Genomic DNA, 198,123 nt, shown 5'->3' on the forward strand with positions numbered 1-198,123 from the left:
GATCCGCAGCCCGAAAGACGGCGAGCGGTATTTTGCCCTGCTCAAGGTCAATACGATCAATTTCGAAGATCCGGACAAAACCCGTCACAAGGTCCATTTCGACAATCTGACGCCGCTTTATCCCGATGAGCGGCTGGAAATGGAAATCCAGGATCCGACCCGGAAAGACTTCTCGGCCCGCGTCATCGACATCGTGGCGCCGATCGGCAAGGGCCAGCGCGGTCTGATCGTCGCGCCGCCGCGCACCGGTAAAACGGTGCTTTTGCAGAATATCGCCCAGTCGATCACCTCCAATCATCCGGAATGCTATCTGATCGTTCTCTTGATCGATGAGCGGCCGGAAGAAGTCACCGACATGCAGCGTTCGGTGAAGGGCGAAGTGATTTCCTCGACCTTCGACGAGCCGGCGTCGCGTCACGTGCAGGTTGCCGAGATGGTGATCGAAAAGGCCAAGCGCCTGGTCGAACATGGCCGTGACGTGGTCATTCTGCTCGATTCGATCACCCGCCTAGGCCGCGCCTACAACACTGTTGTGCCTTCATCGGGCAAAGTGCTGACCGGCGGTGTCGACGCCAATGCGCTGCAGCGGCCGAAGCGTTTCTTCGGTGCGGCACGCAATATCGAGGAAGGCGGATCGCTGACCATCATCGCAACCGCGCTGATCGATACCGGCAGCCGCATGGACGAAGTCATCTTCGAAGAGTTCAAGGGCACCGGCAACTCGGAAATCATCCTCGACCGCAAGGTTGCGGATAAGCGCGTCTTCCCGTCGATCGACATTCTGCGGTCGGGCACGCGTAAGGAAGAGCTGCTGGTCAAGGGCGATCTTCTCAAGAAGACCTACGTCCTGCGCCGCATCCTCAACCCGATGGGTACCGTCGACGCGATCGAGTTCCTGCTCGACAAATTGCGCCAGACCAAGACCAATGGCGACTTTTTCGACTCAATGAACGCCTAGGAGCGCCAAAGCCTCTTCGACCTGCTCGACTGTTTCTGCCGGGGCGGCACAGACCTGTCCCCGGCAGAGATAGGCCCGTGTTTCCGATCCCGATGATTTATGCCGGGCCGGATGTGTGGCCGGCAAAGTTTCGGGGTCATCAACCCACTGTATGATGGCGTTGGTGCCGGCCGCCGAAACAAGACGGCGGAAGCGCGGATCGGCGAAAGGATCGCCGGCCTTGCCGCTCATGACGATCTGCACCGGATCGGCGAGGACCGTGAAGGCCTCGATGAGGCTTGCATAACCAAAGGGATTGCTGATCGCCTCGGCCGCGAAAGCGCGGTGGATGGCTTGCGCCTTGTCGAGATAATCAGGATTGCCGGTGAGATGGTGCAGGCCTGTGAGATTGCGGAGCATGACACCATTGGCATTGGGCGTCGCATCGTCGTGGCCTTGAATGCCGCGATGAATGAGGCCGGCTTCGTTGGAAGCGAAAGCGAAGGCGCCGCGTTTGGCATCCCAATGATGAGCAATCATGGCGGCACAGAATTTCTCAGCCGTAGCGAGATGATCGCCGCCGGGGGTTATGGCGCCGAGCGCGAGTGCCGCGGTGATCAGATGCGCATAACCCTCGGCGGTTGCATCGTAGCGCAAACGGCCATCGCGCCACGAATGATGAAGCCGGCCGTCGCGCCAGTGATGGGCAATGATGGCGGCGAAGGCGGCGCGCGCGGTTTGCGCCCAGTCGGGCCGCGCGAGGAGAAGAGCCGCGTCAGCCAAAGCGGAGATCATGAGCCCGTTCCAGTCGGCCAGAACCTTGTCGTCATAGCCGGGCGGAATGCGGTTCTTACGCTGAGCGAAGAGGAGATCGCGTGAGGCAGCGAGCTTGTTCTCGTTGTCCGGATCGAGGAGCGCGAGGCTGCTCAGGCGGTTGAGAATGATATGGCCTTCCCAGTTGCCGGACGATGTGACGTCATAGGTCCTGGCGAAGAGGGTGTAATCTTTCTCGGGGAGAAGGCGGGCAATTTCGTCGGCGGACCAGACATAGAATTTGCCCTCCTCGCCCTCCGAATCGGCGTCGTAGCTGGCGGCGAAAGCGCCGATGGGCGTCGTCATTTCGCGCAGGACGAAGCCGATGGTCTCCTCGATTCGGACACGGAACAGAGGATTGCCGGTGCGGCTGGCCACCCGCGCCATGAGCGAGACGAGTTGGGCGTTGTCATAGAGCATCTTCTCGAAATGCGGGACGAGCCAGAGCGGGTCGACCGAATAACGGGCGAAGCCGCCGCCCAGATGATCATAGATGCCGCCCTGGCAAATATGAGTGAGGGTCGTCGTGACCGCGTCGGCGAGACGAGGGTCGCGGCTGTGCTCGGCCATGGTCCAGAGGAAGGAGAAAAGCGAGGCTTGCGGAAATTTGGGGGCGCCCTTGAGACCGCCATGCTCGAAATCTATAGCGCGCAAAAAGACCTGAGCGGCGTCCTGAGCGAGCTCGAGCGAGAGATGGGCCTCGTCGGTGGGCCGCGCCGGCTCGCGGTTGAGGGCCGAGAGAATGGCGGTGGCGTTGGTCTCGACCTTGTCGCGCTCATCGCGCCAGATGCGGGTGAGCTCCTTCAGCACATAACGGAAGCTCGGCCGGCCATAGAGGGATTCCTTCGGGAAGTAGGTTCCGCCCCAGAAGGGATGCCCGTCGGGGGTGAGGAACATGGTGAGCGGCCAGCCGCCCTGCTCGCCCAGAGAATGCAGCGCTTGCATATAGAGGCGGTCGACATCCGGCCGCTCCTCGCGATCGACCTTGATCGCGACGAAATGGGCGTTCATGAGTTGGGCGGTCTCGTCGTCCTCGAAGCTCTCATGCGCCATGACATGGCACCAGTGGCAGGCGGCGTAGCCGATCGAGAGGATGACCGGCTTGTCTTCGGCCTTGGCCCTGGCGAAGGCGGCATCGCCCCAGGCCATCCAATGGACGGGGTTGTCCTTGTGCTGGAGCAGGTAGGGGCTGGTTTCGTCTTTAAGGAGATTGGCGGATAATGGGGTCATAACCCTATGCTACCCTTTTGAGGCAGCAAGGAAAACCAGCCGGAAGGCAATAGTGTCGATTCGAATCCGAAATGAGTGAAAGTAGTACCATATTCGCACTTTCTTCCGGCAGCGGAATGGCCGGTATCGCGGTCATCCGGCTGAGCGGCAAAGCTGCTTTTGCAACCGTTACGAGTCTGACTGGAGTCCTACCCGCGCCGCGCAAGGCGGTGCGGCGGACCTTCCGTCATCCCGACACCCGGGAAGCCCTGGATGACGGGCTGCTGGTTACCTTCCCCGGCCCCCATAGCTTCACTGGGGAGGATGTCGCTGAATTCCATCTGCATGGCAGCCTGGCGGTGGTCCGGGCGATGCTCGATGTGCTGAGTGGTATGGCCGGACTCCGGCTGGCGGAACCGGGTGAGTTCACCAAGCGGGCCTTCCGCAATGACCGGATGGATCTGGTGGCGGCGGAAGGCGTCGGGGATTTGATTCGGGCCCGAACCGAAAGACAGCGCAAGCAGGCGCTCCATCATGCGTTGGGTGGCGCCTCACAAGTGATCGAGGGCTGGCGCCGCGACCTCATCGCCACACTGGGCCGGGTCGAGGCGGCGGTGGATTTCGCCGATGAGGCCGATGTCGCCCAAGCGACGGTCGAGGATGTCCGGCGGCGCCTTGATGATCTCATTTCCCGGATGCGGACAGCCCTGGCCGAGGCTGACCGGGCAGCCTCCCTGCGGGATGGGCTCAAGGTCGTCCTGGCGGGATCCCCCAATGTCGGCAAGTCCAGCCTGCTCAACCGGCTGGCCCAGCGCGAGGCCGCCATCGTGTCGGCCATACCGGGAACCACCCGTGACGTGATCGAAGTGACGATGGAGTTCTCAGGCGTGCCGGTCATCCTGACCGATACGGCGGGTTTGCGGCCGGAGACCGAGGACGAAATCGAGCGGATCGGCATGGACCGGACCAGCCGGGAACTCGCCAGTGCCGATATCGTGGTCTGGATAAGTGCTCCGGAGGACCGGTCCGGTCCGCCTGCGGAGCTCGATTCGGAGACGTTATGGATCGAGAACAAGAGCGATCTGGCCGGGAACTCACCCGAGGGGACAGGCGCGCAATACCGGATTTCGGCCAAAACCGGCGAAGGTATGGCCGGGTTCTTCGCCGCCTTGGAAGAGCGCGTCTTGCGGATGGCGGCCCACGCCGAGTCGGCGGTGTTGATTCGGAGCCGTCATAAGCAGATCAGCAGCTCGTGCGTGGAAAATCTTCTGCGCGCATCTGCTCAGTCGGCGGATCATCTCGAGTTGATGGCCGAATCCTTACGTGCGGCGGCTTACGACATGGGCAGATTGACGGGACGTATCGATGTCGAGGACATTCTCGACTCGATTTTCCGCGACTTCTGCATCGGTAAATGAATCGTTAATTCGATTCGCCCTCTAAGCTACGGATGAGTCACGCGAAGTTTCGCTTAACCTTGTTTCACGTGAAACCGGTGGATGAGTTTTGACCTTTAGCACGGGATTAAGTATTGAGCGGCGCATGAGCACGCATTTCGATGTCATCATTGTCGGCGGCGGACATGCCGGCTGCGAAGCCGCGGCGGCGGCCGCGCGCCTTGGCGCCAAGACCGCGCTGGTGACTCATCGCTTCGCCACGATCGGCGAAATGTCATGCAATCCGGCGATCGGTGGCCTCGGCAAAGGCCATCTGGTGCGCGAGATCGATGCGCTCGATGGCGTGATGGGACGCGTCGCCGATCAGGCCGGCATCCAGTTCCGTCTCCTCAATCGCTCGAAAGGTCCCGCCGTACGGGGACCGCGCGCACAAGCCGACCGCAAGCTCTATCGCCTGGCGATGCAGGCGGCGATCCGCGCACAGACGAATCTGTCCGTCATCGAAGCCGGCGTCTCTGCCCTCATTCTCGAAGACGGCCGCGTCTGCGGCATTGTGAGCGAAGACGGCCGCCGCTTCACCGCCGGTGCCGTGGTGCTGACCACCGGCACCTTCCTCAATGGCCTTATTCACCTCGGTCCGAAGAAAATCCCCGCCGGCCGCGTCGGCGAGCCGCCGGCGCTCGGCCTGTCGCAGCAGATGCGCGACGCCGGATTGAAGCTCGGCCGGCTCAAGACCGGCACACCGGCGCGGCTCGACGGACGCAGCATCGACTGGGCCAGACTCGAGGAGCAGAAGGGTGACGACGATCCGGCCGCCTTTTCGATCCTCACCACCCAGATCACCACGCCGCAGGTCTCCTGCCACATCACCGAGACGAATGAGGCGACGCACCGCATCATCGCCGACAATCTGCATCTGAGCCCGATGTATTCGGGCCAGATCGAAAGCGTCGGCCCGCGCTACTGCCCGTCGATCGAGGATAAGATCAACCGTTTCCGTGATCGTTCGGCGCATCAGATCTTCCTCGAGCCGGAAGGCCTCGATGACGACACCGTCTACCCGAACGGCGTCTCGACCTCGCTGCCGGAAGACGTGCAGCACGTTTTCCTGAAGACCATACCGGGCCTCGAGCAGGTGCGGGTCATCCGCCCCGGCTATGCCATCGAATATGACCATGTCGATCCGCGCGAGCTCACCCCGGCGCTCGAAACCAAAGCCCTGCCCGGCCTGTTCCTCGCCGGCCAGATCAACGGTACCACCGGCTATGAGGAAGCCGCCGCGCAAGGCCTCGTCGCCGGCCTCAATGCGGCCCGCCAGGTCGCGGGGCTGGAGCCCGTCATCTTCGACCGGGCCCAGGCCTATCTGGGCGTGATGATCGACGATCTCGTCACCAAGGGCGTCACCGAGCCCTACCGCATGTTCACCTCGCGCGCCGAGTACCGCCTGAGCCTCAGGGCCGACAATGCCGATGAGCGCCTGACACCGCGTGGCCTGGAACTCGGGCTTGTCGGGCCGGAACGAGCCGGGATCTTCGGTGATCGCCTGGACGTGCTCGCCAAAGCGCGGGACATGGCAGGAAACCTCTCAATGACCTCAGCCGAGGCCGCCAAAGCCGGGCTCAAGGTCAATCAGGACGGCAAGCGGCGCACCGCGCTCGATCTCATCGCGGCGCCTGGTGTCGGATATGACCGGGTCGCGGCCCTGTGGCCGGATTTCGTGAGCCTGCCCCGCTATGCCCGCGAAGCTCTGGAAGCCGATGCGCTCTATTCGGGTTACCTGGCGCGCCAGGAGGCCGATATCGTGGCGCTGCGCCGGGACGAGAGTCTGACTTTGCCGGCCACGCTCGACTACGCGGCCATCCCGTCGCTGTCGGCGGAACTCCGCCAGAAGCTCAACCGGGTACGGCCACAGTCGCTCGGTCAGGCCCAGCGCATTGACGGCATGACCCCGGCAGCGCTCACCGCCATACTCGGTCATGTCCGCCGTTACACGCTCAAGGAAAGCGCGTGAGCGCGCCCGGCCGGGAAGCCGTCCTCGACCGGTTCGGTGTTTCACGTGAATCAGCTGCGAAACTCGACCTTTATGTGAGCCTTCTGCTCACCTGGCAGGCGCGGATCAACCTCATCGGTCCCTCGACCCAGGAAGACGTCTGGAGCCGGCACGTCGCCGACGCGCTGCAGCTCTTGCCCTATCTGCCGGAAGGCCTCAGCCGGATCGCCGATCTCGGTAGCGGGGCGGGCATACCGGGGCTCGTCCTCGCCCTCGCCCGGCCGCTGGAAGCCCATCTCTTCGAAAGCAACCAGAAAAAGGGGGCCTTTCTGCGCGAAGCCGCCCGCCAGACCGGCGCCCAGGCTCATATTCACAGCGCCCGGATCGAAGCGGCGGCGGAAGGGGAGGCGGCCAGGCTGAAGGTCGGGGCGGTGACCGCGCGGGCCTTGGCGCCGTTGCCGAAACTTCTCGATTATGCCCACCCTTTCCTGGAAAATGGCGCTATAGGTTATTTTCACAAGGGACAAGATGTGGATGCGGAATTGACCGACGCCACCAAATCTTGGAAAATGCAAGTTGAAAAACATCCGAGCCTCACCGATTCCCGCGGTGTGATTCTCGTGGTGAAGGAGGCCCACCGTGTCCGTCGCTGAAAAGCTGCTGCCGCAGACATCCACCCCACGCATCCTGGCGCTCGCCAACCAAAAGGGCGGCGTGGGCAAAACGACGACGGCCATCAATCTCGGCACGGCGCTCGCCGCCGTCGGCGAGAGCGTGCTGATCGTCGATCTCGACCCGCAAGGCAACGCCTCGACCGGCCTCGGCGTGATGCGCCGGCCGCAACAACGCTCGACCTATCACGTGCTGATGGGCGAGGCGGAGCTCACCGACGTCATCGTCAGCTCGGGCATACCGAGGCTCGATTGCGCGCCCTCGACCATGGATTTGCTCGGCGCCGAGCTCGAACTTTCTGAAATCAGCCGCAAGACCTACCGGCTGGCCGACGCCATCCAGCGGCTGGAGGCAAATCCCATCGCCCGGCGCTACAGCTATATTCTGGCCGACTGCCCGCCCTCGCTCAATCTCCTCACCATCAACGCGCTGTCGGCCGCCGATGCCATCCTGGTGCCGCTGCAATGCGAGTTCTTCGCGCTGGAAGGCTTGAGCCAGCTGCTCAAGACGGTCGACCGGGTGAAGGGCAGCCTCAATCCGAAGCTGTCGGTCCAGGGCGTGGTGCTCACCATGTTCGACCGGCGCAATTCATTGTCGGAGCAGGTGGCGCAGGATGTGCGCAGCGTGCTCGGCGATAAGGTCTACCAGACGGTCATACCGCGCAATGTCCGCGTCTCGGAAGCGCCCTCGCATGGCAAGCCGGTGCTGCTCTACGACCATGAATGCGCCGGTTCCCAGGCCTATATCAGGCTCGCCTCGGAAGTCATCCGCCGCGAGCGGGACCTGCGCGCCGCGTGAACCGATTCGTTACCGCAACAAACTCTGTTAAGGTCTTGTTAACCTTGTGATTCGCGCGATTAGGGGCGCCAAAAGATGATGATGACACAACCTCAGAAACGCCGGCTCGGCCGCGGCCTCGCCGCCCTCATCGGCGATGACACAACAGAAGAAGCGGTGATGGAGGATGCGCGCAGCTTCCGCCATGTGCCGATCGAATTCCTGCATGCCAACCCCAATAACCCGCGCAAGCATTTCGCCGATGCCGATCTCGAGGACTTGACGCGCTCCATTCGCGACAAGGGCCTTCTGCAGCCTCTGGTCGTGCGCCAGCGCGACAATGGCGAATATGAGATCGTCGCCGGCGAGCGGCGCTGGCGGGCGGCGCAACGCGCCGGCATCCACGAAGTGCCGGTGCTGATCCGCAGCCTCACCGATGGCGAGGCGCTGGAGATCGCGCTCATCGAAAATATCCAGCGCGCCGATCTCAACGCGCTCGAGGAAGCCCGTGCCTATCAGCAGCTGATGGATCAGTTCAGCTACACCCAGCAGCAGCTTGCCGATTCGGTCGGCAAGAGCCGCAGCCATGTCGCCAACACGATCCGCCTGTTGACGCTGCCCGAAAGTGTCCGCCGCCATATCGAGGACGGCGCGCTCACCGCCGGCCATGCGCGCGCCCTCGTCGCCACCGATTCACCGCAGGCGCTGGCCGAGAAGATCATCGAGCTCGGCATGACGGTGCGCGAGGCGGAAGGCCTGTCGCGCAGCGAAGCGGAAGCCAAGGGCAAGCCCCCCAGCACCGCCAAGGCGCAGAAGGACACCGATACGCTGGCGCTCGAAAAGCAGCTCGGCGAGCTGCTCGGCCTCAAGGTCGAAATCGTCAACAAGGGCCGCGCCGGCGGCACGCTGACGGTACGCTACAAGACGCTCGAGCAGCTCGACGATGTCTGCAACCGCTTGGTCAGGGCGCCATAATCATCCGTATACGGACTGCCGTCGTTTTAACCAGTAAAATAGCGGCTAATCCCGAGCATTGTGGCGCTGCTGCAACGCCAGTCGCGCCAATGACAAGAAGGCGCGGTGGGTGATCTGATCGTTGAGCGCCGACAAGGTCGTGGTGCGGGTATCGCGTGTCGCCCGGCCGATCATGTCGGACGCGGCGAGCAGCGACTCGCCATCCCAGAGCGACACCTGGCGCTGCAGCACCGGCTGCTGCTTGAAGAAAACCGGCGGGCGCGCCTGGCGCACCGCCATTTCGGGCGACTTGCCGCGCTCGACGTCGACACGCAGCCGGGTGAGGCGCGCGGCATGACTGGCCGCCATGATGAGCAGCCCGGCGCCGCTCTGGCCTGAATCGCGCAAGCGCATGAAAGCCTCATCGGCCGCGGCGAGCTGGCCGTCGAACACGGCGTTCATGAGATCGTCCGCCGACAGCTCCGCCACATCGCCGCACACCGCCTCGACATCGGCGAGCGTCACCTGCGTCTTGCCATGGCAATAAAGCGCCAGCTTGGCGAGCTCCTGGCGCGACATGCGGCGATCGGCGCCGAGCAGATCAATCAGCGCCTGGCGGACCTCCATGTCGGTCGAGAGGCCCTTGGCGTCGAGCTCCTCGGCGATGAGGCGCTCGAGATCGATGGCCGAATCCTCATAACAGGGCACCGCCCACAGATGCGCCGCCGGCTCGAACATGGCGCGCAACCCCGCCGATTTGGCGAGCGCGCCGGCTTCGGCGACGATGAGATTGCCGGGCTTGTCCGGACTCAGCAGCGGCACCGCCTTGAGGAAGCCGCTGCCGGCATTCTCCACCCAGACGACGCGGCGGCCGCCGCCGAAGGAGAGAGCCTGCGTCTCATCGACGAGCCGGGCCGGATCGCCGGCGAGATCGGCATCATCGAGCCGGACCACCGCAAAGGGATCATCGATGCTGCCGGCGATGGATATCACGAGCTGGCGGGCGCGCTCCCGCACCGTGCCGCCATCCGGGCCATAGATCAAGACCGCGGATGCTTTCTCGGCATCGCGGCGCAGAAACCCGTCAAGGCCGGCCCATTTCAGAAGTGCCATGACTTCACCATCAATACCCTCATGCTGAGGTGGCCACGAAGCGGCCCTCGAAGCATGATCCAGGAACAAAGGTCGTGCCGCTTGCCACCCTTCGAGGCTCGCTTCGCTCGCACCTCAGGGTGAGGGTTTTTGCCCGATCACCCATGCAAATCTCAAAGCTAACGCGCGAAATGCGCGGCGACCCGGGTGCGGATGTCGAGGGCGATTTCCTTGGCGCCGCGCTCGATCGCATTGGTGCGCGCCTGCATATTGGAGAAGGACTGGCCGACATCGTCATAAGAGACGTTGGAGAAGGTCTTGCCCTTATAGACGACCGTGCCGCCATTCATGTCCTTGAGCTGGAAGCTCGCCGTCACCCTCACCGTCGAACGCCGGGCGGAACGGGAATCCGAAGAATCCTCGATCGAGCGGTCTTCGCTGGCCTTGGTCACGATCTCAAGCGAATAGCGGTCGGGTTCGGCGGTGCCGGCCGGGCGCATGGTCGAGAGCAGCTCGTTGCGGACGATCTGGTCGAGGCGCGTCTTGGGCTCGGGGATGGCCACCGAAGCGAGCTGGCCGGCGACGCCCGAGGATACGCCGTCGGTGCCGTAAAGCGGCCGCATACCGCAGGCGCCGAGCAGCACCAGCAACGGGACAATGGCCAGGATCCGCCAGGATTTCATGGGATTCAACCGCTCACCACATTGGCAATACGATCCGGCACGACGACGACCTTTCTGACCGGCTTACCGTCGAGCGCCCGCTTGACATTGTCGAGCGCCAGGACCGCCTGCTCCACTTTCGCTTGCGGCAGGCCTTTCGGCAAGCGAATTTCATCCCGCCTTTTCCCGTTGACCTGGACGGCAATGGTTACCTCATCGGACGTGGTCAAGGCCGGGTCGGCCTTGGGCCAGGGACGGTCGACCATCAAGGTTTCGTGCCCCAGCACCCGCCAGCATTCCTCGGCCAGATGCGGCATCATCGGCGCCAGCAAGGTGACGAAGGCCTCGCCCGCCTCGCGCAGCGCGAACCGCATGCCGTCGGACGGGTCGTTCTTCTGCAACGCCGATGTCAGGGCATTGGCGAGCTCGTAGACGCGCGCGATGCCGCGGTTGAACCGCAGGCCATAGAGATCCTCGGTGACCGCCTGGATCGCCAGATGCGCGGCGCGGCGCAGCTCGAGCGCCTCACCCGCGACCGCATTGGGAACGACGGTGCCCTTGACGGCGCCCTTCTGTTGGACATCCGCCACAATGCGCCAGACGCGCTGGGTGAAACGCCAGGCGCCCTCGACGCCGGTCTCCGTCCATTCGATGTCGCGCTCGGGCGGCGTATCGGACAGCACGAACCAGCGCGCCGTGTCGGCGCCGTAACGGTCGATGATGGCTTCCGGATCGACCACGTTCTTCTTCGATTTCGACATCTTCTCGATGCCACCGGTCAGGATCTTCTCACCGGTCTTGGCGTGGACGAACGCATCACCCTCGCGCACGACGTCGGCCGGCAACACCCAGTCGCCGGCTTCGGTCTTGTAGGTCTCGTGCACCACCATGCCTTGCGTGAACAGGCTGGCGAAGGGCTCCTTCAGGTCGAGATGGCCGGTCAGCGTCATGGCGCGCGCATAGAAGCGCGAATAGAGCAGATGCAGGATCGCATGCTCGACGCCGCCGATATACTGATCGACCGCCATCCAGTATTTCGCTTCCTCGCGATCGACCGGCACCGCGGCCTTGGGCGAGCAGAAGCGTGCGAAATACCAGGAGGAGTCGATGAAGGTGTCGAAAGTGTCGGTCTCGCGCTTGGCCTTCCCGCCGCAGGTCGGACAGGTCGTGTCCTTCCAGCTCGGGTGATGCATCAAGGGATTGCCCGGTCTGTCGAAGGTGACATCCTCGGGCAGCGTCACCGGCAGATCCTGCTTGCGGACCGGCACGACACCGCAAGTGATGCAATGGATGACCGGGATCGGACAGCCCCAGTAGCGCTGGCGTGACACGCCCCAGTCGCGCAGGCGGTAATTCACCTTGCGCTCGCCGATGCCCAACGCTTCCATGCGCTTGGCGATCGTCTGCTTGGCTTCGGGCACGCCCATGCCATCGAGGAAATCAGAGTTGATCAGGACGGTCTGATCGCCTTCCTTCTCCAGGAACGCCTCGTTACCGACGGTGAATTGCGCCGGGTCGGTTCCCTTCGGCGCCACCACCGGAATGACCGGCAGCTGGTATTTGCGGGCGAAGTCGAGGTCGCGCTGGTCATGCGCCGGGCAGCCGAAAATGGCGCCCTCGCCATATCCCATCAGCACGAAATTGGCGGCATAAACGGGGAGCTTCACATCGGGGCGGAACGGATGGCGGGCATAGAGCTTGAGCGGGAAGCCCTTCTTCTCGGCGCGCTCGATCGATTCCTCGCTGGTGCCCAAGGCCGCCACTTCGCGGCGGAACTCGGCCAGGCCGACAATTGAGCCTTCCAGCTCGCGCACCAAAGGATGATCGGCCGAGAGCGCGCAGAAGCTCGCGCCGAAGATGGTGTCATGGCGGGTGGTGTAGACGGTGAGCTTTTCGTCGCGCACCTTGCCGGTCTCGTCCTCGAGCACGAAGGAGAACCGCATGCCCTCCGAGCGGCCGATCCAGTTGGCCTGCATCAGGCGCACCTTCTCCGGCCAGTTGGTGAGGCCGTCCAGGGCTTTCAGCAGCTCTTCCGAATAATCCGAGATCTTCAGGAACCACTGGGCGAGCTCGCGCTTCTCGACGAGGGCGCCGGAACGCCAGCCGCGTCCGTCGATGACCTGCTCATTGGCGAGCACGGTCTGGTCGACCGGATCCCAGTTGACCATGGAGACCTTGCGCTCGACGAGCCCGGCCTTCATGAAATCGATGAACATCTCCTGCTCGTGGCGGTAGTAGGAGGGATCGCAAGTGGCGATCTCGCGGCTCCAGTCCAGCGCCAGGCCCAGCGATTTGAGCTGGTCGCGCATGGCGGCGATATTGTCGTAGGTCCAGGACTTCGGATGCACGCCGCGCTCGATGGCGGCGTTCTCGGCCGGCATGCCGAAGGCGTCCCAGCCCATCGGATGCAGCACATTGTAGCCCACGGCGCGCCGGAACCGCGCGAGCACATCGCCCATCGTGTAGTTGCGCACATGGCCCATATGGATGCGGCCGGAGGGATAGGGAAACATTTCGAGCACGTAATATTTCGGCCGCGCCGGGTCGTGGCGCGCCTCGAAAGCTCGGGCGTCGGTCCAGGCCTGCTGCCAGCGCGGTTCGGTGTCGCGCGGATTATAACGTTCGGTGCTCAAAATCGGGTCCACTTAGCGGTTAAACGCGTTGGAAGTACCAGCACTTGCAAAGCCCCGCAAGCCGCGTATATCGCCACGCCATGAGCCGTCATCCCGCCCATCTCGACGTCCTTCCTCCCCATCCCGGCCTCACCGATGTGCGCCAGCGCATCGCCGCCGCCGCAGCGGAAGCCGGCCGCCCGCTAGCCGACATCACCCTGGTCGCGGTCAGCAAGACCTTCGAGCCCGCGGCAATCGAGCCCGTCATCGAGGCCGGCCAGCGCGTCTTCGGCGAAAACCGGGTCCAGGAAAGCAAGGCCAAATGGCCGGAGCTCAAATCCCGCTTCGCCGGCATCACGCTGCATCTGATCGGCCCGCTCCAGTCCAACAAGGCGGCCGAGGCGGTGGCGCTGTTCGACTGCATCCAGACCCTCGACCGCGAAAAGCTCGCCCGCGTCCTGGCCGACGAGATCCAGCGCCAGGGCCGGCAGCCCGACCTCTTCGTGGAGATCAACACCGGCGAGGAAGAGCAGAAAGCCGGAATCCGGCCCAGGGAGGCCGACCGCTTCATCGCCGCATGCCGCGACACCTATGGGCTCAAGATCGCGGGCCTCATGTGCATCCCGCCCGCCGATGAGGAGCCGGCGCTCCATTTCGCGCTGCTTGAGACGATCGCCAAGCGCAACGGCCTGAAGCAGCTCAGCATGGGCATGAGCGCCGATTTCGAAACGGCCATCCGCTTCGGCGCCACCCATGTGCGCGTCGGCTCGGCCATTTTCGGCGAGCGCTTCAAGAAGCTCGCGTGATCAGATCTCGCGGTGTGACGGCGGCATAGGCGGCGGTAGGGCCGCCATCGGGGTCGGACAGATGGAAAACACCGGCACTACCAAGGCCTGTAACGCGTGGCATCTGGTCTATGCGCCACAGCTCCTCGTGGTTGGCTCCGTAGGGTAATTTGACGATCGTCGGCCGCGTCACACCAGCCGTCATCGGGCGCCATGAAACGCAATGGCGGGGCGGCGCGTAATTCTTGTGATGCCGTGGGAGGAGGCGGTTCACCACAGGACGCGGGGCTTTTCAACAGGGGATCAGCCCCTTAAAACACCAAAGGGAGCAAATCCCGTCAAAGTTGAAGACTTTGGCGATGAGGATCTGCCCCCATATTGAGCTGGCGCGAATCTCTTTCACCGCAATGCGCGCCAGGACTGGAGCACTATAGAGGCATGGCAGGTACGAGCATGGTCATACGCATTCTCATCATCGACGACGATGATGTCTTGCGCGACACGCTGAAGGAGCAATTCGCTCTGCAGGAGGAATTCGTGGTGAGCGATGCGCCCACCGCAACGGCCGGCCTCAAGCAACTCAAGGCCGAACCCGCCGATGTCGTGCTCCTCGACGTCAATTTGCCCGATATGGACGGGCGCGAGGCCTGCAAGGCAATGCGGCGCAACGGCCATAAGGGCCCGGTCATCATGCTGACCGCCCAGACCTCCGATTCCGATACGATCCTCGGCCTCGATGCCGGCGCCAACGATTATGTCACCAAGCCGTTCCGCTTCGGCGTGCTGCTCGCCCGCATCAGGGCGCATCTGCGCCAGCACGAGCAGAGCGAGGATGCGGTGTTCCGGGTCGGGCCCTATACGTTCAAGCCCTCGGCCAAGCTGCTGGTGCGCGACGACGCCAAGAAGATCCGGCTCACCGAAAAGGAAACCGCGATCATCAAGTTCCTCTACCGGGCCGGCGAGCAGGTCATCGGGCGCGACACGCTGCTCCATGATGTGTGGGGCTACAATGCCGGGGTCACCACTCATACGCTCGAGACCCATATCTACCGCTTGCGCCAGAAGATCGAACGCGACCCCTCGCATGCCGAGATCCTGGTGACCGAAGCCGGCGGCTATAAGCTGGTTCCCTAGACCGCTTACGGTTCCTGTTTCCACAGGGACTTTTCCCTTGATTCGGCCAACGTGGTAGTGAGGGAACGGGGACGATTCGCGCATAGGGGAAGCGCGCCGGTCATGAGCGTCAGGTCAAATGCCGAAAGCTTGAGGCACATTCCACTCTTCGCGGAGTGTGATCCGGCGCATCTGCAGGTCATGGCCTTCGCCAGCGAACGGGCCCAATTCGCCGCGGGCGAGGATGTTTTCCAGGTCGGCGGCAAGGGCGCCACGGCGTTTCTGATTCTCAGCGGCGAAGCGGAGGTCTGGGCCGGCCAGGGCGAGCAGCGCATACCGGTGGCGATGGCCGGGCCCGGCGCCTTTCTGGGCGAGCTCGCGATGATCGCCGGCCTGCCCTATTCGCTGAATGTGACGGCCAAGACCGATGTCGCCGCCACCCGTATCAGCCGCGACATGTTCATGCGCGTGGTCGGCGAGTTTCCCGATTTCGGCAGCCATGTCATGTCGGCTTTGTCGCGCAAGCTCGCCGGCTCGGTCAGCGAGTTCGATCGGGTCCGCCATCTCTTCGAAAGCGCCGGCTCGTTCCCGCGCGGGTGACTTTCAGGCGGCCTTCCTGGCGCGCAGCTTTGCACGCTTCGCGGCCTTTGGTTTCGGCCGTAGTTCAACACCCACAGCGCTCATGACCTTGAGCATCGTGTCAAAGCTCGGATTGCCCTTGCCGGACAACGCTTGGTAGAGCCCCTCACGGCTGAGGCCAGTCGCCTTGGCCACATTGGGCATGCCCTGAGCCTTGGCAACGGTGCCGAGCGCCTTGACGATAACACGGGTATCGCCGTCATAGTCCTCGAAGACGGCCTCCAGGAACGTCGCAATCTCCTCCGGGGTACGGAGATACTTGGCGGCGTCAAAGGGAGAAAGAGCGGCGCCGGCCGGCATTTCGGTGTTTGCCTTGCTCATTCCAGTCGGTCCTTCCAATAGATGGCAAACTTCTTCGCCTTCGCAATATCAGCGGTCTGGGTCGACTTATCGCCGCCCAAGAGAATAACGGTATCCTTCAGGACGATGTAGTAGACCCGATAGCCGGGGCCGAGATCGAAGCGCATCTCCATGACGCCATTGCCGACCGGCTTGGTGTCGCCAGCGTGGCCTGTCGACTCGAACTTGATCAGGCGGGCGACGATCCGCGCCGAAGCTTTGCGATCCTTCAGGTTGCTCAACCAGTTGTCGAAAGCTTCGGTGTTGACGTGCCGAGCCATATTGGTCGTTGTAGGTTAAATATTACTATGTGTCAACTAAATATTACAGTTGGCAGCGAATTGCGCGGCCCTCCCAGCGTTTCGACGGCGCGCGAGATCTCGCCCTAAAACTTCAGCGTCGCCATCACCGGAACGTGGTCGGAAGGCTGCGTCCAGCCCCGCGCCTCGCGCAGGATCTCGATGCCGTTGCTGCGGCGGGCGAGATCGGGGGTCGCCCAGATGTGGTCCAGGCGGCGGCCGCGGTTCGACAATTCCCAGTCATGGGCGCGGTAGCTCCACCAGGTATAGACCTTCTCCTCCGGCGGGATGTGCTGGCGGATCAGATCGACCCAGTTGCCGGCCTTCTGCGCGGCGGTGAGGCCGGTCGTCTCGACCGGCGTGTGGCTGACGATCTTGAGCAGCTGCTTATGCGACCAGACGTCGTTTTCGAGCGGCGCGATATTGAGGTCGCCGACGACGATGCCGTGATGTTTCTCGGGCACCGAGCCATTGCCGAACCAGTGCTCGAGTTCGGCGACGAAGTCGAGCTTGTGGCCGAATTTCTCGTTGATGGTGCGGTCGGGCTCGTCGCCGCCGGCCGGCACATAGAGATTGTGGATGATGATCGGCTCGCGCTCGCCGATGACGGCGGCGATGTGCCGGCAGTCCTGCTTCTTGCAGAAGGAGCGCACGGCGATCTGGTTGAGCGGCAGGCGTGAGACGATGGCCACCCCGTGATAGCCGGCCTGGCCGGATTCGGCGATGTGCGTGTAGCCCAGCTCCTTCAGGGGCGAGGAGGGAAACTGGCCTTGCGGGCACTTGGTTTCCTGCAGGCACAGGACGTCGGGATTATGTTCCTTGAGCAGCCGGCAGACGAGACCGATGCGCAGGCGCACGGAATTGATGTTCCAGGTGGCGATCTTCAGCTTTTTCATGGGGGCCCTCATGCCCGCCGGGCCGGCGTCAGGCAAGAGGGCAAAAAAATTGGGCGCCCGGTTCGGGGTCCGGGCGCCCGGCGCCTCGTGCGCAATTGCGCCGGGAGGGGAAAACCGGCGCGTACAGCAGATCCGTCATTTACAAGCGGGGGGGCGTAAATGAGGATGTTGCCCGCTGCACAGCCTCTAATTAGATAGTCCGTGCCCGGATTTCAATGCTCCGCCCAATCACAAACATGGGATCAGATATGTATATTTTCGGGGGCGAAACGCCGGAAAACCGGTCACAAAAACTGCACATTTCGCCTAAGGACTTGAATCGGCGCGGAATCCACGCCGCCTCTGGTTTGCGTTGCACAACTTCAGTTGCGCTTATCCTTCAGGCGACGGACCTGGATTGAAAATAATTTAGGATCGGCCTTGCCGCCGGCAACGATATTTTCGAGGGAAACGGTGGTCCGCCGGCCCTGCCCGTCGACCACCACCCATTGCTGGAGCTCCTTGCGGCCGTCGTCATAGACCAGGATCAGATGGCCCGGCACGGTCTTCTTGCGATCCTGCAAGGTGATGGTGGTGAGCCCGTCCTTGCTTTCGACGCCCAGGATGTTGGCTTCCTTGAGCAGATTGATGTCGTCGTCGAGCACCAGGCGGAGCGGGGTCTGCGACAAAGGATATTCCTCGAACTTCTCCTTGTCGCGGTTCTTGATCGTCACCCAGGTGCCGTCGGACACGATGATGAAGGGATTGGGCGCGGCATATTCAAAGCGCATCTTGCCGGGCTTGGCCAGGATGAAGACGCCCTTTGAAACATTGCCTTTCGAGCTCACCTGCGTGAACTCGCCCTTAAGGGTGCGGAAATCCTGGATATAAGCGGCGACTTCCTTGACCTTCGCCGACTGGTCGGCGGTGAGGTCATCGGATCGCGCCGCACCGGCGGGACCCGCCACGGCGATCATGGCGCCGAGGGTGGCCGCGGCCGCGAGGCCGATGAAATTCCTGCTGAAGAGCTTCTTCACGATGGGTTCCCTTCGTCTTTCTTGCCCCGCTCATCCCCCAACAAGGGGGCGCTTTTGCGGCGCTATTCTCGCTACGTCGGCTTACGCGGGGCCTGCCGGCGCTTGCAATTTCTCAATCCCGCGCGCTATCCCCCGGCACCAGGATTTCGCGCTTGCCGGTGGCGTTGGCCGACGAGATCAGGCCTTCCTTCTCCATCCGCTCGATGAGGCTCGCGGCCTTGTTGTAGCCGATCTGCAGGCGGCGTTGGATATAGCTGGTGGACACCTTCTTGTCGCGCAAGACCACCGCGACCGCCTGGTCGTAAAGATCGTCGCCCGAACCGCCGCCCTCGCCCGCAGCACCGCCCGAGCCCGGCTCGCCATAGGCCTCGTCCGGCTCCTCGGTGATCGCCTCGATATATTCGGGGGCGCCCTGCTTCTTGAGTGAGCGCACGATCTTCTCGACCTCGTCGTCGGAAACGAAAGGACCATGGAGACGCGAGATGCGACCGCCGCCCGCCATGTAGAGCATGTCGCCTTGGCCTAAGAGCTGCTCGGCGCCCTGCTCGCCCAGGATGGTGCGGCTGTCGATCTTGGACGTCACCTGGAAGGAGATGCGGGTCGGGAAGTTCGCCTTGATGGTGCCGGTGATGACGTCGACGGACGGACGCTGGGTGGCCATCACGACATGGATGCCGGCGGCGCGCGCCATCTGCGCCAGGCGCTGCACCGCGCCTTCGATGTCCTTGCCCGCCACCATCATGAGGTCGGCCATCTCGTCGATGATCACGACGATGTAGGGCATCGGCGACATGTCCATCTCTTCGCGCTCGAAGATCGGCTCGCCGGTCTCGGGATCGAAGCCGGTCTGCACGGTGCGCGACATCGCCTCGCCCTTCTCGCGCGCCTGCTCGAGCCTGGCGTTGAAGCCGTCGATATTGCGCACGCCGACCTTCGACATCTTGCGATAGCGGTCTTCCATCTCGCGCACCGCCCATTTGAGCGCCACCACCGCCTTGCGCGGATCGGTGACGACGGGGGCGAGCAGATGCGGGATGCCTTCATAGACCGAAAGCTCGAGCATCTTGGGATCGATCATGATCAGCTTGCAGCGCTCCGGCGTATGCCGATAGAGCAGCGACAGGATCATGGTGTTGATGCCGACCGATTTGCCGGAGCCGGTGGTGCCGGCGATGAGCAGATGCGGCATGCGGGCAAGATCGGCGAAGACCGGCTCGCCGCCGATATTCTTGCCGAGCGCCATAGCGAGGTTCTGATTGGTCTTCTCGAAGGCCTCGGAGCCCAGAAGCTCGCGCAGATACACCGTTTCGCGCTTGGGGTTGGGCAATTCGATGCCGATGGCGTTGCGACCCGACACCACCGCGACGCGGGCCGAGATGGCGCTCATCGAACGCGCAATGTCGTCGGCAAGGCTGATGACGCGCGACGACTTGATGCCGGGCGCCGGCTCGAGCTCATAGAGCGTCACGACGGGGCCGGGCTTCACATTGACGATCTGGCCGCGGACGCCGAAATCCTCGAGCACGCCTTCAAGGGCGCGGGCATTCTGCTCCAGCGTTTCCGGCGACAGGTCGATGGCGCGGCCGACCTTCTTGGGCTCGGCGAGCAGCGTCAGCGGCGGCAGCTCATATTCGCTGGCGGCGCGCTGCTTCTTGCCGGGCTTCGCCTGCTTGATGACCGGATCGTTGCGCGGGCTCACGCGGCGCGACGCGGCGGCGGCCGGCGTCTCGTCGGCTTCGTCGTCGGCCTCCTCTTCCTCGATCTCTTCGCCGGCTTCCTCTTCCAGCTCGATATCGACGTCGTCTTCCGCTTCGGCGGAAGGAAGCTTCAGCCAGGGCGGGTTATCCTGTTTGTCCTGCGCCGCGGCCCTGCCCTTCTTCGCGGCCTTGCCGTCGAGACGCGGCTCGACGCGCGCCCCTGACTTGCGGGCCGGCGCCGTGGCCGCTACCTGGCGCGCCTGGAAGGCCTTGTCCTGCGCCTTCAGATCGCGATGCATGCGCCAGCGCTGATAGAGAGTGTGCAGCAGATTCCACAGGCTCGTCGCAGCCCAGCGGATGTAATAGCCGAGTGCCGCCGAGAACGCGCCGTCGGAGCGGCTGAGGCCCGCCGCATTGGCGCCGGTGAGGACGGCGCCGAAGCCGAACAGAGCCGCGGCGACGAGCGAGGCGAAGAAACCCTTGAAGCCGAGATTGAGCAGCGTGAGCAGCGCCGATTTCAACACCTCGCCGGTCTGGCCGCCGAAGCCCGCTTCGAGCGCGAAGCTTTCAGGCGCCGGCATCATGGCGAGGAAGGCGGAGAAGGTGATGACGAACAGGATCCAGGCGAAGAACGAACGGATCGGGCGGATGACCGGCCGATGCGTCATCAGCCGCATGCTCCACAAAAGCGGCAAAGCGATCACCGCGATGACGCCAAGGCCGAACATCTGCATCAGCTGGTCGGAGATGACGGCGCCCGGATAGCCGAGAAGATTGCTCGGATCGCCGTCGACGGCGCGGCTCAAGGACGGATCGGTCGGCGACCAGGTGGCGAGCGCCACGCCGATGCCGGCACACAGCGCGAAGCACAGAAAACCGATGAACTCCATCAGGCGGTTGCGCAGGAAGCGGCGTATGGCCGCCGGTACGGCGCCGTCGTCCGTGTCGATTGGATGCTCGATAGCCATGCGCCGGCCCGCCATGGGGAACCCCGTCTTGCGTGATAAGAATAGTTAACGCGGAGTCTGGCGGGACGTGGTTAAAGTGGGGTTAAGTCTTATGAATTTGCGCGGGATTGGCGCGAAAAACCGGCATCCACTTTTTCGCATCCCGCGCATGAAAAAAGCGGGGCTTTTTCGGCCCCGCTCCACGCTTTTCTGCTGGCCCTACCAGGTCAGTTATAGGCGCGCTCGCCATGCGACGCGATGTCGAGGCCCTCGCGCTCCTCGGCTTCCGAGACCCTGAGGCCGGTGACCGCCTTGCAGATCAGCAGCGCCAGATAACTCACCACGCCCGACACCACGACGGCGGTCAGCACGGCGACGATCTGCGCCGTCATCTGGGTGCCGAAGGCGTAGTCGAGGAGTTTGGTGGAGGTGTCGGGGGCGAGGTAATCGGTGACACCCGAGCCGCCCAGCGCCGGATTGACGAAGATGCCGGTGAGGAGCGCGCCGATAATGCCGCCGACGCCGTGGACGCCGAAGACATCGAGCGAATCATCATAGCCGAACCTCGCCTTCATCCAGACGACGGCCCACAGGCACACGAGACCGGCGATGAGGCCGATGAGGATGGCCGCCGCCGGCCCTACCCAGCCGCAGGCCGGCGTGATGGCGACGAGACCCGCCACCGCGCCCGATGCGGCGCCGAGCAAGCTCGGATGGCCGCGCGTCACCCATTCACCGAAGGTCCAGGCCAGCGCCGCGGCGCCGGTGGCGATGGTCGTGTTGAGGACGACCAGCGCGGTCAGGCCGTTGGCTTCGAGATTGGAGCCGGCGTTGAAGCCATACCAGCCGACCCAGAGCAGCGAAGCGCCGATCAAGGTCAAGGTGAGGCTGTGCGGCGCCATGGCGTCCTTGCCGTAACCGACGCGCTTGCCGAGCACGAGGGCGCAGACGAGACCGGCGACGCCGGCATTGATGTGGACGACGGTGCCGCCGGCGAAATCGAGCGCGCCCCAGTTGAAGAGCCAGCCATTGGAGGCGTTGACCGCATTGCCGTAGTCGGCGAGGACCGTGGCCTTGGCCGCATCATCCGCGGCGGCGGCCAGCTTGGCGAGGAAATCGGTCGCCGCCTGCTCACCGACCGCGGCTTTCACCGCATCGAGATTGTCGGCGGACAGCGTGTAGGCATCGGGGCCGGCCCAGAACCACACCATATGCGCCATCGGCAGATAGGCGAAGGTGAACCACAGGACGAGGAACAAGAGCACCGCCTTGAACTTCATGCGCTCGGCGAAGGCGCCGACGATGAGGGCAGGGGTGATCGCCGCGAAAGTGAGCTGGAACATCACATAGGTGAGCTCCGGCACATAGACTTCCTTGGAGAAGGTCGCGGCGAGCGTCGAGACGTCGACGCCGGCGAGAAAGAATTTCGACAAGCCGCCGAAGAAGGCGGTGCCGCCGGTGAAGGCGATCGAATAGCCGTAGAGCACCCAGAGAATGCCGATGAGCGAGAAGCAGATGAAGACCTGGGTCAACACCGACAGCACGTTCTTGGCGCGCACCAGGCCGCCATAGAAGAGGGCGAGGCCCGGTATGGTCATCAGGATCACCAGGATGGTGGCGATCAGCATCCAGGTCGTGTCGCCCTTGTTGACGGTCGCGGCGGCAAACGCCGAGCCGGCGGGCAGGAGGCCGGCCAAGGCCAGACCCAAAGCGCCGGGCAAAAGCCGGCGCCGTGTGAACGCACGAAATGTCATTGCAGTATCCTTCATTTGAAAATCCTCCCCTTGAGCCTCACAGCGCATCGGTGCCGACCTCGCCGGTCCGGATGCGCACCGCTTCCTCGAGCGGGAGCACGAAGATCTTGCCGTCGCCGATCTGGCCGGTTTCACCGGCCTTGCGGATGGTCTCGACGACGCGGGCGCTGAGCGCCGTATCGACGGCGATCTCGATCTTCACCTTGGGAACGAAGGTCACGGCATATTCGGCGCCGCGATAGAACTCGGTATGGCCGCCCTGGCGGCCATGGCCTTTGACTTCGGTGACGGTAATCCCCTGTATGCCGATCGAGGCCAAGGCCTCACGGACCTCGTCGAGCTTATGTGGTTTGACGACGGCAATTATGTACTTCATGCGCCCATCTCCCTGATGTTGCGGCGCAGCAGACAAAACAAGTTCCGTGCCAGATTCTGGAAATCATCTATCTATTTGATAGAACTGCATATTTTTTGAGATGACCAGGAGTCAGTCAACAGGCGATGATGAATAATCGTGCAGAGTCTGTCGAAAGATCAAAAATTATGCAGAGACCGATGACTTGACGATCCGGCCCCACAGTGGCTTCTGGTCGGCATGGACAAAGCGGATATCCTCATCGCCGGCGCCGCCCTCAATGGGCTGGCGGCCGCCGTGGCTCTGGCGGGGCCCAAAGCGCGCACGCCGCTCGACATTCTGATCCTCGATCAGGCTGATCCGACCAAATTCTCGCGCGACACGTTCGATGGCCGCGCCTCGGCCATCACCGCCTCGTCGCGGCGCATGCTCGAGGCGCTGGGAGTATGGGAGGCGATCGCACTCCATGCCGAGCCGATGCGCGACATCATCGTCACCGACGCCAAGCTCGGCGCCGAGACCCGTCCGGCGCTGCTGCATTTCGGCGAAGAGGATCATGGCGGGGCCGCTTCCGCCTTCATGGTCGAGAACCGCCATCTCTATGGCGCGCTGCTCGACGCGGCGCTCGCATCGCCCCATGTGCGGCTCAAGACCGGCACGCGCATCGCATCCTACACATTCGGACCAGGTCTTGCCCGTGTCACGACGGAGACGGGCGAAGACGCCAAGGCGTCGCTGCTCGTCGCCGCCGATGGTCGCGCGTCGCCGGCCCGCAAGGCGGCGGGGATCGCGACCTATGGCTGGGCTTACGACCAGACCGGCATCGTCACCACCGTCGCCCATGAGCGGCCGCATCACGGCCGCGCCGAGGAACATTTCCTGCCTTCCGGCCCCTTCGCCATCCTGCCTTTGCCGCAGAATCGCAGCTCGCTGGTCTGGACCGAGCGCAGCGGCGAGGCGCAGCGCATCATGGCGCTCGACGATGCCGGCTTCCTTGCCGAATTGTCGCGCCGCTTCGGCGGTCATCTCGGCGAGATCAGCATCGCCGGCCCCCGCCATGCCTATCCGCTGTCGATGCAGATCGCCCAGTCCTTTACGGCTGAAAGGCTGGCGCTCATCGGCGATGCGGCGCATGTCATCCATCCGATCGCGGGCCTCGGATTCAATCTGGGCCTGCGCGATGTGGCGGCACTCGCCGAAAGCGTCGCCGAAGCGGTGAAGCTCGGGCTCGATCCGGGCTCGGACGCGGTGCTCGAAACCTATGCGCGCTGGCGCCGCTTCGACACGGCGATGACCGCGGTGGCGACCGACGGGCTGACGCGGCTGTTCTCCAACGACAACACCGCGCTCCGGGCCATTCGCGGCATGGGCCTGCGCGCCGCCGGCAGCCTCGGCGCGCTCAAAGGTTTCTTCATGCGCGAAGCGGCGGGCGAGACGGGACGTCTGCCCAAGCTGTTGCAGGGCGAGGCGGTCTGACTTTAAGAGGACGTGTCTTTCCCTCGTCCCGCTTCAGCGGGGAGAGGGAGGGGCCCAACGCGCCAGCGTTGGGAAGGTGAGGGGCATCCCTGTTACCCTTCTTTCTAATCACTGCAGCCTTCTCGATAGATCCGGTGGTCATTTTTGCACCAAGAGATCGGGCGCCCCTCACCCTCCCATTGCTTCGCAATGGGCCCCTCCCTCTCCCCGCTACGCGGGGCGAGGTAACTCCGAGCCGCCTCGCAAGATGTGTGAATCTGATAGCGGTGAAAGCCGGATGCATTGTAAAAATGCAACATCTTGGCGCTTTTCGTGCGAAAGGAGCCCCTTAGGTCTTGACCTCGGCATCGCCGCTGTGGGAATCGTCGACGATATTGAGCAACGTTTCGACGACAGGGGATGCCATGAGGTTTTGCCTACGACTCACGCCATTGGTTGTGGTCGCCATCCTTGCAACCGCTTCGCTTTCTCCGGCATCGGCAGCCAGCCAATGCACCGCCGCCCAGTGGCGCCAATTCAGCTCGCTGATGAATCAGCTCAACACCAACCTCTATCGTTTTGAGAACGCCAGGGTCAAAGAGATTTGCCGTGCCGGCCGGCCTCTGGTCGCTACACTTCGCAAGGCCAGTTCATGGATTCAGCGAAATCCCCAATGCACAATGGCAACGGCGCGCGATCGCAGGCAGGCACGCAAAATGATCTCCGTAGTTTCGCGTGCAACAGCCGACTTTCGGCGCGCCTGCGGCCGCTGAAATCTGGCCTCGAGGCTGATCGATTCGATCGACAGCCATCGGCGCGTCAGAATCCTTCGATGACGACCTTGCCTTTGGCCGCGCCGGTTTCGACGAGACGGTGCGCTTCGCGCATATTCGACGCATTGATCGGCGCAAGCACATGCGCGAGCGTGCTGCGCAGGCGCCCGGCATCGATCTCATCGGCTACCAAGGAAAGCAGCCTGTGCTGCTCGATCATGTCCGGCGTCTTGAACATGGCGCGCGTGAACATGAGTTCCCAATGCAGGCTCGCCGCCTTGGTCTTCATCTTGTCCATCGGCATCGGGTGATGGGTGTCGTCGATCGTCACGATGGCACCTTGCGGACGGATCAGCTCCACGGCGTCCGGCCAATGCCGCATGTCGTTGAAGATGGCGACATAGTCGACCTGCTGGTGGCCGAGCGCCTTCACTTGCTGGGCCAGCGGCTCGCGGTGATTCACGACATGATCGGCGCCGAGCTCCTTGACCCAGGCAATCGTTTCCGGCCGTGACGCTGTAGTGATCACCAGGAGACCGGCACGTTTGGCGAGCTGTATGCCGATCGAACCCACGCCGCCGGCGCCGCCGATGATCAGGATCGACTTGCCGGCGTCGGCGCCGTTGCGATCGATGCGCAAGCGGTCGAAGAACGATTCGTAAGCGGTGATGGTGGTGAGCGGCAGGGCTGCTGCTTCGGCGAAGGACAGTGACTTGGGCTTGCGTCCGACGATGCGCTCGTCGACGAGATGGAATTCCTGGTTGGTGCCGGGCCGGGTAATATCGCCGGCGTAGTAGACTTCGTCGCCGACCTTGAACAGCGTGACATCCGCACCGACCGCGGCGACGATGCCGGCGGCGTCATAACCGATCACGCGCGGGCTCGCCTCCACCTTGTCCTTGGGCGCGCGCACTTTGGTGTCGACCGGATTGACCGCCACGGCCTTCACCGCGACCAGAATATCATGGCCCGTCGCCTCCGGCCTCGGTAGCTCGATGTCGAGCAGGGAGGCGGGATCGGTGATCGGCAGGTAACGGGTGAAACCCACGGCTTTCATGTGACTCTCCTGATGCGGCGACTAGAGCGCTTCCGGCCAAAGTTGCTCGACTTTGGCGACAAGGAAGCGCTCCAGGTTATATGACTGGTGTATAGATATTGCGATCCGGCTGTAAAATTCGCTAAATTCCGAAATCATAATTCGGAAAATACGAAGAATGCTTCTCGATAATCTCGCGCTTTTCCTGCGCATTGTCGAAAAAGGCGGGCTCGCCGCCGCCGGGCGGGAAATCGGGCTGTCGCCGGCCACCGTCTCGGAACGCCTGGCGGCACTGGAGCGCCGCTATGGAGCGACGCTTCTGAAGCGAACCACACGCGCGATCAGTCTCACGGATGAAGGGCGGCTCCTGGTGGAGGGCGCGCGCCGGCTGCTGGCCGAGGCGGAGGATCTGGACAGCCTGGTCAAGCACGGCGCCGAACGGATATCCGGCCCGATCCGCCTCAGCGCACCCGAAGATCTCGGCCGCCGCCGCATCGTGCCGGTCATCGACGCCTTCCTCGCCGAGCACCCCGCCGTGACGGTCGATCTCAACCTGACGGATGGCTATGTCGATCTCGTCGGCCAGGGCCTGGATTTCGCAATCAGGCATGGCGTGCTCGCCGACAGCAGCCTGCGCTCGATACCACTCGGCGAAAACCGGCGCATCGTATGCGCGGCGCCCGGCTATCTGGTCAGGCATGGTGCGCCGCGCCATCCCCGCGACCTCGCGCAGCATGACTGCATCCTCATGCGCTTCGGCCAGAATATCGACCGCCGCTGGCCTTTCCTCATCGCTGGTCGCCTGGAGCGGGTCTCGGTCCAAGGCCGGCGCATCGCCAATGATGGCGGGCTCGTTCGGCAATGGTGCAAGCAAGGCCACGGCATCGCGCTGAAGTCGATCCGCGACATCGACGAGGATCTTGCAACGGGCGCGCTGGTCGAGCTGCTCCAGGAATACGCCGCCGGCAGCACCGCCCTGCAGATCGTCTTCCCGCCCAGCCGCGTGCAGCCGCGCCGCGTGCGCATGCTCATCGAATGCATAGACACGGCGTTGGCTGACCGTCTGCCCCTCGACGGGCACAGCGTCATGCCATAGCATCCGGCCGGGCATGCGAAGGGCTGAAGCGTAGATGAGTGAAGTCGTCGTCCGGTTGGGACACCACACGGTTGCAATAGAGCTGCCCGAACATCTGCTCAGCGATGGCATCCTCGCAAGCTTGAAGAGCGATGTCCCGCAGGCCGGCGTCGATGAGCGGATCATCGTCAGCATGGCGAGCGATCGCAGCTACGCGTTGCAAGGCGGTCACGGACCGGAAGAAGAAGACGGCTTGAAGCGCGGCGCCTTGCTCGAGCGCCTGCTGGCCCGCCTTGCCGGGACGTTTGCCCGCAAGGCCCAGGTGCCGGTGCTGCGCGCCGCGGCGGTCGGCTGGGCCGATGGCGCGGTGCTCATTGCCGGTCCTGAGGCGTCGGGAAAATCATCGCTGGCCGCCTGGTTCATCGAGACGGGCTTTGCGCTCATCGGTGACGACCAGGTCGCCATCACCGACGCTCTGGGAACAGTTTCGGGCTACCCGGCACCGCTCGCTTTCGCCGCCGGTGATGCAGATCATCTCATCGCGCTCACCGATTTCGCCTCAGCACCCATGGCGCGCACCGCCGAGCGTATTCATGTCGGCGTCAGGGAAGCCTGGCGTGCCGACGGGGATGCGCTTGCCTGCCGGATGATGATATTTCCCCATTTCGCGCGCGACGCGCAGCCGCGTCTCGAAAAGCTCGAAACCGTCGCCGCGGCGCGGCTCCTCAAGGCACAGCTGACCTCGCCGGCCGGCGGTGAAGCCGACTACTGGACCATCCAGATGGCGCGCAGCATTCCCGCCATCGCGCTCACCTACTCGCATTACGACCAGATCAACGGCCTGCTCGACCGGCTCGTCAAGCTCGTCATCGACGAGAGGCTGTCGCCTGTCGATTTCGACCGCTTCGTTTCAGGTATCGGGCGTCCGGCCTCGACGGCGGCGCGCAAATACCCCGTTCCGGAACGCAGCACGCGACGGTTCTCGCCCTTTCTCACCATCGGAATGGCGACCTATGACGATTATGACGGCGTCTATTTCAGTCTCCAGGCGATCCGCCTCTATCATCCCGAGATCGTCGATGAGGTCGAGTTTCTGATCATCGACAATCATCCGGATGGTCCCTGTGCGGCGGCGCTCAAGGATCTCGAGAAGCATATCCCGAATCTGCGCTACATTCCGGCCGCCGATGTCACCGGAACCGCGGTGCGCGACCGCGTCTTCAGCGAGGCGGGGGGCGAATTCGTCCTGTGCATGGATTGCCATGTCCTGTTCGCGCCGGCGAGCCTCAGGAAGCTCATCGATTATTTCCGCAGCGTGCCGGAGAGCGGCGACCTGATCCAGGGGCCGTTGATCTACGATGATCTCGCGACGATCAGCACGCACTGGCTGGAAGGCTGGCGGGAGGGGATGTTCGGCTACTGGTACAAGAATCCCGCCGGTGCGGAGTCCGATGGTCAGCCCTTCGAGATCACGTTCCAGGGCCTCGGCATCTTCGCGTGCCGGCGCGCGGCCTGGCCGGGTTTCAATCCGGCCTTCCGCGGCTTCGGTGGCGAGGAAGGTTATATCCAGGAGAGATTCCGCCGGGCCGGTCACCGCGTGCTGTGCCTGCCGGCGCTGCGCTGGGTGCACCGTTTCGGACGGCCGATGGGACAGACCTATCCCAACCGATGGGAAGACCGTATCCGCAACTATCTCATCGGCTTCGGCGAGATCGGCTGGGACACGACGGAGATGCAGCAGCATTTCCGCGAACGCCTGGGGCAGCAAACGGCCGATCGCATCTTTGCCGCCATCCGCAAAGAGCTCGCCGCGGGAGGAGAGGGGCAGGAGCTCGATCCGGTTCGTCTGGACGACTTCCGGGATGACGAGCCTTATGATCTCGGCGAAGCGCGCTTACGTTTCGTCGCCGAAACAGCGGTGCCGGTGCTGCTCGGGAAATTTGCCTTCGACACGGTGACCTGCCTGGGGCGTGGGGCGGATATCTGGCTGCGCGAATTCGCGCGGCACGGCATCGTATCGCCACCCGAGATGCCGGATCCGTCGCGTTCTCTCGTCTGTTGCTTCGAGCCGGGCGATATTTCAACGGTCGTGGCAGCCGAGCACTGTGTGGGGCGTCTCACCGCCATGGCCCCGGTTGTCGTGTTCACCTTCGCACGCCCGCCGGGTGACGATGCGATCGACTACAATCGGATCAGAGCGTCATGGACGGCGTTGTTTGCGCGGCGCGGATACAAGCCCATCGATTGCCTGCGCCCGGCGCTGGCGCATGACCCGCGCGCCGACAGCCACTATCAGCAGAATCTCATCGTTTTCAGCCGAAGCGGGGTGGCGGCTGGCGCGCAGCGTGCGCCGGCTATCTTGTCCAGGACGGCAGGGACGAATGTCTCCGTCATCATTCCGGTCTATAATGGCGCGGCGTTTCTGGGCCAGGCGATCGAAAGCATTCTCCTGCAGACGCACAGCCAGTTCGAGCTGATCGTGGTGAATGACGGCTCGACCGACACGACCGGTGCCATCGCCGACAGCTACGCCACGGCCGACAAGCGCATTCGCGTCATCCACCAGCGCAATGGTGGCGAAGCGGCCGCCTTCAATGCCGGGGCCGCGGCGGCGCGTTTTGCGCTGTTGGCCCGGGTCGATCATGATGACGTGGCATTGCCCGAGCGGCTGGCGCTGCAGGTCGCCTTCCTGGAAAAGCACGAAGACGTCGCCGCGGTCGGCGGCACCATGCGGTGTATTGACCGACAAGGAAAGCTCACGGGCACCAGAGCAACCTATCCGCTCACCCCGGAAGCCTGCCATGCGGCGCTGGTGAACGCGACCGCCGGCCCGATCGGCAATCCGGCCGCGATGATCAGAAAGGCCGCCTTCGAGCGCTGTGGCGGACTCAGGGTGCAGTTCAGGACTTCCAGCGATTTCGACCTGTGGTTGCGTCTGGATGAGCAGTTCAAGCTGGCAAATCTTCCCGATGTCCTGGTCGATTACCGCATGCACGGGGCCAATCTGACGGCCAAAGGAAGATTCGCCCAGGCATTGAATGCCCATATCGCCAAGCAGGCGGCCCTTCTGCGGCGGCGCGGCGAGGCCGACCCCGTCAACAATTGGACCAAGCTCGGGCTGGAAACCCTGGCCGTATTTCCCATGCTGGAGGAGGATAAAGCCCGGGCCTATTCCGAGCTTTTCGAGGCGGCTCTGACAAATTTCACCACGACCAGTGACACGGTCTTTCTGGCTCTGGCGGACAAATGCCTTTCATTGATCCCGGATGGATATGATCTAACCTAGGGTTAAGGTACCTAAGTGTGATCAAAATGCAACGCGGGGCAATTTTTTCACCGGGGCAATGAACTCTGCGTAAATGTGGCTAGGAATGAAACCCATCTTCCGATAGCCTTATCAGCTGCAGAAAACTGCCTGTCGGGGAACGTTATGTCACTCAAGACGTCATTGATGAGCGCCAGCTCGGGGCTGGCTATTGCTTTAATGAGCCAGATACCTGGGGCGCAGGCCGCTGATGTGGTGAATGAGCCACTTTGTGCCGTGTCCGGCATCAACGGAAAAGTCGAAGCCATCGGCGGGTATTCCGAGAACAACGACTCCAAGGGCGACGCCCTGGTCAGCGGCCTCGGTTCGCTCAGTATCCCGCTCGGCTGCGATTTCGGCTTCCAGGCCGATATCGGCATCATCGACGAGCTCGATCATACGACGTATGGCGGCGCCGGCCATTTGTTCGCCCGCGACCCCGACTCCTATCTCATCGGCCTGACCGGCGGCTATTTCGACGCCGGTGACACGAATCTCTGGGCCATCGGTCCTGAGGCCGAACTCTATCTGGGCCAGGTCACCCTTAAAGGTTGGGGCGGCTATCTCGATGTGGATGCCGACGGCGATTCAGGCGGCGGCGACGGCTTTGCCATCGTCGATGCGGCCTTCTATCCGACCGACGACCTCGAATTGTCGATTGGCGCCAGCATCATCGGCGATCAGGAATTCGCGCGCGCCGGCCTCGAATATCAGTTCGCCGACTCGATGACCGTCTCCTTCGGCGGAAAGATCGGCGAAGACGACTACTTCAATGTCACCGGTGGTCTCAGCTTCTACTTCGGTGGCGGCGAGAAGAGCCTGATCCGGCGTCATCGCGAGGACGATCCGGACAACCGTATCCTGGACTTCGTCGGCTTCAAGGAAGCCAAGAACAAATCGAAGGCCAACAATACCGGCACGGGAACCAATACGCAGCCCCCGCCGACGACCAGCCCGCCGTTCACCGGCACTTTCCCTGGCTGATCGCGCGACAGCCGTTCCGATAAAAGTATGGCCGCCCTCTGGGCGGCCATTTCGTTTTAGGTGATGTTGATCAGCGGCTTCCCGCCATGGCGCTCAAAGCGTGATGGCTCAAGAAGGAGTCGCCGTCACGCTTTGTATATTTGTTCGCGCAAGCTTTTTCCGGACAAGCGCTTCGCATTTTTCCGGATCAAGCTCTAGAACAGCCCGGCGATCTGGCCCTTGGCGTCGAGGCCGATCGTTTCGGCCGACGGCACCTTGGGCAGGCCCGGCATGGTCATGATGTCACCGCAGATGACGACGATGAACTCGGCGCCCGCCGACAGCCGCACCTCGCGGATCGGCACGACGTGGTTGGTCGGCGCGCCCTTGAGATTCGGATCGGTCGAGAAGGAATATTGCGTCTTGGCCATGCAGATCGGGAATTTGCCGTAGCCCTGCGCCTCATAGGCCTTGAACTGGTCGCGCACCGATTTGTCGGCGACGATGTCGTCGGCGCGATAGATTTCGCGCGCGATCGTCTTGACCTTGTCCCACAAGGGCATCGCATCGTCATAGATCGGATGGAACTGGCTCGAACCCTTGTCGGCGAGCGCCGCCACATGCTTGGCCAGTGCCTCGGTGCCCTTGCCGCCGTCCGCCCAATGCGTGCATTTGAAGCCTTCGACGCCATGCTCGTGGCAGAAATCGGTGATCGCTTTCACTTCCGCATCGGTGTCGGTGACGAAGTGATTGACCGCCACCGCGATGGGCACGCCGAACTTCTTCACATTCTCGATATGACGGCCGAGATTGGCGAGGCCCTTCTTCACCGCCTCGACATTCTCTTTCTTGAGATCGTCCTTGCCGACGCCGCCATGCATCTTGAGCGCGCGCACCGTGGCGACGATCACCGTCACATCCGGATGCAGGCCGGCCTTGCGGCATTTGATGTCGAAGAATTTCTCGGCACCGAGATCGGCGCCGAAGCCCGCTTCGGTGACGACATAATCGGCGAGCTTGAGCCCCGCCTTGGTCGCCATCGCCGAGTTGCAGCCATGCGCGATATTGGCGAAGGGGCCGCCATGCACGAAAGCCGGGTTGTTCTCGAGCGTCTGCACCAGATTGGGCAGCAGCGCGTCCTTCAGCAGCACGGTCATGGCGCCGGCCGCTTTGATGTCCTTGGCGAGCACCTGACCCTTGTCGCGCTTATGGCCGATGACGATCTGGCCGATGCGGCGCTCGAGATCCTCGATCGAGGTCGCGAGACAGAGGATCGCCATGATCTCGGACGCGACGGTGATGTCGAAGCCCGCTTCACGCGGGAAGCCGTTGGCGACACCGCCCAGCGAGCAGACGATATCGCGCAGCGCACGGTCGTTCATGTCCATCACGCGGCGCCAGGAAATGCGGCGGGTGTCGAGGCCGAGCTCGTTGCCCCAATAGATGTGGTTGTCGATCATCGCCGAGAGCAGGTTATGCGCCGACGTGATGGCGTGGAAGTCGCCGGTGAAATGGAGATTGATGTCTTCCATCGGCACGATCTGGGCATAACCGCCGCCGGCCGCACCACCCTTCATGCCGAAGCAGGGGCCGAGCGAAGGCTCGCGCAGGCAGATCATCGTTTTCTTGCCGATGCGGTTGAGGCCGTCGCCCAGGCCGACCGTCGTCGTCGTCTTGCCTTCGCCGGCGGGCGTCGGGTTAATGGCGGTGACGAGGATGAGCTTGCCGTCTTTCTTCTTGGAAAGGCCGGAGATGAAGTCGAGGGACAGCTTGGCCTTGGTGTGGCCGTAGGGGATCAGATCTTCGGTGGGAATGCCGAGCTTCTTGCCGATCTCGAGGATCGGCTTCATTTTCGCTTCCCGGGCGATCTCGATGTCGCTCTTGACGGTGGCCATGACGGTGACTTCCTCCCACTCTGCAATATGCGAAAGAGGAGCGAACAATAGCCACGCCATTTTGGCAAGGCGAGCGCGAAACGGCATCCTTAAGCGGATTGCGACACTCTGGCCGCCTGCTACCGTGGGGGAGTAGATCAGGGCGCGGTCCCACGCTAAACGGAAACCATGCGCAACTTTCAAATCCCCGGCCGCTCCGTCGCTTATGGCACGCAAGGCATGGCCGCAACATCATCACCCCTTGCGACGCTTTTCGCCTTGGAAATATTGAGAAATGGCGGCAATGCGGCCGATGCCGCGATCGCCGCATCGGCGGTACTTTGCATCACCGAACCGCACATGACCGGCATCGGCGGCGACTGCTTCGCGCTGATCGGAAAGCGTGATGGCACGATAGAGGGCATCAATGGTTCGGGCCGCGCCGGCCGTCGCGCCGATGCGGACTGGCTCAAATCGGCGCGACTCACGAGCATCGAGCCCAGAAGCGTGCATGCGGTGACGGTGCCGGGCGCCATCGATGCGTGGGCGGCACTTCTCGCGCGGCACGGCACGATGGATCTGCAGGAGGCGCTGAAGCCGGCGATCAAGCTCGCCGAGGAGGGCGTGCCGACCACACCGCGCGTCGCCTCTGACTGGGCGCAGGAGGTGGCCGACCTCGCGGCAGATGAAGGCGCGCGCCTTCATTATCTCGTCGACGGACGGGCGCCGCGCCAAGGCGAAGTGATGCGTTATCCGGCTCTGGCGCGCACGCTCAAGCTCATCGCCGCGAAAGGCCGCGATGGCTTCTATGCCGGCGAGGTCGGGGAGGAAATCGTCGCGACCCTCAAAGCGCGGGGCGGCCTTCTGACGCTTGATGATCTCGCTGAGACCAAAGCGAGCTGGGTCGAGCCGATCTCGACCAGCTTCGCCGGTGTCGAGCTTCTGGAGATTCCACCCAACGGATCGGGCCTTACCGCGCTCATCGCCCTCAACATCCTCAAGCAGTTCGATATGGCGAAGTATGGCGTGAGCAGCATCGAGCGCTACCATCTGCAGATCGAGGCGATGAAGCTCGCCTGGGTCCTGCGCAACCGTCATATCGCCGAGCGCGCCGCCATGACGGTAACGCCCGAGGAGCTCTTGAGCGACAAGACCGCGACGGATCTCGCGGCGCTGATCGACATGAAGCGCGCGGTCGTCAATCCGGAGAACAAGATCCCGATGCCGGGCTCCGATACGGTCTATCTCACCGTCGTAGACCGTGACGGTATGGCCGTCTCCTTCATCAATTCGATCTACTGGGCTTTCGGCTCCGGCATCGTGACGCCCAAGAGCGGTATCGCGCTGCAAAATCGCGGCGCCAATTTCGTCACCGAGATCGGCCACCCCAATTGCATCGGGCCCGGCAAAAGGCCGCTGCACACGATCATACCGGCGATGGTGCGCGCCCAGGGGCAAGTCGATATGTCCTTCGGCGTCATGGGCGGCGCGTTCCAGCCGATGGGCCATGTCGGCGTCATGCTCAACCGCTATGTCTATGGTCTCGATGTCCAGGAAGCGCTCGATTTCGCGCGGGCTTTCCCCGAAGAAGGCCGCGTCGAGGTCGAAGCCGGCGTGGACGAGGCCGTGCATAAAGGACTTGCGGCGCTGGGCCACGATGTCGTGGCGGCAGCGGACCCGTTCGGCGGCGGGCAGGCCATACTTTTCGATCGCGCGCAAGGCGTGCTCGCCGGCGGGTCGGACTTCCGCAAGGATGGCCTGGCGCTAGGGCTTTAGCGCGATCAGGAAAAGTGGAGCGTTTCGATCTTGACGCAACCATCATATTTTTCAGTTGTTTACCAATTGGCCGTTAGTTTGGCAGGGTAAGGATGGCTGGCATTTTGCCGGCCTCAGAGTATGTTTGGGTCTCACCCGGAGGCTGCTTGAGCGAATCATCACCCAGACCGTCCGCTGCAGAACCGCACAGACAAGCGGATGAGCGCAGCTTCGCCGAGCGCAGCCAGGGCCCGGTCGAATCGCTCGCCCGCGTCATCAGCGCCGAAGAGCTGGAGCGGGTGCGCAAGGCGGTGCTGGCGGTCGGCGAGGCCGCCTATCACTGGGTCATCGAATCGGACGAGATCTTCTGGAGCGCCAATGCGCCGGAGATCCTGCATTGCCCGGCGCCCCGGCTCACCACCGGGCGATCCTTCGCGGCGCTGCTCGACGTCGACAATTTCACCACCCGTTATGACGCGGTGATGCGCACCGTCTACAAGGACGAAGGCGAGGGCATCCCCTATCAGATCGAATATCTGTTCCGGCCCGATGGCAAGAACGGCAAGACATCGTATTGGCTCGAAGACACCGGGCGCTGGTATGCGGGCGCCGACGGGCGGCCGGCGGAAGCCTTCGGCATCGTCCGGCGCATCGACGACCGTCATTCGCGCGACCAGCATCTGAATTTCCTCGGCAATTGCGACCCGCTCACCGGCATGATGAATCGCGGCCGCATGGCGGAAGCGCTGGAGGAGGGGATCATCGCGGCGGATCGCGAAGGTGTTTCCCGTGCCTTCGTCATCGCCGGCATCAACAATCTCGCCGTTGTGAACGACGCCTATGGCTTCGAGGTGGCGGACGAAGTCATCATCGCGGTGGGGCGCCGGCTCAAGAACGTGGTGCGCGCCGGCGATCCGATCGCACGTTATTCGGGCAGCAAGTTCGCCATCATCCTCAATAATTGCGATGAGCGCGAGCTCGGGCATGCGGCCGAGCGTTTCCTGCAGGTGGCGCGCGACAGCGTCATCGAGACCGAGCACGGCCCGGTCTGGGCCATGCTGTCGATCGGCGCCATCATCCTGCCCGGTCATGCCGCCGACGCCAATACCGCGATGGCGCGCGCCGAGGAGGCGCTGACCGAAGCCAAGCGCATGCCCTCCGACGGTTTCGTCGTCTACAAGCCGTCGCAGAAGCTCATTTCAGAGCGCAGCATCAATGCGCGTGCCGCCCATGAGATCGTCGCCTGCCTCAAGGAAGACCGCTTCAAGCTCGCCTTCCAGCCGATCGTCGAGGCCGCCAGCACGAATGTGGTGATGCATGAGGCGCTGCTGCGCATGGCCGATGCGCGCGGCGACATGATCGCGGCGGCGCATCTGATCCCGATCGCCGAGAAGCTCGGCCTCGTTCGCCTCATCGACCGCACGGTGGCGCAGCTCACCGTCTCGACGCTGCTCACCTATCCGAGCGCCAATCTCACCTTCAACGTTTCCGGCATCACCGCCACTGACCCGCGCTGGTTCAGCCAGTTGACCGAGATCCTCAAAGCCCATCGCGAGGTGACGCCGAGGCTCACCGTCGAGATCACCGAAACGGTGGCGCTCGGCGATCTCGACGAGACGGTGCGCTTCACCCGCACCTTGCGCGATCTCGGCTGCCGCGTCGCCATCGACGATTTCGGCGCCGGTTACACCTCGTTCCGCAATCTCAAGGCGCTCAATGTCGACATCCTGAAGCTCGACGGATCATTCTGCGCCAATCTGACCGAAAATCCGGACAACCAGTATTTCGTCCGTTCCTTGATCGACATGGCGAAGCAGTTCGAGATCAAGACGGTCGCCGAATGGGTCGAGACGCCGGAAGACGCCGAATTCCTGCGCCAATGGGGCGCCGATTATCTGCAGGGCAATCTGTTCGGCAGGGCCTCGCTCGACATTCCCTGGTCGGCCGAGGACGGAACGGTGGCGGAAGCGCCGGCCGTCGATAGCCCGCCTGCGCCCGCCGCCGAGGCGGAGAAGATCGAAACCAAGGACGCCGAGCCAGACGAAGCCCGCGAGGTTCCGTCGCCGGCGCCACGTGAGGCGCCCAAAGCCCGGACATCCGAGCCGCCGCCTTATATCGAGAATGATGACGAGCCCGACATGTCGCGCCTGCGCCTGGCGATCGACGCGCTCAACGCGCAGTTCCGGCAAGGACGGAACTAAGCTCATCCGTTCCCGCATTTCCTCCTTCCCCGCGCAGGGCGCGGGGAAGGAGAAGGATGTGTGAATCTCATTGCATCCTGCGGACGGGAGAGGGGGAAAGTAGGAGAGACATCGTCTCTTCCATAGTCCTGTCTACTTCTTCGCGATCTTCGTCACCGTGATGCGGCCGTTCACGCGGTCCGCTTCGAACGTCACCTTGTCGCCGACCTTGACGGATTTCAGCATGGCAGGATCGGCGACGGCGAAGACCATGGTCATCGCGTCCATGTCCAGATTCTTGATGGCGCCGTGCTTCAGCGTGATTTTCTGCTGAGCCTCGTTGATTTTTGTCACCTGTCCCTCGACCGGCGCCGGCTCCGCCAAAGCGGACAGCGACATCGAGAGAAATGCGGCGGCAGTGATGATCATTCTACGCATGGATATTCCTTTCACAGTTTAGCGGACAACAATTTTGCCGAACATGCCGGCCTCGCGGTGACCTGGGAGCAAGCATGAAAAGTCGAACTCGCCGGCCTTGGTGAACTTCCAGACGATCTCACCGGACTTCTTGGGTTCGAGACGCCTGGCGTTCGGATCGTCGTGCTCCATATCTGGATTTTTCGCCATCTCCTCGGCATGTTTGAGGTTTTCCTCGAGTGTCGCGATGACGATCTCGTGGTCGAGCAATCCGTTGTTGCGGATGACAAACTTGATCTGCTCGCCTTTGCGGATCTTCACCTCGCTCGGAAGGAACTGCATCTTCTGCTCGCCTTCCTTCATGGTGATGAGGACAGTCCGGGCGGGCTTCTTGGGGTCGCCCGGCTCGCCATAGGCGCGGTCCTCATCATGGCCGGCATCGGCAAACGCCGCGACCGGCATGGTCAACGGCAAGAGCAGGGCAAGAATAAATCTCGTCTTCACGGCACATTCCCTTGTCTAGTGATTCTTGTGTTGCGATCCGGGCCCAGGCTTCTTCACCTGGAGCTCCACCGTCGTGGCTTTGTCGATCACGGGCGGCTGGGCCCGCTCGACATTCTTGGACTCGCCTTTCCATTCATAGGCGACCGTCCCCTCCGGGTGATTGAACCAGCCCGGATCCTTGTAGTCGTTGGCGGCCAGACCCTGTCTGACCTTGACGACCGAGAACATTCCCCCCATCTCGACCGGTCCGAACTGGCCGAAGCCGGTCATCATCGGCAGCGTATTGTCGGGAAGGGGCATTTCCATTTCGCCCATATCGGCCATGCCGGCGGAGCCCATCGGCATGTAGTCGGGCGCCAGCCGCTTCATCTTCTTGGCGAACGCCTTCTTGTCGACGCCGATGAATGTCCTGATGTCATGACCCATGGCGTTCATCGTGTGGTGCGACTTGTGGCAGTGGATGGCCCAGTCGCCTTCCTTGTCTGCCAGGAAATCGAAGGCGCGCATCTGGCCGACGGCGCAGTCGATCGTGACCTCCGGCCATGCCGCGTTTTCGGGAACCCAACCACCATCGGTGCAGGACACCTTGAAGTCATAACCATGCATGTGAATGGGGTGGTTGGTCATGGTGAGGTTGCCGAACCGGACCCGCACCTTGTCGTTCTTCGCGCAGATGAGCGGCTCGATGCCGGGGAATACCCGGCTGTTCCAGGTCCACAGATTGAAGTCGGTCATTTCGGCGACCTTGGGCACATAGGCGCCAGGCTCGATATCGTAGGCCGACATCAGGAATACGAAGTCGCGATCGACACGGCGGAAGGCCGGGTCCTTGGGATGCACGACGAAGAAGCCCATCATGCCCATGGCCATCTGAACCATCTCGTCGGCATGCGGGTGATACATTAAGGTCCCGCTCTTCTGCAGCTGATACTCATAGACAAAGGTCTGGCCCGTTTTGATATGCGGCTGGGTCAGCCCGCCGACGCCGTCCATGCCGTTGGGAAGCAGCTGACCATGCCAATGGATCGACGTGTGCTCGGGCAGCTTGTTGGTCACGAAAATGCGGACCTTGTCGCCTTCGACCGCCTCGATCGTCGGGCCGGGCGACTGGCCGTTATAGCCCCAGAGATTGGCGACCATGCCGGGTGCGAGCTCGCGCGTCACCGGCTCGGCGACGAGATGGAATTCCTTCCAGTCGCCATTCATCCGCCAGGGCAAGGTCCACCCGTTCAGCGTGACGACCGGCTGGTAGTCCGGCCCGCTCGTCGGCACCAGCGGCGGTTGCGTCGCTGGCGTGTCTGTCGTCGGCGCTTCGGGGATTGCGGCCGCCTGCGCGCGGCCGGAGACCGCGCCGGCACTGATCAGCGCCGCGGCGCCGGATGTGCCGAGGAATGTCCGTCGGGAGAAAGTCATGAGATCACCTTTCCTTGATCAATGTTCACCGCCGCCGGCGGCGGCAGCCAGGGAGGGACCTTGGCCGGCCTCTCCGGATGATGCGCCGCCACCGACAATCGCGGTCTGGAAGTCGACGGACGCTATGAAGAAATCACGCTGCGCGGAGATCGCCTGGATGTTGCTGTCGATGCTTTCACGCAAGGTGGTCAGCAGCTCGAACTCGTCGATGAGCATGCCGTTGTAACGTAGCAGCGCTTCCTCATTCACCGTTTTGCGCAGCGGCAGTATCTTGTTCTGATACTGGCGCGCGATGTCGTAGCTCGCGCGGTAGGTGAGATAGGCCGAACGCGCCTCGGAGCGGACATTCACGGCCTTCTCGAGCAGGCGGTTGACGGCCTGCATGTAGGTCTCCTTGGCGCGCCTGACCTTGACCTCGCCGAAATCGAAGATCGGGATCTGGATCTCGAGCTCGAAGCCTTTCGGATAGGATTTGTCCGTTATGCCGTCTTCCCGGGAACGTTCGTAATTGCTGCGCAGGCCGCCATCGAGCATCGAGACGAAGCGTGTCGACTGGGTCAGCCCGTAGGACTTCGCCAGAGCGTCGAGCTCGAGCCGGGCGGCGATGAGATCGACCCGCTTGCGAACGGCATCCACTTCTACCTGCTGCACTGACTTGATGCCCTTCACGGGCGCCAGCGCGCGCGGCAGCTTGTAGTCGATGTCGTCGCCCCACAGGCCGAGCAAACGCGTGAGCGCCTCGCGCTCGGTTCCGGCCTGCAGCCGGGCACGCGCCAGCTCATTGGAGATTTCGGCGTAGAAGGCGCTCGCGCGCGCCTGCTCCAGCCTGTTGGCGGCGCCGGTCTCGCCGAGCTTACGGGTGAGATCCGCCGCGGCATCGGCCGACAGCCGGGCCTGCTCGAGGAGAGCGACGGTCTGCTGCGCGGCGACGGCGCGATAGAAGGCCCGCCGGGTTTCAGCCGCGACCCGGAACGTGGCTTCGATGGCCCGTTCTTTCGCCGCCTCGAACTGGGTCCGGGCGATCTCCTTGCGTTTTGGCAATGTGGCGAGCGCCAGAAGATCGGCGACGATCCGCCGCTCGACTTCGAGCTCGCCATTGGTGACGAGCCGTTCCAGCCCGATGATCGGATTGGGCGGGAGGCTCGCCTCGACAAAGGCTGTTTCCGAAAGCCCCAGCTCGTTGTAGTCGGCCTGAAGACCGCGGTTGTTGAGCAAAGCGACCTGCACCACGCTGTCGGCGGTGAGCTTGCCGGCAAGTATGCGGCCCACTTTTGCCTTGGCGGCCGCCGCGTCCTCGACGGATGCAATCTTGACGGCATCCTGGCCAAGCTCGCTTGCGACGCGTTCGGATACCGGCAGCATCCCGGCATCGGGGCTGAACTTTGCGCAGCCGGCGAGCACGATGGGAAGAGCGCCGGCGATGAGCACACGTTTGAAGAATGCAAATGACGGGTTCATTGCTGCTGCTCCTTCTTGGGCGCGACTTTTTCGTTGCGCTCTTTCCAGGGCAGCGGGTCGACCGGCCGGTAGTCGATCGTACCGGCGGTAACCGGCACATAACGTTGCGCCGGCACGCGCGATCCGGGGTCGGCCGGACCTCCGGACGGCGTGAAAACATCAGAGGGGCTGGAACATCCAGCCAATAGAGCAGCAGCAGCAATCATCGGAATCGATTTCATTCGACGGTCCTCGGTCGACCAAAGTGGCGAACAGCTTTGATAGGGAGAAGAAAGGCTCAGCCTGCGCCGCAGGAGCCCGCCGAAGCGGCGGGTCCTGAACAACCTAAGCGAAAGGTCGGGCTAAGGCCGAGAGCTAGCCGAGGAGGCTTCTGGGGGGACGTTCGAGACGCGCCGGGGCGGCTTCCGTGATATCGTCTTCAGGCGATATGCGTTCCACGGCCCGGGCAATCGGAACGAGGATCTGCCCGCATGCGCCGGCTTGGGTGACGACATGGCATGTCGAGCCGCAGCACGAATCCGCCATGTCCGCATGACCGGTCTTGTCGCCGCACTCATCGGACTCGGAACACTGAGGAGCGTGCTGCGCGGCAGGATCGGCGTGATGATCACCCGTTGCAGCGGCCGCGGAGGCGATCGCGCTTTCATGGCTGAGCGCGAGACCCGGTAGCGCCCCAGCCACACCCCAGCCGGCGCTCGTCACAATGAATGCGAGCGCGGTGAAGAGAATCATTATGCGGCGAAGCGCGGGAGCCATCGGCGCATTAACATGAGGAAGCCACATACTGGCAAGATCAAAAATTCCGGCGCTTAAGAGCCGCGGGGCTACTTGCCGCCGGCGATGGCGTCGATCTTGCGCTGCATGGCGGTGAGCTGATCCTTCAGCGCCTGCAGGTCGTCCTTGCCGCCCTGCGCCTGCTGCTCACGCGATTTTGACGGCTCGGCCGGTTTCGGCTGGCCCTGCTGGCCGGCCATGGCGGCGGTGAAGGGATTGAACATGCGCATGGCGTCGTGGAACATCACCATGTTGCGCTCGGTCTGCTCCTGCATCGCCTTGAACGGATCGGCGCCCCAGATCTCGGCCATCTGGCTGCGTAATTTGTCCTGTTCCTTGGTGAGCGATTCCAGCGACATTTCCAGATAGCCCGGCACGAAGGCCTGCATGCTGTCGCCATAGAAATGGATAAGCTGGCGGAGAAACTTGATGGGCAGCAGGTTCTGGCCCTTGCTCTCTTCCTCGAAGATTATCTGGGTCAGGACCGAGCGGGTGATGTCCTCGCCGGATTTCGCGTCATAGACGACGAAATCGGTGCCCTTCTTGACCATGTCGGAAAGGTCGTCGAGGGTCACATAAGTGCTGGTGGCGGTGTTGTAGAGACGCCGGTTCGCGTATTTCTTGATGACGACCGCATTCGCGGTGGCTGACTGTTCGCCGCTCAAACTCCGTCTCCCTTACAAACTCTGTGCTGCCTGCCGGCAATCTCGTGGAGATTCTGCTGCTCGCTCCCAATCGGGCGGCGTCCGCCCGGGCAGGAAGCAACCTGCGAAGGGTGCGCCGTGCGGTGCACAATTGCAAGCGCAAAAAGAATATCCATGTTAGCCGAAAGCGCGCATTGCAACGCCCGCGAGAGTCGGGCTTAATGTTCCCGATCCCAGCATTGGAGACCCTTTTTCATGGCTAATTCTGAGAATTCCGTCGTCATCGTCTCGGCCGCGCGGACCCCTGTCGGGTCGTTCAACGGCGCCCTGTCGAGCCTTTCCGCCCATGCGCTGGGCGCCGTCGCGCTCAAGGCCGCCATGGCGCGCGCCAAGGTCGAGGCGAAGGAAGTCGATGAGATCATACTGGGTCAGATCCTGACCGCCGGCCAGGGCCAGAACCCGGCCCGCCAGGCCTCGATCGGCGCCGGAATTCCGGTCGAAAGCCCGGCCTGGGGCATCAACCAGCTGTGCGGCTCGGGGCTCCGGGCGGTCGCTCTGGGCCTTCAGCAGATCGCCAATGGCGATGCGAAGATCATCGCCGCGGGCGGCCAGGAATCGATGTCGATGGCGCCGCACTGCCAGCATTTACGCAATGGCGTGAAGATGGGCGACTTCCAGATGATCGACACGATGATCAAGGACGGCCTGTGGGACGCCTTCAATGGCTATCACATGGGCAACACGGCCGAGAATGTCGCGCGCCAGTGGCAGATCACCCGCGACACCCAGGATAATTTCGCGGTCGCCTCGCAGAACAAGGCGGAAGCGGCCCAGAAGGCCGGCAAGTTCAAGGACGAGATCGTCCCCGTCACCATCGCCTCACGCAAGGGCGACATCGTCGTCGACCAGGACGAATATATCCGTCATGGCGCGACGCTCGACCAGCTCGCCAAGCTCCGGGCGGTGTTCCAGAAGGACGGCACCGTCACCGCCGGCAATGCCTCGGGCATCAATGACGGCGCCGCGGCGGTCATCCTGATGAGCGCCAAGGACGCCGAGAAGCGCGGCCTCGAGCCGCTCGCCCGCATCGTCTCCTGGGCCAATGCCGGCGTCGATCCCGCCATCATGGGATCGGGCCCGATCCCGGCGTCGCGCGCGGCGCTGAAGAAAGCCGGCTGGAAGGTCGAGGATCTCGATCTCATCGAGGCCAATGAAGCCTTCGCGGCGCAGGCCTGCGCCGTCAACAAGGATATGGGCTGGAACAGCGATATCGTGAATGTGAATGGCGGCGCCATCGCCATCGGCCATCCGGTCGGCGCCTCGGGTGCCCGCGTTCTGGTCACGCTGCTGCATGAAATGGGCAAGCGCAAGTCGAAGAAGGGCCTCGCCACGTTGTGCATCGGCGGCGGCATGGGCATCGCGATGTGTGTCGAGCGGGCGTAAGACCCGAGGGCATACGAGGTTTCTTACAGAAGGGGTGAGGAAATATGGGACGAGTTGCTGTCGTAACCGGCGGAACCCGCGGTATCGGTGCGGCCATCGCCAAGGCGCTCAAGCAAGAGGGCTATCAGGTGGTGGCCAGCTATGCCGGCAATGACGAAGCGGCCAATAAATTCAAGGCCGAGACCGGCATCGCGGTCAGGAAATGGGATGTCGGCAATTACGACGCCTGCGCCAGCAATCTCAAGGCGATCGAAGCCGAGCTCGGGCCGGTCGACGTCCTGGTCAACAATGCCGGCATCACCAAGGACGGCATGTTCCACAAGATGACGTCCGATCAGTGGTATCAGGTGATCAACACCAATCTCAACTCGCTGTTCAACATGTGCCGGCCGTTGATCGAAGGCATGCGCGAGCGGGGCTTCGGCCGTATCATCAACATCTCCTCGATCAACGGGCAGAAGGGCCAGATGGGGCAGGTGAATTATTCCGCCTCCAAGGCCGGCGATATCGGCTTCACCAAGGCGCTGGCGCAGGAGAATGCCAAGAAAGGCATCACCGTCAACGCCATCTGCCCCGGCTATATCGCCACCGAGATGGTGATGGCTGTCCCTAAAGACGTGCTCGAAAAGTCGGTCATCCCGCATATCCCGGTCGGCCGGCTCGGCCAGCCGGAGGAAGTGGCGCGCTGCGTCGTGTTCCTGGCGTCGGATCACTCCGGCTTCATCACCGGCTCGGTGCTCACCGCCAATGGCGGGCAGTATATGGTGTGATGCAAATTTACCCTCCCCCTTGCGGGGAGGGTCGGCCTGTAGGGCCGGGTGGGGGTCGCTCATCTCCATCAGTATACAGATCAACTTGTCGGCGGTACCGTCAGACCCCCACCCCTGACCCCTCCCCACAAGGGGGAGGGGAAATCGAGGCCTCATTGTCGCGCAGCACCGCCACGCTCATCGGCTTCACCGCCGTCCTCATGTGGGCGGTGCTGGCGTTCCTCACGGCGGCGAGCGGCCAGGTGCCGCCGTTCCAGCTCGCCGCGATGACTTTCCTGATCGGCGGTTTGCTCGGCGTCGCCACCTGGCCGTTCCGCAAGGGTGTCGTTGCGTCCATGCCGCGCAGCTGGCGGGTCTGGCTGCTCGGCATCGCCGGCCTGTTCGGCTATCACTTCGTCTATTTCACCGCCATCCGCTCCGCCCCGCCGGTCGAGGTGAGCCTGCTGGCCTATCTCTGGCCGCTTTTTCTCGTCGCCTTTTCGGCGCTGCTGCCGGGCGAGAAGCTCAAGGTTCATCACATTCTGGGCGTCATCATCGGCCTTCTGGGCGCGGCGCTGGTCATCACCCGCGGCCAGGGTTTCACGCTTGCGCAAGGCTTCGGCCTCGGCCACGCGCTCGGTTTTTCCTGCGCCATCATCTGGGCCGCCTATTCGGTCCTGTCGCGGCGCTTCGGCAATGTATCGACCGATGTGGTGGCGGGCTTCTGCCTGATCACCTCGGCGCTGGCGTTTCTCTGCCATCTTCTGTTCGAGGCGACGGTGTGGCCCGAAGGCCAAAGCCAGTGGCTGGCGATACTGGGGCTCGGCCTGTTTCCGGTGGGGGCGGCTTTCTACAGCTGGGACCTCGGGGTCAAGCGCGGCGACATCATGGCGCTGGGCGCCTCGTCCTATGCGTCGCCGCTGCTGTCGACCTTGGTCCTGATGCTGGCGGGCTTCGCGCCCTATCACTGGTCGATATTCGTCGCCTGCCTGCTCATCACCGCGGGCGCCGTCATCGCTGCGAAGGACATGATCTTCAGACGACGCTGATGCGTCAGTGCGGCGCCCAGTCCTTCGGCGCCAGCTCGAAGCCGTCGAAGGCGAAGGCCGGTGACACGGTGCAGCTCGACAGCGTCCAGGCGCCTTGCGAGCGCGCCGTCTGCCAGCAGAAGCGCGGCACGATCACTTGCGGGCGCTGGCCCTGCGCCAGATCGCTGCCCAGCTGATGCAGATCGACATGGCGGCCGTCATGCGAGAGTCCCAGCTCCAAGGGCGCGCCCGCATGCCAGTGCCAGATCTCGTCGGCATCAATCCGGTGCCAGTGGCTGATCTCGCCTTCGCACAGGAGGTAATAGATCGCGGTCCCCTCGGAGCGCTCGCCCAGCGCGGCATCGGCACGCCAAGTCTCGCGATAATGGCCGCCCTCCGGATGCGGTTTCAGATCCAGAAGGCGGATGATATCGCCAGGGGTCAGCGTCATCTGAAAGCGTCTTTGCGTTTCCGGACCTCGGCGAAGACATCGGCGTTGCTCGCCATCGACATGGCCAGCACCGAGCGGATCTCCTTGCTTTCGGGCCTGAGGAAGACATTGGTGTCGAGCTCCTCGCCGATCGTGCCGGGCAAGGTCATCTCCTTCTTGGCGCGCTGCGCCTTGATCTTGTCGGCGCGCTTCACGAGCTTGTCATTGCCGGGCTCGATGGTGAGCGCGAAGCGGGCGTTGGATTCGGTATATTCATGGCCGCAATGGAAGAGTGTGTCGCGCGGCAGCTTGCGCAGTTTGTCGAGCGAGGTCCACATCTCGGCAAGCGTGCCTTCGATCACCCGGCCGCAGCCGAGCGCGAACAAGGTGTCGCCGGCGAAGAGCAGCTTCTCCTCGGGGAGATGCAGCACGATATGACCCAGCGTGTGGCCGGGCGTCGCGATGACCTTAACCTCGCGTCCGGCGAAATCGTAGGATTCGCCGCCCGCCACCTGTTTGTCGATGCCGGGGATCTGCGGGGCTTCCGCCTTGGGGCCGATGATCGTCACCCCCCATTTCTTCTTGAGGGCGAGATTGCCTTCGACATGGTCGATATGGTGGTGGGTGGTCAGGATATGGGTGAGCTTCCAGCCCTTGCGCTCCAGCTCGCGCTCGATGGCCGGGGCTTCGGGGGCATCGATCGTGGCGGTCTGGCCGGTTGCGCTGTCATGCACGAGGACGCCATAATTGTCGTCGCGGCAGATGAAATGATGGAGTTCAAGTTTCGGCAATAGCGTATTTCCTCTGATCGAAATTGGCGCGTGACCCTGGGCCCCGGAATACCTATCTTTCCCACAATGGATGTAGCCGATCTACGTGAATTTTACACAAGCCGGCTCGGCCAGGCGACCCGCCGGCTGATCGCGCATCGCTTGCGCGACCGCTTCGGCGACCTGACCGGCGCCACCGTGCTGGGCTTGGGCTTTGCCACCCCCTATCTCGATTATCCGGCCGACGGGGCGGAACGCAGCCTCGTCTTCATGATGGCGCAGAGGGGCGTGCTGCACTGGCCGGAAGGCCAGCCCAATGCCGCCGCCTTGGTCGAGGAATGCGAATTGCCGCTGCTCGAAAGCACGGTCGATTTCGCCCTCGTCATCCATGGGCTCGAGCTTACCGACCAGCCGACCGAGATGCTGCAGGAGATCTGGCGGGTGATGTCGCCGCAGGGCCGCCTGGTCATGGTGGTGCCGAACCGGCGTGGGCTGTGGGCGCGCTCCGACGCGACGCCTTTCGGCTACGGCCAGCCCTATTCGCGCTCGCAATTGCAGCAGTCGCTCAAGGAGGCGAAATTCTCGCCCGTCGGCTGGTCGCAGGCTTTGTTCATGCCGCCCTCCGAGCGTGGGCTCATGCTCAAATCGGCGGCCGCCTGGGAGCGGCTCGGGCTCAAGACGTCGCCCGCCTTTTCCGGCGTCATCATCGTCGAGGCGGTCAAGCAGGTTTATGCCGTCTCGACCCGCAAACGCTCGCGCCGCATGCTGCCGCGGCTCAGGCCGGCGCTCGCCTCCTTCGATGTGAAGTTGCCGCGTTTCAAATGAGCGGACATCCTTTCGCGCTCAACGGCAAGACGGCGCTGGTCACCGGTGCGGGACGTGGGCTCGGCCTCGCCATCGCCAAGGCGCTGGCGCAAGCGGGCGCCTCCGTGCTGCTCAATGGCCGCACCGAAGCGCCACTCGCCGAAGCCGCCCGGCAGATCACCGCCGATGGCGGCGCCGCGTCGGTGCTCGCTTTCGACGTCACCGATCAAAGGCAAGTGGAAGCGGCCTTCGCGCGGATCGTGGATCTCGACATCCTCGTCAACAATGTCGGCCTGCGCGATCGCCGTCCGGTCTTTGATTTCTCGTTGGAAGATGTGCGCAAGCTCATCGAGGCCGATCTCATCGCGCCCTTCGAGCTCGGCCGGCGCGCCGCGAAGCTGATGATCGATAAGAAGCGCGGTGGCCGCATCATCAACATCACCTCGATCGCGGGGCTGATCGCCAACAAGGGTGACGCAGTCTATACGACGGCGAAGGGCGGCCTCATGGCGCTGACCCGCGCGCTCGCGGCCGAGCTCGGGCCCAAGGGCATCACCGTCAATGCGGTGGCGCCGGGCTTTTTCGCGACGGAAACCAATGCCAAGCTGACGGCCGATCCGCGCGTCGCCGAATGGCTCAAGGCGCGCACCGCGCTCGGCCGCTGGGGCAAGCCCGACGAAGCGGCAGGCGCTGTCGTGTTTCTCGCCTCACCGGCCGCGTCTTATGTCACCGGCCATATGCTGGCGGTCGACGGCGGCTATCTCACGCATTTTTAGGGCGCATCAGCTTATCCGAAAAGCCTGCAACTTTTCGGGCTGATGCGTCTCATTTCGCGGTCAGCACGTGGCCGACGAAAGGCAGCTCACGGAACTGATGCGCCATGTCCATGCCGTAGCCGACGACGAATTTGTCGGGGCAGACGAAGCCGCGGTGATCGGCTTCGATATCGGCGGCGAGATGGCCGGGCTTTTCGAGGAGCACTGCGGTCGAAACGCTGCGGGCGCCGCGCGCGGCGAGCAGGTCTTTTGCAAAGGCCAGCGTGCGCCCGGATTCGAGGATGTCGTCGATCAGCAATATGTCGCGGTCCTCGATCGGCGATTCGACGTCACGCAATATTTCGACCTGGCCGGACGAGCGGGTCTTGTCGCGATAGCTCGCCAGCATCATGAAATCGACCTCGGGCGACAGGCGGGCGCGATGCATGGCGCGGATGAGATCGGCGGCGAAGACGAAGCTTCCTTTCAGCACCGGCACCACCAGCAGGCGGTGCGGCCGCTTCTCGGCAATGGCTTGGGCGATCGTTTCGATGCGCTCGGAGATCTGGGCTTCGGAGAACAACACCGCGATGCGGTGGCCGTCTATTTCAATATGGCTCATGGCCCGGGATTTACGCCAATTTCATCGGCATGGGCAAAGCGAATCTGCACGTTTTCGGCGGTTTCCGGCGGCGAAGCGACGCGGGTGGTGAAGGTCGTCATTTCGCCCGGACGCAAGGGCCGGATGCCGGAATCGAGCGTCCAGGCATAGACGTCGGCCGCCTCCTTGTCCTTGAGGACGAACCGCAGGGAAGGCACCTTGCGGTCCTCGTCGCTGACATTGACGATCTCGCCTTTGATCGAGATGACGCGGGTGCCCCCGACCACCACATGCTGCTGCTCGACGCGGCGCACTTCGAGGCCGTAGATATTCACCTTCATGCCGGCCCGGTCGAAGACCTGGATGCTGGCGGGGAAGAGACGCACCGTCCTCTCCGGCATGGCGAAGGCGGCGATGAAGGGTGTCAGCGCCACGGCGGCGAAAGCGCCCCAGCCGGCAAGCTGGCGGCGGCGGCGGCGCTGCGCCTGAACGAATTCCTCCTGGGCTAGGCGCGCCGCCTCGGTCAGGCGTCGGATCTCGCGGTCTTCGTCGGGGCGGGGCTCACCGATGGGGGCCGGAACATGGGACGCCGCGGCGGGAATGGGCTTGGCCGCAATCTCGATGACCTCGACCGGTCGGCTCTCGATCCAGTTGTGGCCGCATTCGGCGCAACGCACCATGGTCCCGCTGGCCGAAAAGCGCGAAGCGGGGAAGTCATAGCGAGTTGCGCAAGCGGGGCAGGCGACTATCATCCGGAGCGTGCCGTCAAAAACGATTCGAGACCGGTCTATCGGTCCTATGGTCTTGAAGATTAACCGCAAACAGGGTTAAGGCGGCGTTAAAGCGGCGTGAGGCCGGCTGGTTTTGAAGGGGAGCTCATGGTTCGTCTCGAGAATGTGGGCCTGCGCTATGGGCATGGGCCGGAAATCCTGAAGGACATCTCCTTCGTCCTAGCGCCGGGTGAGTTCCGCTTTCTCACCGGTCCGTCGGGCGCCGGCAAGACGTCGCTGCTCCGCCTGCTGTTCCTGTCGATGGCGCCGACCCGCGGCTTCATGAGCGTCTTCGGCCAGGACACGACACAGATCGGTCGCAGTGACCTGCCACTGCTGCGCCGCCGCATCGGCATCGTTTTCCAGGAATTCCGCTTGCTCGACCACCTCACCACTTACGAAAATGTCGCTCTGCCGCTGCGCGTGGCGGGGCTCGCCGAAGAAAAGTATCGAGCCGATGTCATGGAGCTCCTGAAATGGGTCGGCCTCGCCGAGCAGGCCCGCGTGATGCCGCAGGTGCTGTCGGGCGGTGAGAAGCAGCGTGCCGCCATTGCGCGTGCCGTCATCGCCAAGCCGCAGCTGCTCTTGGCCGACGAGCCGACCGGCAATGTCGATCCTGCCCTCGCCAAAAGATTGCTGCGCCTGTTCCTCGAGCTCAACCGCCTCGGCACCACGGTGCTGATCGCCACCCATGACGTGCAACTCATCGCGCAGGCGAAGATGCCGGTCATGACGCTGGATCAGGGCCAATTGAGACTGGCGGCATGAGGCTGCCGGTTTACATATCGTCGAATATTTACCCTCCCCCTTGCGGGGAGGGTCGACGCGCAGCGTCGGGGTGGGGGTCTGGTGGTCGCGCAAGCACATCAAGGCCACGTTTCAAAGACCACCCGACCCCCACCCCTGACCCCTCCCCACAAGGGGGAGGGGAAATGAGCGGTGAGGCCTCAGCATGACCGACCAGGCCTCGCATCGTCCCGAGCCGATCATCCCGCCCGATGCGGCGCCGCTGCGCACGCTCACTTTGGCGATGGCGGTGATGTGTTATCTGGCGGTGCTGGCGGCCGGCGGCCTCGTGCTCATCAACCGCTCGGTGGAGGCGTGGACCGGTGATCTGTCGCGCGAGATCACCGTGCAGATCCGCGAGATCCAGGGCCGCAACATGGAAGCGGATCTCGCCAAGGCGGAAGCCATCCTCAAGACGACGCCCGGCGTGCTGAAAGTCACGGTGCTCGACGAGAAGGCGGCGATCGACCTGCTCGAGCCGTGGATCGGCGGCATCGAGGGACTCGAAGATCTTCCCGTGCCGCGCCTCATCGCCATCGAGATCGATCCCGACAATCCGCCGGATTTTACCGCCCTCGAAACGGCGCTGCGCAATGAAGTGCCGGGCGTCAGCCTCGACACGCATAAACGCTGGCAGGCCGAGCTCACCCGCATGGCGCGGGTGCTGACGACGCTCGCTTACGCCATATTGGTGCTGATCGGGCTGTGCGCCATCGCCATCGTCGTCTTCGCCACCCGCGCGGCGTTGGAAGCCAATCGCGAAGTGGTCGAGGTGCTGCATCTCGTCGGCGCGCGCGACAATTTCATCGCGCGCCAGGTCGGGGGCCGGTTCCTCAGGACGGGTCTCACCGCCGGCATCATCGGCCTGGTGCTCGGCATCCTCACCTTTTTCCTCGCGGCAGGCGCCGCCCCCGACAGCTTCGCCGCCATCGCCCAGGAATTCCTCTCGCTGTCGGGCAATCACCTGATGCAGAATTATCTGGCGCTGGCGGTGGTGCCGGCGGTGGCGACGCTCATCTGTCTCATCACGTCGCGCGTGACGCTGATGCGCATCCTGAAGAGTCTCCGGTGACCTGGCTCCGCTCGCTCATCTACAACATCGTCTTCTATGTGAATCTGGTGCTGTTCCTGGTCGTGGGCTCGCCCTTCTATCTGACGCCGCGCAAATGGTCGATCCGCGCGCTGCAGGCCTGGGCGACGACCAGCCTGTGGTGGCTGAAAGTGATCTGCGGCACGACCTATGAGGTGAGGGGCCGCGAGAATATCCCACCAGGCGCCGTGCTGGTGGCGTCGAAGCACCAATCGACCTGGGATACTTTCGCGCTGCTGCCGCTGTTCGACGACCCGGCGATGATCCTGAAGCGCGAGCTCATCTTCATTCCGCTGTTCGGCTGGTTCATCCCGAAATTCCGCATGATCCCGATCGAGCGCTCGGCCGGCGCGCAAGGGCTCAAGACCATGCTGCTGCGCGCCAAGGAAGCGGCACAGATGGGCCGGCAATTGGTGATCTTTCCGGAAGGCACACGCTCGGCGCCCGGCGCACCGCCCGATTACAAGCCGGGCGCGGCGGCGCTTTATCTGCATCTGGGTCTGCCCTGCCTGCCGCTCGCGCTCAATTCCGGCCTGTTCTGGCCCCGGCGCAAATTCATCCGTTATCCCGGCAAGATCGTCATCGAGATCCTGCCGGTCATCGCGCCAGGCCTGAAGCGGCGAGAGTTCTCGGAAACGCTGCAGGAGACGATCGAGACGGCGACGGCGCGGCTGGTGCGGGAAGCGACTGGATGATGAGTGGAGATTTCGCCGCCTGTCCAATCCACCGGCAAGCGAAGCGCCGGAAAAGGCGCGCATAAAAAATTAAACCCCGAGCCGAGGCCCGGGGGTTGCTAGCGGCGTACCGCATCGCGTTGATGCCATGTTATATACATTTTCAGCGCTCCTCTGTCAAGGCTCGGAAGGCATGTTGAAAGCGGCATTCTATTATGACGGCTTCAATTTTTATCATGCAATCAAAGACTTAGGTGAGCCATACCTGAAGTGGTGCAATCTCTGGGAGCTGGGTGAGCGCCTTATCCCCAAGCAGACTGAACAGCTCGTCAAAGTGGTCTTCTGCACCGCCTTCTATCCCGGCGATGAGCGCAAGAAATGGCGGCATCAGCAATATCTGAACGCGTTGGAGAATGTCGGCGTGACAACCGTCAAGGGCCATTACGTTCATGAGGAGGCGAGCTGTGACAAATGCGGGAAAAGCTGGAAAAAGCCGACGGAAAAGGAAACCGACATCAATGTCGCTCTCCAGCTCATGATGGACGCGCAAGATGGCGTCTTTGAAAAGGCCTATCTGGTCACCGCGGATTCGGGCCAGGCCGCGACCGCTCGGGCGTTCAAGGACCGCTTCCCGCAAAAGCAGCTCGTCACGGTCGCGCCGCCGGGCCGGAACTTTTCCGTGCATATCGCCCGCTATACGGACGGCAACAGGCTCGCCATCACCAAGGATCATCTCGACTGGGCCGTGCTCCCGGCCATCGTCATGAGCGGCACGAAACCGGCGGGAAGACGGCCCCGGGAATATGACCCGCCCGAGTGGTGGATTTCTCCGAAAGATCGACAGGTTTAGCCGGGGACGGGAAGTACTATGTCCTCCACGACCGGCGAAGCCCACAGCTTGCCGGCGTGCGCGAAGGCTTGGCAGAATCCGATCGTGGCGAATATGTCAGCGAAGAAGACATTGCGGCGGTTCTCAATAAGTATCGTCGAGCGCACAGCGAGAAGAACTGAGTACGACTGACTCCGCCTCCTTAGAATATTCCGTTCTGATTTTCGGCCTTGTTGGGCACGATCTGCAGCACGTCCCAATGCTCGACGATCTGGCCGTCATCGTCGAGGCGGAAGATGTCGATGCCGGCCCAGACATGATCACCCGGCCACTCCTGTCGGCAATGCAGGACGACGAGATTGCCCTCAGCGATAATTCGTTTGAACTCGACACTTTTGCGGGGATAGTCGCGCGCCGCCTCCTCGGGCATGGGCTTTTCACGCTGCCTTTCGGATGCTCATCTCAACATGCATGCCGGCGGCGACGGGCATATCGACCAGGGTGTCGAGACCGAAGAGATCGATCTTGCCGCGGATCAGGTCGGATACCCGCGGCTGAGTCACGCCGAACAACTTGGCCGCTTCGGACTGGCTCAATCCCTTGGCGGCAGTATGCTCCTTGAGCGCCATTATCAGCGCCGAACGGAGCTTCATGCGTACTGTTTCTGCGGGCGTGTCCGAGACAGCGTCCCAGACACTTTCAAAGCGTTCATTGGCCATCAGTACAGCTCCTCAGGTTCACCCGGAGCGCAGCTCCTAGTGTGGGCGCTCCGGGCCAGCCATGATAGGCAAGACGGGTGAGCTATTCCGCCCGGTTAAGGAACTAGCACATCCCAAGGCGTTAAGCTTCTCCAGAACGGCCACCAAGAGCCGTATGTACGAAAAGAGAACAATACTATATAATGGGTATCCTGTCAGTTCAGCGAGTACACCATGTCCGCCAGCGAGCCTCATTTTCTCGATCCGATCTCGGCTGAGATCTGGGACATGAAATACCGCTTCAAGCGGCCGGACGGTTCTCCCGTCGATCAGACGGTGGAGGCGAGCTGGCAGCGCGTGGCCAAGGCGGTGGCGCAAGCCGAGAAGCCGGCCGAGCGTGCCAAGTGGGCCCGGGAGTTCGAAGGCCTCCTTCAGGATTACCGTTTCCTGCCCGCCGGGCGCATCCTGTCGGGTGCCGGCACGGCGCGCACCGTCACGCTGTTCAACTGCTTCGTCATGGGCAGGATCGAGGATTCGCTCGCCGGCATCTTCGACGCGCTGAAGGAAGCGGCGCTGACCATGCAGCAGGGCGGCGGCGTCGGCATGGATTTCTCGACCATCCGGCCCAAGGGCGCGGCGGTCAAAGGTGTCGGCGCCGATGCGTCCGGCCCGTTGAGCTTCATGGATGTGTGGGATGCGATGTGCCGCACCATCATGTCGGCCGGCTCGCGCCGCGGCGCCATGATGGGTACCTTGCGCTGCGATCATCCCGACATCGAGGACTTCATCGCCGCCAAGGCCGATGCCAAGCGCCTGCGCATGTTCAATCTCTCGGTCCTCGTCACCGACGACTTCATGCAGGCGGTGAAGGCCGATGCCGACTGGCCGCTCGTCTTCGCCGGCCAGACCTACCGGACGCTGCGCGCCCGAGCACTCTGGGACCGCATCATGCGCTCGACCTATGATTATGCCGAGCCCGGCGTGATCTTCATCGACCGCATCAACACGCTCAACAACCTTTCTTACTGCGAGACGATCCAGGCGACCAATCCCTGCCTCACCGCCGACAGCTGGATTTCGACCATTGAAGGGCCGCGCCAGATCGCCGATCTGCGGGGCCAGCAATTCACGGCGATTGCCGATGGAGAATCGTGGCCGAGCGACGAGCGTGGCTTCTTCTCGCGCGGATCGAAACCCGTCGTGAAGCTCGAGACGCGCGAAGGATTTGCCTTGCGCCTCACCGCCGATCATCTCATCCGCAAGGTCGCCCGCCGCCGGCCGCTCGATTGGAGCTGGGCCGAGACTGCGTCGCTGGCACCCGGTGATGAGGTGCTGCTCCATAATCATCGGTGTGCTCCGGCATGGGGAAATCCCGCCGAGGTCCGGCGCGATGAGGCGGAAGGTTATCTGCTCGGGCTTCTCATCGGCGACGGCGTGCTCAAGGAAGACAAAGCGGTCCTTTCGGTGTGGCCGGGAAAGCAGGCGGTCGGCGGCGGCTTCGAACGGCCGGGTGTCGAAGGCATCATGACGGTGGCGCTCGACGCCGCGCGACAATTGCCGCATCGCGCCGACTTCATCGGCTGGACAGCGGTCGACGGCCGCGGTGAATTCCGGCTGGCGACGGGCGCCCTCAAGAAGCTCGCTCATGCCCATGGCATGGCGCCGCGCAACAAGGCCGTCACGCCGGCGATGGAGCGGCGGTCGTCGGCTTTCCATCAGGGTTTCCTGCGCGGCCTCTTCGATACCGATGGCAGCATCCAGGGCAGCCAGACCAAAGGCGTCAGCATCAGGCTGGCGCAAAGTGATACCGACCGGCTCATTGCCGCGCAGCGTATGCTGGCCCGCCTCGGCATCGTCAGCACGCTCTACCGTGAGCGCCGCTCCGCGCAGCTGCGGCTTCTGCCGGACGGCAAGGGCGGCGCGAAGGAATATGCCACGCGCGCCCAGCATGAGCTGATCATCTCCGGCGACAATATCGCCGTCTATGCCGAGCGCATCGGTTTTTCCGATCACGACAAGCATTCGCGGCTGGATCAGCTCCTGCAAGGCTACAAACGCGCGCTCAATGGCGAGCGTTTCGTCGCGACGGTCGCCAGTGTTACGCCCGATGGCGAAGCGGAGGTCTTCGATGCCGCCATTCCCGGCCTCAATGCTTTCGACGCCAATGGCTTGTGGGCGCATAATTGCGGTGAGCAGCCGCTTCCGCCCTATGGCGCGTGCCTGCTCGGCTCGATCAATCTGGCGGCATTGATAATTGATCCGTTTACGGAGCAAGCGCGCATCGATGAAGCCGAGCTCGCCCGCCTCGTGCCGCTCGCGGTGCGCTTCATGGACAATGTCGTCGACGTCTCCAACTATCCTTTGCCCGAGCAGCGCCGCGAGGCTCTGGCGAAGCGGCGTATCGGGCTCGGCATTACCGGGCTTGCCGATGCGCTCACGATGTGCGGGCTGCGCTACGGCACGCCCGAAGCGGCTGCCGCGGCGAAGGACTGGATGGCGCGCATCGAACGCCTTTCTTATCTCGCCAGCGCGGCGATCGCGGCGGAGAAGGGCGCCTTCCCGCTCTATGACGCGGACGCCTATCTCGCCGGCGGCCATGTGAAGGGGCTCGAAGCCGACATCAAGGCGGCGATCGCCAAATCCGGCATCCGCAATGCGCTCCTCACCTCGATCGCGCCCACCGGCACCATCTCGCTGTTCGCCGGCAATGTGTCGAGCGGCATCGAGCCGATCTTCAGCGTCGCCTATGACCGCAAAGTCCTGCAGCCCAATGGCGAGCGCATCACCCAGAAGGTCGAGGATTACGCGGCGCGGGTCTGGCGCGGGCTGAAGGGAGAGGACGCGGCGCTGCCGCCAAGCTTCGTCACCGCCAACGACCTCACCCCGCATGAGCATCTGGTGATGCAGGCGGCGATCCAGCCGCATATCGATTCATCGATCTCGAAGACGATCAACTGCCCGCCCGATCTCCCCTTCGAGGATTTCAAGGCGGTCTATCTCGAAGCCTATGACCAGGGTCTCAAAGGCTGCACCACCTTCAGGCCCAATGACGTGACGGGCTCGGTGCTGTCGGTCAGCGAGCCCGCAAAATCCGAGCCGGTGCAGGCAGCGCTGCCGCTCGAGGCGGTGCGCGATCCGTTCCTCCATGCCGAGCCCGGCGAAGTCATCTACATGAAGCAGCCGCTGGCGCGCCACGAGGTGCTGCCGGGCTTCACCTACAAGCTCAAATGGGCCGATTCCGACCACGCCATCTACATCACCATCAACGACATCCTGCAGGACGGAAGGCGGCGGCCCTTCGAGATCTTCATCAACTCGAAGAACATGGAGCATTTCGCCTGGACGGTGGCGCTCACCCGCATGATCTCGGCGGTGTTCCGGCGCGGCGGCGACGTCTCCTTCGTGGTCGAGGAGCTGAAAGCGGTATTCGACCCGCGCGGCGGCCAGTGGATGGACGGCCGTTATGTGCCGAGCCTGCTCGCCGCCATCGGCGGCGTCATCGAGCGGCATATGATCGATACCGGCTTCCTCAAGCCCGACGCCAAGCCGGGCCTGGCGCTCGCCGTCAACGACCAGCAGCGCGGCGCCCAGTGCCCCCGCTGCGGCGAGGCGACGCTCGTCTTCCAGGAAGGCTGCTCGACCTGCCTCAGCTGCGCCTATTCGAAATGCAGCTGATCCGCATGGTCCGTAATCAGAAGCGGGATTGACAGGGAGAACAGCTTGTTCTATATTCGTTCCATGTTGATTCATGGAACACCCCTGCAAATCCCGTTCTCGGGCGGCACCGAATCCGAGCCGGCCTTCTGGTACTGGCACGGTGCTTCTGGCCGCCGCTACATCCACTCGGTCTATTCGCCGGACAAATGCCCGCCGCTTCCGGGCGCTGTCTTCCTGGCGGTGCGTCGCTTCGGCACCTTGCGCACCGTGCTGGGCGCCGGGCGTTTCGCCGGCCTGTGGGACATCAACCTTGCGACCGGGGACGCCGCCCATTGGCGCGATCTCGGCGCCAATGAAATCCACGTCCATCTTCTGGGCCGTACCGACGAGGAGGCGCGGGCCATCGCCGCCGATCTCAAGGCGGCGCTCAAGGATGGTACCGCCAAGCCCGTCAACGAGCCGGTCAAGCTCGCGGCTTAGAGCAAATCCCGCCAAAGTTGCAGACTTTGGCGATAAGGATTTGCTCCAAGATATGGGCCGGAACAAGTAAGCCGACACCGGGTCTCGCAAGAAGACCCGTGTCACAGGGATGCGTCAGTTGAGTCCAGCGTAACCAAGAGGGTGGAATGTACTCATTCCGCCCTCTTAAATTTTTGCGGGCATCTTCAGCAGCGCCTGGGCCAGCCTCTCCAGTGGCTGATCGCGAATGCCGGCCTCGCGCAGATGCTGCACGGTGTTCAGCACATAATCGGTACAGGAGCCGGACTGGCCATGGCCCTGGCGCACATGATGAAGCTGGTCCTCGAAGCTCAGGCGCCCGGCATATTGCCGATGGGTACGGTCCACCGCATAGGTCAGCGCCGGCACTTTCTCCGCCTCTTTACCGACGAGGCGAACCGGCTTGACCACCTCGTGATACATGTTCGTCACCTGCTCGCGGGCGCGCAGATAGGCCGACGCATCCGCCCAATCCTCATCCGCCACCCGGAAGGCGATGCCGTGGCAGGCACCGCCGATATCGAGCCCCAGCACCAGGCCGGGACGGTCCGGCGTGCCGCGATACATATGCGACAACATGCACAGGCTGCGGTGATAGCCGTGGATCACCGCGCGCTGCCGCTCGATGAAGCGGAAGCCCGGATTCCACATCAAAGACCCGTAGCCGAAGACCCAATTTTCGTGCATTGAGCCCCGATCTACAGTGAAGCGAGCGGAACACGCAATGGCCGACAAGCCGAAACGCCCCTGGCCTTTCATCCTGACCTTCGCCGCCGTCGTCCTCCTCGCCGCCGGCTGGTGCGCCTATTGGTACGTCGCCTCGAGCTTCGCGCGCGAGACCTTCGAGGCCGAGCTCGCCAAGCTCTCGCGCCAAGGCGTGACGCTCGACTGCAAGGCGGTCGACTGGGGCGGCTTTCCCTTCCGCTTCGAGCGCGATTGCGTGGCGCCGAAGCTCACCACGCCTGGCGAAGAGGCGGAAGCCCAGCGCCTGCTGCTCGTCGTCCAGGCCTATATGCCGAACCGTGCGGTGGCGCTCCTCGACGGTCCGGTCGTCACCAGCTCCGGCCTCACCATCACCCATGACCGCGCCATGGCGAGTGCGCGCTATTCGGGCGAACGCGACTGGCTCGCCTCGCTCGAACTGCCGAAAGTCCAGGCGCCGCCCTATGGCCGCGCCGACCGCCTTCTGCTCAGCGCCCGCGACACCGGCACCCCCCGCATCGATGTCGCGCTCGACGCCACTGCGGCGGAAGCGCTGCTCGGTCCTGGCACGCTCCTGAAAGTGGATCAGGCGCTGCTCAACGCCAATCTGCCGCGCGCGGCGCTCGGCCAGGATCTCCTCGCCTATCTGGCGCGCAGCGGCGAGAAGGTCGGCGTCGTCGAGGTGGCACTCAAGAAGGGCGATCTCACTCTCAAGGCCACCGGCGAGATCGGCATCACCGCGCAAGGCCAGATCGACGGGAACCTCAAAACCACCACCAACCGCCTCGATCTCCTGATGGACGAGCTCAAGCAGAATTTCGGCCTGTCGGAAAAAGACGCGCAGACCTTCACGACGATGATCGGCCTCCTGCAGCCCGGCAAAACCACCGACGTGACGCTCGACCTCATCGCCAAGGACGGCAAGCTCTATTGGGGACCGGTGAAGCTCACCGAGTTGCCGCCGGTGCTGTGACCTTTATCGTCATCCCGGCGAAAGCCGGGAGCCATTCAATAGGCACAGACGGGTGGTACCGCCGGCATTGCACGAGTTTAGTGGATCCCGACTTTCGTCGGGATGACGGGTATGGAGGTTTCACTCCTTCGGGCGACGGCCGAAATCGGGGGCGGCGGTTTCTTGGCCGGCGGCGATGATGCTGCGGCGGACTTCGCGTGAGCGGGTGAACAGGTTGAACAAGGTGTCGCCGTCGCCCCAGCGGATGGCGCGCTGCAGCAAAGCAAGATCCTCGGAGAAGCGGCCCAAGGTCTCGAGCACCGCTTCCTTGTTGTTGAGGAAGACATCGCGCCACATGGTCGGGTCGGAGGCGGCGATGCGGGTGAAGTCGCGGAAACCGCCGGCCGAGAATTTGATCACTTCCGAATTGGTGACGTCCTCGATATCGGCGGCGGTGGCGACGATGTTGTAGGCGATCAAATGCGGTAGATGGCTCGTGATGGCGAGCACCATGTCGTGATGCTCCGGCGTCATCGTCTCGACATTGGCGCCGCAGCCGCGCCAGAATGCCTCGAGCTTCGCCACCGCAGCCTTGTCGCTGTCGGGCAACGGCGTCAGAATGCTCCAGCGGTTGAGAAAGAGCTCGGCGAAACCCGATTCAGGTCCCGACTGCTCGGTGCCCGCCACCGGATGGCCCGGAATGAAATGAACATTGGCCGGCATGAAGGGGCCGACATCGCGCACCACCGCGCTCTTGACCGAGCCGACATCGGTGACGGTGGCGCCGGCTTTCAGATGCGGGCCGATCTCTTCCGCCAACTTGCCATAGGCGCCGACCGGCGTGCACAGGATGATGAGATCGGCATCCTTCACCGCCGCCTTGGCGCTCTCATGAATTTCGTCGACGAGGCCGATGCGCTTCGCCGTGGCGCGCGTCTCGGCGCTACGGGCATAACCGGTGATGCGGTTCGCCAGTTTCTGCTGGCGCATCACATGTGCGAGCGACGAGCCGATGAGGCCGAGGCCGATCAGCGCCACGCGCTCATAGATGACGCCGGTCACTTCAGGAACTCGCGCAAGGTGGCGATGACGGCGTGATTGGCTTCCTCGGAGCCGACGGTCAAGCGCAAGGTCGTCGGCAGGCCATAACCGTCCATGCGGCGCAGGATGATGCCGCGCTGAGTGAGGAAGGCATCGGCCGCGGCGGCATTGTGTTTCGCTGCGGTCGGGAAATGCACCAGCAGGAAATTGCCGACGCTCGGCGTCACTTTGAGCCCAAGCTTCTCGAGTTCGGCGGTGAGCCAGGCGAGCCACTGGTCATTATGGGCGACGGCCTTCTCGACATGCGCCTTGTCGGCGATCGCCGCGGCGCCGGCGGCGAGTGCGGGTGCGCCGACATTGAAGGGCCCGCGGATGCGGTTCAGCACATCGGCGATATGGGACGGGCAATAGATCCAGCCGAGACGCAGTGACGCCAGGCCGTAGATCTTCGAGAAGGTGCGCGTCATCACCACATTGTCGTTGGTGGCGACGAGCTCGATGCCCGATTCATAATCATTGCGCCGCACATATTCGGCATAGGCCGCGTCGAGCACCAGCAGGCAGTCCTTCGGCAGGCCGGCATGCAGGCGCTTCACCTCGGCGACCGGAATATAGGTGCCGGTCGGGTTGTTCGGATTGGCGAGGAACACCATGCGCGTCTTGGGTGTGACGCACTCAAGCATGGCATCGACATCGGTGTGGTGGTCGCTTTCCTTCGCCACCACTGCCTTGGCGCCGTTCGCCGCAATGGCGATCGGATAGACGAGGAAGCCATATTGCGAATAGACCGCCTCATCGCCGGGGCCCAGATAGGCATGCGCCAGAAGCTGCAGCAATTCGTCGGAGCCGGCGCCGCAGACGATATTGTCGGCCTTCAGCCCATAACGGCTGGCGATCGCCTCGCGCAGCTCGTTGGCGGAGCCGTCGGGATAGAATTCGAGCGCGTTGGCCGCCTGGCGATAGGCGTCGATCGCCTTGGGGCTGGCGCCGAGCGGCGTCTCATTGGCGGAAAGCTTGTAGACCTTCTGGCCCTTGGCCCCGGCCTTGCCCGGCACATAGGGCGCAATATCCAGAATGCCCGGCTTCGGCATCGGCCGGGCGGCAGCAGTAGCGGATGTCATGATCTCACCTCGATGGGGCTCGGGTAGCGTCCCAGCACGGAGAGCGCAAGTGAGCCGTTCGAACGAGTGAGCCCGACCAGCGGCGCGGCGCCTTCGGACAGGAAACCCGGCAGGCTCGAGAGCTGCAGCGACCCCGTCTTCGCCTGCCACAGCGGCTGCAGCGCGAAATCGCGCGGCAATTGTCCGTCGGTCAGCACCAGCGTCTCGTCTGTTCCCGTCTGCTCGGGCTCGGCATGGCCAAAGATCAGAAGCTCGGGGCGAGGAGATGCCGCGCCGATGAAAGGCAGCACGCCGATGACCTGCGCCTCGCCGGCATGGCCTTCGAGCCAGGCCGTGGCCCACGGCCCGTCGAGCGCCACGGCGGCGAGATCGCCCGGATGGGCGGCGACCGTCTTCAGGGCCGCTGCCTCGCTCGGATGCTCGGCCAGCGCGGTAGGGCCGAAATATTCGCGCAAAAGCGCCTGAGACGCGGGGGAAGCGAAGAAGCCGGCACTACCGTGAATACGGATCGCCGCCTGCTTCAGGCTCGCCGTGGCGATCAGCGCCCGCCAGATGCGGAAGCACAGATCAGCCGGCACCCGGTCGCCTGCCTGATCGATCAGCCGGCGCAGGATCTGCGCCTCGCGGCCCGGCCGGATGGGTGACGTGCCGAGGCTGCCGGTGCCGGCTTTATAGGCCCTGACCCGCTCCACCACGTCGAGGCGTTTGGCGATGAGCTCCAATATGCCGTCATCGATGCGGTCGATCTCGCGGCGAATATCGGCAAGGCTTTCCTGGGGCGGGCTAACGGGCGTCTGCATGCGGGCGCTATTCATAAGGAGCCGGCCCCGCAAAAGCAAAGGGGTAGGGAGCTAACCCTCGCCCCGCAATTTCCCCTCCCCCTTGTGGGGAGGGGCCAGGGGTGGGGGTCTGGTGGTGCCTGAAGTGTATTGCTGCGTGTCTGGAGGGACCACCCGACCCCCACCCCCGCCCTTCGGGCGTACCCTCCCCGCAAGGGGGAGGGAGGAGTGATCACAAAAAAGCGCAGCAAGAAAAACCTCGCCCCGCGTGAGCGGGGAGAGGGAGGGACCCATTGCGCAGCAATGGGAGGGTGAGGGGCACCCGGTGAATAGTTTCAGGAAAAGATGGGCGGAAAAAGCCGGGCAAACTCACAGGGAGGCCCCTCACCCTTCCCGCCGCTCTGGCGGCGGGCCCCTACCCTCTTCCCGCTTCGCGGGGCGAGGGTATTCTCAATACAGCCCGCGCAGCAGGCGCTCGATATAATCCTTGTCGATGCGCGGCAGGTCGGGCTTGTTGGCGCGCTCACGCAGCATGTCGAGGATCTCGCGGGCCCGGCGGATCGCCGCCTCGCCCGGCAGCATGTTGCGATCGGGGCCATATTCCTCGCCCCTAGTCGAGCGTGGCCGGCCGAGCGGGTCGCGGTCGTCGCCGCGCGCCTGGCCATGGCGGCCGTAATTGCCGGTATTGCCCTGGCCCTGCTGCATCATCTGGCGCGCCATCGACTGGGCGCCCTCGCGCAAGGCGTTGAGCGCGTCGCCCTGCTGGCCCAGGGCCGGATCGCGGCGGCCCTGCTTGAGCGAGCCGGTGGCACCTTGCATCGACTTGCCGGCCTGGCCGAAAGACTGCGGCGGCGACATGCCCTGCTGGCCCAGGCGGCCCATCAGGTCTTCCAGCATGCCACGCAAGGCGTCCTGCTTCTCGGAGAGCGACTGGCCCTCCGGGCTGCCCTGGCCCTGCTGCGGCTCGCCATTCTGCTGATCGCCTTCCTGCTGCTCGCCATTGGGATCGCCCGGCAGGCGCATCGTCTCGTCCATCAGCTGCTGCTGGCGGCGCATCAATTCGGACAGATCGCCCAGCATCTCCGACATCGGCGACTCGCCCTGCGGCTGCATCTCGGCCGACATGCCGGGCTGCAGGTTGCGCAGCAAGCTTTCGAGCTGCGACAGCATTTCCTGCGCCGCTTCATTGGCGCCGCTCTCGGCGAGCTTCTGGATCGTGTCCAGCATCTTCTGCAGATCCTGCTGGCTCAGCATCCGGCTCGGATCGACGGGCTGCGGCTTCATGCCGTTCTGCTGCATGCGCCGCATGGTCTCTTCGGCCATCGACTGCAAATATTTGTTCATCGCGTCGCGCAATTTGTCCATGAGCTCGGCGATGCGCTCTGGAGAAGCGCCTTCGGCCAGCGCCTTCTGCAGCTCTTTGCGGATCGCGTCGAGCTCGGCCTTGGCATCGGCGAGATCGCCTTCCTCGATGGCGACGGCGAGCTTCCACAATTCGTCGACCGACTGCTTGATGTCGTCCTGGTTCCGGGCGTTGGCGATATGCGACTGGAGGGCGGCGATGGCGATATGAATGCCGCTCTTGCCGACCAGCCCTTCCGGATAAAGCAGCAGGCTCTTCAGCATCAGATCGACATTGCGCGTGTCGTCCGGCTCGTGGATCAGCGCCTTCCTCTGCTCGATCAGCGCCTTGGCGAGCGGCATGATGAAGGGCCGCTCGGGCAGCGTCACCGTCCTGGTCTCGGTTTTGGCGGTCTTGCCGGCCTGGTCCTTGGCCTCGAGCGTCACATCGACATTGAGTCCGGCCCAGGGATGGGCGGTGAGATCGTTGGTGCTCGTCTCCTCGACCTCGCGCGGCGAGGCGCGCTTCAGCGTGATCGGGAAAGCCGGCGCGTCATAGAGGAAAACGCCATTGCTGGCGAAGCCCGGCCCGTCGGCCTGGTCGTCGGAAAGCACCATCTTCGCCGTGACCGCCGCCAGGCCATAATCGTCGCTGCCTTTCCAGGAGAGCGACAGGGCGCCGGCCGAATCGGAGGCCTGATCGCCGGTGAAGGCGATCTTGGGCGGCTCGTCGGGAATGACCGACAGGCGCCAGCGGGCGAGCTCGCTCGATCCGTCGAAGACGCGGATCTCGGCCGGCCGGTCGAGGCGCGTTTCGGCGGTGAAGGTGCCGCCATCCGTGGTGATCTTGGGTGCCAGGCCGGAAATCTCTTCGCCGCCGATCAGGTCATGGAAGGTGAGCCGCGGTTCTTCCGCACCCGCGACGCGCAGGACCAGAAGGCTCGCTTCCGGCACCAGGAGATCGCTTTCGCGCGCCAGGCGCTCCTTCAGCGCCGCGCTGGTCAGCAGCATAGGGGGCTTGGCGGTATAACCGGGCGGCCGCACCCAGGCATCGAGCGACAGCGCCGTCTGCGCGGGGGCTGAGGTGACGCGCACCGCATCGGCGAAATTCGACACCGGGTCGCCGCGATAAAGGAAGAGGGCGGCGATGACGCCGAGCAGCGCCACCAGGCGCAGCGCATAGGGGTCGCGCCATTTGAGGTCGGAGCGCGGCGTGCCGGCCTTGAGATGCGTGAGCTTGGCGAGCTGGCGCGCGACATGCACTTCCCAGATGGCGGAAGCGGCGCTGCCCGGATTGGCGGGTTTGTCTTCCGAGGCCGAGATCGGCCGGTGGTCGAGGGCGGACGCCGCCTCGACACGGCGCAGCGCCTCGGCGCGGGCCGGGAAAACCAGGCGGAAGATCGGCCGCAATGTCCACAGGAAAGTCGCCACGAAGGCCGCCAGCGCGGCATAGCGGACATAGTCGGGGAGCAGCGCCAGAAGCCCGGTCAGCACCGCCACGGCGAAGACGGCCGCGAGCATGACCAAGGGAAAGGAGGCCGCCCACAGGCGTTCCCAGAATAGCGCCAGCCTGGCGCGCCAAACCGTTCTTTGCAGTTGAGGTGACATCGCTCCCGATGATCCTACCATAAAACGGCGAAATAACGCTCATCCATGTTGGAAGGGTAAAGGCGAAAGGACACCTGTTTTCTGGTCCCTCGGGGCCAAATCGCGCAGATGTGAAGAGGGTTCCACGGCTTCCTGAGGCGAGTCCGATCAGAAAACATTCCGTCACCCCGACGAAAGTCGGGGCCCATAAAAGCCTCTCCACGCGAGCAGCGCCGCCCGCTGGCGCCTATCCAATGGGTCCCGGCTTTCGCCGGGATGACGGTGATGGGTATCTTCGGCGCATTTCCTGCCATTCGGCGAAATAGTCGAGGCCGACCAGAAAACCCTTTGTCACCCCGACGAAAGTCGGGGCCCATTAAAGCCCTTCCGCGCGAGCAGCATTGCCCGCTGGGCGCCTGTCTAGTGGATCCAGGCTTTCGCCGGGATGACGTTATCCCCGGCTCTTTTCCTGCCATTGGGCCAGGTGATCGAGGCCGATCAGCTCCTCATAGGTCTGGCGCGGCCGGACGATGGCGAATTTCGAGCCCTTGACCAGCACCTCGGCGATCAGCGGGCGGGAATTATAGGTCCCGGACTGGGCCGCGCCATAGGCGCCGGCGGTCATCACCGCCAGGAGATCGCCCTGCGCCATTTCCGGCAATTTGCGGTCGAGGGCGAAATAATCGCCCGTCTCGCAGACCGGCCCCACCACATCGGTGATGAGCTCCGGTTTGCCGCCCGGCTCGTCCAGCGGAATGATCTCGTGATAGGCGTCATAGAGCGTCGGGCGGATGAGGTCGTTCATCGCCGCGTCCTGAATGACGAAGTTCTTGGCGGTGCCCTGCTTCACATAGATGACGCGCGAGACGAGGATGCCGGCATTGCCGGCGATCATGCGCCCGGGCTCGAGCACCAGCTTGCAGCCCAGGTGACCCAGCGTGCGTTTCACCATCGCGGCATATTCGTCCGGATGCGGCGGCACGTCATTGGTGCCGCGATAGGGCACGCCCAGGCCGCCGCCCAGATCGATATGGCGGATGTCATGGCCTTCATTCTTCAGCTCGGCGGTCAATTGCGCGATGCGCTTGAAAGCCTGCTCGAAGGGGGCCAGCTCGGTGATCTGGCTGCCGATATGGGTGTCGATGCCCGACACCTCGATGCCGTCCAGCTTGCGCGCCTTGGCATAGACGCGCTTGGCGTCGGCGAAGGCGATGCCGAATTTGTTCTCGGCCTTGCCGGTGGTGATCTTGGCATGCGTCTTGGCGTCGACATCGGGATTGACGCGCAAGGAGACATTGGCGCGGGTGCCGAGGCGGGTGGCGACGCTCGCCAGCAATTCGAGCTCGGGCTCGGATTCGACATTGAAGCAGGCGATGCGCTCTTTCAACGCCAGCGCCATCTCGCGCGCGGTCTTGCCGACGCCGGAAAACACGATCTTGCGTCCCGGCACGCCCAAGGCCAGCGCCCGGCGCAACTCGCCTTCCGAGACGACATCGATGCCGGAGCCCAGATCGACCAGGGTCTTCAGTACCGCCTGATTGGAATTGGCCTTCATCGAATAGCAGATGGCGTGATCCTGGCCCGCGAAGGCCTCGTCATAGACGCGGTAGTGGCGCTCCAGCGTCGCGGTCGAATAACAATAGAAAGGCGTGCCCACCTCGTCGGCGATGACCTTGAGGCTGACCTCCTCGGCATGGAGATGGCCGTCTTTATAAGCGAAATGGTGCATGGGCGGCCGGACCGGACTGGCGGGAGGGGGATTACTGGATCAGGGGATCGAGAACGATGGGCTTGTTCTCTTTCTTGGCCCCTTCCGGCGGCTCAGGCGGGCCTTTGACGCCGCAGGCGGCCAGAAGGCCGGCGAGAAGAAGGCTGACAAGAAGGGCGCGAATGGTCATGGCGGGAAGGATTAGACCAAGGTGGGGAGCGGGGGAAGGGGGTAAGGCGCCCGCCCGGACACCAGCAGTGGCCGAGATGACGCTCAGTCGATACTGTCCTGCGCGCATAGCGACTTCACCCGCTTGCACATCTCCTCGATGACATATCGGCTTTCGCCTTCATCCAGGCCGGAGCCGAGGAAATGCGTGTCGCGGCCGCAGTCGAAACAGATTCCGCCGTATCTGAAGCTCAAGGGAAAATAGACAGGATAGGGGTGACGGGGCGATGCCGGCGGGATGTAGGGTGCCGGCCGGAGGTCGCTGATATCCGCCACCTTGTATTCCCGGCTGGGACCCATGCCCAGGAGAAGCTTGCGCCGTTTCAGACGCACCGCGTCGAGCTCGATGATTTCTTTCAAGGTCGCGGCACACAGGAAGACGCCAATCAGGATCGCGCCCACCACAGTCCAGAGCGCCAGCGCACAAGCCATGAAATAGGGATTCGCGGAGTCCCGGCTTTCCACCCCGAAGAGCATGCTCTTCGCACCCGGCGGAACGCGTCCGGTCGTCAGCGCCGAGTAGACTTGAAACTCTCCGAGCGCCCATATGAAGATCAGAATGCCAAGAACCGTCAGAACCGTGTGATCGGCACGAAGCGGAATTGTGAGGCGGAATTTGCCGTCGCGATTCTCGGCGACGACGTAGCCCGGATAGGACGGGATGGTCATGAAGATCTTCCTTCTTCACCATCTTGCGCACGCAGAGACTTCACCTGCTTGCACAACTCCTCCAGGACAAATCTTGCTTCCGTCTCATCGAGGCCTTGGCCCAGGTGATGCGTGTCGCGTCCGACGTCGAAGGCAATCGCACCGGTCCGGGTGAGCGGGCTCGATATCACATACTTGCCGCGAATGTACTTCGGCTGCGGCGGGGCGAGGCGCATATTCGAGATGGCGGCAACGGCAAACTCCTTCTCGGTGCCGAAGAGCAGGATCTGCTTGCGCCGGCGCAATCTCGTGGAGTTGAGCTCGATGATCTCCTTGCCGGTGAGTTGCCACAGGAGGACACAGGCCGCCACGACGCCCCCCAATGTCCATAGAGCCAGCCAGAGGATCAGGCCAAGCTTGTTCTCGCTGTCGCCGAGCAAGTGGCGAAACCCGGCAACCTCGCCAACGGCCCAGAAAGCCAGCCATATGCTGAGGAGCAAAACGCTGCCTATTTCGATCGTCGCGAAAACCGTGATGCGCAGTCCCGAGCCGTCGCGTTCGACGGTGGTTTTGCCCCGGCCGGATTCATCAGTCGCCATGGCTGCAGCCTCCCCAACGGCGCAGGCATATGGGCCCTGGCGCGCGCGGAACAAGAGGCTGGTTGCAAAAATCCTACCCTCTCGTTCTATCCCGAAGTCTGACCGGCATCTCGACAGAGCGACTTCACCCGCTTGCACATCTCCGCGATGACATATCGCGCATCCGCCTCATCTAGGCCGGAGCCCAGATGATACGTGTCGCGGCCGTAGTCGAACGCGATTGTCCCGTCCCGGAAGCTCAGGGGTGCCATATTCATGTTGAACGGCAGCGGCCAGAAGGCCTGGGCCCGCGAGGCGGCCCTGAGACCGGCAATGCTCGCAATCGCATATTCCCTGCTGCGGCTGAAGATCGGAATCTGCTTTCGGTACTTCAGAGTCGTCGACGTGAGCTCGATAATTTCCTTGCCGGCGACATTCCACAAGAAGATGCTGAGCGCCCACATGCCGCCGAGTGTCCATCCCGCAAACCACACGGCTGCGAAGAGTCTCGCGGATGGTGGGACGGGCTTGTCTGACAAAGCGATCAGAAAGGTATAGGGCACAAATATCTCGCCGAACGCCCAGGCAATCAGCCAAACACCCAGAAAGGCTGTTGTGAAAAGCTCGGTTCTCGCGGGGATGGTGATGCGCAAGTCCGCCCCCTGATTCTCGATAATCGCCCGGCCCTTGCCTGGCGCAACAATCGCCATGTCTGTAACCCGCTGTCCCCGATGGATCGTACCAAGCCGGATCAATGCTAGCGAACGGGCAGATTATAGTCCAGGCAACGTTTCAGCCACGCACCAATTCCCAGATCGATCCTGTAGAGAAACTGCGCCCGGCTGACGCCTGTGGAATTTCTCAATCTGAAAGTCAGCCAAAGGGAGGCTATTTCAGCTGGAACGAATCCGCGCTGCACGCGCCGAGTGAATTGGCATCATATTTGTGCCAGTCGGCGATGCTCAGCATGCCGACGCGAATAGCCCCTTCGCCAAGGATATCGCTTGAATCCTTGATCGTCACCCACTTGACTGGCTTGTCACAAAAGCCATTCTTGCCCTTGTTCAGCGAGAAAAACTCATCGGCGTTCAGCACCTGATAGACGTCGCCGCCGAACTCTGAATCGCTGCCGCTTTTCCACACGTCGGAAAACTTAAGCTTCATTTCTCCTTTCAAGAGGGAAAAATGCGCAGAGGTGCGGCTGAGCTTCATCGTTTCCCCCAGCGTTGCCGAAGTACCGTTCGACACAGCGAGATAGGCGCGTGGGCTGTCGGTCGGCATTCCTTTTCCGCTCGACTGGGCGAGCGCGCCATGTGCCATGAACACGCTCAGCGAAGCCGCGGCAAATACGCTTACTAAATGTCGGTTGCGTGTCATGGACGTCCATCCTTGATGTTGCAGCTGCGCATTCTTGCATTGCTATGATGATGGACGAAATGGGGCGGCCGATTCAATGCGTAAGATGCTTTTATGGTATACGAGCGCCCCTTATGTTTTCACGCTCGCGTCAGCTCGGGATCGATCGTGTAGAGAAACTGCGCCCGGCTGACACCCCTGAGCGCGAAGCGGCCGACGGAAACGAGGCGGGAGCGCTCGGGCTCGGGTGTGGCGGCGAAGAAATCGGATGAAAAGAGATTGTCGCGGTCGACCGAGCGGCACAAAGCTACGATGCGGCTCACTTCATTCACCGCCGGGCCGACGACAGTGAAATCGAGACGGGTGGCCGAGCCGATATTGCCGTAGAAGACATCGCCGATATGAAGGCCCAGATTGACGCCCGCCACCGGGCGGCCTTCGCTTTTACGCTTGTCGTTCAGCTCGGCGATGCGCTTCCTCATCTTGGCTTCGGCGAGGAGCGCCCGCCGGCAGGTCTCTTCCGGCTCGGCGCCGCCGAAGATCGCCAGCACACCGTCGCCGATCAGCTTCAGCACATCGCCGCCCTTGTCGTGGATGGCGGAGACGATCGCCTCGGCATAGTCGTTGAGGAGCGGAATCACCTCGTCGGGCGGTGCGGCGTCGGTGATGGTGGTGAAGTCTTTGAGGTCGGAATACCACAGCACCGCATTGATGCGGTCGGCGACGCCGCGCACGATGCGGCCCTGCAGCACGCGGCGGCCTGGATCGCGGCCGAGATAGACCTCGGCGATGGTTTCGGCGACGCGGGTAACCGACGTGGTCTTGAGCGCCAGCGCCAGCAACGGCACCAGCCGGCGCAGCGCGGCAAGCTCGGCGTCGCTGAAGCCATCGGGTCTCGCCGTCGACCAGTGCGTATAGATGCAGTCCATCTCGCCGATGGCGCCCTCGCGGTCGAAACGCTGCAGGAATGCGATGTAGTCGGTCTGGCCCTGCTCATCGAGCCGGTTGAGAAAGGCGAAATCGCGCGCGCCTTCGTCATCGAGGCGGCGGCGCAACTCGTCGCCGCCATGATGCAGCAGATGATAGAAGACGCTCTGGCGCCAGTTCTCCTCCGAATAACTCGTCGGTGTATATTCGGTGATTTCCTTCTCCACCTTGCCGTCGGCGCGCCAGTGGAAGGCGCGGCCTTCGTGAATCGGATGCAACGTGTCGATGACCGCGGCGGCGATGGTGAGATCGAGACCCGCCGCGGTACAGTCGGCGCAGAAGCCATGCAGCAGCTCGAGCTCCGACTGGCCGGCGAGGCCCTTGGCGATGATGGCGGCCGAGATGCGTTCGAGATCGGCGTCTTTCATGCGGGCACATCCGTCGCTTCGACATGGGTGATGAGGCGGGCCAGCATGTCGCGCGTGGCGGCGAGCTCGGCTGCGTCGATGCCTTGGCTGGCGCGGTTGGCCCAGCCGGTCTGGCGGTCGGCGAGCCTGGCGATGCGGGCGTAACCTTCCTCTGTCGGCGCCAGCAGCTTTGCCGATTTATGCGCCGGGTTGTCCTCGTAGGCGGCGAGGCCCTCGCTGACCAGAATGTCGGCTAGGCGTTGCACGCTCTGGCGGGCGAGGCCCATCACGCGGCCGATCTCGGCGACGCTGCGTTTCTCATACAGCACCGCGCCCAGCACTTTCCAGCGTGCGGCGGTGAGGCCGGCCGGGCCTGAGATCTTGTCGGCGGCGGCGAGGAAGCCGCCTTCGAGACGAAAGGTCAGCAGCACGATCTCGGTCAAAAGCTTTGCGGCTTCGGTCTTCTCAAGGGGCACTGGCTCAGATCCCGGCGATGAAACGGCGAATAGCATCGGCCACGATATCGGGCGCGTCGAGCTGAAGCCAGTGGCCCGTGCCCTTCACCACCTCATGCGGAATGTCTGGGCGCAGCCGATAGAGCGCCGCCGGGTTGTCGGAAGCCTCGCTGCTCAGGATAAAGATCGGACCCGTCCAGGCATCGAGGGCCGGTTCCGGGTTCCAGGCCGCGAAAGCCTTGCCGAAGCCCAGCCGTGCGGCCGGCGCCACCGTTTCGCAATCGGCCAGCACGCGGGCTTGCGTCTTCGTATTGCCGCCGGCGATCGTCGCATAGAACTGCTTCTGGAAGTCGAGGCTCTGCGGGCCCTCGAGCCCGCTGACGATGCCGTCGCGGACCGCTTGCGGAAAAGCGCGCGGATCGGTGGCGGGATCGAGGAGGAAGAGGCCCGCCACCCGGCCGGGATGGCGGGCGGCATAGATCAGCGCCGCGGCGCCGCTGCCGGAATGGGCCACGATGACGAAGCGCTCGAGCTTGCGGGCCTTCGCCACGGCGTCGATATCGGCGGCGCGGCCATCATAGGAGTAGTCGCCGTCCTTCGCCTCGGCACTGGCGCCGCTGCCGCGTGAATCGAGACCGATCACCGGACGCTCGGCGCCGATCCGCTCCAAAACCTCGTCCCATTGCCGGGCGCGGCCGGAATCGGCGTGCAGGAACAATACCGGCAGGCCGGCGCCCTGGCCTTTCTCATAGACGGCAAGGCGGCCCTGCGGGGTGTCAATGAAAGTCGGGGTCATGGCGATCTCCAGATATGACAGTATGCTGTCAATATAAATAAACGACAGTATGCTGTCAAGTAACCCTCGCCCCGCGCGAGCGGGGAGAGGGTGTTGCTTTCGTGGGTTGGAGCGTGGTTGGTCGGGCGCAGTGCTGAATTTTGACGGGTGATCAGATGATAAAGCGGAACCCCAAGAACAGCGGAATTTCGGAATTCCCTGCAGATCCCTGTAGATCCGCTGCTAATCCCCTGCACATCCGCTGCAGATTTCCCCTGCAGATGCGCGGCTAATTCCCCTGCTTCGCGAGCGCCTTCAGCCAGCGCGCCGCTTCACGCGCGACATTCTTGGGCGCCGTGCCGCCGAGGCTCACGCGTGAGGCGACCGAGTTTTCGACCGAGAGCACCTTGTAGACATCGGTGGTGATCTTGTCGTTGACGCTGTGCATGTCGGTGAGGCTCAAGGAACCGAGCTCGCAATTTTTCTTCTCGGCCAGCGCCACCAGCGATCCCGTCACATGATGCGCCTCGCGGAAGGGCAGGCCGAGCGCCCGCACCAGCCAGTCGGCAAGGTCGGTGGCGGTGGCGAAGCCCTGCGCCGCCGAGGCGCGCATCGCCTTGGCATTAGGCTCGAGGTCCTTGATCATGCCGGTCATCGCGGCAATGGCGAGCGAGAGATTGTCGATCGCGTCGAAGGTCGGCTCCTTGTCCTCCTGCATATCCTTTGAATAAGTGAGCGGCAGGCCCTTCATCACCACCAGCAACGACGAGAAGGCGCCGAGAATGCGGCCCGGCTTGGCGCGGATCAATTCGGCCGCGTCGGGGTTGCGCTTCTGCGGCATGATCGACGAGCCGGTGGTGAATTTGTCGGACAGCGTCACGAAGCGGAATTGCGCCGAACACCAGATGACGATCTCCTCGGCGAGCCGCGAGAGATGCATGGCGGCGATCGTCGACGCGGCCAGCAGCTCCAGCACGAAATCGCGGTCGGCAACCGCATCGAGCGAATTGCGCATCGGCCGGTCGAAGCCCAGTTCCTTCGCCGTCATGTTGCGATCGATGGGGAAGGATGTGCCGGCAAGCGCTGCGGCGCCCAAAGGCGACTCGTTCATGCGTTTGCGGGCGTCGGCGATACGGCTCCTGTCGCGCGCGAGCATCTCGACATAAGCGAGAAGGTGATGACCGAAGGTCACGGGCTGCGCCACCTGCAGATGGGTGAAGCCCGGCATGATCGTCGCGGCATGCGTTTCGGCCTTTGTGGCGAGCGCCAGCTGCAGATTGTGCAGCTGGCCGTCGAGATGGTCGCAGACATCGCGGATATAGAGGCGGAAGTCGGTCGCCACCTGGTCATTGCGCGAGCGCGCGGTGTGGAGGCGCCCGGCCGCCGGGCCGATCAGGTCCTTCAGGCGCTGCTCGACATTCATGTGGATGTCTTCGAGACCACGCGAAAAAGTGAAGGCGCCGCTTTCGATTTCGGCTTGCACCTTCTCCAGTCCCCGCCTTATTTCAGCCGCGTCCGACTTGGAGATGATGCCTTGTTCGGCAAGCATTTTGGCATGGGCGAGCGACCCTTTGATGTCCTGCGCGAACAGTCTCTGGTCAAAGCCGATCGAGGCGTTGATCTCTTCCATGATGGCGTCGGGCGCGCTCTCGAACCTGCCGCCCCACATCTTGTTGGTCATGACCCGCCTCGCTAATGGATTCCCGAATGAGTGAAAAAGCCCGCAACCTGAAGCCCGCACTCCTGGTCGTAGCCCTCGCGGCGATCGCCGCAGCCTTCGGGGTTTACTTGAAGGGGGAAGGCGATGGCAAGGTCGAGCCGGCCGCGACCCAGGCCAGCACCGCCGCGCCGCAAAACGCCGTCACCAAGGTCCTGTCGACCGGCACCATGACCGCTTTCGTGGTCAAGGCCGACCGCAAACCGGTGCCGGAGATCGCCTTCCTGCCCGAAAATGGCGGCGAAACCTCGCTCAAGGCCTGGAAGGGCCGCGTCGTGCTGGTCAATCTGTGGGCCACCTGGTGCGCGCCCTGCCGTGAGGAGATGCCGTCTCTGGCGAAGCTCCAGACCGAAATGGGCTCACCCGAATTTGAAGTCGTCGCCATCGCCGTCGACCGCAAGGGGCTCGAGGCCTCGGGCAAGTTTCTGAAAGAGGTCGGCGCCACGGCGCTCAAGCTCTATGCCGATCCCTCGACCGAGATGCTCGGCAAATTCCAGGCGGTCGGCCTGCCGTCGTCGATCCTGATCGATCGCGAAGGCCGCGAGATCGGCCGCCTCGCCGGCCCCGCCGAATGGGATTCACCCGACGCGAAGGCGCTGATCAAAGCCGCACTGGCGGAGAAGTAATTCTACCGTCACCCCGGCGAAAGCCGGGGCCCATAAAATTCTTTCCGCGCGATCAGCGCTGCCCAGGTTGCTCTTATTCATTGGGCCCCGGCTTTCGCCGGGGTGACGGAAGTTTGGATTACCTTGTCGGCACCGGCTTTTCGCCGCGATAGTCGTAGAAGCCGCGATTGGTCTTGCGGCCGAGCCAGCCGGCTTCGACATATTTTACCAGCAGCGGGCAGGGACGGTATTTCGAGTCGGCGAGGCCTTCATACAGCACCTGCATGATCGACAGGCAGGTATCGAGGCCGATGAAGTCGGCGAGCTCGAGCGGACCCATCGGATGATGCGCGCCGAGCTTCATCGACAGGTCGATGGCCTCGACATTGCCGACGCCTTCATACAGCGTATAGACCGCCTCGTTGATCATCGGCATCAGGATGCGGTTGACGATGAAGGCCGGGAAATCCTCGGCGACGGCAATGGTCTTCTTCAGGTGCAGCGAGAATTCCTTCACCGAATTGAAGGTCTGCTCGTCGGTGGCGATGCCGCGGATGAGCTCGACCAGCTCCATGAGCGGCACCGGATTCATGAAGTGGATGCCCATGAATTTTTCCGGCCGGTCGGTCGAGGCGGCGAGCCTCGTGATCGAGATCGACGAGGTGTTGGTGCCGAGCACGGCCGTGTCGGAGAGATGCGGGCAGACGGCGGTGAAGATCTTGCGCTTGACCGCCTCGTCCTCGACGGCGCTTTCGATCACCAGGTCGCAGGCGCCGAAATCCTCGTAAGAGGGTGCCGCGCCGATATTCTTGAGGGCGCCGTCGCGCTGCGCCTCGGTGATCTTGCCGGACTTGACCTGACGCGAGAGATTGCCGTTGATGGTGGCGAGCCCGGCCTCGATCTTGTCCTTGCTGACGTCGTTGAGAAGGACCTGGAAGCCGGCAAGGGCGCACACATGGGCGATACCGTTGCCCATCTGACCGGCGCCGATTACGCCGACTTTGTTGATCTGCATGTTAATCTACTACCCATTTGGTAAAGGCGTGGGAGCCTATATCGTGCCTGTTGCTTGGGCAAGTGCATTTCGCATGTGCGAGATCGGGGCTGGCATGCTCGGGCGGCGATTTACCGCGCCCCCGTGCCGCGCCGATAGTCCGGAATGACCCAAGATTCGAACCGGCTGGCTTTGTGGGCCCTTTTTGCCGGGAATTTCATCATCGGCACCGGCGTGATCCTGCCCGCCGGCATGCTGAATGACCTATCGGCAGGCCTGGGCGTCAGCCCGGCGACCGCCGGCCTCCTGATGATCGTCGGCGGCCTGGTGTGCGGCTTCGGCGCGCCTTTGCTCGCCATGTTCACCAGCCGGATCGACCGGCGCATGCTGCTGGCGGGCTCGCTCGCCTTCTATGCGGTGGGCCATGGGCTTTCGGCCCTCGCCCCTGATTTCACCAGCCTCGTTGCCTTACGCGCCGCGACCGTGATCTCGGCGGCGATCTTCACGCCGCAGGCGGCGGCGACCGTCGGCCTCATGCTGCCGCCGGAAAAACGCGCCGCCGCCGTCGCCTTCATCTTCATCGGCTGGTCGATCGCCTCGGTCGCCGGCATGCCCTGCGGCAGCCTCATCGCCGCTTATGCCGGCTGGCGTACGGCCTATGCGCTGATGGCGGTCCTGGCGCTCGTCTCGGCGGTTCTGGTCTGGCGCACATTGCCCAGAGGGCTCGCTCTGCCGCCCATGTCGCTGTCGACCTGGCGCGCGGTGTTCTTCGATCCGGTGCTCATCCTCATTCTCCTCGTCACGCTCGCCTCGGGCTCCGGACAGTTCACCCTCTCGGGCTATCTGGTGGTGATCTACAAGGAGGTGCTCGGCGCCTCGCCGGGCGTGATCGCGCTGCTTCTCGCGGGCTTTGGTCTCGCCGGCGTGACCGGCAATTTCCTCGCGGCACGCTTCGTCGGCAAGCTCGGCGTCGAGAGGCTGATCCTCTGCGCCCTCGGCACAATTCTTCTGGGCCTCATCGTCTTCTGGTCGAGCTTCGGCATCATCGCCGGCGCCGCCATCAGCGTGGCACTGTGGGGGCTCGGCACCTTCTCCTCCAACTCGCTGCAGCAGAGCCGGCTCATCGTCCACGCGCCGGCGCTCGCATCGGCCTCGGTGGCGCTCAACACCTCGACCATCTATCTGGGGCAGGCGATCGGCGCCGCCACCGGCGCGCGCCTCATCGCCAATCACGAGCTGACCCATCTGGCGCCGGTCGCCGCCGTCTTCCTCATCATCGCCATCGCGCTCACGCTGCTCGCCGGCCATTACACGGCGCGGATCCGGAAAATCTGATCGCGCTTTTGTGATGGGTGATGGGCCGCGAAGCGTGGGAAAATCGCGACATGGACTTCACTCATCGCATGGGCCAGCTCGAACCGGGCGTCAGGACCTGGGCCAATGCGGCGTCGGCGCATCATCGTTTCGCGGCGGGCGAGGGCCGCTTCCGCTTCGACGAGCTGACCATCGGCCTGGTGCTCCTGGCGCAGCCCGGCCATTGGGGCGCTTATGACAGCGACCGCGCGCGTGAATTGCCGTTGCGGCCAGGCTCCGGCTGGATCTTTCCAGCGGGCCTCGAGGGACGCTGTAGCTGGAAGGGCCCGCAGGCGATCATCAATGTGAGCCTGCCCAAGACGCTGTTCGCCCATAACGAGATGGGTGAGATCACCGATCATTCGGTCGGTGCGCTCGATCCATTGTCCGCCGAGCTCATCTTCGCGCTTCACGCGGCCGGGGCGGAAGTACCGGCGCTCTATCGCGAAAGCCTCACCGTCACACTGGCCGCGCAACTGGCGCATCGCCGCCTCTTCGCCGATCGTGACAGAGGACAAGATGTCCGCATCGCCCGCGCGCGGGCTTTCATCGACGCGCATCTGGCGGCGGAAGACCTCTCGCTCGATTTGCTCGCCGGCATCGCCGGCATGAGCCCCTATCATTTCCTGCGCCGCTTCAAGGCCGTGACAGGTTTGCCGCCGCATGCCTATCTCACGCAGTGCCGCCTTAGCCGTGCCAAGGAGATGATCGAGACGACACGCCGGCCCATCGCCGATATCGCCTGGTCGTTCGGCTATAAAGACGCCTCGCGTTTCGCCGCGTTGTTCAAGCGCCAGTTCGGCGCCCCGCCCGGCGCTTTCAGAAGCGCAAAGATCACCTAGTCAAAAGCAAGATCCGTACCTCCGCTGGGGTCGCGACCGGACCATCATTCGGACAAGGAATGAAGGAGGTTCGGATGAAGACAGCTTTTCTCAGCGCGCTGGCGGCCGTCGTCTTTGCCGCGCAGGCCGCGGCGCAGGAGATCGTGACCCGCAAGGTGAGCTTCACGAGCGACGGCGAGATCATGGCCGGCGTGCTGCATCTGCCGGCCGATCATCAAGGCCGCAAGCTCGCCGGCATTCTGGTCACCGGCTCCTGGACCACGGTAAAGGAACAGATGTCGAAAAACTATGCCGAGGAATTGGCGCGGCAGGGTTATGCGGCGCTTACTTTCGACTTCCGCAATTTCGGCGAGTCGGGCGGCGAGCCCAGGGCCTTTGAAAATCCGGCCGCGAAGGTCGCGGATTTCAAGGCGGCGGCGCAGTTCCTTGGGACGCTGCCGGAAGTCGACCAGGCGCGCACCGGCGTGCTCGCGGTCTGCGCGTCGGCCGGTTATGCGGCGCAGGCGATCAATGAAGGCGCGCCGCTCAAATCCTATGCCGCGGTCGCCGGCTGGTTTCACGACAAATCAAGTGTCGGCGCAATCTATGGCGGCGAGGAAGGTGTGGCCGCACGGCTCAAAGCGGGAGCGCAAGCCCGCGAGGCTTTCGAGAAGACCGGCGAGGTACAGTATGTGAAGGCCTTCGATTATACCGATCAGACCGCCGCGATGGTCGGGCCCTTCGATTATTACGGCTCGCCGAAACGGGGTGGCATCGCGCAATGGGACAATCGTTTCGCATTGATGGGCTGGACCCCATGGCTCACTTACGATTCGGTCGCCGCCGCCAAGGCGCTCAAGGTGCCGAGCCTCTTCGTTCATTCCGACAATGCCGCGCTCGCTTCGAATGTGAAGGCGATCCATGCGGCGGTGATGGCGCCGAAAGAGCTCGTCTGGTCGAGCGAAGATCATTTCGCCTTCTATGACGATCCTCAGGTCGTGAAACGCTCGGCCGAAGCGGCGGCGCGGCATTTCGCCAAGACATTGCCGGGCGCGCTAGGCCCCGTTGGCACGGCGGACGAGGCACGGATCATCTCGGTCGTCTCGTCGATCCCGCTCGCCGTCGATCTCGCCAGTTATGATCTGGCCGAGCGCGCTTTCGCCGCCGAAATCATCGTCGACTATACGAGCCTGTGGGGCGGCGAGGCGCAGCGCATGACGCCGCCCGAGCTGATGACCGCCTGGCGCGGCATTGTGCCGGGCTTCGATGCGACGCGCCATGAGATCGCCGATGTCAGGGTGACGATCACGGGTGAAGAAGCGCGCGCTTCGGCTTTCGTCGATGGCCGGCATTTCCTCGATGGCGAAGTCTGGCGGCCGGTCGGCATCTATGACTGGCGGCTGCGGAAGATCGATGGCGCGTGGAAGGTCACACATATGACCTTCACCGTGACGCGGGAAATCGGCGCCCGGGCACTCGCCGAAGAAGCGATGGAGCGGGCGAAAAAGAAAAAGGCCCGGTGAAGACCGGGCCTTTTCTAGATCGAGTAGAGCTCGTTACTTGCCGAGCTTGCCGAGCTCGGCTTCGAGCTCCGGCACCGCCTGGAAGAGATCGGCGACGAGGCCGTAATCGGCGACCTGGAAGATCGGCGCTTCCTCGTCCTTGTTGATGGCGACGATGACCTTCGAGTCCTTCATGCCGGCGAGATGCTGGATGGCGCCGGAAATGCCGACCGCGATATAGAGATCGGGAGCGACGACCTTGCCGGTCTGGCCGACCTGGTAGTCGTTCGGCACGAAGCCCGCATCGACGGCCGCGCGTGACGCGCCCACCGCGGCGCCGAGTTTGTCGGCAACCTTGTCGAGCATGTGGAAGTTTTCACCATTCTGCATGCCGCGGCCACCGGAGATGATGATCTTGGCCGAGGTGAGCTCGGGGCGGTCGGACTTCGACAGATTCTCGCTCTGATAGGAGGAGAGGCCCGGATCGGCCGGCGCCGCCGTCTTTTCGATGGCGGCGGAGCCACCTTCACCGGTCGCCTGGAAGGCGGCGGTGCGCACGGTGATGACCTTCTTCTTGTCGGTCGACTGCACCGTCTGCACGGCGTTGCCGGCATAGATGAGACGCACGAAAGTGTCGGGCGACTTCACTTCCGAGATGTCGGAGATCTGCATGACATCGAGGAGAGCGGCGGCGCGCGGCGTGTAGTTCTTGCCGTTGGTCGTCGCGGGCGCCACGATGTGGTCATAGGGACCGGCGAGCGCCACGATGAGAGCCGCCATCGGCTCGGCGAGGGGGCGCTCATATTGCGGCGCATCGACATGCAGAACCTTGGCGACGCCCTGCAGCTTGGCGGCTTGGGCAGCGGCGGCGTCGGCATTGTTGCCGGCGACGAGCACATGCACGTCACCACCGAGCTGGGCGGCGGCGGTCAGGGCCTTGTGGGTCGCGTCCTTGAGATGAGCATTGTCGTGCTCGGCGATGAGAAGAACAGCCATCTCAGATCACTCCCGCTTCTTTGAGCTTCGATACGAGTTCGGGCACCGTCTTGACCTTGACACCGGCCAGACGCTTCGGCGGCTCGGCGGTGTTGACGACCTTGAGGCGCGGCGCGACATCGGCGCCGTAATCGGCCGGGCTCTTCTCCTCGAGCGGCTTCTTCTTCGCCTTCATGATGTTGGGCAGCGACGCATAGCGCGGCTGGTTGAGGCGGAGGTCGGTGGTCATGATGAGCGGCATCTTGACCTTGATTGTCTGCAGGCCGCCGTCGATCTCGCGGGTCACGGTCGCTTCCGATCCGTTGATCTCGAGCTTCGAGGCGAAGGTCGCCTGGGCCCAGCCGAGCAGCGCCGAAAGCATCTGGCCGGTCTGGTTGCAGTCGTCGTCGATCGCCTGCTTGCCGAGGATCACGAGATCGGGCTTCTCGGCCTCGATGACACCTTTCAGGATCTTGGCGATGCCGAGCGGCTCGACATAGTCGTCGCTCTTGACCAGGATGCCGCGGTCGGCGCCCATGGCGAGGGCGGTGCGGATGGTTTCCTGGGCCTGGGCCGGTCCGACCGAAATGGCGACGACCTCGGTCGCCTTGCCGGCTTCCTTGAGCCGCACGGCTTCCTCGACGCCAATCTCGTCGAAGGGGTTCATCGACATCTTCACATTGGCAAGCTCGACACCCGAGCCGTCCGCTTTGACGCGAATTTTGACGTTGTAATCAACGACGCGCTTGACCGCGACCAGGACCTTCATGGGCACTCCTCATGGGGTTGCCGCCTTTATGTGGCGGCGCACAAATCGGGCGCGAAACTAGAGATCACACCACCCCGAGTCAACGCCGATACCGGCAAAACCATGCCGTCTGCGACGCTAAAGCCTGCGGATTTGGCGCTTTTGGTCGCCTGCATGACAATTGGTCATAAGGGCGATGAGCTGGAGGCCGGCTATTGCCAGATATTGATGGTGGCCAGCGTCCGCATCAGATGGTCGGAGACGAGCTCCTCGGCGCGCTTGCCGTTGCGCTCGGCGATGGCATCGACGATCAGCGCCAGGTCCTTGTGGGTTTGCCGGCGTACCGCATCGGGGGCCGGCTTGTCGGTGTCGCGGCCGTCGAACTGCACCGCGCGGCGGTCGTCTAGGATGTTGTTCATGACCTGGATCATGAATTTGTTCTTGGTCGAGGCGAAGATCTGGCGGTGCAGCGCATAAATGCGCTCCTTGAACTCCTTCCAGACCGGCGCCTCCAGAATGTCGACCAGGATGCTGCGCATCTCGGCGATCTCGGCGTCCTCGACGCGGCTCACCACCAGATGCATCATCGCCGGCTCGAACAGGAGGCGGCCCTCGACGATCTCGGCGAAGGAGGGCACGTCCTCATGCTCGTCGGCCGCCGCGGTCTGGTCCATGCGCTCGAACACGTCGTCGGCGTCATCGGTGAGATAGGTGCCGCTGCCGACCTGGCGGCGCACCAGGCCCTGGCGCTCCATCATGGCAAGCGCGCTTCTCACCGCGCTGCGGCTGGTATTGAGCTGTTCGGCGAGCTCATATTGATTGGGCAGCTTCGCGCCCGGAACCATGTGGCCCGATTTGATGCTGCGCAGCAAAGCGCGATAGACGAGCGAGGGCGTGGCGCGCTCATTGGTGGCAATGGCGGCGGTCTTCATTCTTGGCGCTCCGCCGCTATCGGCCATCTGGCAAAATCCTCCATGAAGCCGACAAGCTCGGCCACCACCGCGGCGAAGAACTCGGCGCCCTTCTCCGGGCTCGCCAGAGACGGGTCGCCCAATGTTCCATGCGGGGAGAGATCCTTGAAATCAAGATAGGTCTTCACCGGACCAGCGCGCAGCAGATCGGTGCTGAGATAGGGCGATCCCGGGTCGGGATAGATGGTCCGGGCCTTGTCGGCGGCCACCAGATCGGGGCGGATATGCATGATCATGGCGGTCTCGAATTCGCAGGCATGGCCCATGCCGCCGGACTCCGAGCGGCGCAGCTTGGCGATGGCCTGGGCGGCGAGGGCGAAATAGGTGAGGCCGGCGATGCGCATCTTGCCGTAGTGCTTGTGACCCAGCACGGAGGCCAGCACATCGACCACGCCGCCATTGCCGCCATGGCCGTTGATCAGGAGCACGCGGGTGAAGCCGTGGACGCCCAGCGAGGCAACGATGTCCTCGACCACCGCCATCAAGGTGGTGTGGCTCAGCGTGATGCTGCCGGGGAACTTCATATGATGGGCCGAAAAGCCGTACCAAGGCGGCGGCAGGACGACGACTTTGCCGTCCGACCGCTCGGCGGCGGCGAGCGACAGCGCATGCGCCAGCATGGTGTCGGTGCCCAACGGCATGTGATGGCCATGCTGCTCGACCGAGCCGAGCGGGATGACGAGGGTGGTCTTGGCCCGGTCGAGGGCATCGACCTGAAGCTGGCTCAGCTCTTCGTAACGCATGAGAGTCAGGACTTTCCTCCGGTCCGGGCCGCCCGTCCAGGGGCCAGGATGGTCAAAAGTGGTTGCAAGTGATCACGATTGGTAATTATAGTTCCGCAGCAGGCCTCGCTCAATGACCAATTAAAGGCCGCAACCCTCCTGCTTCCCCGGCAGGAAGGCGCAACCAGGAGAGGAAAGGGATTTGCCATGAACATCACCAGAAGGTTGTTTGCCGGCATGGCCGTCGCCGGCGCCGCGATGATCGCTGGGCCCGCTTGGGCCGAGGACCTGACGCTCGAATTCGTCGTCTGGAACTATTCGCTGGATACTATCCAGGACAATGTCCGCCAGTTCGAGGCCGCCAATCCCGGCATCAAGGTGAAGGTGACGGACTATACCTGGCCCGATTACCAGGACAGCCTGATCCTGCGCTTCCGCGGCAACACCCAGACCGACGTCATCTATGGCGGCCAGGACTGGCTGCCGGCCTGGGCCGCCGCGGGCTTCGTCGCACCCCTGGAGGACATCGCGCCCAAAGGCGCCGTCGATGATCTCAAGAAGGACATTGCCGGCTTCGCGCTCAGCGACATGACCTACAAGGGCAAGCTCTACGGGCTGCCCTATTACGCCGACACGATCTCCTTCGTGTACAACAAGAAGATCTTAGGTGATGCCGGCATCGCCGTGCCGCAGACCTGGGAAGAGGTGACGGCCGCGGCCGAGAAGCTCAAGGCAGGCGGCATGGCACGCCCGATCGTCTACGAATACAATCAGGAGCTGCCGAACTTCTTCGACGCCTTCGTGGCGCAGTCCTATGGCCGCGGCGCCGAGCTCTTCGATGCCGAGCAGAAAGCGGTCTTCAACGATCCCCAGAACGGGGCATTCCAGCAGCTCGAATGGCTGGCCGATGCCTTCAAGAAGGAGCTGGTGCAGCCCGAGACGCATGAGTCGAAGATCATCCCGGCGATGAACACCGGCAAGCACGCCTTCACCATCGTCTATAATTACGTGTTGGCGGCGCTCAACAACAAGGGCGACCAGCCGCGGGCCGGCGAATTCGCCCTGGCGCCGATGCCGGGCCAGGCGCATGCGACGCTCGGCTTCTCGAAGTTCTACGCGGTGACCGCCAAGACGGCGGCCGATCCCAAGCGCGCCGAAGCGGCCTGGAAGTTCATCAACTTCATGGCCGGCAAGCCTTACACGGTGGCGAAACGCTGGGCGGGGGAGAAAGGCCTCGGCTTCGGCCAGCTGCCGCTCTTCGATGACCCCGCCGTTATCGAGCCGTGGGCCAAGTGGATCGACGTGCCGACGCTCAGCAAGCAGGTGGCGACCGCCAAGGCCGGCACCTGGACGGAATGGAGCGCGGTGTGGTCGGCCTATTTCCGCCCGTTGCTCGCCAAGGCGATGGTCGGAGAGGCGAGTGTCGCCGATACGATGAAAGACGGCGCCGAGCGCTGGAACACGCTGCGCGAGCAATTCGTCAAGCAGTAGCCTAACCTGACCAGGCGGACGGCTCATCCGAGCCGCCCGCCGGAGTCTCGCGAACGGGCGTTCTCGCATGTGGAGCATCAACCGTTTTCCGATCGCCTGGCTGCTGCCGGCGCTCCTGCCGGTCGCCTTCATCACGATCTATCCGATCGCGCATGCCCTATGGACCAGCCTGCATCAGGTGATGATCCTGTTCCCGGTCGAGCCCTTCGTCGGGCTCGACAATTACAAGCGCGTGGTGACGAGCGACTATTTCCTCGACGCGCTGAGGAACTCCTTGCTCTTCACCGCCATCGCTGCGCCTTCCGTCGTCATTCTCGGCGTCGCCATCGCGCTCTTCCTGCAGCGCCGCTTCTTCGGCTCGCAGGTCATCCGCTCGATCGTGCTCCTGCCCTGGGTGCTGCCGGGCGCCATCAGCGCGGTGCTGTGGGTCTGGGTGTTTCATCCGAGCTTCGGCGTGCTCAACGGCCTGCTTTTGAATCTCGGCCTCATCGATGAATCCATCCCGTGGCTCACCTCACCCAAGCTGGCGCTTTATGCGGTGGTTGTCGCCCATGTCTGGACGCAAATCCCCTTCGCGGTGGTGCTGGTCATGGCGGCGTTGGCCTCGATCAATTCGGAAGTGCTGGAAGCCGGCGAGATCGACTGCCGCAGTCCCTATAAGCGCTTCCGCCACATCGTGTTTCCGGAGATCAAGGCGATGGTGGTGGTGCTCCTCGTCTATAACGCCCTCACCGCCTTCACCAGCTACGATCTCGTCTATGCGATGACCGGCGGCGGGCCCGGCACGGCGACGACCTTGCTGTCCTTCCAGATCTGGCGCGAAAGCTTCTCGATGTATGATTTCGGCGCCGGTTCGGCCGTCGCCTTCATCGTCGTGCTGATCTCGGCTGTGCTCATCATCGCCATCACGCGCGCGCTGCCCTCCGATCTCTTCGCCAAGGAGGAGGCTTCGTGAAGCGCCGGCACAATCCGATCCTCACTTTCCTCTTCGCCGGGCTCATCCTCTTGTTCACCGGCGGCCCGGTCGTTCTATCGCTGATCGGCAGCGTGGTGCCCGACCGCATCCTTCTCAACTCCGATGCCGGTCTCTTCGATGAAGGCATCAATTTCGAGACCTATCGTTATGTCTTCACCGGCGAGCTGCCCGCGGCCTATCTCACCGAAGGCGCCAACCGGGCGATGATCTCGGATGCGGCGCGGCAAGTGCCGAGGAGCCTGTGGAACAGCACGGTCGTCGCCTTCGCGGCGATGGTGCTCAATCTGCTGCTCGGTGCGCCGGCCGCGTTCTTGTTCGCGCGCTACGCTTTCCCCGGCAAGAAGATCAGCTTCCTGTTTCTCATCCTCAGTCCGCTGGTGCCGACGGTGGCGCTCGTCACGCCGATCTATATGAGCTTGCAGGCAGTGGGGCTCGTCGGCACGCAGCTCGGCATCATCCTGGTGCACACCGCCAAGGCGCTTCCCTTCACGGTGCTGATCCTCTCGGTGTTCTTCCGCAAGATGCCGGCCGAGCTCTTCGAGGCGGCGATGCTCGATCATTGCTCGCGTTTTCAGGCCTTCACCCGCATTGCGGTGCCGTTGGCGCTGCCCTCGATCGGCGCCACCGGCCTCTTCGCCTTCATGCTCTCCTATTCGGAATACATGTTTTCCATGGTGCTCTCGGGCGACGCCGAGACGCGTCCCGTCTCGGTGGTGATGGCGGCGCTGGCGCGCAACACCGATGTGTCCTGGAGCCTGCTCAATACCGGCATCTTCATCGCCATCGTGCCCACCTTGCTGCTGGTGGCGCTGATCTGGCGCTTCGCGGTCGAGGACCTGCTCGGCGGGTCGGTCAAGGGATGAAAGGGGTGAAGAATGCCTAATGACGTTCCAGTCCAACCGTTGAAGCGCCGCCCCGACGGGGCGCGTCAGCACCGCACCGCCGGTCCCTATTCGCCGGTGCTGGTGGTCGAGCCGCACCGCCTGGTCGTCATCTCCGGACAAGTCGCCGTCGATCTCGAAGGCGAGGTGATCGGCGACACGGTCGAGGCACAGGCCGAGGCGACGCTCGCCAATTGCGCCCGCCAGCTCGCCAGCGCCCGCTGCGGCTTCGCCGATGTCTTCAAGGTGAATATCTATCTCGCCGATCTCAAGGACTGGGCGCGCTTCAACAAGATCTATGAAAGCAAGTTCAAGGAGCCGCGGCCGGTGCGCACCGCGGTCGCGGCCGGCCTGATGCCGGGCATCCTGGTCGAGATCGAAATGTGGGCCGTCAAAGCGAAGGAATGATCCCTCTTGGCATCGGTTGAACTCGAACAGGTGAGCAAGTCCTTCGGCAAGACCGAAGTGATCAAGGACATGTCGCTCGCCATCAAGGAGCGTGAGCTCGTCGTCTTTGTCGGCCCTTCCGGCTGCGGCAAGTCGACCTTGCTGCGCCTCATCGCCGGGCTCGAAGAGATGAGCGCCGGCACCTTGCGCATCGGCGGCAAGGTGATGAACCAGACGCCGGCGGCCGATCGCGGCGTCGCCATGGTGTTCCAGTCCTATGCGCTTTATCCGCATATGACGGTGGCCGAGAATATGGGCTTCGCGCTCAAGATGATCGGCACGCCCAAGGCTGAGATCGACCGCAAGGTCGCAGAGGCGGCCGAGATCCTCGATCTTGGCGACCTGCTCCAGCGCAAGCCACGGCAATTATCGGGCGGACAGCGCCAGCGCGTCGCCATCGGCCGCGCCATCGTGCGCAAGCCGGACGTGTTCCTGTTCGACGAGCCTCTGTCCAATCTCGATGCCGAATTGCGCGCCCGCATGCGCGTCGAGATCGCGCGCCTGCATAAGGAGCTCAAGACGACGATGATCTATGTGACGCATGACCAGGTCGAGGCGATGACGCTCGCCGACCGCATCGTGCTGCTCAACAAGGGCCGCATCGAGCAGCAGGGCGCGCCGCTCGATCTCTATGAGGCGCCGGCGAACAGATTCGTCGCCGGCTTCCTCGGCCAGCCCAGGATGAACTTCATCGCGGTCGCCGCGGTTCCGGACATGAGCGGTGTCACGCGAGAGGCTTTCACCTTGGGACTCCGGCCCGACGCGATCGAGATTCTCGACGGCCCACGGCCGGGCGCCGTCCCCGGCCGCATCATCGTGGTCGAGCAGCTGGGCACCAGCACGCTGCTGCATGTCCAGCTTGCCGGCGTGGCGGATCTCGTCACCGTCGAATGGCGCGGCAAGGCGGCGCACAAAGCGGGCGGCGATGTCTGGCTCGGCCTCGATCCGGCGAAAGGCCATCTCTTCGCCGCCGACGGCCGGCGCCTCGCGCTATGAAGACGTTCTGACGAGAAGCCTGGAGCGCAGCACGAAGGTCAGGATGAGGCCGGCAAGGAAGCCGCCGATATGGGCCCACCAGGCGACCTGGACCTCATTGTCGCTCGAGAGAAAGATGCTCAGCAGCTGCAGCGCGAACCAGCCGCTCAGGGCCCAGAAGGCCGAGATCGGCAAGGGAATGCGCATGAAGAGCAGGATCCAGACGCGCGCTTTCGGATAGAGCAGCAGATAGGCGGCGAGCACGCCCGACACCGCACCTGAGGCGCCGATGAGAGGGGCGCCCGAGTCCGGCTGCATGAAAGTATGCAGCAAGCCGGCGGCGATGCCGCAGAGGAGATAAAAAAGCAGGAAGCCGAAATGGCCGAACGCGTCCTCGATATTGTCGGCGAAGACCCATAGGAAGGCCATGTTGGAGATCAGGTGCATCCAGCCGCCATGCAGGAACTGATAGGTGATGAGGGTGAGCGGCTCCGGCACCGGATTATTGAACTGGCCGGCATCGACGACATGCAGCAATTCCACCGGCACGATGCCGTAGCCGGTCGCCACCGCCCACAGAGTCTGCTCGCTGGTGAAGGCGCCGGTCATCAGGAAGGCGACGACATTGATGATGATGAGGGCGCCGGTCACATATTGGAAGCGGATGACCTTGAGCGGCGTGTTGTCGTGAAGAGGTACAAACATCAGCGATTGGCGCCTTTCACCCACAGCACGTCGCCGTCGCCTTGCGCATTCACCCAACGGCTGGCGACGAAGAAGAAATCCGACAGGCGGTTGACGAAGGTCAGCACGCCGTCGCTCACATCCTCTTGAGGATCCGCCGCGAGCTCGACGATGAGCCGCTCGGCGCGCCGGCACACGGTGCGGCAGAGATGCAGTTGCGCCGCGGCGGCATGTCCGCCCGGCAGCACGAAGGAGCGCAAGGGTTTCAGGCTGGCATTCAATTCGTCGATCTCGGCCTCGAGCCGCTCGGTCTGGTGCGCCGTCATGCGCAAGGGCTCGTAACCCAGATCCTTGCCGGTGTCGGGCACGCAGAGATCGGCGCCCAGATCGAAGAGATCGTTCTGGATGCGGGCCAGCATGAGATCGAGGCGGGCGAATTCCCTGGTGTCAAGCCTCGCGATGCCCAGCACCGCATTGGTCTCGTCGACCGTGCCATAGGCCTGGATGCGCAAATGTGTCTTCGGCACACGCTCGCCGGAGCCGAGCGCGGTGTCACCTTTGTCGCCGGTGCGCGTATAGATGCGGTTGAGTACGACCATGCTTTTCCCTTGTCAGACCCTCATACTACCCGATGTTCGCGAAAGGCGGTGGCCAGAATCTTGAGGGCGGCACGCGACCGCGCATCGGTCAGGGTCGAATGAAGCACGATCTCCGAGGAGGGCAGAGGCGGCAAGCCCAGCTCTTTGCCCACTTCGACGACACCCGCCGGGGCTACCCGGAAGGTCAAAGGCGCCACCGCGAGGCCGGCCGACACGGCGGCGACGATCGCCGGAATGCCGCCGCCCACGAAAGTTTCGGTCCAGGCGATGCCGGCCGCATCGAGGGTGCGCGTCGCCATGATCCGTTCCAGGCAGGTCGGCGCGAAGGACGCGAGACGCAAGGGCGTGCCTTCCGGCCAGGTGAAACCCGGCGCCGCGAACCAGCCAAAATGCTCCTGCGTCAGCACTTCGCCGTCGCGCCGGTCATCCTCGCGGCGCACGATCACCGCATCGAGGACGCCCTTGTCGAAAGCATCGATCAGATTGCGCGACACGTCGATCCTGACCTCGATCACCAGCGCCGGATCATGGGCATGGAGCCTGGCCAGCAGGGTTGGGAATTCGGCGCCCGCCACATGATCGACGAAACCGACCGCCAGGCGCCGTGGGCTCGCCGACAGGCCGGCGATGGCGCGCTCATGGGCGGCGATGAAGTCGCGCGCGGCGCACAGGAAAGCGGCCCCCCGGACCGAGGGGCGCACCAGGCGCGGCGTCCGTTCGATGAGCCGGAAACCGAGCCGGTCTTCCAGCCGCTTCAGCTTCACGCTGATTGCCGCCTGGGTGGTGCCCAAGGTCTCGGCCGCTCTTGTAAAGCTGCGCAGATCGGCCACCATTACGAAGGCCTGCACCGATTCCACGTCCAGCGTGACCATGCCATTCATTCTGATTTGTTATCTCTGAAATAGGTAATCATCCTATTTTTATATAGTCAAGGCCCGCCTATCTCTCCCGAACCGCAGCTTTCGAACCGGGGGACGACCGTATGAGCCTTGATCAATCCCGAAACAACATGATCGCTCTGGCCGCCACCTGCCTGGCGGCCCTGATGTTCGGCCTGGAGATATCCAGCGTGCCGGTGATCCTGCCGACGCTCGAGCGGGTGCTCGGCGCCGACTTCCAGGACATGCAGTGGATAATGAACGCCTATACGATCGCCTGCACGACTGTGCTGATGGCGACCGGCACGCTGGCCGACCGGTTCGGGCGGCGCCGCGTCTTTGCCGCCAGCACGGTCGCCTTCGCCGTCACGTCGCTGTTCTGCGGCGTGGCGCCCAACGCCTTCCTCCTGATCGTTGCACGCTTCGCGCAAGGCATGGCCGGCGGGGCAATGTTCATCTGCACCATCGCCGTCCTGTCGCATCAGTTCCAGGAAGGCCGGGAACGCGGCCGGGCCTTTGCGATCTGGGGCGTCATCGCCGGCATCGGCCTGGGCTTCGGGCCGGTCATCGGCGGAGCGATCATCGCGCTGTCGACCTGGCAATGGGTGTTCCTCGTGCATGTGCCGCTGGCCGCCGTGACGTTGATCCTGACCCAGGCCGGTGTCAGGGAATCGCGCGATCCCGACGCCAAGCATCTCGATCTGCTCGGCATCGCCACGCTAACCGCATCGGTCTTCTGCCTGACCTTCTACATCACGCAAGGCGCCGATCTCGGCTTCAGCAGTCTCGCGGGGCTTGCCATTCTCGCGGCAGCGGCGGCGAGCTTCGTCGCCTTCATCTTCGCCGAGAACCTCAATCCCCATCCGATGTTCGACTTCTCCGTGTTCAAAGTGCGCAATTTCTCCGGCGCGATCATCGGCTGCATCGGCATGAATTTCAGCTACTGGCCGTTCATGATCTATCTGCCGATCTATTTCACCATCGGTCTCGGCTATGACAGCACCGTCACCGGGCTGGTGCTGCTCGCTTACACCGTGCCGTTCCTGGTCATGACACCGGTGGCGCAATATCTGCTCCATCGTTATGGCGCGCGGACCGTCATTCCGCTCGGCCTGTTCACCATCGGACTTGGCTTCCTGCTGATGCGCTTCGGCAGCGCCCTTCTCGATGCGAGCTGGCTGACGATGCTGCCGGGAGCCTTGCTGGCCGGCATCGGCATCGGCCTGACCAGCACGCCCGTCACCGACACGACCACCGGATCGGTCTCGGCCGACCGCGCCGGCATGGCGTCCGGCATCGATACGAGCGCCAGGCTGATCGCGCTCGCCATCAATATCGCGGTGATGGGGTTTGTGCTGGTGGAGGGCGTTCTCGCTTATTTGAAGAGCGCGCTGCCGCCCGCGCTCGATGCCATCGAACTGCGCTCGCTCGCGCAAGGCATCGCCGCCGGCAGTGTGACGTCACTGGACCAGAAACTCCCGGGAGCGCTCGACACTTCGGGTGCGATCCTGCATGCGGCGCTGACCCATGGCTTCGGCTGGGTCATGCTTTATGGCGGCATCGGCGTCTGGATCCTGGCGGCGCTCAGCTTCGTGATCTTCAGTCCGGCGAAGAAGCGCAGTCCGATTGCGGGCTGATGATGCCGTGCAGGGATTGCCGACAGGATGCTATTCCGTCAGGATATTGCGAGGCAACAATCGCACAGCGCACCATGTCCATTCCAGGCAGAGCATCCCGGATCATGTCGAGTTCTCCAAGATCCACCTGGGCGCGGGCGATTTGTGCGATGCTGGGCAGTGGGCTCGGACTTTTGATTGGCGGCCTTATCGTCGAAGCCACGAGTTCTCACTGGATCGTCAAGTGCTTGTTCGCCGGTCTCGGCGCCTATGCGGTCATGCGTGCCCAGCGCTTCTGGCTCGAACGGCGAGTCACTCGTCCCTGAGGATCGCCGCCGGCTTGGCCGTCAGGGCCCGCCAGGTGACGGCGAGGCCGGCGGCGATTGCCAGCACCATCGCCAGTAGCGCCGTCGAGAGCGCGGTCACCCAGGAGAAGCTCCATGGCATCTCCAAGATCCAGAAGCTCAGGAACCACGAACCTGCCGCGCCGACGGTGACGCCGAAGATCGCCGAGGCAAGGCCCAGAATGCCATATTCGATGATGAAGGCCTGGATGAGCTCGAGCCTGGTCGCACCATAAGTCTTGAGTACCACGGCGTCATAGAGCCGGCCGGAAAGCCCGGCGCTCAAGGCACCGGCCAGCACCAGGATGCCGGTGACGAGTGTCAGCGCATTGGCGCCACGGATGGCGGCGAGCATCTGGGTCAGAAGATCGGTGACGGTCGCCACCACGTCCTTGACCCGGATCGCGGTCACGGTCGGAAAGGCGCCGGAGACTTTGTTGAGCAGCTGGCCTTCATCGCCGCCCGACATCTCGATGGTGACGATGTTCTGATGCGGCGCCTTGGACAAGGTGTCGGGCGTGAAGATCATCAGGAAGTTGATGTCGAGCGAGCGCCAGTTCACCTTTCTGAGGCTCGCGATCTTCGCGGTGATGTCGCGGCCCAGCACATTGACGGTGATGTCATCGCCGATCTTGAGGCCCAAGCCGTCGGCCACTTCGCCGACGAAGGAGACGAGCGGCGGTCCCTTGTAATCGGCCGGCCACCAGTCACCGGCGATGAGCGTCGAGCCTTGCGGCAGATCGCTCGCATAGGTCAGTCCGCGGTCGCCGCGCAAGGCCCAGGCCGTGTCGGGCGAAGCCTGCACTTTGTCGGCGCTCGTGCCCTTCACATGCGTGATCCGCCCACGGAGCATCGGCGCCGTCTCGACCTTGGTGACGCCCGGCTCCTTAGCCACGAGATCGAGGAAAGCCTGCTTCTCGTCATTGCGCACGTCGAGAAAGAAGAAGGACGGCGCCCGGTCGGGAATACCGGAGGTGAGCTCGGTCGAAATGGTGCGGTCGGTGAGCGCCAGGGTCACGAACAGCGTGAGACCGAGACCCAGAGCGAGAATGACGGAGATCGCCGCCGAGCCGGGGCGGTGCACATTGGAAAGCGCATAACGCCAGATGGCGCTTTTCGGCCGTGGCAATTTCGCGGTCAGACGGACGATCGCCGCGGCGAGACCCAGCAGCACGATGAAGCTGCCGGCCAAACCGCCGAGATAGATGCTGGTGATGCGGGCATCCGAGAAGCTTGCATAGACAAGCCCGGCGAGCGCCGCCAGGGCGATGACGATGGTGAGAAGCGCGCCCCAGCCGGGCCAGCCGCCGGAGGCTACGACATGATGGCGGAACAAGGCGGAGGCCGGCACATAGCGGGTGCGGGCGAGCGGCCACATGGTGAAGGCGATGGTGACGAGGAAGCCGAAGAGGGCGGCGAGCGCCAGAGGACGCGGTTCGACCCGTGCGGTCAAAGGCAAGGGGATCAAATCGCCGATCGTCGCCTTGGCGATGGCGGGCGCCACGGCGCCGAGCGCCAGGCCGATGATGATGGCGAGCAGCGCCACCGCCAGAATTTCGGTCAGATAGATGCCGGTGATCAAACGCTGGCTGGCGCCCAGGCATTTGAGCGTCGCGATCGATTCAGTGCGGCGGCTGATGAAGGCGCTTGCGGCATTGGCGATGCCGGCGCCGCCGATGATGAGGGCGGTGAGGCCGACCAGCGTCATGAAATAGGAAAGCCGCTCGATATATTGATCGGCGCCGGGCGCGGCGCTGCCGCGGTTGCGTACCCGCCAGCCGGCATCGCGATGATCCTCCTGGGCCTGGCGCACCACTTCGCGCACCTGAGCGAGACTGGTACCCTCCGGCATCTTCACCCGATATTTCCAGGTGATGAGGCTGCCCGGCTGGACGAGGCCGGTCGCCTGCAGAGAAGCCTCGCTCATCATCACGCGCGGTCCCAGAGCGAGACCATCGGAGATGCGGTCGGGCTCATGCGAGATGGCGGCGCGGATGATAAATTCCTTGTCGCCGATCTTGAAGCGGTCGCCGGTCTTGAGACCCAAACGTTCGAGCAGGATCGGATCGACGGCGACGCCGTCGCCTTCGACCGCTGTCTTGATATCGCCGGCGGGCGCGAGGGCGAGCGCGCCATAGAGCGGATAGAGACCGTCGATGGATTTGATCTCGACCAGTGCCGTCCGATCATTGCCGCGCGCCATCGCGCGCAGCGATCCGACTTTCGAGACGGTGCCTTTGCTTTGCAGGAACGCCATCTCGTTGGGCGTCACCTCGCGGTGGATGAGCGCCACCTCGACATCGCCGCCCAGCAGAGGCTGGCCCTGCTCGACGAGGCCGCGATCGATGGCGGCGCCGAGCGAGCCGACAATGGCGATGGCCGCGGTGCCAAGCGCCAGGCAGATGAGAAAGATCCAGAAACCCTGCAGTCCCGAACGCAGATCGCGCCAGGCATAGATGAGCCAGAGCTTCGGCATCATGGATGGGCGCCCGAGACGATGCGGCCGTCGCGCACCGAGGCGATCCGGTCGCAGCGTTTGGCGAGGGCCGGGTCATGGGTGATGAGCAGCAGGGTGGTGCCGTCCTCGCGCTTCAGGCTGAAGAGCAGGTCCATGATGGCGGCCCCCGTATCGAGGTCGAGATTGCCGGTCGGCTCGTCGGCCAGGATGATCTTGGCGCCCGAGGCGATGGCGCGGGCGATGGCGACGCGCTGCTGCTCGCCGCCTGAGAGCTGGCTCGGATAATGGCTGAGCCGGTGGCCGAGGCCCACCCTTTCGAGATGTGTCTTCGCCCGGGTGAGGGCGTCGGCGACGCCCTTGAATTCGAGCGGCACGGCGACATTTTCGAGCGCCGTCATGGTCGGGATCAGATGGAAGGACTGGAAGATGATGCCGATGGCATCACGCCGGAAGCGCGCCAGCGCATCCTCGTTCTTGCCGCCGAGCGGGGTGCCGTTAACGGTGATGGTGCCGGCGCTCACCCGCTCCAGGCCGGCGATCACCATCAGCAAGGTGGTCTTGCCGGAGCCCGAGGGGCCGACGATGCCAAGCGCCTCGCCCGGAAGCGCGGACAGGTCTATGCCGCGCAGGATTTCGACCGGGCCGGCGCGGCTTGAAAGGGTGAGGCGGACATTTTCAAGGGAAACGATCGGGGAAGGCATCCGGCCTAGATGGGAGAGGGGCGGTCAAAAGTCCATATCAGCTCATGACTTGCTGTTGTCACAAGGAGTTCCTACCTAATTGGGCATGCGATTCGGCTTCCTCGCCTTCTGCCTCGGCCTGCTCCTCGCCTTCTCGCCTCTCCAGGCGCAAAGCCTCCGTATCCTGGCTTTGGGCGACAGCCTCACCGCCGGGCTTGGCGTCGACCCGGCCGATGCCTTTCCAGCCAAGCTCGAAGCCGCCCTCAAAGCCCGTGGTCACGATATTGTGATCACCAATGCCGGGGTGTCCGGCGACACCAGCACGGCCGGCGCCGAACGTCTCGACTGGGCATTGGGTGATCCCGTCGATGCCGTCATCCTCGAGCTCGGCGCCAATGACGCGCTCCGCGGGATCGATCCGGACCAGACCGAAAAGGCGCTCGACCGCATCCTCACCGAGATCAAAAAGAGGAACCTGCCGGTGCTCTTCGCCGGCATGCTCGCGCCGCGCAATCTCGGTCCCGACTATGGGAAGAAATTCGACGCGCTGTTCCCGCGCCTCGCCCAGAAACACGGCGTGCTGTTCTACCCCTTCTTCCTCGACGGCGTCGCCGCCGACCCGGCGCTCAATCAGCCGGACGGGCTCCATCCCAACAGCAAAGGAGTGGATATGATCGTCTCGCGAATCCTTCCGATCACGGAAGACCTGCTCAAGCAGGCCTCCTCCAAATAGCCCCTTTTTTTCTCCACGAATCGCGTTAGCGTAGGACTGCTCACGCGACTAAACGAGCTCCGCTTGAAAGGAGGCCCGCCATGCCGCGACTGTTTACCGGTGTCGAAATCCCGACCGACGTTGCCTTTGAGCTTGAACTCATGAAAGGCGGCATCTGGGGCGCTCGCTGGATTGACCGGGACTCCTACCACATCACCCTCAGGTTTATCGGCGATATAGACGACGGATTAGCCCGAGAAATCGCGGCTGAACTCGATGCCGTGTCGGCCAAGCCGTTCACGCTGAGGCTCAAGGGCATCGATGCTTTCGGTGGCAACAAACCACATTCGCTTTATGCGGGCGTGGCGGAGTCACCGGAGCTCAGACGACTGCAGAGCACGCATGAGCGCATCTGCCAGATGCTCGGCATGCCGCCCGAGCAGCGTAAGTTCACGCCGCATGTGACGCTGGCGCGTTTACGCGACACGACGCTCGACCATGTGCATCGCTTCATCGCGGCGCACAGCCTGTTCGCGAGCCGCTTCTTCGAGGTCGATCGCTTCGTGCTGTTCTCATCCAGGCCGTCGCGCGGCGGCGGACCTTACGCAGTCGAGGAAGCCTACGCGCTGGGCGCGGCTTTCTAGCCATGCGCGACAGACTCTCACCCGAGGCGCGCGCGGCGGCGCTCGAGAACCTTCCCGGCTGGAGCCTGGTCGAGGGCCGCGAGGCCATCACCAAAAGCTACAAGTTCAAGAGCTTCAGCGAGGCCTTCGGTTTCATGGCGCGGGTGGCGCTGGAGGCGGAGAAGCTCGACCACCACCCCGAGTGGTTTAACGTCTACAACAGGGTGGAGGTCGTGCTCGCCACCCACAGCGCCCAAGGGTTAACGGAACTCGACGTCAAGCTCGCCGGAAAGATGGACCTGATCGCGAAGTTGTGAGAGAGTTCAATGTCTTGACGGTGGGGTGGGGAGACCCCATATGCGATCGGTGTTTCGAATTCCTGGAGGGAGCAACCTAAATGGCTGATGTGAGATATCAAAACCAGGCGCCGACCCGCGCCGGTACGCAGGCCGAGATCGACCAGGGCCTCAGGTCCTACATGCTCGGCGTCTACAATTACATGGCATCCGGCCTCGCGGTTACGGGCGCGGTGGCGGCCGGCACTTATATGCTGGCGGTACAGAATGGCCAGCTGACCCCCTTCGGGCAGACGCTCTTCGCCTCGCCCCTGATGTGGGTGTTCGTGCTGGCGCCGGTCGCGCTGGTGTTTTTCCTGTCCTTCCGCATCCATGCGATGAAGGCGGCCACGGCTCAGATCACTTTCTGGATCTACGCGGCGCTCAACGGCGTGGCCTTCTCGACGCTCGGCCTCGTCTATTCGGGCAGCAGCATCACCCGGGTGTTCTTCATCTCGGCGGCGACCTTCGGCGCCTTGAGCCTGTGGGGCTATACGACCAAGCGCGACCTCACCGGCTGGGGTTCGTTCCTGTTCATGGGCCTTATCGGCATCATCATCGCCAGCATCGTCAACCTGTTCTGGCCGAACGGGGCTCTGCAATATGCGATCTCGGTGATCGGCGTTCTGGTCTTCGCGGGCCTCACCGCCTACGACACCCAGAAAATCAAGGAGATGTATCTCGAGGCCGATGACGGCGAGACCATGAGCAAGAAGATCCTCATGGGCGCGCTCAATCTCTATCTCGACTTCATCAACCTGTTCCTCATGCTGCTCCGGCTGTTCGGCAACCGCGAATAGACCTCGGCGCAAAGAACGACTGAAACCCCGGATGGCGACATCCGGGGTTTTTTTGTTGAGGGATCAGACCGTGACCAGCCTTGGCTTGCCGAGGAGGACGCGCAGCACCTGGGCCAGGTCGTGGCCGCGCCTAAGGATCATGCCGCTCTGGGCGACGACCGCATAGGCGCCCTGGCGGCGCGCCAAAGTTATGTCCTTGACGATACGGTAAAGCGGCATCTCGCTGGCGCGGCGGTAGATCGAGAAGGTGGCGGTATGGATATCGAAATCGAGCGCGTAATCGCGCCATTCGCCTTCGGCGACCTTCGAGCCGTACAGATTGAGAATAATATTGAGTTCTTTCCGGTCGAAGGCGGTCTTCTTCACCGGCGGGCTGGTATCCCGATTTTCCGAACGAGGACCAGCCGCCCGCGCCCGGAAGGAAACTATAGGCTCGAAATCGCTCACCTTGGTCCGCGACTCCATTCTTCTTGAGCCAAAGAATGGACCCTCCTCGCCGCCTTGGCAAGCAGGCCGTGCGGCAGGCCCATCAACTTATTGGAATCGAAGCGATTCAAGCAATTTGACGCTCCAGGTGACCTTACTGGCATGCAATGAAAGTTTCACATTGCCGCCGCATTCCGGCCCTTTGACAGCCAAACTGGATGGGCACACTCCAATCGTTGCCTCAATGGCCCGGCTGGCACGAAGCATCGGAAATCTCAGCCCCCCAGCCCCCCGTAGCCAAGTGCCGCCGGGCCGATACCATCTCCCCTTCTGTGAGTAGAGGCGTATTGAGTTCGCGGCCGGTGGAAACACTGGCCGCTTTTCTTTTGTAGCCTCCCCATCGTTCCTCGATCGAACACGCTTGACGGATCGCCGGCTCTTCCCCAAATGCCAGCCGGAATTCGGCAGAAGGGTTGGATATGGCTGAGAAGAAGAAGGCGAAGACCGGCGAGACGTATTCGCACAATTTCCAGGCGGAGGTCGCGAAGCTCCTGCATCTGATGGTGCATTCGGTCTATTCCGACCGCGACGTCTTCCTGCGCGAGCTCATCTCCAATGCCGCCGACGCCCTCGACAAATTGCGCTACGAGGCGATCGCCAAGCCCGAGCTGCTCGCCGGCGCCCCCGATCTCGCCATCACCATCACGCCCGACAAGGCCGCCAAGACCCTCACCGTCGCCGATAACGGCATCGGCATGAGCGAGCAGGAGCTCATCGACAATCTCGGCACCATCGCGAAATCCGGTACCCAGGCCTTCATGGAGCAGGCCAAGGACGACAAGGACAAGGGCGGCATCCATCTCATCGGCCAGTTCGGCGTCGGCTTCTATTCGTCCTTCATGGTCGCGCATAAGGTCGAGGTGACCTCACGCAAGGCCGGAACCGATGAGGCCTTCGCCTGGTCGTCGGACGGCACCGGCACCTTCACGGTCGCGTCAGTCAAGCCGGAAGCGGCGCCCCTGCGCGGCACCAGCATCGTCCTTCACCTCAAGGAAGACGCGCTCGAATTCCTCGAGGACTGGAAGATCGAGGAGGTGGTGCGCGCCTATTCAGATCATATCGCGCATCCGATCAGGCTCGCGGCAGGAACCGAAACGACGCGCCAGATCAATGCGGCCTCCGCTATCTGGACGCGCGCCAAGACCGACATCACGCCCGACCAGTACAAGGAATTCTTCGGTCATATCACCGGCGCCTATTCCGATCCGGCGCTGACGCTTCACTACAAGGCGGAGGGCCGCAACGAATATACGGTGCTGCTCTTCGTGCCGGGTGAAAAGCCCTTCGATCTCTATGATCCGGAACGGCGCGGCCGCCAGAAGCTTTATGTCCGCCGCGTCTTCATCACCAGCGATGCCGAGTTGCTGCCGCCTTATCTGCGTTTCGTGCGCGGCGTCATCGACAGCGAGGACATGCCGCTCAACATCTCGCGCGAGATGCTGCAGCACAATCCGCAAGTGGCGGCAATCCGCAAGGCGGTCACCAACAAGGTGCTGGCTGAGCTCAAGAAGTGCTTCGAGACCGAGCCCGAAAAAGCGGCCAAGATCTGGGACGCTTTCGGTCCCGTCATCAAGGAAGGCCTCTATGAGGATATGGAGCGGCGCGACCAGCTGTTCGAGATCGCGCGTTTCAACACCACCAAACGTGAGGGCGTGACGCTCAAGGACTATATCGCCGATCTGAAGGCCAATCAGACGGCGATCTATTATCTGACGGCCGAAGACGCGGCGAAGGCCAAGGCCAGCCCGCAGCTCGAAGGTTTCCGCGCCCGCGGCATCGAGGTTCTTCTCCTCACCGACGCGGTCGACAGCTTCTGGGTGCGCATGGCGCTGGGCTTCGACGGCAAGCCGTTCAAGTCGGTGACGCAAGGCGCCGCCGATCTCGATCTCATTCCGCTCGTTGAGGAGGCGCCGAAATCCGACGCCGATGAAGGCGCCACCGCGACACTCATCGCGCTCATCAAGCAGACGCTCGGCGATCAGGTCGGCGACGTGCGCAAATCGGCGCGCCTCACCGACAGCCCGGTCTGCCTCGTCGCCAGCGACCAGGGCCTCGACCGCACGCTGGAGAAGCTGCTGGCGCGCCAGGGCACGACCGATGTGAAGGTGACGGCGCCCATTCTCGAGATCAATGCCGGGCATGCGCTCATCAAGGCTCTGGCCGAGACCGCCAAGAAGTCAGGCGCCTCGGCGGAACTCGGCGATGCCTCGGGCCTGCTGCTCGATCTCGCCCGCGTGATGGATGGTGAGCGCGTCGCCGATCCGGCGAAATTCGCCGGCTCGGTCAGTGCGCTGATGCAGAAAGCCTACAGCTAGCTGATCTATAATTTGAACCGGTAATGGCCGGTGACCGGGTAGGTGAAGAGGATATCCTCGAGCCTGGCGCCGGCGCCGATATTGTGGATGCAGAGCGGCCGCTTGCCATCGGCGGAGGCGAAGTGGCTGACCAGCGCGATATGCGCAAGATTGCCGGGCAGCATCTGCGAGACGACGTCGCCGGGGCGATAGTCGCGCGCCGTTTCGGTGACCGGCAGTTCAGCACCCTGTCGGGCGAAGAAGGTCCGCAGATTGGGGACACGCCGGTGATCGATATTGCGGTCCGGCAGCTTGAGGCCCCAGATGCGCGGATAAGCGGTGAAGTTGTTGCGCATGTCCTCGTGGACGAGTTTCTGGAGATCGACGCTGAAGGCTGAGCGATAGGCTCTCACGATCACGTCAGTGCATACGCCGCGCTCCGGCGCGACATCGCCGCCTGGATATTTCAAGGTCACATAGGCCGGATCATAGATCGTGGTGACGCCGATCTGATGCAGTCCGGCACTGACAAGACGTTCGGCATCGCCTTGGACCTGAGCGAAGACCGGCATATCGCGCGGCGGCTGGCTCGCGGGACCCATGACGGATTGCGCCACGACAGTCAGATGGCGGGCGGGGACGAAGCCGGCAATCGCGGCCGTGGCGGCGAGGCCGGCGAGCGGCAGGATGAGCAGTCGACGGGAAACCATGGCCTGCAATCAGGCCATGGCATTGTGGCAGACTTGCGTCACGATTACCGACCGGCACTTCGTGCCGGACGGAGGATCAGCTCGCGGCCGGCGCCGGAGCGGCTTTGGCGCGTGCCGAACCGCGATACCAGAGGATGCCGGCAATGAGGACGCCGACGGCCAGGATCGCGATGCCCCAGAGCGGGCGGTAATAGAACCAGCCCAGCGCAATGGCGAGCGAACCCATCAGCGCCGTCAGCAGGAACGCGACGAGGCCGGTGCCGAAGCGCACCACATCACCGAAGAACGGCACCACGTCGCCCAGGACACCGAAGATGCGCAGGATCAAGGTGAAGCCGATCAGCAGCAGCACAAGGCCCACGGCGCGCAGCACCCAGGTCACGATGGTGTTACCGGTCTGCGCGTCGGCGAACATCTGCGCGGCGCTGACGATGCCGGTTTGCGTCAGAAAGATCGTCTGGCCGTTCGACGTCACATAGTCGGCAAGGCCGTTGCCTTTCTGGGCGCCGGCGGCGCTGACCTCAGCAAGGCTCGCCGCCTCATAGGAGATGCGCAGGTCGCCGATCCAGGGCTGCTCGAGATTGTAGCCGATGAAAACACGGCCCTGGTCGATGCGGGCCGAACGGGTCGGCGCCACGCGGTCCTTGATGCGCACCGCATCGGAGTCGGCCAAGGCAATCGATTTGCGCTCACCGAGGCCGCCGATCTGTTCGCCGGTCAGGCTGAAGGCGCCGAGATCGCCGGACGCGACGGCGAAGTCACTCGACTTGATCGGCATCGCTGGATTGCCATGGCCGTCCGGCACTTTGAACTTCGCCGACTCGATCGGCTCGCTCGACCACTCCTTGGCGTATTCATAGGTGGTGACGGTCTCCTCACCACCGCCGAGCTTGGTTTTGGTCTCCGAGCGCGACGTCTCTTTCCACTGATACATCTCGACCGTGCGGATGAGGCGCACCGCGCCTTCGGCCGCAACACCGAGATCCGCGTCAGCGGGCGTGCCCTTGGGCGCGAAGGCGCCGGCAATATGGACGAGCTTGCCTTCATTGGCAGGGTCGACCTTGGCCGCATCGACCGAGACGATCGAACCGGCGCCTTCGGTGAGCGCCCGGTAGGTCTTGATCGCCCGGCCTTCGTTCCAGAACAGCAGGACGAGAGAGGCGGCGACGAGGATGAGTCCGATCACTATGCCGGTCAAAGCCTGCTTCAGCCGGCTGAACCAGGAGGTCGTGGTGGTCTCGCGATAGGTATTATTGGCTTGCGCCATGATTTCTCCCTGGGAATCACTGCCGCCCCAGCGGGCGGGGCGCTGTCTTTGCCCCAGAATCTGGCGTAAGGGAAGCGGGAGGAAGGCCATGCGGCGGCGGCAGGCTTGCCTCCAGGCTTTGGGGGTTTGACTCCCTGAGTCCAGGCGCTAAATAGCCGAAACACCTAACCTCCGGACAGGCAAGGCCAATGGCACCGCGTACGCTCTATGATAAGATTTGGGACGATCATCTGGTGGATGAGCAGCCGGACGGCACCTGCCTGCTCTATATCGATCGCCATCTCATCCATGAGGTGACGAGTCCGCAGGCCTTCGAGGGCCTGCGCATGACCGGCCGCAAGGTCCGCCATCCCGAGAAGACGCTGGCCGTGGTCGACCACAATGTGCCGACCACCGACCGCAGCCACGGCATCGCCGAGCCGGAAAGCCGCATCCAGGTCGAGACGCTGGCGCAGAATGCCAAGGATTTCGGCATCGAATATTACAATGAGCGCGACAGCCGCCAGGGCATCGTCCATGTGGTCGGCCCCGAGCAGGGCTTCACGCTGCCCGGCACGACCATCGTGTGCGGCGACAGCCATACCTCGACCCACGGCGCTTTCGGCGCGCTCGCCCATGGCATCGGCACGTCGGAGGTCGAGCATGTGCTCGCCACCCAGACGCTGATCCAGAAGAAGGCCAAGAACATGCTGGTCCAGGTGGACGGGAAGCTCGCTTCCGGCGCCACCGCCAAAGACATCATCCTCGCCATCATCGGCGAGATCGGCACCGCCGGCGGCACCGGCTCGGTCATCGAATATGCCGGCGAAGCTTTGCGCGACCTGTCGATGGAAGGCCGCATGACGGTCTGCAACATGTCGATCGAGGGCGGCGCGCGCGCCGGCATGATCGCGCCGGACGAGAAGGCCTATGCCTATCTGAAAGACCGCCCGAAATCGCCCAAAGGGGCCAACTGGGATGCGGCGCGCCGCTACTGGGACACGCTCCATACCGATGACGGCGCTCATTTCGACCGGGTGGTGAAGCTCGATGCGGCATCGCTGCCGCCGATCGTCTCCTGGGGCACGAGCCCCGAGGATGTCGTTTCGATCGCCGGCAGCGTGCCCAATCCGGACGACATCCAGGACGAAGGCAAGCGCCAGTCGAAGTGGCGGGCGCTCGATTATATGGGCCTGAAACCCGGCACCAAAATCACCGACATCCCGCTCGACATGATCTGGATCGGCTCCTGCACCAATGGCCGTATCGAGGATCTGCGCGCCGTCGCCAAGATCGTCGAAGGCCGCAAGATCCATGAGCGGCTCAAGGGCATGATCGTTCCGGGCTCCGGTCTGGTCAAGGTCCAGGCCGAGCAGGAAGGCCTCGACAAGATCTTCCGTGCCGCCGGCTTCGAATGGCGTGAGCCCGGCTGCTCGATGTGCCTCGGCATGAATCCCGACCAGCTCAAGCCCGAGGAGCGCTGCGCCTCGACGTCAAACCGCAACTTCGAGGGCCGCCAAGGCTATAAGGGCCGCACCCATCTGGTGTCGCCGCAAATGGCGGCGGCGGCGGCCATTGCCGGTCATTTCGTCGACATACGGAACTGGAACTAAGTTCCCGTACAAGTGGAATAATCGCCGGCGTAGCAGGTTGGTAACTGTCCCGGCGATTAACGGTTGATGAACGTCCCATTAAGGGTTATGTCATCAGCGAGGCGCTAAGGTTGATTCCAAGTTCAACCTTTTTACTTCTGGGTGGCGGGGAGTTTCTCAGGTGATTACTACAGAGTCGGCGGACGCGCGGTTCCTGCGCAAGGTCCTGATTGGTCTTGTCATGCTTACGCTGGCGACCGGTCTCGTGGCGGCCTATACAACCGTTAACGCCATGACCGCCGAAGGACTGGACCTCTGCGAAGCCACCGGCTTTCTCTGCATGATCTGACGGGTCTCGAAGCCCCGTCGCTCGAGGATTTTGATGCGCTGGCCCAAGAGGCCTATGCGCGTCTGCCGCGGACCTTCCATGAACTGACCGGCAATATCATCATCCGGATCGAGGATTTTCCGGAAGACGATGTGCTGCGCGAAATGAAGGCCAACGAGTTCGACCTGCTTGGCCTCTTCCAAGGCACCGGCCTCGCCCATGGCGAAGAGCTGGCGCATACTGGCATGCTGCCCAATATGGTCTTCCTCTATCGCCGCCCCATTCTCGATTATTGGGCCGAGCACAAGGAAACGCTGGGTGCCGTCATCAGCCATGTCCTGATCCACGAGATCGGCCATCATTTCGGCCTGTCGGATGACGACATGGAGCGTCTCGAGCGCCAGGTGCCGTGATGAGCAAGAACGATCGCGAAGCGGAAGCCAAGGCGGCGCTGGAGCGCCTCCATCAGCAGTCGGAGAGACTCCTCGGCGCCGAGCCGCCGCCGCGCGATGAGCCCGACGACAAGATCGAGATTCTCGGCAAACGCATCGCGCGCGTCCTGTCGATGATCATCATGGCCGGACTCATTTTCTATCTCTGGCGGACTTATTTCAGCGGGTGACTTTCTCACTGTCGAGATGCGCCAGTTGCGCCTCGGCATAACGGCCACCGGCTGCTGCGCCCTTCGGCACCGCCTTCTCGATCGCCGTCAGATCGGCATCGGACAGCTTCACGTCGAGGGCGCCGAGAGATTCAGTGAGCTGATCGCGCTTGCGGGCGCCGATCAAAGGGAAGATGTCCGCCCCGCGTGACGCCACCCAGGCGATGGCGACCTGCGCCACGCTCACGCCCAGCCGGTCCGCCACCTGGCGCAGCGCCTCGACGAGCGCCAGATTGCGGTCGATATTGCCGGCCTGGAAGCGTGGGCTCATGCCCCGAAAGTCGCCTTTGCCGGTACGCGTCTCTTTCGTCCAATGGCCGCTGATCAGGCCGCGCGACAGCACGCCATAGGCGGTGACGGCGATGCCGAGTTCGCGGCAGGTCGAGAGGATGTCGTCCTCGATGCCGCGCGAGATCAGCGAATATTCGATCTGCAGATCGCAAATGGGATGGACTTTCGCCGCCCGGCGGATCGTCTCGCTGCCGACCTCGGAGAGGCCGATATGGCGGACATAACCCGCCTTCACCAGCTCGGCGATGGCGCCGACCGTTTCCTCGATCGGCACATTTGGATCGAGGCGTGCCGGCCGGTAGATGTCGATGTGATCGGTGTTGAGCCGCACCAGCGAGTAAGCGAGCGTCGTCTTGACCGCGGCGGGCCGCCCGTCGAAGCCGATCCAGCCCCCGGCCGGATCGCGCTGGGCGCCGAATTTTACGCTTAAAGTGACGTCCGCGCGGCGACGCTCCTTCAATGCCTCGGCGATGAGCAGCTCATTGTGGCCCATGCCGTAGAAATCGCCGGTGTCGAGAAGTGTGATTCCGGCGTCGAGTGCCTGATGGAGGGTGGCAATGCTCTCAGCGCGGTCGGTGGGGCCATAAAAGGCGGACATGCCCATCGTGCCGAGCCCGAAGGCCGAAATTTTGGGGCCGGTGGATCCTAAGGAACGCTGCTCGATCATGGGAAACCTCCTGGGCAGGAAAAGTGGTCGGGAGGGGTGATGCCACATTCCCGTTCGTGCGATAATTCGTTCAATCTTAAATGGGCTGTACGGGAAATCGAACAATGAGACGCCCTGAATTCTCCGATCTCGACGCTTTTGTCGCCATCGTGCGGCATCGCAATTTCCGGCGCGCCGCCCGCGAGCGTGGTGTCTCGGCCTCGACCTTGAGCCAGTCGGTGCGTGATCTCGAGGAGCGGCTGGGGGTGAGGCTGCTCAACCGGACCACGCGCTCGGTCACGCCGACCGAGGCGGGTGAGCGGCTGGCGGCCCGGCTGCAGCCGATCTTCTCTGAAATGAACGAGGCGCTCGACGAGGTGAATGGCTTCCGCGATACGCCGACCGGGACCTTGCGCCTCAATGTGCCGGGCGCCGCCCAGCCGATCCTCGCCCCGCTGGCCGCGCGCTTCCTCGAACACCATCCCGGCATCCGCCTCGAAATCACCGTCGACAATAATTTCGTCGATGTCTTCGCCGAAGGCTTCGATGCCGGCATCCGGTATGACGAAAGCCTGGCGCTCGACATGATCGCGCTGCCGATCGGACCGGCGCAGCGTTATGCAATTGTCGCCTCACCCGACCATGTCCGCCGCCATGGGGCGCCCGAACGGCCGGAAGATCTGCTGACCAGGCCCTGCATCCGCCACCGGTTCCTGAGCGGCGCGATGCTGCCTTGGGAATTCGAGAAGGAAGGCCAAATGGTGAAGATCGATGCGGAGGCGGTGCTCGTCACGAACAGTCCCGACATCGCCATCCGTGCCGCCGAGGATGGGCTCGGCTGGTATGCCACATTCGAGACCTTCGTCAGCCCTTCCATCGCGGCGGGCCGCCTGGTCGAGACGCTGCAATCCTGGTGTCCGTATTTTCCCGGCCCGTCGCTCTATTATCCGAGCCGCCGGCACATGCCGGCACCCTTGCGCGCCTTCATCGACTTCATCCGCGCTGGGAGCGGCGCGGATTGACACCGGCCATATGACTCGAAAAACTCCGGACGGGGTACAAGTTAAGTCACAATGAGGCGGCGGCAACCATGAGCAGCTTGAACATCTCCGATACAGAACTGTCACGCCTTTCAGAAAAGGCGGTGGCCCTGGTCTTGGAATATTGGGCTTCGCTCGAAAAACGTCCTGCTTATCCGGCGACGAGCGGCATGCAAACACTCGAGCAGTTCTCGCAGCCCTGGGCGGAAGACGGCATGGGTGGCGCCGTGCTCGACGGCTTCCCGGCCATTGCCGCGCATGCGCGGCCGTCGACAGGCAGGTTCTTTGGTTACGTCGTTGGTTCCGGCGAGCCGGTCGGTGCGCTCGGTGAATTCCTCGCCGCGGCTCTCAACCAGAATGTCGGTGCGTGGCGTTCGGCACCGTCGGCGGCGACGATCGAGCAGACCGTCGTCGGGTGGCTCGCCGAAGCGGTTGGCTGCGCGGGGTTCAGCGGCAGCCTGTGCGGCGGTGGTTCGACAGCCAATCTGATGGCGCTTGCCCAAGCGCGCGAAGCCAAGCGCCCGGCCAATGAAACGGGCGCGAGCCCGTGCATCGTCTACACATCAGAGCAGGCGCATATGTCGATCGCGAAGGCGGTGGCGCTGCTCGGAATCGGTCGCGCCAATCTACGCTTCATTCCCACCGATGATGGTCTCAGGATGCGAAGCGACGCGCTCGAAGCCACCATCGCCGCAGACCGAAAGGCAGGACGCTCGCCCATCGCGATCGTGGCGACCGCCGGCACGGTGAATAACGGCGCGATCGACCCGCTGCCGGACATTGCGGATATCGCCCGTGCGCATGATCTGTGGCTTCATGTGGACGGCGCCTATGGCGGACTTGCCGCCCTGGCGGCGCCGGAGCGGTTCCGCGGCCTCGATCGGGCCGACTCGCTCTCCCTCGATGCGCATAAATGGCTGTATCAGCCGATCGAATGCGGCTGCCTGCTCTACCGCGACCGCCAAGTCGCGCGCCGGACCTTCTCGCATGCCGGCGACTATGTGAAAGTGCTGGCGGAGGATCCCTCCGAGACATTCGCCTTCTTCGATGAGTCACTCGAACTCACGCGGCGCTTTCGGGCGCTGAAACTGTGGATGTCGCTCCAGTATCACGGGCGCCGCGCCTTCCGGGAAACCATCGCTCAGGATCTCCACCATGCCCGTCTGTTGGCGCAACTTATTGAAGCTGAGCCCGAGCTCGAGCTTCTGGCGCCGGTCTCTCTTAGCGCTGTCTGCTTCCGTCACCGTGGCAAGGACAACACCGCCGTTCTGAAACGGGTGAATGCGCGGGGCCGGGTCTATCTTTCGAATGCCACGATCGATGGCCAGTTCGCGTTGCGCGCATGCTTCGTCAATCATCGCACGACAGAGGACGATGTGCGGACGATCGTGTCCGAGGTGATCGCGGCGGCGGGAGAGGTGAACCGGTGATGGCTCGAATCAGGTCTTGAGCCTCGCGAAAACGGCAGCGGCTTCTTCCACGTAACACGCGACAAGCTCAGGAGCAGGCAGCTCGCGGTTGAAGCGGGCGGCTTGCCCGTAGAGCAGGAACGATGCCGCACGCGAATCCACCGCGCCGAGAAGCGGCTCGCTCAGATCATACATCGACGGGAAGTCGGGCAGGTCGAGCCCCGCGCGCTCCATCTCGCGCGCATAGTCGCTGCGCATCGCGCGGGCGGCGCGGCCGGAAAAGGCGTCGGTCATCATCGTGTCGGTCTCAGCCGCGTTGCGCAGCATCGCGCGGCGCGTCGCATCGGTGCCGGCTTCCGGACAGGAGAGAAAACCGGTGCCGATCTGGACGCCGCAGGCGCCCAGAGCGAATGCGGCGGCGATGCCTCTTCCGTTACCAATGCCGCCGGCCGCCACCACCGGCAGGCGCACCGCATCGGCGATCTGCGGCACAAGGGCGAACGTGCCGACGCCATCGGAGGGTACCCGTGGTTCATGCGAGCCGCGATGGCCGCCTGCCTCCCAGCCTTGTGCGATGATCACGTCGATCTCCGCCGCGGCCAGAGCTTTGGCCTCGGCGACGGTCGTCGCGGTGCTCATCAATGCGATGCCCGCCGTCTTCAGCGCCGCGAGCGATGCTCTGTCCGGAACACCGAAATGGAAGCTGACCACTTTAGGCTTGAGCTCGAGCAAAAGCTTCAGCCGTGTGGCGTCGAAACCGGGCCCGTGCGGTGAGGCGGCGCTCGCGGGCTCGGCAAGGCCGAAGCGGCGATACCAGGGCAGTACTGCCTCGCGTGTCCGCGCAAACCGCACCGGATCCGGACGCGGCGCCGGATGGGCGAAGAAGTTGAGATTGAAGGGACGGTTGGTCAGCGCACGCAGTTCTCCGACATGCGTGAGGAGCGCGTCCGCCGCCATCTCGGCGCAGCCCAGCGAGCCGAGCCCGCCGGCATTGCTCACCGCGGCGGCGAGCGTCGGTGTGGCCGATCCCGCCATCGGCGCCTGGATGATCGGATGCTCTATGCCGAGCACATCGCAGAGACGGCGATCGGGCCACATCATCGGTCAGTCCGGCAATTCGATCGGCTTCAATTCGTCATAGCGGTCGCCGGGACCGGGATTGTCCTTCGGCGTCTCGCCGCCCAGATGTTTGACGATACCCCAGACCGCATTGAGACCGGTCTGCACCGCGCCCTCGACCCAGCCGGGCGTCCAGGACACGCCGTCGCCCGCCATGAAGATGCCCTTCTCGTCGGGCGGCATGTCGTCCTGCATGAAATGGCAATACATGCGGTGATTGTAGCGATAATGGCCGGGCAGCGCGCCTTTGAAGGCGCCGAGAAAATTCGGATCCGATTCCCACGACACGGTGATCGGGTCGCCGATGATGTGCTTCTCGATATCGAGGGTGGGATAGACACGCTTCAACGCATCGAGCGCCAGCTTCACCCGCTTGTCGATGGGCAGCGGCAGCATCTTCATCGCGTCGCTCATCCATGAATAGGACAGGCAGATGACGCCGGGCTTGTCGTCGCCATTGTCGAAGAGATAAGTGCCGCGGGTGAGGCGGTCGGTGAGCGTCATGCTCATCAGATCGCGTCCGGTGCGCGGATCCTTGTCTTTCCAGAAGGGGCGGTCGACCATCACGAAAGTCTTGGCCGACTGCATGAAGCGGGTGCGGTCGAGCGCCATCCAGAGCTTTGGCGAGAAGATGCGCTCCTCGACCTGCATGTAGGTGGTGAGCAGCCAACTGTGGCAGGTGACGAGGCAGGCGTCGAAAAACTTCGTGGCGCCCCAGCGGTCGGTGATGGCGAGATGGCCGGACGGCGAGCGGGCGATCTTGACCACCGCCGGACGCGGTGCGCCGGCATGGAGCTTTTCCAGCGAGGTGCCTTTCGGCCAATGCACCATCTTGTCGGGCCGGCACTTCCAAAGCCCGCGCGGCACCTGCTCCACGCCGCCCTGGATCCAGCGCTGATTGTCGTCGCAATTGGTGACGACGACGCGCAGGATCTCGAGCATCGAATTGGGATAGTCCGAATCCCAGCCGCCGGTGCCGAAGCCCACCTGGCCGAAGATCTCGCGATGATGGAAGGAACGCTTGGCGAAAGCCGGCGAAGTGGCGACGAAATCATAGAAGCTGCGGTCGTCCCACAGCGGCACGAGCTTGTCCCAGACCGCCTTCAAGGCCTTGGTGTCGCGGGCGCGGATCGCCTTCTGCATGGTGCTGAAGCTCGAGCCCTCTTCGAGCGCCTCGTACCAGGCAGCCGCCACTTCCTGGAAGATCGGCGGCAGGTCGGCCTGCTTTTCGGCGTAATAGGTCTCGCCCTCGAGGTCGATCACGGTCGAGGGGGAGGCCTCGACGAGCGGGTTGGGGAAGGGCTTCGATTTGAGGCCGAGCATGTCGGCATAATGGTAGAAGCCGGTGCCGGAGACCGGGAACCGCATGCCGCCCAATTCGGCGATGATGCCTTCCGCTCCCTCGAAGCTCTGCGAGCGCAGGCGTCCACCGATGCGGCCCGCCTCGTAAATGACCGGCTTGAGGCCCATTTTCATGAGCTCATAGGCGGCCAGCATGCCCGACATGCCGGCGCCGATAATGGCCACTTCCTCGCCGTGACGGGCGGCCGGGATGCGGCCGAGGCCGGAAGGGTGCTTGATCCAGTCGTCGAAGGGGAAGGGAAAATCCGGGCCGAATACGGTGATCGGGCGCTTATCGGCCGTTTCGGCCATCTGGGGGGCGTGCGGAGCCGTCATGCATGTACCTCAATGGGCCCATGCTAGGGGGGCGTTTCTGGAAACACAAGGAACCGCAGGGGCTTGACGCGCCGGGGCTTCCCCCGCAGAAAGCCCCTTTCATCCGGCCCTTGGCAAGCGGAGCCACATTCGATGCAGAAATTTGACACGCTGACGGGCGTCGCCGCCCCGCTCAATATCGTCAATGTCGACACCGACATGATCATCCCCAAGCAGTTCCTGAAGACGATCAAGCGCACCGGGCTTGGCAAGTCGCTGTTTTTCGAGATGCGCTACACCCAGGAAGGCAAGGAGCTCCCGGATTTCGTGCTCAACAAGCCGGCCTACCGCAAGGCGCAGATTCTGGTCGCCGGCGACAATTTCGGCTGCGGCTCGTCGCGCGAGCATGCCCCCTGGGCGCTGCTCGATTTCGGCATCCGCTGCGTCATCTCCACGAGCTTCGCCGACATCTTCTACAATAACTGCTTCAAGAACGGCATCCTGCCGATCCAGGTGTCGCCCGAGGATCTGAAGAAGCTGATGGACGATGCCGAGCGCGGCGCCAACGCCACTCTGTCGATCGACCTTCCGTCCCAGGAGATCCGCGGTCCCGATGGCGGCTGCATCAAGTTCGAGATCGATCCCTTCCGCAAGCATTGCCTCCTGAACGGCCTCGACGATATCGGCCTCACAATGGAGAAGAAGACCTCGATCGATACTTTCGAAAGCAAGACCTCGGCCGCACGGCCCTGGCTCTGACCTCGTTCTGAAAACAAACGGAAAGTCCCGCATGTCCTCCTTCAATGTTCTGCTGCTGCCGGGCGACGGCATCGGCGCCGAAGTCGCCGGCGAAGTCGAGAAGATCATCACCTGGTTCTCGGCACAGGGCATCGCCAAATTCGAGCTCGACCGCGGCCTCGTCGGCGGTTCGGCCTATGATGCCCATGGCAAGGCGATCTCGGAAGGAGACATGGCCAAGGCGCAGGCCGCCGATGCCGTCATCTTTGGCGCGGTCGGCGGACCCAAATGGGACAAGGTGCCTTACGATGTGCGCCCCGAGGCCGGGCTCCTGCGCCTGCGCAAGGATCTGGGCCTGTTCGCCAATCTGCGCCCGGCGATCTGCTATCCGGCGCTCGCCGATGCGTCCTCGCTCAAGCGTGATGTCGTCGAAGGCCTCGATCTCCTGATCGTGCGCGAACTCACCGGCGGCGTCTATTTCGGCGAACCGAAGATGATCACCGATCTCGGCAACGGCCAGAAGCGCGGCGTCGACACGCAGGTCTATGACACGTTCGAGATCGACCGCATCGCGCGCGTCGCCTTCGAGCTCGCCCGCACGCGGCGCAACAAGGTCTCGTCGGCCGAGAAGCGCAATGTGATGAAGACCGGCGTGTTGTGGAACGAGGTCGTCACCCGCCTGCATCAGGAAAGCTACAAGGATGTCGAGCTCGAGCATGTGCTCGCCGACAATTGCGCCATGCAGCTGGTGCGCTGGCCCAAGCAATATGATGTGATCGTCACCGACAATCTGTTCGGCGATGTCCTGTCGGACGTGGCGGCGATGCTCACCGGCTCGCTCGGCATGCTGCCGTCGGCCTCGCTCGGCGCCACCGACGTCAAGACCAAGCGGCGCAAGGCACTCTATGAGCCGGTGCACGGCTCGGCGCCCGACATCGCCGGCAAGGGCCTCGCCAATCCGATCGCCATGATCGCGTCCTTCGGCATGGCGCTGCGTTATTCCTTCGGCCTCGGCGACTGGGCCGACAAGGTCGACCAGGCGATCGCCCGCGTGCTGGCCAAGGGCCTGCGCACCAAGGATATCGCGCAAGGCTCGGAGAAGACGATCGGCACCACCGAAATGGGCGCCGCGATCCTGGCCGAGCTCAAGGCGGCGGCGTAAAGCCGGCTCTTCTTACTTCCCTGAAAAAGAAACGAGCAGCGCGGTCCGCGCTGCTCGTTTTATTTTGCGTGTTGCAGCTTCTTACGGCTGCTCGACATCCGTCTTTTCGATCTTGCTCAAACGCTGGCGCTTCGACTTGACCAGGATGTTGAGCGTCTCGACGCTGAGCGAGAAGGCGATGGCGAAGTAGATGTATTCGCGCGGGATGTGCATGCCGAGGCCGTCGGCGACGAGCGCCACGCCGATCAGCAGGATGAAGGCGAGGGCCAGCATCTTGACGGTCGGGTGCTTGGCGATGAAGTCGCTGACGCCACGCGCCGACATGAGCATGACGACGATGGCGATGACATTCGCCGCGATCATCACGGGGAGGAAGGTGGTCATGCCGACCGCGGTGATGATGGAATCGAGCGCGAAGACGAAGTCGATCACCATGATGAGGGCGATCACGCCGAAGAAGCTCGACGCATAACCCTGCTTGGGACCTTCCTCGCCGCCTTCCATCTCCTCATGGATTTCGGCCGTGCCCTTATAGAGCAGGAACAGGCCGCCCAGGATCAGGATGATGTCGCGCCAGGAAAGTTCGAAACTGCCAATCGAGAAGACCGGATAAGTGAGCTTGGTGATCCAGACCAGCAGCGCCAGCATGGCGATGCGCAGACCGAGCGCGCCCAGGAGGCCGATCTTCTGGGCGATCGGGCGCTGATGCGGGGGCAGCCTCTGAGAGGCAATGGAGAGAAAGACCAGATTGTCGATGCCGAGCACGATCTCAAGGATGGTTAGCGTCAAAAGGCTCATCCAGCCTTCGACCGTGAACAGCCACTCAAACATTGGGTCCCCTTTGCCCGTTGATAGAACATAATTCGCGCGTGACTGAAGGTAAGGATTTTACCCAATCGTCCCGCGCGTGCAATGTGAAGGGACCGGATCAACCGCTTCCGGCCCCATAAGAGGCCACATAGGAAGCCCCCCGCCGGCCTTCAAGGCGGATTGACTTAAAGTCCCGATTTGTTAGAACCCGCTCCGAAACCTCGAACCACGGTCCCCGATGTCCTATATCGTTGACAGCATCGCTTGCCGCCCGCTTCCCGCGGGTGCGCTTTGCCGTGGCCTGGGTAAGCTCAAAACGACGAAAACGACGAAAACCGTTTGAGCCTTCTCCCCCGGTCTCGTCTCCCGCGGGGGAGATGGCCGGAAAGCAGCACGCCCAGGCAGAACCGCCGAGGTTCACGGGAGAGGGCGAGGGATAGAGGATAAAATTCAATGGGTTACAAGGTTGCAGTGGTCGGCGCGACAGGCAATGTCGGCCGCGAAATGCTCAACATACTGGAAGAGCGCCAGTTTCCGGTGGACGAGATCTTTGCCATCGCGTCCCGCCGCTCGCTCGGCACCGAGGTCTCCTATGGCGACCGGACGCTCAAATGCGTGGACCTCGAGACCTTCGATTTCCGCGGTATCGACTTCGTGCTGATGTCGGCGGGTTCGGCCGTCTCCAAGGAATGGTCGCCCAGGATCGGCGCTTTGGGGCCGATGGTGATCGATAATTCCTCCTGCTGGCGTTATGACGCGGAAGTCCCGCTCGTGGTGCCGGAGGTGAACGCCCATGTGCTCGAGGAATATATGCGTCGCAAGACGCGGCAGAACATCATCGCCAATCCGAACTGCTCGACCGCTCAGCTCGTCGTGGTGCTGAAGCCCTTGCACGACCTCGCCAAGATCAAGCGCGTGGTGGTCTCGACCTACCAATCCGTGTCGGGTGCCGGCAAGGAAGGGATGGACGAATTGTGGACCCAGACCAAGGGCATCTTCGTCACCGATGCGCCGGACGCCAAGAAGTTCACCAAGCAGATCGCCTTCAACGTCATCCCCCATATCGACGTCTTCATGGAAGACGGCTTCACCAAGGAAGAATGGAAGATGGTGGTCGAGACCAAGAAGATTCTCGACCCTAAGATCAAGCTCACCGCAACTTGCGTGCGTGTGCCGGTCTTTGTCGGCCATTCGGAAGCGGTCAATATCGAGTTCGAGCGCCCGATAACGGCGGAGGAAGCCCGCGAGACTTTGCGTGAGGCGCCGGGCGTGCTGGTCGTCGACAAGCGCGAGGACGGCGGCTACGTGACCCCGGTCGAATGCGTCGGCGATTTCGCCACCTTCGTGTCGCGCATCCGCGAGGATGGCACGATCGAAAACGGCCTCAGCCTGTGGGTGGTTTCCGACAATCTGCGCAAGGGTGCCGCGCTCAACACGGTGCAGATCGCCGAAGCGCTGATCAATCGCGGCCTTCTGCAAAGGGCCGCGTAACTTACGCATTATCCCCTCTCCCCTCAGGGGGAGAGGGTAAAGCCTGTGGCAGGATTGTCACATTCTGTCAGTATAAAGAGCGAATGCGCAAAAATCCCCCTGTCGGATGCGCTCGACTCATGCTATCTAGCCCGTCCCTGAACACAACACATGGAGACCGTCATGATGACAGCACGTAAGGAGCGTCGTTTACCGTGATCTCCGGGCCCCCGGGCTCGGTCCCGGTCTGGCCTTTCCGCTTGTGTTTGCGACATCCCAAAGCCTGAAGACCATTTGACCGGGACGTGACTCTCGTCTCATGCGCGTGACGCGCATGCGCGGGACGATCACGGATCACGCATTTTCTCATTTTTGTTCATTTTTCAAACGCGCACGCACTTCTGTGCTCCGCGAAAGGAAAATCATGTCTGCTTATCAGAAATCGCTGCCGTGGTTCAGACGCCCGGCACGCAGCCTCATCGCCGCTCCGGCGGCCCGGCTCCTCGCCGGCCATAAGAGGGAACGGCGCATCCCCCATGATCCGCGCGAGATCGAAAGATTCCGCGTCGAACTGGAGCTGAAACGCGCCAGCCTCGATCTGACCTACCGCTTCAAGGTCATGTAATCATGACCTTGGAGAAGGTCAGGGGATCGGTATTGGACCCGCACAGGACGACGCAGACGCGTTCATCCTTGTGCGGCCGGTATGCACCAGACAGAAGCGCAGCGAAGGCTGTGGCGCCGCCCGGTTCGGTTACGATCCGCGCATGGTCCCACAGCCAACGCTGCGCCATCCTGATTTCCTCGTCCATCACCAGCGCCACGCGCTCGATATATTTCTGCGCCAGCGGAAACATCAACTCGCCGGCAAAGGACGCGCCGAGCGAATCGGCCGCGATTCCCGACGGCGTCACCGTCACGCGCTCGCCCTTCGCCAGAGAGGCGTGAAGCGCGTTGCAGGTGTCGGGCTCGACACCGACGATCCGCACATCGCCCCGATACCAGCCGGCAATGCCGCCGATCAGGCCGCCGCCGCCCACCGCCACCAGAAGCGTATCGATGTCGGGCAACTGCTCCTGAATTTCCTTAGCCAAAGTGCCCTGGCCGAGAAGCGTCGGCTCGGCGTCATAAGCATGCACCGACAGGGCGCCGGTTTCGGCGATGAAGCGATTGCACTTTTCCAGCGCGTCATAATAAGTGGCGCCATCCTGAGCGATGACCGCGCCATAACTTTTGATCTTCGCCACCTTGGCGGGAGACGCGATGGCGGGAACGAAAATATGCGCCGGCACGCCGGCCATATAGGCGGCGTAGGCCGCTGCCGCGCCATGATTGCCGCCCGACGCCGCGGCGATGCCGGCATTCGGAATGTCGCGGCCAAGCACCGTCGAGAAAGCGCCGCGCGCCTTGAAGGAGCCGGTATGCTGGAAGAGCTCGAGCTTCAACGCCACCGGCCGCGCGATCTTGGACAGCGTCACCTCCATCACCGGCGTGCGCCGGATATAGGATGCAATCTTCGTGGCGGTCGCTTCGATGGCGGAACGGGTGATCGGGTCAGGCATTGATTTCCATCCTCAGGCCACGCGGGTTGCGGGGCGGATCTTGCGGGAAACGCATAGACCGGCCGTTCAGGATGCGCCATGCCACGAAAGCACAAGCGCAGGCATCGAGCAGATCATCGGCGCCGACATCGCGGCGGCGGTAATCCGATTTGAGATCATCGATCGGCAGGCCGGCACGGCGCAGCAGCGCGCGTCTGAGATCGAGGCCCGGCCCGTAGGGGGAGCTTTTCACCTTCTTCGGCAGAGGCAAAGGCGTCTCGCCATTCATCACCCAGAAAGCAAGCTCGGGATGCGATTCGAAGATGCGCGCCTGCAGCTCGGGTGTGACGAGCGCGTCGATCTCGCGCATCTTGGGGAAGAGGTGGAAACATTGCTTGGAGACTTTCCTGGGCGGATCGGAGTGCAGCAGATTGACCCGGCAGGCTTCGGCATAGTCGTCGCAATAGATGGCCGTCTGCGAAGGCACCGCGAAGACGCTCGACTGGCGCTCGCCGAGGCGCTGCCGCACCGCGCGTTCGGGCGGGCGGCCGGAGCTTTCCGGCAGACCGATCGGCATGTCGACCGCGATGATCGTGGCGGTGAGCGCCATGACCTCGGCGAAATTTCTGCATAAATGCGAGGCGAGGGCCGGGCCGCCATCCCAGGTCACCGCGATCCAGCCGGCCGGACAGCCATCGACGCCGGCGACTAGCGCGTGATCAGGAAAAGTGGACACCGGTTTTCCGTCCGATCACGCGCTAAATTTAAGATTTCGATCACGTTTATGAGTTTGGGTTGTTTCAACCCAAACTCATCGTGATCTGGCAGGGCCTCAGCCACGGTGGGCGGGATGGGCTTTTATGGCGGCGATATCTTTCAGGCCGGTGACGAGATCAAGGCTGGTCTTGCCGGCGCTTGCCGTGATGACCTGCTCGATGATGGCGACGGCGAAGCCGATGCTGTCCTCGAGCGTGTGCCGCAGAGCGAGACGGGCGGCGAGAATGCCGGCCAGGAGATCGCCGGTGCCATGCGGGATATCGGCCAGCCTGGGCCGGGTGACCGCCGTCATCTGGCCGTGCTCGACCAGGGCGGTGGTCAGTTGCCCGTCCTCGGGAAGCGAGGTCACGACGATCGATTTGCCGTTCAAGGACCGGCAGGCGGCGCGTGCCGTCTCCCGGTCGTGGACAGGGAGGCCGGTGAGCCAGCCGAGCTCGAAGGCGTTGGGGGTCAGGAGATGGGCCATGGGCAGAAGCCTGTCCCTTATGGCGCCGGCGACGACTTCAGGGATGTACAGGCCTTCGGGCATGTCGCCGAGCACCGGGTCGCACAGATAGAGTGCCTTGGGCATACGGCCGATGATCCCGGCAACCGCCTCGATCTGCTCGGCATTGGCGAAATAGCCGGTCACGATGATGGCGTCCGGCTCGATATAACCGAGCCCGATGAGGCGCTCCAGCATGGCGGCGAGCTTGTCGGGCGGCGTGGCGAGGCCGGCCGGCCGCGCCAGACCCGGATGGTTGGACAGCATGATGGTCGACAACGCGATGGGCGAAATACCCAGCGCCAGCATGGTCGGAAAGATTACCGAATTGCCGACCAGTCCGACAGCCACTTGCGATGAAATCGTGATGACCTGGCGAGGCGCCATGAAACTTAAGCTCCGAAAGCTGCGGGAGAGAGGGAGCAGGTGAGGACTTGCATATCGCTTCCAGGGTGTTGCATCGCCAAATCCTCCTCTAACATTCCCCCCAAAAGGACGAAAGAAGACCACTCAAATTATTCGCAAATCCCCCGCGCGGTCCCATTGTGGCTTAAGCGCGGCGGGTTCGCGCAAATAAATTATTTGCGCGCCCCTTCCCTTACGAACATTTGCCAGAATCTTCTGGCACCCCGATTGCCGGACTACGGAAAGGCACCTACCATGCCGGCCCTGAATTACGGGCCGGGACAGATGTCAGCGCCGCGCGGTTGTCATGCGCCCACTTTATGTGGCGCAGCGATGTCACGCGGCCAACCGTCAGCCGTGGCAAGACAAGGGATGATCCGGATGAGCGCGCGCACCAACACCATCGGCCACTTCATATATATCTATCGACTGTTGATCGCTCTCGCTTTGGTCGGGCTCATGGCAGCGCCGGTCCGCGCCGCGGCCCCCTTCGTCATCGACAACTACTCTTATGCCGCGGACAACTACCGCGAAACGATCGCCAAGATCGCCAAAACCCTCAAAAAGACCGAGCCCGAGCTGCAGCAGGAGCTCGACGCCGCGGTCGAGCAAGGCAACAACCGCACCGCCGCGCAGGTGATGGAGCAGTTGCTGGCACTCAACCCTGACGATCAGGCGAACTGGCAGAAGCTCGCCGATTTCCTGCTCGTCGCCGAACCGTTCAACTCGCAGGACGGCTATGAATTGCCGACGCTGGCCATCGGGGCCGCGATCCGCGCCTATCAGCTCTCCAACAGCAATGAGCAGAAGGCGGCGGCGCTCAACGATATCGCCCAGGCGCTGGTCAAGCGCCAGGACTGGCGTCCGGCGCTCAACGCCTATCGCGCCAGCCTCGAGCTCGTCGAGAATGCCGACATCCGCAAGACCTATGAGGAATTGCGCAAGATCCACGGCTTCCGCATCACCGACTATACGGTCGAAAGCGATGCGCCGCAGCCACGTTTGTGCTTCCAGTTCTCCGATCCGCTCGCCAATTCGGTCAGCGATTTCGCGCCCTACTTCACGCAGGATCCAGGCCCGATCTCGGCCGTCACGGTCGATGGCAGCAAATTGTGCCTCGAAGGCCTGAAGCATGGCGAACGCTACAAGGTCACGGTGCGCCAGGGCCTGCCCTCCTCGGTCGATGAGAGCCTGCTCGACAATGCCGATTACGAAATCTATGTGCGCGACCGCTCGCCGTCGGTGCAGTTCGTCGGCAAATCCTATGTGCTGCCGCGCACGGGGCAGAGCGGCATCCCGCTGGTTTCGGTGAACACCGGCAAAGCGAAGCTCCAGCTCTATCGCATCGGTGACCGCAGCCTGCTCTCGGCGGTGGGCGGCAACTTCCTCGAGCAGCTCTATGGCTACCAGGCCTCCGACATCGCCCGCAGCAAGGGCGAGAAGGTCTGGGAAGGCAATATGGATCTGGTCAGCAAGGCCAATGAGGACGTCACCACCGCGTTTCCGGTGGACGAAGCCCTCGGCAAGATCACGCCCGGCCTCTATGTGATGACGGCGCAGCCGGGCGATCTCGTGGCGGCGGACGACTATAATCAGATCGCCACGCAGTGGTTTATCGTCTCCGATCTCGGCCTCACGACGCTCAAGGGCAAGGACGGGCTGCACGTCTCCTTGCGCTCGATCGCTTCGGCCGACCCACTCGCCAATGTCACGGTCAGGCTCCTCGCCCGCAACAACGAGATCCTCGGCAGTGTGAAGACGGATGCGACCGGCGTCGCCTTCTTCGATGCCGGCCTCACCAAGGGCGAGGACGGGCTCGAGCCGGCGCTGGTCGTCGCCTCCGACGACAAGGACGACTATGCCTTCATCGACATTTCGCGGCAGGCTTTCGATCTCTCCGACCGCGGCGTCACCGGGCGTGACCCGCCGGGTGCGGCGGATGCCTTCGTCTATGTCGAGCGCGGCGTCTATCGCCGCGGCGAAACCGTCCATGCCGCGCTCCTGTTGCGTGATGGCAACGCCAATCAGCTGGCCGATGTGCCGGTCACGCTGGTGGTCGAGCGCCCGGATGGCGTCGAATATTCGCGCGCCGTTCTGAACGATCAGGGCGCCGGCGGGCGCACCCTCGATATTCCGCTCATCGCTTCGGCGGCGGGCGGCACCTGGCGTGTCCTCGCTTATACCGACCCCAAGGCGCCGGCGATCGGCGAGACCAGCTTCCTCGTCGAAGATTATGTGCCCGACCGCATCGAATTCGATCTCAAGGCCAATGGCACACGCATCGACCGCAATGTCGGTGCGAGCCTGACGGTCGACGGGCGCTATCTGTTCGGCGCGCCGGCCGCCAATCTCGATATCGAGGGCGATGTGTCGGTCTCGGCCGACTACCAGCCTTTCGAGCAGTGGAAGGATTATGCCTTCGGCCTGTCGGATGAAGGCGTCGACACGGTGCAGAACAGCATCGGCGATCTGGCCCAGACCGACGACAAGGGCCATGCCGAAATCACCATGCCACTGCCGCAGCTGCCGACGACGACCCGTCCGCTGAAAGCCAGCTTCACCATCCGCATGAAGGAAGCCGGTGGCCGCGGTGTGGTGCGCACCGCCGCGCTGCCGATCCTGTCGACCGGCAATATGCTCGGGCTGAAGCAGGAAGGCGAAGCCGGCGAAGGCGGCCAGGCCGTCTTCAACGCCATCGCCGTCGATCCGGAGGGCAAGCCGGTCGCGGTCAAAGGCGCCAGCTGGGTGCTGAAGCGCCTGACCACGACCTATCAGTGGTACAAGACCGACAATCGCTGGAGCTACGAAGCCGTCACCACCGCTCGCAAAGTGACCGGCGGCACGGTCGATATCGCGGCCGACAAGCCGGCGCAGATCAGCGCGCCGGTGCAGTGGGGCCAGTACCGGCTCGAAATTGCCGGTGACAATCTGGCGCCGTCCTCGACCAGCTTCTATGCCGGCTATTACGTCTCCGAAAAAGCCAACACGCCGGACATGCTGCCGGTGGCGCTCGACCGCACATCGGTGAAGACCGGCGACACGCTGCAGGTGAAGATCGATGCCCGCTTCAGCGGCAAGGCCTCGGTGCAGGTGGTGGGCGAAAAGCTCTATTCATCGCAGCTCATCGACGTGCCGGACAATGGCACCACGGTGCCGGTCACCGTCGGCAAGGACTGGGGCACCGGCGCCTATGTCATCGTCACCCATTTCCGGCCGATGGATGTCGCCGCCAAGCGCATGCCGACACGTTCGATCGGCCTCGCCTGGTTCGGCATCGATCGCGATGAGCGCACGCTCAAGATCGCGCTGACGCCGGCCCCGGTAATGAAGCCGCGCCAGACGCTGAAAGTGCCGGTGAAGATCTCCGGCCTCGAAGGCGAGAAGGCCTATGTCACGGTGGCTGCCGTCGATGTCGGCATTCTCAATCTCACCGGCTACAAGCCGCCTGAGCCTGAAACCTATTATTATGGCCAGAAGCGTCTGTCGGCCGAGCTCTATGATATTTATGGCCAGCTGATCGACGGCATGGGCGCCAATCGCGGCGCGATCCGTTCGGGCGGTGACGGCGGCGCCGGCAATTTCCAGAGCCCGCCGCCGACACAGGCGCCGCTCGCTCTGTTCTCCGGCATCGTCGAGGTGGCGGCGGACGGGACGGCGGAAGTGCCCTTCGACATCCCGGCCTTCAACGGCTCCATCCGTGTGATGGCGGTGGCCTGGACGCCGACCAAGGTCGGCCACGCGTCGGTCGACGTGATCGCGCGCGATCCGGTGGTGATCGCCGGCACGCTGCCGCGGTTCTTAGGGTCAGGCGATCAGTCGCGCCTGCGCCTCGATCTCCTCAATGCCGAAGCCGCACCTGGCGACTATGCGCTGGCGGTGACGGTCGATGGTCCGCTCGGCACCGATGCCGCGACGCTCAATCAGACGGTGAAGATCGGCGCGGTCGGCTCACGCACGCCAGTGAATATTCCGATCACCGCGACGGCGATCGGCACGGCGCGCGTGACCGCGACCTTGTCGGGTCCGGGCGATGTGCAGATCGACCAGAGCTTCACGCTCGGCATCGTGCCGGCCAATCCGCCGGTGACGCGCCGCATGGTGCACACGCTCGACCCCAAGGGTGGCATCACGGTCAGCAAGGACCTGATCGCCGAAATGGTGTCCGGCACCGGCGCCGTGTCGCTGTCGGTCGGTCCGTTGAGCGCGCTCGACGTTCCGGGCCTCTTGCGTGAGCTCGACCGTTATCCCTATGGCTGCTCGGAGCAATTGGTCAGCCGCGCCATGCCGCTGCTCTATCTCTCCGAGCTCGGCGGCAACGACCTCGATCTCGACGGGTCGGTGAAGGACCGGCTCGCCGATACGGTGCAGCGTCTCTTGGCGCGCCAGGACAGTAATGGCGCCTTCGGCCTGTGGAACTCCTATAGCGGCGATCTGTGGCTCTCGGCCTATGTGACCGACTTCCTGCTCAGGGCCCGCGAGAAGGGTTATGCGGTGCCGGAAGGCGCGCTCAACCAGGCGGTCGATTACCTGCGCAACCAGGTCGGCAACTCGCCTTATGTGGAGCAGGGCCGCGGCGAGGACATCGCCTATGCCCTCTACACGCTGGCGCGCGCCGGACGCGCTCCGGCCGGCGACCTGAAGTACTTCGCCGACACCAAGATCGGCCAGTTCGGCACCGCCATGGCACGGGCGCAGATCGCCGCCGCTCTCGGCATGCTCGGTGACAAGCCGCGCGCCGGCGAGGCGTTCCAGTCGGCGGCCGACGCCCTCAAGGCCGAGGTTGACGGGACCAGTACCGTGGCCTGGAATTATTATGGCTCGCCGTTGCGCAATGCCGCGGCCATCGTGGCTCTGGCGGAGAACGGCAATGCCAGCCCGCCGGTGATCCAGGCGGCCCTCAAGGTGATCAGCGACGAGCGCGCCAAGTATCGCTATGCCTCCACCCAGGAAATGACCTGGATGGTGCTGGCGGCGCGCAACATCGTCGATCAGGCCCGCTCGGTGAAACTCAATGTCGACGGCTCCGCGCATCAGGGTGCCCTCTACAAGGTGTATCGCGGCGGCAATCTCGACGAGGCGCACAAGGTCAGCAATGAAGGCGACACGCCGCTCCAGGCCGTGGTCGCGGTCTCGGGCGCGCCGATCGTGGCCGAGCCGCCGTCGTCGAACGGCATGACACTGCTGCGCATCTACTACACGCTCGACGGCACGCCGGTGGATCCGGCGCAAGTCAAGCAGAATACCCGCCTCGTCGTGGTGCTCAGCGCCAGCCGTGACGGCAATGATCAGAGTGGCAACTTCCTGATGGTCGATCGTCTGCCGGCCGGCCTCGAGATCGAGAATCCGACTCTCGTCGCCACCGGCAGCACCGCGAGCCTGTCGTGGCTCAGCGATCTCACCGGCGTGACCTATACCGAGTTCCGCGACGATCGCTTTGTCGCCGCCTTCTCGGATCAGAGCGCCAAGGTCGCCTATATCGTCCGCGCCGTGGCGCCGGGGCAGTATGCGCTGCCGGGCGCCACCGTCGAGGACATGTATCGGCCCGACCGCAATGCCGTGCTCGCCACCACGAAGATGACGGTTACGGAATAGGACGTCGCTCATGCGCAAGACCGCGCGGAACGATGCGGACACGAAGGAGCGCCGGCGCGGCCGGCGCTTCCAATTCCTCTACGCTGCCGTGTTCACGACGATCCTCGTGGTGAATGCCGGCGGCTTTGCCATTTCGGAAGCGATGCGGCGGATGGGTCCGCTGCCGCTCGGCGAGAACTTAAGCTATTCGCCGCTGGTGCTCGACCGCGACGGCCGGTTGCTGCGCCCCTTTACCACCGAAGAGGGTTATTGGCGGCTGCCGGCTAAGCCGGAGGAGGTCGACCGGCGGTTCCTGGCGATGCTCATCGCTTATGAGGACAGGCGCTTCTATGCGCATTACGGCGTCGATCCGGTGGCGATGTTCCGGGCCGCGTGGCAATTCGCCTGGCATGGCCGCATCGTCTCGGGCGGTTCGACCATCACCATGCAGGTCGCGCGCCTGCTTGAGCCGCGCCCCGAACGCACGCTCGGCGCCAAATTCGCCGAGATGATCCGCGCCGTGCAGCTCGAAAGCCGGCTGAGCAAGGACGAGATCCTCTCGCTCTATCTGGCGCTCGCGCCCTATGGCGGCAATCTCGAAGGCACGCGCGCGGCGGCGCTCGCCTATTTCGGCAAGGAGCCGCGGCATCTGTCGGCGGCCGAGGCCGCATTGCTGGTGGCTTTGCCGCAAGCCCCCGAAACGCGCCGGCCCGACCGTTTCCCCAAGACGGCCCGCGCCGCGCGCGACCGCGTGCTGAGACTTCTGATGGGCAAGGGCCTCATCAATGAGGACCAGGTGCTGGCCGCCGAAGCGGAGCCCGCGCCCGACGGACGCCAGCTGTTTCCGCTCCATGCCGCACATCTCGCCGAGCGCCTGGTGAAGCAGGACCGCGTGGCGAAGAAGAGAATCAACATCGTCGAGACGACGACGATCTCGCGTCCCCTGCAGGAGCAGCTCGAAACCCTGGCGCGCGAGCGGGCGGTGGCGCTCGGCGGCAAGATCTCGGTCGCCATTATCGCGCTCGACAACGCCACCGGCGAAGTCCGCGCCCATGTCGGCGGTGTCGGTTATTTCGACAAGGGCCGCGCCGGCCAGATCGATCTCGCGCTGGCGCTGCGCTCGCCCGGCTCGACCTTGAAGCCTTTCATCTATGGTCTCGCTTTCGAGGATGGTCTCGCTCATCCCGAGACGCTGGTCGATGACCGGCCGATGCGCTTCGGCATCTACCGGCCGGAGAATTTCGACGAGGCCTTCCAGGGCACGGTGACCATGCGCCGCGCGCTGCAGCAGTCGCTCAACATGCCGGCGGTGCTGCTGCTCAATGCGCTTGGTCCCAACCGGCTGATCGCGCGCATGACGAATGCCGGTGCGGCGCCGAAACTGCCGGCCGATGCGGCGCCGGGCCTCGCCGTCGGTCTTGGCGGCGCCGGCGTGAAGCTCACCGATCTGGCGACACTCTATCTCGCCCTGGCGCGCGAGGGCGAGGCCTTGCCGATCATCTGGCGCAAGCAGGACCGGGCCACCGCTGCCGCACCACGCCGGCTCTTCGACAAGGCGGCCGCCTGGCAGGTCGGCGATGTGCTGATCGACGCGCCGCCGCCGCTCAATGCGCTGCCGGGCCAGATCGCCTATAAGACCGGCACGTCCTATGGCTATCGCGATGCCTGGGCCGTCGGTTATGACGGCGCGAATACCGTCGCCGTCTGGGTCGGCCGGCCGGACAACGAGCCGGTCTCCAATCTCATCGGCCGCACCGCCGCGGCACCGATCCTCTTCGACGCCTTCTCGCGCATCGCCGAGAAGCGCACGCCCTTGCCGCCGGCGCCGGAAGGTGTGCTGTTTGCCCGCACCTCGGACCTGCCGCCGGCGCTGCAGCGCTTCCGTCCCAACAGCCTGCCGGAGATCGCTTCCTCAGGGCCAGGTGATGCACCGCTGGTGATCTCCTTCCCGCCCAATGGCGCCCGTGTCGATGTTTCAGACGATACGAGCGATGTCGGCCTGGCGCTCAAGGCCATGGGCGGTGCGCCGCCTTTCACCTGGTTCGCCGACGGCCTGCCGATCGTGATCGGCGAAGCGCGCCGCGAGACCTGGTGGGAAAGCCCGGGCAAGGGCTTCGCGCGCCTGTCGGTCATCGACGCGCAGGGGCACACCGCAAGCGTGCAGGTGAGGCTGGATTAGTACTGAGTCTATCCTGATGGATGCTTCGAGGCCCGGCTGCGCCGGGCACCTCAGCATGAGGGATGCCAGAAGGGATCTCGCCTAGATCACATTGCGCTCGAAGAGCGGCGCCTTGCGGGCGATGCGCGCGAAGCCGAAGCGGGCGAGATCGATGCTGCGATAGCCGCCATGGATGACGAGCTCGGCAATGGCGTTGCCGGCGCCTGGGCCCTGCTGCAGGCCATGGCCGGAGAAGCCGTTGGCGAAGAGGAAGTTGGCCAGCTCCGGATGCGGGCCGATCACCGCATTCTGGTCGAGCGCGTTGTAGTCGTAATGGCCGACCCAGGCATTGACGACCTTGATCGCCTCGAAGGCCGGCACGCGGCCCGCAAGCCTTTCCCAGATATGTTCCTCGAACCAGGAGTAATCGACATCCCAGCTGAGATCGCCGGGCTCGTCGGCTTCATCGGGCGACAGGCCGCAGATGAATTGCTGGCCTTCGGGGCGGAAATAGATGCCGGAAATATCGACGGTGAGCGGCGCCTTGTGGAGCGCTTCGCTGGCGCCCGGGCAATCGAGCACATAGACGTACCGCTTGCGCGGACCGACCGGCAGGTCGATGCCGGCCATGCGGGCGAGCGCGCCGGCGCCGGTGCCGCCGGCATTGACGAGGGTGCCGCAGCCGATCTCGGCGCCATCGGCGAGCGTCACCGAAACGGCCCTGCCGGCGACCGTCTTCACGGCCGCGACCTCGCCTGAAATGATCTCGACGCCTTTTGTGGCCGCCGCCTTGCGGAACAGGCTCATCAGCGAATAGGGGTCGAGCCAGCCTTCGCCGCTGCGGCCGAAGCAGCCGAGCTCCAGACCGTCGGTCACGAGCCAGGGGAACTCTCTGCCGAGGCCCTCGGCGTCGAGGAGGACATTGTCGGCGCCATTGGCGATCTGGACACTGTGATTTTCCTCGAGGATGGCGCGGCCTGCCTCCGAGGCCAAGATCAGGTAGCCCTGCTCGCGGAAGCCGACATCGGCTTCCGCGCCGAATTCAGCCTTCAGGTTCCGGAGTACGTTGAGCCCGAATTTCGACAGCTGGATGTTCTCCGGCGTCGAGAATTGCTGGCGGATGCCGCCGCAGGAGCGCGCCGTGCAGCATTGGGCATAGGTCGTGTCGCGCTCGATCAGCGCGATCGAGCCGGTGAAACCGTGCTTTTTCAGGAAATAAGCCGCGCTGCTGCCGACAATGCCGCCGCCGACGATCACTACATCATAAGTCTTCATGGTGGCGGCACTCTGCCCAAAGCTCAGCCTTGGCTCAAGCCCCTCGTCCGTCGGTTAGGCTTGGCAGATATGAAGAGAATGAATAGGGTCACCCCGCAAATTCAGCAAAGGTGACCATGACGATCAGACCTCGCCGCAGTGTTCTCTATATGCCGGGCGCCAATGACCGGGCGCTGGAGAAGGCCCGCACGCTCCCCGCCGACGCGCTCATCCTCGATCTGGAGGATTCGGTCGCCCCCGAGGCCAAATCCCAGGCCCGCGACAAGGTGGCCCAGGCCGTCAAAAGCGGCGGTTATGGAAAACGCGAGCTTGTCATCCGCGTCAACGCGCTGGACACGCCCTGGGGGGCCGACGACCTCAAGGCCGCGGCCGCGGTCGGTCCCGATGCGATCCTGGTGCCGAAAGTGTCGCGGCCCGGCGACATCGTCAGCGCCGCCAAGGTGCTGAAGGCCTGTGGCGCGCCCGCCCATACGCGGCTGTGGGCGATGATGGAGACGCCGCTCGCCATCCTCAATGCCCGTGACATCGCCGGCGTCGCCGCCGATGCCGATCAGCGTTTCGCCTGCCTGGTGCTCGGTACCAATGATCTCCTCAAGGAATCGCGCGCCCGGGCGCTCGGCAACCGCTTCGCCATCGTGCCCTGGCTCGCCATGAGCGTGCTCGCCGCCCGCGCCTTCGGTCTCGATGTGATCGACGGCGTCTATAACGACTTCAAGGACGAGCAAGGCTTCCGCGCCGAATGCGAGCAGGGCCGCACGCTCGGCATGGACGGCAAGACACTCATCCATCCCTCGCAGGTCGAGCCCTGCAATGAGATCTTCTCGCCGAGCGGTGAAGAGGTGCAACGGTCGCGCAAGGTTATCGCCGCCTTCGCTCTGCCGGAACATGCGGGCAAGGGCGTCATCACCGTCGATGGCCGCATGGTCGAAAGGCTGCATCTGGTGATGGCCGAGCGTGTCGTCGCCATCGCGGAAGCGATCGCCTCGTGAGCACACCGACGGCAATCGATCCGCTCGAGACCGCCTATCTGCTCGCGGCGGAGATTTCCGGTGCCGACCGGACGCCGGCAGACATAACGCGACTCATTCGTGGCCTCGATGCGCTGGCCTATGCGGTGCATTTCGTCGAGGCGGACGGAGGCTCCAGCGAATTGGAGCCGCCGCGTCTCGATTATGCCCAGACCTATGATGCCATCCGGCAGCGCTTTCCGTTTCTCGGCAAATATTGGCTCGCCCTTCATCCCGTGCTGCAGGAAGGAATAGAAGGCGAGCTCGCGGTCGGCGATGCGATCGACGACCTGGCGGACATTCTGATCGAGCTCAAGGATGTGCGCTGGCTGCATGAGCGGGCCGGTCGAAAAGAAGCGCTTGGCGCATTGCGGGAGAGATACGATATGCATCTGTGGATGCATGTTCATTCCCTCCGCCAGTATCTCGAAGAGGTGAAGCGTGATGACTGACAGCAAGACCAATCAGGGCAATTTCTTCGAGGATTTCCGTATCGGGCAGGTCATCCGGCATTCGACGCCGCGCACCGTGACGGCGGGCGACCAGGCGCTCTACACCGCCCTTTACGGCTCGCGCTTCGCCGTCCAGTCGTCGGACGAATTCGCCCGCGCCGTCGGCTATGCACGGGCACCGCTCGATGATCTCCTCGTCTTCCATGTCGTCTTCGGCAAGACCGTGCCCGACATCTCGCTCAATGCGGTGGCCAATCTGGGTTACGCCGAAGGCCAGTTCCTCAAACCCGTCTATCCGGGCGATACGCTCAGCGCCACGTCGGAAGTGATCGGGCTCAAGGAGAATTCGAATAAGAAGACCGGTACCGTCTATGTGCGCTCGACCGGCTTCAACCAGGCGGGCGAGCCGGTCCTGAGCTATGTGCGCTGGGTGATGGTGCGGAAACGCGACGAGGCCGCACCCGCGCCCAAGGCGCAGGTGCCGGAGCTGGCGCCGGCGGTATCGCCTGATGTGCTGGGCGCCGGCTGTCCCAAGATCGCCGGCAAATTGTGGGACGACGCGCTGGCGGGCTCGGCGCATCGCTTCAAGGATTACGAGGTCGGCGAGCGTATCGACCATGTCGACGGCATGACGGTGGAAGAAGCCGAGCACATGCTGGCGACGCGGCTCTATCAGAACACCGCCAAGGTGCATTTCAACCAGTTCAGCGAAGCGAAAGGACGCTTCGGGCGAAGGCTCATTTATGGCGGCCATGTCATTTCGCTCGCCCGCGCGCTCTCCTTCAACGGCCTGGGAAATGTCTTCCATGTCGCCGGCATCAATGGCGGACGGCATGTGGCGCCGCTTTTCGCCGGCGGCACCGTTTTCGCCTGGTCGGAGATCATTGCTGCGGCGGATGTGCCGGCGCAGTCCGATGTCGGCGCGCTGCGCATCCGCACCCGCGCCACGCGCGATCTGCCTTGTGGTGATTTCCCGGAGAAGGATGCAACCGCCGAGGAGCCGGGCGTGATCCTCGACTTCGACTACTGGGCCCTCATCCCGAGATAGCGCTCTCTTTGGCGCATCGGCTCATCCGAAAACCGCGGACACTTTTCGGGCCGATGCGCTATAAGAGCAGCAGCTTCTTCACGATCGCGAAGATCTCCTTGTAGGGCAGCTTCGTCGCGCCCGCCGCGGCGAGCGGCAGGAGGGCCGCGGCGCCGAGCGGCACCAGCGCTGCGCGGTTGAAGAGGAAGACCGACAATTTGTGTGCCAGCTCGTACTGCTTGCTGGGATCGGCGATGTCCGGCGTTTCCTGTCCATCCTCCGCCTCGGGCGCCGCGACATTGGCGCCGAGAAGTTTGTACTCGGCCTGACGCAGCGCCGTCGTCGCCCGGGCGCCGCTGATGGCGAGTGTCCTTGCCTTCAGCTTCGACAACGGGGCGGTGAAGACCAGGAGCGGAATGACGAAGAGGCCGAGCACGATGATGAGCCAGATCGCCATGACGGCGCCATAGGCCGAGAGCGTCAGTGCATCCTTCTGCAGGAAGTGGGCGAGGGCGGCGCCGACGACGCAGCTCATGCCGAACATGAAGGTCGCATAGGCATTGGGATAACGGCCGACGAAAGCGAGGCCGGCCTTGCCGTCCGGATGGGTCGCCACCAGTCGCAAATCCTGGCGCGACAGGCCGTGCAGCAGCAGGGCCCAGACGAGATGACGCCACAGGCCGCGCGCCAGCAGGAACCAGAAGATCGGACCGCTGACGAGAAGCGTCCACCAGCCGGCCAGCGTCAGGCCACTGCCGCCCGACAGGTCGCGCAGCGCCCAGGATGCGGTGTCGGCGCTCTTCAGATTATAGAGAGAGATGAGCGAGATCAGGCCGGCGAAAGCGAGGCAGAGGGCCTCCGCGACGCCTGAATTGCGCCGCCGCAAGGCGCGCGCCACGAGGCGGGCCGCGTCGGGACGCGATGCCGGGGCGATGAGTGGAGATTCGGCGAATTGCGCGAGAGTCTGGCGCAGCTGCGGCTCGACCTGGCGCTCGGCGATGATGAAGATGCCGACCGCGACGAAGAAGCGGGCCCAGACATTGAGGTCATAGAGAAACGGCGTTGCCGCGCCCGAGATCAGATGGCCTTCGGCAAGGCTCAAGAGAGCCGGCACGGCCCAGGCCAGGCCGATGAAGATCAAAGCGCGCCGGCCGGCCTTGAGCGCGTGGTCATGCAGCAGGCCGAGGCGGCGCTGTATTTCATAAAAGGGGCCGCCATGTGCCGCGAGGAACTCGCCGATTTCAGCCTTGTCCGGCATCAGCCTGCTCCGTAGGATATCTGGGGTTGGCTGGCAGACTATCCATATCGAGACCGCGGGGCGCGATGGACCAAAGTCCAACTGGAGAGCAGCCGGCCAAAGTTGGAGATTTGCGGGGCAGAGGGAGGTTGTCATGAAATCTCTGCGTTATCTGCTGATCACCGGAGCAGCCCTTCTCCCCGCTTCCGGTTTTGCGGCCGATCTCACGCCGCCGCCGGAGCCGGCCAGCGAATGGACCTTCAGGTTGGCGCCCTATTTATGGATGGCGACGCTCGAGGGCGATATCGGCCAGTTCGGCCTGCCCGATATCGAAATCGATGCGCCCTTCAAGGACATTCTCAAGAACCTCGATTTCGGCGCCATGGCGGTGGCGGAAGCGCACAACGGCACGTTCGGCGTGCTCAGCGACATCATGTATGTGAAGCTCGGCGCCGATGACGGGGCGAGCATCCGCAATCTCGATGTCGACATCGACGTGACAAGCGAGACCTTCACCGGTCTCCTCGCCGGCGAGTTTCGTCTCATCGATGCGGAAGGCGGCAGCCTCGATGTGCTGGCGGGCGCCCGTCTGTGGTCGGTCAGTACCGATGTCGACATCACCGGCGACCTCGACAGGTCGGCGAGCGATTCGGCGACCTGGGTCGATCCGACGATCGGTCTCAAGAGCCGCGTTGATCTCAGCCCGGATTTCTTCTTCAATGCCTGGGGCATGATCGGCGGCTTCGGCATATCGTCGGATTTCGCCTGGGATGCCTATGGCGGGATCGGCTATCAGATCAGCGAGTCCACCGCGCTCGTCGCCGGCTACCGCGCGATCAGCGTCGACTATGAAAAGGACGATTTCAAGTTCGATGTGATCGAGCACGGCCCCGTCCTCGGCGCCGTATTCACTTTCTAGATAAGTCCCGCGTCCATGAGCAGGAACAGGCCGCTCAAGGTGAAAAGCGACACGGCGGTGCCGAGCGCGATGGCGCCCGAGACGGGAGCGGCGCCGGTCTCGTAGCGCTGCGCGAAGAGATAGGCATTGGCCCCCGTCGGCATGGCGGCGAGCATCAGCGCGATATGGGTCCAGAAGGTATCGAGCCCGACCACGTAATGCGCGATCAGCCAGACGACGACCGGCAGGCAGAGGAGCTTGAGCGTCATAAGTGTGAAGATGGCGCGCCACTGGCCCTTGAGGCTGTAGCCGGCGAGAGACAGGCCCAGAGCGACAAGCGCCGTCGGCACGCCCGCCTCGCCCAGCATTTCGAGAAAGCGGTCGGGCACCGGATGCAGGCCGAGCCCGGTGACACGCCAGAGCGTGCCGAGCAGCAAGGCGAGCACGATGGGGTTGCGAATGAGCTGGTTCACCAGCTGGCGCAGCACCGACAGGACCGACGGCAGCTTGCCTTGCCCCGAGGCCTCGATATGGATCACGGCGGCGAGCCACAGAATGGGGGCGTGGATCGACAGGATCAAGCCCACCGGCAGAGCGGCGCGGTCGCCAAAATGGGCGAGCGCCAGCGGCAGGCCGAGCATCGCCAGATTGCCGAAGCTGGCCCCCATGGCGGCGGAAGCAGGCGCCGCCTCGATGAGGTTCGTTGCGCGGGCGATGATCGTGGTGGCGATCCAGACCACCGCGATGCCACCAAAGAGTGCCGCCCAGAGTGGCCAGGGCGACAGGCTCTCCTGGTCGATCACCGCGACGGTGCGGAACAAAAGCGCCGGCATGGCGAGGTTGAATACCACCTGGCTGAGGCCCTGGCCGGCGGCCGGGCCAATGAAATTGGTGCGCGCGCAGATGAAACCGAGCGCGATCAGGCCGAAGACGGGGAGGATGGTGGTGAGGATCGAAGACATGAAGCGCGCGACAATAAAGCATCGGCCCGAAAAGTGCGAAGCGGTTTTCGGATAAGCCGATGCGCTCTATCGTGCCTCACGGCACGATGCGATAGTTCCTGCCGTACCAGCGCATTTTTTCCTCCTGCAGGCGAATGGATGTGCCGGGCTCCGGCGGGCGCCAGTTGGCCCAAGCCACCGCTGCGACGGTGCGGCCGTCAGGCAAGTCGACGAAGACCCGGGGCAGGCTCTGTCCCTTGTCGGCCTGATGCACGGTCCAGCGGACGAAGCGAACATCGAGGATCTCGCGGGACACCGGAACATTCGTCGCCCAGAAAATCAACCATAGGGCCACGGGCAGTCCGACCAGGACGGGCGCAACAAATTTCAGGATGGCTTCGAGCGTCATCTGCCGGTTGAGAAGCCGGGTGAGCTCTTTTCTCATGCCGGATCCTCGCTTGCCGTCTTTGCTTGCGGACTCAAGGGCAGGCGATAGTTCTTACCGAACCAGAGAAGAGTCAGCTCTTCAAGCTGAACCGTGTCACCGACTGCCGGCGCTTGCCAGCCACTCCAGACTTCGATGGCGGTGGTGCGGCCATCGGGAAGGTCGACATAAATCCAAGTCGAGGGCGGGTCTCTGCTGGGGAGCATGGTCAGGCGGACGAACTTGCCTTCCACGGGTCGGGCAGAGATCGGCTCGTTGGTGAGAAGAACAACAAGAACGGCGGCCAACAGAAAGGCGAGGATAAAGGCTTGGCGGTTGCGCCGGACGAAATCGAGAATCAGCCAGAATCTGAAACCCGGGCTGATCCGACCTTTCACGCCGCCTGCTCGCTGGCGCGCGCGTCGATGAGGCGGACGAGATCGCTCATGATGCGGTTCAGGTCGAAGTCCTTGGGCGTATAGACCTGGGCGACGCCCAATTGCTTGAGCACCAGCACGTCTTCGGGCGGAATGATGCCGCCCGCGACCACCGGCACCTGGCCGAGGCCAGCGGCGCGCATACGGTTCATGACGTCGCGCACCAGCGGCACATGCGAGCCCGACAGGATGGAGAGGCCGACGACATGCACCTTGTGCTCGAGCGCCGCGGCGACGATCTGCTCCGGCGTCAGGCGGATGCCGTCATAAGAAACTTCGAAGCCGCAATCGGCGGCGCGCACCGCGATCTGTTCGGCGCCGTTGGAATGGCCGTCGAGGCCGGGCTTGCCGACCAGGAATTTCGGCGTGGCGCCGAGCTTGGCGGCGAGAGCCTCGACTTGCTGTCTCACTTCGGCGATCGATTGCGAGGCTTCGCCGCGCATCAGCAGCGTGACGCCGGTGGGCGCGCGATATTCGCCAAAGACGCGGCGCAAGGTCTCGCCCCATTCGCCGGTGGTGACGCCCGCCTTGGCGCAGGCGATCGACGGCTCCATGACATTGCGGCTCTCGCGTGCTGCCGCTTCGAGGGCTTTCAGCGCGGCGGCAACGGCCTTCGCGTCCCGCGTGCTGCGCCAGGTCTTCAATTTTTCGATCTGCTCATATTCGACCGTCTCGGACACGGTGAGGATCGCCTCGCCGTCCTCCGAAGCGAGCGGCGACGGCTCGCTGGTGGTGAAGGCATTGACGCCGACAACCTTGGTCTCGCCCGCCTCGATGGCGCGCAGGCGTTCGGCATTGGAGTCGACCAGCGCCTTCTTCATATAGCCGGTCTCGATCGCGGCGATGGCGCCGCCCATGGCGAGCACACGCTCGAGCTCGAGGCGCGCCTCGGCCTTGAGCTGCTCGACCTTGGTCTCGATCTCCTTCGACCCGTCGAAAATGTCGCCGTAATCGAGGAGGTCCGATTCATAAGCGACGATCTGCTGCATGCGCAGAGACCATTGCTGGTCCCAGGGCCGCGGCAGGCCGAGCGCCTCGTTCCAGGCGGGCAGCTGCACGGCGCGGGCGCGGGCGTTTTTCGACAGCACCACCGCCAGCATCTCGAGCAGGATGCGATAGACATTGTTCTCGGGCTGCTGCTCGGTGAGGCCCAGCGAATTCACCTGCACGCCATAACGGAAGCGGCGCAATTTCTCGTCCTTGACGCCATAACGGTCGCGGCAGATCTCGTCCCACAATTCGGTGAAGGCCCGCATCTTGCAGATTTCGGTGATGAAGCGGATGCCGGCATTGACGAAGAAGGAGATGCGGCCGACGATTTCGGGAAATTCGGCGTCTGGAATCGTGCCGCTCGCCTTGACGCCGTCGAGCACCGCGATCGCCGTCGCGAGCGCGAAACTCAGCTCCTGCACCGGCGTGGCACCCGCTTCCTGCAGATGATAGGAGCAGACATTCATCGGATTCCATTTCGGCAATTGCGATGCCGAGAAGGCGATGGTGTCGGTGATGAGCTGCATCGACGGTTTGGGCGGGAACACATAGGTGCCGCGTGAGAGATATTCCTTGATGATGTCGTTCTGGGTGGTGCCGGCGAGGCTGCCGCGGCTCGAGCCTTGCTCATCGGCGGCGGCGACATACAAAGCGAGCAGCCAGGCGGCGGTCGCATTGATGGTCATCGACGTGTTCATCTCGTTCAAGGGGATGCCCTCGAACAAAGTGCGCATGTCGCCCAGATGCGAAATGGGAACGCCGACCTTGCCGACTTCGCCGCGCGCCAGAATGTGGTCGCTGTCATAACCGGTCTGAGTCGGCAGATCGAAGGCCACCGACAAGCCGGTCTGGCCCTTGCCCAGATTGGTGCGGAACAGGCGGTTGCTTTCGGCCGCGGTCGAATGGCCGGCATAGGTGCGGAAAATCCAGGGGCGGTCACGCGTCATGCAGTGCATCAAAGCATGAGCGATATTGCGGCGCAACAATTCCTTAGGGGGATCGGAGGGGCCGGAGCAGAGCCATATTGACCAATCCCATGGCGGTCATGCCCGAAAACAGGGCAAATGTACCATGGGCGGTGATTTCGAGCGGCGGCGAGATGTCAGGAATGAGGTGGAAGCCCAGAAAGGCGCCCAAGGCCAAAGAGGCGAAGTTGCCGGCCATGCGGGGTGCATCGGAAGCGTCGGTCAGCTGATTGAGGACGATGGTGGCGGCGAGCAGCAGAACCAGCAGGAACAGCCCCGTGCCATCGGTCAGGGCCGACCATAACCACGCCATCACTAGGGCCAGGAGATCCACCATTCCGCCACCCCGGTTTACCGCCGAATTATCGGCCAGAGTCGCTGCCGGGTAAAGCGCGAATGGGTCAGTGTCATTGACCTGTCATATGCCCAAAACTGCGGCAAACTGTCATGATCAGCCTGTGAGCAGGCGCAATGTACTTTTGTTGCATTGCAAAATGACATAGCCTCGTTGTCATATTGGGGAACGGAGGAATACCCATGAGCGCCAAAGCGAAAACAACAGTCAGCGCGCCGGCCAATGCCAACCAGCCGGTGAAGGATCTCTACGAGATCGGCGAAATCCCGCCGCTCGGCCATGTTCCCGAAAAAATGTACGCCTGGACCATCCGCCAGGAGCGGCATGGACCGCCGGACAGCGCCATGCAGATCGAGGTCGTGCCGACCTGGGCGATCGGCGAGGATGAGGTGCTGGTGCTCGTGATGGCGGCCGGCGTCAACTACAACGGCGTGTGGGCGGCGCTCGGCACGCCGATCTCGCCGATCGACGGTCACAAGAATCCCTATCATATCGCGGGCTCCGACGCGTCGGGCATCGTCTATGCGGTCGGTTCGAAAGTGAAACGCTGGGCGGTCGGCGATGAAGTCGTCATCCATTGCAATCAGGATGATGGCGACGACGAGGAATGTAATGGCGGCGATCCGATGTTCTCACCGTCGCAGCGCATCTGGGGCTATGAGACGCCGGACGGCTCCTTCGCGCAGTTTGCCCGCGTGCAGGCGCGCCAGCTTCTGCCGCGTCCGCAGCATCTCACCTGGGAAGAGTCGGCCTGCTACACGCTGACGCTGGCCACCGCCTATCGCATGCTGTTCGGCCATCGCCCGCATACGTTGAAGCCTGGCCAGAATGTGCTGGTGTGGGGCGCCTCGGGGGGCCTTGGCTCGATGGCGGTGCAGCTCATCGCCACGGCCGGCGGCAATGCCATCGGCGTCATCTCGGATGACGACAAGGCGGATTTCGTCATGTCGCTCGGCGCCAAGGGTGTCATCAACCGCAAGAACTTCAAATGCTGGGGCGAGATGCCGAAGGTCGGCACGCCCGAATACAATGAGTGGCTGAAGAACGCGCGCGATTTCGGCAAGGCGATCTGGAATTTCACCGGCAAAGGCAACAATGTCGACATGGTGTTCGAGCATCCGGGCGCTACGACCTTCCCGGTTTCGGTGCTCATCGTGAAACGCGGCGGCATGGTGGTCATCTGCGCCGGCACCACCGGCTATAATCTCACCATGGACGCGCGCTATCTGTGGATGCATCAGAAGCGCGTGCAAGGCTCGCATTTCGCCAATCTGATGCAGGCCGCCAACGCCAATAAGCTGGTGCAGGCGCAGCGCATCGATCCGTGCATGTCGGAAGTCTATGCCTGGAGCGACATCCCCAAGGCGCACATGAAAATGTGGAAGAACGAGCACCGGCCCGGCAATATGGCGGTGCTGGTGTCGGCGCCGCGCACCGGCCTCAAGACCTTCGAGGATGTGATCGAGGCGGCGTCCTCCTGACGCGCCCTGTCCCTCTATTCGTCATGGCCGGGCGCGCCGACCCGGCCATCCAGCCTCGCCGTCGTACATCTATCGCAGGATGGGCTGGATGGCCGCCTCAAGGGCGGCCATGACGAGTTGGGAGAGGTTCTCATGAACGAAGACCGGCTGCCGGTTGCTCAGCTGCGCAATCTTGGACCGAAGTCGGCGCTGATGCTGGCGGAAGCCGGCATCAGGACCATTGCCGAATTGCGCGTGCTGGGGGCTGCGAAGGCCTATCGGCGGGTGAAGGACAAGGCCTCGCTCAATCTGTTATGGGCGATCGCCGCGGGCCTCGATGATCGCGACTGGCGCGATCTCGGCGAAGCGGAGAAAACCTCACTCCTTGCTGAGGTCCGCCGCCTCGGTTGAGGCTTCCTTGTCGTATTTGCGCGCCAGCACGATGACGCGGTTGAGCTCGCCGCCGAGAATGAGGGCGAGGGCCGACAGATAGATCAGGAACATCGCCGCGAAGAGGCCGGAGAGGCCGACATAGGTCGAGGCGAAGGTCGCGAAATTGGCGAGGAAATACGAATAGACGCTCGACAGCACGAGCCACACGCAGACGGTGAGGATGACGCCCGGCATCAGGTAATAGAGCTTCACGCGCCTTGCGGGCAGGATCAGATGGGCGAGGAACAGGCCCACCACCATGATGGCGATGGCCAGCGGATAGCGGTAGCGGTCGAATGTGGCGACGAAATCGTCGAAGGCCGGCGCGTAGAGGCTGATGAAATGGATGGCGGTCGGCGCGAACACGATCAATACCGCCAGCGCCAGCAGCAGCACGGCTGATCCCACCACGAACAGCGCCATGAGTCCGTAGAGCAGGAAAGTGTTGCGGTCCTCGGTCAGGCCATAGGCGCGGTTGAGCGCGACGCGCACGCTGTCGACACCGCCCATGGCGCTCCAGACGGTGATGATGGCCGAGACGCTGAGAAGGGCGGTGCGTGGCCGCGTCAGCAGCGAATTGATCTCGGGTGCGATCGGTCCCACGAATTCCTTGGGCGCCACGCTCAGGAGATAGGTCACGATGCTGGAGGCGAGCTCGGCGCTGCCGAAGAAACCGGCAAGCGCGGTCAGGAAAATCAGGAACGGGAAGATCGAGAACAGAAAACGAAAGGCGATATTGCCCGCCAGCGGTATGGCCTCGTCCGCGAACAGCCGCCTGATGGCTTCGAGGATGAGAAGGGGAATGGTGGGCCGCGGTTCCGTCATGCGCCAGCCATAACAGGGGGAGGGATTCGATGAAAGATCGGGCGAGCGCGCAGAGGACCTAATAAAGCGCGTATCCACCTAAAAAATTCCCCCTCCCATGCGGTTGCAGCGGAGAGGGGGAAGTCTGGGGAGAAACTATTTGCCAGGCGTTGCTACCCGGCCGTGACGGGCAGCTTGCGCGCTTCGGTTTCGACACTCGCTTTGAGTGCCGGATCGAGCTTGAGGCGCGAGGCGAGCATCGCCAGATAGGCCTGCTCGGCCGGATCATCGGGATCGATGGCGAGCACGGAGGCGGCATAGATCTCGACCGCGCGCTCGACGCTGGTCGCGCCCCTCACCACCGCGTCGATATCGAGCGGCTTGCGCAATTCGTCGATGACGAAGGCTTTCGCGTCATTGTCGAGCGCGAATTCGTCGAGCTTGTCGAAGATCGCCTTCTGCTCATTGGCATCGATATGGCCGTCCGCCTTGGCGGCGGCGATCATGGCGCGCAGCAGGACGAGGCTCAGCTCGTTGCGCTCCTGCGGCGCCGAGGGCAGGAAGACGGTGCCTTCGGCCTGCGGCGTGATGTCCTTCATCGGCTGGCTGACCGGCGGGACCGTCGACTGGGCGCCCTTGGTCGCCTGGTAATTCTGCCAGGCCTTGTAAGCGAGGCCGCCCAGCACCGCGACGCCGCCGACCTTCAGGGCACTGCCGGCAAGCTTCTTGCCGCCCTTCGAGCCGAGAAGGATCGAAACGAGGCCGCCCGCGGCGGCACCGCCGGCCAGACCCTTGAGCATGTCGGGAGAAAATCCCGACCCGCTCTTGGCCGGCGCATTCTGGCCCTGCTGCTGCTGGCCCTGGCCGCCCAGGAACTGTTCAAGAAGCTTTTGCGGATCGAACATATCTGCCCTTCTCAAGTCTAGCTCGCCAAATCCTCAGAAGGCGGGCAAAGACATGCCCCACCTTCCCAACTGATCGACACGACGCCATGGCACCCGAAAAAACACAGCCTAACTGGATTGCCGCCGCGTCCGCGTCATTCGTCCTGATATGGGCAACCGGCTTCATCGTTGCAAGGCTGTCGGCCCCGCATGTCGATCCTTTGACCTTTCTGGTGATCCGTTTCAGCATTGCCGGGCTGCTGCTCCTCCTCCTGGCGCTCGCCTTCAAAGCGCGCTGGCCCGGCCGTACCGCCGCGTCACATGCCTTCATCGCCGGAACCCTGCTCCATGGCGGCTATCTGGGTGCCTGCTATTGGGCGGTGGCGCACGGGCTTCCGGCCGGCATCGCTGCCTTGATCGCCGGCCTGCAGCCGATCTTCACCGCCCTCCTGGCTGGCCGCCTGCTCGGTGAACGCATCACCTTGCGCCATTGGCTAGGCCTCGCGGTCGCGCTTGGCGGTGTCGCCCTGGTGCTGGCGCCCAAGCTCGATGTCTCGGTGGTCGACGGCATCACACCCGCCACCATCCTCGCCATGACTCTCGGTGCTTTGTCGATGACGCTCGGGAGCATCTATCAGAAGCGCTACGTCACCCGGATCGATCTTCTTGCCGGCACGGCCTGGCAATATGCCGGCGGCTTCATCGTGGTTCTCATCGGTGCGCTCGCCACCGAAAATTTCCGCTTCGATGCGACGACCGATGCGTGGATCGCGCTCGCCTGGTCGGTGATCGTGCTGTCGATCGGCGCCATATTGCTTCTGATGCTGCTCATCAAGCACGGCGATGTCTCGAAAGTCTCGGCGCTCATCTTCCTGGTGCCGGGCGTCGCCGCGGTGATGGCCTGGCTCCTGTTCGATGAGACATTGACGCTGATCCAGATCCTCGGGATGGTCGTCTGCGCGGTGGGGGTTCTGCTGGTTACGCGAGGGAGAAAATGAGAGCGGTATTGTGCAAGGCCCTCGGCGGGCCGGAGAGCTTGAGCATCGAGGAGATCGCCGCGCCTGAACCCCAAGCGGACGAGGTCGTGGTGAAGGTCACGGCGGTCGGCCTCAATTTCTTCGATACGCTGATCATCCAGGGCAAATATCAGATCAAGCCTCCGCTGCCTTTTTCGCCGGGCGGTGAGGTTGCCGGCGTCGTCACGAAGACCGGCCCTGACGTGCAGAGTCTCAAGGCAGGTGACCGGGTGATGGGTTATGTCGGCCATGGCGGTGCGCGTGAGGAGATCGCGGTGGCGGCGCGCAAGCTGGCGTTGATTCCGAAGGGACTGAGTAATGAGGCGGCGGCCGGCCTCTCCATCACCTATGGCACGACCTTGCATGCGCTGAAGGATCGCGCAGCCTTGCAAAAGGGTGAGACGCTGGCGGTGCTCGGCGCCTCGGGCGGTGTCGGCCAGGCAGCGATCGAGATCGGCAAATTGATGGGCGCGGACGTGATCGCCTGCGCCTCCTCCGATGACAAGCTCAGTTTCTGCCGTGACCTCGGCGCCGATCACCTGGTGAATTACGCGACGCGGAACCTGAAGGAAGCGCTGAAGGAACTCAAGCCGGGCGGCGTCGATGTCGTCTATGATCCGGTGGGTGGCGAATTCAGCGAGCTTGGCGTCAGAGCGCTCGCCTGGAACGGCCGTCATCTCGTCGTTGGCTTCGCGCAGGGCGACATCCCGAAGCTGCCGCTCAATCTGGTGCTGCTCAAGAGCGCCAATATCCAGGGTGTCTTCTGGGGCGCTCATATCGACCGCGAGCCGGACAAACATCGCGCCAATATGGAGCAACTCGTCGCCTGGGCGGCGCATGGCCGGCTCACGCCGCATATCCACGCCACTTATCGCTTCGACGAAATCGCCATGGCGCTCGGCGCGATCGCGCGACGCGAGGTGAAGGGCAAAGCCATCCTGGTACGGTGAGGAACGAAGAGATGCCGGACGTCATCCGCGACACGCAAGCCATGCTGGCCAATATGACGCCAGTGCTCAAGGATGGCGAGTTCGTCTTCTGTGCGACGACGGATGCCGATGTCATCGCCCGCGCGCTGCCGCTGGCGCTCGGCTCGTTCAAGGAAGAGGAAGCTGTGACGCTGATCCTCGGGCGCGCCGAGGCGGCGACGCTCGGCTTTGCCGCGGCGATGCCGATGCGGCGCATCGTGCTCGAAGTGTTTTCGAGCCTCGACGGCGTCGGGCTGACGGCCGCGGTCGCCGGCGCGCTCGCAGCCGCTGGCATTCCCTGCAACATGGTCGCCGCCTTCCATCACGACCATGTTTTCGTGCCGGCAGACATGGCGGAACGTGCGTTGGCCGTGCTGCGCGACGTGCAGAAGCGTAGCTGAGCCTCAGTCGGCGGGGGTGTCGCCGTGCTTGAGGCGCTCGAGCGTCGCGCGCGCCCGGTCGTAGTGGACGGGCTTCAGATGAGCGCGGATCATGCCGATGGCGGCCAACAGCACCGCCATGTCGTCGGTGAAACCCAAGCCCAGCACGAAGTCGGGAATGGCGTCGATCGGCATCACGAAATAAGCCAGCGCGCCGAACAGAATGCCCTTGGCCTTGAGCGGCGTGGCGCGGTCGAAGGCGCAATAATAGGCGGCGACCGCATCCTCGGCGAAAGGAATCGAAGCCGCGACCTTGCCGAGCTTCGGCCAGAAGCCGGAACGCACCGTCTGTTCATTGCTACGGGTCAAGACCATGGGAGAACCCCCCTCACTGCCTAAATCGCGCGTGGATATGGGTAGGGAAGTGGAGATTTTCAAGTCTGGAGAGGGAGAAGAACCCGGACTACCGCCCGGCGAACCAGATCGCGCCCATGATGATGATGATCGCGACGAATTGCAGGATCACGCGCCAGCGCATGAATTTCTGCGAGACGTTGCCGGGACCACCGCGCATCATGTTCCACAGGCCGAGGCACAGAACAATGAAGACGGCGCCGATGGAGATGGGGACGAGATAGTCGAAGATATTCATTGGTCGGATGCCTTATCGAGAAGCCGGTCCAGCGCCGGCGGTGGCAACAGCCGCCTGGCCCAGGCCATGACATAAGTCGGCACTGTCACATAATAGCGCCGTTTCGGCTTGCGGCTTTCCAGCGCATGGAGCAGCTTCAAGGCCACCGCCTCGGGCGGCAATTTGAAGCGCTTGGCGCCGCCGCCATTCAGCCTTTGGCGCTGTTTCACATAGGCTTCGCGGTAATGCGACATCGTCTCGTCGACATTGCGGTCGAAGGCGGCCATGGCATGTTCGACGAAACGTGTGGCAATTGGCCCCGGCTCGATCAGCGACACATGGATATTGGTGCCCTGGAGCTCCAGCCGCAGCGTATCCGACATCGCCTCGATGGCGAATTTCGTGGCGCAATAGGCGCCGCGCCATTTCATCGCGGTCAGTCCGAGGACGGAGGAATTATTGACGATCCGGCCGCCGCCATTGGCGCGCATCAGCTTCAGGCAATCGCGCGTCAGCTCATGCCAGCCGAAGACATTGGCCTCGAACTGGGCGGTCAGCGCGGCGCGCGAAATATCCTCGAGCGCGCCGGGCTGGCCATAAGCGCCATTGTTGAAAAGGCCGTAGAGCTTGCCCCGGCTGAGTTCGGCCACCTCGGCCACGCATTCGGAAATGGTGATCGGATCGGTATAATCGAGGCGGAACGTCTCGAAGCCCTCGCTTTCGAGGCGGATGAGATCGGCATCCTTGCGCACGGTGGCGAAGACGCGGAAGCCTTTCTCCTTCAGGAGCTTCGCCGAGGCGTAGCCTATGCCGGAGGAGCAGCCGGTGATGAGGACGGTGCGGTTGTCGCTCAATTGCCGCCCTCGAGCAGACGCCTGGCGATGACCTGTGCCTGGATCTCGGCGGCGCCCTCGAAAATGTTGAGGATGCGCGCGTCGCAGAGAATGCGCGAGATCTGATATTCGAGCGCAAAGCCGTTGCCGCCATGAATCTGCAGCGCATTGTCGGCGCATGACCAGGCGACGCGGGCGCCGAGAAGCTTCGCCATGCCGGCTTCGAGATCGCAACGCCGCCCGGCATCCTTCTCGCGCGCCGAATGATAGACGAGCTGGCGCGTCGCCATGATCTCGGCGGCCATCAAAGCGAGCTTGTCGGCGATGCGCGGGAAGGCGACGATCGGTTTGCCGAACTGGATGCGGCCCATGGCATAGTCGAGGCCGACATCGAGGGCGTTCTGCGCCACGCCCAAAGCGCGCGCCGCCGTCTGGATGCGGGCCGATTCGAAGGTCTGCATCAATTGCTTGAAGCCCTGGCCTTCGGCGCCGCCCAGAAGATTGTCGGCCTTCACCTCGAAATCCTCAAAGCGGATCTCATATTCCTTCATGCCGCGATAGCCGAGCACTTCGATCTCGCCGCCCGACATGCCTTTGGCCGGGAAGGGATCGGCATCGCTGCCGCGCGGCTTCTCGGCGATGAACATCGACAGGCCCTTATAACCGGGCTCGTCCGGATTGGTGCGGGCGAGCAGCGTCATGATGTCGGCGCGCACCGGATGGGTGATCCAGGTCTTGTTGCCGGTCACCTTGTAGACATCACCATCCTTGACCGCGCGGGTGCGCAGGCTGCCGAGATCGGAGCCGGTATTGGGCTCGGTGAAGACGGCGGTGGGCAGGATCTCGCCCGACGCGATGCGCGGCAGCCAGGTCTCCTTCTGCGCCTCCGTGCCGCCGCCCAGAATGAGCTCGCAGGCGATCTCGGCGCGGGTGCCGAGCGAGCCGACGGTGATCCAGCCGCGCGACAATTCCTCCGAGACGACGCACATGGATTCCTTGCCGAGGCCCAGCCCGCCATATTGCTCGGGCAGCGTCAGCGCGAAGACGCCGAGACCCGCCAATTCCTCGACGATCTCCATCGGCACATAGGCGTTGGCCCGATGCCATTCATGCGCCTTGGGCTTCACCTTGTCCTCGACGAAGCGGCGCATGCTGCTGCGCATCTCCTCCATCGTGTCGTCGAGGCCGCAATCGCCGAAAGTCGAGGCGCCCTCGGCCGCCATCATCAGCTCGACCAGGCGGGCGCGGGCCGGCGCCGTATTGCCGGCGGTCATCAAGGCCTGGACGGCCCGGTTGTCGAGCTGGCTGAGATCGGTCCGGCTGAGGCCCAGATCGGAGAGCCTGGCGAATTCCGTCTGGTTCATCGGAATGCCGCCGGCGATCTGGTTGAGATATTCCCCGGCGGCGATCTGGACCAAAAGCTGCTCCATCTCGCCGAATTTCTGCCCCTGGGTGAGGCGTTCGGCATAGGCGGTGAGCTCGCGCAGCACCGCGTCATAGGTGGCGAGCCAGGCGAGGCCATGGACGGCATGCTGCTCGCGGTCGATCAGATGGGAGGAAAGCTTGCGCTCGGCGGTCACCCGGGCCTGGACGCGGGATCGGGCCTGAGCGTAGAGGGCGCCGACGGCGCCATGGGCCTCGGCCAGAAGGCCGGGAAGATCAGCGAGAACCGGGGTTCCATGGGCAATTTCGGCGACAGCAACCATTCAGCAAGCTCCAAACGCTATGAATACTGCGTTACATGAGCGCAAATAGTTGCGCAATCTGACGAATTGGCTAAGGGCTGATCGCCCAAATCCGGTCAGATTGTTCAAGCAGTTAAGGCGCGAAAACGAGTCCGGTGCTCGGATTCTCCGGCTTTTGGGATGTTTCGATTGATCTCCGTGGGGTCTTGGCGAAAAGGCTGCTTCTTTTCGGGACAGAGCGGGTGGTGGGAATGAGGATTCTGACATGAATTTCAAGCCTTTGGCATGGGCTCTCGCTTTGGCGCCTTTCGCGCTTCTGACCGGGCTGGCGCCCGCTCTGGCCCAGACGCCGGAGCCCACCGAGCTTGGCAAGTTCGGTGACTGGGCCGCCTATACCTACAAGGCCCAGGGCGGCAAGGTCTGCTATATCTCCTCGCAGCCCAAGACCCAGACGCCCAAGAACGTCAAGCGCGACCCGGCCTTCCTGCTGGTCACCCATCGGCCGGGCCAGAGTGTCCGCAACGAGGTGTCGACCATCATCGGCTATCCCTTCAAGAAGGACACCCCCGTCCAGCTCACCATCGATACCCAGGATTATGAGCTTTTTGCCAATGGCGACGGCGCCTGGGCCGACACGACCGCCAAGGACAAGGAGATCGTGACGGCGATGAAAAAGGGCCAGAAGCTCTCGATCAAGGGGGCTTCCTGGCGCGGCACCGAGACGATCGATGCCTATTCGCTGAAGGGCCTCGCCCAGGCGCTCGCCAAGATCGACGCCGCCTGTAAGTAGGCCTTCGGCCGGAGGTGCCGAGCTCCTATATTCGGCTGGATTTCAGTTTCACGCGCTTCCCGGCCACTTTGGCGGGAGGCGCGCTCTATGTTATGAGACCATCATTATGACCGCCGTGACCCTCGATATCGCACATAGACAGCGCCCCGAAGCTGCGAATCCCGGCCCCGCCAAGGAACCGCTGATCGGGCTGACGCGCGACGAGTTGACCCACGTACTGGCCAAAGCCGGCGTGCCAGAGAAGCAGCGGCGCATGCGCATGCGCCAGCTGTGGAGCTGGCTCTATCATCGCGGCGCCACTTCCTTCGCCCAGATGAGCGACATCTCGAAGGATCTGCGCCAGAAGCTCGACGAGGTCTTCGTGATCGAGCGGCTCGAAGTGGTAACCGAGCAGATTTCCAGCGACGGCACGCGCAAATGGCTGCTCAAGCTGCCGCGCGACGAGCGTGGCCAGCGCCATGAAGTCGAGATGGTCTATATCCCCGAGGAAGACCGCGGCACTTTATGTATCTCGAGCCAGGTCGGCTGCACGCTGACCTGCACCTTCTGTCACACCGGCACCCAGAAGCTGGTGCGCAACCTCAGCGCCGCCGAGATCGTCGGCCAGGTGCTCATCGCGCGCGACCGGCTGGAGGAGTGGCCGCATCAGCTCAGCGCCAATCCGACGCCGCCGATCGGCGGGCGTTATGTCACCAATGTCGTGCTCATGGGCATGGGTGAGCCGCTCTATAATTTCGACAATGTGAAGAACGCGATGGAGATCGTCTCCGACGGCGAAGGCATCTCGCTGTCGAAGCGGCGCATCACGCTGTCGACCTCAGGCGTCGTGCCGGAGATCGTGCGCGCCGGCGCCGAGATCGGCACCATGCTCGCCATCTCGTTGCACGGCACGACGGATGAGATCCGCAACAAGCTCGTGCCGCTCAACAAGAAATATCCGATCAGCGAATTGCTCGACGCGTGCCGCTCTTATCCGGGGCTCTCCAATGCGCGCCGCATCACCTTCGAATATGTGATGCTCAAAGACGTCAACGACACGCTTGACGATGCCAAACGGCTGGTGAAATTGCTGAAGGGCATTCCGGCCAAGGTCAATCTCATCCCGTTCAATCCGTGGCCCGGCACGCAGTATGAGTGCTCGGACTGGGATACGATCGAGCGCTTCGCCGAAGTCTTGAACCGCGCCGGCTATGCCTCGCCGGTCAGGACGCCGCGCGGCCGTGACATCATGGCGGCCTGCGGCCAGCTGAAATCGGAAAGCCAGCGCCTCAAGGCCAAGGAGCGCATCGCGATGGACGCTGCGGCCTCCGCCTGATGCAGCTCTGGGCGTTCATTCGATGATCGCCCATATTGCCAAGCGTTTTGCTCTTATCGCATTGGGCTATGTGACGGCAACGGTGGTGAGCGCTCTACCGGTCTGGCAGGTCACTTTAGTCACCGGACCCACCTCGTATTATTGGACTGAGCGGGGCGAACTCGTTGGTCCTGAATACACGGCTCTTATGCTCACGATCACGGGTATGTTCTTCTTTTCTCTTGTACCGACCCTGATCCTTATCTCCACAGCCGAGATATTCAGCTGGCGACGCTTATGGGTTTATCTTGTCGGTTGGGTATTGATCTTCGCTGCGCTCACGCTTTCAGATTTGCTCCCTCTCTCGCCTGCTGCAAAGATGACTGCGAACCTATCGGCCTTGCTGGGTGGCTTCATCTACTGGGTCATCGCAGGTCGCCATGCGGGTAGACCGATTGAGGTCGTCTCACCATGATCGCCCAAATTGCCAAACGCATCGCCTTTGTCGTGCTCGGCTATTTCGTGGCGCTCGCGGCCGGCGCTGCAGCCTTTCCGGGGCTGCTCGCGATCATCAGCGCCTTCTACCCCGACAGCCAGCTCTGGCAGATGATGGGCTTCGCGCCTTTGGCGCTGCTGATAGCACCCATCATCTTCTTCTACGTCATGTGGATCGTGATGATCCTGACCTTCATCCCGGCAGCGATCCTCAACGGGCTCACCGAGATCTTCGCCTGGCGCGCGCTCTGGCTGCATCTCCTCGTCGCCATGGCACTCGCCGTCGGCGCCGGCCTGCTGCTGGTGCCCGACTGGTTCCTGGATATGAATCCCGACCGCTGGCTCATCACGCTGGCGATCCTTTTGTCGGCTCTGCTCGCCGGCCTCGTCTATTGGGCGATCGCCGGGCAGCGCGCCGGCTTCCGTCAGGCCGACGCGTAATTACAGGTCCTCCGCCCGGCCTGCCACCCAGTCGAATGCTGCGTCCAGCCGGTCATTGCCCCAGAAGAGCTCGCCATCGGCGGTGACGAAGCTCGGGGCGCCGAAGAGCCCGAGCCGGATCGCCTCGTCGGTCTCCCGGCGCAGCCGCGATTTGACCCTGTCGGTACGGGCCGCCGCAAGGATGACCCGGTCGTCGAGATCGAGGCTCCGCAAGATGCCGGCAAGCACCGCCTCGTCGTCGATGCGCCCGCCTCCGGCGAATTCGGCGAGTAAGACCCGGCGGGAAAATTCGGGCCGGTGGATGATCATCTGGTCGGTCCAGGCGACGCGGGCGGCGAGCAGGCTCGATTGCGGGAAGGGGGCGGGCTTGCGGAAGGCGAGCCCCTGGGCGACGCAAAGTCGTTCCAGGTCACGCCACATATAGCCGCCCTTGGCCGGAAACAGGTTGAAGGGCGAGCTGTCCCAGCCCTGCGCCTTGAAGATCGGCCCGAGCAGGAAGGGCCGCCAGACGATGTCCACTTTTCGTTCTCTGGCCAGGCCGTCGATCCGGAGTGCGGCCAGATAGGAGTAGGTGGAGGCGAATTCGTACCAGAAATCGAGTTTTGGACGCATTGTGTTTGGGCTGTCCATCAGTATAGTGCCGGCGATTTTCACGGGAACGGATTACATCATGTCCAAACGCGGCAGCGTCAAGAAGGTCGTGCTCGCTTATTCCGGCGGCCTCGACACCTCGATCATCCTCAAATGGCTGCAGACCGAATATGGCGCGGAGGTCGTGACCTTCACCGCCGATCTGGGCCAAGGCGGCGAGATCGAGCCGGCGCGCGAAAAAGCGCAGCGGATGGGCATCAAGGAGATCTTCATCGAGGATGTGCGCGAAGAATTCATCCGCGACTTCGTCTTCCCGATGTTCCGCGCCAATGCGCTTTATGAGGGCGTCTATCTGCTCGGCACCTCGATCGCCCGGCCGCTCATCGCCAAGCGCCTGATCGAGATCGCCAAGGAAACCGGCGCCGATGCCGTCGCCCATGGCGCCACCGGCAAGGGTAATGACCAGGTGCGCTTCGAGCTGACCGCCTATGCGCTCAACCCGGACATCAAGGTCATCGCGCCCTGGCGCGAATGGGAGTTCAAGAGCCGCACCGATCTCATCGACTTCGCCGAGAAGCACCAGATCCAGGTGACCAAGGACAAACGCGGCGAGGCGCCGTTCTCGGTCGACGCCAATCTGCTGCACTCCTCCTCGGAAGGCAAAGTGCTGGAGGATCCGTGGGTCGAGCCGCCTCCTTACGTCTATCAGCGCACCATCTCGCCGGAAGAGGCGCCCGACAAGCCGACCGAAATCGAGATCGAGTTCAAGAAGGGCGATCCCATCGCGCTCAATGGCAAAGCCATGTCGCCGGCGACGTTGTTTACCGCGCTCAACGATTTCGGCCGTGACAACGGCATCGGCCGGCTCGACCTGGTCGAGAACCGTTTCGTCGGCATGAAGTCGCGTGGCGTTTATGAAACGCCGGGCGGCACCATCCTGCATGTGGCGCATCGCGCGATCGAATCGATCACGCTCGATCGCGAGGCGGCGCATCTCAAAGACAGCTTCATGCCGCGTTATGCCGAGCTCATCTATTACGGCTTCTGGTTCGCGCCCGAGCGCGAGATGCTGCAGGCGATGATCGATAAGAGCCAGGAGAATGTCGAAGGCGCGGTGAGGCTCAAGCTCTATAAGGGCAATGTCATCGTCACCGGACGTAAGTCTCCGAAGTCGCTCTACTCCAATGAGCTCGTCACTTTCGAAGACGATCGCGGCGCCTATGACCAGAAGGACGCGGCCGGCTTCATTCGCCTGAATGCGTTGCGACTGCGCACGCTGGCGGCGCGCAAGCGGCTGGGCTGAGCGCTACCGCGCCGGTTACTTGCTTCCACATTTCGGCTTAGCCGAAAGTCGCATGGCCGGGCCAAGCTGCCCGGCCATTGGCTTTTTTGGCCCTAACCTGCGCGTCAGCTGAATACCCCTGGAAAGCCTGCGTCAGAGGGTGTTGACAACGCCTGTGCGACTGCACACTTATCGATGTCCTGATTTTGCCATAAGATCACCTCGCCTCGGCCTTTCTGGGACACACATATGCATATTCACGCCGCGCCTCTGACGCGCCTCGCCGTCGCCCTGTCATTCCTGTGGGCGGCCGCCGTCCCCGTTTTGGCCCAGACGCCACCGCCGCCAACCGTCACCGTGGCCAAGCCGCTCACCCGCGAAATCGTCGAGGATGACGAGTTCATCGGCCGCTTCGAGGCGGTGGACGAGGTCACGGTCCGGGCCCGGGTCGGGGGCTATCTCGACAAGGTGCATTTCCGGGACGGCTCGATCGTCAAGCAGGGCGACCTGCTGTTCACCATCGACCAGCGGCCCTTCCAGACCGCCCTCGACGAGGCCAAAGCGCGGCTCGACGTCGCCCAGACGCAGGTCACCTTCACCGAAAGCCAGTTCCGCCGGGCCGAAAAGCTCTCCGAAACGGGCAATATTCCGATCTCCACACTCGATGACCGGCGGCGTGAATATCTGGCGGCGCTCGCCGAAGTCCAAGGGGCCAAGGCCACGGTGCTGCGCGCCGAGCTCGATCTCGAATATACCGAAATCAAAGCGCCGCTCTCCGGGCGCATCGACCGCCGCCTCGTCTCGGTCGGCAATCTGGTCCAAGCCGACCAGACGGCACTCACCACCGTCGTCTCGCTCGACCCGATCAATTTCTATTTCGACGTCGATGAGCGGCAGTTCCTGGCCTATGCCCGCGATGCACGGTCGCGCAATGCGAGCCTGCAGGAAGGGGCGGGCGGCATCGACGTCACCATCCGCCTGTCGGACGCCACCGAATCTCCGGTCGCCGGCAAGCTCGACTTCGCCGAGAACCGCATCGATCAAGCCACCGGCACGATGCGCATCCGCGCCCAGGTCCCCAATAAGGATTTCATCCTGCAGCCGGGCCTGTTCGGCCGCGTCAACATGCCGGGCTCGCTGCCCTATAAGGGCATCCTCGTCCCCGACGAGGCGATCGGCGCCGATCAGGACCGCCGCATCGTTTATGTGGTCGATGCCGAAAACAAGGTCGCCGCCAAGCCGATCCGCATCGGCCCGAAGAACTATGGCTATCGCGTCGTGCGCGAAGGGCTCACCGGCGATGAGACCATCATCATCAACGGCCTGATGCGCGTGCGTCCTGGCGTCACCGTCAAGCCCGAGCTTGTCGTGCTGCCCGAGCAGGCGGGTGGAGCCGCCCAATGAGATTTTCACATTTCTTCGTCGACCGTCCGATCTTCGCGACGGTCCTGTCGCTCGTTCTCCTGATCGTCGGCGGCATCGCCTATACGCAACTGCCGATCGCGCAATATCCCGAAATCGCACCGCCCACCATCGTGGTGCGCGCCAGCTATCCGGGCGCCGATGCCGATACCGTCGCCAAGACGGTCGCCACGCCGATCGAGCAGGAAATCAACGGCGTCGAGGGCATGCTTTACATGTCCTCCTATTCGACCGCCGACGGCGCGATGACGCTGACCATCACCTTCAAGCTCGGCACCGATCTCGACCAGGCGCAGGTGCTGGTGCAGAACCGCGTGTCGATCGCCGAGCCCAGATTGCCGGAAGAAGTGCGCCGCCTCGGCGTCGTCACCGCCAAAAGCTCGCCCGACCTGATGATGGTCGTGCATATGCTCTCGCCCGACGAGACCTATGACCAGCTCTATGTCTCGAACTATGCCCGCTCCAGGGTGCGCGACGTGCTCCTTCGCCTCGACGGCGTCGGCGACCTCATCATCTTCGGCGAGCGCGAATATTCGCTGCGCATCTGGCTCGATCCCGACAAGCTCACCGCCTATGGCATGACTGCGGCCGACGTCGTCCAGGCGCTGCGCGAGCAGAATGTGCAGGTCTCGGGTGGCTCGATCGGGGCACCGCCCAATCCGGGCGACAATGCCTTCCAATATACGGTGACGACGCAGGGCCGTTTCGAGGATGCCCGCCAGTTCCGCTACATCATCGTCAAGTCGACCGACGCTGGCCGTCTGATCGAGCTGCAGGACGTGGCGCGCATCGAGCTCGGCGCCAAGGACTATGTCACCAATTCCTATCTGAGCGGTAAGCCTGCGGTGGCGCTCGGCATCTTCCAGCGCCCCGGCACCAATGCGCTCGCCTCGGCGGATGAGATCATGGCGACGATGGAGCGGCTCAAGGCCGACTTCCCGCCCGGCCTCGCTTATCAGATCGTCTACAACCCGACCGAATTCATCTCGGAATCGATCGACGAGGTCTACAAGACGATCATCGAGGCGGCCATCCTGGTCGTCATCGTCGTGCTCGTCTTCCTGCAGTCCTGGCGCACCGCCATCGTGCCGATCGTCGCCATCCCGGTGTCGCTCATCGGCACCTTCGCCGTGCTCTATGCCTTCGGCTTCTCGCTCAATATGCTGACCTTGTTCGGCCTGGTGCTCGCCATCGGCATCGTGGTCGACGACGCCATCGTGGTCGTCGAGAATGTCGAGCGTAATATCGGGCTCGGATTCGATCCGGCGACGGCGGCGCACCGAACCATGAACGAGGTGGGCGCGGCGGTCATCGCCATCTCGCTCGTCCTCATCGCGGTCTTCGTGCCGACCGCCTTCATCCCCGGCATTTCAGGCCAGTTCTATCTGCAATTCGCCATCACCATCGCGGTGGCGACGGTGATCTCGGCGATCAACTCGCTGACCTTGTCGCCGGCACTCGCCGCGCTTCTGTTCCGGCCGCACAGCCACACCCAGCCGCGTTTCATCGTGACGCGCTGGATCAATGCCGCGGCCAATGGCTTTAACCGCGGCTTCGACTGGGTGTCGGAGCTCTATGGCAAGATCGTGCGTTTCCTGGTCGGCAAATGGCTGGCGCTCATCGGCATGCTGGCGATCTTCGCCGGCCTCATGGTGGCGACGGTCTATGCCTTGCAGACGACGCCGCGCGGCTTCATTCCGACCATGGATCAGGGCTATGCCATCGTGGTGGTCCAGCTGCCGGAAGGCGCCTCGCTGGCGCGCACCGACCAGGTGATCCAGCGTGCCTCGAAGATCATCGCCACGACGCCCGGCGTCACCGATGCGGTCGCCTTTGCCGGCTTCTCGGGCGCCACCTTCACCAACGCGTCGAATTCGGGCGTCGTCTTCGCACGCTTTGATTCCTTCGAGAACCGCCTGAAGGAAGGTCATAACGCCAATGCCATCATCGGCGCCCTCTATGGCCGCCTGCAGGAGATCCAGGAGGCCTTCATCATCGCCGTGCCGCCGCCGCCGATTCGCGGCATCGGCAATTCCGGCGGCTTCAAGATCCAGCTGCAGGAGCGCGACAGCGCCGATGTGCGCCGTGTCCTGGGGCTCGCTTACGGCATGATGCAGCAGGCGAACCAGACGCCCGGCCTCACCGGTGTCTATACGACCTTCTCGGCGTCGAGCCCGCAGCTCTTCCTCGAGATCGACCGCGACAAGGCCCGCATGCTGAATGTGCCGATCCCCAATATCTTCGACACGCTGTCGATCAATCTCGGCACTTCCTATGTGAACGACTTCAACGCCTTCGGCCGCGTCTATCAGGTGCGCGCCCAGGCCGATCAGGCGCATAGGCTCGAGCGTGACGACATATTGCGGCTCAAGGTGCGCTCGGCGACCGGGGCATTGGTGCCGATGGGCACGCTCGTCGCCATTCGCGATGTGACCGGCCCCTCGCTTATCCAGCGCTACAATATGTATGTGTCGGTGCCGCTGCAGGGCAATGCCGCGCCCGGTGTGTCGACCACGACCGCGCTGGATCTGATGGAGGGCCTCGCCGCCAAGACGCTGCCGCAAGGCACCTCCTTCGAGTGGACGGAGCTGTCGCTGCAGGAACGCCAGACCGGCAATACCGCCATCTTCATCTTCGGCCTGTCGGTGCTGTTCGTCTTCCTGGCGCTGGCAGCGCAATATGAAAGCTGGGTGCTGCCTTTCGCCATCATCCTGATCGTACCGTTGAGCATCCTGGCGGCACTGGTCGGTGTCAACTTGCGCGGCCTCGACAACAACATCCTGACCCAGATCGGCCTCATCGTGCTCATCGGCCTCGCCGCCAAGAACGCGATCCTGATCGTCGAATTCGCGCGCCAGGCGGAAGAACGCGGGGCGAATGCGGTCGATGCGGTGGTCGAGGCATGTCGCCTGCGCCTGCGGCCGATCCTGATGACGGCCTTCGCCTTCATCCTCGGCGTCGTGCCCTTGATGCTGGCGACCGGCCCGGGTGCCGAGATGCGTGAATCGCTCGGCACCGCGGTGTTCTCCGGCATGCTCGGCGTCACCTTCTTCGGCCTGTTCCTCACCCCCGTCTTCTTCGTGGCGCTGCGCAAGGTCTTCCCCTATCGCGTCGCCTCGCGGCCGACCTATTCCGAAGCGGTTGCGACCGACAATAAGATTTAGGCGGACTTCTCGGACAAAGCGAAGCATGGCACATTGACATCAGCCCGGAAGGCTTTCGGCTTTCCGGGCTGAAACTTTGAGAGAGGGAGGACGTGCCGCATGTATGATGGACCGGTCATCGATCCGCATCACCATTTGTGGGATTACGGCATGGGCAAGCATCGCTGGCTCATGCCCGTCGAGGGCGCGGTCGAGGCGCTGGGCGGACTGGAGCCGTTGCGGCGCAATTATCTGGTCGCCGACTACCTCAAGGATTCCGCCGGCCACAACGTCGTCGGCACCGTCCATATCGAGGCGCTCTGGCAGGAAGACGATGCGATCGGCGAGACCTTGTGGCTCGAGGGCCTCGACAAATCACAAGGCGTGGCTCTGCGTTATGTGGCGCGGGCGCCGCTCGGCACGCCGGAAGCGCGCGACGTCATCGCCAGGCAGGCGGCGGTCAAACGCGTCGTCGGCTTGAGGGGCATATTGAGCCATCATCCGACACAGCCGCAGAAGAGCTTCATCAAGCGGGCCGATCTCGGCTACGACGAGGACTGGCGGCGCGATGTCGGGCTTCTCGGCGAGGCGGGCCTGCATCTCGAATTGATGGCCTATCCCTATCAGGCGCAGGCCGTGTTCGACATCGCGCAGGCCTTTCCCAAACTGCAGATCATCGTCAATCACTGCGCCAGCCCGATCGACCGCGACGAAGCCGGCATGCGGCGCTGGCGCGACGGCCTCGCGCTCATGGCGTCGCGCCCGAATATCGCACTGAAAATCTCCAATCCCGGCGCCTATGACCCACAATGGACGCCGCAAAGCATCCAGGCCGTGGTGCGGGATTGTCTCAAGGCCTTCGGCACTGAGCGCGCGATGTTCGGCACGGATTTCCCGGTCGCCGATCTGCAGATGTCATTCTCGGAGATCTACACGAACTTCAAGCAGGCGGTAGCGCATCTGCTGACGCCTGAGCAGCGAGCTTTGTTCCATGACAATGCGCGCCGCTTCTATCGCTTCGACTAGATCTCCATTGCTCTGTCCATTGCGGCAAGCGCCAATTCGGCATGCTCCCGGTTGAAGGGCAGAGGCGGCCTGACCTTCAGGACATTGCCGTAGGGCCCGTCGATGCCGACCAGCACGCCCAACTCGCGCAAGCGGTTGGTGATGCGTTTTGCTTCCGGTGCCGAGGGTGCGCGTGTGGCTTGATCGGCGACGATGTCGACGCCGGTCATCAGCCCACTGCCGCGTACATCGCCGATCATCTGGTGGCGTTGCGCGAGCGCCTTGATGCCGGCGCGGAAGAAGTCGCCGGTTTCGCGCGCTTTACGCTGCAGCTCGTCGCGCTCGATGACGGTCAAGGTGGCGAGCGCCGCCGCGGCCGACACCGGATTGCCGCCGAAGGTCGAGAAGAAATCGACGCGGCCGGTGAAGCTGGCGAGGATGTCCTCGCGCGTGACGGCGAGGCCGACCGGATGGCCATTGGCCATCGGCTTGCCCATGGTGACGATGTCGGGAACGATGCCCTGCGCGGCAAAGCCCCAGAAGGCTGCGCCCATGCGGCCGAAGCCCGGCTGGACCTCATCGGCGATGATGATGCCGCCGGCGGCGCGGACCTTCTCCGCCACCTGCGCCAGCCAGCCCTTCGGCACGTCGAGAATGCCATGTGCCGTATGAGCGGAATCGATCATCAAGGCGGCGGGCCGATGGCCACGCTGCGCTAAAGCCGCGATGACCCGGTCGGCATCCGCGGCATAGGCCGTCGCCGCATCGGGATGATCCTCACGGAAGCGCCCGCGATAGATATCGGGCGGCTCCAGCGCCTCGACATGCGGCGGCGAGGGGATGGCGAGCGGTCCGCTGTAAGGCGATAGTGCGGCGATTGCATCCGATATGCCGTGATAGGCGTTGGCGATGATGATGGCGCCCGAATTGCCGGTGACCGCCTTGGCGATGCGCCAGGCCGCGTCATTGGCCTCGCTGCCGCTGTTCACGAACAGGCATTTGTCGAGGCCCTTCGGCATGGTGCGGGTGATGCGCTCGGCATAGGCGACCACCGTTTCATGCAGATAACGCGTGTTGGAGCAGATCTGGCTCGCCTGGCGGGCGACGGCCTCGACGACCTCGGGATGCGCATGGCCGACCGAGGGCACGTTGTTATAGACATCGAGCAGGCGGGTGCCGTCGGGCTCCCATAGGAAGACGCCGTCACCCTTCACAGCATGGACAGGCTTTGCGTAGGACAGTTCGAGATTGCGGCCCATCACCGCGCGGCGGCGCTTGACGAGCGCTTCCGTCTCGACAGCATCGAGGCGCGCAGCGCGGAAGGCGGCCAGGGCTTTGTCCGGTCCGATCTCGGTCAGCTCCGCGAGGATCGGACCATTGATCGCGCAATAGGCATCGAGCTTCGCCGCAGCTTCCGGATCATGCCTGGTGCGCCAGCCATGAATGGCGAGCGTCACCGCATGGCGCGCCTGGATCGTGTCATAGAGAAGCGCATAGTCGGCGTCTTCCAGCGGTGTGACGCTGCTATAGCCCGCGAGCACGCGCGTCGCGGCCTCGAGCGGTGACAGGTCCACGCCTTGCGTCTCGGCCATGGGTATGGCGAGATCGAAGAGCAGCGGCCCATGGATCATGTCGCCGAAATCGAGAAGGCCGGTGACCTTGCCGCGCGCATGATCGACCAGCAGATTGCCGGGATGGCAGTCGTGATGGATCACCTGGCTGCGCAGGCGCTGAAGCTGAGGCTCAAGTGCGATGAAGCGGTCGAGCGCTTTCTCCACGATCCCACGCATCTGACGATCGGCAATGAGAGGTGTATGCGGGCGCAAGGAGGCCGCCTGGCGCGGGTCCCAGGCGATGCGCCGGCCGGCGGCGCCGTGGAAAAAGCCGCGCAAAGCGAGGCCGAGGCGGGCGACGACGCGGCCGATCTCGGTCAGAAGCGGAGGCGCCGCCGGTGTGCCTTCCAGCATCTCGCCGGGCAGGAAAGACAAAGCGTAGACGGCATAAAGCTCGCCTTGCGGGCCCTCCACCTGCGCCAGATGTTCTCCGTTACGCGTTTTGATGAGGCGCGGCACTGGCAAAGAGGGATCAATCCGCGCCACGTGCTGCAAGGCCGAGAGCTGCAGGTCGACGACCTGCGGGTCTTCCTGGCCGTCGACGATCTTCAGGAGAATGTCCTGGCCGCCGGGCGCGGTGATGTGAAAATTCTGATCGCGTTCGCCATAGAGGAGGCGAGGGGTTCCCTCGCGGGCGAAGACTTCCCGGGCGATCCGGGCGGCATGTTCCTCAGAAATGCGTGGCGGCCGGCCGGCCAGGGCGGTCAAATTGAGTTCCGCCGATCCTCTTTCATCTTTCGCCACGCTGCTCCACTACAGTTATTCGACAAGGGGTTCCCGATCACACTATCGCGACTTCGGCTTCGATTTCCACTGGGATGTTGAAGGGCAGCTCCGCCATGCCGACGGCACTCCTCGCATGGGCGCCGATATCGGGGCCGAAGACATCGAGGATCAGATCGGAGAAACCGTTGATGACGCTGGGTTGGCTGGTGAATCCTGGCGCCGAATTGACCATGCCGAAGACCCTTGTCCAGGCGGCGACGCGGTCGAGATCGTCCAAGGCACGCGCAAGACTGCCCAGCATGGCCAAAGCGGTGAGGCGCGCCGCTAGATAGGCTTCATCCACGGTCAGGTCGCGCCCCACTTTGCCCAAGGGACCGGCGATCGAGCCGTCCTCCTGGGTCGGTGCGTGGCCTGAGATAAAGGCCCTGGTACCTAAGACTCTGACGAACTGGAACGGCAGCACGACACCCGGCGGTCCCTTGACCGGACCGGGCAGTTTCAGGCCCAGCTTCGCCAGGCGCTCTTCGACCTTGGCCATAATCATTCTCCCGAGGTGCTTGATTCAGGCATGTTTATCCGGGAATATCGATCTGATGAAAAGAACAAGCCAGGGAGATAAGTCATGAAACTCAGATTATTCTCGGCCGCGTGTCTACTCGCAGTGCTTTCAGTTCCGTCGCTGGCGGACGACGTCACCGTCGTCTCCTGGGGCGGCGCCTATCAGGACAGTGTCCGCAAGGCGTTTTTCGAACCCTTCATGAAGGAAGCGGGCGACAAGGTCGTCGAAGAGGAATTCAACGGCGAAATCGCCAAAGTCCGCGCCATGGTCGAATCCGGCAATGTCACCTGGGATGTGGTGGAAAACGACTCCATGACCACCCTCGCCGCCTGCGCCGAAGGCATCGTCGAGAAGATCGACTGGGACAAGCTCGGGCTGAAGCGTGACGATTTCATCAGCGCCGATGCGAGCGAATGCGTCGTGCCGAGCATTCTCTATTCGACCGTGCTCGCGTATGACACGTCCAAAGTGAAGGAAGCGCCGACCTCGATCGCGGCCTTCTATGACCTCGAGAAATATCCGGGCAAGCGCGGCCTGCAGAAGTCGCCCTTCATCAATCTTGAATGGGCGCTGATCGCCGACGGCGTCGACGTCAAGGACGTGTATAATGTGCTGTCGACGCCCGAGGGTGTCGATCGCGCTTTCGCCAAGCTCGACACGATCAAGAAGGATGTCGTGTGGTGGGAGGCCGGCGCCCAGCCGCCGCAACTCCTCGCCGACGGCCAGGTGGTTCTTACCTCGGCCTGGAACGGCCGCATCTACAAGGCCGTGCATGAGGACAAGAAGCCATTCGCCGTCCTGTGGGATCACCAGGCGCTCGACTGGCAGGGCTGGAATGTCGTCAAGGGCTCCAAGCATCGCGACACGGCGTACAAGTTCATCGCCTTCGCCGGCCGCGCCGACCGTCAGGCCGACCAGACGAACTACATCTCCTATGGCCCGGGCAATAAGAACGCGATCGCCAATACCAATCCCAAGATCACGCCCGATCTGCCCACCAATCCGGACAACATGAAGACCGGTTTCATCGTCAATGCGAAATTCTGGGGCGACAATCTCGACGCATTGCGTGAGCGCTTCAATGTCTGGGTGGCGCAATAAACACCATGGATAGCGGGGGCTGAAACGCCCCCGCGATCTCGAAATGGCTGACGAATGACTGAGACCGTCGCGACGGCGCCAGGGCTACCGTGGCAATTCGCTGCTGCCGAGCGGCGCGGCCATCTGCGCGCGGCGGTTCTCATTCTGCCCTTGCTGCTATTCGTCGTCGTCACCTTCGCGGCACCCGTCATCTATCTGCTGTCGCGCGCCATCTATGATCCGAGCGTGGCGCAGACGCTTCCCACGACTTTGCAGGCCTTGCAGAATTGGGACGGCAAGGATCTTCCCGACGAAGCAACCTATGCGGCGCTGGTGGCAGATTTCAAGAAAGTCGCCGAAACCAACAGCGCCGCCCTCGTCGGCAAAAGGCTGAATTACGAAATCTCCGGTGTGCGCAGCAAGGTCATCGCCGCGGCGAACAAGGCCACGGAGATGACGGCGCCGCCCTATAAGGATCAACTCATCGCGCTCGACAAGATGTGGGGCGACCGGCTGATCTGGGCCAAGATCAAGCAGGCGGGACGCTCCTATACCGATTTCTACCTGCTGCGCTCGCTCGACCTCGAACGTAATGTCGACAACAACATCGTGCCGGTCGCCAAGTCGCAGGCGGTCTATATCAATGTCCTCCTGCGCACCTTCTATATCAGCGCGCTGGTGACGCTGATCACCCTGGCGCTCGCTTATCCCGTCGCCTTCATGCTGGCCCATGCGCCGGAGCGGCTCGCCAATCTCCTGCTCATCTTCATCCTGGTGCCGTTCTGGACATCGCTATTGGTGCGCACGACGGCGTGGTTCGTGCTGCTCCAGGACAATGGCCCGGTCAATAATCTCATCCAGTTCCTGCATCTATCCGACGGGCCATTCAAGCTGATCTTCAGCCGCTTCGGCACGGTGACGGCGATGGTGCATATCCAGCTGCCCTTCACGCTTCTGCCGATCTATGGCGTGATGAAGGGCATATCGCCGTCCTATATGCGCGCCGCGCGCTCGCTCGGCGGCGGACCGCTCTATTCCTTCTTCCGCGTCTACCTGCCGTTGACGCTGCCGGGCATCGGCGCCGGCTGCCTGCTCACCTTCATCCTCTGCCTCGGCTATTACATCACCCCGGCGCTGGTCGGCGGCGCATCGGACCAGATGGTCTCGGGCGTCATCGCCTCGGCCATGAACCAGGAGAACAATTGGGGCAAAGCGAGCGCGCTCAGCCTGATCCTGCTCTTCGCCACCTTCGTCCTGTTCTTCATCTACAATCGCATCGTCGGCATCGACAAAGTGAAGCTCGGCTAACCCATGCTGAAACCCGCCCCCTATGCCATGCCGATCGAAAAGGCGCTGTTCTATGGCGGCTGGATCTTCACTGCGCTGGTGCTTCTGTTCCTGATCGCGCCGATCCTCGCCATCGTGCCACTCTCCTTCAATGCCGAGCCCTATTTCACCTATCCGATGCCCGGTCTGTCGCTCAGATGGTATGAGGATTTCTTCGGCAATGAGCGCTGGACCGGCGCTCTGTTCCTCAGCATCAAGCTCGCCATCACGGTCACCATCGTGTCGACGGCGCTCGGCACCATGGCGGCGCTCGGCCTGTCTCGCGCGCATCTGCCGGCGCGCAGCGTGATCCTCGGTATATTGCTGCTGCCGATGATCGTGCCGGTGATCGTCGTCGCGGTCGCGGTCTTCATGTCCTTCGGCTATTTCGGATTGATCGGCACCTTCACCGGCCTGGCGCTGGCCCATACGGCGCTCGCCACGCCTTTCGTGGTGATCGCGGTGACCTCGACACTCACCAATTTCGACTGGAGCCTACAGCGCGCCGCGCAGGGGCTTGGTGCTGCGCCCGTCACCGTATTCCGACGGGTGATCCTGCCGCTCATCCTGCCGGGCGTGATCTCCGGCGCGCTCTTCGCCTTCGTGACCTCTTTCGATGAGGTCGTGGTGGCGCTGTTCCTGTCGAGCGCCGAGCAGCGCACGCTGCCGAAGCAGATGTTCAGCGGCATCCGCGAGATGATCAGCCCGACGATCACCGCGGCGGCGACGGTTCAGGTGATACTGTCGATCTGCCTGCTCATCGGCGTCGAATTGCTGCGGCGCCGGTCGGAAAGGCTCAGGGGTATTACGTAAAATCAGGCGTCGTCGAGCGCCCGGCAATCCTCCGCCGACCAGCCGATCTTGACCTTCATCCCTTCCTTGAGATTGGGGCGGTCGGTGTTGTTGGGGATCTTCACGATAAAATCGGTCTGATCCGCCACCTTCAGCCGGGTGCGGACATGATCGCCGAGATAGATGATCTCTTCGATGTTGCCATCGACGACGTTGGTGGCCCCATTGACCGCCGGATTGATCTTCACCCGCTCCGGGCGCAGCGACAGCAAAGTGCGGTCGCCTTTCCGCGCCACTTTCACGGCGGAGGCGTTGATAAGCTCGCCGGAGGATAGCCGCACGGCGCAGGAATTGCCGCTGCCTATGTCCTCGACGACGCCGCGCAAACGGTTGTTCTCGCCGATGAACTGGGCGACGAAGGAATTCTGCGGCCGCTCATAGAGCTCGGCCGGGGTCGAGAGCTGCTGGATGACGCCGTCATTGAAGACGGCGATGCGGTCCGACATGGTGAGCGCTTCACCCTGGTCGTGGGTGACATAGACGACGGTGATGCCGAGCCGGTCATGCAGATGGCGGATCTCATATTGCATCTGCTCGCGCAGCTGCTTGTCGAGCGCGCCCAAGGGCTCGTCCATCAGCACCAGATCGGGATCGAAAACCAGAGCGCGGGCGACCGCCACGCGTTGCTGCTGGCCGCCCGACAGCTGGGCCGGCCGGCGGGCGCCGAAGCCCGGCAACTCCACCATTTCGAGGGCGGTTTTCACCCGGCGCTCGATCTCCGCCTTGTCCATGCGGCGGACCTGGAGCGGGAAAGCGAGGTTTTCGTTGACCGTCATATGCGGGAAGAGGGCATAATTCTGGAAGACCATGCCGATGCCGCGCCGGTGCGGCGGCATTCCGCTGATGGGCTGGCCGTTGAGATAGATTTCGCCGCTGGTAGCCGCCTCGAAGCCGGCGAGCATCAGAAGCGTCGTCGTCTTGCCCGACCCCGACGGGCCCAGCATGGTGACGAATTCGCCCTTGGCGATATCCAGATTGAGATTTTTGACGACCAATGTCTTGCCGTCATAGCTCTTCTGGACGTCCACGAAGCGAACCATCGGGTCGCCGGGCTTTGAGGCCTTTGCGGTCAAACTCCCTCCCTCATTTGTTCTTTTTCTTTGCAGGCCAAAGGATATTCCGCCCCCGCCAAAAGGCAAGGGCGCTCTGAGCATCGGTCCCGCGCTCAGGAAATGTAACCGGACAATTTAGGTTATTTCATTCCGTTCCGCTCCGGTTCCGTGGGTAACCTCCAGGAAACCAGTATTCATGGAGCTCGACCGATGACGTTGCGATTTTCACGACGCGGAGTGCTGACCGCCGGTTTAGGCGCCGCCGGTTTGGCGCTCGCCGCGGCCTCAGGGCCCGTGCGGGCTGAAACCAAGACGGTCCGCATCGGCATCCAGAAATATGGCACGCTCATCCTGCTCAAAGGCAAGGGCGCGCTCGAAAAGGCGCTCGAACCCTTGGGCTACAGTGTCAGCTGGACCGAGTTCCCGGCGGGCCCGCAGCTTCTCGAGGGGTTGAATGTGGGCGCCATCGATTTCGGCTCGACCGGCGAGGCGCCGCCGATCTTCGCGCAGGCCGCCGGAGCGCCGCTCTTCTATGTGGCGCATGAGCCGCCGGCGCCACGCGGCGAGGCGATCCTGGTGCCGAAGGACAGCCCGATCCAGTCGGTGAGCGATCTCAAGGGCAAGAAGGTTGCCCTGAACAAGGGCTCGAATGTCCATTATCTGCTGGTCAAGGCGCTCGAGCAGGCCCAAGTCGCCTATAAGGACATCGAGACCAAGTTCCTGCCGCCCGCCGATGCGCGCGCCGCCTTCGAGCAGGGCTCGGTCGATGCCTGGGTCATCTGGGATCCGTTCCAGGCTGCCGCCGAGGCGGCGACCGGGGCGCGCACGCTCGTCAATGGCGAGGGGCTCGTCGCCAATCATCAGTTCTACCTCGGTACGCGCGATTTCGTGTCGGCGCATGCGCAGGCGCTCGATGTCGTGATCGCCGAGATCGGCAAGCTCGACGCCTGGGCCAATGGCAATACGGATGCGGTCGCCGATCAGCTGTCGGCGAGTGTCGGTATTCCGGCCCCCGTGCTCAAGGTCGCGCTCGAACGGCAGACTTTCGGCGTCAAGCCGATCAGTGCCGAGGTCGTCGCGCAGCAACAGCAGATCGCCGATGCGTTCCACAAGCTCGGGCTGATCCCCAAGGCGATCTCGATCGCCGAGGCGGTGCCGAAAATCACCTGATCGCCCGTGACGCTGAACAAGATCCTCGACAAAGCGCTCACCTGGCTCGTGCCGGTGGCCATCCTGGTGTTGTGGGAGGTGAGCGCCCGCAGCGGCATTCTTGCCGCCAGACTCCTGCCGGCGCCGAGCTCGGTGGCGCTTGCTTTCATCGCAACGCTGCGCGACGGCTCGCTGTGGGCCAATACGCTGATCAGTGGCGAGCGGGCGCTGAAAGGCCTCGCCATCGGCGGCATTCTCGGCTTCCTGCTCGGCATGCTCAACGGCCTGTGGCCGCCGGCCGAGAAGCTTCTCGATTCGAGCATGCAGATGCTGCGCAACGTGCCGCATCTGGCGATCATCCCGCTCGTCATCCTGTGGTTCGGGATCGACGAGGCGGCGAAGATCTTCCTGGTGACGATCGGCGTCCTCTTCCCGATCTATCTCAACACCTATCACGGGGTGCGCACTGTCGATCGTGGACTGATCGAGATGGGGCGCGTCTATGGGCTGAAGCCTACGGCCCTGTTGTGGCGGATCATCCTGCCGGGGGCACTGCCCTCCATCCTGGTGGGCTTACGTTACGCGCTCGGCATCATGTGGCTCACCCTCATCGTGGCGGAGACGATCTCGGCGTCCTCAGGGCTCGGCTACATGACGATGAATGCGCGCGAATTCATGCAGACCGACATCGTGCTGCTCGGCATCATCGTCTATGCGCTGCTGGGCAAGCTCGCCGATGTGGCGACCCGCTGGATCGAGAAGCGTGCGCTCGCCTGGCATCCGAGCTATCAGGAAAATGCGGGGGCGGCGATATGAACAGCGTCGCCCAGCTCAAGCTGAAGCGGCTCGAGCCTCCTGACGAAGAAGAGTTCGCCACCCCGGTCGCAGAGCGGGAGTCGGCCCTCGGTCTTCCCGTCACGCTCAATAAGATCTCGAAGCGCTTCGGCGGGCGCAGCGTCCTCAACACGCTTTCGCTGTCGATCGAGGCTTCCGAATTCGTCGCCGTCGTCGGGCGCTCCGGCTGCGGCAAGACGACCTTGCTCCGGCTGATCACCGGCCTCGATCCGGTCTCGGACGGGCATCTCGCCATTGCCGGCGACGAGGTGCGTGGTCTCCAGGGACGCGTTCGCCTCCTCTTCCAGGATGCCCGGCTTCTGATGTGGCAGCGGGTGTTGAACAATGTCGGCATTTCCCGCGACACCGGGTGGCGCGAGACGGCCAAACAGGCCTTGCAGGATGTTGGTCTCGCGGATCGCGCCCAGGACTGGCCGGCGGTGCTGTCGGGCGGGCAGAAGCAGCGCGTGGCGCTGGCGCGGGCACTGGTCAGCCGGCCGGGTGTACTGCTCCTCGATGAACCTTTCGGCGCGCTCGATGCGCTGACGCGTGCCGAAATGCATGAGCTCCTCATCCGTATCTGGAGCGCGCATCGCTTCACCACGATCCTCATCACCCATGATGTCGCCGAAGCCGTTACCTTGGCGGACCGCATCATCGTGCTGCGTGACGGCAATGTCGCGCTCGATCAGAAGGTCGACCTGCCGCGTCATCGGCGCTCCGGCGCCGAGGCGGCGCGGTTGCAGAACATCGTGCTCGGTCACGTCTGACAGTTCTCTTGCCGGCCGGGTCAAATAAAACTCAATTGTCGTCAGCGCCGCTCTTTGCATGAATGTTTCACCCTTTCAACAATGAGGACGTGCGATGACCAAAGACAATGAGACGCTTCTCACCCTTGCGGCCGCCCGCAAATTCAACCGGCGGAGCTTCACCAAAGCGGCACTCGCCGCCAGCGCCCTGATCGCTACAGGACCGGCCTATGTCCGGTCGGCGCTTTCCTCCTCGGGCGAGCTCAATCTTCTCAACTGGTCGGATGAATTTCCCGATCCGGTAATCCCGGAATTCGAGAAGGCGACTGGCATCAAGGTGAATTCGACGCCCTTTTCGCAGAATGAAGAGCAGATCAACAAATTGCAGGCGACTCAGGGCGAAGGCTTCGACCTGGTCCAGCCGACGCGCGACCGCGCACCGCAATTCAAGGATCTCGACGTGCTGGCGCCGCTCGACACCAAGAAGCTCAAGAATGTCGGCAATGTGCTGGGCTCCTTCATCGAAAGCTCGTCCAGCATCTGGACCTGGGATGGCGGTCTCTATCATCTGCCGCATCTGTGGGGCACGGAAGCGATCTCCTGGCGCACCGACCAGTGGAAGGGCGATCCGACGGCGCTGAGTTATGGCGATCTGTGGGGCGAGGCGGTCAAAGGCCATGTCCAGGGCCGTCCGCATTCGCTCCTCGCCGGCGTCGGCCTCTGGCTCGACGGCAATGGCAAACTGCCGAGCAACCGGCTGCTCGACGCCTATAAGGACCCGGATGCCTTCAAGAAGATCTATGACGAGATCCTCAAAGTGGCGATCGAGCACAAGCCGTGGATCAAGCAGTTCTGGGATTCGGCCGACAACACCAAATCGGGCCTGCTCGAAAACGACGTGTGGATCGGGCTCACCTGGGACGGGCCGGCGCTCAGCCTGAAGAAGGACGGCAAGCCGGTGAACTACCAGGCGCCGAAAGAAGGCGCCATCACCTGGCTCGACGGCCTGTCGATCACCAAGGCGGCAAAAAACGCGGAGCAGGCCTATGCCTTCATCGACTTCCTGTACACGCCCGAAATCTCGGCCAAGCTGGCGGAAGGCTCCGGCTACAATCCAGTGGTCACCGGCGCCGATGCGCTGCTCTCCGATGTCGCCAAGCGCAACTTCCAGGAAGCTTTCCCGGGCGACGCCCTGAAGAAGCTCTGGCATCGCCCGCCCGAGCCGTCCTGGTTTGCCGAGCTTCGCACGCAATATGCCGGCAAGTTCCAGGCGGCCTGACGGCGCTTCGATAGACAAGGAAAACTCAAGATGGACGCATAGATTCCTCACTCCCCGCGCGGTGGTGAGTGCGTTATGTCGAATACCGTCTTGTGTAATCCTCTGACGACTTGCGCCCGGTGAAAACCGGGCGTTTCTTTTTTGTCGATTTGACCGGCGCTCCGGTGCGGTGCAGACTCGGGGTGAGGGGCAAGTCTTAGGCTAAAGAGGAACGATGCGGCCGCATCCCTGCGTTGTCGTCGGGCTCAGCGTCGACACTATCTCGCGCGTGCGAGAGGGTGACCGGCTGACTCTCGCCCCGGGGCCGCAGGCTCCGGGCGCTGTCGCGTGTTTTCATGGCGAGACCTGTATCGGTCATATACCGGCAAGCCGCGGCTGGGTTGCAAGCTCGCTTGCCGAGGGCGACAGCCATCAGGTCACGGTCACCGGCTTCGACACCGATGCCGAGGGGAAGCTGGCCCAGGTCGAAATCGCGGTCGCCATTTTGGGTGGCGATCGGCCGGAACGACCGCCGATCCGCTCGGTCATTTCCGAGATCGGTGATGAATTGCGCATCCTCGCCGTGGTCGGGGCGGCCGATGGCCGGCTCGCCCCTGCCGAGCGTGGCGTGATCGAGGAATTTGCCGCAGCGCGCGCGGCTGAGCTTCGTCTCGTGCCGGATGAGGGAGAGATCGCCCACGCGGTGCGCTGGGCGCGCCGGCATGTCCCCGACACGCTCGATGTCGCGGGGATCGTGCGCCGCCTGACGAAGGAACGCCCGGAAGCCCTGCCGCTCATCGAGGAGGCTTGCGCCGTCGTCGCCGAGGTCGATGGCCGCATCGCGCCCGAGGAGCGGCAATCGATGATCACGCTCCAGGCGCTGCTCGAGCAGGGCATGGCGGCGGCCAAAAAAGGCGGCGCCGGTGCCTAGATTGAACCGCCGCAAGTTCCTCCTGTCATCAGCTTCCGGATCACTGGCCTTCGCCATGCCGGCCATCAGCCATGCGGCCTCGCGCCCCGAGCTCAGTCATGGCATGCAAGCGGGCGATGTCGATGCCACATCGGGCATGATCTGGGCGCGCAGCGACCGGCCGGCAAGGCTTCATGTCCAGGTCGCCACCACCGAGAGCTTCAAGGATGCGGTCAGGGTGGCGAGCCTCGATGCGCGGCCGGCGCGCGATCTCACCGTGAAGCATCTGCTCGTCGACCTGCCGCCCGATCAGACCATCTTCTATCGCCTGCGCTTCGCCAATCTCTCCTATACCGGCACCAAGAGCCAGGCGCTCATCGGCCGCTTCCGCACCGCGCCGGTGAGCCGCCGCAATGTGCGCTTCGTCTGGTCGGGCGATACGGCCGGGCAAGGTTGGGGCATCAATACCGACGATGGCGGCATGAAAACCTATGCCACCATGGCGCGGCATGATCCGGATTTCTTCATCCATTCCGGCGACACGATCTATGCCGACGGGCCGATCAAGCCGGAAGTGCAGCTCCCGGGCGGCGGCGTGTGGAAGAACATCGTCCAGGATGGGGTGGGCAAGGTCGCCGAAACGATCGAGGAGTTTCGCGGCCGCTTCAAATACAATCTGCTCGACGAAAATCTGCGCGCCTTTAATGCGCAGGTGCCGACCTATTTTCAATGGGACGATCACGACGTCATCGACAACTGGTCGCCGGGCAAGGATCTCAAGGCGGACGACCGCTACAAGGAGAAGTCGATCGCCAAGCTGGCCGAGCGGGCGGCGCGCGCTTTTCATGAGATGACGCCGATCTGCTATTTTCCAGAAGAGCCGGGACGCATCTATCGCCGCATTTCCTATGGACCGCTGCTCGACATTTTCTTTGTCGATCTCAGGAGCTATCGCGGCCCGAATGGCGCCTCGCTCGAAACCGAGCTGACACCGGAAGCGCGCATCATCGGCGAGACCCAGATGATGTGGCTCAAGCGCGAGCTTGCCTCGTCGAAGGCGACGTGGAAAGTGATCGCCTGCGATATGCCGATCGGCCTCATCATCTGGGACGACTGGAAGGAAAGAAAAGGCATCGAGGCTGTCGCCAATGGCGATCACGGCAAACCCTTGGGCCGCGAGCTCGAATTCGCCGAGTTGCTGAGATTCATCAAGGGGTCGGCAATCCACAATGTCGTCTGGCTGACGGCGGATGTGCATTATACCGCCGCCCACTACTACAATCCCGACAAGGCGCAGTTCCAGGATTTCGCGCCCTTCTGGGAATTCGTCTCCGGCCCCCTGCATGCCGGTACATTCGGGCCCAATGAGCTCGACAAGACCTTCGGGCCGGAAGTCAAATTCATGAAGGCGCCGACTAAGGAACAGGGCGTCAACCTGCCGCCCTCAGCCGGCCTGCAGTTTTTCGGCCTCGTCGATATCGACGGCAAGACGGAGCAGTTGACGGTCCGTCTCATGGATCGCGACGACAAGGAACTCTACAAGGTCACGCTCGATCCGGAGCGGAAGGAATAGTCAGGGTAAATCATTCGGCCGCGCGGCGCGCCTCTGACTATCGGAGTCCGGCGTGGCGTCACTTGCCAGCGATGCTGCGCCCGGCGCCTCCAAGGCGGCGGCGACGGCATCCTCTACCGTGTCGAGCCAGACGATGCGGACATGCTGGCGGGCGCTTTCCGGAACGTCTTCCAGATCCTTGCGGTTGCGTGCCGGCAAGAGGACCGTGGTGATGCCGGCGCGGATTGCCGCCAGCACTTTCTCCTTCACGCCGCCGATCGGCAGCACCAGACCACGCAATGAGATCTCACCGGTCATGGCCGTGTCGCTGCGCACGGTGCGGCCGGTGAGAAGCGAAGCCAGGGCCGTGAACATGGCGACGCCGGCGCTTGGTCCGTCTTTGGGAATGGCGCCTGCCGGCACATGGATGTGGATGTCCGATTTCTCGAAGCTGTCGCTGGCGACGCCGAGTTCGGCGGTGCGTCCCTTGGCGAGCGTCAAGGCGGCCTGGGCGCTCTCCTTCATGACATCGCCGAGCTGGCCGGTGAGGACGAGCCTGCCATTGCCTGGCGTGCGCGTCGCCTCGATGAACAGGATGTCGCCGCCGACCGGCGTCCAGGCGAGGCCGGTGGCGACGCCTGGCACGCTGGTGCGCATCGCGCTCTCGCGCTCGAAGCGCGGCGGTCCGAGTATGCTGGTGAGATTATCCTCGGTGACGCGGAGCTTTTCGTCCTGTTTCTCGGCTATTCGCATGGCGGCGTGCCGGCACACCGCGCCGATCTCGCGTTCGAGATTGCGGACGCCGGCCTCGCGCGTGTAGTCGCGGATGATGCGGCTGAGCGCCGCGTCGGTGATCTCGCATTGCAAAGCGTCGAGGCCCGCCGCCGCGAGCTGGCGCTTCACCAGATAACGCTTGGCGATCTCGAGCTTCTCCTCGTCGATATAGCTCGGGATCTCGATGATCTCCATGCGGTCGCGGACCGGTCCCGGAATGGTGTCGGCCATGTTGGCGGTGCCTATGAACATGACTTTTGAGAGGTCGAAAGGCACCGCCAGATAATTGTCGCGGAAGGTCGAGTTCTGCTCGGGGTCAAGGACTTCGAGCAAAGCGGAGGACGGATCGCCTTGGAAACCGGAGCCCAGCTTGTCCATCTCGTCCAGCATCAGAACGGGATTGCGGATCTCGGCCCGGCGCATGGCCTGGATGATGTTGCCGGGCAGGGCGCCGATATAGGTGCGGCGGTGGCCGCGGATCTCAGCCTCGTCATGCACGCCACCCAAACTGATGCGCGCGAATTTGCGCCCCGTCGCATGGGCGATGCTCTGGCCCAGCGAGGTCTTGCCGACGCCCGGCGGTCCGATGAAGCACAGGATGGGGCTCTTACCGTCCGGATTGAGCTTGCGCACGGCGAGAAATTCCAGGATGCGCCGCTTGACCTTCTCTAGTCCGAAATGCTCCTCGTCAAGGATGCGCCGCGCCTCGGCGATGTCGATGCGTTCCGGCGCGAGCTTCGACCAGGGCAGGTCGATGAGCCAGTCGAGATAGGTGCGGATCATGGCATATTCGCCCGCCGCCTCCGGCATCCGTTCCAGCCGTTTCAGCTCCTTGTCTGCCTGCTCTTTTGCCTCCTTGGGCATCTCCGCCTTGGCGATCCGCTCGCCGAGCTCGGCTATCTCGGCCGATTTCTCGTCGCCTTCGCCGAGCTCCTTCTGAATCTGGCGCAGCTGCTCGCGCAATATGTGCTGGCGCTGCTGGGAGGAGAGCGAGCTCTGAGTCTGATCGCCGATCTCCTTGGTCAGGCGCAGTACCTTGAGGCGCTCGCCGATCATCGCCAGCACCTTGTCGAGCCGTTCCGTGACATCGACCGCTTCGAGGATCTCCTGCTTCTCGGCGGGCTTCGCGTCACTGACGCCGGCGACGAAATCGGCCAGCGCCGAGGGCGAATCGAGCCCTTCGATCGCAGCACCCATTTCGGCCGGGAAATTCGGCAGCAATTGCAGAGCTTCCTGGGCGCGTTGCTTCAGGAGCGTAACGCGCGCCTCGATCGCGGGCGTGAAGACCTCGGACGTTCCGATCTGCTCGACCCGCGCCGCCAAAAAGGGATAGCCCGACAGATAATCCATGATACGGATGCGGCGGACGCCCCGGCAGATCAGATGATGCGTCCCGTCCGGCGCGGTCACATAGCGCAGGATCTCCGCTGCGGTTCCGACGCGATAGAGCTGCTCTTCCATCGGTTCGTCGACGGAAGGGTCGCGCTGCAACAGGACGGCGATGTTCCTCTCGTGCCGGACGGCCTCCTGGGCGGCGGCGATCGAAGCCGGCCGGTTGAGCGTCAGCGGCAGTACGATGCCGGGAAACAGCACGGCCTGCCGGGCCGGGAGGATGGCCAACGCATCGTCAGGAAGCGGCGGAAAGGCTTCGGGTTTGCGTGCCTGATTCGGTTGGGAAACTGTGTCGGGCATGATCCACCTGTCGGTCAGATGTCTTCGCGGCCGAAGACCAGGGTCAGCAGGCCGTCCTTGAATTCGGATCTGCTGGTGGGACCCCAGCCGGCCGGCAGATGGACCCGCCGTTCAAATCCGCCATGGGGAATTTCGAGACGATGGATGAGGGCGTTACGCGCGAGCCGCGGCAGATGCTGCCGGCCACGAATGACGACGGTGGAGCCGTCCATGCGGATGTCGAGATCGTCGGGGGCGACGCCTGGCAAGGCCACGACCAGGATCACGTTGTCATCATCCTCGAATATGTCGATGGGCGGCACCCAGCTCGCCGCCGGCGCGTCGGTGAGCTGGGGCTGGAAGAAGTGGCGGTGCAGATTCTCGGCGCGCTCGATGAAAGCGCAGGCTTCGTTCCACATCCAATTGCGGGGATCAATCGACATCGCTGAACCTCCTTGGCCTTGGAACCATAGGCCTCAAGATAGCTCTATAAGAGACCCGCGCTCCGATGCCTGTCAATTGTCCGTCGCGGCATGCGCCCACAGCTGCCGCTCATTGTGTCGTCATCGCTTTGTGACACGAGTCGGAGAATGTCGGCCTCCCCATCCGAAAGACAGGAGGCTCGCCATGCGCTTGACCGTCAACCGCCGCAAATTCATGAAATCATCCGCGCTTGGTGCGCTCGCTTTGTCGAGCGGCCTCGCCATGCCCTCTCTAAGCCGCGCGGCGGCGCGTCCGGTGGTGAGCCATGGCGTGCAGTCGGGTGATGTCGATGCGACATCCGGCATGATCTGGGCGCGCAGCGACCGGCCGTCGCGGCTCCAGGTCGAGGTGGCGACGACCGAGAGCTTCGCCGATGCGACCCGCCTCGCGCCCATCAACGCTTTGCCGGAATCGGATTTCGCGGTGAAACGTCTCCTCGCCGACCTGCCGCCCGATCAGACCATCTTCTATCGCCTCAACTTCGTCGATCTCGCCGATGTGAACGGCGTGAGCGAGCCGGTGGTCGGCCAGTTCCGTACAGCACCGGCGAGCCGGCGGGCGCTGCGGTTCGTGTGGTCGGGCGATACCGCCGGCCAGGGCTGGGGCATCAATCCCGACGATGGCGGTATGAAGACCTATGCCACCATGGCCAAGCACAATCCGGATTTCTTCATCCACTCGGGCGACACCGTCTATTGCGACGGCCCGATCAAGGCGGAAGCGGAGATCGCGTCAGGCGGCGTGTGGAAGAACATCGTGGCGGAAGGCGTCGAGAAGGTCGCCGAGACGCTCGATGAATATCGCGGCCGCTGGAAATACAATCTGCATGACGAAAACCTGAAGGCCTTCAATGCCAAGGTGCCGACATTTTTCCAGTGGGACGATCACGAGGTGACCAACAACTGGTCGGCGTCGAAGGATCTGAGCAAGGACGACCGCTATAAGGAGAAGTCGATCGGCGTGCTGTCGGCCCGGGCCGGACGCGCCTTCCACGAGATGACGCCGATCCGCTACATCCCGGAAGAGCCGGGCCGCGTCTATCGCAAGATTTCCTATGGCCCGATGCTCGATATCTTCTTCGTCGATCTCCGCAGCTATCGCGGACCCAACGGCCCGTCGCTGGAGACCGAGCTCACGCCCGCCTCGCACATCCTGGGCGAAACGCAGATGCGCTGGCTGAAGCGCGGCCTCTCCGCCTCGCAAGCGACCTGGAAAGTGATCGCCTGCGACATGCCGATCGGCGTCATCGTCTGGGACAATGGCAAGGAGAAGAAAGGCGCTGAGGCCATCTCGAATGGCGATCAGGGGCCGGCGAAAGGCCGCGAGCTGGAAATCGCGGAACTCCTCAAATTCGTCAAGGTGGCCGGCATCCCCAATGTGGTGTGGCTCACGGCGGACGTGCATTACACCGCGGCGCATTACTACAATCCCGACAAGGCGCAGTTCCAGGACTTCGCGCCGTTCTGGGAATTCGTCTCAGGCCCCCTTCATGCCGGCACTTTCGGGCCCAATGATCTCGACATGACCTTCGGCCCTGAGCTCAAATTCGTGAAGGGACCGACGGCCGAACAAGGCCAGAACCTGCCGCCTTCGGCCGGCCTCCAGTTCTTCGGCATCGTCGATATCGACGATAAGACCGAGCAGATGACGGTCCGGCTCATGGATCGCGACGACAAGGAACTCTACAAGGTGACACTCGATCCCGAGCGGATGGGGTGAAGAAAATCACCGTCATGCCGGCGAAAGTCGGCACCCATTAAATTCAGGCCACGCGGGCAGCGCCGCCCGGTTGAACTCATTGAATGGGTCCCGGCTTTCGCCGGGATGACGGAGCTATTTTGCGATCCGGAGAGGCATGATACATCCCATCATCCTCTCCATTTGATCGCAGCCATCCTTGACCTCCCTCGCCGTCACCGTCTTCGTCCTCGTCTATATCGGCATGGCGCTCGGCCGGGTGCCGGGGCTCGCCGTCGAGCGCACCGGCGTGGCGCTGCTTGGGCTCATCGTGCTCCTGGCTTCGGGCGATCTCAGCCTCGCCGAAGCGGGCAGCGCCGTCGACATGCCGACCATCGCGCTCCTTTTCGCGCTGATGATCCTCTCGGCGCAGTTCGAGCAGTCCGGCTTCTATGGCCTCGTCGCGGCGCGCGTGACGCATGCGGCGCAGAATCCGAAGGTTCTGCTCGCGGTCCTCATCGCCGTCACCGGTCTCCTGTCGGCGATCCTCACCAATGACGTCATCGTCTTCGCCTTCACGCCGCTCATCTGCGTCGGGCTCCTCGCGCAGAAGCTCGATGCACGGCCTTATCTCGTGGCGTTGGCGGGGGCAGCCAATGCCGGATCGGCGGCGACGCTGATCGGCAATCCGCAGAATATCCTGATCGGCCAGGCCGGCGGGCTCGATTTCTGGCGTTATCTCCTCATCGCCCTGCCGCCGGTTCTCGCCTCGCTGGTCTTCGTCTATTGGGCGGTGCTCGCCACCTGGCGCCCGGCGCTCGCCGCACCACCCGTGGCGGTGCCGGCCGAACCGGTGACAATCAACAAGTTCCAGACCGCCAAGGGCCTCGTCGCGATCGTCGCCCTGATCGTGCTCTTCCTCACGCCGCTGCCGCGCGAATTGAGCGCGCTGGCGGTCGCCGGCTGCCTGCTGCTGTCACGCCGGCTTTCCTCGCGCGAGATGATCGGCTCCGTCGACTGGCACCTCCTCTTGCTCTTCATCTGCCTCTTCGGCGTCACCGAGGCCTTCGCCAAGACCGGCCTCGCTCAGGAGGCGCTGGCCGGGCTTGCAAGCCTCGGCATCGTCCCTGAGCGCCTGTCGGTGATGCTGCCGGTGACGCTCGCCGCCTCGAACACCATCGGCAATGTGCCGGCGGTGATCCTGATCCTGAAGCTTCTGCCGGCGCTGCCCGAAGGCGTGCTGGCGGGCCTGGCGCTGCTCTCGACCTTCGCCGGCAACCTGCTGCTGACGGGGTCGATGTGCAATATCATCGTCGCCGAGCGGGCCAAGGCCCAAGGCGCTTCCTTGAGTTTCATGGATTTTGCGCGTTCCGGCATCCCGATGACGCTGGCGAGCCTCGCCGTCACGGTTATCTGGTTATGGGTCCTCGGCCTGATGGCCTATTAACGCCCCGAAAATGCCCCGAAAATGGGCTCGCTTTGAAGCCAGGACCGTGCTAAGCCCCGGCCCGAATCCAGGGCAGGAGGGCGGAAACGGACCGGTTTTCGCGCAGATCCCGCCCTTCTCTATCGAAATTGGCCATGTTTCGGGCTTTGGGGGTCTCCTAAGGTCAATGTGGCTGTGACAGATTTTTTCTGGAAAGTCAGCGCGCCATGAAACTGCGCAATATCGCCATCATCGCCCATGTCGACCATGGCAAAACCACCATGATCGACCGGCTCCTCGCCCAGTCGGGCGCCTTCCGCGACAATCAGAAGGTCGCCGAGCGGGCCATGGACTCGAACGACCTCGAAAGAGAGCGCGGCATCACCATTCTCGCCAAGGTGACCTCGCTCGTCTGGAAAGACACCCGCATCAATATCGTCGATACGCCGGGCCACGCCGATTTCGGCGGTGAGGTCGAGCGCATCCTCAATATGGTGGACGGTGCCGTGCTCCTCGTCGACGCCGCCGAAGGGCCGATGCCGCAGACCAAATTCGTGCTGCAGAAAGCGCTCAAGATCGGCCTCAAGCCGATCGTCGCCATCAACAAGATCGACCGTCCCGACCAGCGTCATGTGGAAGTGGTGAACGAGGTGTTCGATCTGTTCGCGGCTCTCGACGCGAGCGACGAGCAGCTCGATTTCCCCATTCTCTACGGTTCCACCAAGCAAGGCTGGATGGCCGATAAGCCGGAGGGTCCGCAGGATTCGATGGCGCCTCTGTTCGACCTGGTGGTCCGCCATGTGGCGCCGCCGGTCGTCGAGGAAGGCCCGTTCCGCATGCTGGTGACGACCATCGAGGCCAATCCGTTCCTCGGCCGCGTCCTCACCGGGCGTATCCGCTCAGGGTCCGTCAAGTCGAACCAGGCCGCCAAGGCGCTGGCGCGCGACGGAAAGCTCGTCGAGCAAGGCCGCATCTCGAAAGTGCTGGCCTTCCGCGGGCTCGAGCGCCAGCCGGTGGATGAAGTCCAGGCCGGCGACATCGTCGCCATTGCCGGACTGACCCAGGCCACGGTGGCCGACACGATCTGCGACGTCGCGGTGAGCGAACCCATCAAGGCGCAACCGATCGATCCGCCGACCCTGACCATGACCTTCCGCATCAATGACGGGCCGCTCGCCGGCAAGGAAGGCGACAAGGTGCAGAGCCGCGTCATCCGTGATCGCCTGTTCCGCGAGGCCGAGGGCAATGTCGCCCTGCGCGTGACGGCGTCGATCAATGAAACCGATGCTTTCGAGGTTGCGGGCCGCGGCGAATTGCAGCTCGGCATCCTGATCGAGACGATGCGGCGTGAAGGTTTCGAGCTCACCGTCGGCCGGCCGCGCGTGGTGTTCCGCACCGACGAAGAGACCGGCCAGAGGCTCGAGCCGATCGAGGAAGTGATCGTCGACGTCGATGAGAATTTCACCGGCATCGTGGTGCAGAAACTTTCCGAGCGCCGCGCCGAGATGAAGGACATGCGTCCGTCGGGCGCCGGGCGCCAGCGCATCATGTTCCATGCCCCGACGCGCGGCCTCATCGGCTATCAGTCGGAGCTTCTGTCCGATACGCGCGGCACTGCGATCATGAATCGTCTCTTCCATGATTACGCGCCGCATGTCGGTGAGATTCCGGGTCGCCACACCGGCGCGCTCATCTCCAATGGCGATGGCGAGGCGGTCGCCTATGCGATCTTCAACCTGCAGGACCGTGGCCCGATGTTCATCGACCCGGGCATGAAAGTCTATGCCGGCATGATCATCGGCGAGCACACGCGCGGCAACGACCTGGAGCTCAATGTGCTCAAGGGCAAGAAGCTCACCAACGTTCGCGCCTCCGGCAAGGATGATGCCTTGCTGCTCATCCCGCCGATCCGCATGACGCTGGAAAAGGCGCTGGCCTATGTCGGTGAGGACGAACTCGTCGAGGTGACGCCGCAGTCGATTCGTCTGCGCAAGACGCTGCTCGACCCGCATGAGCGCAAGCGCGCCAGCCGCGCCAAGGAAGCCGAGAGCGCGGCGTAACTTAACCCATTGTTGTCGATCTGCCGGAACATCGCTACATTTCCGGCATGACCGACCCCTATGAAATCCTGGGCGTCAGCAAGAACGCCTCCGCGGATGATATCCAGAAGGCCTATCGCCGCCTCGCCAAGAAACACCATCCCGACCTCAATCCCGGTGACAAGAGCGCCGAGGACAAGTTCAAGGATGTGTCCGTCGCCTATGATCTCCTGGGCGATGCCGAAAAACGCGCCCGCTACGACCGCGGCGAGATCGATGCCTCGGGGGCGGAGAAACCGCAGCCGCAGCGGCGTTACTACCGTGATTTCGCCGAAAGTGGCCAGGCCGGCGGACAGGGCTTCGAGCAAGGTTATGCCGATTTCGGCGACGAGGATGTGCTGTCGGAGATCTTCGGCCGGCGCGGCGCCAAGATGAAGATGCGCGGCGGTGATGTGCGCTATCATCTGGCCGTCGATTTCCTGAGCGCCGTGAACGGCGCCAAGCCGCAGCTGGCGCTGCCCGACGGGTCCGAGATCACCGTCACCATTCCGCCCGGCACGCGCGACGGGCAGACCTTGCGTCTCAAGGGCAAGGGCCGGCCCGGCTATAATGGCGGTGATGCCGGCGATGCCCTGATCGAGATCGAGGTGCGCCCGCACCCGTTCTTCACCCGCGACAATGACGATATCCGCATCGAGCTGCCGGTCTCGCTCGCCGAAGCGGTGCTGGGGGCTAAGGTCAAGACGCCGACGCCTTCAGGCGACGTCATGCTGAATATCCCGAAGGGCGCCAATAGCGGCACGGTGCTGCGCCTCAAGGGCAAAGGCGTCGCCAAGGCTGGCGGCGGCACGGGCGATCAGTATGTGACGCTGAAAGTGATGCTGCCGGAAAAGCCCGATGCCGAGCTCGAGGAATTCATCGCGCGCTGGAGCAAGGACAAAGCTCAAGATCCGCGCCGGGCGATGGGGGTGTGAGATGGTCCAGAAAACCACAATCGTCTTCGCAGCCCGGTATGACGAGGACACTTTGCGCGAATGGGTGGCAGCCGGCTGGATCAGTATCGAGGAGAGTGCCATCGGCGAGCCACTGTCGGAAGCCCATCAGGCACGCTGCGATCTCATCTGCGACCTGAAACAGAATATGGGCGTCAATGACGATGGCATCGACGTGATCCTCAATCTGGTCGATCAGATCCATGGCCTGAGGCGGGCGCTGCGCGAGACGATTCATCATACGAAGCGCGATTGAAAACACCCTCGCCCCGCGAAGCGGGGAGAGGTGGATTTCATTCTTCCCGATAAGGCCCGCCGGGACAGGGCATGCCGCTGGCATAGTCGGTGGCGCTGCCGCCGCGCGCGGAAAAAATCTCCGGCATGTCCTTGGCGCAGTCGAAAGCGGCGGCGCGTTCATCGGCACGCTGGCGGGCCACTTCATTGGCCTCGGTATATTTGGTGTCGACATAGGCGATGTGGCAGGCGGTCTTGCCGTCGAGCTTGGTCACCACGAGCCAGTTCTGCTTGACGGGGGCGCCCTCGTCAGCACTCTGCTCCGTGAACCAGCGCAGGATGGTGGCGAAAGGCTTGCCGTCCTTCAGTCGCCATTCGACGCGCGGCCCCAGGGAATTGAAGGCGCCGAAGGTCTGCATCGCGGCGCATTGCGCCGGCGCTTGCCTGCCGAAGCCGACGAAGCTGCGGAGATCGCCCTCCCAGACGCGGACGTCGAAGTCCTTGATGCCCTTGCACAGCCATTCGCCGCCCCCGCCCTCATCCTCGAACAAGGCCAGCTGCTCGCACTTCTTGAGGTTCAAGTCACTGTAAATACTGGTATTTTCCTGTGCCGTCGCGGCAGAGGCGAAGACCGTCAGGGCTATTGGAAAGAGATGGCATTTCATGCAAAGAAGGCCTCAACTGACGTTTTCTAGAGGTGCCTCTCCATGCGTATAGATGCCATATCGATCGGCAAGAATCCACCCAAAGAGGTGAATGTCATTGTCGAGGTGCCGGTCGGCGGCGAACCCATCAAATATGAGATGGACAAGGCGGCGGGCACGCTGGTGGTCGACCGCTTCCTCTATACGTCGATGCGTTATCCCGGCAATTACGGCTTCATCCCGCATACTCTGTCGCTCGACGGCGACCCGTGCGACGTGTTGATCGCCAATCAGCGCGGCATCGTGCCGGGCGCCCTGGTGGCGGTGCGCCCGGTCGGCGTGCTGTTCATGCAGGACGAGGCGGGCGGTGATGAGAAGATCGTCGCCGTGCCGGTGCCGCGGCTCACAAGGCGCTATGAGAATGTGCATAACTACACCGACCTGCCGGAGATCACGCTCCAGCAGATCCAGCATTTCTTCGAGCACTATAAAGACCTCGAGACCGGCAAATGGGTCAAGGTCAAGGGCTGGGGCGATGCGGCGGCCGCCGAGCAGATGATCGTCGAGGCGATCGAGCGGGCGAAGGTGGCCAAGGCATCGTCATGATGGCAGAGCGCGGGCGGGGCAGTGATCGATCTGCATAACCTGCCGCTGCCGACCTTGCGGACCTTCGCGGCGGCGGCGCGGCATCAGAGCCTGGCGAAAGCCGCGGTCGAACTCAATCTGACCGACAGCGCCGTCAGCCATCAGATCCGCCGTCTCGAGGAGGCGCTCGGCTGCGACCTGTTCACGAAGGTCGGCAGAGGCGTCGTCCTGACCGATGCCGGCCGCGCCTTCGCCAATGTCGTTTCGACCGCCCTGCAAGATGTTTTCGCCGCCGCCATGCGCCTCGCCGAGGCCGATCAGGTCGGAGGGCGACTCGACATCGCTTGTCCGCCGATGTTCGCCAGCACATGGCTCGCCCACAATCTCAACGAGTTCTGCCTCGACCATCCCTCGGTCGAATGCCATGTGCGTCTCGTCGAAAACGAGCGCGTCCATCAGCTGAGCGACATCGACATCGGCATCTCTTTCGGATCGGGTGGCTGGCCCGAGCGCTGGTCGGCGCTCCTGTCGCATGTCAATGTCACGCCGGTCTGCAGCCCCATCGTCTTCGAGCGGATCGGTGGACCGATCACCCAGCCCTCCGATCTTCGCCACACCATGCTGCTGCACCGGGATGACGGCTCGGAATGGCGGCGATGGTTCCTGGAGGCGGGCACGCCGGGCCTCGAGCTGGAGATGCGCCATCTCTATTGCAGCGATCTCGGCATGGCGATCGATCTCGCGGTCAACGGAACCGGCGTCGCCCTGGTGAGCGACACGCTCTCGGGCTCCGACCTGAAACGCGGCCTTCTGATCAAGCCATTCCCCTTCGCAATCGACGCCTTCGGCGGCTGGCACGTGGTCTGCAACCCGGCCAGCCTGTCGCGCTCGGCCTCGCGCCTGTTCCTGCGCTGGCTCCTGGCGCGCTTCGGCCGCAACGCCGCGTGGGAAACGCTTCCCTGAAGATGCCCGCGATACATGATCCCTCGTCATGTGTCGGATGATGATTCGTCATTTGCGCCGGACGGCCTCCTGTCCATAAGAAGCTGAGCAGGGCAGGGGACAATGCTGAAACTCAGCGTGACGGACATCCATAAATCCTATGGCGCGCAGGACGTGCTGAAAGGCGTTTCGCTCCAGGCGAAGGCGGGCGACGTCGTCAGCGTCATCGGCGCGAGCGGCTCCGGCAAGAGCACCTTGCTCCGCTGCATCAATTTTCTCGAGCGTCCGGCCAGTGGCGAAGTGGCCATCGCCGGCGAGGTGCTGAAGACGGTGAGGGACCGTGACGGGCTGCTGAGGGCCGCCGACCGTGATCAGCTGCGGCGCCTGCGCGGCAAGCTCGCGATGGTGTTCCAGAATTTCTGCCTGTGGTCGCATATGTCGGTCCTGTCGAATGTCACCGAGGCGCCGATCAGCGTGCTCGGCCTTAGCCGCAAGGAAGCGGTCGAGCGCGCCAGGGCCAATCTGGCGAAGGTCGGCCTCACCAACGACGTGCTCGGCAAATATCCCGCGCATCTGTCGGGCGGCCAGCAGCAGCGTGTGGCGATCGCCCGCGCCCTCAGCATGAATCCCGACGTGATGCTCTTCGACGAGCCGACCTCGGCGCTCGATCCGGAGCTCGTCAGCGAGGTCCTGCGTGTCATGCAGTCGCTCGCCGAGGAAGGGCGCACGATGGTGGTGGTGACGCATGAAATGGGCTTTGCGCGCCATGTCTCGAGCCGTGTCGTCTTTCTTCACCAGGGACGCGTCGAAGAAGAGGGCGAGCCGGAAGCGCTGTTCGCCCGGCCGGCCAGCGCGCGGCTGCAGCAGTTCCTGGCTGGACGGCTCCCACACTGAACATACGAAAATCAACCCCGGAGGACGAACCATGAAGACCAGCCTGAAATCCCTGTGCGCCGCCATGATCCTGGCGGCCACCTTTGGCGCCGCCCGTGCCGCGGACAAGATCGACATCGCCACCGACGCCACCTTCCCACCCTTCGAATCGATCGATTCCAACGGCAAGCTCATCGGTTATGACGTCGAGCTGATGGAAGCCGTCTGCGCCGCGGCCAAGCTCGACTGCAACATCTTCAACGCCGCCTGGGACGGCATGATTCCGGGCCTCATCGACGGCAAGTATGACGCGCTGATCTCGCAGCTCACCGTCACCGAGAAGCGCCGGCAGGTGATCGCCTTCAGCGATATCTACGATCATCCGATCTTCCGCTTCGTCGCCAAGAAGGGATCGTCCTTCGAATTCACGCCGGAAGGCCTGAAGGGCAAGACGATCGCGGTGCAGACCGGCACGCCGATGGACGCCTATGTCACCAGCCACATTCCGGGAGCGGTGATCAAGCGTTACGATACCGGCAGCGCGCCCTATCTCGAGCTCACCGCCGGCCGTGCCGATCTGCATATGAGCTATCAGGCCCAGATCATCCACAGCTTCCTCAAGAGCGAGGCGGGCAAGGATTATGAGCTCGTCGGGCCCGAATATACCGGCAAGGACGCCAAGGAATTCGGCGAAGGCGTCGCTATCGCCATCAACAAGAAGAACACCAAGCTTGTCGAAGAGGTGAACAAGGGCCTCGCCATCATCCGTGAAAACGGCCAGCTCAAGGCCCTCAACGCGAAATATTTCGGCGAATGACCGGTGTCGTCGCCGAGTTCGCGACGACGATCCTGGCGGCAGGGGCCACCACCCTGCTGCTGGGCCTCGCCTCATTGCTCCTCGCCACGGTGCTGGGCCTCGCGGCCGCCTTCGCCAAGCTGTCGCGCAGCCGGGCGCTGCGCCACACCGCGGCTCTCTACACATTCATCGTTCGCGGCATCCCGGATCTCGTTGTGATGCTGCTGGTCTATTACAGCGTCCCGGCGCTGCTCAACCAGGCGATCGACGCGCTGGGCTGGGACATGCGCATCGAGTTCTCGCCGATCGCGGCCGGAATCGCGGCCTTGGGCCTGATCTTCGGTGCTTATATGACCGAGACCTTCAAGACGGCCTTGCAGAATATCCCCAAGGGCCAGATCGAAGCGGCCGTCGCCTATGGGCTGACGCGCCGGCGCATGTTCACGCGCATCATCCTGCCGCATCTCGTCCGCCTCGCTCTGCCCGGCTTCACCAATAACTGGCTCGTCCTCGCCAAGGCGACCGCGCTCGTCTCGCTGATCGGCCTGCAGGATGTGATGTTCCGCGCCAAGGGCGCCGCCGAGGCGACCGGCATGCCCTTCACCTTCTATCTGATCGCCGCGGGCTTCTATCTCTCCGTCACCATCCTGTCGCTTGCCGCGCTGACGCTCATCGCGCGGCGTTTCGAGATGGGCCTTCGGGAGCTGGCGCCATGAACTGGGGGATCATTGCCGAGAATCTCGGTCTTTACGTGCAAGGGGCGAAGCTGACCCTGCTTCTCGCCTTCGCGTCGCTGGCGATCTCGTTCTGTCTCGCCGTGCCGCTCGCCTTTCTGCGCAACAGCCGGATCGCCGCCTTGCGCTATGCGGTTCTCGGCTACACGCTGGTGTTTCGCGGCACGCCGCTCCTGGTGCAGCTGTTCCTGATCTATTTCGGCCTCGCCCAGTTCGAGCTGGTGCGCGAGAGCGTGATCTGGCCATGGCTCTCGAGCCCCCTGGTCTGCGTCCTCATCGCCTTCGTCCTCAACAGCACCGCCTACAGCACGGAAATCTTCGCCGGGGGCTTGCGCCACATCCCCATCGGCGAGATCGAGGCGGCGCGGGCTTTCGGCATGTCGGCCTTCGCCCAGGCGCGGCGCATCCTGATCCCCGCCATGCTGACCCGCTCGCTGCCGCTCTATGGCAATGAGATGATCATGATGCTGCATGCCACATCGCTGGCGAGCACGGTGACCTTGCTCGAGACGACCGGCGTCGCGCGCATGATCACGCTCAATTACTACATCCAGTTCGAACCCTATGTGACCGCCGCAGCGATCTATCTCGCCATGACCTTCGTCCTGGTCTCGGCCTTCCAACTCGTGCAGTGGCGCTGGGCCGGATATCTCGAAAACCGCATCGGCTGACAGGGCCGGTGCCATGGAGAACATCTTGACCGCGAAACCCGATCTCGGCGCCCTGTTCGGCGCCGCCCCCGAGACCTCCACTTTCCTCGGCCTCGAGGCCTGTGCCGATCTCGACACGCTGGCGGCGCCCGTCGCCCTCATCGGTGCGCCCTGCGCCACGCCCTATGCTTCCGTCGGCGCCTATTGCCGCAATGCGCCGCAGGCGCTGCGCCGCGCCACCGGTGCGCTGACGGCCAATGTCGACCGTCACGATTTCGACCATGGCGGGCCGGTCTTCCCCGCGCCGCATCTGCGTCCGGTCGATTGCGGCGACCTGCCCTTTGATGAAACCGATGCCGCCGGCAATCGCGGCCGCATCGCCGAGGCCGTGACCAAGGTGGTGAAGCGCGGCGCGGTGCCGGTGCTCATCGGCGGCGATGATTCCATTCCGATCGCGATGCTGGAGGCGGTCGGCGCCTCGGCCAGGGGGCAGAAATTCACGATCCTGCAGATCGATGCGCATATCGACTGGCGCGACATCCATATGGGCGAGCGCCTCGGCCTGTCGTCGACCATGCGCCGGGCCTCGGAAATGGCGCATGTCGAGCGGATCATCCAGGTGGGCGCGCGCGGCATCGGCTCGGCCGCGACCAGCGACTATGCCGACGCGCTCGCCTGGGGCGTCAAATTCGTGACGGCGCACGACCTTCACCGGCAGGGCGTCGGCGCCGTCCTCGACCTCATTCCGGAAGGCAGCAGCATCATCGTCTGCATCGATGCCGATGCGCTCGACCCGGCGCTGGTGCCAGGCGTCATCGGGCGGGCGCCGGGAGGGCTCAGCTACTATCAGGCGGCCGATCTCATCAAGGGCGCGGCCCAGCGGGGACGCATCTGCGCCATGGACTTCGTCGAATTCATGCCGGAGCGCGATGTCGATGGCATAGGCGCGCTCACCTTCGCCCGCCTGATCACGACGGCGCTCGGCGTTCTCGTCCGCCAGGCCGCCTGATCACATTTCAGGACGGACCGCCGTTATCCCGCTTTTGCCAGCCGCACCGGCTCGGCGTCATAGACATGTCCGAAGCGGTTGGCGAGGAAGTCGGCTAGCGCCACTTCCTCCTGCCGCACGAAACCTTGCCGGCGCAATTTGCCATGGGCGAGGAGGTCGAGCAGCGTGCAGATGCCGGCCGCGGTGGTGATCTGGATGGCGCTCATCTCTTCACCGGCGACGGTGCCGGCATAGACCTTCCTGGCATAGGTTTCCTGGAGATAACGTCCATCCTTCCAGCCGCAGACGGTGACGAAGATGACGACGACATCCTGCATCGTGGCGGGCAGCGCGTTTTCGAAGATATCCTTCAGCACGTCGCGGCGGTTCTTGAGATTGAGGTCGTTCAGCAGCGCCTTCATGATCGCCTGATGGCCGGGATAACGAATGGTGCGGTAGTTCATGGTGCGCACCCGGCCTTCCAGCGTCTTGGCCAGCGTGCCGAGGCCGCCCGATGTGTTGAAGGCTTCATAGGTGATGCCGTCGAGCGAAAATTCCTCGCGCTCCTCCATGGCGGGCATCGTCACCAGCTTGCCTTCGACGATCGCCTCGCAAGGCTCGATATATTCGTTGATGAGCCCGTCGGTGCTCCAGGTGAGATTGTAATTGAGCGCGTTCGAGGGATATTGCGGAAGTGCGCCGACGCGCATGCGCACGCTGTCGAGCGTGTCGAAATGGCGGGTGAGATCATGGGCGACGATCGAGATGAAGCCCGGCGCCAGCCCGCATTGCGGGATGAGCGCGGTCTTGGCACCCGCGGCCATCGCTTCGACCTTGCGGGTGGTGGCGACATCCTCGGTCAGGTCGAGATAGTGCACCCCGGCCTTGGCCGCGACCTCGGCGATCCTGCCGGTGAGATGGAAGGGCGCTGCGGAGAGGACCGCGTAACGGCCGGCGAGGAGCGTCGCCAGCGCGCTGCTGTCGGTGATGTCGACGCTGGCCGTCGATATGGCCCGATGCGGCGTGAGGGCCGCCAGTTGCGCCTCACTGCGGTCGGCGACGGTGACGCGATAGCTGCCGCTGGCCGCCAGCATCCGGGCGATGGCGCCGCCGATCTTGCCGGCGCCCATGACCACGATGTCTTTCATGGCGTGACCTCCTGAATTGTTCGGGCTTCAGGATGCTGGCCTTAACTTTCGATTCCTAGTGGCGAATTATACAGATTGAAGTATAATTTTTGGCAGATCGCCATGGATATTTCACAGAATGCAGATTACTGACAAGGATCGGAAATTGCTGGCTCTTTTGGGCGAGGATGCCCGCATGCCGGTCGCCACACTGGCCCGCAAGCTCGGCCTGTCGCGTACCACCGTCCAGGCCAGGATCGAGCGGCTGGAGCAGCACGGCGTTATTTCCGGCTATGGGGTGAGATTGTCGGATGCCTATCTGAGCGATCTCATCCGCGCGCATGTGCTGATCACCATCGCGCCGAAATCACTCTCGGCAGTGACGGCCGAGCTCAATGCGATCCATGAAGTGACGCAGCTTTATTCGGTCAACGGGCCCTATGACCTGATCGCCATCATCGCCGCGCCCTCGATCGCCGATCTCGACCGGCTGATCGACCGCATCGGCGAGACGGAAGGAGTCGAGCGCACTTTGTCCTCGATCATCCTCTCGACGCGGATTGCGCGGTAGCCCCCAACTCACATTTCCGGAACGGGCACAGACTTCTGCGCGCAAGCGGCACGCACCGTATTGTGCAGGAGACAGGCGATGGTCATCGGGCCGACGCCGCCCGGCACCGGAGTGATCGAGCCCGCCACAGCCGAGCAGGACGCATAATCGCAATCACCGACGAGCTTGCCCTTGCCGTCGCGCTCGATGCGATTGATGCCGACATCGATGACGCAGGCGCCCGGCTTGATCCAGTCGCCCTTCACCATTTCGGGCCGGCCGACGGCGGCGATGACGAGATCGGCACGGCGCACCACGCCGGGAAGATCCTTGGTCTTCGAATGCGCGATGGTGACTGTGCAGTTCTCCTGCAGCAGAAGCTGAGCCACCGGCTTGCCGACGATGTTGGAGCGGCCGATGACGACGGCTTCGAGTCCGTCGAGCTTGCCCAGCGCATCCTTGGCCAGCATGACCGAGCCGACCGGCGTGCAGGCGACGAGCGAGTCCTGGCCAGTCGCGAGCTTGCCGGCATTCACCACATGGAAGCCGTCGACATCCTTGGCCGGGTTGATGGTGTTCAGCACCTTGGTGGAGTCGATCTGCTTGGGCAGCGGCAATTGCACCAGGATGCCATGCACGGCGGGATCATTGTTGAGCTTGTCGACCAGCGCGAGGAGATCCTTCTCCGAGGTCGCGGCATCGAGCCGGTGCTCCCAGGAGTTCATGCCGACCTCGACCGTCTGCTTGGCCTTGTTGGCGACATAGACCTTGCTCGCCGGATCCTCGCCGACCAGCACCACCGCGAGGCCGGGCTTCAGCCCGTGCTTGGCCCCGAGCTCCTTCACGGCTTTGGCGATACGGACGCGCAGTCCCTCGGCATAGGCTTTTCCGTCGATCACTTTGGCGGTCATGATGTCTGATCCTGAATGAGGTGGCTGAGCGTCTGCTCGATGGCGGCGGGATTGCCGGCGATATGGACCGTCTTCAGACGGCTCGTCTCGCCGGCGGTGAGGGTGAAGGCTTTGCGGGGAAGCCGCAGCGTTTCGGCCAGGAAGTCGATAACGGCTTCGTTGGCTTTACCCTTTTCCGGTTGCGCCGTGACTTTAACCTGAAGCGACACTTTGCCGTCCGCGTCCTGGAAAAGCCCGGCAATCCCGGGACGAGCCGACTTGGGTGTCACGCGGAGATAGAGCGAACCGCCAGTTGCGTCCGGCCGGAAGGGAAGCGCCGTCACATCAGGAGCCTGGGCCCATATTCCCACATCAGGCTGCGGATGAACCAGATGGCGACGAGTGCCACGATAGGGGAGAGGTCGATGCCGCCCAGATCTGGCAGAATCCGGCGGATGGGGCCGAGCACCGGCTCGGTCAGCCGGTAGAGGGCATAGCGGATCTGGCGGACAATGTTGTTATGCCCGTTGATGATGTTGAAGCCGATCAACCAGCTCATGACCACCACCGCGATGATGATCCAGGTATAGATATTCAGGATGAGGTCGATCAGGTTGAGGATGGAAATCATGCGCGCCTCTGTCGGGAACTAGCCCTGAGATTTAGAGACCCGGGGCGGCCGGCGCAAGGCGGCGAAAGCTTGACAGGCCGTCTGGCGGACCTTACACAGCCCCGTCCTGTGGAAGGGGCAGTAGCTCAGTTGGGAGAGCGCGGCGTTCGCAATGCCGAGGTCAGGGGTTCGATCCCCCTCTGCTCCACCAGTTTCCGGAAGATATTGAAATCTCTGGGGATTAAGAAGACATTTGTGCTGGCGCTATGAGCTGCTGTTGTCACGACGTCGATAGTAGTGGCGTTGCACCTTGGCGCGGTTGCCGCAGGGCCGTCGAGCACCAGCGCCGCCGCTTCGAGGATGACGGGTCACGCGGCATGCTCTGCCTTCTCGGTACTTGGCGCTAGGTCAGGGGAATACTGCGTACCTCTCATCTGGGAGGGGCGGATCGCGACGGAATCTGATCCTCTAGGACCTCACTCGTTCCAGATGGCGCGCCCGAACAAGATCACACGGCGAAGTTTCATGGCAGGCTCGGCAGTGTCGCGTTCTGCAGTGCCGGGGAAGCGAAGAATCCGTCGCCATTAATATGAGCGACAAAGGCGCAAGTGCGTGCTTGTCCAGCAGGTTCCAGCGCCTTTCATGTTTCACTTCTAAGAAATTTCCGTTAGGGTAATTTGTATCCAAGCGTGGATGGCAGGACGGCGCAAATGAGACTTAGACATTCAGTTCTTTTCCTCTTTGTGGTGTTTATTCTTATCCATTCCAACATGCCTGCCCAGGCTGGTGTCTGTGGCGGAATAAACAATTCCGGAATATGGACCTGCAACCCCGGCCCGATCTGCCCAACTCGCTGGTGGAAACAGGGACAATTTCCCGACCGTGCGACATGTCTGCGCTCCGCTCCGGGCAACTCTGCAAAGGCTAAGCCGGAGCCGGCAAAGAAACAGGTCGCCGCGAAGAAGCCCGTCAAGCCATCGCAGAAAGCCGTGGAGCCTGCACCGCGGCCCAAGAAACCTGTCATTGTCGCCAAGAAGGGTAACAGTAAACCACCTTCCGAGCCCGATCAGACCGAGTTGACCCTCGAGACGCAGACGACTGCCGTCAAGCTTGATCGCGATCTCAACCCGACCGTTCAGGAACCGCAGCCGATCGTGACGGCGAAACTCTCGCCCCCGCCAGAACCTCTTGCCGCCGCTGATAAACAGGTGCTGGGTCGCCGCATTGCTCTCATCATTGGCAATTCCAGCTATGCCGCGGTTCCCGCGCTCAAGAATCCGCCAACGGATGCGCGCGCCATCGCGGACACCTTGACAAGCCTTGGCTTTGAGAAAGTGACACTCAAGCTCGACCTCGACCGACAAGCGACCTGGGCGGCGCTCGCGGAATTCGCCGAAGACGCCGCGCGTGCCGACTGGGCCGTGGTCTACTATGCCGGGCATGGCATCGAGCTCGACGCTCAGAACTACATCATTCCCGTCGATGCCAAGCTCGATTCGGATCGCCGTGTCCTGTTCGAGACCATTCCCCTCGACCACGTCGTAGAAGCGACGGCCGGCGCCAGGAAATTCCGGCTGGTCATCCTTGATGCATGCCGTAACAATCCGTTCCTGGCCTCAATGACTCGCGTCGCCTCGACGCGTTCGATCGGGCGTGGCCTGAGCCGCGTCGAGCCGCAAGGCGGTGTGCTCGTAGCGTATGCCGCGAAAGCGGGAGAGATCGCGCTCGATGGCGACAGCGGCAATAGCCCTTTCGTCGTGGCTTTGATCGAACAGCTGAGGCGCCCTGGCGTGGAAATCGGCTTCCTCTTCCGGAAAGTCCGCGACAGCGTGCTCAGGCAAACCAACGGCACTCAGGAGCCCTATACTTACGGCTCGCTGCCCGGTGACGAAGAGCTCTATTTCAGGCCGCCCCTCAATTAGACCAGGGGAAAGACATGCTGCACACATCTGTCACACAATTGGCTGCGAGATCACGCTTCGCTGAGTCGCAGAATCCCCAATCGATATTGCAAGAAAATCGCCACCCAACCCGGGCTTTCCGGCAATATCAAAATCTCAAATCCAGCCGCTCATTCAATCCAATCAATGGGTTCGTGATAGTTCACGGTCGACTAGTCGAATGTGACTGGAACCAGTAGCTGAAGCGGGGGGCTCTGCGCGAACCTGATGCGATCGTGATCTAAGGGCAAATCCGCACGGCTTTTCGCAATGCCTCGCCGCGAAGGATGAGTGCCCGCGAGCTCAATCCTCCCTGGCCCTTGATCCAGGCCTGGACCGCCGGCGGATATTTGCTGAACAGCCAGCGGGTAAACAGCCGCGCCATCTTGTCGTTGCCCTTGAGATGCACGGCATGAAAACGCAATCGCGCGTCGGCTTCCACGCAATAGCGCTGAACGGCAAGATAAAGCGTGCATGCGGAGCCGCAGGTCCCGCCGATCCTCACGCTTTCGCCTCGTTGATTCAGCTCGAGAACACGCTGGTAATATACCCGGACAACTCCACCCCAATCATTCCTAATGACCACCTCAGCCCGGGCTGCCGGCGGCGCGGACGCAAAAGCGGCGGCGAGGACGAGGCTGCGCAAGATCTTCATGACCAGAACTTTTTGCGCGTCTCAACACTGCCCTCATTGTGTCGGTACGATGCTATGTGAGTAAAGCCGCCCTCTGGCCATCATCCTGGCACTCTCCTTACCATGCGTCAATCGTCTCCATGTCCCGCAAAGTAGTTGTGGCGCCTGAGAAACCCTGATTCTCTTTCTCGCGGTCAGTCATATTGTCGATGCCGCGAACCTGTCAGGTCCTCGGTGGCTTCGCGCAAGGAGAGCCATGAATGCACAGCTCGTTTGATGTCGTCGTCGTCGGGGCCGGCATATTCGGCCTGGCCGCCGCCAGCGAGCTGGCCCTGCGCGGGAAACGCGTCGCCATCATCGATCGCTTCGGCAGCGGCCATCCGGCGACATCCTCCACCGGCCGCTCGCGCGGCATCCGAATTGCCTATGATCATCCTTTCTATGTGACGCTCGCCCTGGACGCGATCCGCCGCTGGCGCGCGCTTGAAGACGCGAGCGGAGAACAGATCCTGCATCTGACCGGCCAAGTCGATTTCGGCCTCGACAATAAGCTCGCCGCTATTGCCGCAGCGGTGCGTGAGGCGGGCGGCGTCATCGACGAGCTCGACTCGGCGGGCCTCAGCCGGAAGCTGCCCCACCTGCTGGGCGCGCCCGAAGACAACGGCCTGTTCCATGCGCAGGCGGGCACGGTGCTGTCCGACAATGGCATGGCGGCGCTCAAGGCGAAGGTGCTGGCGCAAGGTGTCGCCTCGCACGCGCCTGAACGTGTCGTCGCGATCGAGCCCGGAAATCCCACCCTCGTGGTGACGGAGAAGCGCCGGATTCATGCCGAGACGGTAGTGATCGCCGCCGGCCCGTGGTCAGGCGCGCTCCTCGACGAGCTCGGCATCGTCGTGCCGCTGGCACCTTCGATCGCGCAGGTCACGTTCATCGCCGCGCCGGAGCTCGTCGATCAGCCGGGCATCGGCGAATGGGGCGGCGATGGTGAAGGACTGGGCGGCGTCTATGGCCATCCGGTGCCCGGCGTTGGTTACAAGCTCGCCTTCAGCACCGGACAGGAAGGCTGGTCGCCCGATGTCTCGGCGTGGCAACCCGACCTGCAAGAGCAGGCGCGGCTCTTCGCCTGGCTCGACCGCCGCATGCCGGCTTTCCCGCGCCAGGTGCAGCTCGCCCAGCGCCATCCCTGGACGATGACACCCGATGGCGACTTCATCGTCGATCGCGTCGGACCGGTCGTGCTCGCCTGCGGCTGCTCGGGTCATGCCTTCAAATTCGGGCCGGCTCTCGGGCCGCTCGTCGCCGACGCCGTCGACGGCAAGACGGCGCATCCCTTGCTTCGGCTCGACCGGCCGTCGCTCCGGGGCCGGGCGGCGGCGGACGACGCCATCTCGCGCTGAGCCATCAAATCCCGTTCCGGTGCCATGGCCTTTGCGGGCAATCGCAGAGCGGCTTGACAGCGCGCGAGTCTGCAAATAATCTTGCATAGAACTGAACTTCTGCAAAAAACTGCAAGACCATGACATTGCTCGACCGTATCAAAGCTCAATCGCCACGGCTCACCGAAGCGGATCATCGCCTGATCGGCGTTCTCACGGAGAATTCCGCCGAGGCGGTGTTCCTTTCGGCGACGCAGCTCGCCGAACGCGTCAATGTCCATGAGGCCGCGGCGACCCGGCTGGCGCAGAAGCTCGGCTACAAGGGCTATCCTGAAATGCGCGCCGACCTGCAGCGTGGCATGATGGAGAGCCAGGACGCCGCCAACCGCATCCGCCGGTCGCTGGAAAAGGTCGCGCATGGTGATTATCTCGCCGATCTCATCGGCAGTGAAATCAGCGCGCTCGAGAACCTGCAGCAGTGCATTCCCCAGAAAGACATCGATCGGGCGGCCGACATGATCGTCGCCGCCGGGCGTGTCTATCTGTTCGGGCAGGGCCATGCGCAGTCGGTCACCAGCTTCCTGCAGCGCCGCCTCGATCGCTTCGGTCTGACCACGATCGCCCTGCAAGGGCGCGGGCGCGACATCGCCGAGCGTGTGGTGAGCCTGGACAAGAAAGACATCGTCGTGGCGCTCGCCTTTCGCAAGCAGCCGCACAGCTACGCACCTCTCGTCGATCTCTGCCGGCGCCGCAAGGCGCCGGTCATCCTCATTTCCGATCTCGCCGGGCCGATGATGCGGCCGGAAGCCGATCTCATGCTGGCGGCGCCGCGCGGCAGGTCGGGTAGCGAATTCCAGACGCCCACCATTCCCTTCGCCATCGTGAATGCCGTCCTGCTGACGATCGCCGGCCGGCACAAGAAGCGGATGATGAGTGCCCTGGAGAATCTGACGGAGCTGTTCAAAAGCTTCGAATAATGGGAGGAACCACATGTTGAAATCATTCAGGATCGCCGCGCTTTCGGCGCTCGCTATATTGGCCCCGGCCGGCCTCGCCGCGGCGCAGGATCTCGACAATTTGACGGCGGCCGAATTGCTGCCGTTGGCGCAGAAGGAAGGCAAGGTCACGGTCTTCTCGCTCTCGAGCCGGATCGCCAAGGTCGAGAAGGCCTTCGAAGATGCCTATCCCGGCATCGACATGGTCGGCATCGACATGAGCTCGGTGAAGCAGATCGCGCGCGTCGTCGCCGAGCAGGGCGCCGGCGTGCATGCGGTCGATGTGCTCTATATCGCCGACACGCCCGTCGTCTATGACGAGCTGGTGACGCCGAAACGCGTCCATGCCTATATACCGCCGCGCGTGGCGGGCGAGCTCGCGGCCGAATACAAGACGCCGCTCCTGACGCAGCGCCTGTCGACCAAGGTGCTGATGTATAATGAAGCGGCAAATCCCGATGGTGCGCCGGTGAAGAATCTCTGGCAGCTCACCACGCCCGACTGGACGGGCAGGGTGCTCATGGTCGACCCGCTGCAGCGCGGCGAGCTGCTCGATCTCCTGGTCGAAATCTCGCTCCATCCCGATGACATGGCCAAGGCCTATGAAGCGCAGTTCGGCAAGCCCATCACGCTGGAAAGCGATGTCCAGGGCGCCGGCGAGCAGTTCATTCGCGATCTCTTCAAGAACGATCTCATCCTGGTCCCGAACAGCGACGTGCTGAACAAGGCGGTCGGCGACAAAACGGCAAAGAATCCGCCGGTCGGGTTCGGCACCTATTCAGATCGGCGCGACAACCAGAAGGAAGGCTGGGCGCTGCAGGTGGCGAATGATGTCACTCCTGCCAACGGCATCCTGTTTCCGGCCGTCCTCGCCGTCGTCGACAAGACGCCCAATCCGGCGGCCGCGCGCCTTCTCGTCGATTTCATGATGGGCGACAATTCACCGACCGGTGGTCCGGCCTTCGAGCCCTTCAATGTTCCGGGTGATTATCCGGTGCGTCCTTCGATCAAGAGCCATGCCGACTCGGTGCCGCTCGACAAGCTGAAAGCCTGGCGCATCGATCCGGTCAAGACGGCTGCGGCGCGCAAACGCATCGCCGACCTGATCGTCACCCTGCAATGACAGCAAAGCCGGTGCGCCTGGCGCACCGGCTCTTCGGGGCATCATTCATGGCATTCGCTTTCCCGCTCCGACACCCTCGGAAGACTCTTCTGCGCGCCGATACGCTGCTGCCCGTGGCACTTCTCGGCCTGGTCGTGCTGCTCGTCGTGGCGCCACTGATCAAGATCCTGCTCACCACCCTGACCCCGGACGGGATCGATGCGTGGTTCTCGGTACTCGCCAGCTCGCTGTCGTTGAATCTCTGGTGGCGCCCGCTCGGCAATACCTTGCTGCTCGGCGCCGGCGTCGCCACCGGCTGCATCCTGGTCGGCGGCTTCCTCGCCTGGCTCGTCGTTCTCACCGATGTGCCGGCGCGGCGCACCTTGTGGTTCCTCGCGGCGTTGCCCTTCATGATCCCGAGCTTCGCCGCGGCGCTCGCCTGGGGCGCTCTCTTCCGCAACAGCCGGCTCGGCGGGTCGGTGGGATTTTTCGAGGCGAATGGGTATGTCATACCGGACTGGCTCGCCTGGGGGCTCGTGCCGACCCTCATCGTGCTCATCGCGCATTACTATTCGCTTGCCTTCACCATCATCTCGGCGGCGCTGAGCTCGGTCGGCGCCGATCTGGTGGAGGCCGCCCAGGTGGCCGGCGCCAGACGGTCGCGCATCTTCTTCGGCATCATTCTGCCGGTGGTGACGCCGGCTCTGATCGCCGCGGCGTCGCTGACCTTCGCCGGGGCCGTCTCGAATTTCGCCGCACCGGCGCTGCTCGGCCTGCCGGTTCGCCTGCAGACGCTCTCGACCCGCCTCTTCGGCATGATCGAAACCGGACAGACCGAGCGCGGCTTCGTCATTGCGCTGCTTCTCATCGCCGTTTCGGCCGCTTTCCTGTGGTTCGGTGAAAGGCTGGTGACCGGACGCCGGAACTTCGTGACGATCACCGGCAAGGGCGGGCGAACCAAGCGGTTTCCACTCGGCAAATGGCGCTGGCCGCTGTTCTGCCTGGCCGTCGTCGTCTCGCTCGTCACCACCTTCATCCCCGCGCTGGTCCTGCTCGCGTCAAGCTTCGCAACGCAGAATGGCGCTCTGTTCTCGAACTGGACGGCGCATTTCTGGACCGGCGAAGGCGGAACCGAGATGGCACAGGGACAGGCCGGCATCTTCCGCAACCCGGTCCTGATCGAGGCGCTGTGGACGACACTCAAGCTTGCTTTGTCGGTCGCCGCGGTGACCATGATCCTGGGGCTGGCGCTCGCACATGCGATCGCGCGCAACAAGGGCACTCTGCTGGCGACGCTCCTCGCCCAGATCTCCTTCATGCCGGTCTTCATTCCGAGCATCGCCTTCGCCGCCGCCTATATCGCCTTGTTCGGGGGGCCCATAGGTCCGCTGCCGCCGCTTTACGGCACTTTCGCGTTGCTGGTGATCGCCGCCTCGGCGCATCTCCTCCCCTATGCGGTGCAATCGGGCCGCTCGGTGCTCGGGCAGATCTCGGCCGACATAGAAGAAAGCGCCAAGCTCACCGGGGCCGGCGTCCTGCGCCGGATGGGCGTGATCATCCTGCCGCTCGCCATTCGCGGCCTGTTCGCCGGAGCTCTCCTCGCCTTCGTCAAGATCGTGCGCGATCTCTCGCTCGTCGTGCTGCTCTTCACCTCGACCTCGCCGGTCCTCAGCATGATGGCCTATCGCTACGCCTCGGAAGGCTTCCTGCAATTCGCCAATGCGATCACGGTCGTCATCCTCGCCGTCTGCCTGGTGGCGACCATGCTCGCCCGCCGTCTCGAAAATCGCGTCCAGAAGTGGAAAGAGTCATGACCGACGCCATCCGCCTCAGCCATTTGAGCAAACGGTTCGGCGATTTCGCCGCCGTCGACGACATCAATATCGCGGTTCCGAAAGGCGCCTTCCTGGTGCTGGTCGGCCCATCGGGCTGCGGAAAATCGACACTGCTGCGCATGCTGGCGGGGCTCGAGACGCCGAGCGAAGGGGAAATCGTCTTTGGCGGGCGCGTCGTCTCGAGCGGGCAGGCGGGGCTGGTCGCCGATCCGAGTGACCGCGATGCCGGGCTCGTCTTCCAGAGCTATGCGCTGTGGCCGCATATGAGCGTCGCCGGCAATATCGAATGGCCGCTCAAAGTCGCGAAATGGTCCCGGGCGGACCGCCAGGCGCGTGTCGCGGAGGTGCTGCAGCTTCTCGGCATAGAAGAGCTGAGCCAGCGCTATCCGGCCGAGATCTCGGGCGGCCAGCAGCAGCGGGTCGCCATTGCGCGCACCATCGGCCCGAAGCCCGGCATCCTCCTGTTCGACGAGCCGCTCTCCAATCTCGATGCGAAACTGCGTATCGAGATGCGCAGCGAGCTGATGCGTATTCACCGCGCCACGAGCGCCACGTCGGTCTATGTCACGCATGACCAGGTGGAAGCGATGACGATGGCAAGCCATGTCGCGGTGCTCAACAAGGGCAAGGTCGAGCAGTTCGGGCCGCCCATCGACCTCCTGGAGAAACCGCTGACCACGTTCGTCGCGACCTTCCTGGGCACACCACCCGCCAATCTCCTGACCGTCACGCGTCAGGCCGGTGAATTGCGCTTCGGCAATCTGGTGCTCGCCGCGGCGGCGCAAGCGGGTCAACATGAGAAGGCGCAGCTGCTCTATCGTGCGCATGACATTCTGGTCGGCGAGCAGAAAGGAAAACCGGTCATCTCCGCCATTTTCGACGAGGCGGCCCCCATCGCCGGCCGTACGATGGTGACGGCGCTGTTCGAGGGCAAGCGCATCACCGCGATGGCCGACGGCTATTTCCGCGCGCAACCCGGCGAGCGCATTCCATTGACGTTTATCGAGCCGCCGAGCGCGGTCTTTGCAATGTCCGGTGAGAGGATTGGTGAATGAGAGTTATACTGGTGCGTCACGGCGAAACGACGTGGAACGCGGAACAGCGCCTGCAGGGCCAGGACAATGCTCCTCTGTCGCGGCGAGGCGTACAGCAGGCGAAGCGCTTCGCGCTTTTAGCCCGAGCGCTGGCGCCGGCGCGCGTCGTGTCCTCGGATCTCGGTCGGACGCGCGAGACCGTGAGCCTGCTTGGCTTCGGTGACGTTCCGACGGATACACGCCTGCGCGAGATCGATATGGGTGAATGGACCGGGCGCATCAAGCCGGAGCTCGAGGCGGAACAGCGTGAGGACTATCTCGCCTGGCGGGCCGGCACGTTCACGCCGAAGAATGGCGAGACATGGGAAGCCTTTCGGGAGCGGGTCGCTGCCGCCATTCGCGATTGCCTGCAGCACTGCGCCGGCGACACGCTGGCGGTCGTGCATGGCGGGGTCATCCGGGCGGCCTGCCATGAGTTCCTGGGATTGCCTCCGTCACGCGTCGTGCCGGTGACACCGGGCACGGCGACGATCCTCAGCTTCACCTCCGCCGATGCGTCATCGGCACGGCTCGAAGCCTACAATATCGCGCCGGCGGCGCCCGATCACGATGCGCCGGATTGACCGGTGCGGGGCTTTGCCTGCGGGTCATCAGCCCTCCCTTCCCGCGCTTCGCGCGACGGAGGGAGATTCCGTCGCATGACCGCCGGCACGACCGTGATCATCGAGCTTCTGGGCGGCATAGCGATGCTGCTGTGGGGCGTGCGTATGGTGCGCACCGGCATCATGCGCGGCTGGGGCGACCGGCTGAAGCATTTCATCCAGCAGCGCCTCGGCAACAATATCTCGGCCTTCCTGGCGGGCACCATGGCGACGGCGACGCTCGGCAGCGCCACCGCCATGGCCCTTATCGTGGCAGGGTTAGCCGCCGGCGGCGCCATCGGCACCTCCATCGGTCTGGCGGTGCTGCTCGGCGCCGATGTCGGGTCGGCCCTCGTCTCGGCCGTCTTCGCCTCCAGCAGCTCCTATGC

General features: G+C 63.4%; 187 protein-coding genes, 1 tRNA gene and 2 pseudogenes (1 of these 190 cut by a window edge). 103 read left to right on the forward strand and 87 right to left on the reverse strand.

The window, feature by feature from the left end; genetic code table 11:
- On the forward strand, nucleotides 1-958 hold the 3' portion of the coding sequence (gene rho, locus JHL16_RS00310; RefSeq protein ID WP_200182914.1) for a transcription termination factor Rho. The gene continues 326 nt to the left of window position 1, outside the view; the window shows 958 of its 1,284 coding nt (coding positions 327-1,284); its start codon lies off the left edge, out of view; it ends in the stop codon at nucleotides 956-958.
- On the opposite strand, the gene JHL16_RS00315 is transcribed toward rho, so the two are convergent.
- Nucleotides 944-2,980 (reverse strand): thioredoxin domain-containing protein, encoded by a 2,037-nt coding sequence (locus JHL16_RS00315; RefSeq protein ID WP_200182915.1) that lies wholly within the window; start codon nucleotides 2,978-2,980, stop codon nucleotides 944-946. The genes rho and JHL16_RS00315 overlap by 15 nt on opposite strands.
- Nucleotides 2,981-3,051: 71 nt before the next feature.
- On the opposite strand from JHL16_RS00315, the gene mnmE reads away from it, so the two are divergent.
- The 5 genes from mnmE to JHL16_RS00340 all read left to right on the forward strand — a co-directional run bounded on the left by mnmE (nucleotide 3,052) and on the right by JHL16_RS00340 (nucleotide 8,770).
- Nucleotides 3,052-4,377, forward strand: a complete 1,326-nt coding sequence (gene mnmE / locus JHL16_RS00320; protein ID WP_281435967.1) for a tRNA uridine-5-carboxymethylaminomethyl(34) synthesis GTPase MnmE — start codon at nucleotides 3,052-3,054, stop codon at nucleotides 4,375-4,377.
- A gap of 124 nt (nucleotides 4,378-4,501) precedes the next feature.
- A complete protein-coding gene (gene mnmG / locus JHL16_RS00325) occupies nucleotides 4,502-6,367 on the forward strand; it encodes a tRNA uridine-5-carboxymethylaminomethyl(34) synthesis enzyme MnmG (protein WP_200182917.1) in 1,866 nt (621 codons plus the stop codon).
- Entirely contained in the window at nucleotides 6,364-6,999 is a 636-nt protein-coding gene (gene rsmG, locus JHL16_RS00330; protein WP_200182918.1) for a 16S rRNA (guanine(527)-N(7))-methyltransferase RsmG, read from the forward strand. The genes mnmG and rsmG overlap by 4 nt, the downstream gene beginning before the upstream one ends.
- The gene (locus JHL16_RS00335) at nucleotides 6,986-7,816 is read left to right on the forward strand and encodes a ParA family protein (RefSeq protein WP_348647145.1); all 831 of its coding nucleotides are present in this window, start codon (nucleotides 6,986-6,988) and stop codon (nucleotides 7,814-7,816) included. The genes rsmG and JHL16_RS00335 overlap by 14 nt, the downstream gene beginning before the upstream one ends.
- Nucleotides 7,817-7,891: 75 nt before the next feature.
- Nucleotides 7,892-8,770, forward strand: coding sequence for a ParB/RepB/Spo0J family partition protein (locus tag JHL16_RS00340; protein ID WP_348647146.1), 879 nt, complete (start codon nucleotides 7,892-7,894; stop codon nucleotides 8,768-8,770).
- A 45-nt stretch (nucleotides 8,771-8,815) separates the two neighbouring features.
- On the opposite strand, the gene holA is transcribed toward JHL16_RS00340, so the two are convergent.
- The 3 genes from holA to leuS all read right to left on the reverse strand — a co-directional run bounded on the left by holA (nucleotide 8,816) and on the right by leuS (nucleotide 13,136).
- Nucleotides 8,816-9,862 (reverse strand): DNA polymerase III subunit delta, encoded by a 1,047-nt coding sequence (gene holA / locus JHL16_RS00345; protein ID WP_200182919.1) that lies wholly within the window; start codon nucleotides 9,860-9,862, stop codon nucleotides 8,816-8,818.
- Between the two features lie 158 nt (nucleotides 9,863-10,020).
- Nucleotides 10,021-10,524 carry an LPS assembly lipoprotein LptE gene (gene lptE / locus JHL16_RS00350; protein ID WP_200182920.1) on the reverse strand — a complete coding sequence of 168 codons (504 nt, stop codon included), beginning with the start codon at nucleotides 10,522-10,524 and terminating at the stop codon, nucleotides 10,021-10,023.
- A 5-nt stretch (nucleotides 10,525-10,529) separates the two neighbouring features.
- Complete coding sequence (leuS, locus tag JHL16_RS00355; RefSeq protein WP_200182921.1) at nucleotides 10,530-13,136, reverse strand: leucine--tRNA ligase; 2,607 nt, start codon at nucleotides 13,134-13,136, stop codon at nucleotides 10,530-10,532.
- An 80-nt stretch (nucleotides 13,137-13,216) separates the two neighbouring features.
- On the opposite strand from leuS, the gene JHL16_RS00360 reads away from it, so the two are divergent.
- From JHL16_RS00360 to JHL16_RS00370, 3 genes are all read left to right on the forward strand, one after another.
- Nucleotides 13,217-13,921 carry a YggS family pyridoxal phosphate-dependent enzyme gene (locus tag JHL16_RS00360; RefSeq protein ID WP_200182922.1) on the forward strand — a complete coding sequence of 235 codons (705 nt, stop codon included), beginning with the start codon at nucleotides 13,217-13,219 and terminating at the stop codon, nucleotides 13,919-13,921.
- 432 nt (nucleotides 13,922-14,353) lie between these two features.
- Entirely contained in the window at nucleotides 14,354-15,034 is a 681-nt protein-coding gene (locus tag JHL16_RS00365; RefSeq protein ID WP_200182923.1) for a response regulator transcription factor, read from the forward strand.
- Nucleotides 15,035-15,136: 102 nt separating this feature from the next.
- Complete coding sequence (locus tag JHL16_RS00370) at nucleotides 15,137-15,613, forward strand: Crp/Fnr family transcriptional regulator (protein ID WP_200182924.1); 477 nt, start codon at nucleotides 15,137-15,139, stop codon at nucleotides 15,611-15,613.
- 3 nt (nucleotides 15,614-15,616) lie between these two features.
- On the opposite strand, the gene JHL16_RS00375 is transcribed toward JHL16_RS00370, so the two are convergent.
- The 8 genes and pseudogenes from JHL16_RS00375 to JHL16_RS00405 all read right to left on the reverse strand — a co-directional run bounded on the left by JHL16_RS00375 (nucleotide 15,617) and on the right by JHL16_RS00405 (nucleotide 22,976).
- A complete protein-coding gene (locus JHL16_RS00375; protein WP_246770710.1) occupies nucleotides 15,617-15,973 on the reverse strand; it encodes an addiction module antidote protein in 357 nt (118 codons plus the stop codon).
- Entirely contained in the window at nucleotides 15,970-16,272 is a 303-nt protein-coding gene (locus tag JHL16_RS00380; protein WP_200182925.1) for a type II toxin-antitoxin system RelE/ParE family toxin, read from the reverse strand. Before JHL16_RS00380 ends, JHL16_RS00375 begins: the two co-directional genes overlap by 4 nt.
- 104 nt (nucleotides 16,273-16,376) lie before the next feature.
- Nucleotides 16,377-17,186 carry an exodeoxyribonuclease III gene (locus JHL16_RS00385; protein WP_246770711.1) on the reverse strand — a complete coding sequence of 270 codons (810 nt, stop codon included), beginning with the start codon at nucleotides 17,184-17,186 and terminating at the stop codon, nucleotides 16,377-16,379.
- A 362-nt stretch (nucleotides 17,187-17,548) separates the two neighbouring features.
- The gene (locus JHL16_RS00390; protein WP_200182927.1) at nucleotides 17,549-18,202 is read right to left on the reverse strand and encodes an outer-membrane lipoprotein carrier protein LolA; all 654 of its coding nucleotides are present in this window, start codon (nucleotides 18,200-18,202) and stop codon (nucleotides 17,549-17,551) included.
- A gap of 112 nt (nucleotides 18,203-18,314) precedes the next feature.
- Nucleotides 18,315-19,901 (reverse strand): DNA translocase FtsK, encoded by a 1,587-nt coding sequence (locus JHL16_RS35490; protein WP_420884506.1) that lies wholly within the window; start codon nucleotides 19,899-19,901, stop codon nucleotides 18,315-18,317.
- Nucleotides 19,902-20,351: 450 nt separating this feature from the next.
- A pseudogene (locus JHL16_RS35495) lies at nucleotides 20,352-20,882 on the reverse strand (DNA translocase FtsK 4TM domain-containing protein); the annotation flags it as partial.
- A 191-nt stretch (nucleotides 20,883-21,073) separates the two neighbouring features.
- Nucleotides 21,074-22,600, reverse strand: coding sequence for an ammonium transporter (locus tag JHL16_RS00400; protein WP_200182928.1), 1,527 nt, complete (start codon nucleotides 22,598-22,600; stop codon nucleotides 21,074-21,076).
- A gap of 37 nt (nucleotides 22,601-22,637) precedes the next feature.
- Nucleotides 22,638-22,976 carry a P-II family nitrogen regulator gene (locus JHL16_RS00405; protein ID WP_200182929.1) on the reverse strand — a complete coding sequence of 113 codons (339 nt, stop codon included), beginning with the start codon at nucleotides 22,974-22,976 and terminating at the stop codon, nucleotides 22,638-22,640.
- Nucleotides 22,977-23,195: 219 nt separating this feature from the next.
- Here JHL16_RS00405 and JHL16_RS00410 point away from each other — a divergent pair, with 219 nt between their 5' ends.
- Both JHL16_RS00410 and JHL16_RS00415 read left to right on the forward strand, forming a co-directional pair.
- Nucleotides 23,196-24,431: an FAD-dependent monooxygenase gene (locus JHL16_RS00410; RefSeq protein WP_200182930.1), complete on the forward strand. Its 1,236-nt coding sequence runs from the start codon at nucleotides 23,196-23,198 to the stop codon at nucleotides 24,429-24,431.
- A gap of 335 nt (nucleotides 24,432-24,766) precedes the next feature.
- Nucleotides 24,767-25,183 (forward strand): hypothetical protein, encoded by a 417-nt coding sequence (locus JHL16_RS00415; RefSeq protein ID WP_200182931.1) that lies wholly within the window; start codon nucleotides 24,767-24,769, stop codon nucleotides 25,181-25,183.
- A 46-nt stretch (nucleotides 25,184-25,229) separates the two neighbouring features.
- On the opposite strand, the gene JHL16_RS00420 is transcribed toward JHL16_RS00415, so the two are convergent.
- A complete protein-coding gene (locus JHL16_RS00420) occupies nucleotides 25,230-26,240 on the reverse strand; it encodes a zinc-binding alcohol dehydrogenase family protein (protein ID WP_200182932.1) in 1,011 nt (336 codons plus the stop codon).
- Nucleotides 26,241-26,397: 157 nt separating this feature from the next.
- On the opposite strand from JHL16_RS00420, the gene JHL16_RS00425 reads away from it, so the two are divergent.
- The 3 genes from JHL16_RS00425 (at nucleotide 26,398) to JHL16_RS00435 (ending at nucleotide 31,582) form a co-directional block, all read left to right on the forward strand.
- Complete coding sequence (locus JHL16_RS00425) at nucleotides 26,398-27,315, forward strand: LysR family transcriptional regulator (RefSeq protein ID WP_200182933.1); 918 nt, start codon at nucleotides 26,398-26,400, stop codon at nucleotides 27,313-27,315.
- Between the two features lie 34 nt (nucleotides 27,316-27,349).
- Nucleotides 27,350-30,580 carry a glycosyltransferase gene (locus JHL16_RS00430; RefSeq protein ID WP_200182934.1) on the forward strand — a complete coding sequence of 1,077 codons (3,231 nt, stop codon included), beginning with the start codon at nucleotides 27,350-27,352 and terminating at the stop codon, nucleotides 30,578-30,580.
- Between the two features lie 198 nt (nucleotides 30,581-30,778).
- Nucleotides 30,779-31,582, forward strand: a complete 804-nt coding sequence (locus tag JHL16_RS00435) for a hypothetical protein (protein WP_200182935.1) — start codon at nucleotides 30,779-30,781, stop codon at nucleotides 31,580-31,582.
- A gap of 194 nt (nucleotides 31,583-31,776) precedes the next feature.
- Here JHL16_RS00435 and JHL16_RS00440 read toward each other — a convergent pair whose 3' ends face one another.
- Nucleotides 31,777-33,456: a formate--tetrahydrofolate ligase gene (locus JHL16_RS00440; protein WP_200182936.1), complete on the reverse strand. Its 1,680-nt coding sequence runs from the start codon at nucleotides 33,454-33,456 to the stop codon at nucleotides 31,777-31,779.
- A gap of 168 nt (nucleotides 33,457-33,624) precedes the next feature.
- On the opposite strand from JHL16_RS00440, the gene ggt reads away from it, so the two are divergent.
- Both ggt and JHL16_RS00450 read left to right on the forward strand, forming a co-directional pair.
- Nucleotides 33,625-35,211: a gamma-glutamyltransferase gene (gene ggt, locus JHL16_RS00445; protein ID WP_200182937.1), complete on the forward strand. Its 1,587-nt coding sequence runs from the start codon at nucleotides 33,625-33,627 to the stop codon at nucleotides 35,209-35,211.
- 146 nt (nucleotides 35,212-35,357) lie between these two features.
- Entirely contained in the window at nucleotides 35,358-37,391 is a 2,034-nt protein-coding gene (locus JHL16_RS00450) for a putative bifunctional diguanylate cyclase/phosphodiesterase (RefSeq protein ID WP_200182938.1), read from the forward strand.
- A 132-nt stretch (nucleotides 37,392-37,523) separates the two neighbouring features.
- Here the strand turns inward: JHL16_RS00450 and JHL16_RS00455 are convergent, their stop codons facing one another.
- From JHL16_RS00455 to phaR, 7 genes are all read right to left on the reverse strand, one after another.
- On the reverse strand, nucleotides 37,524-37,808 hold the full coding sequence (locus tag JHL16_RS00455; RefSeq protein ID WP_200182939.1) for a copper-binding protein: 285 nt from the start codon (nucleotides 37,806-37,808) through the stop codon (nucleotides 37,524-37,526).
- An 18-nt stretch (nucleotides 37,809-37,826) separates the two neighbouring features.
- Nucleotides 37,827-38,291 (reverse strand): cupredoxin domain-containing protein, encoded by a 465-nt coding sequence (locus JHL16_RS00460; protein WP_420884505.1) that lies wholly within the window; start codon nucleotides 38,289-38,291, stop codon nucleotides 37,827-37,829.
- A 15-nt stretch (nucleotides 38,292-38,306) separates the two neighbouring features.
- Nucleotides 38,307-39,704 (reverse strand): multicopper oxidase family protein, encoded by a 1,398-nt coding sequence (locus JHL16_RS00465; RefSeq protein WP_200182940.1) that lies wholly within the window; start codon nucleotides 39,702-39,704, stop codon nucleotides 38,307-38,309.
- Nucleotides 39,705-39,722: 18 nt separating this feature from the next.
- The gene (locus JHL16_RS00470) at nucleotides 39,723-41,162 is read right to left on the reverse strand and encodes a TolC family protein (protein WP_200182941.1); all 1,440 of its coding nucleotides are present in this window, start codon (nucleotides 41,160-41,162) and stop codon (nucleotides 39,723-39,725) included.
- Nucleotides 41,159-41,383 carry a hypothetical protein gene (locus tag JHL16_RS00475; protein ID WP_200182942.1) on the reverse strand — a complete coding sequence of 75 codons (225 nt, stop codon included), beginning with the start codon at nucleotides 41,381-41,383 and terminating at the stop codon, nucleotides 41,159-41,161. Before JHL16_RS00475 ends, JHL16_RS00470 begins: the two co-directional genes overlap by 4 nt.
- Nucleotides 41,384-41,516: 133 nt before the next feature.
- Nucleotides 41,517-41,894, reverse strand: coding sequence for a hypothetical protein (locus tag JHL16_RS00480; RefSeq protein ID WP_200182943.1), 378 nt, complete (start codon nucleotides 41,892-41,894; stop codon nucleotides 41,517-41,519).
- Nucleotides 41,895-41,986: 92 nt separating this feature from the next.
- Nucleotides 41,987-42,601, reverse strand: a complete 615-nt coding sequence (gene phaR, locus JHL16_RS00485; RefSeq protein WP_137856529.1) for a polyhydroxyalkanoate synthesis repressor PhaR — start codon at nucleotides 42,599-42,601, stop codon at nucleotides 41,987-41,989.
- A gap of 234 nt (nucleotides 42,602-42,835) precedes the next feature.
- On the opposite strand from phaR, the gene JHL16_RS00490 reads away from it, so the two are divergent.
- The 3 genes from JHL16_RS00490 to yddG all read left to right on the forward strand — a co-directional run bounded on the left by JHL16_RS00490 (nucleotide 42,836) and on the right by yddG (nucleotide 45,821).
- A complete protein-coding gene (locus JHL16_RS00490; RefSeq protein ID WP_200182944.1) occupies nucleotides 42,836-44,023 on the forward strand; it encodes an acetyl-CoA C-acetyltransferase in 1,188 nt (395 codons plus the stop codon).
- A gap of 44 nt (nucleotides 44,024-44,067) precedes the next feature.
- Complete coding sequence (gene phbB / locus JHL16_RS00495; protein WP_200182945.1) at nucleotides 44,068-44,793, forward strand: acetoacetyl-CoA reductase; 726 nt, start codon at nucleotides 44,068-44,070, stop codon at nucleotides 44,791-44,793.
- A gap of 200 nt (nucleotides 44,794-44,993) precedes the next feature.
- Complete coding sequence (gene yddG / locus JHL16_RS00500; RefSeq protein WP_246770725.1) at nucleotides 44,994-45,821, forward strand: aromatic amino acid exporter YddG; 828 nt, start codon at nucleotides 44,994-44,996, stop codon at nucleotides 45,819-45,821.
- Between the two features lie 4 nt (nucleotides 45,822-45,825).
- Here the strand turns inward: yddG and JHL16_RS00505 are convergent, their stop codons facing one another.
- Nucleotides 45,826-46,251, reverse strand: a complete 426-nt coding sequence (locus tag JHL16_RS00505; protein WP_200182947.1) for a cupin domain-containing protein — start codon at nucleotides 46,249-46,251, stop codon at nucleotides 45,826-45,828.
- Nucleotides 46,248-47,021 carry a hydroxyacylglutathione hydrolase gene (gene gloB / locus JHL16_RS00510; protein ID WP_200182948.1) on the reverse strand — a complete coding sequence of 258 codons (774 nt, stop codon included), beginning with the start codon at nucleotides 47,019-47,021 and terminating at the stop codon, nucleotides 46,248-46,250. Before gloB ends, JHL16_RS00505 begins: the two co-directional genes overlap by 4 nt.
- A 66-nt stretch (nucleotides 47,022-47,087) precedes the next feature.
- On the opposite strand from gloB, the gene JHL16_RS00515 reads away from it, so the two are divergent.
- Nucleotides 47,088-47,825 carry a class I SAM-dependent methyltransferase gene (locus JHL16_RS00515; protein ID WP_200182949.1) on the forward strand — a complete coding sequence of 246 codons (738 nt, stop codon included), beginning with the start codon at nucleotides 47,088-47,090 and terminating at the stop codon, nucleotides 47,823-47,825.
- Complete coding sequence (locus tag JHL16_RS00520; RefSeq protein ID WP_200182950.1) at nucleotides 47,822-48,580, forward strand: SDR family oxidoreductase; 759 nt, start codon at nucleotides 47,822-47,824, stop codon at nucleotides 48,578-48,580. Before JHL16_RS00515 ends, JHL16_RS00520 begins: the two co-directional genes overlap by 4 nt.
- 49 nt (nucleotides 48,581-48,629) lie before the next feature.
- On the opposite strand, the gene hpt is transcribed toward JHL16_RS00520, so the two are convergent.
- Nucleotides 48,630-49,181, reverse strand: a complete 552-nt coding sequence (gene hpt, locus JHL16_RS00525) for a hypoxanthine phosphoribosyltransferase (RefSeq protein ID WP_200182951.1) — start codon at nucleotides 49,179-49,181, stop codon at nucleotides 48,630-48,632.
- A complete protein-coding gene (locus JHL16_RS00530; protein WP_200182952.1) occupies nucleotides 49,178-49,912 on the reverse strand; it encodes a zinc-ribbon domain-containing protein in 735 nt (244 codons plus the stop codon). Before JHL16_RS00530 ends, hpt begins: the two co-directional genes overlap by 4 nt.
- Nucleotides 49,913-50,038: 126 nt before the next feature.
- On the opposite strand from JHL16_RS00530, the gene ftsE reads away from it, so the two are divergent.
- The 4 genes from ftsE (at nucleotide 50,039) to JHL16_RS00550 (ending at nucleotide 53,330) form a co-directional block, all read left to right on the forward strand.
- Complete coding sequence (ftsE, locus tag JHL16_RS00535) at nucleotides 50,039-50,698, forward strand: cell division ATP-binding protein FtsE (RefSeq protein ID WP_200182953.1); 660 nt, start codon at nucleotides 50,039-50,041, stop codon at nucleotides 50,696-50,698.
- 184 nt (nucleotides 50,699-50,882) lie between these two features.
- Nucleotides 50,883-51,788, forward strand: coding sequence for a cell division protein FtsX (locus JHL16_RS00540; RefSeq protein ID WP_200182954.1), 906 nt, complete (start codon nucleotides 50,883-50,885; stop codon nucleotides 51,786-51,788).
- A complete protein-coding gene (locus JHL16_RS00545) occupies nucleotides 51,785-52,501 on the forward strand; it encodes a 1-acyl-sn-glycerol-3-phosphate acyltransferase (RefSeq protein WP_200182955.1) in 717 nt (238 codons plus the stop codon). Before JHL16_RS00540 ends, JHL16_RS00545 begins: the two co-directional genes overlap by 4 nt.
- A 172-nt stretch (nucleotides 52,502-52,673) precedes the next feature.
- Nucleotides 52,674-53,330 (forward strand): PIN domain-containing protein, encoded by a 657-nt coding sequence (locus JHL16_RS00550; RefSeq protein WP_200182956.1) that lies wholly within the window; start codon nucleotides 52,674-52,676, stop codon nucleotides 53,328-53,330.
- Nucleotides 53,331-53,511: 181 nt separating this feature from the next.
- On the opposite strand, the gene JHL16_RS00555 is transcribed toward JHL16_RS00550, so the two are convergent.
- Both JHL16_RS00555 and JHL16_RS00560 read right to left on the reverse strand, forming a co-directional pair.
- Nucleotides 53,512-53,739 (reverse strand): nuclear transport factor 2 family protein, encoded by a 228-nt coding sequence (locus tag JHL16_RS00555; protein ID WP_200182957.1) that lies wholly within the window; start codon nucleotides 53,737-53,739, stop codon nucleotides 53,512-53,514.
- A gap of 7 nt (nucleotides 53,740-53,746) precedes the next feature.
- Nucleotides 53,747-54,028, reverse strand: a complete 282-nt coding sequence (locus JHL16_RS00560) for a helix-turn-helix domain-containing protein (RefSeq protein ID WP_200182958.1) — start codon at nucleotides 54,026-54,028, stop codon at nucleotides 53,747-53,749.
- A gap of 213 nt (nucleotides 54,029-54,241) precedes the next feature.
- Between JHL16_RS00560 and JHL16_RS00565 the strand changes: the two genes are divergently transcribed.
- Both JHL16_RS00565 and JHL16_RS00570 read left to right on the forward strand, forming a co-directional pair.
- The gene (locus tag JHL16_RS00565) at nucleotides 54,242-57,682 is read left to right on the forward strand and encodes an LAGLIDADG family homing endonuclease (RefSeq protein WP_200182959.1); all 3,441 of its coding nucleotides are present in this window, start codon (nucleotides 54,242-54,244) and stop codon (nucleotides 57,680-57,682) included.
- 45 nt (nucleotides 57,683-57,727) lie between these two features.
- A complete protein-coding gene (locus JHL16_RS00570) occupies nucleotides 57,728-58,144 on the forward strand; it encodes a hypothetical protein (protein WP_200182960.1) in 417 nt (138 codons plus the stop codon).
- 165 nt (nucleotides 58,145-58,309) lie between these two features.
- Here JHL16_RS00570 and JHL16_RS00575 read toward each other — a convergent pair whose 3' ends face one another.
- Nucleotides 58,310-58,849: a gamma-glutamylcyclotransferase gene (locus tag JHL16_RS00575; RefSeq protein ID WP_200182961.1), complete on the reverse strand. Its 540-nt coding sequence runs from the start codon at nucleotides 58,847-58,849 to the stop codon at nucleotides 58,310-58,312.
- 37 nt (nucleotides 58,850-58,886) lie between these two features.
- On the opposite strand from JHL16_RS00575, the gene JHL16_RS00580 reads away from it, so the two are divergent.
- Nucleotides 58,887-59,837: a DUF2125 domain-containing protein gene (locus JHL16_RS00580; RefSeq protein ID WP_200182962.1), complete on the forward strand. Its 951-nt coding sequence runs from the start codon at nucleotides 58,887-58,889 to the stop codon at nucleotides 59,835-59,837.
- Between the two features lie 120 nt (nucleotides 59,838-59,957).
- Here JHL16_RS00580 and JHL16_RS00585 read toward each other — a convergent pair whose 3' ends face one another.
- From JHL16_RS00585 to argH, 14 genes are all read right to left on the reverse strand, one after another.
- Nucleotides 59,958-60,878, reverse strand: a complete 921-nt coding sequence (locus tag JHL16_RS00585) for a prephenate/arogenate dehydrogenase family protein (protein WP_200182963.1) — start codon at nucleotides 60,876-60,878, stop codon at nucleotides 59,958-59,960.
- Entirely contained in the window at nucleotides 60,875-61,978 is a 1,104-nt protein-coding gene (hisC, locus tag JHL16_RS00590) for a histidinol-phosphate transaminase (protein WP_200182964.1), read from the reverse strand. Before hisC ends, JHL16_RS00585 begins: the two co-directional genes overlap by 4 nt.
- Entirely contained in the window at nucleotides 61,975-62,778 is an 804-nt protein-coding gene (locus tag JHL16_RS00595) for a chorismate mutase (protein ID WP_200182965.1), read from the reverse strand. The genes hisC and JHL16_RS00595 overlap by 4 nt, the downstream gene beginning before the upstream one ends.
- A gap of 429 nt (nucleotides 62,779-63,207) precedes the next feature.
- Complete coding sequence (locus tag JHL16_RS00600; protein WP_200182966.1) at nucleotides 63,208-65,706, reverse strand: TIGR02302 family protein; 2,499 nt, start codon at nucleotides 65,704-65,706, stop codon at nucleotides 63,208-63,210.
- A gap of 430 nt (nucleotides 65,707-66,136) precedes the next feature.
- The gene (gene lysA / locus JHL16_RS00605; RefSeq protein ID WP_200182967.1) at nucleotides 66,137-67,414 is read right to left on the reverse strand and encodes a diaminopimelate decarboxylase; all 1,278 of its coding nucleotides are present in this window, start codon (nucleotides 67,412-67,414) and stop codon (nucleotides 66,137-66,139) included.
- Between the two features lie 31 nt (nucleotides 67,415-67,445).
- Complete coding sequence (lptM, locus tag JHL16_RS00610; protein ID WP_200182968.1) at nucleotides 67,446-67,583, reverse strand: LPS translocon maturation chaperone LptM; 138 nt, start codon at nucleotides 67,581-67,583, stop codon at nucleotides 67,446-67,448.
- Between the two features lie 83 nt (nucleotides 67,584-67,666).
- Complete coding sequence (locus tag JHL16_RS00615; RefSeq protein ID WP_200182969.1) at nucleotides 67,667-68,290, reverse strand: hypothetical protein; 624 nt, start codon at nucleotides 68,288-68,290, stop codon at nucleotides 67,667-67,669.
- Complete coding sequence (locus JHL16_RS00620) at nucleotides 68,287-68,868, reverse strand: hypothetical protein (protein WP_200182970.1); 582 nt, start codon at nucleotides 68,866-68,868, stop codon at nucleotides 68,287-68,289. The genes JHL16_RS00615 and JHL16_RS00620 overlap by 4 nt, the downstream gene beginning before the upstream one ends.
- Nucleotides 68,869-68,954: 86 nt before the next feature.
- Nucleotides 68,955-69,557, reverse strand: coding sequence for a hypothetical protein (locus JHL16_RS00625; protein ID WP_200182971.1), 603 nt, complete (start codon nucleotides 69,555-69,557; stop codon nucleotides 68,955-68,957).
- A 178-nt stretch (nucleotides 69,558-69,735) separates the two neighbouring features.
- Nucleotides 69,736-70,224: a hypothetical protein gene (locus JHL16_RS00630; RefSeq protein ID WP_200182972.1), complete on the reverse strand. Its 489-nt coding sequence runs from the start codon at nucleotides 70,222-70,224 to the stop codon at nucleotides 69,736-69,738.
- A 119-nt stretch (nucleotides 70,225-70,343) separates the two neighbouring features.
- The gene (locus tag JHL16_RS00635) at nucleotides 70,344-71,558 is read right to left on the reverse strand and encodes an adenylate/guanylate cyclase domain-containing protein (protein WP_200182973.1); all 1,215 of its coding nucleotides are present in this window, start codon (nucleotides 71,556-71,558) and stop codon (nucleotides 70,344-70,346) included.
- Entirely contained in the window at nucleotides 71,555-72,013 is a 459-nt protein-coding gene (locus JHL16_RS00640) for a MarR family transcriptional regulator (protein ID WP_200182974.1), read from the reverse strand. The genes JHL16_RS00635 and JHL16_RS00640 overlap by 4 nt, the downstream gene beginning before the upstream one ends.
- A gap of 4 nt (nucleotides 72,014-72,017) precedes the next feature.
- Nucleotides 72,018-72,788, reverse strand: coding sequence for an alpha/beta fold hydrolase (locus JHL16_RS00645; RefSeq protein ID WP_200182975.1), 771 nt, complete (start codon nucleotides 72,786-72,788; stop codon nucleotides 72,018-72,020).
- 268 nt (nucleotides 72,789-73,056) lie between these two features.
- Nucleotides 73,057-74,448: an argininosuccinate lyase gene (argH, locus tag JHL16_RS00650; RefSeq protein ID WP_200182976.1), complete on the reverse strand. Its 1,392-nt coding sequence runs from the start codon at nucleotides 74,446-74,448 to the stop codon at nucleotides 73,057-73,059.
- A 26-nt stretch (nucleotides 74,449-74,474) separates the two neighbouring features.
- Here argH and JHL16_RS00655 point away from each other — a divergent pair, with 26 nt between their 5' ends.
- A complete protein-coding gene (locus JHL16_RS00655) occupies nucleotides 74,475-75,110 on the forward strand; it encodes a TlpA family protein disulfide reductase (RefSeq protein ID WP_200182977.1) in 636 nt (211 codons plus the stop codon).
- Nucleotides 75,111-75,228: 118 nt separating this feature from the next.
- On the opposite strand, the gene JHL16_RS00660 is transcribed toward JHL16_RS00655, so the two are convergent.
- A complete protein-coding gene (locus tag JHL16_RS00660) occupies nucleotides 75,229-76,104 on the reverse strand; it encodes a 3-hydroxybutyryl-CoA dehydrogenase (RefSeq protein ID WP_200182978.1) in 876 nt (291 codons plus the stop codon).
- 144 nt (nucleotides 76,105-76,248) lie between these two features.
- Here JHL16_RS00660 and JHL16_RS00665 point away from each other — a divergent pair, with 144 nt between their 5' ends.
- From JHL16_RS00665 to JHL16_RS00675, 3 genes are all read left to right on the forward strand, one after another.
- Nucleotides 76,249-77,418, forward strand: coding sequence for an MFS transporter (locus JHL16_RS00665; RefSeq protein WP_200182979.1), 1,170 nt, complete (start codon nucleotides 76,249-76,251; stop codon nucleotides 77,416-77,418).
- A 50-nt stretch (nucleotides 77,419-77,468) separates the two neighbouring features.
- Nucleotides 77,469-78,278: an AraC family transcriptional regulator gene (locus JHL16_RS00670; RefSeq protein WP_200182980.1), complete on the forward strand. Its 810-nt coding sequence runs from the start codon at nucleotides 77,469-77,471 to the stop codon at nucleotides 78,276-78,278.
- 74 nt (nucleotides 78,279-78,352) lie between these two features.
- Nucleotides 78,353-79,780, forward strand: a complete 1,428-nt coding sequence (locus JHL16_RS00675) for an alpha/beta fold hydrolase (protein ID WP_200182981.1) — start codon at nucleotides 78,353-78,355, stop codon at nucleotides 79,778-79,780.
- Between the two features lie 33 nt (nucleotides 79,781-79,813).
- On the opposite strand, the gene JHL16_RS00680 is transcribed toward JHL16_RS00675, so the two are convergent.
- The 4 genes from JHL16_RS00680 to JHL16_RS00695 all read right to left on the reverse strand — a co-directional run bounded on the left by JHL16_RS00680 (nucleotide 79,814) and on the right by JHL16_RS00695 (nucleotide 83,196).
- Nucleotides 79,814-80,755 (reverse strand): electron transfer flavoprotein subunit alpha/FixB family protein, encoded by a 942-nt coding sequence (locus JHL16_RS00680; RefSeq protein WP_137856564.1) that lies wholly within the window; start codon nucleotides 80,753-80,755, stop codon nucleotides 79,814-79,816.
- Nucleotide 80,756: 1 nt separating this feature from the next.
- Entirely contained in the window at nucleotides 80,757-81,503 is a 747-nt protein-coding gene (locus JHL16_RS00685; protein WP_200182982.1) for an electron transfer flavoprotein subunit beta/FixA family protein, read from the reverse strand.
- 191 nt (nucleotides 81,504-81,694) lie between these two features.
- Nucleotides 81,695-82,414 (reverse strand): FadR/GntR family transcriptional regulator, encoded by a 720-nt coding sequence (locus JHL16_RS00690; protein ID WP_200182983.1) that lies wholly within the window; start codon nucleotides 82,412-82,414, stop codon nucleotides 81,695-81,697.
- Nucleotides 82,411-83,196 carry a creatininase family protein gene (locus JHL16_RS00695; RefSeq protein WP_200182984.1) on the reverse strand — a complete coding sequence of 262 codons (786 nt, stop codon included), beginning with the start codon at nucleotides 83,194-83,196 and terminating at the stop codon, nucleotides 82,411-82,413. Before JHL16_RS00695 ends, JHL16_RS00690 begins: the two co-directional genes overlap by 4 nt.
- 186 nt (nucleotides 83,197-83,382) lie before the next feature.
- Between JHL16_RS00695 and JHL16_RS00700 the strand changes: the two genes are divergently transcribed.
- From JHL16_RS00700 to JHL16_RS00720, 5 genes are all read left to right on the forward strand, one after another.
- Complete coding sequence (locus JHL16_RS00700) at nucleotides 83,383-84,666, forward strand: ABC transporter substrate-binding protein (RefSeq protein ID WP_200182985.1); 1,284 nt, start codon at nucleotides 83,383-83,385, stop codon at nucleotides 84,664-84,666.
- 67 nt (nucleotides 84,667-84,733) lie between these two features.
- On the forward strand, nucleotides 84,734-85,621 hold the full coding sequence (locus JHL16_RS00705; protein WP_200182986.1) for a carbohydrate ABC transporter permease: 888 nt from the start codon (nucleotides 84,734-84,736) through the stop codon (nucleotides 85,619-85,621).
- Nucleotides 85,618-86,505 (forward strand): ABC transporter permease subunit, encoded by an 888-nt coding sequence (locus JHL16_RS00710; RefSeq protein WP_200182987.1) that lies wholly within the window; start codon nucleotides 85,618-85,620, stop codon nucleotides 86,503-86,505. The genes JHL16_RS00705 and JHL16_RS00710 overlap by 4 nt, the downstream gene beginning before the upstream one ends.
- Before the next feature lie 12 nt (nucleotides 86,506-86,517).
- Nucleotides 86,518-86,931, forward strand: a complete 414-nt coding sequence (locus JHL16_RS00715; RefSeq protein ID WP_200182988.1) for a RidA family protein — start codon at nucleotides 86,518-86,520, stop codon at nucleotides 86,929-86,931.
- Nucleotides 86,932-86,937: 6 nt separating this feature from the next.
- Nucleotides 86,938-87,966 (forward strand): ABC transporter ATP-binding protein, encoded by a 1,029-nt coding sequence (locus JHL16_RS00720; protein ID WP_200182989.1) that lies wholly within the window; start codon nucleotides 86,938-86,940, stop codon nucleotides 87,964-87,966.
- Here JHL16_RS00720 and JHL16_RS00725 read toward each other — a convergent pair.
- From JHL16_RS00725 to JHL16_RS00735, 3 genes are read right to left on the reverse strand one after another with little or no spacing between them, the layout of a single operon-like run.
- Complete coding sequence (locus JHL16_RS00725) at nucleotides 87,961-88,650, reverse strand: rhomboid family intramembrane serine protease (RefSeq protein WP_200182990.1); 690 nt, start codon at nucleotides 88,648-88,650, stop codon at nucleotides 87,961-87,963. The genes JHL16_RS00720 and JHL16_RS00725 overlap by 6 nt on opposite strands.
- Nucleotides 88,650-89,228 (reverse strand): cob(I)yrinic acid a,c-diamide adenosyltransferase, encoded by a 579-nt coding sequence (locus JHL16_RS00730; protein ID WP_200182991.1) that lies wholly within the window; start codon nucleotides 89,226-89,228, stop codon nucleotides 88,650-88,652. Before JHL16_RS00730 ends, JHL16_RS00725 begins: the two co-directional genes overlap by 1 nt.
- Nucleotides 89,229-89,248: 20 nt before the next feature.
- A complete protein-coding gene (locus tag JHL16_RS00735; RefSeq protein WP_200182992.1) occupies nucleotides 89,249-90,100 on the reverse strand; it encodes a LysR family transcriptional regulator in 852 nt (283 codons plus the stop codon).
- A gap of 110 nt (nucleotides 90,101-90,210) precedes the next feature.
- Here JHL16_RS00735 and JHL16_RS00740 point away from each other — a divergent pair, with 110 nt between their 5' ends.
- Nucleotides 90,211-91,743: an MFS transporter gene (locus JHL16_RS00740; RefSeq protein WP_246770715.1), complete on the forward strand. Its 1,533-nt coding sequence runs from the start codon at nucleotides 90,211-90,213 to the stop codon at nucleotides 91,741-91,743.
- A 291-nt stretch (nucleotides 91,744-92,034) separates the two neighbouring features.
- On the opposite strand, the gene JHL16_RS00745 is transcribed toward JHL16_RS00740, so the two are convergent.
- On the reverse strand, nucleotides 92,035-94,545 hold the full coding sequence (locus tag JHL16_RS00745; RefSeq protein WP_200182993.1) for an ABC transporter permease: 2,511 nt from the start codon (nucleotides 94,543-94,545) through the stop codon (nucleotides 92,035-92,037).
- Nucleotides 94,542-95,225 carry an ABC transporter ATP-binding protein gene (locus JHL16_RS00750; protein ID WP_200182994.1) on the reverse strand — a complete coding sequence of 228 codons (684 nt, stop codon included), beginning with the start codon at nucleotides 95,223-95,225 and terminating at the stop codon, nucleotides 94,542-94,544. The genes JHL16_RS00745 and JHL16_RS00750 overlap by 4 nt, the downstream gene beginning before the upstream one ends.
- Nucleotides 95,226-95,310: 85 nt before the next feature.
- On the opposite strand from JHL16_RS00750, the gene JHL16_RS00755 reads away from it, so the two are divergent.
- The 4 genes from JHL16_RS00755 (at nucleotide 95,311) to JHL16_RS00770 (ending at nucleotide 97,674) form a co-directional block, all read left to right on the forward strand.
- Nucleotides 95,311-95,937: an arylesterase gene (locus JHL16_RS00755; protein WP_200183093.1), complete on the forward strand. Its 627-nt coding sequence runs from the start codon at nucleotides 95,311-95,313 to the stop codon at nucleotides 95,935-95,937.
- An 80-nt stretch (nucleotides 95,938-96,017) separates the two neighbouring features.
- Entirely contained in the window at nucleotides 96,018-96,560 is a 543-nt protein-coding gene (gene thpR, locus JHL16_RS00760) for an RNA 2',3'-cyclic phosphodiesterase (protein ID WP_200182995.1), read from the forward strand.
- A gap of 2 nt (nucleotides 96,561-96,562) precedes the next feature.
- Entirely contained in the window at nucleotides 96,563-96,856 is a 294-nt protein-coding gene (locus JHL16_RS00765) for a 4a-hydroxytetrahydrobiopterin dehydratase (protein ID WP_200182996.1), read from the forward strand.
- An 80-nt stretch (nucleotides 96,857-96,936) separates the two neighbouring features.
- Nucleotides 96,937-97,674, forward strand: coding sequence for a Bax inhibitor-1/YccA family protein (locus JHL16_RS00770; protein ID WP_200182997.1), 738 nt, complete (start codon nucleotides 96,937-96,939; stop codon nucleotides 97,672-97,674).
- Between the two features lie 63 nt (nucleotides 97,675-97,737).
- Here JHL16_RS00770 and JHL16_RS00775 read toward each other — a convergent pair whose 3' ends face one another.
- The gene (locus JHL16_RS00775) at nucleotides 97,738-98,139 is read right to left on the reverse strand and encodes a DUF2794 domain-containing protein (protein WP_200182998.1); all 402 of its coding nucleotides are present in this window, start codon (nucleotides 98,137-98,139) and stop codon (nucleotides 97,738-97,740) included.
- 440 nt (nucleotides 98,140-98,579) lie between these two features.
- Between JHL16_RS00775 and htpG the strand changes: the two genes are divergently transcribed.
- Complete coding sequence (gene htpG, locus JHL16_RS00780; RefSeq protein WP_200182999.1) at nucleotides 98,580-100,475, forward strand: molecular chaperone HtpG; 1,896 nt, start codon at nucleotides 98,580-98,582, stop codon at nucleotides 100,473-100,475.
- Nucleotides 100,476-100,480: 5 nt separating this feature from the next.
- On the opposite strand, the gene JHL16_RS00785 is transcribed toward htpG, so the two are convergent.
- Together JHL16_RS00785 and JHL16_RS00790 are read right to left on the reverse strand one after the other, a co-directional pair.
- On the reverse strand, nucleotides 100,481-101,164 hold the full coding sequence (locus tag JHL16_RS00785; RefSeq protein WP_246770716.1) for a DUF1287 domain-containing protein: 684 nt from the start codon (nucleotides 101,162-101,164) through the stop codon (nucleotides 100,481-100,483).
- Between the two features lie 76 nt (nucleotides 101,165-101,240).
- Nucleotides 101,241-102,431 (reverse strand): TMEM43 family protein, encoded by a 1,191-nt coding sequence (locus JHL16_RS00790; RefSeq protein WP_200183000.1) that lies wholly within the window; start codon nucleotides 102,429-102,431, stop codon nucleotides 101,241-101,243.
- A 188-nt stretch (nucleotides 102,432-102,619) separates the two neighbouring features.
- On the opposite strand from JHL16_RS00790, the gene leuC reads away from it, so the two are divergent.
- From leuC to JHL16_RS00810, 4 genes are all read left to right on the forward strand, one after another.
- Entirely contained in the window at nucleotides 102,620-104,023 is a 1,404-nt protein-coding gene (gene leuC, locus JHL16_RS00795; protein ID WP_200183001.1) for a 3-isopropylmalate dehydratase large subunit, read from the forward strand.
- Nucleotides 104,024-104,183: 160 nt separating this feature from the next.
- Complete coding sequence (locus tag JHL16_RS00800; RefSeq protein ID WP_171028373.1) at nucleotides 104,184-104,351, forward strand: hypothetical protein; 168 nt, start codon at nucleotides 104,184-104,186, stop codon at nucleotides 104,349-104,351.
- On the forward strand, nucleotides 104,339-104,743 hold the full coding sequence (locus tag JHL16_RS00805) for a metallopeptidase family protein (protein WP_200183095.1): 405 nt from the start codon (nucleotides 104,339-104,341) through the stop codon (nucleotides 104,741-104,743). Before JHL16_RS00800 ends, JHL16_RS00805 begins: the two co-directional genes overlap by 13 nt.
- Nucleotides 104,743-104,952 carry a hypothetical protein gene (locus JHL16_RS00810; protein WP_200183002.1) on the forward strand — a complete coding sequence of 70 codons (210 nt, stop codon included), beginning with the start codon at nucleotides 104,743-104,745 and terminating at the stop codon, nucleotides 104,950-104,952. The genes JHL16_RS00805 and JHL16_RS00810 overlap by 1 nt, the downstream gene beginning before the upstream one ends.
- Here the strand turns inward: JHL16_RS00810 and JHL16_RS00815 are convergent.
- The gene (locus JHL16_RS00815) at nucleotides 104,942-105,946 is read right to left on the reverse strand and encodes an aldo/keto reductase (RefSeq protein ID WP_200183096.1); all 1,005 of its coding nucleotides are present in this window, start codon (nucleotides 105,944-105,946) and stop codon (nucleotides 104,942-104,944) included. The two genes, JHL16_RS00810 and JHL16_RS00815, sit on opposite strands and share 11 nt — an antisense overlap.
- Nucleotides 105,947-106,053: 107 nt before the next feature.
- On the opposite strand from JHL16_RS00815, the gene JHL16_RS00820 reads away from it, so the two are divergent.
- Both JHL16_RS00820 and JHL16_RS00825 read left to right on the forward strand, forming a co-directional pair.
- A complete protein-coding gene (locus JHL16_RS00820; RefSeq protein WP_200183003.1) occupies nucleotides 106,054-106,950 on the forward strand; it encodes a LysR family transcriptional regulator in 897 nt (298 codons plus the stop codon).
- A gap of 68 nt (nucleotides 106,951-107,018) precedes the next feature.
- The gene (locus tag JHL16_RS00825) at nucleotides 107,019-108,398 is read left to right on the forward strand and encodes a pyridoxal phosphate-dependent decarboxylase family protein (RefSeq protein WP_200183004.1); all 1,380 of its coding nucleotides are present in this window, start codon (nucleotides 107,019-107,021) and stop codon (nucleotides 108,396-108,398) included.
- Between the two features lie 9 nt (nucleotides 108,399-108,407).
- Here the strand turns inward: JHL16_RS00825 and JHL16_RS00830 are convergent, their stop codons facing one another.
- The gene (locus tag JHL16_RS00830) at nucleotides 108,408-109,478 is read right to left on the reverse strand and encodes an NAD(P)H-dependent flavin oxidoreductase (protein WP_246770717.1); all 1,071 of its coding nucleotides are present in this window, start codon (nucleotides 109,476-109,478) and stop codon (nucleotides 108,408-108,410) included.
- Nucleotides 109,479-109,481: 3 nt separating this feature from the next.
- Entirely contained in the window at nucleotides 109,482-111,173 is a 1,692-nt protein-coding gene (locus JHL16_RS00835) for a flavin monoamine oxidase family protein (protein ID WP_210345926.1), read from the reverse strand.
- 132 nt (nucleotides 111,174-111,305) lie between these two features.
- Here JHL16_RS00835 and leuD point away from each other — a divergent pair, with 132 nt between their 5' ends.
- Nucleotides 111,306-111,911 (forward strand): 3-isopropylmalate dehydratase small subunit, encoded by a 606-nt coding sequence (gene leuD, locus JHL16_RS00840; protein ID WP_200183005.1) that lies wholly within the window; start codon nucleotides 111,306-111,308, stop codon nucleotides 111,909-111,911.
- Between the two features lie 31 nt (nucleotides 111,912-111,942).
- Nucleotides 111,943-113,052 (forward strand): 3-isopropylmalate dehydrogenase, encoded by a 1,110-nt coding sequence (gene leuB, locus JHL16_RS00845; protein ID WP_200183006.1) that lies wholly within the window; start codon nucleotides 111,943-111,945, stop codon nucleotides 113,050-113,052.
- 81 nt (nucleotides 113,053-113,133) lie between these two features.
- Here leuB and JHL16_RS00850 read toward each other — a convergent pair whose 3' ends face one another.
- The gene (locus tag JHL16_RS00850; protein WP_200183007.1) at nucleotides 113,134-113,883 is read right to left on the reverse strand and encodes a TerC family protein; all 750 of its coding nucleotides are present in this window, start codon (nucleotides 113,881-113,883) and stop codon (nucleotides 113,134-113,136) included.
- 432 nt (nucleotides 113,884-114,315) lie between these two features.
- On the opposite strand from JHL16_RS00850, the gene JHL16_RS00855 reads away from it, so the two are divergent.
- Both JHL16_RS00855 and JHL16_RS00860 read left to right on the forward strand, forming a co-directional pair.
- Nucleotides 114,316-115,353: an aspartate-semialdehyde dehydrogenase gene (locus JHL16_RS00855; protein ID WP_200183008.1), complete on the forward strand. Its 1,038-nt coding sequence runs from the start codon at nucleotides 114,316-114,318 to the stop codon at nucleotides 115,351-115,353.
- Nucleotides 115,354-115,756: 403 nt separating this feature from the next.
- Nucleotides 115,757-115,957, forward strand: a complete 201-nt coding sequence (locus JHL16_RS00860) for a hypothetical protein (protein WP_200183009.1) — start codon at nucleotides 115,757-115,759, stop codon at nucleotides 115,955-115,957.
- Here JHL16_RS00860 and JHL16_RS00865 read toward each other — a convergent pair.
- The 3 genes from JHL16_RS00865 to JHL16_RS00875 form a co-directional block, all read right to left on the reverse strand.
- Nucleotides 115,950-116,894, reverse strand: coding sequence for a threonine/serine dehydratase (locus tag JHL16_RS00865; RefSeq protein ID WP_200183010.1), 945 nt, complete (start codon nucleotides 116,892-116,894; stop codon nucleotides 115,950-115,952). The genes JHL16_RS00860 and JHL16_RS00865 overlap by 8 nt on opposite strands.
- The gene (locus JHL16_RS00870; RefSeq protein ID WP_200183011.1) at nucleotides 116,887-117,609 is read right to left on the reverse strand and encodes a DUF429 domain-containing protein; all 723 of its coding nucleotides are present in this window, start codon (nucleotides 117,607-117,609) and stop codon (nucleotides 116,887-116,889) included. Before JHL16_RS00870 ends, JHL16_RS00865 begins: the two co-directional genes overlap by 8 nt.
- A 96-nt stretch (nucleotides 117,610-117,705) precedes the next feature.
- Nucleotides 117,706-118,521, reverse strand: coding sequence for a PfkB family carbohydrate kinase (locus JHL16_RS00875; protein WP_200183012.1), 816 nt, complete (start codon nucleotides 118,519-118,521; stop codon nucleotides 117,706-117,708).
- Between the two features lie 399 nt (nucleotides 118,522-118,920).
- Between JHL16_RS00875 and JHL16_RS00880 the strand changes: the two genes are divergently transcribed.
- Entirely contained in the window at nucleotides 118,921-124,131 is a 5,211-nt protein-coding gene (locus JHL16_RS00880; protein ID WP_200183013.1) for an alpha-2-macroglobulin, read from the forward strand.
- A 10-nt stretch (nucleotides 124,132-124,141) separates the two neighbouring features.
- On the forward strand, nucleotides 124,142-126,289 hold the full coding sequence (gene pbpC, locus JHL16_RS00885) for a penicillin-binding protein 1C (RefSeq protein ID WP_200183014.1): 2,148 nt from the start codon (nucleotides 124,142-124,144) through the stop codon (nucleotides 126,287-126,289).
- A gap of 81 nt (nucleotides 126,290-126,370) precedes the next feature.
- Here the strand turns inward: pbpC and JHL16_RS00890 are convergent, their stop codons facing one another.
- Nucleotides 126,371-127,543: an NAD(P)/FAD-dependent oxidoreductase gene (locus JHL16_RS00890; RefSeq protein WP_200183015.1), complete on the reverse strand. Its 1,173-nt coding sequence runs from the start codon at nucleotides 127,541-127,543 to the stop codon at nucleotides 126,371-126,373.
- Nucleotides 127,544-127,659: 116 nt separating this feature from the next.
- On the opposite strand from JHL16_RS00890, the gene JHL16_RS00895 reads away from it, so the two are divergent.
- From JHL16_RS00895 to JHL16_RS00905, 3 genes are read left to right on the forward strand one after another with little or no spacing between them, the layout of a single operon-like run.
- The gene (locus JHL16_RS00895; RefSeq protein ID WP_200183016.1) at nucleotides 127,660-128,532 is read left to right on the forward strand and encodes an HpcH/HpaI aldolase/citrate lyase family protein; all 873 of its coding nucleotides are present in this window, start codon (nucleotides 127,660-127,662) and stop codon (nucleotides 128,530-128,532) included.
- Nucleotides 128,529-129,002 carry a hypothetical protein gene (locus JHL16_RS00900; RefSeq protein WP_200183017.1) on the forward strand — a complete coding sequence of 158 codons (474 nt, stop codon included), beginning with the start codon at nucleotides 128,529-128,531 and terminating at the stop codon, nucleotides 129,000-129,002. Before JHL16_RS00895 ends, JHL16_RS00900 begins: the two co-directional genes overlap by 4 nt.
- On the forward strand, nucleotides 128,995-130,050 hold the full coding sequence (locus JHL16_RS00905) for a MaoC family dehydratase (protein ID WP_200183018.1): 1,056 nt from the start codon (nucleotides 128,995-128,997) through the stop codon (nucleotides 130,048-130,050). Before JHL16_RS00900 ends, JHL16_RS00905 begins: the two co-directional genes overlap by 8 nt.
- A 58-nt stretch (nucleotides 130,051-130,108) precedes the next feature.
- On the opposite strand, the gene JHL16_RS00910 is transcribed toward JHL16_RS00905, so the two are convergent.
- The gene (locus JHL16_RS00910; protein ID WP_200183019.1) at nucleotides 130,109-131,287 is read right to left on the reverse strand and encodes a hypothetical protein; all 1,179 of its coding nucleotides are present in this window, start codon (nucleotides 131,285-131,287) and stop codon (nucleotides 130,109-130,111) included.
- A gap of 133 nt (nucleotides 131,288-131,420) precedes the next feature.
- Here JHL16_RS00910 and JHL16_RS00915 point away from each other — a divergent pair, with 133 nt between their 5' ends.
- Nucleotides 131,421-132,185, forward strand: coding sequence for a porin family protein (locus tag JHL16_RS00915; RefSeq protein ID WP_200183020.1), 765 nt, complete (start codon nucleotides 131,421-131,423; stop codon nucleotides 132,183-132,185).
- Here the strand turns inward: JHL16_RS00915 and JHL16_RS00920 are convergent.
- The 5 genes from JHL16_RS00920 to JHL16_RS00940 form a co-directional block, all read right to left on the reverse strand.
- Nucleotides 132,182-133,126, reverse strand: coding sequence for an AEC family transporter (locus JHL16_RS00920; RefSeq protein ID WP_200183021.1), 945 nt, complete (start codon nucleotides 133,124-133,126; stop codon nucleotides 132,182-132,184). The two genes, JHL16_RS00915 and JHL16_RS00920, sit on opposite strands and share 4 nt — an antisense overlap.
- A gap of 76 nt (nucleotides 133,127-133,202) precedes the next feature.
- A complete protein-coding gene (locus JHL16_RS00925) occupies nucleotides 133,203-133,550 on the reverse strand; it encodes a hypothetical protein (RefSeq protein ID WP_200183022.1) in 348 nt (115 codons plus the stop codon).
- On the reverse strand, nucleotides 133,547-133,927 hold the full coding sequence (locus tag JHL16_RS00930; RefSeq protein WP_200183023.1) for a hypothetical protein: 381 nt from the start codon (nucleotides 133,925-133,927) through the stop codon (nucleotides 133,547-133,549). Before JHL16_RS00930 ends, JHL16_RS00925 begins: the two co-directional genes overlap by 4 nt.
- Nucleotides 133,924-135,903, reverse strand: coding sequence for a protein meaA (locus JHL16_RS00935; protein WP_246770718.1), 1,980 nt, complete (start codon nucleotides 135,901-135,903; stop codon nucleotides 133,924-133,926). Before JHL16_RS00935 ends, JHL16_RS00930 begins: the two co-directional genes overlap by 4 nt.
- 43 nt (nucleotides 135,904-135,946) lie before the next feature.
- Nucleotides 135,947-136,258, reverse strand: a complete 312-nt coding sequence (locus JHL16_RS00940) for a hypothetical protein (RefSeq protein ID WP_200183024.1) — start codon at nucleotides 136,256-136,258, stop codon at nucleotides 135,947-135,949.
- Between the two features lie 200 nt (nucleotides 136,259-136,458).
- Between JHL16_RS00940 and ccrA the strand changes: the two genes are divergently transcribed.
- Together ccrA and JHL16_RS00950 are read left to right on the forward strand one after the other, a co-directional pair.
- Nucleotides 136,459-137,757 carry a crotonyl-CoA carboxylase/reductase gene (gene ccrA / locus JHL16_RS00945; RefSeq protein ID WP_200183025.1) on the forward strand — a complete coding sequence of 433 codons (1,299 nt, stop codon included), beginning with the start codon at nucleotides 136,459-136,461 and terminating at the stop codon, nucleotides 137,755-137,757.
- A gap of 132 nt (nucleotides 137,758-137,889) precedes the next feature.
- Nucleotides 137,890-138,147 carry a TfoX/Sxy family protein gene (locus JHL16_RS00950; protein WP_200183026.1) on the forward strand — a complete coding sequence of 86 codons (258 nt, stop codon included), beginning with the start codon at nucleotides 137,890-137,892 and terminating at the stop codon, nucleotides 138,145-138,147.
- Here JHL16_RS00950 and JHL16_RS00955 read toward each other — a convergent pair.
- A complete protein-coding gene (locus JHL16_RS00955) occupies nucleotides 138,115-138,993 on the reverse strand; it encodes a YihY/virulence factor BrkB family protein (RefSeq protein WP_200183027.1) in 879 nt (292 codons plus the stop codon). The two genes, JHL16_RS00950 and JHL16_RS00955, sit on opposite strands and share 33 nt — an antisense overlap.
- Nucleotides 138,994-139,145: 152 nt before the next feature.
- The gene (locus JHL16_RS00960; RefSeq protein ID WP_200183028.1) at nucleotides 139,146-139,877 is read right to left on the reverse strand and encodes a tellurite resistance TerB family protein; all 732 of its coding nucleotides are present in this window, start codon (nucleotides 139,875-139,877) and stop codon (nucleotides 139,146-139,148) included.
- An 86-nt stretch (nucleotides 139,878-139,963) separates the two neighbouring features.
- Between JHL16_RS00960 and JHL16_RS00965 the strand changes: the two genes are divergently transcribed.
- From JHL16_RS00965 to JHL16_RS00975, 3 genes are read left to right on the forward strand one after another with little or no spacing between them, the layout of a single operon-like run.
- Nucleotides 139,964-140,854 carry a DMT family transporter gene (locus JHL16_RS00965; RefSeq protein WP_200183029.1) on the forward strand — a complete coding sequence of 297 codons (891 nt, stop codon included), beginning with the start codon at nucleotides 139,964-139,966 and terminating at the stop codon, nucleotides 140,852-140,854.
- The gene (locus JHL16_RS00970) at nucleotides 140,851-141,822 is read left to right on the forward strand and encodes an NADPH:quinone oxidoreductase family protein (protein WP_200183030.1); all 972 of its coding nucleotides are present in this window, start codon (nucleotides 140,851-140,853) and stop codon (nucleotides 141,820-141,822) included. Before JHL16_RS00965 ends, JHL16_RS00970 begins: the two co-directional genes overlap by 4 nt.
- 11 nt (nucleotides 141,823-141,833) lie before the next feature.
- Nucleotides 141,834-142,241 carry an ACT domain-containing protein gene (locus tag JHL16_RS00975; protein ID WP_200183031.1) on the forward strand — a complete coding sequence of 136 codons (408 nt, stop codon included), beginning with the start codon at nucleotides 141,834-141,836 and terminating at the stop codon, nucleotides 142,239-142,241.
- Between the two features lie 3 nt (nucleotides 142,242-142,244).
- Here JHL16_RS00975 and JHL16_RS00980 read toward each other — a convergent pair whose 3' ends face one another.
- From JHL16_RS00980 to JHL16_RS00995, 4 genes are all read right to left on the reverse strand, one after another.
- Nucleotides 142,245-142,595, reverse strand: a complete 351-nt coding sequence (locus tag JHL16_RS00980) for a YkvA family protein (protein ID WP_200183032.1) — start codon at nucleotides 142,593-142,595, stop codon at nucleotides 142,245-142,247.
- Nucleotides 142,596-142,683: 88 nt separating this feature from the next.
- Complete coding sequence (locus tag JHL16_RS00985; RefSeq protein ID WP_200183033.1) at nucleotides 142,684-142,872, reverse strand: twin transmembrane helix small protein; 189 nt, start codon at nucleotides 142,870-142,872, stop codon at nucleotides 142,684-142,686.
- Nucleotides 142,869-143,705: an SDR family oxidoreductase gene (locus JHL16_RS00990; protein ID WP_200183034.1), complete on the reverse strand. Its 837-nt coding sequence runs from the start codon at nucleotides 143,703-143,705 to the stop codon at nucleotides 142,869-142,871. The genes JHL16_RS00985 and JHL16_RS00990 overlap by 4 nt, the downstream gene beginning before the upstream one ends.
- Nucleotides 143,702-145,390, reverse strand: coding sequence for an acyl-CoA dehydrogenase family protein (locus tag JHL16_RS00995; protein WP_200183035.1), 1,689 nt, complete (start codon nucleotides 145,388-145,390; stop codon nucleotides 143,702-143,704). Before JHL16_RS00995 ends, JHL16_RS00990 begins: the two co-directional genes overlap by 4 nt.
- A 244-nt stretch (nucleotides 145,391-145,634) precedes the next feature.
- On the opposite strand from JHL16_RS00995, the gene JHL16_RS01000 reads away from it, so the two are divergent.
- The 4 genes from JHL16_RS01000 (at nucleotide 145,635) to JHL16_RS01015 (ending at nucleotide 148,389) form a co-directional block, all read left to right on the forward strand.
- Entirely contained in the window at nucleotides 145,635-146,159 is a 525-nt protein-coding gene (locus JHL16_RS01000; RefSeq protein WP_200183036.1) for an invasion associated locus B family protein, read from the forward strand.
- A 106-nt stretch (nucleotides 146,160-146,265) separates the two neighbouring features.
- Entirely contained in the window at nucleotides 146,266-147,474 is a 1,209-nt protein-coding gene (gene rlmN / locus JHL16_RS01005; RefSeq protein WP_200183037.1) for a dual-specificity RNA methyltransferase RlmN, read from the forward strand.
- A 22-nt stretch (nucleotides 147,475-147,496) separates the two neighbouring features.
- Nucleotides 147,497-147,928: a hypothetical protein gene (locus JHL16_RS01010; RefSeq protein ID WP_200183038.1), complete on the forward strand. Its 432-nt coding sequence runs from the start codon at nucleotides 147,497-147,499 to the stop codon at nucleotides 147,926-147,928.
- Nucleotides 147,925-148,389, forward strand: a complete 465-nt coding sequence (locus JHL16_RS01015) for a hypothetical protein (RefSeq protein WP_200183039.1) — start codon at nucleotides 147,925-147,927, stop codon at nucleotides 148,387-148,389. Before JHL16_RS01010 ends, JHL16_RS01015 begins: the two co-directional genes overlap by 4 nt.
- Here the strand turns inward: JHL16_RS01015 and JHL16_RS01020 are convergent, their stop codons facing one another.
- Nucleotides 148,390-149,001, reverse strand: coding sequence for a 2-hydroxychromene-2-carboxylate isomerase (locus tag JHL16_RS01020; protein ID WP_200183040.1), 612 nt, complete (start codon nucleotides 148,999-149,001; stop codon nucleotides 148,390-148,392). It lies immediately after the preceding gene.
- Between the two features lie 58 nt (nucleotides 149,002-149,059).
- Between JHL16_RS01020 and JHL16_RS01025 the strand changes: the two genes are divergently transcribed.
- The 4 genes from JHL16_RS01025 (at nucleotide 149,060) to JHL16_RS01040 (ending at nucleotide 155,853) form a co-directional block, all read left to right on the forward strand.
- Nucleotides 149,060-150,283: an argininosuccinate synthase gene (locus JHL16_RS01025; protein WP_200183041.1), complete on the forward strand. Its 1,224-nt coding sequence runs from the start codon at nucleotides 149,060-149,062 to the stop codon at nucleotides 150,281-150,283.
- 228 nt (nucleotides 150,284-150,511) lie between these two features.
- Entirely contained in the window at nucleotides 150,512-151,666 is a 1,155-nt protein-coding gene (locus JHL16_RS01030; protein WP_200183042.1) for an efflux RND transporter periplasmic adaptor subunit, read from the forward strand.
- Nucleotides 151,663-154,848 carry an efflux RND transporter permease subunit gene (locus JHL16_RS01035; protein ID WP_200183043.1) on the forward strand — a complete coding sequence of 1,062 codons (3,186 nt, stop codon included), beginning with the start codon at nucleotides 151,663-151,665 and terminating at the stop codon, nucleotides 154,846-154,848. Before JHL16_RS01030 ends, JHL16_RS01035 begins: the two co-directional genes overlap by 4 nt.
- Nucleotides 154,849-154,947: 99 nt before the next feature.
- The gene (locus tag JHL16_RS01040; protein WP_200183044.1) at nucleotides 154,948-155,853 is read left to right on the forward strand and encodes an amidohydrolase family protein; all 906 of its coding nucleotides are present in this window, start codon (nucleotides 154,948-154,950) and stop codon (nucleotides 155,851-155,853) included.
- Here the strand turns inward: JHL16_RS01040 and JHL16_RS01045 are convergent.
- Entirely contained in the window at nucleotides 155,850-158,189 is a 2,340-nt protein-coding gene (locus tag JHL16_RS01045; protein ID WP_200183045.1) for an aminotransferase class III-fold pyridoxal phosphate-dependent enzyme, read from the reverse strand. The genes JHL16_RS01040 and JHL16_RS01045 overlap by 4 nt on opposite strands.
- Before the next feature lie 37 nt (nucleotides 158,190-158,226).
- Nucleotides 158,227-158,709, reverse strand: coding sequence for a RidA family protein (locus JHL16_RS01050; protein WP_200183046.1), 483 nt, complete (start codon nucleotides 158,707-158,709; stop codon nucleotides 158,227-158,229).
- An 84-nt stretch (nucleotides 158,710-158,793) separates the two neighbouring features.
- Between JHL16_RS01050 and JHL16_RS01055 the strand changes: the two genes are divergently transcribed.
- From JHL16_RS01055 to JHL16_RS01065, 3 genes are read left to right on the forward strand one after another with little or no spacing between them, the layout of a single operon-like run.
- On the forward strand, nucleotides 158,794-159,831 hold the full coding sequence (locus JHL16_RS01055) for an ABC transporter substrate-binding protein (RefSeq protein ID WP_200183047.1): 1,038 nt from the start codon (nucleotides 158,794-158,796) through the stop codon (nucleotides 159,829-159,831).
- Nucleotides 159,832-159,885: 54 nt separating this feature from the next.
- Nucleotides 159,886-161,118, forward strand: a complete 1,233-nt coding sequence (locus JHL16_RS01060; protein ID WP_200183048.1) for an ABC transporter permease — start codon at nucleotides 159,886-159,888, stop codon at nucleotides 161,116-161,118.
- 3 nt (nucleotides 161,119-161,121) lie between these two features.
- Complete coding sequence (locus JHL16_RS01065; RefSeq protein WP_137856633.1) at nucleotides 161,122-161,949, forward strand: ABC transporter permease; 828 nt, start codon at nucleotides 161,122-161,124, stop codon at nucleotides 161,947-161,949.
- Nucleotides 161,950-161,951: 2 nt separating this feature from the next.
- On the opposite strand, the gene JHL16_RS01070 is transcribed toward JHL16_RS01065, so the two are convergent.
- Complete coding sequence (locus tag JHL16_RS01070; RefSeq protein ID WP_200183049.1) at nucleotides 161,952-163,028, reverse strand: ABC transporter ATP-binding protein; 1,077 nt, start codon at nucleotides 163,026-163,028, stop codon at nucleotides 161,952-161,954.
- Between the two features lie 228 nt (nucleotides 163,029-163,256).
- Between JHL16_RS01070 and JHL16_RS01075 the strand changes: the two genes are divergently transcribed.
- The 6 genes from JHL16_RS01075 to JHL16_RS01100 all read left to right on the forward strand — a co-directional run bounded on the left by JHL16_RS01075 (nucleotide 163,257) and on the right by JHL16_RS01100 (nucleotide 169,513).
- Nucleotides 163,257-164,210, forward strand: a complete 954-nt coding sequence (locus tag JHL16_RS01075) for a sulfonate ABC transporter substrate-binding protein (RefSeq protein ID WP_420884507.1) — start codon at nucleotides 163,257-163,259, stop codon at nucleotides 164,208-164,210.
- A gap of 6 nt (nucleotides 164,211-164,216) precedes the next feature.
- On the forward strand, nucleotides 164,217-165,005 hold the full coding sequence (locus JHL16_RS01080; RefSeq protein WP_200183051.1) for an ABC transporter permease subunit: 789 nt from the start codon (nucleotides 164,217-164,219) through the stop codon (nucleotides 165,003-165,005).
- Nucleotides 165,002-165,793 carry an ATP-binding cassette domain-containing protein gene (locus JHL16_RS01085; RefSeq protein ID WP_200183052.1) on the forward strand — a complete coding sequence of 264 codons (792 nt, stop codon included), beginning with the start codon at nucleotides 165,002-165,004 and terminating at the stop codon, nucleotides 165,791-165,793. Before JHL16_RS01080 ends, JHL16_RS01085 begins: the two co-directional genes overlap by 4 nt.
- A 94-nt stretch (nucleotides 165,794-165,887) precedes the next feature.
- Nucleotides 165,888-167,051, forward strand: coding sequence for an extracellular solute-binding protein (locus tag JHL16_RS01090; RefSeq protein WP_200183053.1), 1,164 nt, complete (start codon nucleotides 165,888-165,890; stop codon nucleotides 167,049-167,051).
- Nucleotides 167,052-167,265: 214 nt separating this feature from the next.
- Nucleotides 167,266-167,961 carry a tellurite resistance TerB family protein gene (locus JHL16_RS01095; protein ID WP_200183054.1) on the forward strand — a complete coding sequence of 232 codons (696 nt, stop codon included), beginning with the start codon at nucleotides 167,266-167,268 and terminating at the stop codon, nucleotides 167,959-167,961.
- A 55-nt stretch (nucleotides 167,962-168,016) separates the two neighbouring features.
- Entirely contained in the window at nucleotides 168,017-169,513 is a 1,497-nt protein-coding gene (locus tag JHL16_RS01100; protein ID WP_200183100.1) for an alkaline phosphatase D family protein, read from the forward strand.
- Here the strand turns inward: JHL16_RS01100 and lon are convergent, their stop codons facing one another.
- The gene (gene lon / locus JHL16_RS01105) at nucleotides 169,514-171,958 is read right to left on the reverse strand and encodes an endopeptidase La (RefSeq protein ID WP_200183055.1); all 2,445 of its coding nucleotides are present in this window, start codon (nucleotides 171,956-171,958) and stop codon (nucleotides 169,514-169,516) included.
- A gap of 14 nt (nucleotides 171,959-171,972) precedes the next feature.
- Complete coding sequence (locus JHL16_RS01110; protein ID WP_200183056.1) at nucleotides 171,973-172,380, reverse strand: Hsp20/alpha crystallin family protein; 408 nt, start codon at nucleotides 172,378-172,380, stop codon at nucleotides 171,973-171,975.
- Between the two features lie 184 nt (nucleotides 172,381-172,564).
- On the opposite strand from JHL16_RS01110, the gene JHL16_RS01115 reads away from it, so the two are divergent.
- The 5 genes from JHL16_RS01115 (at nucleotide 172,565) to JHL16_RS01135 (ending at nucleotide 178,810) form a co-directional block, all read left to right on the forward strand.
- Nucleotides 172,565-174,139 carry an alkaline phosphatase D family protein gene (locus tag JHL16_RS01115; protein ID WP_200183057.1) on the forward strand — a complete coding sequence of 525 codons (1,575 nt, stop codon included), beginning with the start codon at nucleotides 172,565-172,567 and terminating at the stop codon, nucleotides 174,137-174,139.
- A gap of 178 nt (nucleotides 174,140-174,317) precedes the next feature.
- Nucleotides 174,318-175,544: an SLC13 family permease gene (locus JHL16_RS01120; RefSeq protein WP_200183058.1), complete on the forward strand. Its 1,227-nt coding sequence runs from the start codon at nucleotides 174,318-174,320 to the stop codon at nucleotides 175,542-175,544.
- Nucleotides 175,545-175,750: 206 nt separating this feature from the next.
- Nucleotides 175,751-177,583, forward strand: coding sequence for a translational GTPase TypA (typA, locus tag JHL16_RS01125; protein WP_137856641.1), 1,833 nt, complete (start codon nucleotides 175,751-175,753; stop codon nucleotides 177,581-177,583).
- A 47-nt stretch (nucleotides 177,584-177,630) separates the two neighbouring features.
- A complete protein-coding gene (locus tag JHL16_RS01130; RefSeq protein ID WP_200183059.1) occupies nucleotides 177,631-178,536 on the forward strand; it encodes a DnaJ C-terminal domain-containing protein in 906 nt (301 codons plus the stop codon).
- A 1-nt stretch (nucleotide 178,537) separates the two neighbouring features.
- Nucleotides 178,538-178,810, forward strand: a complete 273-nt coding sequence (locus JHL16_RS01135) for a chaperone modulator CbpM (RefSeq protein ID WP_200183060.1) — start codon at nucleotides 178,538-178,540, stop codon at nucleotides 178,808-178,810.
- A gap of 37 nt (nucleotides 178,811-178,847) precedes the next feature.
- Here the strand turns inward: JHL16_RS01135 and JHL16_RS01140 are convergent, their stop codons facing one another.
- The gene (locus JHL16_RS01140; RefSeq protein WP_200183061.1) at nucleotides 178,848-179,369 is read right to left on the reverse strand and encodes a hypothetical protein; all 522 of its coding nucleotides are present in this window, start codon (nucleotides 179,367-179,369) and stop codon (nucleotides 178,848-178,850) included.
- Nucleotides 179,370-179,495: 126 nt separating this feature from the next.
- Here JHL16_RS01140 and ppa point away from each other — a divergent pair, with 126 nt between their 5' ends.
- The 7 genes from ppa (at nucleotide 179,496) to JHL16_RS01175 (ending at nucleotide 185,021) form a co-directional block, all read left to right on the forward strand.
- Nucleotides 179,496-180,038 (forward strand): inorganic diphosphatase, encoded by a 543-nt coding sequence (gene ppa / locus JHL16_RS01145; protein ID WP_200183062.1) that lies wholly within the window; start codon nucleotides 179,496-179,498, stop codon nucleotides 180,036-180,038.
- A gap of 21 nt (nucleotides 180,039-180,059) precedes the next feature.
- Nucleotides 180,060-180,980, forward strand: coding sequence for a LysR substrate-binding domain-containing protein (locus JHL16_RS01150; protein ID WP_200183063.1), 921 nt, complete (start codon nucleotides 180,060-180,062; stop codon nucleotides 180,978-180,980).
- Nucleotides 180,981-181,082: 102 nt separating this feature from the next.
- On the forward strand, nucleotides 181,083-181,853 hold the full coding sequence (locus JHL16_RS01155) for an ABC transporter ATP-binding protein (protein WP_200183064.1): 771 nt from the start codon (nucleotides 181,083-181,085) through the stop codon (nucleotides 181,851-181,853).
- A gap of 31 nt (nucleotides 181,854-181,884) precedes the next feature.
- Nucleotides 181,885-182,649: a transporter substrate-binding domain-containing protein gene (locus JHL16_RS01160; RefSeq protein WP_200183065.1), complete on the forward strand. Its 765-nt coding sequence runs from the start codon at nucleotides 181,885-181,887 to the stop codon at nucleotides 182,647-182,649.
- Nucleotides 182,646-183,344: an ABC transporter permease gene (locus JHL16_RS01165; RefSeq protein WP_200183066.1), complete on the forward strand. Its 699-nt coding sequence runs from the start codon at nucleotides 182,646-182,648 to the stop codon at nucleotides 183,342-183,344. The genes JHL16_RS01160 and JHL16_RS01165 overlap by 4 nt, the downstream gene beginning before the upstream one ends.
- Nucleotides 183,341-184,033 carry an ABC transporter permease gene (locus tag JHL16_RS01170; RefSeq protein ID WP_200183067.1) on the forward strand — a complete coding sequence of 231 codons (693 nt, stop codon included), beginning with the start codon at nucleotides 183,341-183,343 and terminating at the stop codon, nucleotides 184,031-184,033. The genes JHL16_RS01165 and JHL16_RS01170 overlap by 4 nt, the downstream gene beginning before the upstream one ends.
- Before the next feature lie 25 nt (nucleotides 184,034-184,058).
- Complete coding sequence (locus JHL16_RS01175) at nucleotides 184,059-185,021, forward strand: arginase family protein (protein ID WP_200183068.1); 963 nt, start codon at nucleotides 184,059-184,061, stop codon at nucleotides 185,019-185,021.
- Nucleotides 185,022-185,044: 23 nt separating this feature from the next.
- Here JHL16_RS01175 and JHL16_RS01180 read toward each other — a convergent pair whose 3' ends face one another.
- Nucleotides 185,045-186,148 (reverse strand): saccharopine dehydrogenase family protein, encoded by a 1,104-nt coding sequence (locus JHL16_RS01180; protein ID WP_200183069.1) that lies wholly within the window; start codon nucleotides 186,146-186,148, stop codon nucleotides 185,045-185,047.
- A gap of 118 nt (nucleotides 186,149-186,266) precedes the next feature.
- Between JHL16_RS01180 and JHL16_RS01185 the strand changes: the two genes are divergently transcribed.
- Entirely contained in the window at nucleotides 186,267-186,698 is a 432-nt protein-coding gene (locus JHL16_RS01185; RefSeq protein ID WP_200183070.1) for an Lrp/AsnC family transcriptional regulator, read from the forward strand.
- A gap of 8 nt (nucleotides 186,699-186,706) precedes the next feature.
- Here JHL16_RS01185 and folD read toward each other — a convergent pair whose 3' ends face one another.
- The 3 genes from folD to JHL16_RS01200 are packed head-to-tail and all read right to left on the reverse strand — an operon-like array spanning nucleotide 186,707 to nucleotide 188,198.
- Nucleotides 186,707-187,588, reverse strand: coding sequence for a bifunctional methylenetetrahydrofolate dehydrogenase/methenyltetrahydrofolate cyclohydrolase FolD (gene folD / locus JHL16_RS01190; RefSeq protein WP_200183071.1), 882 nt, complete (start codon nucleotides 187,586-187,588; stop codon nucleotides 186,707-186,709).
- Nucleotides 187,585-187,911 carry a DUF167 family protein gene (locus JHL16_RS01195; RefSeq protein ID WP_200183072.1) on the reverse strand — a complete coding sequence of 109 codons (327 nt, stop codon included), beginning with the start codon at nucleotides 187,909-187,911 and terminating at the stop codon, nucleotides 187,585-187,587. The genes folD and JHL16_RS01195 overlap by 4 nt, the downstream gene beginning before the upstream one ends.
- On the reverse strand, nucleotides 187,908-188,198 hold the full coding sequence (locus JHL16_RS01200) for a YggT family protein (protein WP_200183073.1): 291 nt from the start codon (nucleotides 188,196-188,198) through the stop codon (nucleotides 187,908-187,910). Before JHL16_RS01200 ends, JHL16_RS01195 begins: the two co-directional genes overlap by 4 nt.
- Nucleotides 188,199-188,312: 114 nt before the next feature.
- Between JHL16_RS01200 and JHL16_RS01205 the strand changes: the two genes are divergently transcribed.
- A tRNA-Ala gene (locus JHL16_RS01205) sits at nucleotides 188,313-188,388 on the forward strand.
- Between the two features lie 499 nt (nucleotides 188,389-188,887).
- Nucleotides 188,888-190,099, forward strand: a complete 1,212-nt coding sequence (locus tag JHL16_RS34850) for a caspase family protein (RefSeq protein ID WP_246770719.1) — start codon at nucleotides 188,888-188,890, stop codon at nucleotides 190,097-190,099.
- Between the two features lie 259 nt (nucleotides 190,100-190,358).
- Here the strand turns inward: JHL16_RS34850 and JHL16_RS01215 are convergent, their stop codons facing one another.
- Complete coding sequence (locus tag JHL16_RS01215; RefSeq protein ID WP_200183074.1) at nucleotides 190,359-190,772, reverse strand: hypothetical protein; 414 nt, start codon at nucleotides 190,770-190,772, stop codon at nucleotides 190,359-190,361.
- A gap of 239 nt (nucleotides 190,773-191,011) precedes the next feature.
- On the opposite strand from JHL16_RS01215, the gene JHL16_RS01220 reads away from it, so the two are divergent.
- The 7 genes and pseudogenes from JHL16_RS01220 to JHL16_RS01250 all read left to right on the forward strand — a co-directional run.
- Entirely contained in the window at nucleotides 191,012-192,148 is a 1,137-nt protein-coding gene (locus tag JHL16_RS01220; protein WP_200183075.1) for an FAD-dependent oxidoreductase, read from the forward strand.
- A gap of 119 nt (nucleotides 192,149-192,267) precedes the next feature.
- On the forward strand, nucleotides 192,268-193,104 hold the full coding sequence (locus JHL16_RS01225; RefSeq protein ID WP_200183076.1) for a MurR/RpiR family transcriptional regulator: 837 nt from the start codon (nucleotides 192,268-192,270) through the stop codon (nucleotides 193,102-193,104).
- Between the two features lie 13 nt (nucleotides 193,105-193,117).
- The gene (locus JHL16_RS01230; protein ID WP_200183077.1) at nucleotides 193,118-194,245 is read left to right on the forward strand and encodes an ABC transporter substrate-binding protein; all 1,128 of its coding nucleotides are present in this window, start codon (nucleotides 193,118-193,120) and stop codon (nucleotides 194,243-194,245) included.
- A 47-nt stretch (nucleotides 194,246-194,292) separates the two neighbouring features.
- The gene (locus JHL16_RS01235; RefSeq protein WP_200183078.1) at nucleotides 194,293-196,038 is read left to right on the forward strand and encodes an ABC transporter permease; all 1,746 of its coding nucleotides are present in this window, start codon (nucleotides 194,293-194,295) and stop codon (nucleotides 196,036-196,038) included.
- On the forward strand, nucleotides 196,035-197,114 hold the full coding sequence (locus tag JHL16_RS01240; protein ID WP_200183079.1) for an ABC transporter ATP-binding protein: 1,080 nt from the start codon (nucleotides 196,035-196,037) through the stop codon (nucleotides 197,112-197,114). The genes JHL16_RS01235 and JHL16_RS01240 overlap by 4 nt, the downstream gene beginning before the upstream one ends.
- Complete coding sequence (locus JHL16_RS01245; RefSeq protein ID WP_200183080.1) at nucleotides 197,111-197,716, forward strand: histidine phosphatase family protein; 606 nt, start codon at nucleotides 197,111-197,113, stop codon at nucleotides 197,714-197,716. Before JHL16_RS01240 ends, JHL16_RS01245 begins: the two co-directional genes overlap by 4 nt.
- A gap of 75 nt (nucleotides 197,717-197,791) precedes the next feature.
- Nucleotides 197,792-198,123 (forward strand): annotated as a pseudogene (locus JHL16_RS01250) (Na/Pi cotransporter family protein); the annotation flags it as partial.

Origin of the sequence: Taklimakanibacter albus, assembly GCF_016595235.1 — a bacterium.
GTDB classification, from domain to species: Bacteria; Pseudomonadota; Alphaproteobacteria; order Rhizobiales; family Aestuariivirgaceae; genus Taklimakanibacter; species Taklimakanibacter albus.

Bases quoted from the DNA above. Each gene is read 5' to 3' on its own strand.
- JHL16_RS00315 (WP_200182915.1), bottom strand. From the start codon at position 2,980: ATGACCCCATTATCCGCCAATCTCCTTAAAGACGAAACCAGCCCCTAC.
- mnmE (WP_281435967.1), top strand. From the start codon at position 3,052: ATGAGTGAAAGTAGTACCATATTCGCACTTTCTTCCGGCAGCGGAATG.
- mnmG (WP_200182917.1), top strand. From the start codon at position 4,502: ATGAGCACGCATTTCGATGTCATCATTGTCGGCGGCGGACATGCCGGC.
- JHL16_RS00340 (WP_348647146.1), top strand. From the start codon at position 7,892: ATGATGATGACACAACCTCAGAAACGCCGGCTCGGCCGCGGCCTCGCC.
- holA (WP_200182919.1), bottom strand. From the start codon at position 9,862: ATGGCACTTCTGAAATGGGCCGGCCTTGACGGGTTTCTGCGCCGCGAT.
- lptE (WP_200182920.1), bottom strand. From the start codon at position 10,524: ATGAAATCCTGGCGGATCCTGGCCATTGTCCCGTTGCTGGTGCTGCTC.
- JHL16_RS00360 (WP_200182922.1), top strand. From the start codon at position 13,217: ATGAGCCGTCATCCCGCCCATCTCGACGTCCTTCCTCCCCATCCCGGC.
- JHL16_RS00365 (WP_200182923.1), top strand. From the start codon at position 14,354: ATGGTCATACGCATTCTCATCATCGACGACGATGATGTCTTGCGCGAC.
- JHL16_RS00370 (WP_200182924.1), top strand. From the start codon at position 15,137: ATGAGCGTCAGGTCAAATGCCGAAAGCTTGAGGCACATTCCACTCTTC.
- JHL16_RS00375 (WP_246770710.1), bottom strand. From the start codon at position 15,973: ATGAGCAAGGCAAACACCGAAATGCCGGCCGGCGCCGCTCTTTCTCCC.
- JHL16_RS00380 (WP_200182925.1), bottom strand. From the start codon at position 16,272: ATGGCTCGGCACGTCAACACCGAAGCTTTCGACAACTGGTTGAGCAAC.
- JHL16_RS00385 (WP_246770711.1), bottom strand. From the start codon at position 17,186: ATGAAAAAGCTGAAGATCGCCACCTGGAACATCAATTCCGTGCGCCTG.
- JHL16_RS00400 (WP_200182928.1), bottom strand. From the start codon at position 22,600: ATGACATTTCGTGCGTTCACACGGCGCCGGCTTTTGCCCGGCGCTTTG.
- JHL16_RS00405 (WP_200182929.1), bottom strand. From the start codon at position 22,976: ATGAAGTACATAATTGCCGTCGTCAAACCACATAAGCTCGACGAGGTC.
- JHL16_RS00410 (WP_200182930.1), top strand. From the start codon at position 23,196: ATGGACAAAGCGGATATCCTCATCGCCGGCGCCGCCCTCAATGGGCTG.
- JHL16_RS00420 (WP_200182932.1), bottom strand. From the start codon at position 26,240: ATGAAAGCCGTGGGTTTCACCCGTTACCTGCCGATCACCGATCCCGCC.
- JHL16_RS00425 (WP_200182933.1), top strand. From the start codon at position 26,398: ATGCTTCTCGATAATCTCGCGCTTTTCCTGCGCATTGTCGAAAAAGGC.
- JHL16_RS00430 (WP_200182934.1), top strand. From the start codon at position 27,350: ATGAGTGAAGTCGTCGTCCGGTTGGGACACCACACGGTTGCAATAGAG.
- JHL16_RS00435 (WP_200182935.1), top strand. From the start codon at position 30,779: ATGAGCCAGATACCTGGGGCGCAGGCCGCTGATGTGGTGAATGAGCCA.
- JHL16_RS00440 (WP_200182936.1), bottom strand. From the start codon at position 33,456: ATGGCCACCGTCAAGAGCGACATCGAGATCGCCCGGGAAGCGAAAATG.
- ggt (WP_200182937.1), top strand. From the start codon at position 33,625: ATGCGCAACTTTCAAATCCCCGGCCGCTCCGTCGCTTATGGCACGCAA.
- JHL16_RS00455 (WP_200182939.1), bottom strand. From the start codon at position 37,808: ATGCGTAGAATGATCATCACTGCCGCCGCATTTCTCTCGATGTCGCTG.
- JHL16_RS00465 (WP_200182940.1), bottom strand. From the start codon at position 39,704: ATGACTTTCTCCCGACGGACATTCCTCGGCACATCCGGCGCCGCGGCG.
- JHL16_RS00470 (WP_200182941.1), bottom strand. From the start codon at position 41,162: ATGAACCCGTCATTTGCATTCTTCAAACGTGTGCTCATCGCCGGCGCT.
- JHL16_RS00475 (WP_200182942.1), bottom strand. From the start codon at position 41,383: ATGAAATCGATTCCGATGATTGCTGCTGCTGCTCTATTGGCTGGATGT.
- JHL16_RS00480 (WP_200182943.1), bottom strand. From the start codon at position 41,894: ATGATTCTCTTCACCGCGCTCGCATTCATTGTGACGAGCGCCGGCTGG.
- JHL16_RS00490 (WP_200182944.1), top strand. From the start codon at position 42,836: ATGGCTAATTCTGAGAATTCCGTCGTCATCGTCTCGGCCGCGCGGACC.
- phbB (WP_200182945.1), top strand. From the start codon at position 44,068: ATGGGACGAGTTGCTGTCGTAACCGGCGGAACCCGCGGTATCGGTGCG.
- yddG (WP_246770725.1), top strand. From the start codon at position 44,994: ATGTGGGCGGTGCTGGCGTTCCTCACGGCGGCGAGCGGCCAGGTGCCG.
- JHL16_RS00505 (WP_200182947.1), bottom strand. From the start codon at position 46,251: ATGACGCTGACCCCTGGCGATATCATCCGCCTTCTGGATCTGAAACCG.
- JHL16_RS00515 (WP_200182949.1), top strand. From the start codon at position 47,088: ATGGATGTAGCCGATCTACGTGAATTTTACACAAGCCGGCTCGGCCAG.
- JHL16_RS00520 (WP_200182950.1), top strand. From the start codon at position 47,822: ATGAGCGGACATCCTTTCGCGCTCAACGGCAAGACGGCGCTGGTCACC.
- hpt (WP_200182951.1), bottom strand. From the start codon at position 49,181: ATGAGCCATATTGAAATAGACGGCCACCGCATCGCGGTGTTGTTCTCC.
- JHL16_RS00530 (WP_200182952.1), bottom strand. From the start codon at position 49,912: ATGATAGTCGCCTGCCCCGCTTGCGCAACTCGCTATGACTTCCCCGCT.
- ftsE (WP_200182953.1), top strand. From the start codon at position 50,039: ATGGTTCGTCTCGAGAATGTGGGCCTGCGCTATGGGCATGGGCCGGAA.
- JHL16_RS00540 (WP_200182954.1), top strand. From the start codon at position 50,883: ATGACCGACCAGGCCTCGCATCGTCCCGAGCCGATCATCCCGCCCGAT.
- JHL16_RS00550 (WP_200182956.1), top strand. From the start codon at position 52,674: ATGTTGAAAGCGGCATTCTATTATGACGGCTTCAATTTTTATCATGCA.
- JHL16_RS00555 (WP_200182957.1), bottom strand. From the start codon at position 53,739: ATGCCCGAGGAGGCGGCGCGCGACTATCCCCGCAAAAGTGTCGAGTTC.
- JHL16_RS00560 (WP_200182958.1), bottom strand. From the start codon at position 54,028: ATGGCCAATGAACGCTTTGAAAGTGTCTGGGACGCTGTCTCGGACACG.
- JHL16_RS00565 (WP_200182959.1), top strand. From the start codon at position 54,242: ATGTCCGCCAGCGAGCCTCATTTTCTCGATCCGATCTCGGCTGAGATC.
- JHL16_RS00575 (WP_200182961.1), bottom strand. From the start codon at position 58,849: ATGCACGAAAATTGGGTCTTCGGCTACGGGTCTTTGATGTGGAATCCG.
- JHL16_RS00580 (WP_200182962.1), top strand. From the start codon at position 58,887: ATGGCCGACAAGCCGAAACGCCCCTGGCCTTTCATCCTGACCTTCGCC.
- hisC (WP_200182964.1), bottom strand. From the start codon at position 61,978: ATGACATCCGCTACTGCTGCCGCCCGGCCGATGCCGAAGCCGGGCATT.
- JHL16_RS00595 (WP_200182965.1), bottom strand. From the start codon at position 62,778: ATGCAGACGCCCGTTAGCCCGCCCCAGGAAAGCCTTGCCGATATTCGC.
- JHL16_RS00600 (WP_200182966.1), bottom strand. From the start codon at position 65,706: ATGTCACCTCAACTGCAAAGAACGGTTTGGCGCGCCAGGCTGGCGCTA.
- lysA (WP_200182967.1), bottom strand. From the start codon at position 67,414: ATGCACCATTTCGCTTATAAAGACGGCCATCTCCATGCCGAGGAGGTC.
- lptM (WP_200182968.1), bottom strand. From the start codon at position 67,583: ATGACCATTCGCGCCCTTCTTGTCAGCCTTCTTCTCGCCGGCCTTCTG.
- JHL16_RS00615 (WP_200182969.1), bottom strand. From the start codon at position 68,290: ATGACCATCCCGTCCTATCCGGGCTACGTCGTCGCCGAGAATCGCGAC.
- JHL16_RS00620 (WP_200182970.1), bottom strand. From the start codon at position 68,868: ATGGCGACTGATGAATCCGGCCGGGGCAAAACCACCGTCGAACGCGAC.
- JHL16_RS00625 (WP_200182971.1), bottom strand. From the start codon at position 69,557: ATGGCGATTGTTGCGCCAGGCAAGGGCCGGGCGATTATCGAGAATCAG.
- JHL16_RS00630 (WP_200182972.1), bottom strand. From the start codon at position 70,224: ATGACACGCAACCGACATTTAGTAAGCGTATTTGCCGCGGCTTCGCTG.
- JHL16_RS00635 (WP_200182973.1), bottom strand. From the start codon at position 71,558: ATGAAAGACGCCGATCTCGAACGCATCTCGGCCGCCATCATCGCCAAG.
- JHL16_RS00645 (WP_200182975.1), bottom strand. From the start codon at position 72,788: ATGACCCCGACTTTCATTGACACCCCGCAGGGCCGCCTTGCCGTCTAT.
- argH (WP_200182976.1), bottom strand. From the start codon at position 74,448: ATGACCAACAAGATGTGGGGCGGCAGGTTCGAGAGCGCGCCCGACGCC.
- JHL16_RS00655 (WP_200182977.1), top strand. From the start codon at position 74,475: ATGAGTGAAAAAGCCCGCAACCTGAAGCCCGCACTCCTGGTCGTAGCC.
- JHL16_RS00660 (WP_200182978.1), bottom strand. From the start codon at position 76,104: ATGCAGATCAACAAAGTCGGCGTAATCGGCGCCGGTCAGATGGGCAAC.
- JHL16_RS00665 (WP_200182979.1), top strand. From the start codon at position 76,249: ATGACCCAAGATTCGAACCGGCTGGCTTTGTGGGCCCTTTTTGCCGGG.
- JHL16_RS00670 (WP_200182980.1), top strand. From the start codon at position 77,469: ATGGACTTCACTCATCGCATGGGCCAGCTCGAACCGGGCGTCAGGACC.
- JHL16_RS00675 (WP_200182981.1), top strand. From the start codon at position 78,353: ATGAAGACAGCTTTTCTCAGCGCGCTGGCGGCCGTCGTCTTTGCCGCG.
- JHL16_RS00680 (WP_137856564.1), bottom strand. From the start codon at position 80,755: ATGGCTGTTCTTCTCATCGCCGAGCACGACAATGCTCATCTCAAGGAC.
- JHL16_RS00685 (WP_200182982.1), bottom strand. From the start codon at position 81,503: ATGAAGGTCCTGGTCGCGGTCAAGCGCGTCGTTGATTACAACGTCAAA.
- JHL16_RS00690 (WP_200182983.1), bottom strand. From the start codon at position 82,414: ATGAAGACCGCCGCCATTGCCACCAATGAGCGCGCCACGCCCTCGCTC.
- JHL16_RS00695 (WP_200182984.1), bottom strand. From the start codon at position 83,196: ATGCGTTACGAAGAGCTGAGCCAGCTTCAGGTCGATGCCCTCGACCGG.
- JHL16_RS00700 (WP_200182985.1), top strand. From the start codon at position 83,383: ATGAACATCACCAGAAGGTTGTTTGCCGGCATGGCCGTCGCCGGCGCC.
- JHL16_RS00705 (WP_200182986.1), top strand. From the start codon at position 84,734: ATGTGGAGCATCAACCGTTTTCCGATCGCCTGGCTGCTGCCGGCGCTC.
- JHL16_RS00715 (WP_200182988.1), top strand. From the start codon at position 86,518: ATGCCTAATGACGTTCCAGTCCAACCGTTGAAGCGCCGCCCCGACGGG.
- JHL16_RS00725 (WP_200182990.1), bottom strand. From the start codon at position 88,650: ATGTTTGTACCTCTTCACGACAACACGCCGCTCAAGGTCATCCGCTTC.
- JHL16_RS00730 (WP_200182991.1), bottom strand. From the start codon at position 89,228: ATGGTCGTACTCAACCGCATCTATACGCGCACCGGCGACAAAGGTGAC.
- JHL16_RS00735 (WP_200182992.1), bottom strand. From the start codon at position 90,100: ATGGTCACGCTGGACGTGGAATCGGTGCAGGCCTTCGTAATGGTGGCC.
- JHL16_RS00740 (WP_246770715.1), top strand. From the start codon at position 90,211: ATGAGCCTTGATCAATCCCGAAACAACATGATCGCTCTGGCCGCCACC.
- JHL16_RS00745 (WP_200182993.1), bottom strand. From the start codon at position 94,545: ATGATGCCGAAGCTCTGGCTCATCTATGCCTGGCGCGATCTGCGTTCG.
- JHL16_RS00750 (WP_200182994.1), bottom strand. From the start codon at position 95,225: ATGCCTTCCCCGATCGTTTCCCTTGAAAATGTCCGCCTCACCCTTTCA.
- JHL16_RS00755 (WP_200183093.1), top strand. From the start codon at position 95,311: ATGCGATTCGGCTTCCTCGCCTTCTGCCTCGGCCTGCTCCTCGCCTTC.
- thpR (WP_200182995.1), top strand. From the start codon at position 96,018: ATGCCGCGACTGTTTACCGGTGTCGAAATCCCGACCGACGTTGCCTTT.
- JHL16_RS00765 (WP_200182996.1), top strand. From the start codon at position 96,563: ATGCGCGACAGACTCTCACCCGAGGCGCGCGCGGCGGCGCTCGAGAAC.
- JHL16_RS00770 (WP_200182997.1), top strand. From the start codon at position 96,937: ATGGCTGATGTGAGATATCAAAACCAGGCGCCGACCCGCGCCGGTACG.
- JHL16_RS00775 (WP_200182998.1), bottom strand. From the start codon at position 98,139: ATGGAGTCGCGGACCAAGGTGAGCGATTTCGAGCCTATAGTTTCCTTC.
- htpG (WP_200182999.1), top strand. From the start codon at position 98,580: ATGGCTGAGAAGAAGAAGGCGAAGACCGGCGAGACGTATTCGCACAAT.
- JHL16_RS00785 (WP_246770716.1), bottom strand. From the start codon at position 101,164: ATGGTTTCCCGTCGACTGCTCATCCTGCCGCTCGCCGGCCTCGCCGCC.
- JHL16_RS00790 (WP_200183000.1), bottom strand. From the start codon at position 102,431: ATGGCGCAAGCCAATAATACCTATCGCGAGACCACCACGACCTCCTGG.
- leuC (WP_200183001.1), top strand. From the start codon at position 102,620: ATGGCACCGCGTACGCTCTATGATAAGATTTGGGACGATCATCTGGTG.
- JHL16_RS00810 (WP_200183002.1), top strand. From the start codon at position 104,743: ATGAGCAAGAACGATCGCGAAGCGGAAGCCAAGGCGGCGCTGGAGCGC.
- JHL16_RS00820 (WP_200183003.1), top strand. From the start codon at position 106,054: ATGAGACGCCCTGAATTCTCCGATCTCGACGCTTTTGTCGCCATCGTG.
- JHL16_RS00825 (WP_200183004.1), top strand. From the start codon at position 107,019: ATGAGCAGCTTGAACATCTCCGATACAGAACTGTCACGCCTTTCAGAA.
- JHL16_RS00830 (WP_246770717.1), bottom strand. From the start codon at position 109,478: ATGATGTGGCCCGATCGCCGTCTCTGCGATGTGCTCGGCATAGAGCAT.
- JHL16_RS00835 (WP_210345926.1), bottom strand. From the start codon at position 111,173: ATGACGGCTCCGCACGCCCCCCAGATGGCCGAAACGGCCGATAAGCGC.
- leuD (WP_200183005.1), top strand. From the start codon at position 111,306: ATGCAGAAATTTGACACGCTGACGGGCGTCGCCGCCCCGCTCAATATC.
- leuB (WP_200183006.1), top strand. From the start codon at position 111,943: ATGTCCTCCTTCAATGTTCTGCTGCTGCCGGGCGACGGCATCGGCGCC.
- JHL16_RS00850 (WP_200183007.1), bottom strand. From the start codon at position 113,883: ATGTTTGAGTGGCTGTTCACGGTCGAAGGCTGGATGAGCCTTTTGACG.
- JHL16_RS00855 (WP_200183008.1), top strand. From the start codon at position 114,316: ATGGGTTACAAGGTTGCAGTGGTCGGCGCGACAGGCAATGTCGGCCGC.
- JHL16_RS00860 (WP_200183009.1), top strand. From the start codon at position 115,757: ATGTCTGCTTATCAGAAATCGCTGCCGTGGTTCAGACGCCCGGCACGC.
- JHL16_RS00865 (WP_200183010.1), bottom strand. From the start codon at position 116,894: ATGCCTGACCCGATCACCCGTTCCGCCATCGAAGCGACCGCCACGAAG.
- JHL16_RS00875 (WP_200183012.1), bottom strand. From the start codon at position 118,521: ATGGCGCCTCGCCAGGTCATCACGATTTCATCGCAAGTGGCTGTCGGA.
- JHL16_RS00880 (WP_200183013.1), top strand. From the start codon at position 118,921: ATGAGCGCGCGCACCAACACCATCGGCCACTTCATATATATCTATCGA.
- pbpC (WP_200183014.1), top strand. From the start codon at position 124,142: ATGCGCAAGACCGCGCGGAACGATGCGGACACGAAGGAGCGCCGGCGC.
- JHL16_RS00890 (WP_200183015.1), bottom strand. From the start codon at position 127,543: ATGAAGACTTATGATGTAGTGATCGTCGGCGGCGGCATTGTCGGCAGC.
- JHL16_RS00895 (WP_200183016.1), top strand. From the start codon at position 127,660: ATGACGATCAGACCTCGCCGCAGTGTTCTCTATATGCCGGGCGCCAAT.
- JHL16_RS00905 (WP_200183018.1), top strand. From the start codon at position 128,995: ATGACTGACAGCAAGACCAATCAGGGCAATTTCTTCGAGGATTTCCGT.
- JHL16_RS00910 (WP_200183019.1), bottom strand. From the start codon at position 131,287: ATGCCGGACAAGGCTGAAATCGGCGAGTTCCTCGCGGCACATGGCGGC.
- JHL16_RS00915 (WP_200183020.1), top strand. From the start codon at position 131,421: ATGAAATCTCTGCGTTATCTGCTGATCACCGGAGCAGCCCTTCTCCCC.
- JHL16_RS00920 (WP_200183021.1), bottom strand. From the start codon at position 133,126: ATGTCTTCGATCCTCACCACCATCCTCCCCGTCTTCGGCCTGATCGCG.
- JHL16_RS00925 (WP_200183022.1), bottom strand. From the start codon at position 133,550: ATGAGAAAAGAGCTCACCCGGCTTCTCAACCGGCAGATGACGCTCGAA.
- JHL16_RS00935 (WP_246770718.1), bottom strand. From the start codon at position 135,903: ATGACGCGTGACCGCCCCTGGATTTTCCGCACCTATGCCGGCCATTCG.
- JHL16_RS00940 (WP_200183024.1), bottom strand. From the start codon at position 136,258: ATGGTGGATCTCCTGGCCCTAGTGATGGCGTGGTTATGGTCGGCCCTG.
- ccrA (WP_200183025.1), top strand. From the start codon at position 136,459: ATGAGCGCCAAAGCGAAAACAACAGTCAGCGCGCCGGCCAATGCCAAC.
- JHL16_RS00950 (WP_200183026.1), top strand. From the start codon at position 137,890: ATGAACGAAGACCGGCTGCCGGTTGCTCAGCTGCGCAATCTTGGACCG.
- JHL16_RS00955 (WP_200183027.1), bottom strand. From the start codon at position 138,993: ATGACGGAACCGCGGCCCACCATTCCCCTTCTCATCCTCGAAGCCATC.
- JHL16_RS00960 (WP_200183028.1), bottom strand. From the start codon at position 139,877: ATGTTCGATCCGCAAAAGCTTCTTGAACAGTTCCTGGGCGGCCAGGGC.
- JHL16_RS00965 (WP_200183029.1), top strand. From the start codon at position 139,964: ATGGCACCCGAAAAAACACAGCCTAACTGGATTGCCGCCGCGTCCGCG.
- JHL16_RS00970 (WP_200183030.1), top strand. From the start codon at position 140,851: ATGAGAGCGGTATTGTGCAAGGCCCTCGGCGGGCCGGAGAGCTTGAGC.
- JHL16_RS00975 (WP_200183031.1), top strand. From the start codon at position 141,834: ATGCCGGACGTCATCCGCGACACGCAAGCCATGCTGGCCAATATGACG.
- JHL16_RS00980 (WP_200183032.1), bottom strand. From the start codon at position 142,595: ATGGTCTTGACCCGTAGCAATGAACAGACGGTGCGTTCCGGCTTCTGG.
- JHL16_RS00985 (WP_200183033.1), bottom strand. From the start codon at position 142,872: ATGAATATCTTCGACTATCTCGTCCCCATCTCCATCGGCGCCGTCTTC.
- JHL16_RS00995 (WP_200183035.1), bottom strand. From the start codon at position 145,390: ATGGTTGCTGTCGCCGAAATTGCCCATGGAACCCCGGTTCTCGCTGAT.
- JHL16_RS01000 (WP_200183036.1), top strand. From the start codon at position 145,635: ATGAATTTCAAGCCTTTGGCATGGGCTCTCGCTTTGGCGCCTTTCGCG.
- rlmN (WP_200183037.1), top strand. From the start codon at position 146,266: ATGACCGCCGTGACCCTCGATATCGCACATAGACAGCGCCCCGAAGCT.
- JHL16_RS01010 (WP_200183038.1), top strand. From the start codon at position 147,497: ATGATCGCCCATATTGCCAAGCGTTTTGCTCTTATCGCATTGGGCTAT.
- JHL16_RS01015 (WP_200183039.1), top strand. From the start codon at position 147,925: ATGATCGCCCAAATTGCCAAACGCATCGCCTTTGTCGTGCTCGGCTAT.
- JHL16_RS01020 (WP_200183040.1), bottom strand. From the start codon at position 149,001: ATGCGTCCAAAACTCGATTTCTGGTACGAATTCGCCTCCACCTACTCC.
- JHL16_RS01025 (WP_200183041.1), top strand. From the start codon at position 149,060: ATGTCCAAACGCGGCAGCGTCAAGAAGGTCGTGCTCGCTTATTCCGGC.
- JHL16_RS01030 (WP_200183042.1), top strand. From the start codon at position 150,512: ATGCATATTCACGCCGCGCCTCTGACGCGCCTCGCCGTCGCCCTGTCA.
- JHL16_RS01035 (WP_200183043.1), top strand. From the start codon at position 151,663: ATGAGATTTTCACATTTCTTCGTCGACCGTCCGATCTTCGCGACGGTC.
- JHL16_RS01040 (WP_200183044.1), top strand. From the start codon at position 154,948: ATGTATGATGGACCGGTCATCGATCCGCATCACCATTTGTGGGATTAC.
- JHL16_RS01050 (WP_200183046.1), bottom strand. From the start codon at position 158,709: ATGGCCAAGGTCGAAGAGCGCCTGGCGAAGCTGGGCCTGAAACTGCCC.
- JHL16_RS01055 (WP_200183047.1), top strand. From the start codon at position 158,794: ATGAAACTCAGATTATTCTCGGCCGCGTGTCTACTCGCAGTGCTTTCA.
- JHL16_RS01060 (WP_200183048.1), top strand. From the start codon at position 159,886: ATGACTGAGACCGTCGCGACGGCGCCAGGGCTACCGTGGCAATTCGCT.
- JHL16_RS01065 (WP_137856633.1), top strand. From the start codon at position 161,122: ATGCTGAAACCCGCCCCCTATGCCATGCCGATCGAAAAGGCGCTGTTC.
- JHL16_RS01070 (WP_200183049.1), bottom strand. From the start codon at position 163,028: ATGGTTCGCTTCGTGGACGTCCAGAAGAGCTATGACGGCAAGACATTG.
- JHL16_RS01085 (WP_200183052.1), top strand. From the start codon at position 165,002: ATGAACAGCGTCGCCCAGCTCAAGCTGAAGCGGCTCGAGCCTCCTGAC.
- JHL16_RS01090 (WP_200183053.1), top strand. From the start codon at position 165,888: ATGACCAAAGACAATGAGACGCTTCTCACCCTTGCGGCCGCCCGCAAA.
- JHL16_RS01095 (WP_200183054.1), top strand. From the start codon at position 167,266: ATGCGGCCGCATCCCTGCGTTGTCGTCGGGCTCAGCGTCGACACTATC.
- JHL16_RS01100 (WP_200183100.1), top strand. From the start codon at position 168,017: ATGCCGGCCATCAGCCATGCGGCCTCGCGCCCCGAGCTCAGTCATGGC.
- lon (WP_200183055.1), bottom strand. From the start codon at position 171,958: ATGCCCGACACAGTTTCCCAACCGAATCAGGCACGCAAACCCGAAGCC.
- JHL16_RS01110 (WP_200183056.1), bottom strand. From the start codon at position 172,380: ATGTCGATTGATCCCCGCAATTGGATGTGGAACGAAGCCTGCGCTTTC.
- JHL16_RS01115 (WP_200183057.1), top strand. From the start codon at position 172,565: ATGCGCTTGACCGTCAACCGCCGCAAATTCATGAAATCATCCGCGCTT.
- typA (WP_137856641.1), top strand. From the start codon at position 175,751: ATGAAACTGCGCAATATCGCCATCATCGCCCATGTCGACCATGGCAAA.
- JHL16_RS01130 (WP_200183059.1), top strand. From the start codon at position 177,631: ATGACCGACCCCTATGAAATCCTGGGCGTCAGCAAGAACGCCTCCGCG.
- JHL16_RS01135 (WP_200183060.1), top strand. From the start codon at position 178,538: ATGGTCCAGAAAACCACAATCGTCTTCGCAGCCCGGTATGACGAGGAC.
- ppa (WP_200183062.1), top strand. From the start codon at position 179,496: ATGCGTATAGATGCCATATCGATCGGCAAGAATCCACCCAAAGAGGTG.
- JHL16_RS01155 (WP_200183064.1), top strand. From the start codon at position 181,083: ATGCTGAAACTCAGCGTGACGGACATCCATAAATCCTATGGCGCGCAG.
- JHL16_RS01160 (WP_200183065.1), top strand. From the start codon at position 181,885: ATGAAGACCAGCCTGAAATCCCTGTGCGCCGCCATGATCCTGGCGGCC.
- JHL16_RS01165 (WP_200183066.1), top strand. From the start codon at position 182,646: ATGACCGGTGTCGTCGCCGAGTTCGCGACGACGATCCTGGCGGCAGGG.
- JHL16_RS01170 (WP_200183067.1), top strand. From the start codon at position 183,341: ATGAACTGGGGGATCATTGCCGAGAATCTCGGTCTTTACGTGCAAGGG.
- JHL16_RS01180 (WP_200183069.1), bottom strand. From the start codon at position 186,148: ATGAAAGACATCGTGGTCATGGGCGCCGGCAAGATCGGCGGCGCCATC.
- JHL16_RS01185 (WP_200183070.1), top strand. From the start codon at position 186,267: ATGCAGATTACTGACAAGGATCGGAAATTGCTGGCTCTTTTGGGCGAG.
- folD (WP_200183071.1), bottom strand. From the start codon at position 187,588: ATGACCGCCAAAGTGATCGACGGAAAAGCCTATGCCGAGGGACTGCGC.
- JHL16_RS01200 (WP_200183073.1), bottom strand. From the start codon at position 188,198: ATGATTTCCATCCTCAACCTGATCGACCTCATCCTGAATATCTATACC.
- JHL16_RS34850 (WP_246770719.1), top strand. From the start codon at position 188,888: ATGAGACTTAGACATTCAGTTCTTTTCCTCTTTGTGGTGTTTATTCTT.
- JHL16_RS01215 (WP_200183074.1), bottom strand. From the start codon at position 190,772: ATGAAGATCTTGCGCAGCCTCGTCCTCGCCGCCGCTTTTGCGTCCGCG.
- JHL16_RS01220 (WP_200183075.1), top strand. From the start codon at position 191,012: ATGCACAGCTCGTTTGATGTCGTCGTCGTCGGGGCCGGCATATTCGGC.
- JHL16_RS01225 (WP_200183076.1), top strand. From the start codon at position 192,268: ATGACATTGCTCGACCGTATCAAAGCTCAATCGCCACGGCTCACCGAA.
- JHL16_RS01230 (WP_200183077.1), top strand. From the start codon at position 193,118: ATGTTGAAATCATTCAGGATCGCCGCGCTTTCGGCGCTCGCTATATTG.
- JHL16_RS01235 (WP_200183078.1), top strand. From the start codon at position 194,293: ATGGCATTCGCTTTCCCGCTCCGACACCCTCGGAAGACTCTTCTGCGC.
- JHL16_RS01240 (WP_200183079.1), top strand. From the start codon at position 196,035: ATGACCGACGCCATCCGCCTCAGCCATTTGAGCAAACGGTTCGGCGAT.
- JHL16_RS01245 (WP_200183080.1), top strand. From the start codon at position 197,111: ATGAGAGTTATACTGGTGCGTCACGGCGAAACGACGTGGAACGCGGAA.